The 229,568-nt window shown below is 62.5% G+C and carries 193 protein-coding genes, 1 tRNA gene and 3 pseudogenes (1 of these 197 running past the window's edge); 82 read left to right on the top strand and 115 right to left on the bottom strand.

Going from position 1 to position 229,568, the window contains the following annotated elements:
* The 5 genes and pseudogenes from CWE01_RS11860 to CWE01_RS11840 form a co-directional block, all read left to right on the top strand.
* On the top strand, positions 1-320 hold the end of the coding sequence (locus tag CWE01_RS11860) for an electron transfer flavoprotein subunit beta/FixA family protein (protein ID WP_100940713.1). 430 nt of this gene lie to the left of the window's left edge; only the last 320 of its 750 coding nucleotides appear in the window; the start codon falls outside the window, past its left edge; it ends in the stop codon at positions 318-320.
* A 2-nt stretch (positions 321-322) separates the two neighbouring features.
* Positions 323-1,252 carry an electron transfer flavoprotein subunit alpha/FixB family protein gene (locus tag CWE01_RS11855; protein ID WP_100940712.1) on the top strand — a complete coding sequence of 310 codons (930 nt, stop codon included), beginning with the start codon at positions 323-325 and terminating at the stop codon, positions 1,250-1,252.
* 61 nt (positions 1,253-1,313) lie between these two features.
* Positions 1,314-1,547 (top strand): annotated as a pseudogene (locus CWE01_RS11850) (ABC transporter substrate-binding protein); the annotation flags it as partial.
* 10 nt (positions 1,548-1,557) lie between these two features.
* Complete coding sequence (locus CWE01_RS11845; RefSeq protein ID WP_100940711.1) at positions 1,558-1,914, top strand: DUF4398 domain-containing protein; 357 nt, start codon at positions 1,558-1,560, stop codon at positions 1,912-1,914.
* A complete protein-coding gene (locus tag CWE01_RS11840; protein ID WP_100940710.1) occupies positions 1,911-2,726 on the top strand; it encodes an OmpA family protein in 816 nt (271 codons plus the stop codon). The genes CWE01_RS11845 and CWE01_RS11840 overlap by 4 nt, the downstream gene beginning before the upstream one ends.
* Before the next feature lie 179 nt (positions 2,727-2,905).
* Here the strand turns inward: CWE01_RS11840 and CWE01_RS11835 are convergent, their stop codons facing one another.
* Positions 2,906-3,784 (bottom strand): helix-turn-helix transcriptional regulator, encoded by an 879-nt coding sequence (locus CWE01_RS11835; protein ID WP_100940709.1) that lies wholly within the window; start codon positions 3,782-3,784, stop codon positions 2,906-2,908.
* Positions 3,785-3,892: 108 nt separating this feature from the next.
* Between CWE01_RS11835 and CWE01_RS11830 the strand changes: the two genes are divergently transcribed.
* The 11 genes from CWE01_RS11830 to CWE01_RS11775 all read left to right on the top strand — a co-directional run bounded on the left by CWE01_RS11830 (position 3,893) and on the right by CWE01_RS11775 (position 13,437).
* A complete protein-coding gene (locus CWE01_RS11830) occupies positions 3,893-4,741 on the top strand; it encodes an SDR family NAD(P)-dependent oxidoreductase (RefSeq protein ID WP_100940708.1) in 849 nt (282 codons plus the stop codon).
* A 75-nt stretch (positions 4,742-4,816) separates the two neighbouring features.
* Positions 4,817-5,536, top strand: a complete 720-nt coding sequence (locus tag CWE01_RS11825; RefSeq protein ID WP_100940707.1) for an SDR family oxidoreductase — start codon at positions 4,817-4,819, stop codon at positions 5,534-5,536.
* A 328-nt stretch (positions 5,537-5,864) separates the two neighbouring features.
* Positions 5,865-7,307, top strand: a complete 1,443-nt coding sequence (locus tag CWE01_RS11815; RefSeq protein WP_100940706.1) for a PLP-dependent aminotransferase family protein — start codon at positions 5,865-5,867, stop codon at positions 7,305-7,307.
* A 104-nt stretch (positions 7,308-7,411) separates the two neighbouring features.
* A complete protein-coding gene (locus CWE01_RS11810; protein ID WP_100940705.1) occupies positions 7,412-7,927 on the top strand; it encodes a hypothetical protein in 516 nt (171 codons plus the stop codon).
* Positions 7,928-8,075: 148 nt separating this feature from the next.
* Positions 8,076-8,330, top strand: coding sequence for a YkgJ family cysteine cluster protein (locus CWE01_RS11805; protein ID WP_100940704.1), 255 nt, complete (start codon positions 8,076-8,078; stop codon positions 8,328-8,330).
* 43 nt (positions 8,331-8,373) lie between these two features.
* On the top strand, positions 8,374-8,979 hold the full coding sequence (locus CWE01_RS11800; RefSeq protein WP_100940703.1) for an START domain-containing protein: 606 nt from the start codon (positions 8,374-8,376) through the stop codon (positions 8,977-8,979).
* Positions 8,980-9,199: 220 nt separating this feature from the next.
* Positions 9,200-9,436 (top strand): hypothetical protein, encoded by a 237-nt coding sequence (locus CWE01_RS11795; protein WP_256145668.1) that lies wholly within the window; start codon positions 9,200-9,202, stop codon positions 9,434-9,436.
* A gap of 199 nt (positions 9,437-9,635) precedes the next feature.
* Positions 9,636-9,974: a ribonuclease E inhibitor RraB gene (locus CWE01_RS11790; RefSeq protein WP_100940701.1), complete on the top strand. Its 339-nt coding sequence runs from the start codon at positions 9,636-9,638 to the stop codon at positions 9,972-9,974.
* A gap of 282 nt (positions 9,975-10,256) precedes the next feature.
* A complete protein-coding gene (locus CWE01_RS11785) occupies positions 10,257-11,666 on the top strand; it encodes a circularly permuted type 2 ATP-grasp protein (protein WP_100940700.1) in 1,410 nt (469 codons plus the stop codon).
* A gap of 11 nt (positions 11,667-11,677) precedes the next feature.
* Positions 11,678-12,628, top strand: coding sequence for an alpha-E domain-containing protein (locus CWE01_RS11780; RefSeq protein ID WP_100940699.1), 951 nt, complete (start codon positions 11,678-11,680; stop codon positions 12,626-12,628).
* Positions 12,625-13,437: a transglutaminase family protein gene (locus tag CWE01_RS11775; protein WP_100940698.1), complete on the top strand. Its 813-nt coding sequence runs from the start codon at positions 12,625-12,627 to the stop codon at positions 13,435-13,437. Before CWE01_RS11780 ends, CWE01_RS11775 begins: the two co-directional genes overlap by 4 nt.
* Before the next feature lie 4 nt (positions 13,438-13,441).
* Here the strand turns inward: CWE01_RS11775 and CWE01_RS11770 are convergent, their stop codons facing one another.
* Positions 13,442-14,242, bottom strand: coding sequence for a cytochrome c (locus CWE01_RS11770; RefSeq protein ID WP_100940697.1), 801 nt, complete (start codon positions 14,240-14,242; stop codon positions 13,442-13,444).
* Positions 14,239-14,703 carry a rhodanese-like domain-containing protein gene (locus CWE01_RS11765; RefSeq protein ID WP_100940696.1) on the bottom strand — a complete coding sequence of 155 codons (465 nt, stop codon included), beginning with the start codon at positions 14,701-14,703 and terminating at the stop codon, positions 14,239-14,241. The genes CWE01_RS11770 and CWE01_RS11765 overlap by 4 nt, the downstream gene beginning before the upstream one ends.
* 623 nt (positions 14,704-15,326) lie before the next feature.
* Here CWE01_RS11765 and CWE01_RS11760 point away from each other — a divergent pair.
* Positions 15,327-16,055 (top strand): amidotransferase, encoded by a 729-nt coding sequence (locus CWE01_RS11760; protein WP_100940695.1) that lies wholly within the window; start codon positions 15,327-15,329, stop codon positions 16,053-16,055.
* Between the two features lie 45 nt (positions 16,056-16,100).
* On the opposite strand, the gene CWE01_RS11755 is transcribed toward CWE01_RS11760, so the two are convergent.
* The 3 genes from CWE01_RS11755 to CWE01_RS11745 form a co-directional block, all read right to left on the bottom strand.
* A complete protein-coding gene (locus tag CWE01_RS11755) occupies positions 16,101-17,072 on the bottom strand; it encodes a magnesium and cobalt transport protein CorA (RefSeq protein ID WP_100940694.1) in 972 nt (323 codons plus the stop codon).
* Positions 17,073-17,141: 69 nt separating this feature from the next.
* Positions 17,142-17,879, bottom strand: coding sequence for a 1-acyl-sn-glycerol-3-phosphate acyltransferase (locus CWE01_RS11750; RefSeq protein WP_100940693.1), 738 nt, complete (start codon positions 17,877-17,879; stop codon positions 17,142-17,144).
* A gap of 289 nt (positions 17,880-18,168) precedes the next feature.
* Entirely contained in the window at positions 18,169-18,858 is a 690-nt protein-coding gene (locus tag CWE01_RS11745) for a crotonase/enoyl-CoA hydratase family protein (RefSeq protein WP_100940692.1), read from the bottom strand.
* A gap of 320 nt (positions 18,859-19,178) precedes the next feature.
* Between CWE01_RS11745 and CWE01_RS11740 the strand changes: the two genes are divergently transcribed.
* Positions 19,179-19,268: transfer RNA gene (locus tag CWE01_RS11740), tRNA-Ser, on the top strand.
* A 204-nt stretch (positions 19,269-19,472) separates the two neighbouring features.
* On the opposite strand, the gene CWE01_RS11735 is transcribed toward CWE01_RS11740, so the two are convergent.
* Positions 19,473-20,414, bottom strand: a complete 942-nt coding sequence (locus CWE01_RS11735) for a diguanylate cyclase domain-containing protein (protein ID WP_100940691.1) — start codon at positions 20,412-20,414, stop codon at positions 19,473-19,475.
* 2 nt (positions 20,415-20,416) lie between these two features.
* A complete protein-coding gene (locus CWE01_RS11730; protein ID WP_218274282.1) occupies positions 20,417-24,382 on the bottom strand; it encodes a response regulator in 3,966 nt (1,321 codons plus the stop codon).
* Between the two features lie 385 nt (positions 24,383-24,767).
* On the opposite strand from CWE01_RS11730, the gene CWE01_RS11725 reads away from it, so the two are divergent.
* Positions 24,768-26,012 carry an MFS transporter gene (locus CWE01_RS11725; RefSeq protein WP_218274281.1) on the top strand — a complete coding sequence of 415 codons (1,245 nt, stop codon included), beginning with the start codon at positions 24,768-24,770 and terminating at the stop codon, positions 26,010-26,012.
* Here CWE01_RS11725 and CWE01_RS11720 read toward each other — a convergent pair.
* Positions 25,982-26,950 (bottom strand): alpha/beta fold hydrolase, encoded by a 969-nt coding sequence (locus CWE01_RS11720; protein WP_100940688.1) that lies wholly within the window; start codon positions 26,948-26,950, stop codon positions 25,982-25,984. The two genes, CWE01_RS11725 and CWE01_RS11720, sit on opposite strands and share 31 nt — an antisense overlap.
* A gap of 96 nt (positions 26,951-27,046) precedes the next feature.
* Positions 27,047-27,682, bottom strand: coding sequence for a LysE family translocator (locus tag CWE01_RS11715; protein WP_100940687.1), 636 nt, complete (start codon positions 27,680-27,682; stop codon positions 27,047-27,049).
* A 114-nt stretch (positions 27,683-27,796) separates the two neighbouring features.
* Between CWE01_RS11715 and CWE01_RS11710 the strand changes: the two genes are divergently transcribed.
* Positions 27,797-28,714: a LysR substrate-binding domain-containing protein gene (locus tag CWE01_RS11710; protein ID WP_100940686.1), complete on the top strand. Its 918-nt coding sequence runs from the start codon at positions 27,797-27,799 to the stop codon at positions 28,712-28,714.
* 17 nt (positions 28,715-28,731) lie between these two features.
* On the opposite strand, the gene CWE01_RS11705 is transcribed toward CWE01_RS11710, so the two are convergent.
* Complete coding sequence (locus CWE01_RS11705; protein WP_100940685.1) at positions 28,732-29,226, bottom strand: DUF1543 domain-containing protein; 495 nt, start codon at positions 29,224-29,226, stop codon at positions 28,732-28,734.
* 286 nt (positions 29,227-29,512) lie between these two features.
* Between CWE01_RS11705 and CWE01_RS11700 the strand changes: the two genes are divergently transcribed.
* Entirely contained in the window at positions 29,513-30,031 is a 519-nt protein-coding gene (locus CWE01_RS11700; RefSeq protein WP_100940684.1) for a DUF4142 domain-containing protein, read from the top strand.
* A gap of 240 nt (positions 30,032-30,271) precedes the next feature.
* Entirely contained in the window at positions 30,272-30,553 is a 282-nt protein-coding gene (locus tag CWE01_RS11695) for a DUF1652 domain-containing protein (RefSeq protein WP_100940683.1), read from the top strand.
* A gap of 55 nt (positions 30,554-30,608) precedes the next feature.
* On the opposite strand, the gene CWE01_RS11690 is transcribed toward CWE01_RS11695, so the two are convergent.
* Both CWE01_RS11690 and CWE01_RS11685 read right to left on the bottom strand, forming a co-directional pair.
* Positions 30,609-30,974 (bottom strand): hypothetical protein, encoded by a 366-nt coding sequence (locus tag CWE01_RS11690; protein ID WP_100940682.1) that lies wholly within the window; start codon positions 30,972-30,974, stop codon positions 30,609-30,611.
* 84 nt (positions 30,975-31,058) lie between these two features.
* Positions 31,059-31,358: a DUF6388 family protein gene (locus CWE01_RS11685; RefSeq protein ID WP_100940681.1), complete on the bottom strand. Its 300-nt coding sequence runs from the start codon at positions 31,356-31,358 to the stop codon at positions 31,059-31,061.
* Positions 31,359-31,514: 156 nt separating this feature from the next.
* Between CWE01_RS11685 and CWE01_RS11680 the strand changes: the two genes are divergently transcribed.
* On the top strand, positions 31,515-32,216 hold the full coding sequence (locus CWE01_RS11680) for an HAD-IA family hydrolase (RefSeq protein ID WP_100940680.1): 702 nt from the start codon (positions 31,515-31,517) through the stop codon (positions 32,214-32,216).
* 12 nt (positions 32,217-32,228) lie between these two features.
* On the opposite strand, the gene CWE01_RS11675 is transcribed toward CWE01_RS11680, so the two are convergent.
* The gene (locus tag CWE01_RS11675) at positions 32,229-33,431 is read right to left on the bottom strand and encodes an MFS transporter (protein WP_100940679.1); all 1,203 of its coding nucleotides are present in this window, start codon (positions 33,429-33,431) and stop codon (positions 32,229-32,231) included.
* A gap of 105 nt (positions 33,432-33,536) precedes the next feature.
* Here CWE01_RS11675 and CWE01_RS11670 point away from each other — a divergent pair, with 105 nt between their 5' ends.
* A complete protein-coding gene (locus tag CWE01_RS11670; RefSeq protein ID WP_100940678.1) occupies positions 33,537-34,430 on the top strand; it encodes a LysR family transcriptional regulator in 894 nt (297 codons plus the stop codon).
* Here the strand turns inward: CWE01_RS11670 and CWE01_RS11665 are convergent.
* On the bottom strand, positions 34,420-35,166 hold the full coding sequence (locus tag CWE01_RS11665; RefSeq protein ID WP_100940677.1) for a 3-oxoacyl-ACP reductase family protein: 747 nt from the start codon (positions 35,164-35,166) through the stop codon (positions 34,420-34,422). The genes CWE01_RS11670 and CWE01_RS11665 overlap by 11 nt on opposite strands.
* A gap of 136 nt (positions 35,167-35,302) precedes the next feature.
* Here CWE01_RS11665 and CWE01_RS11660 point away from each other — a divergent pair, with 136 nt between their 5' ends.
* Together CWE01_RS11660 and CWE01_RS11655 are read left to right on the top strand one after the other, a co-directional pair.
* Entirely contained in the window at positions 35,303-36,253 is a 951-nt protein-coding gene (locus CWE01_RS11660; protein ID WP_100940968.1) for a LysR family transcriptional regulator, read from the top strand.
* A gap of 72 nt (positions 36,254-36,325) precedes the next feature.
* The gene (locus CWE01_RS11655; protein ID WP_100940676.1) at positions 36,326-37,354 is read left to right on the top strand and encodes an Ldh family oxidoreductase; all 1,029 of its coding nucleotides are present in this window, start codon (positions 36,326-36,328) and stop codon (positions 37,352-37,354) included.
* Here CWE01_RS11655 and CWE01_RS11650 read toward each other — a convergent pair.
* From CWE01_RS11650 to CWE01_RS11630, 5 genes are all read right to left on the bottom strand, one after another.
* Positions 37,348-38,316: a hypothetical protein gene (locus CWE01_RS11650; RefSeq protein ID WP_100940675.1), complete on the bottom strand. Its 969-nt coding sequence runs from the start codon at positions 38,314-38,316 to the stop codon at positions 37,348-37,350. The two genes, CWE01_RS11655 and CWE01_RS11650, sit on opposite strands and share 7 nt — an antisense overlap.
* Positions 38,313-38,654, bottom strand: coding sequence for a DUF6543 domain-containing protein (locus tag CWE01_RS11645; protein WP_157815206.1), 342 nt, complete (start codon positions 38,652-38,654; stop codon positions 38,313-38,315). Before CWE01_RS11645 ends, CWE01_RS11650 begins: the two co-directional genes overlap by 4 nt.
* Positions 38,551-42,573: a dermonecrotic toxin domain-containing protein gene (locus CWE01_RS11640; RefSeq protein WP_100940673.1), complete on the bottom strand. Its 4,023-nt coding sequence runs from the start codon at positions 42,571-42,573 to the stop codon at positions 38,551-38,553. Before CWE01_RS11640 ends, CWE01_RS11645 begins: the two co-directional genes overlap by 104 nt.
* Before the next feature lie 102 nt (positions 42,574-42,675).
* A complete protein-coding gene (locus tag CWE01_RS11635; protein WP_100940672.1) occupies positions 42,676-47,862 on the bottom strand; it encodes a hypothetical protein in 5,187 nt (1,728 codons plus the stop codon).
* A gap of 165 nt (positions 47,863-48,027) precedes the next feature.
* Complete coding sequence (locus CWE01_RS11630; RefSeq protein ID WP_100940671.1) at positions 48,028-48,348, bottom strand: YqjD family protein; 321 nt, start codon at positions 48,346-48,348, stop codon at positions 48,028-48,030.
* A gap of 165 nt (positions 48,349-48,513) precedes the next feature.
* Here CWE01_RS11630 and CWE01_RS11625 point away from each other — a divergent pair, with 165 nt between their 5' ends.
* Positions 48,514-48,768, top strand: coding sequence for a hypothetical protein (locus CWE01_RS11625; protein WP_100940670.1), 255 nt, complete (start codon positions 48,514-48,516; stop codon positions 48,766-48,768).
* Positions 48,769-48,777: 9 nt separating this feature from the next.
* On the opposite strand, the gene CWE01_RS11620 is transcribed toward CWE01_RS11625, so the two are convergent.
* Entirely contained in the window at positions 48,778-49,260 is a 483-nt protein-coding gene (locus CWE01_RS11620; protein WP_100940967.1) for a GreA/GreB family elongation factor, read from the bottom strand.
* Positions 49,261-49,274: 14 nt separating this feature from the next.
* Complete coding sequence (locus CWE01_RS11615) at positions 49,275-49,694, bottom strand: hypothetical protein (protein ID WP_100940669.1); 420 nt, start codon at positions 49,692-49,694, stop codon at positions 49,275-49,277.
* A 127-nt stretch (positions 49,695-49,821) separates the two neighbouring features.
* Between CWE01_RS11615 and earP the strand changes: the two genes are divergently transcribed.
* Entirely contained in the window at positions 49,822-50,955 is a 1,134-nt protein-coding gene (gene earP / locus CWE01_RS11610; RefSeq protein ID WP_100940668.1) for an elongation factor P maturation arginine rhamnosyltransferase EarP, read from the top strand.
* Between the two features lie 48 nt (positions 50,956-51,003).
* The gene (locus tag CWE01_RS11605) at positions 51,004-51,573 is read left to right on the top strand and encodes an elongation factor P (RefSeq protein WP_100940667.1); all 570 of its coding nucleotides are present in this window, start codon (positions 51,004-51,006) and stop codon (positions 51,571-51,573) included.
* Between the two features lie 80 nt (positions 51,574-51,653).
* Here the strand turns inward: CWE01_RS11605 and CWE01_RS11600 are convergent, their stop codons facing one another.
* From CWE01_RS11600 to CWE01_RS11585, 4 genes are all read right to left on the bottom strand, one after another.
* The gene (locus CWE01_RS11600; RefSeq protein WP_100940666.1) at positions 51,654-52,664 is read right to left on the bottom strand and encodes an alpha/beta hydrolase; all 1,011 of its coding nucleotides are present in this window, start codon (positions 52,662-52,664) and stop codon (positions 51,654-51,656) included.
* Positions 52,665-52,690: 26 nt separating this feature from the next.
* Positions 52,691-53,110, bottom strand: a complete 420-nt coding sequence (locus CWE01_RS11595; protein WP_100940665.1) for an organic hydroperoxide resistance protein — start codon at positions 53,108-53,110, stop codon at positions 52,691-52,693.
* Positions 53,111-53,383: 273 nt separating this feature from the next.
* Entirely contained in the window at positions 53,384-53,836 is a 453-nt protein-coding gene (locus tag CWE01_RS11590) for a MarR family winged helix-turn-helix transcriptional regulator (RefSeq protein ID WP_100940664.1), read from the bottom strand.
* Between the two features lie 73 nt (positions 53,837-53,909).
* Positions 53,910-54,866 carry a LysR family transcriptional regulator gene (locus tag CWE01_RS11585; protein ID WP_100940663.1) on the bottom strand — a complete coding sequence of 319 codons (957 nt, stop codon included), beginning with the start codon at positions 54,864-54,866 and terminating at the stop codon, positions 53,910-53,912.
* Positions 54,867-55,009: 143 nt separating this feature from the next.
* On the opposite strand from CWE01_RS11585, the gene CWE01_RS11580 reads away from it, so the two are divergent.
* Positions 55,010-55,720, top strand: coding sequence for a sulfite exporter TauE/SafE family protein (locus CWE01_RS11580; RefSeq protein ID WP_256346911.1), 711 nt, complete (start codon positions 55,010-55,012; stop codon positions 55,718-55,720).
* Here the strand turns inward: CWE01_RS11580 and CWE01_RS11575 are convergent.
* Positions 55,710-56,564 carry a LysR family transcriptional regulator gene (locus tag CWE01_RS11575; RefSeq protein WP_177145222.1) on the bottom strand — a complete coding sequence of 285 codons (855 nt, stop codon included), beginning with the start codon at positions 56,562-56,564 and terminating at the stop codon, positions 55,710-55,712. The genes CWE01_RS11580 and CWE01_RS11575 overlap by 11 nt on opposite strands.
* Before the next feature lie 98 nt (positions 56,565-56,662).
* On the opposite strand from CWE01_RS11575, the gene CWE01_RS11570 reads away from it, so the two are divergent.
* The gene (locus CWE01_RS11570; protein ID WP_100940966.1) at positions 56,663-56,890 is read left to right on the top strand and encodes a DUF1127 domain-containing protein; all 228 of its coding nucleotides are present in this window, start codon (positions 56,663-56,665) and stop codon (positions 56,888-56,890) included.
* A gap of 58 nt (positions 56,891-56,948) precedes the next feature.
* A complete protein-coding gene (locus CWE01_RS11565) occupies positions 56,949-58,163 on the top strand; it encodes a winged helix-turn-helix domain-containing protein (protein ID WP_100940660.1) in 1,215 nt (404 codons plus the stop codon).
* A 177-nt stretch (positions 58,164-58,340) separates the two neighbouring features.
* Here CWE01_RS11565 and CWE01_RS11560 read toward each other — a convergent pair whose 3' ends face one another.
* A complete protein-coding gene (locus tag CWE01_RS11560) occupies positions 58,341-59,687 on the bottom strand; it encodes a class II 3-deoxy-7-phosphoheptulonate synthase (protein ID WP_100940659.1) in 1,347 nt (448 codons plus the stop codon).
* Between the two features lie 110 nt (positions 59,688-59,797).
* On the opposite strand from CWE01_RS11560, the gene CWE01_RS11555 reads away from it, so the two are divergent.
* Positions 59,798-60,553 carry a spermidine synthase gene (locus CWE01_RS11555; protein WP_100940658.1) on the top strand — a complete coding sequence of 252 codons (756 nt, stop codon included), beginning with the start codon at positions 59,798-59,800 and terminating at the stop codon, positions 60,551-60,553.
* 26 nt (positions 60,554-60,579) lie between these two features.
* On the opposite strand, the gene tssI is transcribed toward CWE01_RS11555, so the two are convergent.
* The 3 genes from tssI to CWE01_RS11540 form a co-directional block, all read right to left on the bottom strand.
* Positions 60,580-62,601 (bottom strand): type VI secretion system tip protein TssI/VgrG, encoded by a 2,022-nt coding sequence (gene tssI, locus CWE01_RS11550; RefSeq protein ID WP_100940657.1) that lies wholly within the window; start codon positions 62,599-62,601, stop codon positions 60,580-60,582.
* A 157-nt stretch (positions 62,602-62,758) separates the two neighbouring features.
* Complete coding sequence (locus tag CWE01_RS11545) at positions 62,759-63,088, bottom strand: EscU/YscU/HrcU family type III secretion system export apparatus switch protein (protein ID WP_100940656.1); 330 nt, start codon at positions 63,086-63,088, stop codon at positions 62,759-62,761.
* Complete coding sequence (locus CWE01_RS11540; RefSeq protein ID WP_100940655.1) at positions 63,085-64,656, bottom strand: flagellar hook-length control protein FliK; 1,572 nt, start codon at positions 64,654-64,656, stop codon at positions 63,085-63,087. The genes CWE01_RS11545 and CWE01_RS11540 overlap by 4 nt, the downstream gene beginning before the upstream one ends.
* Positions 64,657-64,904: 248 nt before the next feature.
* Between CWE01_RS11540 and ccmA the strand changes: the two genes are divergently transcribed.
* The 10 genes from ccmA to CWE01_RS11490 are packed head-to-tail and all read left to right on the top strand — an operon-like array spanning position 64,905 to position 72,158.
* Entirely contained in the window at positions 64,905-65,486 is a 582-nt protein-coding gene (ccmA, locus tag CWE01_RS11535) for a cytochrome c biogenesis heme-transporting ATPase CcmA (protein ID WP_256346907.1), read from the top strand.
* Complete coding sequence (ccmB, locus tag CWE01_RS11530; protein ID WP_100940965.1) at positions 65,483-66,151, top strand: heme exporter protein CcmB; 669 nt, start codon at positions 65,483-65,485, stop codon at positions 66,149-66,151. Before ccmA ends, ccmB begins: the two co-directional genes overlap by 4 nt.
* Positions 66,152-66,196: 45 nt before the next feature.
* Positions 66,197-66,955: a heme ABC transporter permease gene (locus CWE01_RS11525; protein WP_177145196.1), complete on the top strand. Its 759-nt coding sequence runs from the start codon at positions 66,197-66,199 to the stop codon at positions 66,953-66,955.
* Positions 66,952-67,128, top strand: a complete 177-nt coding sequence (gene ccmD / locus CWE01_RS11520; RefSeq protein WP_100940652.1) for a heme exporter protein CcmD — start codon at positions 66,952-66,954, stop codon at positions 67,126-67,128. Before CWE01_RS11525 ends, ccmD begins: the two co-directional genes overlap by 4 nt.
* Positions 67,125-67,580 carry a cytochrome c maturation protein CcmE gene (gene ccmE / locus CWE01_RS11515; protein ID WP_100940651.1) on the top strand — a complete coding sequence of 152 codons (456 nt, stop codon included), beginning with the start codon at positions 67,125-67,127 and terminating at the stop codon, positions 67,578-67,580. The genes ccmD and ccmE overlap by 4 nt, the downstream gene beginning before the upstream one ends.
* 3 nt (positions 67,581-67,583) lie before the next feature.
* Positions 67,584-69,557: a heme lyase CcmF/NrfE family subunit gene (locus CWE01_RS11510; RefSeq protein WP_100940650.1), complete on the top strand. Its 1,974-nt coding sequence runs from the start codon at positions 67,584-67,586 to the stop codon at positions 69,555-69,557.
* On the top strand, positions 69,554-70,090 hold the full coding sequence (locus CWE01_RS11505) for a DsbE family thiol:disulfide interchange protein (RefSeq protein ID WP_100940649.1): 537 nt from the start codon (positions 69,554-69,556) through the stop codon (positions 70,088-70,090). Before CWE01_RS11510 ends, CWE01_RS11505 begins: the two co-directional genes overlap by 4 nt.
* Positions 70,087-70,557 carry a cytochrome c-type biogenesis protein gene (locus CWE01_RS11500; RefSeq protein WP_100940648.1) on the top strand — a complete coding sequence of 157 codons (471 nt, stop codon included), beginning with the start codon at positions 70,087-70,089 and terminating at the stop codon, positions 70,555-70,557. Before CWE01_RS11505 ends, CWE01_RS11500 begins: the two co-directional genes overlap by 4 nt.
* A complete protein-coding gene (gene ccmI / locus CWE01_RS11495) occupies positions 70,554-71,753 on the top strand; it encodes a c-type cytochrome biogenesis protein CcmI (RefSeq protein WP_100940647.1) in 1,200 nt (399 codons plus the stop codon). The genes CWE01_RS11500 and ccmI overlap by 4 nt, the downstream gene beginning before the upstream one ends.
* Positions 71,754-71,762: 9 nt before the next feature.
* The gene (locus CWE01_RS11490; RefSeq protein WP_100940646.1) at positions 71,763-72,158 is read left to right on the top strand and encodes a hypothetical protein; all 396 of its coding nucleotides are present in this window, start codon (positions 71,763-71,765) and stop codon (positions 72,156-72,158) included.
* Positions 72,159-72,255: 97 nt separating this feature from the next.
* Here the strand turns inward: CWE01_RS11490 and CWE01_RS11485 are convergent.
* Positions 72,256-72,695 (bottom strand): annotated as a pseudogene (locus tag CWE01_RS11485) (PIN domain-containing protein).
* On the bottom strand, positions 72,692-73,156 hold the full coding sequence (locus tag CWE01_RS11480) for a helix-turn-helix domain-containing protein (protein WP_100940645.1): 465 nt from the start codon (positions 73,154-73,156) through the stop codon (positions 72,692-72,694). Before CWE01_RS11480 ends, CWE01_RS11485 begins: the two are co-directional and overlap by 4 nt.
* A gap of 225 nt (positions 73,157-73,381) precedes the next feature.
* Here CWE01_RS11480 and CWE01_RS11475 point away from each other — a divergent pair, with 225 nt between their 5' ends.
* Positions 73,382-74,020, top strand: a complete 639-nt coding sequence (locus tag CWE01_RS11475; protein WP_177145192.1) for a DUF5666 domain-containing protein — start codon at positions 73,382-73,384, stop codon at positions 74,018-74,020.
* Positions 74,021-74,200: 180 nt separating this feature from the next.
* Here the strand turns inward: CWE01_RS11475 and CWE01_RS11470 are convergent, their stop codons facing one another.
* The 6 genes from CWE01_RS11470 to gcl all read right to left on the bottom strand — a co-directional run bounded on the left by CWE01_RS11470 (position 74,201) and on the right by gcl (position 80,809).
* Positions 74,201-75,199, bottom strand: a complete 999-nt coding sequence (locus CWE01_RS11470) for a sulfate ABC transporter substrate-binding protein (protein WP_100940644.1) — start codon at positions 75,197-75,199, stop codon at positions 74,201-74,203.
* A gap of 92 nt (positions 75,200-75,291) precedes the next feature.
* Positions 75,292-76,116: an ion transporter gene (locus CWE01_RS11465; RefSeq protein ID WP_100940643.1), complete on the bottom strand. Its 825-nt coding sequence runs from the start codon at positions 76,114-76,116 to the stop codon at positions 75,292-75,294.
* Positions 76,117-76,164: 48 nt separating this feature from the next.
* On the bottom strand, positions 76,165-77,070 hold the full coding sequence (locus tag CWE01_RS11460; RefSeq protein ID WP_100940642.1) for an urea transporter: 906 nt from the start codon (positions 77,068-77,070) through the stop codon (positions 76,165-76,167).
* A gap of 156 nt (positions 77,071-77,226) precedes the next feature.
* Complete coding sequence (locus CWE01_RS11450; RefSeq protein ID WP_100940641.1) at positions 77,227-78,117, bottom strand: 2-hydroxy-3-oxopropionate reductase; 891 nt, start codon at positions 78,115-78,117, stop codon at positions 77,227-77,229.
* An 18-nt stretch (positions 78,118-78,135) separates the two neighbouring features.
* Positions 78,136-78,918: a hydroxypyruvate isomerase gene (gene hyi, locus CWE01_RS11445; protein WP_100940640.1), complete on the bottom strand. Its 783-nt coding sequence runs from the start codon at positions 78,916-78,918 to the stop codon at positions 78,136-78,138.
* A 115-nt stretch (positions 78,919-79,033) separates the two neighbouring features.
* Positions 79,034-80,809 (bottom strand): glyoxylate carboligase, encoded by a 1,776-nt coding sequence (gene gcl, locus CWE01_RS11440; RefSeq protein WP_100940639.1) that lies wholly within the window; start codon positions 80,807-80,809, stop codon positions 79,034-79,036.
* 256 nt (positions 80,810-81,065) lie between these two features.
* On the opposite strand from gcl, the gene CWE01_RS11435 reads away from it, so the two are divergent.
* Entirely contained in the window at positions 81,066-81,506 is a 441-nt protein-coding gene (locus CWE01_RS11435) for a heme-binding protein (RefSeq protein ID WP_100940638.1), read from the top strand.
* A 141-nt stretch (positions 81,507-81,647) separates the two neighbouring features.
* Here CWE01_RS11435 and CWE01_RS11430 read toward each other — a convergent pair whose 3' ends face one another.
* The 8 genes from CWE01_RS11430 to puuE form a co-directional block, all read right to left on the bottom strand.
* Positions 81,648-82,256 carry a TetR/AcrR family transcriptional regulator gene (locus CWE01_RS11430; protein ID WP_100940637.1) on the bottom strand — a complete coding sequence of 203 codons (609 nt, stop codon included), beginning with the start codon at positions 82,254-82,256 and terminating at the stop codon, positions 81,648-81,650.
* 266 nt (positions 82,257-82,522) lie between these two features.
* Complete coding sequence (locus CWE01_RS11425; protein WP_100940636.1) at positions 82,523-83,308, bottom strand: outer membrane protein OmpK; 786 nt, start codon at positions 83,306-83,308, stop codon at positions 82,523-82,525.
* Positions 83,309-83,663: 355 nt separating this feature from the next.
* Positions 83,664-85,019 (bottom strand): nucleobase:cation symporter-2 family protein, encoded by a 1,356-nt coding sequence (locus CWE01_RS11420; RefSeq protein WP_100940635.1) that lies wholly within the window; start codon positions 85,017-85,019, stop codon positions 83,664-83,666.
* A 221-nt stretch (positions 85,020-85,240) separates the two neighbouring features.
* A complete protein-coding gene (locus CWE01_RS11415) occupies positions 85,241-86,596 on the bottom strand; it encodes a urate hydroxylase PuuD (protein WP_100940634.1) in 1,356 nt (451 codons plus the stop codon).
* 51 nt (positions 86,597-86,647) lie between these two features.
* Entirely contained in the window at positions 86,648-87,151 is a 504-nt protein-coding gene (locus CWE01_RS11410; RefSeq protein ID WP_100940633.1) for an ureidoglycolate lyase, read from the bottom strand.
* A gap of 68 nt (positions 87,152-87,219) precedes the next feature.
* Positions 87,220-88,215 carry an allantoicase gene (gene alc / locus CWE01_RS11405; protein WP_100940632.1) on the bottom strand — a complete coding sequence of 332 codons (996 nt, stop codon included), beginning with the start codon at positions 88,213-88,215 and terminating at the stop codon, positions 87,220-87,222.
* Between the two features lie 60 nt (positions 88,216-88,275).
* Positions 88,276-88,791 (bottom strand): 2-oxo-4-hydroxy-4-carboxy-5-ureidoimidazoline decarboxylase, encoded by a 516-nt coding sequence (gene uraD / locus CWE01_RS11400; protein WP_100940631.1) that lies wholly within the window; start codon positions 88,789-88,791, stop codon positions 88,276-88,278.
* Complete coding sequence (gene puuE, locus CWE01_RS11395) at positions 88,788-89,714, bottom strand: allantoinase PuuE (protein ID WP_100940630.1); 927 nt, start codon at positions 89,712-89,714, stop codon at positions 88,788-88,790. Before puuE ends, uraD begins: the two co-directional genes overlap by 4 nt.
* A gap of 433 nt (positions 89,715-90,147) precedes the next feature.
* On the opposite strand from puuE, the gene uraH reads away from it, so the two are divergent.
* Positions 90,148-90,501: a hydroxyisourate hydrolase gene (gene uraH, locus CWE01_RS11385; protein ID WP_100940628.1), complete on the top strand. Its 354-nt coding sequence runs from the start codon at positions 90,148-90,150 to the stop codon at positions 90,499-90,501.
* 229 nt (positions 90,502-90,730) lie between these two features.
* Here the strand turns inward: uraH and CWE01_RS11380 are convergent, their stop codons facing one another.
* The 3 genes from CWE01_RS11380 to CWE01_RS11370 form a co-directional block, all read right to left on the bottom strand.
* A complete protein-coding gene (locus tag CWE01_RS11380) occupies positions 90,731-91,357 on the bottom strand; it encodes a LysE family translocator (protein ID WP_100940627.1) in 627 nt (208 codons plus the stop codon).
* 64 nt (positions 91,358-91,421) lie between these two features.
* Entirely contained in the window at positions 91,422-92,771 is a 1,350-nt protein-coding gene (locus CWE01_RS11375; protein ID WP_100940626.1) for an NCS2 family permease, read from the bottom strand.
* Between the two features lie 315 nt (positions 92,772-93,086).
* Complete coding sequence (locus tag CWE01_RS11370; protein ID WP_100940963.1) at positions 93,087-93,527, bottom strand: MarR family winged helix-turn-helix transcriptional regulator; 441 nt, start codon at positions 93,525-93,527, stop codon at positions 93,087-93,089.
* 83 nt (positions 93,528-93,610) lie between these two features.
* On the opposite strand from CWE01_RS11370, the gene CWE01_RS11365 reads away from it, so the two are divergent.
* From CWE01_RS11365 to CWE01_RS11355, 3 genes are all read left to right on the top strand, one after another.
* A complete protein-coding gene (locus tag CWE01_RS11365; protein WP_100940625.1) occupies positions 93,611-94,777 on the top strand; it encodes a PLP-dependent aminotransferase family protein in 1,167 nt (388 codons plus the stop codon).
* A 10-nt stretch (positions 94,778-94,787) separates the two neighbouring features.
* A complete protein-coding gene (locus tag CWE01_RS11360) occupies positions 94,788-95,390 on the top strand; it encodes a glutathione S-transferase family protein (RefSeq protein WP_100940624.1) in 603 nt (200 codons plus the stop codon).
* A gap of 125 nt (positions 95,391-95,515) precedes the next feature.
* The gene (locus CWE01_RS11355; RefSeq protein WP_100940623.1) at positions 95,516-95,911 is read left to right on the top strand and encodes a lysozyme inhibitor LprI family protein; all 396 of its coding nucleotides are present in this window, start codon (positions 95,516-95,518) and stop codon (positions 95,909-95,911) included.
* A 12-nt stretch (positions 95,912-95,923) separates the two neighbouring features.
* Here the strand turns inward: CWE01_RS11355 and CWE01_RS11350 are convergent, their stop codons facing one another.
* The 5 genes from CWE01_RS11350 to CWE01_RS11330 all read right to left on the bottom strand — a co-directional run bounded on the left by CWE01_RS11350 (position 95,924) and on the right by CWE01_RS11330 (position 98,707).
* Positions 95,924-96,295: a glutathione S-transferase N-terminal domain-containing protein gene (locus tag CWE01_RS11350; protein WP_100940622.1), complete on the bottom strand. Its 372-nt coding sequence runs from the start codon at positions 96,293-96,295 to the stop codon at positions 95,924-95,926.
* Positions 96,296-96,396: 101 nt separating this feature from the next.
* Entirely contained in the window at positions 96,397-96,942 is a 546-nt protein-coding gene (gene folE / locus CWE01_RS11345; RefSeq protein WP_100940621.1) for a GTP cyclohydrolase I FolE, read from the bottom strand.
* 78 nt (positions 96,943-97,020) lie between these two features.
* Positions 97,021-97,578 carry a Smr/MutS family protein gene (locus tag CWE01_RS11340; protein ID WP_100940620.1) on the bottom strand — a complete coding sequence of 186 codons (558 nt, stop codon included), beginning with the start codon at positions 97,576-97,578 and terminating at the stop codon, positions 97,021-97,023.
* 76 nt (positions 97,579-97,654) lie between these two features.
* The gene (locus CWE01_RS11335) at positions 97,655-97,975 is read right to left on the bottom strand and encodes a hypothetical protein (protein WP_100940619.1); all 321 of its coding nucleotides are present in this window, start codon (positions 97,973-97,975) and stop codon (positions 97,655-97,657) included.
* A 138-nt stretch (positions 97,976-98,113) separates the two neighbouring features.
* Positions 98,114-98,707 carry a cysteine hydrolase family protein gene (locus CWE01_RS11330; RefSeq protein ID WP_100940618.1) on the bottom strand — a complete coding sequence of 198 codons (594 nt, stop codon included), beginning with the start codon at positions 98,705-98,707 and terminating at the stop codon, positions 98,114-98,116.
* Between the two features lie 221 nt (positions 98,708-98,928).
* Here CWE01_RS11330 and prmB point away from each other — a divergent pair, with 221 nt between their 5' ends.
* Together prmB and CWE01_RS11315 are read left to right on the top strand one after the other, a co-directional pair.
* Positions 98,929-99,837, top strand: coding sequence for a 50S ribosomal protein L3 N(5)-glutamine methyltransferase (gene prmB / locus CWE01_RS11325; protein ID WP_100940617.1), 909 nt, complete (start codon positions 98,929-98,931; stop codon positions 99,835-99,837).
* Between the two features lie 479 nt (positions 99,838-100,316).
* Positions 100,317-101,990 carry a DEAD/DEAH box helicase gene (locus tag CWE01_RS11315; protein WP_100940616.1) on the top strand — a complete coding sequence of 558 codons (1,674 nt, stop codon included), beginning with the start codon at positions 100,317-100,319 and terminating at the stop codon, positions 101,988-101,990.
* An 86-nt stretch (positions 101,991-102,076) separates the two neighbouring features.
* Here the strand turns inward: CWE01_RS11315 and CWE01_RS11310 are convergent, their stop codons facing one another.
* Positions 102,077-102,844, bottom strand: coding sequence for a class III extradiol ring-cleavage dioxygenase (locus CWE01_RS11310; RefSeq protein ID WP_100940615.1), 768 nt, complete (start codon positions 102,842-102,844; stop codon positions 102,077-102,079).
* 110 nt (positions 102,845-102,954) lie between these two features.
* Here CWE01_RS11310 and CWE01_RS11305 point away from each other — a divergent pair, with 110 nt between their 5' ends.
* Complete coding sequence (locus CWE01_RS11305) at positions 102,955-103,614, top strand: thiopurine S-methyltransferase (protein ID WP_100940614.1); 660 nt, start codon at positions 102,955-102,957, stop codon at positions 103,612-103,614.
* Between the two features lie 142 nt (positions 103,615-103,756).
* Here the strand turns inward: CWE01_RS11305 and htpX are convergent, their stop codons facing one another.
* On the bottom strand, positions 103,757-104,644 hold the full coding sequence (htpX, locus tag CWE01_RS11300; RefSeq protein WP_100940613.1) for a protease HtpX: 888 nt from the start codon (positions 104,642-104,644) through the stop codon (positions 103,757-103,759).
* Positions 104,645-104,960: 316 nt separating this feature from the next.
* On the bottom strand, positions 104,961-106,172 hold the full coding sequence (locus CWE01_RS11295; RefSeq protein ID WP_100940612.1) for a pyridoxal phosphate-dependent aminotransferase: 1,212 nt from the start codon (positions 106,170-106,172) through the stop codon (positions 104,961-104,963).
* 226 nt (positions 106,173-106,398) lie between these two features.
* On the opposite strand from CWE01_RS11295, the gene msrB reads away from it, so the two are divergent.
* The 3 genes from msrB to CWE01_RS11280 all read left to right on the top strand — a co-directional run bounded on the left by msrB (position 106,399) and on the right by CWE01_RS11280 (position 107,895).
* On the top strand, positions 106,399-106,794 hold the full coding sequence (gene msrB, locus CWE01_RS11290; RefSeq protein ID WP_100940611.1) for a peptide-methionine (R)-S-oxide reductase MsrB: 396 nt from the start codon (positions 106,399-106,401) through the stop codon (positions 106,792-106,794).
* A 160-nt stretch (positions 106,795-106,954) separates the two neighbouring features.
* The gene (locus CWE01_RS11285) at positions 106,955-107,440 is read left to right on the top strand and encodes a glutathione peroxidase (RefSeq protein ID WP_100940610.1); all 486 of its coding nucleotides are present in this window, start codon (positions 106,955-106,957) and stop codon (positions 107,438-107,440) included.
* On the top strand, positions 107,437-107,895 hold the full coding sequence (locus CWE01_RS11280) for a MarR family winged helix-turn-helix transcriptional regulator (RefSeq protein ID WP_100940609.1): 459 nt from the start codon (positions 107,437-107,439) through the stop codon (positions 107,893-107,895). Before CWE01_RS11285 ends, CWE01_RS11280 begins: the two co-directional genes overlap by 4 nt.
* Here the strand turns inward: CWE01_RS11280 and CWE01_RS11275 are convergent.
* A complete protein-coding gene (locus CWE01_RS11275; protein WP_100940608.1) occupies positions 107,882-110,200 on the bottom strand; it encodes a response regulator in 2,319 nt (772 codons plus the stop codon). The genes CWE01_RS11280 and CWE01_RS11275 overlap by 14 nt on opposite strands.
* Positions 110,201-110,367: 167 nt before the next feature.
* On the opposite strand from CWE01_RS11275, the gene CWE01_RS11270 reads away from it, so the two are divergent.
* The gene (locus CWE01_RS11270) at positions 110,368-111,258 is read left to right on the top strand and encodes an ATP-binding protein (RefSeq protein ID WP_100940607.1); all 891 of its coding nucleotides are present in this window, start codon (positions 110,368-110,370) and stop codon (positions 111,256-111,258) included.
* A complete protein-coding gene (locus tag CWE01_RS11265; protein ID WP_100940606.1) occupies positions 111,255-111,737 on the top strand; it encodes a GAF domain-containing protein in 483 nt (160 codons plus the stop codon). The genes CWE01_RS11270 and CWE01_RS11265 overlap by 4 nt, the downstream gene beginning before the upstream one ends.
* A gap of 6 nt (positions 111,738-111,743) precedes the next feature.
* Here CWE01_RS11265 and CWE01_RS11260 read toward each other — a convergent pair whose 3' ends face one another.
* From CWE01_RS11260 to CWE01_RS11220, 9 genes are all read right to left on the bottom strand, one after another.
* A complete protein-coding gene (locus tag CWE01_RS11260; RefSeq protein WP_100940605.1) occupies positions 111,744-114,695 on the bottom strand; it encodes an HD domain-containing phosphohydrolase in 2,952 nt (983 codons plus the stop codon).
* Between the two features lie 70 nt (positions 114,696-114,765).
* The gene (locus CWE01_RS11255) at positions 114,766-118,404 is read right to left on the bottom strand and encodes a transporter substrate-binding domain-containing protein (RefSeq protein WP_100940604.1); all 3,639 of its coding nucleotides are present in this window, start codon (positions 118,402-118,404) and stop codon (positions 114,766-114,768) included.
* Between the two features lie 8 nt (positions 118,405-118,412).
* Positions 118,413-119,042 (bottom strand): response regulator transcription factor, encoded by a 630-nt coding sequence (locus CWE01_RS11250; protein ID WP_040064687.1) that lies wholly within the window; start codon positions 119,040-119,042, stop codon positions 118,413-118,415.
* A 333-nt stretch (positions 119,043-119,375) separates the two neighbouring features.
* A complete protein-coding gene (locus tag CWE01_RS11245) occupies positions 119,376-119,798 on the bottom strand; it encodes a response regulator (RefSeq protein ID WP_100940603.1) in 423 nt (140 codons plus the stop codon).
* A 241-nt stretch (positions 119,799-120,039) separates the two neighbouring features.
* Complete coding sequence (locus CWE01_RS11240) at positions 120,040-121,371, bottom strand: deoxyguanosinetriphosphate triphosphohydrolase (RefSeq protein ID WP_100940602.1); 1,332 nt, start codon at positions 121,369-121,371, stop codon at positions 120,040-120,042.
* Positions 121,372-121,451: 80 nt separating this feature from the next.
* Positions 121,452-122,615: an EAL domain-containing protein gene (locus CWE01_RS11235; RefSeq protein WP_100940601.1), complete on the bottom strand. Its 1,164-nt coding sequence runs from the start codon at positions 122,613-122,615 to the stop codon at positions 121,452-121,454.
* Between the two features lie 123 nt (positions 122,616-122,738).
* Positions 122,739-123,080 (bottom strand): hypothetical protein, encoded by a 342-nt coding sequence (locus tag CWE01_RS11230; protein WP_100940600.1) that lies wholly within the window; start codon positions 123,078-123,080, stop codon positions 122,739-122,741.
* Positions 123,077-123,454 (bottom strand): phage holin family protein, encoded by a 378-nt coding sequence (locus CWE01_RS11225; protein ID WP_100940599.1) that lies wholly within the window; start codon positions 123,452-123,454, stop codon positions 123,077-123,079. Before CWE01_RS11225 ends, CWE01_RS11230 begins: the two co-directional genes overlap by 4 nt.
* A 1-nt stretch (position 123,455) precedes the next feature.
* Positions 123,456-123,770, bottom strand: coding sequence for a YqjD family protein (locus CWE01_RS11220; RefSeq protein ID WP_100940598.1), 315 nt, complete (start codon positions 123,768-123,770; stop codon positions 123,456-123,458).
* 343 nt (positions 123,771-124,113) lie between these two features.
* Between CWE01_RS11220 and CWE01_RS11215 the strand changes: the two genes are divergently transcribed.
* The 7 genes from CWE01_RS11215 (at position 124,114) to CWE01_RS11185 (ending at position 129,640) form a co-directional block, all read left to right on the top strand.
* Positions 124,114-125,322, top strand: coding sequence for an ammonium transporter (locus CWE01_RS11215; RefSeq protein ID WP_100940597.1), 1,209 nt, complete (start codon positions 124,114-124,116; stop codon positions 125,320-125,322).
* Between the two features lie 74 nt (positions 125,323-125,396).
* Positions 125,397-126,503 (top strand): acyltransferase, encoded by a 1,107-nt coding sequence (locus CWE01_RS11210; protein WP_100940596.1) that lies wholly within the window; start codon positions 125,397-125,399, stop codon positions 126,501-126,503.
* A 2-nt stretch (positions 126,504-126,505) separates the two neighbouring features.
* Positions 126,506-127,477 (top strand): acyltransferase family protein, encoded by a 972-nt coding sequence (locus CWE01_RS11205; RefSeq protein WP_100940595.1) that lies wholly within the window; start codon positions 126,506-126,508, stop codon positions 127,475-127,477.
* A 73-nt stretch (positions 127,478-127,550) separates the two neighbouring features.
* A complete protein-coding gene (locus CWE01_RS11200) occupies positions 127,551-127,787 on the top strand; it encodes a glutaredoxin family protein (RefSeq protein WP_100940594.1) in 237 nt (78 codons plus the stop codon).
* Between the two features lie 174 nt (positions 127,788-127,961).
* Positions 127,962-128,162 (top strand): hypothetical protein, encoded by a 201-nt coding sequence (locus CWE01_RS11195; protein ID WP_100940593.1) that lies wholly within the window; start codon positions 127,962-127,964, stop codon positions 128,160-128,162.
* A gap of 150 nt (positions 128,163-128,312) precedes the next feature.
* A complete protein-coding gene (locus CWE01_RS11190; RefSeq protein WP_100940592.1) occupies positions 128,313-128,645 on the top strand; it encodes a transcriptional regulator in 333 nt (110 codons plus the stop codon).
* Between the two features lie 104 nt (positions 128,646-128,749).
* Positions 128,750-129,640 carry a pseudouridine synthase gene (locus CWE01_RS11185; protein ID WP_100940591.1) on the top strand — a complete coding sequence of 297 codons (891 nt, stop codon included), beginning with the start codon at positions 128,750-128,752 and terminating at the stop codon, positions 129,638-129,640.
* Between the two features lie 12 nt (positions 129,641-129,652).
* On the opposite strand, the gene CWE01_RS11180 is transcribed toward CWE01_RS11185, so the two are convergent.
* The 3 genes from CWE01_RS11180 to mobA all read right to left on the bottom strand — a co-directional run bounded on the left by CWE01_RS11180 (position 129,653) and on the right by mobA (position 131,189).
* Entirely contained in the window at positions 129,653-130,108 is a 456-nt protein-coding gene (locus CWE01_RS11180; protein WP_177145163.1) for a type II 3-dehydroquinate dehydratase, read from the bottom strand.
* Between the two features lie 149 nt (positions 130,109-130,257).
* Positions 130,258-130,479, bottom strand: coding sequence for a YgdI/YgdR family lipoprotein (locus CWE01_RS11175; RefSeq protein WP_100940589.1), 222 nt, complete (start codon positions 130,477-130,479; stop codon positions 130,258-130,260).
* A gap of 98 nt (positions 130,480-130,577) precedes the next feature.
* A complete protein-coding gene (mobA, locus tag CWE01_RS11170; RefSeq protein ID WP_100940588.1) occupies positions 130,578-131,189 on the bottom strand; it encodes a molybdenum cofactor guanylyltransferase MobA in 612 nt (203 codons plus the stop codon).
* An 83-nt stretch (positions 131,190-131,272) separates the two neighbouring features.
* Here mobA and moaB point away from each other — a divergent pair, with 83 nt between their 5' ends.
* Positions 131,273-131,812: a molybdenum cofactor biosynthesis protein B gene (gene moaB, locus CWE01_RS11165; RefSeq protein WP_100940587.1), complete on the top strand. Its 540-nt coding sequence runs from the start codon at positions 131,273-131,275 to the stop codon at positions 131,810-131,812.
* Between the two features lie 22 nt (positions 131,813-131,834).
* Positions 131,835-133,022, top strand: coding sequence for a gephyrin-like molybdotransferase Glp (glp, locus tag CWE01_RS11160; protein ID WP_177410472.1), 1,188 nt, complete (start codon positions 131,835-131,837; stop codon positions 133,020-133,022).
* A gap of 165 nt (positions 133,023-133,187) precedes the next feature.
* On the opposite strand, the gene fnr is transcribed toward glp, so the two are convergent.
* From fnr to CWE01_RS11080, 16 genes are all read right to left on the bottom strand, one after another.
* The gene (gene fnr, locus CWE01_RS11155) at positions 133,188-133,922 is read right to left on the bottom strand and encodes a fumarate/nitrate reduction transcriptional regulator Fnr (RefSeq protein ID WP_100940585.1); all 735 of its coding nucleotides are present in this window, start codon (positions 133,920-133,922) and stop codon (positions 133,188-133,190) included.
* Between the two features lie 193 nt (positions 133,923-134,115).
* A complete protein-coding gene (gene hemN, locus CWE01_RS11150) occupies positions 134,116-135,498 on the bottom strand; it encodes an oxygen-independent coproporphyrinogen III oxidase (protein ID WP_100940584.1) in 1,383 nt (460 codons plus the stop codon).
* Between the two features lie 82 nt (positions 135,499-135,580).
* Positions 135,581-136,264 (bottom strand): sulfite exporter TauE/SafE family protein, encoded by a 684-nt coding sequence (locus tag CWE01_RS11145; protein WP_100940583.1) that lies wholly within the window; start codon positions 136,262-136,264, stop codon positions 135,581-135,583.
* Positions 136,257-136,472, bottom strand: coding sequence for a cbb3-type cytochrome oxidase assembly protein CcoS (ccoS, locus tag CWE01_RS11140; RefSeq protein WP_100940582.1), 216 nt, complete (start codon positions 136,470-136,472; stop codon positions 136,257-136,259). Before ccoS ends, CWE01_RS11145 begins: the two co-directional genes overlap by 8 nt.
* Before the next feature lie 22 nt (positions 136,473-136,494).
* The gene (locus tag CWE01_RS11135) at positions 136,495-138,945 is read right to left on the bottom strand and encodes a heavy metal translocating P-type ATPase (RefSeq protein WP_100940581.1); all 2,451 of its coding nucleotides are present in this window, start codon (positions 138,943-138,945) and stop codon (positions 136,495-136,497) included.
* Between the two features lie 120 nt (positions 138,946-139,065).
* Positions 139,066-139,605 (bottom strand): FixH family protein, encoded by a 540-nt coding sequence (locus CWE01_RS11130; protein ID WP_100940580.1) that lies wholly within the window; start codon positions 139,603-139,605, stop codon positions 139,066-139,068.
* A gap of 11 nt (positions 139,606-139,616) precedes the next feature.
* Complete coding sequence (gene ccoG, locus CWE01_RS11125; protein WP_100940962.1) at positions 139,617-141,032, bottom strand: cytochrome c oxidase accessory protein CcoG; 1,416 nt, start codon at positions 141,030-141,032, stop codon at positions 139,617-139,619.
* 314 nt (positions 141,033-141,346) lie between these two features.
* The gene (ccoP, locus tag CWE01_RS11120; protein ID WP_100940579.1) at positions 141,347-142,321 is read right to left on the bottom strand and encodes a cytochrome-c oxidase, cbb3-type subunit III; all 975 of its coding nucleotides are present in this window, start codon (positions 142,319-142,321) and stop codon (positions 141,347-141,349) included.
* Positions 142,318-142,503, bottom strand: coding sequence for a cbb3-type cytochrome c oxidase subunit 3 (locus CWE01_RS11115; RefSeq protein WP_100940961.1), 186 nt, complete (start codon positions 142,501-142,503; stop codon positions 142,318-142,320). Before CWE01_RS11115 ends, ccoP (CWE01_RS11120) begins: the two co-directional genes overlap by 4 nt.
* Before the next feature lie 5 nt (positions 142,504-142,508).
* Entirely contained in the window at positions 142,509-143,117 is a 609-nt protein-coding gene (gene ccoO, locus CWE01_RS11110) for a cytochrome-c oxidase, cbb3-type subunit II (RefSeq protein ID WP_100940578.1), read from the bottom strand.
* Positions 143,117-144,559, bottom strand: a complete 1,443-nt coding sequence (gene ccoN, locus CWE01_RS11105) for a cytochrome-c oxidase, cbb3-type subunit I (protein WP_100940577.1) — start codon at positions 144,557-144,559, stop codon at positions 143,117-143,119. Before ccoN (CWE01_RS11105) ends, ccoO (CWE01_RS11110) begins: the two co-directional genes overlap by 1 nt.
* A gap of 334 nt (positions 144,560-144,893) precedes the next feature.
* Complete coding sequence (ccoP, locus tag CWE01_RS11100; protein WP_100940576.1) at positions 144,894-145,832, bottom strand: cytochrome-c oxidase, cbb3-type subunit III; 939 nt, start codon at positions 145,830-145,832, stop codon at positions 144,894-144,896.
* Complete coding sequence (locus tag CWE01_RS11095; RefSeq protein WP_100940575.1) at positions 145,829-146,026, bottom strand: cbb3-type cytochrome c oxidase subunit 3; 198 nt, start codon at positions 146,024-146,026, stop codon at positions 145,829-145,831. Before CWE01_RS11095 ends, ccoP (CWE01_RS11100) begins: the two co-directional genes overlap by 4 nt.
* A 3-nt stretch (positions 146,027-146,029) precedes the next feature.
* Positions 146,030-146,638 (bottom strand): cytochrome-c oxidase, cbb3-type subunit II, encoded by a 609-nt coding sequence (gene ccoO, locus CWE01_RS11090; RefSeq protein WP_100940574.1) that lies wholly within the window; start codon positions 146,636-146,638, stop codon positions 146,030-146,032.
* Positions 146,639-146,648: 10 nt separating this feature from the next.
* Entirely contained in the window at positions 146,649-148,073 is a 1,425-nt protein-coding gene (ccoN, locus tag CWE01_RS11085; protein WP_100940573.1) for a cytochrome-c oxidase, cbb3-type subunit I, read from the bottom strand.
* A 168-nt stretch (positions 148,074-148,241) separates the two neighbouring features.
* Positions 148,242-156,257 (bottom strand): hypothetical protein, encoded by an 8,016-nt coding sequence (locus CWE01_RS11080; protein WP_177410468.1) that lies wholly within the window; start codon positions 156,255-156,257, stop codon positions 148,242-148,244.
* Between the two features lie 191 nt (positions 156,258-156,448).
* Between CWE01_RS11080 and CWE01_RS11075 the strand changes: the two genes are divergently transcribed.
* Positions 156,449-157,129 carry an alpha/beta family hydrolase gene (locus tag CWE01_RS11075; protein ID WP_100940572.1) on the top strand — a complete coding sequence of 227 codons (681 nt, stop codon included), beginning with the start codon at positions 156,449-156,451 and terminating at the stop codon, positions 157,127-157,129.
* A 40-nt stretch (positions 157,130-157,169) separates the two neighbouring features.
* On the opposite strand, the gene CWE01_RS11070 is transcribed toward CWE01_RS11075, so the two are convergent.
* The 3 genes from CWE01_RS11070 to CWE01_RS11060 all read right to left on the bottom strand — a co-directional run bounded on the left by CWE01_RS11070 (position 157,170) and on the right by CWE01_RS11060 (position 161,325).
* Complete coding sequence (locus tag CWE01_RS11070) at positions 157,170-157,895, bottom strand: hypothetical protein (protein WP_100940571.1); 726 nt, start codon at positions 157,893-157,895, stop codon at positions 157,170-157,172.
* A 35-nt stretch (positions 157,896-157,930) separates the two neighbouring features.
* Positions 157,931-159,409, bottom strand: coding sequence for an addiction module component (locus CWE01_RS11065; RefSeq protein ID WP_100940570.1), 1,479 nt, complete (start codon positions 159,407-159,409; stop codon positions 157,931-157,933).
* 119 nt (positions 159,410-159,528) lie between these two features.
* The gene (locus tag CWE01_RS11060) at positions 159,529-161,325 is read right to left on the bottom strand and encodes a hypothetical protein (RefSeq protein ID WP_256579341.1); all 1,797 of its coding nucleotides are present in this window, start codon (positions 161,323-161,325) and stop codon (positions 159,529-159,531) included.
* A 473-nt stretch (positions 161,326-161,798) separates the two neighbouring features.
* Between CWE01_RS11060 and CWE01_RS11055 the strand changes: the two genes are divergently transcribed.
* Entirely contained in the window at positions 161,799-163,985 is a 2,187-nt protein-coding gene (locus tag CWE01_RS11055) for an autotransporter outer membrane beta-barrel domain-containing protein (protein WP_100940568.1), read from the top strand.
* 78 nt (positions 163,986-164,063) lie between these two features.
* On the opposite strand, the gene CWE01_RS11050 is transcribed toward CWE01_RS11055, so the two are convergent.
* The 5 genes from CWE01_RS11050 to acnA form a co-directional block, all read right to left on the bottom strand.
* Positions 164,064-165,881, bottom strand: a complete 1,818-nt coding sequence (locus CWE01_RS11050; protein ID WP_100940567.1) for a hypothetical protein — start codon at positions 165,879-165,881, stop codon at positions 164,064-164,066.
* Between the two features lie 390 nt (positions 165,882-166,271).
* Complete coding sequence (locus CWE01_RS11045) at positions 166,272-167,837, bottom strand: PAS domain-containing methyl-accepting chemotaxis protein (RefSeq protein ID WP_100940566.1); 1,566 nt, start codon at positions 167,835-167,837, stop codon at positions 166,272-166,274.
* A gap of 216 nt (positions 167,838-168,053) precedes the next feature.
* Positions 168,054-168,845: a CPBP family intramembrane glutamic endopeptidase gene (locus tag CWE01_RS11040; RefSeq protein ID WP_100940565.1), complete on the bottom strand. Its 792-nt coding sequence runs from the start codon at positions 168,843-168,845 to the stop codon at positions 168,054-168,056.
* A 150-nt stretch (positions 168,846-168,995) separates the two neighbouring features.
* Positions 168,996-173,291, bottom strand: a complete 4,296-nt coding sequence (locus CWE01_RS11035) for a hypothetical protein (protein ID WP_157815205.1) — start codon at positions 173,289-173,291, stop codon at positions 168,996-168,998.
* Between the two features lie 249 nt (positions 173,292-173,540).
* Complete coding sequence (gene acnA, locus CWE01_RS11030; protein WP_100940563.1) at positions 173,541-176,282, bottom strand: aconitate hydratase AcnA; 2,742 nt, start codon at positions 176,280-176,282, stop codon at positions 173,541-173,543.
* Between the two features lie 162 nt (positions 176,283-176,444).
* On the opposite strand from acnA, the gene rlmM reads away from it, so the two are divergent.
* Positions 176,445-177,512 (top strand): 23S rRNA (cytidine(2498)-2'-O)-methyltransferase RlmM, encoded by a 1,068-nt coding sequence (gene rlmM, locus CWE01_RS11025; protein WP_100940562.1) that lies wholly within the window; start codon positions 176,445-176,447, stop codon positions 177,510-177,512.
* A gap of 26 nt (positions 177,513-177,538) precedes the next feature.
* On the top strand, positions 177,539-177,790 hold the full coding sequence (gene tusA / locus CWE01_RS11020; RefSeq protein ID WP_100940561.1) for a sulfurtransferase TusA: 252 nt from the start codon (positions 177,539-177,541) through the stop codon (positions 177,788-177,790).
* Here the strand turns inward: tusA and CWE01_RS11015 are convergent.
* The gene (locus CWE01_RS11015; protein WP_100940560.1) at positions 177,787-179,196 is read right to left on the bottom strand and encodes an MATE family efflux transporter; all 1,410 of its coding nucleotides are present in this window, start codon (positions 179,194-179,196) and stop codon (positions 177,787-177,789) included. The two genes, tusA and CWE01_RS11015, sit on opposite strands and share 4 nt — an antisense overlap.
* 183 nt (positions 179,197-179,379) lie before the next feature.
* Between CWE01_RS11015 and pdxB the strand changes: the two genes are divergently transcribed.
* Complete coding sequence (gene pdxB, locus CWE01_RS11010; protein WP_100940559.1) at positions 179,380-180,528, top strand: 4-phosphoerythronate dehydrogenase PdxB; 1,149 nt, start codon at positions 179,380-179,382, stop codon at positions 180,526-180,528.
* A 19-nt stretch (positions 180,529-180,547) separates the two neighbouring features.
* On the opposite strand, the gene CWE01_RS11005 is transcribed toward pdxB, so the two are convergent.
* From CWE01_RS11005 to CWE01_RS10995, 3 genes are read right to left on the bottom strand one after another with little or no spacing between them, the layout of a single operon-like run.
* Positions 180,548-181,345, bottom strand: coding sequence for an MBL fold metallo-hydrolase (locus CWE01_RS11005; RefSeq protein WP_100940558.1), 798 nt, complete (start codon positions 181,343-181,345; stop codon positions 180,548-180,550).
* 44 nt (positions 181,346-181,389) lie between these two features.
* Positions 181,390-181,947, bottom strand: coding sequence for an ester cyclase (locus CWE01_RS11000; RefSeq protein ID WP_100940557.1), 558 nt, complete (start codon positions 181,945-181,947; stop codon positions 181,390-181,392).
* 13 nt (positions 181,948-181,960) lie between these two features.
* Complete coding sequence (locus CWE01_RS10995; protein ID WP_100940556.1) at positions 181,961-183,079, bottom strand: hypothetical protein; 1,119 nt, start codon at positions 183,077-183,079, stop codon at positions 181,961-181,963.
* Between the two features lie 181 nt (positions 183,080-183,260).
* Between CWE01_RS10995 and CWE01_RS10990 the strand changes: the two genes are divergently transcribed.
* Positions 183,261-183,902, top strand: coding sequence for a TetR family transcriptional regulator (locus CWE01_RS10990; RefSeq protein WP_218177074.1), 642 nt, complete (start codon positions 183,261-183,263; stop codon positions 183,900-183,902).
* A gap of 69 nt (positions 183,903-183,971) precedes the next feature.
* Here CWE01_RS10990 and CWE01_RS33560 read toward each other — a convergent pair whose 3' ends face one another.
* Positions 183,972-184,148: a PA1571 family protein gene (locus CWE01_RS33560; protein WP_177103040.1), complete on the bottom strand. Its 177-nt coding sequence runs from the start codon at positions 184,146-184,148 to the stop codon at positions 183,972-183,974.
* Positions 184,149-184,406: 258 nt separating this feature from the next.
* On the opposite strand from CWE01_RS33560, the gene CWE01_RS10985 reads away from it, so the two are divergent.
* Together CWE01_RS10985 and CWE01_RS10980 are read left to right on the top strand one after the other, a co-directional pair.
* A complete protein-coding gene (locus CWE01_RS10985) occupies positions 184,407-186,185 on the top strand; it encodes an ABC transporter transmembrane domain-containing protein (protein ID WP_177410467.1) in 1,779 nt (592 codons plus the stop codon).
* 62 nt (positions 186,186-186,247) lie between these two features.
* The gene (locus CWE01_RS10980) at positions 186,248-187,270 is read left to right on the top strand and encodes a Fic family protein (protein WP_100940554.1); all 1,023 of its coding nucleotides are present in this window, start codon (positions 186,248-186,250) and stop codon (positions 187,268-187,270) included.
* Positions 187,271-187,336: 66 nt separating this feature from the next.
* Here CWE01_RS10980 and CWE01_RS10975 read toward each other — a convergent pair whose 3' ends face one another.
* From CWE01_RS10975 to CWE01_RS10945, 7 genes are all read right to left on the bottom strand, one after another.
* Positions 187,337-187,618, bottom strand: coding sequence for a pyrimidine/purine nucleoside phosphorylase (locus CWE01_RS10975; RefSeq protein ID WP_100940553.1), 282 nt, complete (start codon positions 187,616-187,618; stop codon positions 187,337-187,339).
* A gap of 137 nt (positions 187,619-187,755) precedes the next feature.
* Positions 187,756-188,298, bottom strand: a complete 543-nt coding sequence (locus CWE01_RS10970; RefSeq protein WP_100940959.1) for an exonuclease domain-containing protein — start codon at positions 188,296-188,298, stop codon at positions 187,756-187,758.
* Between the two features lie 69 nt (positions 188,299-188,367).
* The gene (locus CWE01_RS10965; protein ID WP_100940552.1) at positions 188,368-190,320 is read right to left on the bottom strand and encodes an acetyl/propionyl/methylcrotonyl-CoA carboxylase subunit alpha; all 1,953 of its coding nucleotides are present in this window, start codon (positions 190,318-190,320) and stop codon (positions 188,368-188,370) included.
* A 197-nt stretch (positions 190,321-190,517) separates the two neighbouring features.
* Positions 190,518-191,309 (bottom strand): enoyl-CoA hydratase-related protein, encoded by a 792-nt coding sequence (locus tag CWE01_RS10960; RefSeq protein ID WP_100940551.1) that lies wholly within the window; start codon positions 191,307-191,309, stop codon positions 190,518-190,520.
* Positions 191,306-192,463 (bottom strand): citronellyl-CoA dehydrogenase, encoded by a 1,158-nt coding sequence (atuD, locus tag CWE01_RS10955; protein WP_100940550.1) that lies wholly within the window; start codon positions 192,461-192,463, stop codon positions 191,306-191,308. The genes CWE01_RS10960 and atuD overlap by 4 nt, the downstream gene beginning before the upstream one ends.
* Before the next feature lie 24 nt (positions 192,464-192,487).
* Positions 192,488-194,104, bottom strand: coding sequence for a geranyl-CoA carboxylase subunit beta (atuC, locus tag CWE01_RS10950; protein ID WP_100940549.1), 1,617 nt, complete (start codon positions 194,102-194,104; stop codon positions 192,488-192,490).
* A gap of 55 nt (positions 194,105-194,159) precedes the next feature.
* Complete coding sequence (locus CWE01_RS10945) at positions 194,160-195,944, bottom strand: acyclic terpene utilization AtuA family protein (RefSeq protein WP_100940548.1); 1,785 nt, start codon at positions 195,942-195,944, stop codon at positions 194,160-194,162.
* 176 nt (positions 195,945-196,120) lie between these two features.
* Between CWE01_RS10945 and CWE01_RS10940 the strand changes: the two genes are divergently transcribed.
* Both CWE01_RS10940 and CWE01_RS10935 read left to right on the top strand, forming a co-directional pair.
* Positions 196,121-196,744, top strand: coding sequence for a TetR/AcrR family transcriptional regulator (locus tag CWE01_RS10940; RefSeq protein ID WP_100940547.1), 624 nt, complete (start codon positions 196,121-196,123; stop codon positions 196,742-196,744).
* Between the two features lie 98 nt (positions 196,745-196,842).
* Positions 196,843-197,652: an ABC transporter substrate-binding protein gene (locus CWE01_RS10935; RefSeq protein ID WP_100940546.1), complete on the top strand. Its 810-nt coding sequence runs from the start codon at positions 196,843-196,845 to the stop codon at positions 197,650-197,652.
* A gap of 7 nt (positions 197,653-197,659) precedes the next feature.
* On the opposite strand, the gene CWE01_RS10930 is transcribed toward CWE01_RS10935, so the two are convergent.
* Positions 197,660-198,208 carry an RNA polymerase factor sigma-70 gene (locus CWE01_RS10930; protein ID WP_100940545.1) on the bottom strand — a complete coding sequence of 183 codons (549 nt, stop codon included), beginning with the start codon at positions 198,206-198,208 and terminating at the stop codon, positions 197,660-197,662.
* 298 nt (positions 198,209-198,506) lie between these two features.
* Here CWE01_RS10930 and CWE01_RS10925 point away from each other — a divergent pair, with 298 nt between their 5' ends.
* Both CWE01_RS10925 and CWE01_RS10920 read left to right on the top strand, forming a co-directional pair.
* The gene (locus CWE01_RS10925; protein WP_100940544.1) at positions 198,507-199,265 is read left to right on the top strand and encodes a thioesterase II family protein; all 759 of its coding nucleotides are present in this window, start codon (positions 198,507-198,509) and stop codon (positions 199,263-199,265) included.
* Positions 199,266-199,365: 100 nt separating this feature from the next.
* Positions 199,366-212,397, top strand: coding sequence for a non-ribosomal peptide synthetase (locus CWE01_RS10920; RefSeq protein ID WP_100940543.1), 13,032 nt, complete (start codon positions 199,366-199,368; stop codon positions 212,395-212,397).
* 170 nt (positions 212,398-212,567) lie between these two features.
* On the opposite strand, the gene dsbG is transcribed toward CWE01_RS10920, so the two are convergent.
* Genes dsbG through dsbD form a run of 3 tightly spaced genes read right to left on the bottom strand, consistent with a single transcriptional unit; the run spans position 212,568 to position 215,937 of the window.
* Positions 212,568-213,347, bottom strand: a complete 780-nt coding sequence (gene dsbG / locus CWE01_RS10915) for a thiol:disulfide interchange protein DsbG (protein ID WP_100940542.1) — start codon at positions 213,345-213,347, stop codon at positions 212,568-212,570.
* A complete protein-coding gene (locus CWE01_RS10910; RefSeq protein WP_100940541.1) occupies positions 213,323-214,192 on the bottom strand; it encodes a TlpA disulfide reductase family protein in 870 nt (289 codons plus the stop codon). Before CWE01_RS10910 ends, dsbG begins: the two co-directional genes overlap by 25 nt.
* Positions 214,192-215,937 (bottom strand): protein-disulfide reductase DsbD, encoded by a 1,746-nt coding sequence (dsbD, locus tag CWE01_RS10905; protein WP_100940540.1) that lies wholly within the window; start codon positions 215,935-215,937, stop codon positions 214,192-214,194. Before dsbD ends, CWE01_RS10910 begins: the two co-directional genes overlap by 1 nt.
* A gap of 193 nt (positions 215,938-216,130) precedes the next feature.
* Here dsbD and CWE01_RS10900 point away from each other — a divergent pair, with 193 nt between their 5' ends.
* The 4 genes from CWE01_RS10900 to CWE01_RS10885 all read left to right on the top strand — a co-directional run bounded on the left by CWE01_RS10900 (position 216,131) and on the right by CWE01_RS10885 (position 220,005).
* Positions 216,131-216,811 (top strand): response regulator, encoded by a 681-nt coding sequence (locus CWE01_RS10900; protein WP_100940539.1) that lies wholly within the window; start codon positions 216,131-216,133, stop codon positions 216,809-216,811.
* Positions 216,808-218,133: an ATP-binding protein gene (locus CWE01_RS10895; RefSeq protein WP_177410466.1), complete on the top strand. Its 1,326-nt coding sequence runs from the start codon at positions 216,808-216,810 to the stop codon at positions 218,131-218,133. Before CWE01_RS10900 ends, CWE01_RS10895 begins: the two co-directional genes overlap by 4 nt.
* Before the next feature lie 151 nt (positions 218,134-218,284).
* Positions 218,285-219,697 carry an aspartate aminotransferase family protein gene (locus CWE01_RS10890; RefSeq protein ID WP_100940538.1) on the top strand — a complete coding sequence of 471 codons (1,413 nt, stop codon included), beginning with the start codon at positions 218,285-218,287 and terminating at the stop codon, positions 219,695-219,697.
* Between the two features lie 83 nt (positions 219,698-219,780).
* Positions 219,781-220,005: an MbtH family protein gene (locus CWE01_RS10885; RefSeq protein WP_100940537.1), complete on the top strand. Its 225-nt coding sequence runs from the start codon at positions 219,781-219,783 to the stop codon at positions 220,003-220,005.
* 37 nt (positions 220,006-220,042) lie between these two features.
* Here the strand turns inward: CWE01_RS10885 and CWE01_RS10880 are convergent, their stop codons facing one another.
* From CWE01_RS10880 to CWE01_RS10865, 4 genes and pseudogenes are all read right to left on the bottom strand, one after another.
* Positions 220,043-222,886 (bottom strand): membrane-targeted effector domain-containing toxin, encoded by a 2,844-nt coding sequence (locus tag CWE01_RS10880; protein WP_256579340.1) that lies wholly within the window; start codon positions 222,884-222,886, stop codon positions 220,043-220,045.
* Between the two features lie 112 nt (positions 222,887-222,998).
* Positions 222,999-226,478 carry a hypothetical protein gene (locus CWE01_RS10875; RefSeq protein ID WP_100940536.1) on the bottom strand — a complete coding sequence of 1,160 codons (3,480 nt, stop codon included), beginning with the start codon at positions 226,476-226,478 and terminating at the stop codon, positions 222,999-223,001.
* A gap of 189 nt (positions 226,479-226,667) precedes the next feature.
* Positions 226,668-227,327, bottom strand: coding sequence for a hypothetical protein (locus tag CWE01_RS10870; RefSeq protein WP_100940535.1), 660 nt, complete (start codon positions 227,325-227,327; stop codon positions 226,668-226,670).
* A gap of 401 nt (positions 227,328-227,728) precedes the next feature.
* Positions 227,729-229,568, bottom strand: a pseudogene (locus CWE01_RS10865) (hypothetical protein); the annotation flags it as partial.

Genomic DNA, 229,568 nt, shown 5'->3' with positions numbered 1-229,568 from the left:
CGAAAGTCGAAGTGTCGGGCGACAAGGTTGCCGTGACCCGCGAAATCGACGGCGGCCTGCAGACCGTGTCGTTGAGCCTGCCGGCCATCGTCACCACCGACCTGCGTTTGAACGAGCCGCGTTACGCGTCCCTGCCGAACATCATGAAAGCCAAGAAGAAGCCGCTTGAAGTGCTGACTCCGGATGCTTTGGGCGTTTCCACCGCCTCCACCAACAAGACCCTGAAAGTCGAAGCGCCGGCTGCTCGCAGCGCCGGCATCAAGGTCAAGTCGGTGGCTGAACTGGTCGAGAAACTGAAAAACGAAGCGAAGGTAATCTGATCATGACTATCTTGGTAATCGCCGAACACGACAACAAGGTCGTGGCTCCGGCCACCCTGAACACCGTGGCTGCCGCCGCGAAGATCGGTGGCGACATTCACGTGCTGGTTGCAGGCCAGGGCGTGGGTGCTGTTGCTGAAGCTGCCGCGAAAATCGCTGGCGTGTCGAAAGTACTGGTGGCCGACAACGCCGCCTACGCCCATCAACTGCCGGAAAACGTCGCTCCGCTGGTCGTCGAGTTGGGCAAGGGTTACAGCCATATCCTGGCTGCCGCCACTTCCAACGGCAAAAACATCCTGCCACGCGTTGCCGCGCAGCTGGACGTTGACCAGATCTCCGAGATCATCTCGGTGGAAAGCGCTGACACCTTCAAGCGTCCGATCTACGCCGGTAACGCCATTGCCACCGTGCAATCGAACGCTGCCGTCAAGGTCATCACCGTGCGTGCCACCGGTTTCGATCCGGTTGCCGCTGAAGGTGGCGCTGCTGCGGTTGAAGCGGTTGCCGCTGCTCACGATGCAGGCAAATCGTCGTTCGTTGGCGAAGAGCTGGCCAAGTCCGATCGTCCTGAACTGACCGCTGCCAAGATCGTCGTTTCCGGCGGCCGTGGCATGCAGAACGGTGACAACTTCAAGCACCTGTATGCCCTGGCCGACAAGCTCGGTGCTGCGGTGGGTGCTTCCCGTGCCGCGGTCGACGCCGGTTTCGTACCGAACGACATGCAGGTCGGCCAGACCGGCAAGATCGTCGCGCCACAGCTGTACATCGCCGTCGGTATCTCCGGCGCGATCCAGCATCTGGCCGGCATGAAGGACTCCAAGGTGATCGTCGCGATCAACAAGGACGAAGACGCTCCGATCTTCCAGGTGGCCGATTACGGCCTGGTGGCGGACTTGTTCGAAGCTGTTCCCGAGTTCGAGAAGCTGGTCTGATCCGGCGGCTTGGCTTATAAAAGAACCCGGCCTTTTGGCCGGGTTTTTTTTTGAAAAGCGCGCCCAGGCCCTGGGCATGGCCAACGACCTCAAGGCCCATCCGCAACCGGTCGATCAGTCCGGTCTGTTTCTTGCCGTTTCCCACAATTCGGGCTGCAATGCCCCCCGGTTGCGCGGACAGTTGGCGAAAAAGATGACAGAATTGCCCGCCTCCGGCCTGACCGAAGCCGCGTTGCAGCGCAATCTGGAGCGTTGGAAGGGGCAATTGCAACCGGTCAGCGCCCCAAAACCGTAGGGATTTTTTTGTGAGTATTCGACCTCTATTTGCGGCCCTGGCCGTGCTGGCGCTGGCGGGCTGCGCCACCGACCCGGCCCCGAACGAGCAGATGCGCCTGACCGAGCGCGCCATCGCCCAGGCCCATGCCGTCGGGGCCAACGCCAACGATGTCCCGGAGCTGAAAATGGCCGAGGACAAGTTCCGCCGGGCCAAGGCCAATATGGCCGAGGACGCGTTCCGTGGCGCCCGGCGCAAGTCTGAACAGGCCGAGCTGGATGCGCGCCTGGCCGAAGCCAAGGTGTTGACCGAGAAGAGCCAGGAGCAGCTCACGCTGCTCAACACCCGCATCGCGCGCCTGCACAAGCAACTGGAGACGGCTCAATGATCTATTCGAGCGCAAGGGCGGGCGGCCTGTTGTTGCTGGCCTGTGTCGGCTTGTACGGTTGTGCCGGCCAGAACGACAGTGAGGCGGCCCTGCAGGCGGCATCGGCGAATTTCCAGAAGGTCAAGGAAGACGCCAATGTGCTGCGTTACGCGCCCAGGGACGTGATCCGCTCCGGTGAATCCCTGGCCCGGGCCGAGCGCCTGTCCGGCTACCTGGGCAGTGCCGGTGATGTCGAGCACTACGCCTACCTGAGCGAGCGTTACGCCGACATTGCCCGTGAACACACCGAAACCGCCTTGAACCAGGAGCGGGCAGCCAAGCTGGAGCTGGAGCGTCAGCGTCTGCAATTGGCCTTGCGCGAAAGCAAATTGCTCAGCGTGCAGCAGCAGGGCAAGTGGGTAGAGGAGCAGATCGCCAGTTTGACCAGTAACCAGAAGGATCGTGGCCTGGTGATGACCCTCGGCGATGTGTTGTTCGACACGGGTGAGGCGGAGTTGAAGAACTCGGCCAATCGCACGGTGCTCAAGCTGGTGCAGTTTCTCCAGCTCAACCCACGGCGCATCGTGCGCATCGAGGGCTACACCGACAGCACCGGCGACACCGACGGCAACCTGAAACTGTCCCGCGAACGCGCGCAGTCGGTGGCCGATATGCTGGTGGACCTGGGGATCGACGAGAAGCGCATCCAGGTCGAGGGCTACGGCGACCAGTACCCGGTGGACGTGAACGCCAGCGAGCGTGGACGGGCGCAGAATCGTCGGGTCGAGATTGTCTTTTCCGATGAGAAAGGCCAGCTGGGCGCGGCGCGCTGACGGCGGGACGCTTCCCCCGAAAACCCGGCGTCCACAAAACGCCGGGTTTTTTATTGTGCGCCAGGCATGGCGCGTTGCGCGCAAGCGCAACCCGCTTGGCTGTGGTGGCCTCGCTGGTGGCCTGGAGGCGAACGTCCTCTGCACACCCGGCAAGGGGAAGTGTTAGCCAGAGGCATTGGCTACTCAACCCTTGCATTCCTATTGCTCCGAGAGGGCGTCTGAAGCAAGTCAGCCAGTTTCACAGCCGTCTTCGCCTCGTCGAGTGGCGTGTACACGATGAGTTTCATGTCTGGCTGATCGGAAACGGCCAGGCTGGTGTATTCAAACGTCATGCGACCGCCCACCGGGTGCTTGATGCGCTTGTGTCCGGTAAAGGGCCGCTGCACGTCGTGCCTGGGCCACCAGTCTCGGAACTCGCGGCTGGCTTTCATCAGCGTGGCAATCAACCGCTCGAACTCGGGATCGCCGGCATAACGGGCACTGTCGGCACGGAACATGGCCAGCGCCGCCGGTGCGAGTTTGTCCCAATCGACCAGCAAACGACGGTGCGCCCCGTTGGCAAAGACGAGATGCATGATGTTGCGCTCGTCGCCTTGAAGCTTGCCGTAGTCGCCAAACAGTACCTCGGCCGCACGGTTCCAGGCGAGCACGTCCCAGCGACGCCCCAATACATAGGCAGGTTGCCCCGTCAGGCTATCGAGCATCCGTCGCAACGGCTCCTCGACCCGTTCGGGACCTGTCAGGGCGGCCTCCGGCGGCGGCCGGTTGTTCAGGACGAAAAGATGCCTCCGTTCGGCGGGATCGAGCTTGAGCGCGTCGGCAAGTGCCGATAGCACTTCAACCGAGGGATGCACATCACGTCCCTGTTCGAGCCACGTATACCAAGTGGTTCCTACGCCCGCGAGCAATGCAACCTCTTCGCGCCGCAGCCCTGGTGTTCGCCGGCGGAATCCTTCAGCCAGCCCGACGTTGGCAGGCGTCAGCTTTTCGCGGCGGGAACGCAGGAAGGCTCCGAACTCGCGGCGACGAATTTCAAAGGTGGTCGGAAGATCGCTCATCTCTTCATCATAGCAGTATTGATACCATGATAGGTCGGGAACTGTTTGTGGTATCGGGATCGGGGAACAATGCCAGCAACGCTATTAAGTTCAATAGAGGTTGGCAGCATGGAGCTAAAAGAAAAGACCATATTGATTACAGGATCGACCGATGGCGTCGGGCGTCGGGTTGCCCAACGACTCGCAAAGTCAGGTGCGACCGTATTGATCCATGGCCGCGACCGATTGCGGGCCGAGGGTCTGTTGACAGAGATCCGCAATTTAGGCGGGAGCGGAGCTTTCTATCCGGCCGATTTTTCTTCGCGATCACAGGTGCGTGCACTGGCAGAAGCCATTCAACGTGACCATGGCCGTCTTGACGTACTTATCAACAATGCTGGAATCGGCGTTGGCGTTCCCGGTTCGTCGCGGGAGGTAAGTCGGGATGGCTACGAGTTGCGTTTTGCCGTGAACTATCTTTCCGGCTTCTTGCTGACGCGCCTTCTACTGCCGCTTTTGCAAAAGAGCCAACCCGCCAGGATCGTCAATGTTGCATCGGTGGGTCAGCAGTCCATCGATTTCGCCGACATCATGCTGACGAATGGCTACAGCGGTGCGCGAGCCTACTGCCAGAGCAAGCTCGCGCAGATCATGTTCACCTTCGATCTGGCCCGTGAACTGGACGGATCTGGGGTCGCGGCAAACAGCCTGCATCCGGCGACCTACATGGATACCGCCATGGTGCGCAAAGACGGTATCGCACCGATCAGCACCGTTGACGAAGGGGCCAATGCAATCCTCCATCTTGCTGTTGCCGGCGAGACGGAAGGAATGAGCGGTCTGTATTTCGCTGGACTTCAGCCACGACGGGCCAACCCACAAGCCTATGACGCTGCCGCGCGTGAGCGCCTGCGGTCGATCAGTCTCGAACTTGTCGGCTTGCCGAACGCCCATCCCGGCACATCAAGCGGCGCATAACGACTTCAGTCACGCAACCGGTCTGACCACTGTCGTCACGCATTTCATCTCTCAACCATTAGAAAAGGAAAAATCATGTCAATTCAACAACACACAGTCATCATCGGAGGATCGACCGGTATTGGTTTTGCGACCGCTCGCCAGCTTCTTGCCCTGGGCCACAAAGTCACGATCACAGGCCGTACCGAACAGCGATTGCAAGCGGCGAAGACTGAATTGGGTGGTGATCTTACCGTCCTTGTTCTTGATGCCGCTGACACGGGCCGCCTAGCCGATGCCTTCGCGGGCATCGGCGCATTCGATCACCTCGTACTGTCGCTTGGTAGCGGCAAAGGGGCCGGACCATTCGCATCTGTCAGCCTCGACGAAGTGCGGCAAGGTTTCGAGGAAAAGGTTTTCCCTCACTTTGCCACGGCACAGGCTGCGCTCCCCTCGTTGCGCAAGGACGGCAGTATCACCTTCATCTCGGCGGTGACCGCTCAGTCCGCCATGCCTGGGACAGCCGGGATCGGCGCAGCTAACGCAGCGGTTGCCGCACTGGTCCCTATCCTCGCCGCGGAGTTGCGTCCTCTGCGGGTCAATGGAGTTTCTCCTGGTGTGATCGACACGCCCTGGTGGGATTTCCTGACGGACGAGCAGAAGGCTCCCGTTTTTGCCGACTATGCCGCCAAGACGCCCGTCGGGCGCGTGGGGCAACCGCAAGACGTTGGGCAGGCCATCGCTTTCCTCATCTCCAATAGTTTCATCAGCGGAGACATCATCACTTGCGATGGTGGGTTGCGCTTAGGCAGCTAACGCATGCGGCCCGGACGCTGGCGTCGCGCTTCATCACGCTGGCACAGGGGCTGGCATTTCAGGTGCAGAGCGTGGGTCAGCAGTTCGCGCGGCGTACCCGGGGCAGTACGCCACGACCGTAAGCGCTAATCAGATGTACCAGGACGAGCACCCGCGTTGGCAGAACACGTTCAATGGCTTGTAGACCGCAATGCAGATGCCCGTACAGTTTTACTTCTCTTGCCACTGTATTGTCGACTATTGTAGAAACTGTGCCAGTACACTTTGAAACTGTTCCGGTATTGTTGCTTCCAAGAATAAAAATGCCGTTGAAACCGAGTGCTGCTTCATGACCAACCTATTGCTCTACCAACGTATTGCGCAGCAGCTCGCCGAGGATATCCGGCGGGGCGTCTATCAGCCGGGCGAGCGGGTGCCGTCGGTGCGCAAGATGAGCTCGCAGCTCAATGTCAGCCACGCCACGGTGCTGCAGGCCTATGCCAACCTGGAAGACCAGGGGCTGATCCGCGCGCGTCCGCAATCGGGCTACTACGTTCACCAGACCCCGGCCCTGACCGCGCCCACGCCGGACATCGCCCGGGTCGAACGACCGGGGCTGGTCACTCGCAGCAGCATCATCCAGCAGGTACTGGTGGAGTCCCGCCGCGAAGGGGTGTTTCCCTTCGGCGCGGCGGTGCCGTCGGTGGATTACTTGCCGGTACGCGCCCTGCATCAGCAATTGGCCAAGGTCACGCGCTTCCACAGCCCGCGGGCCTTCAGCTACATGTTCAGTCCCGGTTTCGAACCGTTGCGCCGCCAGGTGGCGATTCGCATGCGCGATGCCGGGGTGGTGATCGACCCTTCGGAAGTGGTGATCACCCACGGTTGCGTGGATGCCCTGCAAATGTCGTTGCGGGTGCTGACCCGTCCGGGCGACCTGATCGCCGCCGAGTCGCCGACCTATTACGGCCTGCTGCAACTGGCCGATCTGCTGGGCCTGAAAGTCATCGAGATTCCCAGCGATCCGTCCACCGGCATGAGCCTGGAGGCCCTGCAACTGGCGGCCAACCAATGGTCGATCAAGGCCCTGGTGTTGACCACCCGCCTGAGCAATCCACTGGGCGGGACCATGCCGGAAGAGCGGCAGAAGCAATTGCTGCGCCTGGCCTCGGATTTCGATATCCAGATCGTCGAAGACGATATCTATGGCGAGCTGATGTTCGAAGTCGGCCGGACCAAGGCTCTCAAGGCCTATGACCGGCTGGACCGGGTGATCTACTGCTCGAGCTTTTCCAAGACCCTGTCCCCCGGCGTGCGCATCGGCTGGATGATCGCCGGCAAGTTCCAGCAGGAAATCCAGCGCTTGCAGACCTTCAGCACCCACTCGGCGTGCAGCGTGACGCAGATGGCGGTGGCGGCCTACCTGGAGAACGGTGGCTACGACCGGCACCTGCGCTATATCCGTCAGGAGTACCGGAAGAACCTGAGCGCCTTCCAACTGGCGGTGCAGCAGTTCTTCCCGGAAGGGACGCAGATGACCCGGCCCACCGGCGGTTTCATCCTGTGGGTCAGCCTGCCCGGGCGGGTCAACACCCAGGAGTTGCACGTGCGGGCGTTGCAGCAGGGTATCAGTATCGCCCCGGGGCTGATCTTCAGTAACACCGAGCAGTTCAATCACTGTATCCGGCTCAACTGCGGAATCCCCTGGAACCGCGAGGCCGAACGGGCGTTGATGACCCTCGGCATGCTCGCCAGCCAGCTGTGCCAGGAGACGGCAGCCGGCCTTCTGTGACGGCAGGGGGACAAGCAGGTGCGGTCGCGATGATCGGCCTGCTTGTCAGGAGGCGCTCAACAGGCGAGCATATGGCCCCCTCTGTCGTCCATGTCGTAGAGCCTATGAAAGCGACTCTTTCCATTCGTTTGCTGTTGATGATCGTGCTGACAGGCATGGGGGCGGGAGTGGCTGTGACGGCACAGGCCCAGGACACCAGCGTATCCACGACGACAAAGAAGCCGCTCGGGACCCCGGCCAGCAGCGTCAAGCTGGTGAAGAAAAAGCCGCTGCCGAGCAAACGGACAACGACCCGCAAGGCACCGACGGGCAAGGCCAAGCGGCGTGCACCGATTGCGGCCAAAGCCGTGCCGGCCAGCGAAGCGCTGAAAACCACGCTGCCACCGGCCCAGTTGGACCTCAGCCTGCCCCAGGAGATGGTCAAGCGCCTTGAACCCTTGGGCACGGTGCCGTTGTCGAAAAATCGACCGCTGTTACCGCAACTGTTCGAAAAACCTGCTGAACAGACACCTTTCCAGCTCAACGGGCGCTTGCTCAGGAATGAGATGGATCTACAACTGCGTAACGAGAGCCGCAAGGAAGTTGACGGTGCGGCCCTGGATTTTGAATTCAAACAGTAAAATGGCCGTCCCGGCTTGACGTTTCATCGGTGACTGCCCGGTCATGGGGCTTATCCGTGAAAAACAGTTGTGCGACCAATTTTAAACAGCCGTTTTAGCGGTTACTCTGTCTTCCACACACCTTTTCCCTTATCAGGAGCTTGTCGTCATGAAGTGCCGTGAGGGCTGTGGCGCTTGTTGCATCGCCCCTTCCATCAGTACGCCGATTCCAGGCATGCCCAACGGCAAGCCGGCGGGAGAACGTTGCGTGCAACTCTCGGTCGAAGGTCTGTGCGGCCTGTTTGGCCAACCTGAACGACCCTCTGTGTGCGGGGCTTTCCAGGCCGATCCGGAGGTTTGCGGCAGCAGTTCGGAAGAGGCGATCCGTCTGATCGGCTGGTGGGAGCAAATGACAGCGGCGTAAGGTGTGTTCAATGACCGGAACTTCAACAATAAGGAATAAAACAATGAGTTCGCTGCATCGAATGGCTGTGGTGTGTGGTTTGACTGTCCTGTTGAGTGGTACCGCCTACGCGGAAAACTGGGAAACGGCCAAGGACCAGGACGGCATCAAGGTGTCCCTGAGTGAAGTCGCCAATTCCCAGTACAAGGCCTACCGTGGCGTGACCCTGATCAAGGCGCCCGTGGCGAAGATCCAGGCACTGCAGGAAGACGTGTCCGGCGCCTGCGCCTGGATCCACGAGTGCAAGTCGCAGAAGCTGTTGAAGAAGGACGGTGACCTGAGCTGGACCTACACCCAGTTCAAGGCGCCGTTCCCGGTCACCGATCGCGACTCGATCCTGCAGATCACCACCACCAAGGGCGCTGACGGCAGCCTGACCCGCACGCTCAAGGGGGTGCCGACCTATCTGCCGGAAGAGAAGGGTTATGTCCGTGTCGCCCAGGTGGACGGCTTCTGGACGCTGGTGCCCAAGGCTGACGGCATGACCGAAGTAACCTACCAGGTGCACACCGAGCCGGGCGGCAGCGTGCCATCGTGGTTGGCCAACAAGTTTGTGGTCGATGCACCGTTCAATACCCTCAAGGCCCTGAAGGAACACGCCGAGAAATGAGGGGCTGAAACCCTATCGGAACGTTCACGGACCTTGTGAACCTGGCTTGTCGGCGAAGTTTTCAGTGGTCTTGAGGGCCTCTTCGCGGGCAAGCCCTGCTCCTACAAGGTTATGCAGTGTTTTCCAGGGCTTGTGCGGCTCAAAACAGGTTGAACGATCTCCCGTGCTCTACAGTCCAGATGTAGTAAGCCCGTCCATGGGCTTTACCGAGGAGGCACCGATGAGCAAGTGGGCAGTTACTTTCGTCGACGATCATGGCGTGCAGGACACGGAGCACTTCGAATGTGCCAGCCAACCGGACCTGGAACAGGCCGCGCGATTGATTCGTGCCAAGCTGTTGCCGGTTCCCGCCGCGCTGGATCTCAATGACCTGGAAGGCCGTGCCCCGGACCCGACGGTCAAAAGCCTGAAGGACCAGAACAGCATCCAGATCCTCAGTATCACGCCTTTACCCTGACCGCGCTTTTCCTCTGAATTCCCTCTGGCAGAGGCGATGTCATCGCGCTACTCTGCAAGGGAGATCAGCGAATGATTCGCTATAGGTCTGGTCTTGTCAGCTACATGCTTGTTTCCCGATTGTGGTCACGCCAGCGCTGTTCGGTGTCTGGTTCGGGAGTACGGAAAGTCTATCCAACGCTTGCTGAGGAGGACGTTTCATGAGCACAGCCTATCAAGAAGACATCAGCAGCAACGTGCTGCGCCGCATGAAAGAAGGCGGTTTCGATTTCGCACGCATCCATCCCATCGAGTTCTATGCTGTTTTCCCGGACGAGGAGCGGGCGCGCAGGGCGGCAGGCAAGTTTCGCGGCGAATCCTTGAATGCCCAGGTCAGTGTCCGCGATGACGGCGCCTGGTACCTGGAGCTGAGCAAGGTGATGTACGCCACATATGGCGGTATCGGTGACTTCGAGCAGAACTTCGGGGCGGTGGTCGAGCCCCTGGGCGGTACGATAGAAGGCTGGGGCGTCAAGCACCCGGTGCGGGCGCTCAATTGAGAGCACTTCCTTCAACCAGCAACGGCTGACCCAAGGGTTGGCCGTTTTTGTTTGTCGCGCACAAAAAAGGACCGTCCGCGCAGGTGGGCAAACTCTGACTATGCTGGTGGATAGGCAAAGCCTGCTTCGCAATGAGGCGCTGCTGATTACATTGGGGCGTTTACTGCACAGTGATGGTGCGGCGCAGGTTGGATGATTATCCAACTTGTTGATATTAAAGCGTTTATGCCGATGGCACGGGCCTTGCGAAGGCTCTTGTGACCGGGTGACAAGGAGCACGGCATGATCCGCACCTATTTTGACGAGATGTACGATGCCGGCGGCCAGGTCCGCCCGCATTACCGGGAATTTGCTCGTTGGCTGGCCGACACTCCCGAGGAGTTGTTGGCACAACGGCGACGTGAGGCCGATCTGCTGTTTCATCGCGCCGGGATTACTTTCACCCTCTATGGAGACGAACAAGGCACTGAACGGCTGATTCCGTTCGACACCATCCCCCGCAGTATTCCCGCCAGTGAATGGCGTGTCGTGGAGCGCGGTTGCATCCAGCGGGTCAAGGCGTTGAACATGTTTCTCGCCGACCTCTACCACGAACAACGGATCATCAAGGCCGGGATCATTCCCGCCGAACAGGTCCTGGCCAACGAGCAGTACCAACTGGCCATGCAGGGCCTGAACCTGCACCGCGATATCTACTCGCACATTTCCGGGGTCGATCTGGTCCGTGATGGCGACGGCAGCTACTACGTCCTCGAAGACAACCTGCGTACTCCCAGCGGCGTGAGCTACATGCTCGAAGACCGCAAGATGATGATGCGCCTGTTCCCCGAGCTGTTCGCCGCTCAACGCATCGCACCCATCGACCACTACCCCAACCTGTTGCTCGACACGCTGAAAAGCTCAAGTCCGCTGGACGACCCGAGCGTGGTGGTACTGACGCCGGGGCGTTTCAACAGTGCGTTCTTCGAGCATGCGTTCCTGGCCCGGGAAATGGGCGTGGAACTGGTGGAAGGGGCTGACCTGTTCGTGCGTGACGACAAGGTCTTCATGCGCACCACCGACGGCCCGAAACAGGTGGATGTGATCTACCGCCGCCTCGACGACGCCTTCCTCGATCCGCTGGCCTTCAACCCCGACTCGATGCTTGGTGTGCCCGGCCTGTTGTCGTCCTACCGGTCCGGCAATGTGGTGCTGGCCAATGCCATCGGTACCGGGGTGGCGGATGACAAGTCGGTGTATCCATTCGTCACCGACATGATCCGCTTTTACCTCGACGAAGAGCCGATTCTGAAGAACGTGCCGACCTGGCAGTGTCGCAAGCCCGAGGAACTCTCCCACGTGCTGGCGCATCTACCTGAATTGGTGGTCAAGGAAACCCAGGGTTCGGGTGGTTACGGCATGCTGGTGGGGCCGGCGGCGAGCGCGGCGGAAATCGAGAACTTCCGTGCCCGGCTCAAAGCCAAGCCCCATGCCTATATCGCCCAGCCGACGTTGTCCCTGTCGACCTGCCCGACCTTTGTCGAGAGCGGCATTGCACCGCGCCATATCGATCTGCGTCCATTTGTCCTCTCCGGTCGTGAGACCCGCGTGGTGCCGGGCGGGCTGACCCGCGTCGCACTGCGTGAAGGCTCCCTGGTGGTGAACTCGTCCCAGGGCGGCGGCACCAAGGACACTTGGGTGGTCGAGGATTAAGGAAGCCTGACATGCTAAGTAGAACTGCCTCGGATTTGTATTGGATGTCGCGTTATCTGGAGCGCGTGGAAAACCTCGCGCGGATGCTCGACGTGAGTTATTCGTTGTCGTTGATGCCGCAGGACGGTCGTGGTGACGGTCTGCATGAAATGGCCATGCCGTTGTTGATCACCGGTACCCTGGACGATTACCTGGAGCGCCATGGCGAGCTGCATGCCGACCGGCTGCTGCACTTCTTTGCCCTGGACGCGGCCAACCCGGCGAGCATCTTCAGTTGCCTGCGGGCGGCACGGGCCAGTGCCCATGCGGTGCGTGGGCGGATTACTGCGGACATGTGGGAAAACATCAACGCCACCTGGCTGGAGATTCGCGGCATTGCCGACCAGGGACTGGGGCGTTATGGCATGAGCCGTTTCTGCGAGTGGATCAAGGAGCGTTCGCACCTTTTTCGTGGGGCGTCCTACGGCACCATCATGCGTAACGATGCTTTCCGTTTCATTCGCCTGGGCACCTTTATCGAACGGGCCGACAACACCCTGCGCCTGCTGGATGCCCGCTACGACATGGCCGGCGACCAGGCCGACGCGGTCAGCGACGGCACGGCCCACGCCTATTACCAGTGGAGTGCGTTGCTGCGGGCCTTGTCGTCGTTCGAAGCCTACACCGAGATCTACCGTGACGCCCCGGGCGCGCGGCAGGTTGCCGAACTGCTGTTGTTGCGTGCCGATGTGCCGCGTTCGCTGCGCGCCTGTACCGAAGAAATCGACCAGATCCTCGCCAGCCTGCCGGGCATCAACGGCCGGCCGGCCCAGCGCCTGGCCGCCGAGATGGATGCGCGGCTGCGCTACACCGGTATCGATGAGATCCTCGACGAAGGCCTGCACACCTGGCTGATCGAGTTCATTCCCCTGGTTGCCGAACTGGGCAACGCCATCCACAGTTCCTACCTGGAGGCTGCATGAGACTTTCCATTAGCCACGAGACCACCTATCACTACGAGGATCAGGTTCGGGCGAGCATCCAGTATTTGCGTCTGACCCCTCACGACAGCGAGCGCCAGCACGTACTCAGCTGGCAGCTGACCCTGCCGCGTCCGGTGCGGGCGCAGCTCGATCCGTTCGGCAATATCCTCCACGTGCTGACCCTCGACGAACCCCATGAAGCCATCATTATCGGTGCCCGGGGCCAGGTGGATATCGACGAGCAGCGCGAGGCCGAGCACGAGAGCCAGTCGGCCTTGCCGTTCCTGCGCATGACCCGCCTGACCGAGCCGGACGATGCCCTGCGCGGTTTTGCCGACAAGCAATGCCGCAAGCGGCGTGACCGCAGCGCCTTGATCGACCTGATGCAGGCGCTGAACCAGCACATGGCCTACACGCCGGGTGCCACCGAAGTCGACACCAGCGCCGCCCAGGCCTTTGCCCGGCGCGCCGGGGTGTGCCAGGACCATACCCATGCGTTCCTGGCGTGCGCACGCAGCCTGGGGATTCCAGCGCGGTATGTGTCGGGGTATCTGTACAGCGAGAACAGCGAGCACCTGGCCAGCCACGCCTGGGCCGAAGCCTGGCTGGATGACGCCTGGTACAGCTTCGATGTGACCAATCAGTTGTCCCGGCCCGAGCGCCATCTGAAGCTGGCGGTGGGCCTGGATTACCTCGATGCCTGCCCGGTACGCGGCATGCGCCGGGGCGGCGGCTGTGAGCAGATGCACGCCAAGGTGCTGGTGTCGCCGACGCCGATCTTGCCGGTCTTGTCGGTGCAACAGCAATAACGCTTCAGATCGGCTGTTTGCGTTTGGCCATGTGCTTCAGGTACGCCACCAACTGATCCAGTTCGCCGTCCGGTAGCACGGCCGGGGCGAACGCCGGCATCTTCGCCTGCGGCCAGTGCCGCAGGCTCTGCGGGTCGCGGATATAGCGCTTGAGGTAGCCCGCGGCGAAGTATTCGGTGGGGTTGTAGGGCACGTTCAGGTCCGGTCCGACTTGTGCGTCTCCGGCGCCGTTGAGTCGATGACAGGCCATGCAGTTTTTCTGGAACAGCGCGAATCCCTTGTTCACCGGATCATTGGCTGCCAGCTTCGGGTCCGGACGCAGGGCCGGGAAGCGTTCGGCCACCGAAGCCAGGCGTTTGATGCTTGCCATCTGGTAGGGCCATTGCTCTGGACTGATATGGCCGGCCTGCGGATCTGTCCAGACCAGATAGAACGGCCCCGCACTCGGTTTGCCGTCAGCCAGTGGCGGCCAGGGCTTGCCCGGATCCTCCACCGCCAGCCAGGCCTGCGCGCCTTGGCGATTCAACAACGGGGCAGCGGTCATCTCGGCGGCGAAACCGTCCAGCGCCACCGCCTGCAGGTGATCGTCGGCCTTGATGCCTTGTAGTAAGACTGCCATCGGCACGGCGCGATAGGTCATATCGCGCTTGTAGGAGACATCGTCCTTGACGGTGATGGTCTGGGCCTGGCCCAGCAATTCCTCGGTTTGCCAGGTCCGGCTGCCGCTGCCCTGGGGCAGTTCCAGTTGGGCGGCGTAAAGGGCAGGGCAGAACAGCAGGGAGGTGAGCAGTATCAGCGGTTTCATTCGGCAGGAGGCCCCGATGGTGCGGCCTCGTCGGCCGTGTTGTCGTCGTTTTCGAAGACCCAGCCCGGGGTGTCTTCGACATGGTCGAAGATGGCGTCGCGCAATTCTTCGTAATTGCCGCCGTTGACGATGCCGAGGTAGCCATGCTTGATCAGCGTGTCTTCGGCGTCGAGGGCGTGCTGGTTGGTGTCGCTATAGATGACGACCGTGGCGCTGGGGTCGAGCACCACCTGGCGCAACTGGTAGGCCAGGCCTTCGGCGTCATTGCCGGTGCCGTCTTCCAGGGTCAGGTCGACTTGCAGTGAGTTATGCACATTGCCGGCGGCGAAATCGGCGTTATTGCGCAAATCGAGAATCAGTGCGCCGTCGCGGATCTCGTCCACCGCGCGATTCACATCGATGATGCCAGCCTGGGCGGAACAGCTGATGAACAGCGCAGTCATGACAATCCAGTGGCGCATGCGTCTCCCTCCATCGAGTCATGGCTCAAGATTGGCACACAAAACCGCACTTCGGTAGTGAACCTGTAAAGGTCGGCGCGGGGTTGCCGGAAAACACGCCAGAGAGCGCCTAGCCGATCACTTTGGTGATGTTCGGCAGGATCAACAGCAGTGTGGTGGCGATGACGATGAGACCGGCTTGACGGATTTTCGAATGCTTGAACATGGCGGACTGCCTTTTGTTGTTATTCCTGACGACGACTACTGACAACAATGCTGATGCAGACGATGCCTCGGCAAAACCCGACGGCCATCTCTACAGGCTTAACCTTAGAGCCCGCGTCACACTTGGCTTAGAACCATTTCGTATCATTCGATCGAAAAATCTTTTTAAAAAGGCATGAGGCACATCGCCAGTCGCCTAGCGGGCCTTTTGCTAGACACGTGCAAGGGGAAAAAGCGGCTGTCCCTTAGCAGACTACCGTTCGTCCGAGTGTGATCGACGGGGCCGTTGAGCCGTCTGTTCTCCGGTTTGCCGGCAAGCTGAACCGGAGCTTGCAGGCGTGCGTTCTGTGCTTGCCTTGAAAGCGGGTTTCAAGGCAGGCTCGGGTTTCATTCTTTGTCTTTTTGTGTCGGGTATTTTTATGTCGTTACGCATCTGCATTCTGGAAACCGATGTCCTGCGCCCGGAACTGGTCGATCAATATCAGGGCTACGGGCAGATGTTCGAGCGCCTGTTCTCCCGGCAACCGATCGCGGCCGAGTTCAGCGTCTACAACGTCATGCAGGGTAACTATCCGAGTGACGAGTTGAGCTTCGACGCCTACCTGGTGACCGGCAGCAAGGCCGACTCCTTCGGTAGCGACCCGTGGATCCAGACCCTCAAGGTTTACCTGCTGGATCGCTACCAGCGCGGTGACAAGCTGCTGGGCATCTGTTTCGGCCACCAGCTGCTGGCGCTGTTGCTGGGTGGCAAGACCGAACGTGCGACCCAGGGTTGGGGCGTGGGTACCCATCAATACAAGCTGGCTGCCAAGGCGCCGTGGATGAGCCCGGTGCGTGAAGAGCTGACCCTGTTGATCAGCCACCAGGACCAGGTCACCGCATTGCCGGAAAACGCCACGGTGATTGCCTCCAGCGATTTCTGCCCTTTTGCGGCGTATCACATCAATGACCAGGTGTTGTGCTTCCAGGGGCATCCGGAATTTATCCACGATTACTCCCGGGCGTTGCTGGAGATCCGCCAGGAGTTTCTCGGCGAGCAGATCTACTCCAACGGCGTGGCGAGCCTGGTGCACGAGCACCATGGCACCACTGTTGCGGAATGGATGATGCGTTTTGTGGCGCATAAGCCAGAGACGGCATCGGCCTGAATGAGCGAAAGGGGTTTCCAGGGGCCTTGGCGGCCCCTGTGGGCTTTATAGCCAGCCGGATCTCTTGAAGCTGGCCCATAAGGTCACGCAGCCGACCGAGATGAACCCCAGAACGGCAAAGTAGCCGTAGTGCCAGCTCAACTCCGGCATATTCTGGAAGTTCATCCCGTAGATCCCGGCGACTGCGGTTGGAAACGCCAGGATCGCCGCCCAGGCAGCGAACTTGCGCTGCACCACGCTCTGGCGCGCGGCCTCCAGCAGCACACCGATCTCGATGGTCTGGCTGGCGATATCGCGTAGCGTCGCCAGGTCTTCCATCTGGCGCGTGACATGGATCTGCACATCGCGGAAATACGGGCGCATGTTCTTGTCGATGAACGGGAAGTCCAGGCGCGACACTTCTTCGCTGATCTCCACCATTGGCGCGACGTAGCGGCGCAGGCGCAGCACGTCCCGGCGCAGATGATGGATGCGCTGGATATCGCCTTCGTTCAGGGCGCTGCCGAGCACATTCTTTTCCAGCTCGTCGATTTCGGCGTGGATCGCTTCGCTGACGGGCTGATAGCTCTCGGTGACGAAGTCGAGCAGGGCATACAGCACAAAGTCTTCGCCGTGCTCCAGCAACAGTGGCCGTGCTTCGCAGCGTTGTCGGACGTGGGCGTAGGATTTGGAGTGGCCGTTGCGGCAGGTGATGATGTAGCCGTTGCCGGCAAAGATGTGGGTTTCGATGAACTCCAGCTTGCCTTCGTTGCGCACCGGCGAATAGGTGACGATGAACAGCGCATCGCCGAAGCTTTCCAGCTTGGGCCGGCTGTGTTTTTCCAGGGCGTCTTCAATGGCCAGCTCGTGGAGATTGAACTGCTTTTGCAGATTGGCCAGTTCCTGGGCGCTGGGCTCTTCCAGGCCGATCCAGACAAAGTGGTCGGGCTTCGCCGCCCAGGCACTGCCTTCATCGAGGGTGATATCCCGGACTTTCCTGCCGGCGCTGTAAACCGCCGAGGCAACGACTCTACCCATAGTGCTGATCACTTCTTCTTTTTTGAGGGAGGGGCGGGGTGGAGCTTATCCTGCCCTGCCTGATCAGAGTCAGCAAACTCGCGGGAGTTCGGGGAAAAGTTGTTGGTCCATGGCCGCGATGCAGGCGCGCATCTGCTCCCGGCATTCGGCGATCAGCATCGGCATATCGTCCAGCGTCAGCCCGGCGGTGGGAATCGCCGGTAGCGAGCGGATCAGGATCTTGCCGCTGCGCCAGCGGTTCAGGCGCATGTGCTTGATGTAGCTGCTGACACACACCGGCACGATCGGCACACCGGCGGCGATGGCCATCTGAAACGCGCCTTTCTTGAACGGCAGCAGTTCTTCGCCCAGATTGCGCGTGCCTTCCGGGAAGACCCAGATCGAGGTGTCCTTGTGCTGCAAGGTCTCGGTGGTGCTCAGCATGGAGCGCCGGGCCTTGTGGGCGTTACCGCGGTCGATCAGCACATTGCCGGCCAGCCAGAACAGCTGGCCGAACAGCGGTACCCACTTCAGGCTTTTCTTGCCGATGCACACGGTGCGGCGTGGCACCACATTGCCGAAGACGAACAGATCATAGTTGGATTGATGATTGGCGACGATCACGCAGCCGTGCGGTTTGTCCGTCAATGCGCTGACCTCGGCCTTGACCCGCAGGCGCAGGATGCACATCGCCGGCAAGGCATAGAGGCGGGCGCAGAGTCGGCTGTTGTCCGGATTGAACGGACGGCACAGCCCGAGCAACACACCGAGCACACCGGCAAGCACAAAATGCAGTGCCATCAACAACATACGTACCAGAAACAGCATCTACAGGGCCCACCCGGACAAAAGGTGGCGCAGTGTACGGATGTGCACTGTTTTCGGCAATTGCCGTCTGTAGCCGGGAGATGGCGATGTTTTAGCGTATGTTTCCGCTTTTCGGTGGCAGGTGCGGGTTAGAGCGGTTGCTTATATAACGGGATCCTTTTTTTTGAGGCGCCTCGCCGGACCACAAACGCCGGGTACGACAGAAATCCTGTAGGAGCAGAGCTTGCTCGCGAAGCTTTTGACGACCTTGAGCGCTCCGGTGCGCTCAAGGCCTACATTCGCGTCTGGTTTAACCCAAATGTTCCTGATCGAGAATGATCGCGTTATCCAGGGTTTCCAGCAGCGCCTTGTGCACTTTCAGCTTGGTGTTCTTGTGGGCATTCATATTGATCTTCTTCAGCGCCTGGGCGGCGGCCAGTGCGGCGTCTTTCAGCTCTTCGGCGGCCACCACCTTGTCGAGGAAACCTGCGTCCACGGCACTCTGCGGATTGAACATCTCGCCATTGATCACCGAGCGGTGGAACGCCGCACGCCCGAGGCGATCCCGGGCCAGTTCGATCCCGGCGTGGTGCATGGTCATGCCGATCTGCACCTCATTCAGACCGATACTGAACGGCCCCTCGACGCCGATCCGGTAATCGGCCGAGAGCAGCAGGAACGCACCTTTGGCGACGGCATGCCCGGGGCAGGCCACGATCACCGGGAAAGGGTGGGACAGCAGGCGGCGGGCGAGGGTGGACCCGGCGGTCACCAGGCTGACGGCTTGCTTGGGGCCGGCGGTCATCACTTTCAGATCGTAGCCGCCGGACAGGATGCCGGGCTGGCCGGTGATGATCACAATGGCGCGGTCGGTGGTGGCCTGGTCCAGGGCGGCGTTGAACGCGGCAATCACGTCCGGGGAAATGGCATTGACCTTGCCATTGCTCAAGGTCAGGGTCGCGATACCGTCGTCGAGGTGGTAAGAGATCAATTCACTCATGACGCAATTCCTTATATAGAAGTGAGGCAGACGTTACCCAGCCGCCGGGGTCAGGTAAAGCGCCGTGACTGACTGGTGAGTCAGCCTTTTCCGACTCGGGGTCGGGCGGATGGCTTGCGGCGGGCCTGCTGGGGAGAGGATAGAGCGCTGCGGACCAGGCCGGAGATTGGCGGTTTTGCCCTGATCCATGAGGTGGAGGCATGGGGGAGTGTGACGGATCGACTTAACCGCATGAAAATTCTGAAAAAAACCTTTGCCATCGGAAAGGCTTTCGACTACATTAGCGCGCCTCGACAGACTGAATAGGTTTGACGAGATACGGTGAAGTGTCCGAGTGGCTTAAGGAGCACGCCTGGAAAGTGTGTATACAGGAAACTGTATCGAGAGTTCGAATCTCTCCTTCACCGCCACATTCTGCAAACACAAACCCCTGATTTTCCTAGAGAAAGTCGGGGGTTTGTGGTTTTTGGCGTCTGAAAAGTGTCCATGGCCCTGATAGGGGGCTGGAAGGCGGTTTTCGCAGTATCAAAGGAACCCCTACCCCAGTTGAAACCCTGAGTCTGAGCCACCCAGACGAGAGCCATAAAAAACAGACAGCCCGCAGCTTCTTATCCTCACTCCTCCCTGACCGCACAAACCCGCGCCCGCCCGCCACGCTTCGCTTCATAAAGCTGCACATCCGCCGCCGCCAACAGTGCTTCCGGACTGCCACCGAGGCTGGGCAGCAGTGTCGCCACCCCCGAGGAGGAGGTGATCACCCGGGCAACTTCCGAGTCAAGATGCTCGACATCCAGCGCCCGAATACGCTCCTGCATGGCCTCGGCTATCCTGACCGCGTCTTCAAGGTTCGTTTTCGGCAAAATACAGGCGAACTCCTCACCGCCATACCTCGCCACCTTGTCATGGGGACGCCGGAGCGACTCACAAAGCGTTTTGGCCACCAATTTCAGGCAGCTGTCCCCACTCTGATGGCCATAGCGGTCGTTGTAACGCTTGAAGTAATCGATATCCAGCAGGATAAGGGAGATGGGCGCCTTGTCGCGCAAACACTGGCGCCAGTTGGTGAGCAGGTCGTCGTCGAACTTGCGCCGATTACCCACGCCTGTCAGGCCGTCCAGAAGTGCATGCGCCCGCAACAGATCACCCTGCAACTTCAAGGTCAGATGCGTTTGGACCCGGGCGCGGACGATGACCGAGTTGATGGGTTTTACAATAAAGTCGACCGCCCCGAGCCCCAGCGCAATGACCTCATCCGCCGCCTGGTTCTGCGCGGTAATGAAGATGATCGGTATCGTGCTGGTCAACGGATCGGCCTTGAGGCGGCGGCACACCTCGTGGCCATCGATATCCTCCATCACCACGTCGAGCAGGATCAGGTCCGGCAACTCGGCCTGGCATATCTTCAGCGCCTGCTCGCCGTTGGCCGCCATGAAGATGTCGCACTGCGCGGAAAACAGCTCGTACAGCACCCGGATATTGGTGGGCTGATCGTCCGCAATCAGTATCTTGGGGCGTCGGTTTGTATGAAGCAGCCAATCTTCGAGAATTCGCTCCATGGTCAAGCTTGCTCCAGCATTTCATATGCGCTCAGTGCCGCAGCTGTGAAGTCCAATGCCCTGACCTGTTTGATAAATGGATTGAATCTGCCCAGTCGTTCCGCTGGCGTTTGGCTCAAGAGTGCTTCAGCTGCCGCAATGGCTTGCAGGTTCGAAGCATTCAGCAGCGTTAATATCTCGTTTAAATGTATTCGCCATTCAGTCAACGGTAATGTCTCTCCAGCCGGTTCAGTCGGACCCGTCGGCTCGGCGAACTCCATCATCAATTGCTCAAGGCAGTCCCGCATCAATTGTCGCAGCTCAGTGCTGTACTTATGCACAAGAGGATTGATCGTTGTCGATGCAGCGCCAGTGTTCAGCGTCTGCTCAATCTGGGCGGCTCTTCTTGAAAGTGCGAGGGCGCCTATGGTTCCAGCGCTGCCTTTGATGGCGTGCAATACGCTGGCAGCACCTGCCCAGTTTTTCTGCGCTATTTGCTCGTCCAGGTTCGCGAATTGTTTTTCCGTGTCGGGACCAAATATCTTCAGGACATTGCGTATCAGGTTCAGATTTCCGTCCAGCCGTTCGAGGATCGAAGCGCGCGCTTCAATGAGCTCGCCCTGTTCCGTGAGCGGATAATCCAAGGTTGGTGTCGCGACCGGGGCAGGGGGCTCTTTTCCATCGAGTTGTGCCCGCAACACCGAAACCAGGTGCTCGATATCGATCGGTTTGCCGACATGCCCGTTCATACCCGCCTGCAAACAGGCTTGCCGATCGGAAGAGGAGGCATTGGCGGTAATCGCAATGATGGGCAGCGTGGTAAAGCGGGGGTTGGTTCGAATTCTCCGGGTCGCCTCGTAGCCATCAATATCAGGCATCTGCACATCCATCAGCACGGCATCGAAGGACTTGTTCCCCGTGATCACGCAATTGACACCCTCAAAACCGCCTTCGGCCAATTGCACGGAGGCGCCCTCCGATTTCAGCAGTTCTTCGATGACCTGACGGTTCAAGGCATTGTCTTCCACCACCAGGAAGTTGAGCCCCTCCAGGCGTTTTGAAGGCTTGTACTCAAACGCTGGAGTCTCGGTCGCCGCGTCGATGCCTCGCAACGCCCGTAAAATGACCTCGGTCAGCTGCCGGGGTGTCACGGGCTTGGTAATGAACCCGGCGAAAGGTGCGTCGCCTCGATCATGGCTCTCGGCGAGCACTTCGCGCCCGTAGGCGGTGATCATGACGACCACGGGAGGCGGTACCCGTCCTTTCAGCTCACGAATCAACTTGGCCGCGCTCATGCCGTTCAGATCCGGCATGCGCCAATCCATCAGGACCACGTCATAGCGCTCCCCCTCATGGAGGGCGTCGCTTATCCTGCTCACGGCTTCGACCCCCGAGGAGACGAGATCGGCCTGCCATCCCAGGGTGGCCACCGTGCGCATCAGCAACTCGGCGGCAATCGGGTTGTCGTCGACCACCAGCACCCGCATCGACGGGTTGTCGGGCAAGGCGCCGGTCCTTGTCGTTGCGCCGGTATCCACCTTCAGCCAGACATCGAACCAGAACCGGCTGCCCACATCAGGACGGCTTTCCACCAGCAGGTCGCCGCCCATCAGCTTGACCAGGCGCTTGCAGATGACCAGGCCCAGACCCGAGCCTCCGAAGCGACGTGAGGTCGAGGCTTCGGCCTGATTGAAGCCTTCAAAGATATGCCCTATCTGCTCGGCGCTCATGCCGATGCCGCTGTCCGTGACGGCAATTCGAACCTGGACCGCCGAATCCCTGCGCTCCAGGAGCTCAAGACTGACGATGACCTGTCCTTTCAAGGTGAATTTGAGGGCGTTGCCGGCGAGGTTGATCAAGACCTGCTGCAAGCGCAGGCTGTCGCCAATCAGACCACCGGGGAGGGCCGGGTCGATATCGAACAACACTTCGATATCCTTCTGGCCCTGGTTGCCGGCCAGGACGACACCCAGGTCCTGCATCAAGGGTTCGAAGTCGAATGGATGCGGATCCAGCTGGAGCTTGCCGGCCTCGATCTTCGAATAGTCGAGAATGTCATTGAGCAGCCCCAGCAACGACTGGGCGGCTGTCTGGGCCTTGCTCACATAGTCACGCTGACGCAGGTTCAGAGGGGTGAACTGCACCAGGTGCAACATCCCCAATACGGCGTTCATGGGCGTGCGGATTTCATGGCTCATGTTCGCCAGGAAGGATGATTTGGCCGCACTCGCCGCGTCGGCCTGCTCCTTGGCGTGGCGCAGGCTCACTTCCATCTCATGCTGGGCCGTCACGTCATGATTGATCCCGGTCATGAGGGTCGGTGTGCCGTTGGCATCACGTTCGACACGGACGCGGGTTTCCAGGTGACGTACTCGCCCGTCGGTCAGTACGATCCGAAACGATGGCAGGCGCTGTTCGCGATCATCGATCACGGCGTTGAGTGCGGCGATAACGATATCCAGGTCATCCGGGTGAAACCGCGAGCGCCAATGCTCGAAGTTCAGTTCATGCTCGAGCAACTCCTGCGAGTAGCCATAGATCTCGAACATACGATCATTCCAATGCAACGTTCCGTCGCAAAGGTTCCACGACCAGATGCCGAGCTCGGCGATATCGGCAGCCAACAGGAGGTGGTCACGGGTCGCGGCGAGATCGCTGCGGTGTTTCTTCTGTTCGGTGATATCGGTCATGACACAAACGAAGCAGCGCTCGTCGGAACCTTTCATTGAGCTGGTGGAGGCATAGAGTGGAAAGGTCGATCCATCCTTGCGCAAGCCCGCCAACTCCATGCTGCTACCGGTTTCAGTGAAGCTCTGTTGTGAGAATTCTGCGGTATAAGCGTTGTACGCCGCGAGGTGAGATTCCGGGACAAGCGTTCTGATATTGCGCCCGATTATTTCCTCTGTGCTATAGCCGAATGCCCGTTGGCCTGCCGGGTTGAGCGATCGTATTTTGCCTGCGCCATCGATCGTGATAATCGGGTTGGCCGCTGTCTCGAGGATTGCCCGTGTGGTTTCCAGACTCGCGGCCAGTTCTTTTTCGGTTTTGCTTTGCAGGTTCACCTGGCGAATCAGGCGTAGGCCGAAAATGACCAGCAGGCAGGTCAGCAAACCCACACCCGCTGCATGCCACAGCGTATCCGACCACCAGGAGGCGAGGTTTTCATCCTTCGAGAGGGCAGCGGCGACGAACAGCGGATAGTCATGCAGGCTACGGTAAGTATTCAGGCGAACCACTCCGTCCTGAGCCGAGGCAATGGAAAAGGTACCGCCTTCCGGTTGTAGTTTGTGTTCCTGGAAAAGTCGGGTGTTGGTCATGTCTGCGCCGATGAGGCGCTCTTCGAATGGACGCCGGATGGCCATGACGCCTGAGTCAAATTCCAGGGCAACGGCGCCCTCTTGCCCAATCTCGAGGCGATTGTAAAACTGCGAGAAAAAATCAATATCGATCGTGGCACCGGCGATCCCGGCAAAGCTGCCGTCTGGATTGTTAATGCGCCGTGACACGGGAATAGTCCACTTTCCAGTAGAACGACTGCGCAGCGGAGGTGATATATGCACGCCTAGATCAGGATGAGTTTGATGAAAGATGAAATATTCACGATCAGCATTGTTATAGCTGCGCAACGGCCCCGGTAATGAACTGGTGAGCAACTCGCCATTGCGGTCGAACAGATAGAGGCCATCGAGTTGCGAGAGCTCGCTGCATCGCGAGATAAAGAGCTGGTGCAAGCGCTCCAATGCTGACGGGGTGGTACCGTCGCGTTGGACACGCTCGACAACTCCGCTCAGTACCAGGTCGGCTTCCTTGAACGTGTCGTCGGCGTGTTGAGCCATTGCGCGGGCAAGGTTCGCGGTGGCGATTGTCACCTCGCCCAGTTGCACCGAGCGAGCGGTAAAACTGCGCCAGATATCGGAGCCAACGAGCACCGTGCACATGATGAAAATGAGCAACGTCATTCGGGATGTGAGCGAAAACCGGTATGCCACGTTTGCCTTCCCGAGAAGTGGTGGAACAGCTATTGATAAGGCAGTCTGGATTAAACCAGGTAGGGCAGCAACTTGTCCTTCGGAAGAAATGATGCCCATCCGAACGACGTTGTCCCAAGCCTAGACAGGCTGTTACTGAATGTATCGTCGTGCTGCAAAAGAATTTCGAACGTGACGGCCGAAAAAACTCGGTCAGATCTTCGGTTTTATATTTTTTATATAAAATTCAACGTATTACGTTTTTTTTGTGGCGTTTTTGATACCTGTGGATACAGATTGGCTGTAAAGTTGCATATTCATGTATATACAAGAATACGCGGCAGCCATGACCGGACCTGAAATGGATGTTGCCCCCACCACAAGCAGGGTCCGAGAGCAGACGGTGATGAAAACCAAGGTGTTCCCAGGATGGTATGTCGTATTCGCGGCGCATGTGTTGCTGGCCCTTATCTTTGGCGGTGCCTACTCTTTCGGGGCGTTCTTCGCACAGATCCAGTCCAACTTCGAGGTGGGGCGTTTTTCCGTGGCCTCGGTGTTTTCACTGACGGCCCTCATCTATTACTCGGTCGGGGTCTTCTCCGGTTCCCTGGCGGATCGCATCTCGGCCCGGGTCGTGATCGGCCTGGGCATCGTCTTGCTGGCGCTGGGGTTTTTCCTCAGCAGCCTGGCCTCTGAGTCCTTGCCGTGGTTCCTGGTGTGCTTCTGTCTGCTGGTCGGGTTGGGTGTCGGTCTGGTGTATGTGCCGACGGTGACAGCGGTCCAGCGCTGGTTCGTGAAGAACCGCAGCAAGGCGTCGGGCATTGCGCTGGCGGGCACCGGGGTCGGGACTTTTGTCGGCCCCTCGACCGCCGGACTGCTGATGCAGCATTTTTCCTGGGAGTCGACCCTGCAGATCTTTGCGGTGGCCATTCTTGTTGTGGGTCTGTTGGTGGCTTCGCTGGTCAGGAGTCATCCGCAGGAGCTGGGGCTTTTCCCGGATGGCCTCGTGCCTTCTGCTTCGAACCCCCAGCGTCATGTGGCCGCCAGTGGCATGGGCTTGGCCGACGCGGCGAGAACAGGGAGATTCTGGTGGTACTTCGGGGCGATTTTCTTTGGCTCGGTCGGGCTGTTTCTCGCGTTGGTGCACATCAACCCCTATGCGCGCCAGTGGGGTATTTCCGCCACTCAGGCCAACTTGCTGATCGGCTTGATCGGTGTCGGCAACGTCGCTGGCCGCTTGTTCCTGGGCGGCCTCGGTGACCGGATGGGCCCACGGCGCCTGTTGATGGTGCTGACCTGCGCACTGGTGCTGCTCAATCTGCTGTGGCTCGGTGCCCATACCTTTATCACGCTGGCGCTGTTCGCCGTGTGTTTCGGCGTGGCCAATGGTGGCTGCATTTCCCTCTACCCGGCGGTGGCGGCCCACTGGTTCGGCACGGCGAACCTGGGGGCGATCCTGGGCGCCCTGTACATGTCGGTCGGGGTCGCCGCGCTGATCGGCGGGAGTGTCGCGGGGCTGCTGTTCGACCTTTATCAGAGTTACGCGGCTTCGATTCTGCTGGGAGCGCTCTGTGCGCTGTTGTCGGTGCTGTTTGTCCTGATTGCCGGTCGCCAGGTGACTCAGGTCGCTGTGCCGGCATCCTCGGCATAAGCCCGTTTGAGAAACCCGAGCATCGCCGCATTCACTTGCTCCGGTTTTTCACTCTGTATCCAGTGCCCGCAATCCTCGATCAGCTGTTGTTCGAGTTGCGGCACCAGCCCCGGCATGCGTTTGATCGTATGGGCTTCCAGCACACCCACCGGATCGCGATCACCGATCAGGAACAACGCCGGCTGGCGGACCTGGGCACCGGCCAGAAACTCCGTGCGCTGCCAGTTGCGTTCGAAGTTGCGGTACCAGTTCAGCGCGCCGCGAAAGCCCTGGTCGACAAAGGTCTGCCGGTAGACCTGGTAATCTTCGGGTGCACACCAATCGGGTAACTCCGTGGCCACTGCCACGTCGTCAAACAAGCGTGCATCGACCGGCTTGGTTTGCAGGAAGACTTCGGTATCGCCCATGAATGCCCGCAAGCTCCGGTCGATATCCGCGTCCAGCTCCCGCTCGGCCACACCCGGTTCCTGGAAATAGAGGATGTAGTTGAAGCGATCGGCATAGTGCTCGCGCATCAGTTCGGTTGCCGGGCGCTTGGGGCGTCCGCCAAAGGGCACCGACAAGGTGACCAGCGCCTTGACCCGCTGCGGCTCCAGTAACGCCAGGTGCCAGGCCACCGGCGCGCCCCAGTCGTGGCCGACGATGCAGGCTTGTGTGTGCCCGAAGGCGTCCATGCCTGCCTGGATATCGGCGCAGAGCGTCAGCAGGTCGTACGCGTTCACGTCGGCGGGGGCACTGCTGCGCCCGTAGCCGCGCATCTCGGGGACAAATACCCGATAACCCGCCTGCACCAGCGCCGGCACCTGGTGACGCCAGGAATGCCAGCATTCCGGAAAGCCGTGGAGCAGCCACACCGGCCGTCCGTCAAGCGGACCCGCCACATGCACGCTCAGTTCGATCCCATTGACCGACAAGACCTGTTGTTCGAATTCGTTCATCCGCCGCACTCCCTGACCCAGGTAAAAGACCCTAGCAGAACGGCGGCGTGCTGCTAATCATCATTCATTGACCGAATCATGACTAAAACACGCGCTTCAATTCAGACTCGCGAGGATTGTCCGGGCGGCGTACAGCACCCCGAAGATCGCCATCATCAGCAGCAGGACGCCGGAAGCGAAGGTGATCCTGGCCTTGTGCCGGACCGCGAAGGCCTGGCGGGCGAGCAGGATATAGAAGGTCATGACCGCCAGGTCGATCACCGCCCAGAGCACCGCGAGCAACGCCACGCTATGGCCGAAGGACGGCGTGACCTGGATGAACTGGGGGAAGAACGAGACGAAAAAGATGATCTCCTTGGGATTGGAAATACCCACCAGGAACCCGTTGACGAAGCCGGTGCGGCGTTCGCTCCTGATGGCCTGCATATTGTCGTCGACAGGTGTCGAGAGGGCTTCCTGGAGGCTTTTTACCCCCAGGTAACCGATAAACAGGCAGCCGCTCAGGCTGACGATATTGATCAATTGCAGGTTGATCGAAAGGCCGCCGCTGAGAATCAGCGCCGCCAGCAGCGCCAGTACCAGTGATGCACCGTTGGTGCCGAGCATCGTCAGCAGCGCCCGGCCGCTGCCGGCTCCCAGGCTGGTGTTGACCAGCAGCGCGACCACCGGACCGGGTGTCACGATCAGCAGGGAAATGCTCAGCAGGTAAAGCAGTAGCAACGAGAGGTTCATGACGGGGCGCCTGCACGGAAGAATCGAGTCCGGCAAGCCTGAGGGAGCGCCGCGTGTTTGAAAAATGGATAAATCTGTGCCTCACTATGATTATTAATCATAGTGAGCCGCGCCATGGCCGAACGTATCCCTCCGCTCTACGCCCTGCGTGCCTTCGAAGTCGCGGCCCGGTCCTCTTCGTTTACCCGCGCCGCCGAGGAGTTGTCGCTGACCCAGAGCGCCATCAGTCGGCATATTCGTAATCTGGAGGCGCTGTTCGGCTGTCACCTGTTCGAGCGCAACGGCCCGAAACTGCAATTGACCGAAGCCGGGCAACGCCTGGCCCATGGCTTGAAAACCGGGTTCAAGGTAATCGAGGAAGCCTGCCAGCCTTTTCGCGCCAATGCCGAGCAACTGCGGCTGAAGGCGCCGTCCAGCCTGACCATGCGCTGGCTGTTGCAGTCGCTGGAAAACCTCAAGCAGGTGAATCCCGACTTGCCGGTGCAGTTGTCCAGTGTGTGGATGGATATCGACACCGTGGACCTTCACACCGAACCCTACGACTGTGGGATTCTGCTGGGCGACGGGCGTTTTGGTGCTCAGGTCGAGTGCTGCAAGCTCTTTGACGAGTGGCTGATTCCAATCTGTTCGAGCCAGCTTCTGGGGGCAGAACCCTGGAGTCTCGACATCCTGGAGCAGCACGAACTGATCCACTCGTCCACGGACCGGCGCGACTGGCGGCGCTGGTTGGCGGGCATGGGCTGGGAAGGGCAGGCGACGGTGGAGCGCGGCAAGCTGTTCAGTACCCTGGACCAGGGGATCTCGGCCGCCATGCGCGGGCATGGCGTTTCGATCGGTGACCTGTACCTGATCCTCGAGGATGTCCGTGGCGGTTTGCTCGGGCTGCCGTTCAAGACTGCCGTCGGCTCGGGCGAGGCTTACTACCTGGTCTGGCTGAAAAGCAGCCTGCGCAAGGAACGCATCCTGGCCTTTCGCGATTTCCTGTTGAGCGATGTGCCCGAAATGGATCTGCCGGGCATCGAGTTTCGTTGACCGGGGTCAGCTGATGCTCAGGGCAGGACGATATAGTCATTGCCCTGCACGATGCCGCGATTCGGCGCCTGCACCAGTTCGATATAACGTCCGCCGACCTGGTCGATGGGCAGGCAGTCGTCGATATCCAGCAGCGCATCGGTGTGCGCCTGGCCCCAGCCTGACAGCATCTGCCGCATGCCCAGGCGCTTGGCCTCGGCCTTGTCGCGAGCCACCACCAGCAGGTAATGGTGCGCTTCGCCAAAGGCCCGGGCTTCGTAGCCACCCAGGTTGATGAAGTACAGGCGCGGTGAGCCGGGGGCGGGCGCCAGGTTGCTCAGTTCGACCTTCCAACCGTCGACGCCATCGACCTGCATCCAGGCATCGATGTGCAGGCCGGCGGGGTTGCCGAACCATTCCTGGCGCAATTGCGGGTAGCTGGCTTCCAGGCTGTCGGCCAGCACAAAGGCCACATCGTGCACTTCTATTTTTGCCCGCGGATGTTTTCCGCCGAGCATGACCACCCAAAGCATGCCTGTTCCTTTCTGTCAGTCGCTGGGCAAACATGAAATTTTTTTCACGAAACACTCGCCAGGCAGCGTCTATAGTGTCTGCGCTCGTTCAAAAGCTTCCCTTGCCCGCCCTCCCGCGGGCTTTTTTTTGCCTGCGGATTGGCCGGGTTTATGGGGGCGCAAGCCGGCAGGATACCTGCTGCACCGATCACCGTTCGTCAGTCCCTTGGTTTTTTTCTAAACCTTGCCGGCCCGATTATTTCCAATCCTTCAGCTCACCTGTTTTTTAAAGTGCTGGAGGAAACCCATGAGCCGAAAGGCCCCCCTGTTACGTCTCACCTCTCTTGTCCTGCTGCTGGGCGCGAGCCTCGCGGGGCCGGTCAGTGCCGGTACCCCCGCGCAGTTCATCGATTCGGCCTCGGCGTCCGGGATTGCCGAGATCGAGACCAGCCGCCTGGCGATCCAGAAAACCACGTCCACGGACATCAACAGCTTTGCCGTGGAAATGATCAAGGATCACACCGACGCCAACCGCGACCTGAAGGCCATCGCCGCCCATCACGACCTGTCCATGGCCCCGGAGGCGGAAATCCTCGACCGGGCGCGCAAGCTGATGTTGCAGGTGCAGGAAGGCGAATCCTTCGATATCGCCTATGTGGCCAACCAGATCAAAACCCACGAGGACGCGATCCAGCTGTTCAAGGACGAAGCCGAACATTCCGCGTCCCCGGAGTTGAAGGCCTTTGCCATACAGACCCTGCCCAAGTTGCAGATGCACCTGGACATGGCCAGGAAGCTGGAAATGACCCATCACAAGGGCAATTGAGCAAGTGTCCGGGGCGCCCGTAAGGGCGCTGTCGGAATGGAGGAGGCTGTTTGTGTAAGTGATTTCGTACGTGAGGAAAAGCGATCGGTGGTGGCGACTAAATGGCGTCAAATGGCTACGATGTCTGCCAGGGCCTCTATCGAAGGCCTGCGCCAGAAGCCCCAGGCTTCTGCTGCTGACAAGAATGCACGGATTGCTTTGCGCGGTTACTTTTCCATCACTCTATAGGGACGTATTGATGTGATTTCCATTCTTGAACTGCGCAACATCATTGAACTCGGCTTTTTACCCCTTCGTTGCCAGTGCACGGTGAGCCATGACAACTCACTGACGGTGAAGGTCTTCGACCCGGATTCGGGGAGGGTGGACTTGCTGGTGACCGGGATTTCCACGGTCCGCTTGACCAGTGCCAGGGCTATTTCCAATCTTGTGGGCGAATTGCGTTCCGAGTTGGTGGCCAATCAACAGGCGTTCTTCATCAGCGGGGGACAACTGGCGGGGCAAATGCCCGCCAAGCTCTAGGCCCCTGGCAGACGGGCGGGCTCAAGGCTTTGAACCGGTCTCTTCTCACGGCGGGTCATTTCTGTGGGGAACCGCTGCCGAGGCCCGGAAGGTTGTTTTCGGCACCGGAACCGCCGGAGCCCCCAGGGTTGCTGCGGGCTTCATCGCCCACCGGGCCGTTGCCGTCGGTGTTGACGCCACCCTGACGCCCGGAGTCATTGCCCTGGGTCCTGGGGTCTATGCCGTTTTCGGTGCCGGGGGGCATGGTGCCGTTGTTGATCACCGGGTTGTTGCCGGGATTGATGCCGCCCGGTGTCAGGGGCGGCTGCGTGCTCTCGACCGGGTCGGTCGGCCCGGTGCTGGCCTCGGCTGCGAAGCTCGCCAGGGACAGGGAGGACAACAGCGCGGCCAAGGCCAGTTTGGCGAGGGGGGACGAGTTCATGGTGAGTCTCCTTGTCGATAAAGAATCCTTACCTGATATTGGTCCCCAGCCGTCGGCCCAAGTGCCGTCGGATCGACGAACGGCTCAGTCTTCGCTGATTTCGTTGAACGAGCAGTACTCGTCCCAATCCATGCCCAGGGCCTCGGCCACTTCACGGTGGACTTCCAGGCGCATGGCCTTGAGTTCCTCGGGCGTTTCGGCCGCCAGTTGCAGGGTCAGTTCCCAAGCCTCGATCCCCTGGTTTTCGGCTTCGTCCTCGAAGGCCCATTGGAACTGTTGCTGCTGCTCTTTCGGACTCAGGTCGCGGGTTTCTTCGCGCAGATGCGGGTGGGCGTCGAGGAACTTGGCGAGGGCGACCTCGTTTCGGGATTCTTTGGCAATCATGCTGGCGTCTCTGTTGGATGGCCGCACGGCAAGCCGTCGGCGGGCCCGCGGGCCTGGAAAATACTGCGGCCATGCTAGCGACTTCACTCTCGGATGGAAAGAATCGCCCGGCTCTGCGACGCTAGCAGGCTTTCAACCCTCTAAACGGCGGATGCGATGACCGCAGCACTCTCTACCCTGGGCCCGATAAAGGCCGTGATTTTCGATATGGACGGTTTGCTGCTCGACACCGAGGGCATCTATTCCGAGGTGACGCAGTTGATCGTCGGTCGCTACGGTCGGACCTTCGACTGGAGTCACAAGCAGAACATCATCGGCCGTGGTGCCGGCGATCTGGCCCGTTACGTGGTCGAGGCGATGGAGTTGCCGATCAGTCCCCAGGAGTTCCTGGCGGTGCGCGAGCCGCTGATGCGCGAGCGTTTCCCCAAGGCTGGCTCCATGTCCGGCGCCGAGGCGCTGGTGCGGCATCTGTCGGCGCATGGGATTCCGATTGCGGTGGGCACCAGTTCTTCGCGGGGCTCGTTCGAGTTGAAGACCACCCTGCACCGGGAATGGTTTGCGCTGTTCGATACCATTGTCACCGCCGACGACCCGGAGGTCGGTGAAGCCAAGCCAGCGCCGGATATTTTCCTGCTGGCGGCCAAGCGCCTGGGGGTGGCGGCCGAGGACTGCCTGGTGTTCGAGGACTCGCCGTTCGGCGTGACGGCGGCCAAGGCGGCGGGGATGTATGCGGTGGCGGTACCCGATCCGGCGATGGCGGCGGAGAAATACCACCACGCGGATCGGATCGTGCAGTCGCTCAAGCATTTCCCGCTGGCGCCGGTAGGGTTACCGGCGATTGACTGGAATGTTGTCTGACGGCCCGGCCTTTCAGGCAGCCGACACCGACAGTCCGCTACGGCGCTGCATCACCACCCAGATCCCCAGCGCCAGGGCGGAAATCAAACCGCCGGCGGTGACGATGCCGTTCCAGCCATAGGGCCCGTACAACTGCGCCCCCAGCAGCGAGCCCAGCGCACCGCCGATGAAATAGCAGGTGATATAGCCGGCATTCAGGCGGTTGCGTGCCAGTGGCCGGACCTTGAACACGGCGTTCTGGTTGCTGACGTGAATCAGCTGCACGGCAAAGTCCAGCACCAGCACGCCGATCAGCAAGGCCACCAGCGAATGCCCGGCAAAACCCAGCGGCAGCCACGACAATAGCAACGCCAGCAGGCCCAGGGTGGTGGCGAACTCGCCCTTGCCGCGATCGGCCATGCGCCCACCCAGGTTCGCCGCCATGGCCCCGACGGCACCGGCCAGGCCGAACAGGCCGATCACCCCATCCGAATAGCCATAGGGCGGGCTCGCCAGCAGGAAGGCCAGGGGCGTCCAGAACAACGCGAACAGGCAGAAGGTCAGCAGGCCCATGACGGCGCGCAGGCGTAGCACCGGCTCTTCGACGAACAGGCGGAACACCGAGCCGATCAAGGCCGGGTAACTCAGCCCGGCCGGCTGGTGATGTTCCGGCAAGGCACGCAGCAGGGCGAAGGCACAGATAAACATCAGGCCGGCCGCCAGCAGGTAGATGCTGCGCCAGTCGCCGATATCGGACAGCAGGCCCGCCGCCGTGCGCGCCAGGAGAATGCCCAGCAGCAAGCCGCTCATCAGCGTGCCGACCACCCGCCCGCGCTGTTCCGGCGCGGTCAGGCTGGCGGCCATGGGCACCAGCACCTGGGCCACCACCGAGAACAGGCCGGCCAGCGCGGTGCCGAACAGCAGCCACGGCAGGCTTGGCGAGAACGCGCTGATCAACAGGCCGAGGGCACTGAGCAGGGTCATGATGAAAATCAGACGGCGTTGTTCGAACAGATCCCCCAGCGGCACCAGCAACAACAGCCCGGCGCCGTAGCTCAGTTGGGCGGTGATGACGATGGTGCCGGCGGTGCCGGTGCTCAGGCCCAGGTGCTGGGCGATGGTGTGGAGCAGCGGCTGGGCGTAGTAGTTACTGGCAACCGCGAGGCCGGTGGCAATCGACATCAGCAGGATCAGGGCAGAACTCAAAGGTTTGTGTACGGCGTTGGTGTCGGACATTGACTGTCTCGTTGTGGGAATTCGATGCGCGAATTATCTGGAATGTCTTAGCATGACGCCAATGCATTGTTTTCATTCTATCCATCTTGAAACGAGATACAGGCGATGAACCTCAAGCAGATCGAGTACGCCCTGGCGGTGGCGGATGAGGGCAGTTTCACCCGCGCGGCCGAGCGCTGCCATGTGGTGCAGTCGGCTCTCAGTCATCAGATCGCCCGTCTGGAAGAGTATCTTGGCGCGTCGCTGTTCGAGCGCAGTTCGCGCAAGGTGCGCCTGACCGCGGCCGGCGAGGCCTTTGTCCGCAGCGCCCGCCCGGCGCTGGAGGCGACCCGACGGATTGTCGCCGAAGTGGCGGCGGCTTCCGGGGAGGTACGCGGCAGCTTGTCCATCGGCAAGATCTCGTCCCTGACCGAAGTCGACCTGGTGGGCTTGCTCGCGCGCTTCCATGGACTTTATCCACAGGTGGATATTCACCTGAACATGAGCAAGAGCGAGTCGCTGATGCTCGATGTGCACGAGCGGCGGCTGGACCTGGCGTTTGTTGGCCTGTGGCCGGGGCAAAAGATCGAGGGTCTGGCGCAGCGTCTGTTGGCGGAAGAAGAGTTGGTGGCAGTACTGCCGCTGGGGCATCCGCTGACCCGCTTCGAGCGTTTGCCGCTGGCGGAACTGGAGAACCAGCCGCTGGTGGATTTCCAGGCCGGTACGGCGGGGCGTCGGCAGACCGATGAGGCCTTTGCCGCGGCGGGCTTGCGCCATCGGGTGCAGTTCGAGGCGGGCAATGTGATGCTGGTGGGGGAGTTCGTGCGCCGGGGGCTGGCGCTGGGCCTGGTGCCGAAGAAAATCGCCGAGGGCTTCGAGGGAGTGATGACGCTGCCGGTGTCCGACGCGCCGTCGCGGCACCTGTACGCAGTGTGGTCGCATACGCCGACGCCTGCCGCCGCCGCATTTCTGCTGTTGCTGGAGCAGGCGTTGGCACCACAACCGCGTGTTATGCGCTGAACCCGCCATCGATGGTCAGGCTGGCCCCGGTGATGTAACCGGCTTCAGGCCCTGCCAGGTAGGCGACGAAGCTGGCGATTTCCTCGACCCGGCCATAACGACCGCTGGCCATCAAGCCGATCAGGCTGTCGGCGAAATCGCTGGTGGCCGGGTTCATGTCGGTGTCCACCGGGCCGGGCTGCACATTGTTGACGGTGATGCCCTTTGGCCCGAGATCCCGCGCCAGGCCTTTGGTCAGGCCCACCAGCGCGGACTTGCTCATGGCGTACGGGGCGCCGCCGGCGAACGGCATGCGTTCGGCGTTGGTGCTGCCGATATTGATCACCCGGCCGCCTTCACCCATGTGCCGGGCCGCTGCCTGGGTGGCGATAAAGACGCTGCGCACATTCACCGCCAGGGTCCGGTCGAAGTCTTCGAGCTTGAACTCGTCAAGCGGCGCCATGGCCAGTACGCCGGCGTTATTGACCAGGATATCGATTCGGCCAAAGGTTTCGACGGTGCTGCTGACCGCGTGGAGAATGGCCTCGGCATCGGCGCTGTCGGCCTTGATCGCCAGGGCCTTGCCGCCCTCGGCGATCACGCTGTCCTGCAGTTCCCTGGCCTTGGCGTCGGAACTGACGTAGGTGAAGGCCACTGTTGCGCCCTGGGCCGCCAGGCGTTTGACGATGGCGGCACCGATGCCGCGTGAGCCGCCCTGGATCAAAGCTACTTTGCCAGTCAGATTGTGTTCGGTCATGTCGTTCTCCAAAGTTCAAGGCCGGGGAAGGGTGGAGGGGGCCTTGTTGTTGGAGCCGAGTATCGACCTCGGATTACTGACTGTGTAGACGGTAATTGCTACAGTCTGTGTAAACCAAAAGTTTATAGTGATGAGCATGGAAACCTTCAGCAGCCTCGAATGTTTTGTCCGCAGCGCCGAAGTCGGCAGCTTTGCCGAAGCGGCCCGGCGCCTCAGCCTGACCCCGGCGGCGGTCGGCAAAAGTGTCGCCAAGCTGGAGGCACGGCTGGGTGTACGGCTGTTCCAGCGCAGCACCCGCAGCCTGAGCCTGACCGAAGCCGGCCAGGTGTTCCTCGGCGAAGTCAGCGCCAGCCTGCACACCATCCAGAATGCCGTCGCCAACCTGGCCAGTGTCGAGGGCCGCCCGGCCGGTACCCTCAAGGTCAGCGTGGGGACGGTGTTCGGGCGTCTCTATGTGGTGCCGCTGCTCGGCGAGTTCCTGCGGCGGTTTCCGGATATCCGCCCGGACTGGCATTTTGATAACCGTCAGGTGGACCTGATCGGCCAGGGTTTCGACGCGGCCATCGGCGGCGGTTTCGAACTGCCCCAGGGCGTGGTGGCGCGCAAGCTGACGGTGGCCCATCGGGTGCTGGTGGCGTCGGCGGATTACCTGGCACGCCAGGCCTCGGTGAGCAGCCCCGAGGATCTGCGCCGTTGCGACGGCATCCTGATCCGTTCGCCGCAGACCGGCCGCGTGCGTTCCTGGCAACTGACCGCACGCAACGGCGAACATCAGCCGCTGAACCTGAGCCCACGCATGACCATGAGCGATTCGGAAGCCGCCTGCGCCGTGGCGGCCCAGGGCCTGGGCGTGGCGTTGGTGAGCATGCCCTTCGCGGTGCCCTGGTTGCAGGCCGGGACCTTGCAGCGGGTGCTGCCCGACTGGTACGTCGACGACGGCCATATCTCGATCTACTACGCCGAACACAAGCTGCTTCCGGGCAAGACCCGGGCCTTTGTCGACTTCATTCGCGAGCAGTTCGCCGAGCAGCAGTTGGCCAGCCGCTTCGATGCCCTGTTTGACAAGGAGTCCCCTGTCGCCGGATAGTCTGGACGCCTGCCCAAGCACTGCTTTTCTCTCATCGATCCAATAATAAATAAATCGGAATCGGAGCTTCGGATGTCTGTACCCAGCGAGACGGCTACTCAAACTATTGCCCATAGCGATCTGATTGCACTGCTCGCCCAGGTCTTCCAGCGCCATGGCACCTCGGCGGAAGTCGCCCGGGTCCTGGCCGAGAACTGCGCCAGTGCCGAGCGCGATGGCGCCCACAGTCACGGTATATTCCGGATTCCCGGGTATGTCTCCACGCTTGCCAGCGGCTGGGTGGATGGCAAGGCCATTCCTCTGGTTGAAGATGTCGCTTCCGGCTTTGTCCGGGTCGATGCCGCCAACGGTTTTGCCCAGCCAGCCCTGGCCGCCGCCCGTGGGTTGTTGCTGGAGAAGGCCCGCAGTGCCGGGATCGCCGTGCTGGCGATCCGCAACTCCCATCACTTCGCCGCGCTCTGGCCGGATGTCGAGCCTTTCGCCTATGAGGGGCTGGTGGCCCTGAGCGTGGTCAACAGCATGACTTGCGTGGTGCCCCATGGCGCCGAGCGCCCGCTGTTCGGGACCAACCCGATCGCCTTTGCCGCGCCGCGGGCCGGTGGCGATCCGATCGTCTTCGACCTGGCCACCAGCGCCATGGCCCATGGCGATGTGCAGATTGCCGCCCGCGAGGGACGCAGCCTGCCGCCTGGCATGGGCGTGGACCGCGACGGTCAGCCGACCTGCGAGCCCAAGGCGATCCTCGACGGCGGCGCGCTGCTGCCGTTCGGCGGTCACAAGGGGTCGGCGTTATCGATGATGGTCGAGTTGCTGGCGGCGGCCCTGACCGGCGGCAATTTTTCCTTCGAGTTCGACTGGTCGAAACATCCCGGCGCCAAGACCCCCTGGACCGGGCAGTTGATCATTGTCATCGACCCGGCCAAGGCGGCGGGACAGGACTTCGCCGAGCGCGCCCGGACCCTGGTCAGCCAGATGCAGGGTGTCGGCCTGCAACGCCTGCCGGGTGACCGACGGCATCAGCAGCGGGCCGGGTCGCTGCGCGATGGGATCTTGCTGGCAGCGCGCGATCTGCAACAGTTGCGCGAACTGGCCGGTCAATGAGCCTTGTCGCCTGGGATGGGCGACATCCCAGGCGCACGGTTGGCCCCCATCTGTAGCAACGGATGGTATTCGCGCGGCCTTCCCAGGTGAGCGAGCAACAATGTCAGGGAGTCTGCGTTGTCCAGCATGACATCGACTCTTTTGTTCTCATCCGAGAAGAAAACCCGGCGGGCTTCATCCAGGTTCCGGGCGCCGGTGAGTTGCAACAGACGTTGCAGAGGTTTGCCCTCCACGTCATGCCATTGCTCGTCCTCATCGCCGGGCTCCTTGAACAGTTCGTTGTCGGGGGTGCTACTGGAGAAGGCGTGCTGCTGGATCCGCTCCAGGGCGTCGTGGCGCAGCCTTCCCACCAACGTGCTGGTATCCAGCAGATCCAGGAAGGGCCGGCTCGAATCCAGATAGCTGAAGTCGATCGTGTCGAGGACCAGATGGCTGACTTCATGCAGCAGGACCGACGCCATGTTGTGTCCCTGCATGTCGAAGGTTCTCGGGCGCAGGGGCAGGTGGGCCTGGAAGCCGGGCTCGAAAAAGCGCTCGGTCAAATAGATTTTCCTGGCCGTTTCGTTGGGCAGGGTGAACGCCTGGATGCTGTGCTCCGGGTGCAGGGCCGACCCCACGACATAACGTAACGAGGTCTCGGGATTGAGCGATGGATGGAGCAGTTCCCCGAGCAGCAGGTGCGCGCGGAACTTGATTTTGCCGATCATGCTTTCATTCACCGCAGAGGTATCGAAGAACTTTTCCACGAAAAGGCGGCGCTTTTTATCCAGGAATGTGTTGGAAAAAAGTCGGTCCATGTTCCTGAGGGCTGCGGTCAAATAGGCCACGGCTTGTTCGTGGCCATGGCGGATCAGGCGAGCCCGGTTTGGGTAGAGTCGGCGGATACTGCGAATCCCGACCGCTTGCACACGCATTTGTTCGCGGATGGCTCTTCGGGTCAGGCAAAAGTCAAACAGCTTCATTGCGAGAGTCCCTCCAGGCAGTGTCCTTGCAGGTCGAATGACCACTGTTTGTATGGGTTCTGTTGCAGCCAGGGGCCCACTGCCTGGTCCTTGACGATGCGCCAGCGGCGATTGTCTTCCCGTACCTGGAAGACTTTTCCGCCGACCGCCGCGAAGGCCTTGCCGGTCGCCGTGTCGCGGTACAGGCCGGTGGCCAGATCCGCGGTCATGTCCGCCAAGGCCACGTCATGGGCTTCATGACCGAGGATCGCGGCCTTTTGTCCGGGTGTCAGGCGACTGGCGCCCCAGGCCGGGTCGGCAAAGGGCGACTCGATCAGGTCTTCGGTTTCTGTTTGCACGGGGCCGGTCAGGCTCGACTGATTCCAGCCGCGGCGTGCCACCGCCAGTTGCGCGAGGCTGATGACGAACTCCTCGAGCGCCTCGCCCCAGCGGCCCTGCCAGGCCTTTTGCGCCGCGTCCTTGAGCTGTGGGAGGGTCTGCCAGACAAGCAGTGGCAAGCGCAATCGCCCGAGCATGGACGTCGCGCCCTGCCTCAAGCCCGGCCTTGAGCCAGGACAGGGCAGTGCTCCAGACCGGATGCTGGTCTTGCATGCTCTGCCGGCCGAGCATGTCCTTGAGCAGCGCGGTGGTGTCCTGATAGAGCCGCTGGAAGAAATTGCCGCGCAGCGGATTGTCGCTGATCCCCAGGAGCGCCCGATGTGCGCTGAACACCTGTTGTGCGTAATGAGCGCGCCGCCCGTGGGCCAGTCCGTCGAGGACTCGCTGTTGCAGGCTGGCCGAGTTCTTGAGGTCGGCCCGCAAGGCGCCTTCATTGATGTATTCCTGGAAAATCGGCTGCGGACCCTGTGGGCTGAGGAGAATTCGTGGGCCGCGTTCGCCGGGTTTGGGACCGATCAGATAGAAACCGGCCACGGGGTCGGCTTTCGCCTGGATGCCGCTGATCAATTCCAGCGGGCGAACGTCAATGCTCTGTCCGTTCAAGGGTTTCCTGGCGAGACCGTCGGGCATCGTCAGCAGGTGTTTGATATAGCCATGGGCGGTGGCAGAGAGGGTGTTGCGGATCACTTGGGTGAAGGCGTGCAGCAGGCTTTGCCAGAAGCAGTGTTTTCGAAAAGCGCGGTGGCGTTGGGCGCTGCCACTCTCTCTGGCCGACAGATAGGAGTCGAGCAGGTTGGCATAGTGGCTACCAACGGCGGCCTCTTTCACCAGGGTTTTCAGGCGCTCGCCGGTCAGCTCCCTGGGCAGCCGGCCTGTCGGAGTGCCCACGATGATCGCGCTGTGGTCGATATCGTCGAAGTGCCGCAAGGCGAAGTCGGTCAGGGGTTCACGGATGATCTCGGCCGCATTGCGCAGCGTCAGCGAGATGCTGATCTGGTCGGGGTCGAGACCGGCCGCCGGAAAGTCCCGTGACAGCAGGCTCCTGATCTTGGTCCTGGCGTTGTCGCGGATATCGGGAATGTCCTGGTGATAGTCACCGGTCGTCGCGGCATCCTGGCGATAGCGGTCGAGCAGGCTCGCCAGGGCGAACTGCCGGTTGTCGCTGGCGCCCGCCAACCAGGTTGGCAGCGCCAGGTGCAGGGCGGCGTTCTCCGCGGCCTGGATGGCTTTCTCGAGAATGGGAACCGTCGAGTGGGCGTCAAGGCAGGACTGCAGGTGCCGGTGAAAGTGCTCGTTCGAATAGGGGGACGCCGCGGCATGCGCCAGATCACCCATCGCCTTGTCGACCAGCGAATTTTGTCGATTGCCGCGGAAACCGTTTTGAATGAGTTCAAAACCCAGGGCCGGATAAGCCCGGTGATGGGTGTGGGGGGGCTGGGGTAGGGGCAAATGGGCCGGCCATTCGCTGCGGGCGATGTTCTCCAGCAGCGACAGACGCTCCACGGGGTCATGCAGGCGTCGTTGCAGTTCGACTTCGGCGGCGTGAAAGGCGTGGAAGGTTTCAGCCCCCTGGACCGGGGTCCATAACAGCACGCTTCCGGAATGCTCGTTGTCCAGGCCGCCCCGTTCGGTCAGCAGGTAGCAATTGCGCAGTTTGATCGGCACTGCCGTGCCGTCGGTCTTGAGCGTCAGCTCGAAGGCATCCGGAATGAAACCGTGCAAGCCGGGACGCTGGTCTCGTCGATGGCTGTCGAGAAGGTTGTCGAGCAGCTCCAGGTCGGTTTCGCTCAAAGTGTTCTGCAGTACCTTGAACTGGGCTTCGCGGCGCAAGCCGCTGGTCACGGCCTCGCTCAAATGCTCGGACAGTTCGCTATACACCGAGCGCTGCTGGCGCAGGTAATGCTCGAGAAAATCCGGCAGGGCCCTCTCGACGATGGTGTTGAGCTGCGTGATGTCCAGGTCGGAAACGCGTGCCCAGTTGCCCTCTATATCCTTGCTGAAAAGGCCGCTGTGGGTGGTGTTTGCCAGCGCCCCCGTGTGCTGGGTCAGGCGCTCGAGAAAATGTTCCACCAGGCTTTGCGAGCGGTTCGGCATCCGCGTCGTATCGCCGAGGGGAGGCAGGGCGGACGCATAGTGATTGATGTAGAGGTTGTCGGGTGACAGGTTGTCTCTATGGACGAGGTTCAGTTCCCTGGACAGTTCGCTTTGGATGAAGCCCTTGAGGGACGGGCGCTTGTTCAGGCCCTTGGTGATTCTTTCCTTGAGTTCGTTCAGTGTTTTCAACTGGTACCTGACGGTGGCCAGGGTGGGTGTCAATGTCCGTCGCGAGCCCGGTCTGACGACCTTCTCGCTGGGCGAGAGATCCAGGCGGTGGCTCCATCGACCCAGGGGCGCCAGTGCAACCAATCGCGGGTCGATCAGGGCTCGGACATCCAGTGCCTGTTCGAACGCCGCGGCGAGCGCCAGCGTGCCGTTGCTGTTGCGATAGCGTGTGAGCACGTACGCCACGTTATCCAGTTGTTTGGCGACAACGCTGTTGAACAGCGCCTTGAAGACCCCCGGGTCGCTCGTTGTCAGAGCAATGTCGAGGGTCTGCGAGTCCTTCAGGTCGGCGCGTTCGCGCAGCGACAGGCCATGACGCAAGTCATTGTCGTGGTCCGGGTCTTGAAGCCGGGTCTTGACCGAGGCCAGCAGTGAACTCTCGCTTTCGAAGGCCAGCAGTCGACCGGCGGCATAGAAGAAAAAAACCGGGTGCTGCTGACGGTCGCTGCGCACGACAAAGGCATTGGCCAGGACGCCGCTGAGCCCACTGGTTTTTACACTCAGGGTGTAGAGCGTCAGATCGTGCAGCCTTGAGGCATCCGGGGGGTATAACCCGCACAGCGAGTAGTAGTCCTCGGGCCTGAGGGTATTCCAGTCCTGTTCCTGCTGGAGCAACTCGGCCCGAAAGCGGGTGCCCATGGCATCGATAAACAGGTCCTGGCGTGGTTGCCCGTTGTCGAGGGGCTCTTTCCAGAAGTCTTGCAGTGTGCTTTCCAGATGGCTGTACAACTGCTCGGAGAGACTCGCCAGGGTCTTTTCCCATACGGGGGTATCCCTTGCCGAGGAGGAGTAGCCGGGCGCGACGAATTCGCGGCTCTGCCCTTCGGGCCAGGCGCCCCGGTTGTAGTGTTCCAGCAAGGTCTCGCTGAGCAATCGGGTTGAGAGCTGCTGGAGTGGGAGTCTCGCCGTGCCTTCGTCCGCGCCGGGTATTGCATAGCTGATCACCCTCAGGGCCGTCAGGCTGACCTGAGGAAAGTGCCGGCCCAACTGACTCTCCAGCAGTTGGTCGAGCAGCGTCTTCAGTGCCGGCAACCTGAGCAATTCGTCCTGCAGGTGCTTCAGGCTGTAGTCGAGGTAGGTTTCGATGGACTGGCGTCGATCGATCAGCACGACTCCCAGGATCGGTTCCGAGACCAGGGTGGGAGGCGGGTCAAAGCGAATGGCGGTCCTGATTCTGAGTGCGACGAAGCGCAGCAGCTCGTCGCGTTGCGGGGCCAGGCTCAGGCGTTCGAGCAGCTTTTTCAGCGCCAGCTCGCGATGGTCGAAGGGCTCCAGGCCGAACCCCGGGGTACAGAGGAACACCCGGTGTCCCGGCGGGCCGCTGACCAGGAAGGTTCCGGCCAGCTCGGCCGGCAGAGAGCCTTGCGCGACGATGAAGAGTTTATCGACGGACATCGGTGTATCGAGTGCCTGGCGGGCATCCTGGCTGGCCAGGAACAGGTTGCGCAGCCAGTTGCGGTCAGTGGCCTCGATCCCCAGGGATCCTTCCAGTGCACTGGGGGTGTCATGCAGTTCCATGGCCTGGGACAAGTAATAGACAGCGGGGTGGTCGGACATGTGCTGTGCCTTCGTTCACGTTGACGAGGAGCGACGTTCGCCGGGGCGAGGCATCGCTCTTGAAGGACATCAACGCTACAGAGGGCGGCCCGACGGGCTGCATTAGATAGTGCTGGCGGGTATGGGCCCTTGCTCCCGGTGGGGGGCGCCACTGAAAATCGGGTAGAACTCCGTGGGACGCCCCAGATAGCTGACGAACAGCGCCACCGAGTCCGCGTTGGCCAGGATGACATCGATTCTCCTGGCTTCGTCGTCCTGGAATTTTCGCCGGGCGTCTTGCAGATCGGGGCAGCGGGTCAGTGCCAGGACCCGTGTGTACGGGTCATCCTCTATATCGTGCCAAGTGCCGGTGATCCGGTCTTCAAACCTGAACAAGTGCTCGCTGGGTGTGCGCGAAGAGAGTGCCATTTCCTGCAGCTCTTTCAATTCCTGCTGTCGTGCACGCCCCTCGCTTGTGGTGTTGTCGAGCAGGTCGTAGAAGGGGCGGAAGGAATCCATGTAGGCGATGTCCACGGTATCGAAGACGATATGGCTGAACTCGTGAAGCAGGATGGTCGCCATGTTGTGCAACACGCTGTTGAAGGTCCTTGGCCGGATGGGGTCATAGACCTCCAGGCCGGGCTCGAAGAACAGCTCGTTCAGATAGATTTTACGGGTGCGGTCGCAGGTCACCACGAAGGCCGCACACCTGCGCTCCGGTGTCCGGGAGGCACCGACGACATAGAGCTCCGAGAGGTCAGGGGAACGGGCCGGGGACAGCAGTTCCCTGAGCAGCCTGTCGAGCATTCTGCCGATTCTCTTGTTCAGGCCCCGGCTGATGGTCTTGAGGCCGAAGACCGCCTGCAGGTAAAGCTGTCGCTGGTTGTCGAGCCGAGTGCCGGCCGCCAGTGATCCCAAGCGTTGCCTGGCGTTTCTCAGGTAGGTGACCGCCAAGGCATGGCCCTGTCTGAGTTGTCGGGCCTTGTCCGGGTAAAGATGCCTGATCGATTTCATGCCGGCGGCCAGTACCTTGACTTCACGGCTTACGGTTTGCCGGGTGGTGATACGGTCTATCAGGCGATTGCCATCCCCGCCTCCCAGCAAGCGCCCCTTGAGGTCCATGTCCCACTGGCCTTGCGCGTCCTTTCGCAGCCACGGTCCGGGCTCCTGATCGGTCACGATGCGCCAGCGCCGGTCCTCGATCCGCACCTGGAACACCCGCCCGCGTACGGCGGCGTACTGGCGGTGGGTGCGCGGGTCGGTATGGGTGCCCAGGGCGGCGTCATGCTCCAGGTCGCTCAAGGCAATATCCCGGACTTCGTAGCCGAGCAGGCGGTTTTGCTGTTCCTGGGTCAACGGCATGTCTCCCCAGGCAGGCCATTGCAGGAATGGTGACTCGACCGGGGTTGCCGGTGGGGCGGGTGTCTGCGCGGGCTTCGGCAATTCGATGAGCGCGCTGGCAGCCGGTGCCTTACGGGCCAAGGCCAGTTGCGCCAGGGCGCCAGTGAAGTCCTCCATCGCTTGTGCCCAGCGACCTTGCCAGGCATTGTCCATGGCGTCCTTGAACCGCGGCAGGGTTTGCCAGATCACCCAGGGCATGCGCAAGCGGCCGAGCATCAGCTGGGTGCCCTGATGCAGCTGGTTCCCGAGCAGGTGAACCACCGTGCTCCAGGCCGATTGCTGTCCCTGGGTGCCTTGCAGTCCCAATTGGTCTTTCAGCAGGGCGGTCATGTCGTTGTACAAGCGGTTGAGGAAATGACCCTTGATGATGTTCCAGGTAACGCTGACGGTCCGGGTACTGAAAGCCTGTTCGCTGTAGAGCTGGCGCACGCTACTGGAAATCCTCCCGAGCACGAGTTGTCGCAAGGCCCCGGGACGACCCAGCTCGCTCATGAACAGCGATTCGTTGCCGTACTCGCGAAAGGCCGGTTGTTCGCCATACGGGCTGAAGAGCACCAGCGGTCCCTGGGTATCGGAGCGTCCGATCAGATACAGGCCCAGGGCCCGGTCCGCGCTCGCCCGGGCCAGGCGTAGCAGTTCCAGCGGACGCACAACGATGTTGCTGCCGACGAGGGGCAGGCGAGCGACGCCGTCGGGCATGCCCAGCACATGCCTGATAAAGCCGTGGGCCTGGGCGGACAGTGATTGCCGCAGGTATTGGCAGAGGGCGTGTTCGAGGCTTTGCCAGATCAGGTGCGGGTTGAACAGGGCTTGGCGCTCGGGTACCCGGTTCTCACCGTGGGACAGGTGGGACTCCAGCAGTGCCGCGTAATGCGTGCCGATGTCCGCTTCCTTGATCAGGGCATTGAGGCGCGCGACCGTCAAGCCATCCGGGAGCGTGTTTGTGTGTAGCCGTGTTGCCGAAGCCCCGTCGATCTCGTCGAAATGGCGCAGGGCATAGTCCGTCAGCGTCTGCGGGCTGCTGCTCCGTGCCTCCCGGCTGTCTGTCGAGAGATGCACGTCATCCGGGCTCAAGCCTGATGTCGGAAAGTCGCGACTCAGCAAGCTGCCGATCTTTGTCCGGGCGAAGTCTCGGATGGCGGGGATGTCGTGATGGTAATCGAGGGGGGCGTCGATGTGCTGCCGGTGCTGGTCCAGCAACTCGGCCAGGGCCAGTTGCTCGTCGGCGCGGGCATTCGCCAGCCAGGCGGGTAATGCGCTATGGAGGCGACTGTGCTGTGTCGCTTCGAGGGCTTTTTCCAGGGGCGCCAGCGAGGCGTGTCTTAGCAGGCAGGATTGCAAGTGGCCTTGCAGGCTGGCGGCCGGTAGCTGCGCTGAGGCCGCCTCGACGATGTCGCCCAGTGCCTTGTCGGCCACGGAGTAGATCAGGTGGGTCAGGAAGTTGTCGCGGATGCGCACGAAGCCGATGCCCAGGCCATTGTGCTGATTATCCGCCGAGGGCAGTGCGGCTATCAGGTTCTCCAGCAGGGACAGGCGTTGGTCCGGGGCATGCAAGCGTCGGGTGAGTTCGGCTTCGGTACTGTGCAATGAGTCGAATGCTTCGAGCCCGCCGGCCGGCGTCCAGAGCAGCGCACGCCCGGAGTTGATCGGATCCAGCCCGCCACGCTCGGTGATCAGGAAGCAGTTGAAGAGCCTGTACGGCAGCGCCTGCCCGGCGATTTTCAGGGTGAGACCGAAGGCATCCGCGATAAACCCCCGCAAGCCTTTGCGCCGTACGCCGTCCGGATGGTCGAGAACCGTTTCGAGCAGTTCCCGGGCGCCGTCATCCAGGGTCCCCGCCAGCACCCGTTGCCGTGCTTCGTGGCGTAGACCCTGGTCCAGGGCGTTGCCGATCAGGGGGCTGAGTTGTGAATAGATCGTTCGATGCTGGTGCAGAAAACGTGGCAGGAAATCCACCAGCGCGGCGTCGACGAGCCCGTTGGCGGTGGCCATGTCCAGATTGGCAATCCTTGACCAGCTACCGGCCTGGCTGTGGCTGAACAGACCGCTGCCGGTGCTTTGCGCCAGTGGCGGGACCAGGCCGACCGAGCGCTCCAGCAGGTGTTCGGCCAGGCTGGTCGAGGTGATCGGCTGGAGCGCCTGCTGTTCGTCGGAGGCGCTCTCGTACTGGTTGAGATAGATGTTCGCCGGGTCCAGGCCTGTCCGTTTTGCGCTGACCCACTCATCGTGCAGCGAGCTTTGCGCGAAGGTCAGGAGATCCGGGCGTTTGGCCAGTTCGTTGGCGAGACGGAATTTCAAGGTGTTGAGCGTGTGCCACTGCTCACTGGCGCTGGTGAGCGTCGTGGTCGGGGGCTCGATGGGCTGGACATCAGCGTCCGCTGACAGATCGAGGCGCAGGCTCCAGCGCTCGCGGGTATCGATCGACGGCAGCCTGCTGTTGATCATCGCGCGAACGTCCAGGGCCACCTCCAGGGCCGCGCCGAGATTCAGTTGCCCTTTGCTTCTGCTGTAGCGCGCCAGGACGTATTCGATGTTTTCCAGTTGCTTGGCGATGATCGCCTCCAGCCTGTTTTCGAAGATCGGCTGCGCGAGGGGGTCCAGTTGCGTGGCATGCGTGGGGTAGTTCAGCAAGTCGGTGAGTTCGGTCAATGAAAGGGTTTCTGGTAGCTCGTCCAGGCGCTCGATATCCTGCAACTCCTGCAGGAGATAGTTATTCAGGGCCTCCTGGCTGTTGAACTCCATAAGCCGGCCGTAGGTGTAGAGAAACAGTGAGCCGGGGCTGGCGGACTCGTCGCTGACCAGGAACGCATTGGCGAGGGTGGCCTGGGAGGGCTTGCTGGTTTTGTAACCCAGGCTCTTGATGCGGGTCCGTGGCAGTCGGGCTGGCCTGTGGGGATAGAGCCCGGCCAGCCAGTGCTGCGTCCGGGAACCGATGCTGTCCCATTGCAATTGCTTGAACAGTTCGGTTCGCCAGCAGGTGCCCATGACCTCGGCAAAAAACGCGCGGCGTGAGTAGCCGTTGTCCATCTTGCCGTTCCAGTAGCTTTCCAGCTCGCTTTGCAAGCGGACCTTCAGGCTGCCGGAGATTTTCGTCAGGGCGTCTTCCCAGAACACGACATCCGCCGGCACCGCGTTGTAGCCGAGGGCGACGAAGGCGCGGCTCTGGCCGGTGGGCCAGGCCCCGGCGCGATAGTGCGCCAGCAACGCGTCGCTCAACGAGTGAGTCGCGGCGGACTGGTGTTTCGGGTCGCTGTCGTCCTTCTTGTCGTTTCGGCCGGCGCTCACATAGCTGATCATCCTGACGGCGGCCAGGTCGACGTTGGCAAAGCGTCGACCCAGTTCGTCATCGAGCATTTTGTCGAGCAGCGCGGCGAGGGTCGGCAGCTTGAGCAACTCCTCGCCCAAGGCCCGCAGGTTATGTTTCTCATGCAGATCGATTGAGCGACGTCGGTCGAGGAACACCGCGCCCTCGATGGGTTCTGTCTTGAGCTGCAGGTAACTGTCGAACTGGATCCGGCTCTTGATATCGACGGCGACGAAGCGCAGCAGTTCGTCGCGCTGGGTCTCGAGGGTCAGGCGCTCGAACACGCAGTTGATGGCGGCGGTTTGTGTATCGAAATGCTCCAGGCCGAAGCTCGGCGTGTACAGATACGAGCAGTCCTGGGTGCTGGGCCTCATGACGAAGGCTCCCACCAGATCCACGAGCGTCACCCCGTAGGCGCTGAGCAGGATTTTTTCGACCGTCATTGGATCTTTGAACGCCTGGCGGGCGTCCTGGTTGGGAAGCAGGACGTTCCTCAACCAGGTTCGGTCAGCCTGGGTGATGTTGCGTGCGATTTCCCGCTCATTGGGGGCGTCGCGCGCTTCCAGGACTTCGGAGAACTCGTAGGGATATGAATCGAGGGTCATGGTTTTTGCCTTCGTTCGTACTGACGAACCGCGGGGCACTGGCAGGCCAGGCTTTGCGGAGAATGGCAAAAACGCTATCGAGTGGCGGGAGGCTGGGGTGGTAGATAGTGCTTCGGAGGCCGCGTCCCTTGTCGCGGTGACAAGGGACCTTTCAACAACGGCTGATCAGTGGCGACGGCCCAGCAGCAGGCCGACCACCAGGCCGAAGCCGGCGGAAATCGCCACGGTCTGCCATGGGTGTCCGCCGATGTAGGTTTCGGTCGCCTCGACCACCGGCTTGGTGCTTTCACGCACATTAGTCACGGAGTCCAGCGCCTGCTTGAGCTTGTGGCTGATCTGGGTGCGCAGGTTCTCGCCTTCCTCGCCCACCAGCGAGGCGCTTTCCTTCAGCAGTTTTTCCGAGTCCTGGATCAGCGCTTGCAGTTCGCTGAAGGCCTGGTCCTTGATCTGGTCTTCGGTGGCTTGTACGGCGGATTTACGGGCCATGATGATCTTCCTTTCAAGAGAATGATGGGACTCATCCTGTGAGTCGATTGTGTCGGTGAAAGTTGCAAATTTTCAACGATGGCCCTGGCGCGAGCCAAAATCCTCGGCAGGATATTTCCATCGACGGTGTAAGATATGCCTCTATTTACACCGCAGGATTTTCCAATGAGCTTCAATCTGGCTAACAAGTCCCTGGCTGAGCGGGCTGCCCTCGAGGACGAGAAGTCCCGTCTGTTCGACCTCTGGCAGAGCAACCTGGGCAAGGCCAAGGGCGAGGCCGCGCGCCTGTTCGGCGAGCGCGCCAAGCGCAAGGGCAAGTGGGCGGAGTGGGTGCGTTCGGAACTCGACACCCTGTCGCCGCCGGAATACACCAGCATGGTCCGCAGTGAGGTCAATCGCCTGATGGCGGCGGCCAAGTAACCGCGGGCCTCACTCCACCCGGATGATGCTGTAGCGCTGGGCCACGCCGCCGACCTTGATCGTCACCTCGTCGCCCTCCAGTTTGCCCAGCAGGGCACCGCCCAGGGGGGAACGGGGACTGATCACGGTGATCAACTGGCCGGCTTCCTCGACCTTGAGCCCGGCGGCATCGGGCGCCAGGAACAGCCATTGTTCGCTGCCGTTCTCGGCCTCGAGTGCCAGCAGGGCGCCGAGCTGGATACCGCTCTGCGGGTCATGCGGGCGCAGGATCAGTTCCCGGCAGCGCTTGAGGGCCTGGCGGATTTCCTCCATGCGCCGGGCTTGTCCGGTGGCCAGGTACGAGGCTTCCAGGCCCAGGGTGTCGTACTTGTTCTCGGCGACGTTTTCTTCGTGGGTCGCGGTTTCGTAGGCGGTTTGTGCCGCGCGTTGCAAGACATCCAGATCGATGTCCAGCAGTGCCAGGAGCCGTTGGTGCACGGCGTACTTGTCCATCACGGTGATGTCGCTCAATTGCAGAACTGCAGCACGTTGGCGCGGCTCTTGTCGGTGGGAGCGGTCTGGTCCTGTTGCAGCCAGAACTGGCACTTGGGGTTGGACAGGTTGCGGTAGCTGCTGCGGGCCTGTTCCAGGCGCTGCTGTTCTTCATTCCTGGAGAGGTTCTGTTTGTACTGCTCGAACATCTGCGTCGAATCGCCGCCGCTTTGTGGCACCGGTGTGGTGTTGACGGCGGGAGCCGGGTTGCTCAGTTGGCGGGCGGCCTCGGCCAGCGGTGCCAGGGGCTGCGGGACAAAGATCCGTGCCACCACCCAGGCCGTCAGGGCCAGGGCCATGACGCCCAGCCAGATGCCCAGGGCGATACTGGCGGTCAATTGCAGTGGATTGAGGGTGACATAAATGGGGCGGCGCGCTTGTCGGCGGTAAGGCATGGTGACCTCCTGGCAGGGCGATTCGGAGCAAAGGATCATTGTCGCATATGAAGATTAATCGACATCGCCTCTTCTGCGCGCACGGATTTATGCGGACAATCGGCGCTTTTGCCAAACGGAGCCCGGAATGAAGGCCACCTGGGATATTTTCTGCACGGCTGTGGATAACTTCGGCGATATCGGGGTGACCTGGCGTCTGGCCCGGCAGCTGGCCGCTGAACACGACTGTGCCGTGCGGCTGTGGGTCGATGATCTGCGGGCCTTCGAGCATCTGTGCCCGGCGATCGACGTCGGGCTCGAGCGGCAGTCGCAGCGTGGGGTCGAGATTTGCCGTTGGTCGGCGCCCTGGTCGCCTGTACCGGCGGCCGATGTGGTGATCGGTGCCTTTGCCTGTTCATTGCCCCATGAGTACATGGAAGCCATGGCGGCACGGGACAAGGCGCCGTTATGGCTCAATCTCGACTACCTGAGCGCCGAGGACTGGATCGTCGGCTGCCACGGGCTGCCGTCGGTCAAGTTCAAGCAGGTGCAGAAATTCTTCTTTTTCCCGGGCTTCCAGGTCGGCACGGGTGGCCTGCTGCGTGAGACCGGGCTGCTGGAGCAGCGTCGGGCTTTTGTGCAGGATCCGCGGGCCCGTGGCGATTTCCTGCAAGGACTCGGCGTCGAACCGACAGACGGTGCACGGCTTATCTCGCTGTTTGCCTACGAGAACGAGGGGCTGGCCGCTTGGTTGGATGCTTTGTCGGCCGATGTCCGGCCGACGCAATTGCTGGTGCCGGTGGGGCGTATCCTGGCCGATGTCCAGCGTTGGCTGGGGGCCGAGGGCCTGGCGGCGGGTGCCCGGGAGGTCCGTGGTCAACTGACGGTGCAGGTGTTGCCGTTCGTCCCCCAGGAGGATTACGACCGCCTGCTGTGGAGCTGCGATTTCAACGCGGTGCGCGGCGAAGACTCGTTCGTGCGGGCGCAATGGGCCGGCCGGCCGTTGCTCTGGCACATCTATCGCCAGGAGGATGACGTTCACCTGGACAAGCTGGAGGCCTTTCTCGGCTTGTACACCCAGGGCTTGTCGGTGCAGGCCAAAGCGGCGTTCGAGGGCTGGTGGCGGGCCTGGAATATGGCGGGGGACATGGCGTCGGCCTGGAAAACGCTGCTGGAAAACGAGCGGGAGCTGGCCGAACACGCCGAGCGCTGGTGTCTGGAACAGGCTTCGCGGCCCGATCTTGCCACGGCGCTGGTGAAGCTTTACCTAAATTGGATATGATACGCGGCCTAGATTTATGTACATCCCATCCAAATTCGGATATTCGCAATGAAAACTGGTAAAGAACTGAAACCCGGGACCGTGATCCGTCTCGAAAACGATCCTTGGCTGGTTCAGAAAGCTGAATTCACCAAGTCCGGTCGTAACAGCGCAATCATGAAGACCAAGCTGAAGAACCTGCTGACCGGTTACAAGACCGAGATCGTCTACAGCGCCGATGACAAACTGGACGACGTGATCCTCGACCGCAAAGAAGCGACCCTGTCCTTCATCAGCGGCGACTCCTACACGTTCATGGACACCTCCGACTACACCATGTACGAGCTGAACGCCGAAGACATCGAGGCTGTTCTGCCATTCGTGGAAGAAGGCATGACCGACGTCTGCGAAGCCGTATTCTTCGAAGACCGTCTGGTATCCGTAGAACTGCCGACCACCATCGTGCGTCAGGTTGACTACACCGAAGGTTCCGCTCGCGGTGACACTTCCGGCAAGGTGATGAAGCCTGCCAAACTGAAGAACGGTACCGAACTGTCGGTTGCTGACTTCATCGAAATCGGCGACATGATCGAGATCGATACCCGTGAAGGCGGTTCCTACAAAGGCCGTGCTAAATAAGCACTGCTTTTCGCCGCACGAACAAAAAAGCCCGGACATGCGCCGGGCTTTTTTGTGTCTGCTTGTTTCTGAGGTGCTGCTTATTTCAGGTGTTCCTTCAGCTCTTGCGACGCCTGCAGCATGGCCGAACGGACTTCCGGCACCTGGCTGACCACATTGAGCAAGCCGAAGTCGTGGATCATGCCGTTGTAGCGCACGCTGGTCACCGCTACGCCGGCTTCATCCAGCTTGCGACCGTAGGCCTCGCCCTCGTCCCGCAGCACATCGGCGCCGGCGGTCTGGATCAGCGCGGGCGGCAGGCCCTTGAGCTGGTCCGTGGTAGCGCGCAGGGGTGAGGCATAGATCTCGCCGCGTTGCTTGGCATCGGTGGTGTAGTTGTCCCAGAACCATTTCATCATGTTCTTGCTGAGGAAGTGCCCCTCGGCGTACTGGTTGTAGGATGCCGTCTCGAAATTGGCATCGGTCACCGGCCACAGCAGCAGCTGGAACTTGATCGCCGGCGTGCCCTTGTCCTTGGCCATCAGGCTGACCACCGCGGCCATATTGCCGCCGACGCTGTTGCCGGCCACGGCCAGGCGCTTGCCGTCGACATTGATCTCCTTGCCATGTTCCGCCACCCATTTCGTCGCGGCGTAGGCCTGGTTGATCGCCACCGGGTAGTGGGCTTCCGGGGACGGTGTGTAGTTGACGAACACCGCCGCCGCACCCGACCCGACCACCAGGTCACGGACCAGTCGCTCGTGGGTCGGGAAATCCCCCAGGACCCAGCCGCCACCGTGGAAGAACATGAACACTGGCAGTGTGCCCTTGACCCCGGCCGGACGGACGATGGTCAGCTCCAGCGGCTTGCCGTCGACCTGGATGGTCTTATGGCTGACATCGGCGCGGGGCAGGTTCAGCTTGACCCCCGACTGCGCCCCGGACAGCACGGCCCGTGCTTCTGTCGGCGTCATCTGTTCCATCGGCTTGCCGCCGCCGCTGTTCAAGGCATTGAGAAACGCCTGGGTGTTGTGCTCGACATCACCGGCGAAGGCGCTCTGGACAGACAGCGCGAGTAGGGTACCGGTCAGGACTTTGCTGAAAGTGTTCATGTTCGGATCCTTGAGTGACGAACTGGTTAGACGGTGACGTGCAGGCGGACGTCGACGTTGCCACGGGTGGCGTTGGAGTACGGGCAGACCTGGTGGGCGGCGTCGACCAGGCTCTGCGCGTCGGCTTGTTCCAGGCCCGGCAGGCTGATGTGCAGGTCGATGTCCAGGCCGAAACCACCGGGGATCTGGCCGATGCCGACATGGGCGGTGATCGCGGTGTCGGCCGGGATCTGGCGTTTGCTCTGGCTGGCGACGAATTTCAGGGCACCGATGAAGCAGGCCGAGTAACCGGCGGCGAACAGTTGTTCCGGGTTGGTCGCCGCGCCGCCAGCACCGCCAAGTTCTTTCGGAGTGGCGAGCTTGACGTCGAGGATCTGGTCGCTGGAAACAGCACGGCCGTCACGGCCACCGGTGGAGGTTGCGATTGCGGTATAGAGCGTTTGCATGATGAGCCTCGTCGTTTCAGGTTGTGTGTTGTGCGCTAATTGTTTGCGCGTTAACTAAGTGCGAGGTAAATGTATCCCGCAAATATCTTGCGCGCAAGATAAATTTTCAAAAAAGACTGGCTTTGATTTTTTGGGGTGGATCGGGGAGGAAGATTAACGGTAAGCGCGAGGACGTTACCGCGCGCCAGATCGCCCCTGTGGCTAGGAGTTATCTGGCTTTTCTGTAGGCGTTGGCTTGCTGGAGATCAGCGCGAAGGGCTGAAAGGGGATGGGTCAGAGGCTCTCTTGCAGGTGCCCGCGCAAGGCCACCAACTCGGCCTGGAGGGCGCGCAGGCGTTCCAGGGAGTCGCCGCTGGCGGCGAGAATGCATTGCGGGATGCCACGCGCCTGATCGCGCAAGGCCCGGCCTTGTTCAGTCAACTCGACGATGACCACGCGTTCGTCCTCCTTGCTCCGGGTCCGGCTCAGCAGCCCCTCGCTTTCCAGGCGCTTGAGCAGGGGCGTCAGGGAGCCCGGATCGGTCAGCAGGCGCGTGCTGATCTCGCCCACGGTCAGGCCGTCCTTTTCCCAGAGCACCATCATCGCCAGGTATTGCGGGTAGGTGAGGTTGAGGGCCTGGAGCAGGGGTTTGTAGACCTTGGTCATCAACAACGAGGTGGAGTGCAGGGCAAAGCACACCTGGTTGTCCAGGAGCAGGTCGTCACAGTTGTCGCGGTTGCTGGTCATCACTAAAGCCTTGTGCGTTACGTTCGATGAATCTAGCGGTCGAATCTTTAATGCGCCAGAGAATTTTCCGAGCCTAGTGTCGTCCCAGACCGCTTTGCAGGGCCAGGTCCCAAGGCGGTACGGGGCTGAAGCGGCTCTTGAGGAACTCCAGCAGCAAGCGGCTGCGGGAGTTGGCCGGTTGTTCCAGGCGCAGGGCGTAGACCCCGGAGCTCTCTGGCGCCGGCAGGCCGTTTTCGCAGAACAGCGGCAGCAGTTCGCCGCGCAACAGGTATTCGCTGACCAGCCAGGTTGGCAAATGGGCGATGCCCAGGCCTGCCAGCGCCCCGGACAGCAGCGCCTCGGCGTTGTTCGAGGTCATGCGCACGCGCGCTGGGCGGTACAGCTGCATCTGCCCGTCCTGGACGAAGCGCCAGGCCATGAACGGGGCCAGCGCGTCCCAGTCCAGGCCGTCATGTTCGCTCAACTCCCTCGGATGAAGCGGGGTGCCGCGACTTTTCAGGTAGGCGGGGCTGGCACAAGCAATCCGTACGATGCTCGCCAGGGGCGTGGCCACCAGCCGGGTATCGGCCATTTGCCCGGCGCGCAGCACCAGGTCGACCTTGCCCAGGTTGGAGCCCTGCATGTCGACGAAGCTGTCGATCAGGTGCAGTTGCACATCCAGGCCCGGGTAACCGGTGAGGAAGTCGGCAATCGCCGGTGCCAGATGTCGGCGACCGAAAGCCGCTGGCGCGTCAACCCGGATCAGCCCCTCGGGAGCGTTGCTCAGGGACACGGCCTCGGCGCGGGCCAGGCGCAGTTCGGCGACGATCCGCCGGGCCCGTTCGGCGAACGCCAGACCGGCGGGCGTGGCCCGGACCGCATGGGTGCTGCGAATGAACAGGCGGCTGCCGACCGAACTTTCCAGGCTGTCGATCCGCCGCGCCACGGCGGACGGGGTCAGCGGGTGGAGGCGGGAGGCGGCGGAAAAGCTGCCGGTTTCCAGGACATCCAGAAACAGGCCGAGTTGATCGGTCAGCGTCTTGGGATTCATCGATATTTGCTTGTGCGAGATTGGCATAGCCATTGTGCGTTGCTGTGCGTTTCCGCGCTAGAGCGGACTGCGTAGCATGGGGGTCATTGAGTGGGGAGACGGCTGTGATCGAGTTGATTGAGTACCTGGTGTTGGGCGTCGTGATGGGAGCGGTGGGTGGTGTGTTCGGCATTGGTGGCGGTCTGATTGCCATTCCGGTGCTGGGCATCCTGTTCGGCCTCGACCAGCAGTTGGCCCAGGGCACGGCCCTGGTGATGGTGGTGCCCAATGTGGTGCTGGCGTTGTATCGCTACAACCAGCGCAATCGCATCGAGTTGCGCCACGCCTTGCCGCTGGTGCTGATGAGTTTCTGTTTTGCCTGGGTCGGCGCCCTGTGGGCGGTGGGGCTGGATGCGCGGAGCATGCGCCTGGGTTTTGTCGGCTTTCTGCTGGCCTTGTCGCTCTACACCCTGGTGCGGGTGTTCATGGCGCCGGCGCTGGTTTATGCGCAGATGCGTTATCCCTGGCCGTGGCTGGGAGTGCTGGGCGCTGCTTCGGGAACCATGGGCGGCCTGTTCGGCGTGGGCGGGGCGGTGGTGGCGACGCCGTTCCTGACCAGCGTTTTCGGCACTTCACAGGTGGTCGCCCAAGGCTTGTCGCTGGCCCTGGCGCTGCCCAGCACCAGCGTCACGCTGATTACCTATGCGGCGCACCATGAGGTCGACTGGAGCATGGGCATTCCAATGGCCGTGGGTGGCTTGCTGAGCATCAGTTGGGGCGTGAAAGTGGCCCACGCCTTGCCGGAAAAGCTTTTGCGCGTCCTGTTCTGTGGCTTCCTGATGATTTGTGCAGGATTGCTCACGCTTAAAGTTTGAAACCTTCGACAATGTGCTCGGCCAGGCATTCGGTGATTGGCGAGGGTTTGCTCAGATTGCGCACCAGCATGATGTTGAGCAGGGGCAGTTGGGGCAAGTCTTCGGCTTCGCCCAGAATCCGCCAGTCCTGGGGAATCAGGCTTTCCAGCTGGGCGGTCATGGCCAGGCCGGCGTTGACCACCGCCATGATCGTCGACAGGCTCGGGCAGTTGTAGGCCAGCCGATAGTCCCGGCCACGGGCGTCCAGGGCATTGCAGGCCCATTGGGTACAGAAGCAATCGATACCGTCCATTGCCAGTGGCAAGGGCGTTTGTTCGTGATTGGCGGAACATTGGGCTTCGGCCCAGACCAGCCGTTCCTGGCGCAGCAGCTGGCCGAGTTCATTGCCCGGTTTGCGGGTGACGATGGTCAGGTCGAGGTCGTGGCGTTGCAGCAGTTGCGTGGAGGATTCGCAGTTCACTTCGATCTTGACCAGCGGATAGAACTGCGCGAAGTGCGAAAGGATGCCCGGCAGGAAGCGCATCACGTAGTCGTCCGGTACACCGATCCGCACCATGCCGACCATGTGAGGCTCGCGCAGGGTGTTGAACACTTCGCTGTGCAGTTTCAGGATGCGCCGGGCATACCCGAGCAGTACCTGGCCTTCGGCGGTCAGTCGCACCTGGCGCCCGTCGCGCTCGAACAACTGGCGCTTGAGCACATCCTCTTCCAGGCGCTTCATCTGCATGCTGACCGCCGATTGCGTGCGGTTGACCAACTCGCCGGCCTTGGTAAAGCCGCCTTGATCGGCAATCGCGACAAAGGTGCGCAGGACGTCGGTGTCGATGCTCGGGTAGTTGGACAACTCATCAATCTCCGAGATGTATTGCATAAGAAACATTCGTTGGATTGATCTTAGCGCCAGGTACAGACTTTAGTCATCCCCAACTGGAGGGCAGGATGATGAAAGGTCAAAAAGGTTATCTGTTGGTTGATGGTGGCGCGTATTCGGTGTTGTCGCTGCGGGCCTGGTGGCAGCGGATTGTTCGTTGGCACGAAGTGTCACGCGAGCGTCAGGTGCTGGCGGCATTGAATGACGACGCGCTCAAGGACATGGGCCTCAGTCGCGCCGATGTCGAGCAGGAGACCCACCAGCACTTCTGGAACGATCCAATGGGCAAGGGCCGTTGATGGCGCTACACAAGCAGGGGCGGACTGCGGTAGTTTGCGGGTTCACAAGGAGGCGTGCATGCCCGCAGACCTGTCGTTTTCATTGAAGCAAGCCCGCCGCCTGGCGCTCGCGGCCCAGGGTTTCCAGGGGCGTAGGGCCTCGGCGGCGATCAAGCCGGTGCAGGTCAACCGGCTGATCGAACGCCTGGGTGTCGTGCAGATCGATTCGGTCAACGCGTTGGTGCGTTCGCACTATCTGCCGCTGTTCTCGCGATTGGGCAACTATTCCCCTGACTTGCTCGACCAGGCCGCCTGGAGCCAGGGGCGACGACGCACCTTGTTCGAGTATTGGGGGCATGAAGCGTCGTTGCTGCCGATGTCGCTGTATCCACTGATGCGCTGGCGCATGCAGCGGGCGTCCCGTGGCGAAGGGATCTACCAGCAGATGGCGCGTTTCGGTCGCGATGAGCAGGCAACTATTCGCCGGGTACTGGCTTTGGTGGAGGAGCGCGGCGCGTTGGGCGCGGGCAGCCTGTCGAGTCGTGAGGAAAAAGCCGGGCCCTGGTGGGATTGGAGTGCCGAGAAGCATGCGCTGGAATGGCTGTTCGCTGCTGGTGAAGTGACGGTGGCCGGGCGCCGGGGCTTTGAACGGCTCTATGATCTGCCGGAGCGGGTGATTCCGTCGGCGGTACTTGGACAGCCGCTGATTGACGAGGCCGAGGCCCAGCGTGGCTTGTTACGCCAGGCTGCGGCGGCTCTTGGGGTGGCGACGGAAAAGGACCTGCGTGACTACTTTCGCCTGGACCCGGGCGATAGCCGTGCACGCCTGGCGGAGTTGGTCGAGGCCGGTGAATTGCAGGTGGGTGAGGTGCAGGGCTGGCGCCAGCCGGTGTACTGCCTGCCGGATATCAAGGTCCCACGCCGAGTCGAGGCCAGTGCGCTGTTGTCGCCGTTCGACTCGTTGATCTGGGAGCGCAGCCGCACCGAGCGGTTGTTCGATTTCCGTTATCGGCTGGAGATCTACACACCGCAGCACAAGCGGGTGTATGGCTATTACGTGTTGCCGTTTTTGCACAACGAACGGATTGCCGCGCGGGTCGACCTGCGTGCGGAGCGGGCGCTCGGGCGGTTGGCCGTACATGCGGTGCATGAGGAAGAGCAGGGGCTGGATGAGGCGGGGATGGCGGCATTGGCCTTCAACTTGCGGCAGTTGGCCGATTGGCTGGGGTTGGCGGATATTCAGCTCAACTGTCAGCGGGTCAGTGCGCAGCGGTTGCGGGGTTTGCTTTTGTAGGGAGCGCTTGTTCAGTGATGATGGTGGTGCGGCTTGCATCGCCATCGCCAGCAAGCCGGCTCCTACAGGTTGGAGTTTCACCACAATCTATCGTCGTGCTCGGAACCTTGTAGGAGCCGGCTTGCTGGCGATGGCGCAGGTGAAGCTGGCACCGTCATCACTGGCAAGCCGCTGTCCTTAACGCCGCACCTGCTTCAACGTCTCGGCAATCAAAAACGCCAATTCCAGCGACTGATCGGCGTTCATCCGCGGATCGCAATGGGTGTGATAACGATCCGACAATCCATCCTCGGTAATCGGCCGCGCCCCACCGATGCACTCGGTGACGTTCTGCCCGGTCATCTCGATATGAATCCCGCCCGCGTAGCTGCCTTCGGCCTGGTGCACCTGGAAGAACTGTTTCACCTCGCTGAGGATCTGCGCGAAATCCCGGGTCTTGTAGCCGCTGCTGGCCTTGATGGTGTTGCCGTGCATCGGGTCGGAGCTCCACAGCACCTTCTTGCCTTCGCTTTCCACGGCGCGGATCAGTTGCGGCAAGTGATCGCCGACCTTGTTCGCACCCATGCGCACGATCAGGTTCAGGCGGCCGGGATCATTGTCCGGGTTGAGGATATCGATCAGGCGGATCAGGTCGTCGGTGTTCATGCTCGGGCCGACCTTGACCCCGATCGGGTTGTTCACCCCGCGCAGGAACTCGACGTGGGCACCATCGAGCTGACGGGTGCGGTCGCCGATCCAGAGCATATGGGCCGAGCAGTCGTAATAATCGTTGGTCAGGCTGTCGCGGCGCACGAAGGCTTCTTCGTAATTCAGCAGCAGCGCCTCGTGGGCGGTGAAAAAACTGGTTTCGCGCAATTGCGGCGAACTGTCCATGCCGCAGGCCCGCATGAACGCCAGGGTTTCATCGATACGGTCGGCCAGTTGGCTGTATTTCTCGGCCAGGGCCGAGTTGGCGATGAAATCCAGGTTCCACTTGTGCACCTGGTGCAGGTCGGCAAAACCGCCCTGGGCGAAGGCGCGCAGCAGGTTCAGGGTGGCGGTGGCCTGATGGTAGGACTGCAACAGGCGGTCCGGGTCCGGCACGCGGCTTTTTTCATCGAAGCCGATGCCATTGACGATATCGCCACGGTAGGCCGGCAGGGTCACGCCGTTGATGGTTTCGTCGTTGGCCGAGCGCGGTTTGGCGAACTGTCCGGCCATGCGCCCGACCTTGACCACCGGGCAGCCGGCAGCGAAGGTCATGACAATGGCCATTTGCAGCAGCACCTTGAAGGTGTCGCGAATCTTCGCCGCCGAGAACTCGGCGAAGCTCTCCGCACAATCGCCGCCCTGGAGCAGGAAGGCACGGCCCTGGGTGACTTCGGCGAACTGACGGCGCAGTTCACGGGCTTCCCCGGCGAACACCAGTGGCGGGTAACTGGCCAGGCTTTGCTCGACTCGCAGCAGGTGCGCGGCGTCCGGGTACTGGGGTTGTTGCTGGATCGGCAGGGCGCGCCAGCTGTCGGGGCTCCAGGGTTGGCTCATCATGAACTCGAGGATTGACGGTGGGAGGCCCATGTTAGCAGCAATTAGTGCGTGACCTGCTCTGTCGGCTTGGCTGACAATTGCGCTTTTCCCGCTTGCAAGGATATGAAATGGCTGAGGAGCGCGTGGAGCGTCTGCTCGCCGAAGTGCACGATGCCTTCGGCATGATTCGAGTCCTTGAAGTGGACGATTACCGCTTTCTCGAATTTGGCGATGCCATTGAGCAGAGCTGCGTGTTCACCGCCGACCCGAGTTGGCTGGAATACGACTACACCCGTGCCATGCTGATCGGTGCCTTGTGCCACGAAGAGCCGGAAAGCGCGCTGTTCCTGGGGCTGGGGGCCGGCACCCTGACCCAGGCGTGCCTGCGGTTCCTGCCGCTGGAGGATGTCGAGGCCATCGAGTTGCGCCCGGACGTGCCGCGCCTGGCCATCGAGTACCTGGGGCTGGATGACGATCCGCGCCTGTATATCCGCGTCGGCGATGCGCTGGAACTGCTGGAGAGCGCGGAGTCGGCCGACCTGATCTTTGTCGACCTGTATACCGATGTCGGCCCCGGTGTCGGCCATCTGGCCTGGAGCTTTCTGGAAAACTGCCAGAAGAAACTCAACCCTGGTGGCTGGCTGGTGATCAACCAATGGGCCACCGATGACGGCAAACCCCTGGGCGCTGCGTTGCTGCGCGGGCTGTATCACCGGCACTACTGGGAGCTGCCGGTGAAGGAGGGCAATGTCATCCTGATCGTGCCGGCGGACCTGGACCAGGAATTGGACCTGCGCGGTTTGCAAGGCCGGGCCGATGAACTGGCGCCGCGCCTGGGGTATTCGTTGCAGACCTTGATCGGGGAGATTCGGCCGGCGACCTGATTGGGTGGCTGTTGCACGACGGTGGTTCAGTCGGAAAAACCCGTATCGAGCGCCAGTTCTTTCTGGCGTTGCTCCGGCGCTCCATCGGCGGCGGCTGCTTCAAGCCGCAACGGCAGCAGCGCCTGCTCCACCGCTCCGGGCAGCAACGGTCCCTTGATCTGCGGCCCCGAGCCGATACCCGCGTCTTCGTTCGCCTCGGGCCCGTTCAAGGTGATGCCGTTGGCGTCGAGCTTGATGAAATGTGCGCCGACCTTGAGGGTGAGTTGCTCTCCCGCCTCAATGACCACCTTGTCCCCGGCCCGCAGGTGGATCTCCTGTCCGGCCTTGATGAAATAACCCAGTCCGGTCTTCACCTGTTGGCTCTCGCCGACCAACAGGCTGTCATCACCTTTCACCTCGACGCGGCGGTCCTGGTGAACGGTGTGGTGCTCCTGGGCCTTGAGTTCGCAGTAGCTGTTGGCTTCCACGCACTCATGCCGTTCATGGCCGACCGTGACCGACAAGTTGCGCCCGATGTGCTGTTGCCAATCGCGCTGGGCATGCAGGTAGATCTGTTCCTCGCCCTTGCGGTCTTCGATACGCAGCTCATTGCTGCCACCACCGCCCGGGCTGCTACAGCTCTTGAACACGCTGCGGGTCTTGTGCGCCGGCAACGGGTAGGCCGGCGGATGGCGCTGATTGGGCAGGCAGCCGGTGATCAGCGGCTGGTCGGGATCGCCTTCGAGAAAGGTCACCAGTACTTCCATACCGACGCGGGGCAAGGTCACGGCGCCATGACCGGGACCGGCCCAACTGGAGGCTACCCGTAACCAGCAACTGCTTTGAGCGCCGATTTCGTCCGAGCGGTCCCAGTGAAACTTCACTTTCACCCGGCCATATTCGTCGCAGTGGATTTCTTCGCCGGGCGGGCCGCTGACGATGGCGGTCTGGGTATTGAGGCGACGGGACTTGCGCGCTTGCTGCGGCGGACGGAAGAACACCTCCCAGGGAGTGGCGAGAAAGGTATTGCGGTAGCCCTGACGGAAATCGCTGTTGGCCCGGTTCGGATTCTCTACCCACTCCTCCAGCACCTGCGGCTGTTTGCCTTCGTGGGTCAGTTCGGTCAGCAGCCAGAGCGTGTTCCAGTCCGGCTGTGGATGTTCGGCCAGGAGTAGAAAGTGTCCACTGACCAGCTGTGGTGCATTGCTCCTGCCCGAGGCCCGTCGATGGTCACTTCGATGGGCCTCCAATTGGCGACGGTTGAGCTTCCGGCCCTGTTCGTCGCGGTTGTAGCGACCGGGATAGCGGTAATCCTCGAGGTCCGGCTGCGGCAGGGAGTGCAGCACGCAGGCACTGTTTTCAAGCCTCGCGCCGGGCTGTTCGAAGTCGTAGTCGCGCAGGGTCGCCCGAGTGCTGCGGGTTTCCAGGCGCAGGTCGAAGGACTGGATGCAGGGCCGTTGCGCGACCATCCTGCTGTCCGGTCGGTACGGCACGCTGGCGGGCAGTTGGCGGAAATAGGTCTGGTCGTCGCCGAACGCCAGGTGATGGCCCTGCGGGCTGTGCTGGAAGTGATAGTGCAGGCCGTCCTCTTCACACAGCCGCTGGATGAAATCCAGGTCGGACTCGTTGTATTGCACGCAGTATTCACGAGGGGGGAAGGGCGTGGCGAGATTGAAGCTGAAGGCATTGCCGAGGATGCCGTGGTCCTTGAGTACCTGGGCGATGATCTGCGGCACGCTCTGGTTCTGGAAAATACGCTGGTTGAAGCGATGGCCCAGATAAGCCAGCTGTGGCACCAGGGTGAGTTGATAGTGCGTCCAGCGCTGGCCGGTATCGCCCTGGCCGATACCATGGACCTGGCCGTGAATGCCCGCGCCGCTGCTGTTGAAGGCGAGGAAACCCTGTTGATGCAACAGCTCGTCGAGGTTGAGGTCCGGCTGCCGGCTGACCAGCTCCAGTTCGAAGCGGTAGGGTTGGCTGATGGCCTCCGTCCCTTTGAACGCCAGGACTTCCAGTCCCTGTTCGAGGCCCGAAAGGGTGAAGGTGAAGCGGGGTGCCGAGGTGAACATCCGTTGTGCCTCCTGCAAGGGGAAAGCACGGAGTGTGGACCTGTCGGTGGTAGTGTTGAATGCTCGAAAGCAAAATCAGAATCAGGCTACGAGGCCCTATATTAAGGGGCTGTAGGGCAATGTAGGGAGATGGGAGGGTGGCTTGCAGGACGGCGGATCAATAATCCTCCCCACGCTCGGTAATATCCTTCTCCACAGGCGGCGCATTGGGATCCTGGCCCGCCGGAAATTTCCCCTTGAGGTTCCAGGCAAAGGCGATGATCTCGGCAATGGTCCGGTACAGCTCCTCCGGAATACTGTCGCCCAATTCCATCCGCGCCAGCAGTTTCACCAGCTCGGCATTCTCGTAGATCGGTACTTCATAGTCGCGGGCCAGTTTCAGGATGGCTTCGGCCAGCTCCTCGTCGCCCTTGGCGGTGAGGGTCGGGGCTTGTTGGCCGTCGTACTTGAGGGCGATGGCCTGGCGTGGGGTGTTGGGGTTCTTCATGCGGTTTCGTCGACCCAGCGTTGGTCCAGTCGGGTTTGCTTGCCCTGGGGTGGTTTGCCCTGATGGCAATCGAGGTCGCTGACATTCAGGCCCGAGGCGCGCAGGCGCTCGCGCAAGTCGCCCAGTTGGCTGGCGATCAGGCTGGCGGTGTAGGGGCGTTCGGCCCATAACTGGCTGGACAGGCTGCCACGCAGCAACTGTGCCTGGACTTGCAGCGGCCCCAGCGGCTCGAGGTCGAAGGCCAGCTCCACTCGCCACAGTTGTTCCTTCTGCTCGCGTTTTTCGCGTTTTTCCTGCTCGGGTGGTGGCTCCTTTTCCTCATGCTGGATCTTGATCTGCAAGGGCACGATGTCGTGCAGGTTGCGCATGGGGATTTCCAGCTGCCAGGTGGTCTGCAGGTTGCCCTCGGGCGTGCGTCCGGTCTGTTCCAGGCTGGAAAGCTGATGGCTTTGCAGGCGTGAAACCGCTGCCGCGGCCAGGCGCAGGAGGCCTTCCAGGTCGCCATCGCCGGCGAGGCTTTGCAGCAGGCGCGCGGGTAGCGGAAAACTGATCGGCTGGGTCGGCTCGCCGACCTGGCCGAGGGTCCCCAGGGCGCTGCGGACAAAGCCCGGGAGCGTGCGGGCGAGCAGCGCGGCGGCGGCTCCGGGGTCGAAGCTCGGGCTGCCGGGCAACTGCGGCATGATCTGGGCGATCAGGCGCAGCAGGTTGCTCTTGAGGTCCGGTGTCAGCGCCGGGTTCTGCCCTTGCAACAGATTGGCTTCGAGGAACAGCCCGCTGTTTTGCAGGGCCTGGGCCAGGCCCTTGGGGTTGCTCAGTTGATTGATGTCGGGCAGGTCCGCCAACAGGGTGTTGATGGCTGCGCGCAGGTCGTCGGGCAACTCGGTGTTTTGGGACAGGTTCTGCAGCGTGCTGACCAGGTTGTCGAGCGAGCCCTGCCGACCTTGCTGGGTGGTCAGTTGCTGGGCCACCGCCAGCTGGTCCTGGCGTGCGGCCAGTGGCACCAGGCTCAGGCTTTGCGCGCCCTGCACCAGGGCGCTCAACAGACTGCCGATAGGCAGCGGCTGCGGGCTGTCGAGGGTCAGGGTGGTACCGCTCAGGGCCGTATTGAGCAGGGTCACCAGCGAACGATAGACCGCCGGCTGCCCGGGTGTCTGCGGCAGCAGCTGGGCGGTCATGACCTTGCCTTGCAGCAAGGTGCCGACCGGCAGTTGCGTGGTATCCAGGCGGGTCAGGGCGGCGATGCTGGCACTCAGGGCCTGCTGCACGGTGATCGCCAGGTTGCCGGGCGTCGGTTGGGTCACGGCGACACTGCTACCTTGGGGCAGCGGCAGGTTGCTGCTGACCTGCACGGTGGTCTGGCGACCGCTGTCGGTGGTGACCTTGAGCAACATCTGGAAGGTCTGGTCGGTTTGCTTGAGAGAGAGGACTTCGGCCTCGGCACTCTGTCCGGGGGCGATCAGGCCTTCCAGCGGCGGTGTCAGTTGCAGCAGTTCGCTGGCCAGCAGCATCGGACGGCTGTTGGCCGGGATCAACTGGGGCAGGGGGAGGATGTTGATTTCGCCTGTCATCGGGTCGCAGCCTGTCGAAATAGCCCTCTTTGGAGTAGGGCATCGCATGTATAATGCAGCCCATCTCCGAAAGTGTGTCCAAAATAGCGCAAAAATTGACACAGCTCTGTAGGTCGAGCTGCAAAAGCATTTATTCTGCTTCACTTTAACGGCTGCGCCCGTGCCGACTTGAACTGTAAAAAGGCCTCGATTATTTGACCAGCCCTCTTCTAGAAGCCTTGGCGCTCGCCTGTGAACGGGACGGGCGGATGCTCTTCGAGCACCTCGAGTTGCAGCTGCGTCCCGGCGATCTCTTGCAGATCAGCGGCCCCAACGGCAGTGGCAAGACCAGCCTGTTGCGCCTGCTGGCCGGGCTGATGCAGCCAACTGCCGGGGAAGTGCAGCTTAATGGGCAGCCCCTGAATGCCCAGCGCAGCGAGCTGGCCCGCACTTTGTTGTGGATCGGGCATGCCGCCGGAATCAAGGATCTGCTGACTGCCGAAGAGAACCTCAGTTGGCTCTGTGCCCTGCATCAGCCGGCCGGTCGCGAGGCGATCTGGCAGGCCCTGGCGGCGGTCGGGCTACGGGGTTTCGAGGATGTCTCCTGCCATACCCTGTCCGCCGGCCAGCAGCGCCGCGTGGCCCTGGCCCGGTTGTACCTGGACAGCCCGCCGCTGTGGATTCTCGATGAACCCTTCACCGCCCTGGACAAGCAGGGTGTCGCCCAGCTCGAAGAACACCTGGCCGGCCATTGCGAGCGCGGTGGCATGGTCGTGCTGACCACCCATCACACGCTGACCCGGATGCCGGCCGGTTACCGTGATCTCGACCTGGGGCGGTGGGCCGCATGAGTGTCTTCGGCCTGTTGTTCGCCCGTGAAGCGCGCCTGCTGTTTCGCCGTCCGGCGGAGCTGGCCAATCCCCTGGTGTTCTTCGCCATTGTGATTGCGCTGTTCCCGTTGGCGGTCGGTCCCGAGACAAATATGTTGCAAACCTTGTCTCCGGGACTGGTCTGGGTGGCGGCCCTGTTGTCGGTCCTGCTCTCGCTGGACGGGCTTTTCCGCAGTGATTTCGAGGACGGATCCCTGGAACAGTGGGTCCTTTCGTCGCACCCCCTGGCCCTTCTGGTTCTGGCCAAGGTACTGGCACACTGGGTTTTTTCCGGCCTGGCCCTGGTTCTGCTCGCGCCTTTGCTGGCGTTGATGCTCGGATTACCCACTGCTTGCTTGCCGGTGCTGCTGTTATCGCTACTCTTGGGTACGCCGGTGTTGAGTCTGCTCGGCGCGGTGGGGGCGGCCCTGACGGTGGGATTGAAACGTGGAGGCCTGTTATTGGCCCTGCTGATCCTGCCTTTGTATATCCCGGTCCTGATTCTTGGCAGCGGGGCCTTGCAGGCCGCGTTGCAGGGCATGCCGGCCACCGGTTACCTGCTCTGGCTGGGTAGCCTGGCCGCCCTGGCGGTGACCCTGACACCTTTTGCAATAGCGGCTGGCCTGAAGATCAGCGTCGGCGAATAATGAGGTCTGGTCGGTTGATGACCAGCAAAGACCCTTGGATGTACCGTGATGAACTGGACTTGGTTTCATAAACTGGGCTCGCCCAAATGGTTCTATGGCATCAGCGGGCGCCTGCTGCCCTGGCTGAGTGTGGCCGCCGTGTTGTTGATCGGCACCGGCGTGGTCTGGGGCCTGGCCTTCGCGCCGCCGGACTACCAGCAGGGCAACAGCTTTCGCATCATCTACATCCACGTGCCGGCGGCCATGCTGGCCCAGTCCTGCTATGTGATGCTGGCGGTCTGCGGTGTGGTGGGGCTGGTGTGGAAGATGAAACTGGCTGATGTGGCGTTGCAATGCGCCGCGCCTATCGGTGCCTGGATGACCGCCGTGGCCCTGCTCACCGGGGCCATCTGGGGCAAGCCGACCTGGGGCGCGTGGTGGGTCTGGGATGCACGCCTGACGTCGATGCTGATTCTGCTGTTCCTCTATTTCGGCCTGATCGCCCTGGGCAACGCCATCACCAATCGTGACAGCGCCGCCAAGGCCTGCGCGGTGCTGGCCATTGTCGGGGTGATCAATATCCCGATCATCAAGTACTCGGTGGAGTGGTGGAGCACCCTGCACCAGGGCTCGACCTTCAGCCTGACCGAAAAACCCGCCATGCCTGCCGAAATGTGGCTGCCGCTGTTGCTGACGGTACTGGGTTTCTACTGTTTCTTCGGCGCCGTGGTGCTGCTGCGCATGCGCCTCGAAGTGCTCAAGCGCGAGGCCCGGGCCAGTTGGGTCAAGGCCGAAGTCCTGAACGAGTTGGGGGTGGCTCGATGAGTTTTGCCACCTTCGGCGATTTTCTCGCCATGGGTCATCACGGCCTGTATGTCTGGTCGGCCTACGGCATCTGCCTGGCCGTGCTGGCCCTGAACGTCGCGACGCCGATCCTGGCTCGCCGACGTTACCTGCAACAAGAGGCGCGTCGTCTGCGCCGGGAGAATGCCAAGTGAACCCGCTGCGCAAAAAGCGCCTGATCATTATCCTTGCCATCCTGGTCGGCGTCGGCGCTGCCGTGGGCCTGGCCTTGAGTGCGCTGCAGGAAAATATCAACCTGTTCTACACTCCGACCCAGATCGCCAACGGCGACGCGCCCCATGGCACGCGGATTCGCGCCGGCGGCATGGTGGAGAAGGGCTCGCTGCAACGTTCCGGCGACTCGCTGGACGTGAAGTTCGTGGTCACTGATTTCAACAAGTCCGTCACCATTACCTATCGCGGCATCCTTCCGGACCTGTTCCGCGAAGGACAGGGCATTGTTGCCCTCGGCAAGCTGAACGCCGATGGCGTGGTGGTGGCCGATGAAGTGCTGGCCAAGCACGATGAGAAGTACATGCCGCCGGAAGTCACCAAGGCGTTGAAAGACAGCGGTCAATCCGCCCCGACACAAGCCAAGGAGGGTTGATCGATGATTCCTGAGTTGGGCCATCTGGCCATGATCCTCGCGTTGTGTTTCGCCCTGGTGCAGGCCACCGTCCCGCTGTTTGGCGCCTGGCGCGGTGACCGCCTGTGGATGAGCCTGGCGCGGCCGGCGGCCTGGGGGCAGTTTTCCTTCCTGGTGTTCGCCTTCGGCGTCCTGACCTACGCCTTCATGACCGACGACTTCTCCGTCAGTTATGTCGCCAACAACTCCAACAGCGCCTTGCCCTGGTACTTCAAGTTCAGCGCCGTGTGGGGTGCCCACGAAGGTTCGTTGCTGCTCTGGGCCTTGATTCTCGGCGGCTGGACCTTTGCCGTGTCGGTCTTTTCCCGACAACTGCCACAGGTGATGCTGGCCCGGGTGCTGGCGGTGATGGGCATGATCAGCACCGGCTTCCTGCTGTTCCTGATCCTGACGTCCAACCCGTTCTCGCGGATCCTGCCGCAGATTCCGGCGGACGGTCGCGACCTCAACCCGTTGTTGCAGGACGTCGGCCTGATCGTCCACCCGCCGATGCTCTATATGGGCTACGTCGGTTTCTCGGTGGCCTTCGCCTTTGCCATCGCCGCCTTGCTTGGCGGGCGTCTTGATGCGGCCTGGGCGCGCTGGTCGCGGCCTTGGACCATCGTCGCCTGGGCGTTCCTGGGTGTGGGTATCACCCTCGGCTCCTGGTGGGCCTACTACGAACTCGGCTGGGGTGGCTGGTGGTTCTGGGACCCGGTGGAAAACGCCTCGTTCATGCCCTGGTTGGTGGGTACGGCGCTGATCCACTCCCTGGCGGTCACGGAAAAACGTGGGGTGTTCAAGAGCTGGACCGTGCTCCTGGCGATTGCGGCATTTTCCCTGAGCCTGCTGGGAACCTTCCTGGTGCGTTCCGGCGTGCTGACCTCGGTGCATGCCTTCGCCTCCGACCCGGCGCGAGGTGTGTTCATCCTGATCTTCCTGCTGTTCGTGGTCGGCGGTTCGCTGACCCTGTTCGCCCTGCGCGCGCCGGTGGTGAAAAGCCATGTGGGCTTCAACCTGTGGTCGCGGGAAACCCTGCTGCTGGGCAATAACCTGGTGCTGGTGGTGGCGGCCTCGATGATCCTGCTGGGCACCTTGTACCCGCTGGTGCTCGATGCCCTCAGCGGCGCCAAGCTGTCGGTCGGCCCGCCGTACTTCAATGCCTTGTTCATTCCGTTGATGGCCCTGCTGATGGTGGTGATGGCGGTCGGTGTGCTGGTGCGCTGGAAAGACACTCCGGTGAAATGGTTGCTGGGCATGCTGACCCCGGTGCTGTTGGGCAGCGTTGCCCTGGCGGTAGTGGCCGGGTTGGTCTACGGCGATTTCAACTGGGCGGTGCTGGCGACTTTCCTACTGGCGGCCTGGGTGCTACTGGCCGGGGTACGCGACATCCTCGACAAGACACGCAACAAAGGCCTGATCAAGGGCTTGCCGAGCCTGACCCGCAGCTATTGGGGCATGCAGTTGGCGCACCTGGGCATCGCGGTCTGCGCCTTGGGCGTGGTGCTGTCGAGCCAGGAAAGCGCCGAGCGCGACCTGCGCATGGCACCGGGCGAGTCCATGGAACTGGGCGGTTACCACTTTATTTTCGAAGGTGCCAAGCATGTCGAAGGGCCGAACTTCACCTCGGACAAAGGCACGATCCGGGTGATTGAAAACGGCAAGGAAGTGGCGCTGCTGCATCCGGAGAAGCGCTTGTACACCGTGCAGCAATCGATGATGACCGAAGCCGGGATCGACGCCGGTTTTACCCGTGACCTCTACGTCGCCCTCGGCGAACCACTGGAAAACGGCGCCTGGGCGGTACGGGTACACGTCAAGCCGTTCGTGCGCTGGATCTGGTTCGGCGGTCTGCTGACCGGGCTCGGCGGTGCACTGGCGGCCCTGGACCGGCGTTATCGGGTCAAGGTGAAAAGCCGCGTGCGTGAAGCGCTGGGCATGAGTGGAGCGACGGCATGAAGCGCTGGTTGATGGTATTACCGCTGGCGGCGTTCCTGGTGATGGCGGTGTTCCTCTATCGCGGTTTGTACCTGGATCCCTCCGAGCTGCCGTCGGCGATGATCGGCAAGCCGTTCCCGGCGTTCGCGTTGCCCAACGTGCAGGGCGACAGGAAGCTGACCGTGGCCGACCTGCAAGGCAAGCCGGCTCTGGTGAACGTCTGGGGCACCTGGTGCATTTCCTGCCGGGTCGAACACCCGGTGTTGAACAAACTGGCCCAGCAGGGTGTGTTGATCTACGGCATCAACTACAAGGATGACAATGCCGAGGCGTTGAAGTGGCTGCAGGAATTCCACAATCCGTATCAGCTGAATATCCGTGACGAGCAGGGCACCCTGGGCCTGGACCTGGGGGTGTACGGCGCGCCGGAGACCTTCTTTATCGACGCCAAGGGTGTGATTCGCTACAAGCACGTCGGGGTGATCGACGAGACGGTCTGGCGTGAACAGCTGGCGACGGTGTATCAGTCCCTGGTGGACGAGGCCCGACCATGAAGCGCTGGTTAGCCGCGGTCGCCCTGGGCCTGAGTCTGGTCGGTGTAGCCCATGCCGCCATCGACACCTATGAGTTTGCCAATGATGCGGAGCGTGAGCGTTTTCGCGACCTGACCAAGGAGCTGCGCTGCCCCAAGTGCCAGAACCAGGACATCGCCGATTCCAACGCGCCGATTGCCGCCGACCTGCGCCGGGAGATTTTCCGCATGCTCGGCGAGGGCAAGGACAATCAGCAGATCATCGACTTCATGGTCGACCGGTATGGCGACTTTGTGCGCTACAAGCCGGCCTTGAGTGGCAAGACCGCCTTGCTCTGGTTCGGCCCGGCCGGTCTGCTGCTGGGCGGTTTTGTCGTGATCGCGGTGATCGTTCGCCGTCGTCGTGCCGAGGGCGCTGCCGCCCCGGACGCGCTTTCTGCCGAGGAGCGCCAGCGCCTCGACCACCTGCTGGATAAGAAAACCGAATGATTGATTTCTGGCTTGCTACAGGTCTCTTGTTGCTGATCGCCCTGAGTTTCCTGTTGATTCCGATTTTGCGTGAACGCCGTGTGCAGCGTGAAGAAGACCGCACCGCGTTGAACGTCGCGCTCTACCAAGAGCGTGTCGCCGAGTTGCAGGGGCAGCAGGCTGAAGGCGTGCTCAGTGTCGAGCAGATGGACAGCGGTCGGGCGGAGGCCGCTCGTGAGTTGCTGGCCGACACCGAAGGCGTGGCGCCAGCGCGGGTCTCGCGGTTGGGCAAGCCATTGCCGTTGCTGGCGGCGCTGCTGGTGCCGGTGCTGGGGTTGGCGCTGTATCTGCATTTTGGTGCCAGCGACAAGGTCGAACTGACCCGTGAATTCGCCCAGGCGCCGCAGTCCGTGGAAGAGATGACCCGGCGTCTGGAACGCGCAGTGGCGGCTCAGCCGGATTCGGCCGAGGGCCTGTATTTCCTCGGGCGTGCCTATATGGCCCAGGACCGTGCGGCCGATGCGGCGAAGATCTTCGAGCGTACTGTCAAGGTGGCCGGGCGTCAGCCGGAATTGCTCGGGCAGTGGGCCCAGGCGCAGTACTTCGCCGATGGCAAGCAGTGGTCGCCGCAGGTCCAGGCGCTGACCGACGAAGCGCTCAAGATCGATCCGAAAGAAGTCACAAGCCTGGGGCTGCTGGGGATCGCGGCGTTTGAGGGGCAGCGTTATCAGGAGGCCATCGACTACTGGAAACGCCTGTTGGCGCAATTGCCGCCGGACGACAATTCCCGTGCCGCGTTGCAGGGCGGTATCGACCGCGCCAGTGAGAAGCTGGTGGCGAGCGGTGGCAAGGTCGCCGAAGCGCCGGTGGTCAAAGGCGCGCTGTTGAAAGTGCGGGTGGATCTGGCGGCGGAACTGAAAGCCAAGGTCCGGCCGGGCGACAGCGTCTTTATCTTCGCCCGTGCCACCCAGGGCCCGTCGGCACCGCTGGCGGCCAAGCGCCTGACGGTCGCCGACCTGCCGGCCACCGTCGAATTGGGTGATGCGGACGCGATGATGCCGCAATTGAAACTGTCTAACTTTCCTGAAGTCCAACTGGTTGCACGGGTATCCCGCGCCGGCCAACCGACGGCGGGCGAGTGGATCGGGCGCAGCCAGCCGTTGGCCAGCAGCACCGCCGCGCAACAGCACCTGACCATCGACAGCCCGGACCAATAGAGAATCGCCATGACCGCCATCGCTCGCCTCACCCTGTTAACGCTGGTCCTGGGGTTGAGCGCTTGTGCGGTCCATCGCCCGCCGACACCGGGCGAACCGACGATCCCGCCTTCCGGTCCGACGACCCAGCCTTATCCATCGGGCACGCCGGGTAAACCGATCCCACCAGGGAAACCACGTCCGAGCTTCTCGCCGACATTTGCCCCGCCACCGGGTGGTAACAGTCATTGGGACGGGCAGATGGGCGTCTATGTCCTCGACAACCAGACCAACACATTCTATCGCCAGCGCACCTATTACCGCTGGGATAACGGCTGGAGCCGCTCCATCAGTCCCAACGGGCCCTGGGAAGACACCGATATCCATGGCGTGCCGCCGGGGCTGGGCAAGCAGTTCGGTCAGTGAGTGAGAACGGCGATCTTTAGAGATCGCCGTTTTTTTTGAGGTTATTTCAGATCTCGTCAATTGGCGTATCGATCAGCCGATGCCTGAAGTGCTGTGATCAAAGCATGGGACGGTAGGCCAGCAGTGCCTTTACCGTTTGAACCAGGCCTTGTCGGAAAAGAATATCGAGATAGTCGTCAACACAAAGGGGCGGCGTCTTGAGCTGACGGCGTTGACGCTGGGCGGCGCAAATCACGGCAGCCGGATCCAGGTCGAAGAGATCATCGATAAATTCGTCGGGATGTTGTGCCTCGACACCGTATGGGGCCAAGGTGCTGGCGGGGAAGTCTTTCTGGTTGAAGGTCACGATCACACTCGCGTTGCAACGAATCGCGGCAGCCAAGACATGGCGGTCATCGGCGTCAGGTAACGAGAGCCCTTGGATCAAAGCCTCGTACCCCGTGACTTCACCATCGGGGATTGCACGATCCATCAGCATGGAGGTGCGGGATACAGCACACAGGCGTCGTATACAGCAGTAAAGGGCGAATATCTCACTCGTAGCCCATCCTCTGTTGCTGTGCCTGCTCGGCGAGTTCGGCCATGGCCTGTTCGCTATCCAGTGAGCGTTGGGTTTTATAGGCCATCAGATCGGCAAACCGTACGCGGCGGTGCTTGCCGGTTTTGTGAAACGGCAGTTCGCCCGACTCGAGAAGCTTGATCAGGTGAGGGCGAGAGACATTGAGCATGTCGGCGGCTTCTTGCGTGGTCAGTTCGGCGTGGACGGGGACCACCTGGACAGCGTTACCAGCGGCAAGCTCCGCCAGGATCTCCACCAACAGCCTCAGCGCGGTGGTGGGTAGTTCAACGCTATGGGCTTCGTTGCGTTCGTCGAAAATCTGAATGTGCTGCGTGTCGAACCTTGTGGCCAGAAAGGCCGCCAGGGCGCGTTGGCCTTCGATGGCAAGCTGGATCTCGCGTTCGAGGGGCAAGTTGATGGTGAGGGCTGATTGAGTCATGGCTGGCTCCGAGTGCGTAGAATCAATGATGGGAATTTATTCGAAATAAACGAAAATCGCAATAAACGAAATGCATGGGTAATGCAATGCCTGAAAACTTACCCTTCGTTAGAAGGCTCAAACCGCAAAGGCGATATTTTCATCCCCGAATCCCGTTATCAGCGCTATAACAGTCCTGTTGAATTGAGAACTGTTTATCTCCCCACCCAAGGAACCTGACGTCCCATGAATTCGATTTTCGGCAAATTGGCCCGCCGCAGTGCGTTGGCCTCGGCGATGAGTCTGGCGGTATTGATGTCTGTTGGTCTTGCCCAGGCCGCTGATGCCCCGGCCCAGCGGGTTGCGGTGCGCGGTGAAATCACGAGGCTCGACGGCGATGCGCTCAAGGTGCATACCATCGCCAATGAGGATGTCACTGTCGGCCTGACCAAGGACACCCAGGTCCGCGGCGTGACCCTCGCGACTCTCTCTGATATCAAGCCCGGCAGCTACATCGGCACGGCGGCGATGCCTGGCCCGGATGGCACGCTGACGGCGATGGAAGTTCATGTATTCCCACCGGAGATGGCCGGTACCGGGGACGGTCACCGTCCTTTCGATCTGGCGCAGGGCAGTACCATGACCAATGGCCGCGTGGGTGAGTTGAAGGTCGCCAACGGGCGGACTCTGACCCTGAGCTACAAAGGCGGGGAGAAGAAGATCGTGGTGCCGGAGGGCGTGCCTGTGGTCAACCTGGTGCCAGGCGATCGCAGCCTGCTCAAGCCGGGGGTGAAGGTGGTGCTGTTTGCCCAGCAGGGCGCGGATGGCAAGCTGACGGCGGCGGGGATTTCAGCGGGTAAGGATGGCGTTAAACCGCCGATGTAAGGGCGTTTGGACCATCGCCTTCGCGGCGGTGCGGCGTCCCGACAAGCCCTGCTCCTACAGTCCTGAGCCGATCACTAATTTTGTCTAAGGCATGGGACTGTAGGAGCAGGGCTTGCCCGCGAAGAGGACCTTAAGACCGCCCAAAGTTTCGCTGGCAAACCCAATTTCTACAGCTCAGGGTTACTTGCCGTTATAGATCTGATCGAACACACCACCATCATTGAAGTGGGTCTTCTGCACCGTGCGCCAGTCGCCGAAGGTCTTCTCCACCGAGAGGAAGTCGACTTTCGGGAAACGGTCGGTGAACTTGGCCAGCACTTGCGGATCACGCGGGCGCAGGTAGTTGTTGGCGGCGATTTCCTGGCCTTCCGGCGACCACAGGTACTTCAGGTATTCCTCGGCCACCGCACGGCTGCCTTTCTTGTCGACCACCTTGTCCACCACGCTCACCGGTGGCTCGGCCTCGGCGGACACGCTCGGGTAGACCACTTCGAACTGATCGCGACCGAACTCGCGGGCAATCATTTCCGCTTCATTCTCGAAGGTCACCAGCACGTCGCCGATCTGGTTGGTCATGAAGGTGGTGGTCGCCGCGCGACCGCCGGTATCCAGCACCGGGGCCTGCTTGAACAGCTTGCCGACAAACTCCCTGGCCTTGTTCTCGTCACCGCCGTTCTTCAGCACATAACCCCAGGCCGACAGGTAGGTGTAGCGGCCGTTACCCGAGGTCTTGGGGTTGGGCACGATCACCTGGACACCGTCCTTGAGCAGGTCCGGCCAGTCTTTCAGGGCCTTGGGGTTGCCCTTGCGCACGATAAATACGGTGGCGGAGGTGAACGGTGCACTGTTGTTCGGCAGGCGGGTGACCCAGTTGTCCGGCACCAGCTTGCCGTTGTCCACCAGGGCATTGATGTCGGTGGCCATGTTCATGGTGATCACGTCCGCCGGCAGGCCGTCGATGACCGAACGCGCCTGCTTGCTGGAGCCGCCGAAGGACATCTGCAAGGTGATGTTCTCATTGTGCTCGGCCTGCCAGTGCTTCTGGAACGCCGCGTTGTAGTCTTTGTAGAAGTCACGCATCACGTCGTAGGAAACGTTCAGCAAGGTCGGTGCGGCCTGGGCCAGGCTGCCAAAGGCCAGGCCAGCGGCCAGAAGTGAAGCGCCAAAGAGTTTTTTCACTGCGCAGTCCTTGTTTCAGCTGAGAGAGGGGCAATTTGCCAGCAACTATAACGGCGCTGACATAGTCACTTAAAGATTAAAAAGAGCTTTGCTTATTCTATTTTCTTGTACAGCGGATTCCCACAGCGAGAGCAGAAAGAAGCTTCCGGCTCGTGGCTGTTTTTCCCGCAGGTTGGGCAGTCGTGCTTGTGCGAATCGCCGCGCATGGCGCTGGCCAGTTCGGCGGTGAAGATCCCGGTGGGCACGGCGATGATCGAGTAACCGGTGATCATCACCAGGGATGAAATCACCTGGCCCAGTACGGTCTTGGGCACGATATCGCCATAACCCACGGTGGTGAGGGTAACGATAGCCCAGTAGATGCCCTTGGGAATGCTGGTAAAGCCATGCTCCGGGCCTTCGACCACATACATCAGGGTGCCGAACACGATCACCAGGGTGCAGACGCTGAGCAGGAACACCAGGATCTTCTGCTTGCTGCCGCGCAGGGCGTCGAGCAGGTAGTGCGCCTGTTTCAGGTAGGGGCCGAGCTTGAGGACCCGGAAGATCCGCAGCATGCGGATGATGCGGATGATCAGCAGGTACTGGGCGTCGCTGTAGTAGAGCGCGAGGATCCCCGGCACGATGGCCAGCAGGTCCACCAGCCCGTAGAAGCTGAAGGCGTAGCGCAGCGGCCGCGGCGAGCAGTACAGGCGCACCAGGTATTCGACGGCGAAGATGACGGTGAAGCCCCATTCGATATAGGCCAGGGGGGTGGCGAAGGTCTGGTGAAAACTCTCGATGCTGTCGAGGATCACGATCACCAGGCTGGTGAGGATGATCAGCAGCAGGGTCTTGTCGAAGCGCCTGCCGGCGACGGTGTCGGATTGGAAAACCATGACGTAGAGTCGCTGGCGCCAGTCGTTGTTGCTGTTCATGAGGTGTTGCCCAAGCTTATGGATGCGGGAAGCGTGGGGGATTGCCGATCAATGCGCAAGCCGGCGGGCTTGGCCGTTGTCGTCGCGGGTCTGGTGCAGCACGCGGGCTCCGGCCCGGATCAGCCAACAGGCGAGGATAAAGGGCGCGGTCAGCGGGGCCAGGCCGAGGGCGGAAAAGCCGGGTGTCAGTGCGCTCGCCAGGACCATGCCGATCAGCGCGGGCCAGGGTGTGCGCTGTTGCTGGCTCAGGGCGAGCGCGACCAGCGCCGGGTTGTAGCCGGCCAGGCCCAGTTGGGTGGGTGACGACGGATCATTCAGGAGGGCGAAGGCCAGCCCGACGGTGCTGCCGAGGAGCGCCCAGAAAGCGGCGCGGCGATTGGCGATCAGTAACCCAATGAAGATCGACAAGGCCGCCAGGGGCTGGTCGAGGAAGACAATCTGGCCCAGGCCCATGAAGGCGGCGTTGGCGTAGGCGAAGGTGTCTGCGAGGGGGAGTGGCGAGCTGCCTGGCGGGTTGTGGGTTGTGAACGCCAGCAGCAACCAGCCCAGGCCGACAAAGGGCGCGGTGTAGGCGGGCAGGCTTTGGGCGTTGCCGGCGTACTTGAGCCATTGCCGGACCAGGATCGCACTCAGGCCGGAGGCGGCGATGATCAGGGGTGGGATCAGTATCGACCAGGGAAACTGCTGGCTGATCAGCAGGCCCAGCAATACGCCGTTGTAGCTGTAGAGACCGGCCTGGCGTTCGGCCTTGGGATAGCCGCGACGCTGGGCGGTGAGCAGGCCGGCAAGACCGCCGAGCAGTGCGCCGCCGAGCAGGGTGGGGGCGCTCAGGAGTATGGCCAGCAGGCAGCACAGGCCGCAGAACGGATGGCGCTGGAGGAAGATCTGGCTGAAGCCGTTGAGCAGGGCGGTTGCCCAGTCGGGGCAGTGGGGCGTGTTGGGGATTTTCGGCATGACGGTGTGTCAGGGTGAACGCTTCAATTAAGGCGAACACGGTCCCTGTAGGAGCCGGCTTGCCGGCGATGAGGCCCGTGAGCCTTGCAGCGCCTTATCGGCTGCCATCGCCGGCAAGCCGGCTCCTACAATTGACTGCGTTCCGCCGGGAAGGACCTAGCGCTCGCGAATCGAGAAGTTCGCCATATGCTCCAGGCCCTTGATCAGTGCCGAATGGTCCCACTGGCTGCCGCCAATGGCCGCGCAAGTATTGAACACCTGCTGGGCATTGGCGGTGTTGGGCAGGTTGATATTCAGCTCGCGGGCACCGGCCAGGGCCAGGTTCAGGTCCTTCTGGTGCAGGCTGATGCGGAAGCCCGGGTCGAAGGTGCCCTTGATCATGCGTTCGCCATGCACTTCGAGGATTTTCGACGAGGCAAAGCCACCCATCAGTGCTTCACGGACCTTGGCCGGGTCGGCGCCATTTTTCGCGGCGAACAACAGCGCCTCGGCCACCGCCTGGATATTCAGGGCGACGATGATCTGGTTCGCCACCTTGGCGGTCTGGCCGTCACCGTTGCCGCCCACGAGGGTGATGTTCTTGCCCATGTTCTGGAACAGCGGCAGGGCGCGGGCGAAGGCCTGGGCGTCGCCGCCGACCATGATGCTCAGGGTCGCGGCCTTGGCGCCGACTTCCCCGCCGGACACCGGGGCGTCGAGGTACTGTGCGCCCTTCTCGTTGATCCTGGCTGCGAACGCCTTGGTCGCGGTGGGCGAGATCGAGCTCATGTCGATGACGATCTTGCCCGGCCCCACGCCAGCGGCAATCCCGTCGGCCCGGAACAGCACGTCCTCGACCTGCGGGGTGTCCGGCACCATGACAATGATGAATTCGGCTTCCTGGGCGACTTCCTTCGGGGTGGCCAGGGCCACCGCGCCAGCACTGATCAGGTCGACCGGGGCGGCGTCGTGGTGGTTGGACAGGAACAGGCTGTGACCTGCCTTTTGCAGATTGGCGGCCATGGGATGCCCCATGATGCCGGTGCCGATAAAACCGATTTTAGCCATGACAACGTCCTCTTTTTCTTATATCGCGTTATGGGTTTTCAACCAGCCCAACCCGGCTTCGGTGCTGGTCAGCGGCTTGTATTCGCAACCGACCCAGCCCTGGTAGCCGATGCGGTCCAGGTGCTCGAACAGGAATCGATAGTTGATCTCTCCGGTCCCCGGCTCATGCCGCCCAGGGTTGTCGGCCAGCTGCACATGGTTGATCTCGGCCAGGTGGTCGGACAGGCTCCGCGCCAGGTCCCCCTCCATGATCTGCATGTGGTAGATGTCGTATTGCAGGAACAGGTTGGCGCTGCCCACCTGATGGCGAATCGACAGGGCCTGGGCCGTGGTATTCAGGTAGAAGCCGGGGATGTCGCGGGTGTTGATCGCTTCCATCACCAGGCGGATGCCGACGGCTTCAAGCTTGCCGGCGGCGTACTTGAGGTTGTCGATGAAGGTCTTTTCCAGCGCGGCATCCTCGACGCCCTGGGGGCGGATACCGGCCAGGCAATTGATCTGGGTATTGCCCAGCACCTGTGCATAGGCGATGGCCAGGTCGACCCCGGCACGGAACTCCTCGACCCGGTCCGGGTGGCAGGCAATCCCGCGTTCGCCCTTGGCCCAGTCGCCCGCCGGCAGGTTGAACAGTACCTGGGTCAGGCCGTGGGTATCGAGCTGCGCCTTGATCTCGGCAGAGCTGAAATCGTAGGGGAACAGGTATTCCACACCGCGGAAACCGGCATCGGCGGCGGCCTTGAAACGGGCCAGGAAATCCTCTTCGGTGAAGAGCATGGACAGGTTGGCGGCAAAGCGTGGCATGGGAGTCTCCTTGCGAATCGGTACAAAGCGTTCGGGCAGGCTGCGGGCGCAGCGATAGCGGCAGTGAAGGTGATATCGACTGCGCTGGCAAGCCTGTCCCTGCGCGGGTGTGGGATCAGTCGAGCAAGGCAATCGCCGTCGGCGCATCGTTGCCGACCAGCGCCAGGTCCTCGAACTCGTTGATGGCGTTGATCTCGGTGCCCATGGAAATATTGGTCACCCGTTCGAGGATGATCTCGACAATCACCGGTACCCTGAATTCCTCGATCATCGCCTGGGCCTGACGCAACGCGCCCTGGATCCGGTCCGGCTCGAACACCCGCAGGGCCTTGCAACCGAGGCCCTCGGCGACGGCCACGTGGTCCACGCCATAACCGTTGAGTTCCGGTGCGTTGAGGTTGTCGAAGGACAGCTGCACGCAGTAGTCCATGTCGAAGCCGCGTTGGGCCTGGCGGATCAGCCCCAGGTAGGAGTTGTTCACCACCACGTGGATATACGGCAGCTTGAACTGCGCGCCCACCGCCAGTTCCTCGATCATGAACTGGAAGTCATAGTCGCCGGACAGCGCCACCACCTTGCGGTCCGGGTCGGCCTTGACCACCCCCAGTGCTGCCGGAATGGTCCAGCCCAGCGGTCCGGCCTGGCCGCAGTTGATCCAGTGCCGTGGCTTGTAGACGTGGAGGAACTGCGCGCCGGCAATCTGCGACAGGCCGATGGTGCTGACGTAGCAGGTGTCCTTGCCGAACACCTGGTTCATCTCTTCATAGACGCGCTGGGGTTTGACCGGCACGTTGTCGAAGTGGGTCTTGCGCTGCAGGCTGGCCTTGCGCTGCTGGCAATCGCCGAGCCAGGCACTGCGATCCTTCAGTTTGCCGGCGGCCTGCCATTCGCGGGCCACTTCGATAAATACGCTCAGGGCCGCGGCAGCGTCGGAAACGATGCCCAGGTCCGGGGTGAAGACGCGGCCGATCTGGGTCGGTTCGATGTCCACGTGAATGAACTTGCGCCCTTCGGTGTAGACCTCCACGGAGCCGGTGTGACGGTTGGCCCAGCGGTTGCCGATACCCAGCACCACATCGGATTTGAGCAACGTGGCGTTGCCGTAGCGGTGGGAGGTTTGCAGCCCGACCATGCCGACCATCAGCGGGTGATCGTCGGGAATCGTGCCCCAGCCCATCAGGGTCGGAATCACCGGAATCCCGGTCAGTTCGGCGAACTCCACCAGCAGTTCGCTGGCATCGGCATTGATGATGCCGCCACCGGCCACCAGCAGCGGGCGTTCCGCCCGGTCGAGCAGGGCCAGGGCCTTCTCGACCTGAATCCGGGTGGCGCTTGGCTTGGCCAGCGGTAGTGGCTGGTAGGCCTCGATATCGAATTCGATTTGCGCCATCTGTACATCGAACGGCAGGTCGATCAGCACCGGGCCGGGGCGGCCGGAGCGCATTTCATAAAAGGCTTTCTGGAAGGCGTAGGGCACCTGGCCGGGTTCGAGCACGGTGGTCGCCCACTTGGTCACCGGTTTGACGATGCTGGTGATGTCCACGGCCTGGAAGTCTTCCTTGTGCAGCCGTGCCCGTGGCGCCTGGCCGGTGATGCAGAGGATCGGGATCGAGTCGGCGCTGGCGCTGTACAGGCCGGTGACCATGTCGGTGCCGGCCGGCCCCGACGTGCCGATGCACACGCCGATATTGCCGGCCTTGGTGCGGGTGTAACCCTCGGCCATGTGCGAGGCGCCTTCGACGTGGCGAGCAAGGACGTGATCGATACCGCCGAGCTTTTGCAACGCGCTGTACAGCGGGTTGATCGCGGCACCGGGAATGCCGAAGGCAGTGTCCACGCCTTCGCGACGCATCACCAGGACGGCGGCTTCGATTGCTCTCATTTTGCTCATTATTTTGTGCCTCTTGCGTTTTGTAATTGTATACAAGTTGCTGTGTGGCGAGTGTATTCACGCTGAGCGGCGCTGGTCAATGCCTTTTCTCAAATGATCGATAGATTCGTTCTGAGGTTGTTTTATGGGGTGGTTGAGCAATGGTTATCATATTTTTGTATACAAAAATATTTAATATTGTGTTCTATTTGTCCGTGAGAAGACTCCGCAAGCGGAGCATCAATGGCTCTCCCCCTCACTTGATAAGGACGGCACCATGAGCGCTTTAACCTTGAACGTCGCAGTCAACCTGGCCAGCCAGGCGATTTCCGCCGGCCGGGCCATTTCGGCGGCACCGCTGACCATTGCGGTGCTGGATGGCGGTGGTCACCTGGTGACACTGCAACGCGAGGATGGGGCGAGCCTGCTGCGGCCGCAGATCGCCATCGGCAAGGCCTGGGGGGCGATCGCCCTGGGCAAGGGCTCGCGCTTGCTGGCATTGGACGCGCAGCAGCGGCCGGCGTTTGTGGCGGCGCTGAACAGCCTGGGGCAGGGCAGCGTGGTGCCGGCGCCGGGTGGGGTGTTGATTCGCGATCAGGAGGGCAGGGTGATCGGGGCCATCGGGATCACCGGCGATACGTCGGATATCGACGAGCAGTGTGCGATCAGTGCGGTCGAGGCGTTGGGCCTGGTCGCGGATGCCGGGGTGTCAGTCTGATTTTTGTCGTCTGGGCTGACGTCTTCGCGGGCAAGCCCTGCTCCTACAGTGTTGTGTCGTACACAAAATCAGTGATCGACTCAGGACTGTAGGCGCAGGGCTTGTCGGGTCGCCGCACCGCCGCGAATGGCGCACCGCGGTCTATCGATCCGGTTCACAACCCTTGAGCACCAGCCGCACGATGGTCTGCGCGGCCGCTTCATAGTCGACGTCTTCCAGCTTGGCCTTGCCGGTGATCGAGGAGATCTGCCAGTCGAAATCGGCATAGGTCTGGGTCGCGGCCCAGATGCTGAACATCAGGTGGTGGGGGTCGAGCGGGGCGATCAGGCCGCGGTCGATCCAGGTCTGGATGCAGGCGATATTGTGCCGGGCCTGGGCGTTGAGCTGTTCCACCTGCTCGGGGCTCAGGTGCGGTGCGCCGTGCATGATTTCACTGGCGAAGACCTTGGAGGCGAACGGCAGGTCGCGGGATATGCGGATCTTCGAACGGATATAACCGGCCAGCACCTCGGCGGGCACGCCCGCGGGGTTGAAGGGGGTCGAGGCCTGGAGGATCGGCTCGATGATGCTTTCCAGCACCTCGCGGTAGAGGTTGTCCTTGGATTTGAAGTAGTAGTAGACGTTGGGCTTGGGCAGGCCGGCCTTGGCCGCGATATCGCTGGTCTTGGTGGCGGCGAAGCCCTTGTCGGCGAACTCTTCGCTGGCGGCGCGCAGGATCAGTTCACGGTTGCGTTCGCGGATGGTGCTCATAAACCAGGTTTTTCCTTGCCGGCCCGGGCGGTTGGGCATGGTAGCACCGGGTTTGCGCAAGGCTCAAGAATGCCCCTTCCACACGTCTGAATGAGCAAAGGCGGTCAGGCCCTTGAGCCCTGCGCTGTCCTCTCGGTCGCCATCGCCGGCAAGCCGGCTCCTACAGGGTTTTGCGCACGCCGAGAGTCTGTGGCGAGGTGCACAACTGTAGGAGCCGGCTTGCTGGCGATAGCGGTCGACCCGGCGCCGCAGGACTTACGGCCCCCTTAGAAGTGATACTTGATCAACAGGCTCGCGGTGTCCTGGTTGGTCCTGAAGTCGCTGCTGCTCTGGAGGCCGTACTTGTTCTTCCAGTAGTCGTACTCGATACCCACGTACAACTGCTTCTCGCCCCAATGCAGGGCCTTGCCCAGGTCGTACTTGATCTGCGGGTTGAAGTGCAGGTTGGCGTGGTAGGTCCCTTGGGCATTGCGGTCGTTGTCCACCACCCAGTCCATGTAGCCGTCGATCAGCACGTCGGAGCTGCCCACGGGGATGGTGTAGGACCAGACCGGGGTGATCTGCCAGATATTGCTGCCCGGGCGATTGCTGTCGGTATGGCGCTGGTAGAAGTTCAGCTGGAAGTAGTCGAACCCTGGGACGTCCAGATCGAAGCCCGGGCCGAACAGGTAGGCGTTGGTATCGCCTTCGCCGAACTCGTAGGTCATGGCCAGCAGCACATCCTTGACCGGGCCGAAGGCGAACGAGCGGTCGAAGATCTTGCCCATGGACAGGCGCGGGGTGAACTCGCCGTAGTAGGTGTTCGGGCCGAGATTGGTATCGGCCTTGCCGTTGTAGAAGATCCGGTCGAGGAAGAAGAAGTTGTCGCCGTATTTCCAGGCGTCGGCATGTTCGAAGGTCAGGGTCTGCTGGATCTGCGGGTTGACGGTGAAATTCTTGCCGTACAGGTAGGTCAGGCTGTTGTTCTGCCATTGCAACAGGTCGCCTGCGCAGGCGGTTCCTGCGCCCAGCAGGGTGGCGGACAATATCAGGCTCGTACAAGTGCGCTTCATGGGTGTGCTCCCTAAGGTCAGTGGTTCCACGATTTCCGTCGTTCGGCACTCTGGGTCTGGCGCCTTTTTTCTCTGTGTGCCACCACCGGCTCGCCAGCCTGCCTGCTCCTGGCAAGGGCTGGATCAAGGCAAAAAAAGGTCAAAGACGCCTCGTTCGGCCGTCCGTGGGACAGTCGAGCCGGGAGTGCTTCGATGGGCCTTGGGGTTGTCCCGCGCCGGGATAGGCTGGCGCTTGGGTCAGGTGTCGGTGGCGATGGCTTGTTCGAGCGGATTCGAGCGGGCGCGCAGCATACTGACTCGCGCCGCAGGGCTCAAGCACCCCGTGCCAGAGCGCTCGACTCCGCCGGCAAGGGCATCAGTGCGGGTGAGGATGCCCGCTGAGTGCCGCCCGTTCGGCGCCCCCCAGCACGTTGAACAGCAGGTTCAGGGACACGGCGCTCAAGGTCGCCATGGCGATACCGCTGTGGGTGATCGGACCCATCCACAGCGGCAGGTGGGCGAAGAACTCCGGCCGCACCACGGGGATCAGGCCCATGCCGATGCTCACCGCCACCAGCAACTGGTTGCGCCGGTCGGAGATGTCGGCTTCCTGGAGGATCTTGATCCCGGTGGCCGCGACCATGCCGAACATGGCGATGGCCGCGCCGCCCAGTACCGCGGGTGGAATCGAGGCGACCAGGAACGCGGCCTTGGGCAATAGGCTGAGGATGATCAGGAAGATCCCGGCGACGATGGTCACCGAACGGCAGCGCACGCCGGTCATCTGCACCAGGCCGATGTTCTGGGCGAAGGAGGAGTGGGTGAAGGTGTTGAAGAAACCGGCGAGGAACGAGGCGCCAGCGTCGCACAGCAAGCCGCGTCGGAGCATGCGTGGGGTGACGTCCTGGCCGGTGATCTTGCCCAGGGCGAGGAACATCCCGGTGGACTCGACGAAGATGATCACCACCACCAGGCACATGGACAGGATCGGTGCCAGGTGAAACTGCGGCAGGCCGAAATGCAGCGGAGTGACGACTTTCAGCCAGGGCGCCTGGGCCAGGCCGCTGAGGTCGACCATGCCGATGATGCCGGACAGCACATAGCCCAGGACCATGCCGATCAGCACCGAGATATTCACCCAGAAGCCGCGCATGAAGCGGTTGATCAGCAGGATGGTGGCCAGCACCAGCGCGGCCACCGCGAGGTAGATCGGCGAGCCGAATTGTGTCGCGGCACTGCCGCCGCCGGCCCAGTTGACTGCCACCGGAAACAGCGAAAGGCCGATGGCGGTGATCACGGTGCCGGTGACCAGAGGGGGGAAGAAGCGCACGACCTTGGACATGAAGGGCGCGATCAGCAGGCCGAAGAAACCGGCGGCGATGGTGGCGCCAAAGATCCCGGTCATGCCGATACCGGGCATGCCGGCCATGGCCACCATGCTGCCGACGGCGGCGAAACTGGCGCCCATCATGACGGGCATGCGGATGCCCATGGGGCCGATGCCGAGGGATTGCACCACGGTGGCAATACCGGCCACCAGCAGGTCGGCGTTGATCAGAAAGGCGATTTCCTCACGACCCAGGCCGGCGGCCTGTCCGATGATCAGCGGTACGGCGACGGCGCCGCCATACATCAGCAGAACGTGTTGCAGACCCACCAGGATCAGCTGCAACAGGGGCAGACGCTGGATAGCGGGTGCGGCGGGGATGCGCGGTTCGGATAACTCGGACATGCAACACCTCGGATCTTTTTATTCTTGTGGTTTTAGCGCTGTGTGGTTGCGGACAGCGTTTTTTGTAACCGGGGTAACGCAACCGTTTCACGGTTGATCACGAACCTGTAGGCGCAGGGCTTGCCCGCGAAGAGGCTTTCAAGATCGCTAAAAGCTTCGCGGGCAAGCCACGCTCCTGCAGGTAACGCGGTGTCTCCAAATCAGCTGGCTAACAGCGACATTCAGTTGGTGCGTGCCCCCTGGTTGATCCAGGCAGCGATCAGGTCGCGTTCCTGCTGGGTCATCTGGGTGATGTTGCCCAGCGGCATGATCTGGGTGGTGATGGCCTGGGCCTGGATACGCGGGGCCAGTTGCTGGATCTGTTGCGCGGTATCGAAGATCACCCCGGCTGGCGCCGAACTGAACAGCGGGCTGGTGGGTTGGGCCGAATGGCACACCGCGCAACGTTCCTGGATCACGCTGTGAACCTTGTCGAAGCTGACGTCGGCGGCACTGGTTGTGCTCGCCGTCGTTGGCGCGGGAGCAGGAGCAGGAACCGAAGCGGCGGCCGGCGCGGCGGCAACGGCCGGCGTTTCTGGTGTCGCCGGCGTGGCCTGGGCGGGCTTGCCGCCCAGCGCGGTCTCCGGCAACGGCTGGTACTCGATCTTCGCCGGGGCCTTGGCCACTTGCGGTGCGCTTGGAGTCGAGGCCGGGCCGGTGACGTAGGCCAGGCAGATCATCCCCAGGGCCGCGACCGGCAAGGTCCAGGCAAACTTCTGAGTGTTGTGGCGGGTATTGAAATAGTGCCGCACCAGCACCGCCAGCACCGCGATTCCGGCCAGGATCAGCCAGTTGTACGGGCTGCCATAAGTGCTCGGGAAGTGGTTGCTGATCATGATGAACAGCACCGGCAGGGTGAAGTAGTTGTTGTGCCGCGAGCGCAGCAGACCCTTGGCCGGCAGGGCCGGATCCGGCGTGCGGTTCTCGGCGATGGCCGCCACCAGGGCGCGCTGGGCCGGCATGATGATCCGGAACACGTTGCCGACCATGATGGTGCCGATGATCGCGCCGACATGCAGGTAGGCGCCGCGACCGCTGAACACCTTGCTGAACCCGTAGGCGGCGGCAATCAGCAGCACGAACAGGATAAAGCCGAGCAGGGCCGGGCGCTTGCCCAGGGCCGAGTCACAGAGAAAGTCGTAGACGAACCAGCCGGCGATCAGCGCGCCGATGCCGATGGCCACGCCTTCGGGGCCGCTCAGGCCGCTGCCGGGGGCCACGAGGTAGAGCACCGGGTTGGAGTAGAACACCACGCAGAGCAGCGCGATCCCCGACATCCAGGTGAAATAGGCTTCCCATTTGAACCAGTGCAGGTTGTCCGGCATGGTCGGTGGGGCCAGCTTGTATTTTTCCAGGTGGTAGATACCGCCGCCGTGGATCGCCCACAGGTCGCCGGCGAGGCCGTCCTTGGGGTTGACCCGGTTGAGGTTGTTCTCCAGCCAGACGAAGTAGAACGATGCACCGATCCAGGCCACGCCCGTGATCATGTGAATCCAGCGCACGCTCAGGTTCAGCCATTCCATCAGATGTGCTTGCACAGTCTTTACCTCTCGCCTGTCACTCTTTTTCGGGAGTGATCAGACCTTCTCTTATTGGTGGGGGGCGAGGATCAGGTACTCATCCTCTTTGAAGAAATGCTCATCGCAGTTGTTGCCGGAGCCACTGCGATCAACCACCAGGAAGTCATCCCGCTTTTCGATCGTCAGCACCGGGTGGTGCCAGACGCCGCGATGGTAATTGATGCCCTGCCTGCCATTGCTGACAAAGGCGCGGACCAGGCCTGATACCGGTGCATCGCCAAGGGGCGCGACCACGATCAGAAAGGGGTTGCCGAGCAGCGGGATAAAAGCCTGGCTGCCCAGCGGATGGCGCTCGAGCATGCGTACGGTCAAGGGCATGTCCAGCGCGTCGGCGCGGAAGATGCTGATGATCGCCTGGTCGTCCGGCGTGGCGGTTTGCACCGTCGCCAGGCGATGGAAACGCTGGGTCGAACCGTTGTTGATCATGAAGTGATCGCTGCCGTCGGTTTCGATCACGTCACCGAAAGGGGCGAAGGCTTCTTTGCTCAGCGGTTCAATCGTCAGTGTGCGCATGCGGTTCTTCTGTTCTCGAATTCTGTGTATCGGTGGTCCCCGCGCGAGGCGCGAGACCACCCATGGGATTACTTCGCGACTTTGCCCAGCACCCGCAGCCGGCTTACACCACCGTCCGGGAATACGTTCAGGCGGATATGGGTGATAGGCCCCAGCGCCTTGATCTGTTCGGCGAAGCTGTGTTCCTGGTGCATTTCCAGCTTCTGGCTCGGCAGCAGTTCACGCCAGAACAGGCTCTGGGTCTCGATCTGGCTGTCGGTGCCGCCCTTGACGAAGGCGCCCTGGATCGAGCAGCTGTCCGGGTAGTTGCCCTTGAAGTGCAGGGTGTCGACGATGATCTGTTCGATCTCGCCCGGATGACCCAGGGCCACGATCACCCAGTCATTGCCCGGGGTACGCCGGCGCGCGGTTTCCCAGCCATCGCCCATGTTGATGCCACGGCCCGGGTTGAGGATGTTGCTCATGCGGCCGAAATGCTCGTCGGAGCAGGCCAGGGCACGGCCGCCGTTGAGGGCGGAAGCCAGGTCGACCTGTTCGTTGTCGCCCACCGCCGACCAGTCACGGAACGGAATACCGTAGACCCGCAGGCGCGCCACGCCACCGTCCGGATAGATGTTGAAACGCAGGTGGCTGAAGGCCTGGTCGTTGCTGATCTCGTGGTAGTGATGGCTGTTGCCTTGCAGCTCGACGGCGGACAGCACTTCGACCCACTGGGTGTTTTCGTCCGGCTCGCCGGTGCTCAGGAAGCAGGCTTCCAGGGAGGCCGACGGCGGGTAGTTACCGGTGAAGAACGAGGTGTCGATGTCCACGCCCTTGATCGAGCCGGCCACGCCGAGGCGGATCACCGCGCTGTCATAGCCTTCGAAACGTTTGCGGCGCGACTCCCAGCCGTCCATCCACTTGCCGTTGTCATCGAACACGCCTTCCTTCCAGACGGCCGGGGTCGGCTGGAACAGGCGGTTGGCGTCGGCGAACCAGTCATCGGTGACCGAGAGGATCCTGGTGCCCAGGCGGGCGTCGGCCAGGTTGACGAATTTCTCGAAAGGTACGGCGTAAGCTTTCATGCTTTTTGTCTGCCTTTTAATGAGGGGCTGGGGAGGCTTGCCGGATTCAGGTACGGCTCGCTAAAGGGTCAGTAGGCGGAACAGGGCGATCTTGTTGATCTCGGCCAGTGCGCACTGGAACTCGGTGTCCACCGGGTTGTGGATGCGCTCTTCGAACGCGGCCAGGATCTGATGCCGGTTGCTGCCTTTTACCGCCATGATGAAGGGAAACTTGAACTTGGCTTTATAGGCGTCGTTCAGCTCGGTGAAGCGCTGGAACTCTTCGTTCGAGCATTGGTGAATACCGGCGCCGGCCTGTTCGTTGGTGCTGGCTTCGGTCAACTGGCCCTGGACGGCGGCTTTGCCGGCCAGGTCCGGGTGGGTGTTGATCAGGGCCAGCTGGCTAGCGTGATCGGCGCTCAAGAGGATGTCGCTCATGCGTTGGTGCAGCGTCTCGATCTCGTCGAGGTCGGGATCCAGGCCCAGGTCGAAAGCCTTTTCGGCGACCCAGGGCGAATGTTCGTAGATATCGGCGAAGGCCTGGACGAAGGCTTCGCGGCTCAAGGTCGAGGGTTTGAGGGTCTGGAAGGCAGTCATTTCGCAGCTCCCTGGAAAGGGTGGGTGGCGTGCCAGTGACGGGCGATATCGACCCGGCGACTGAACCAGACCCGGTCATGGCCCTTGACGTATTCGATGAAGCGCTGGAGGGCGGCCAGGCGTGCCGGGCGGCCGATCAGGCGGCAGTGCAAGCCGATGGAGAGCATCTTTGGCGCTTCGTCGCCTTCAGCGTAGAGCACGTCGAAGGCATCCTTGAGGTACTGGTAGAAATCGTCGCCGGTGTTGAAGCCCTGCACCTGGGTGAAGCGCATGTCGTTGGTGTCGAGGGTGTAGGGAATCACCAGGTGCGGCTTGCCGGTGGGGCTGTTGGGCTCCCAGTAGGGCAGGTCGTCGTCGTAGGTGTCCGAGTCATAGAGGAAACCGCCTTCCTCCATCACCAGCTTGCGGGTGTTCGGCCCGGTGCGTCCGGTGTACCAGCCCAGCGGACGTTCGCCGCTGATCTCGGTGAGGATGCGGATGGCTTCGAGCAGGTGCTCGCGCTCCTGGGCTTCGTCCATGTACTGGTAGTCGATCCAGCGGTAACCGTGGCTGCAGATCTCGTGGCCGGCCTCGACCATGGCGCGGATCACGTCCGGGTGGCGCTGGGCGGCCATGGCCACGGCGAATACGGTCAGGGGAATATCGAAGCGCTTGAACAGCTTGAGAATCCGCCACACGCCGGCACGGCTGCCATACTCGTAGAGCGACTCCATGCTCATGTTGCGCGCGCCCTGCAGAGGCTGCGCCGCGACCATTTCCGAGAGGAAGGACTCGGATTCCGAGTCACCATGGAGGATGTTGCGTTCGCCGCCTTCTTCGTAGTTGAGCACGAAGGACAAGGCGATGCGGGCATTGCCCGGCCAATGGGGGTGAGGCGGGTTGCTGCCGTAACCGATCAGGTCGCGTGGGTAGTCGGCGCTCACTGCAGTCTTCCTTCTTGTTCGTGGTGACGGTTGCGTGGTGCCCCGTCAAAACCGGGTGGCGTCACGGCGATGGAGTGATTGTATACAACTTTATATTCATTTTGTAAGCCCGTTTTTTTGCATTTCTTTCCGCCGAATGACTGCACGTTTCGCCCTGGGAAACCCTGCAAGAAACTTGCCTGTTCGGTCAGTTAATGCTTTGCAGGTCTTGCACTGGCAAGCGATTGCGCTGGATTCGTGGCCGGTAGGGGTTGGGCGGAGATGGCGGAAAAAAATGTCGAATTTATTGTGTACAATATTTTGTAAAAGTGTCTTAATAATTTTCGAGCCGCGTCAGCTGGTGTTTTGCCAGGGGCCGGTTTCTCCTTTATCCACTGACTCCGGGAGGCGCGAGGCCTGATCTGCCTGAAGGGCGGGCCGGCCCGCAGAATCAATGGGACGTTTGACTACACATGTTTTGGATGCCGCACATGGCTGCCCCGGCAGTTCGATCAAGGTCGAGCTGTACAGGGTCGAAGGCGCACAGCTGGAGCTGGTTGCCAGCGCCCTGACCAACAGCGACGGGCGCTGCGACGCGCCGTTGCTGCAAGGGGCCGATTACCGCTCCGGGGTCTATCAGTTGCAGTTCCAGGCCGGTGACTACTATCGGGCTCGCGGCGTGACGCTGCCGGAGCCGGCGTTCCTCGACGTGGTGGTGCTGCGTTTCGGGATCAGTGCCGAGCAGGATCACTACCATGTACCGTTGCTGATTTCGCCTTACAGCTATTCGACCTACCGAGGCAGCTAGATTCCCCAAGCATCTGCGCAAAAGCTTCCTTGGTTATTTGCCCGCTTTCACTGCGGGCTTTTTTATGTCTCGCGATTGGGTTGGCAGAGGTTGTGATGGTGAATGTGAGGGCCTCTTCGCGGGCAAGCTCCGCTCCCACAATGTCCGAGTCAATCTCGGTATTGTGTACAGACACAAAGCTGTGGGAGCGGAGCTTGCCCGCGAAGAGGCCATTACTGGCACTCCATCTCTAACGGCTCAACAACGACACCGCGCCCGCCCCACCGAACAACCCGGCGCTGATCCGGTTGAACCAGTCCTGCCCCTTGCCGCTGCGCAAATACCCCGCCGCACCATGGGCGCCGAGGCCATAAGCCAGCTTGCACAGCAGGTCCAGCACGGTCCAGGTGGCGATCATCACCTGCAACTGGCCGAGAAACGGTTGGTCGGCCTTGAGGAACTGCGGCAGGAAGGCGGCGAAGAACAGGATGTCCTTCGGGTTGCTGGCGCCGAGCACAAAGGCGCGCCCAAACAGGGCACGAAAGCGCGGGACCGGCGCGGTTTCGGGCACATTCGCCGCCCGTGCCGGTTGCCGTGATTGCTGCCAGCTCTGCCAGGCGAGGTAGAACAGGTACAACGCGCCGACAATCTTCAGGGCACTGAACAACCGCTCCGAGGCCAGCAGCAACGCACCCAGGCCCAGGGCCGAGGCGCTCAACAAGCAGATCGAGGCGCTGACACCGCCGAGAAAGGCCGGGTATGAGCGACGCAATCCATAATTCAGGCTGTTGCTGATCATCAGCAGCGACAGTGGCCCGGGGATCAGGATCACCACCAGGGCGGCACTGCTGAACAACAACCAGGTTTCCAGACTCATCAGGTTTCTCCCTTCGTACAAAAGCCCCACCGAAGTGAGGCCGGTTACTACCGCCTGGGTTCTCTTACAGAAAGATGAACTTGGCGATAAAAATGGCGCACAACACCCACAGGCTGATGGAAATATCCTTGAACTTGCCGGTCCCGGCCTTCAGCGCCACATAGGTGATAAAACCCAGGGCAATGCCGTCGGCGACCGAAAAAGTCAGTGGCATCATGATCGCCGTGACAATCGCCGGAATGCTGTCCGTCGCGTCGTCCCACTCGATATGCGCCATGCCACTCATCATCAGCATTGCCACGTAAATCAGCGCGCCGGCGGTCGCGTACGCAGGGATCATGCCAGCCAGCGGGGCAAAGAACATGGCCGCGACAAACAGGATACCTACAGTAACAGCGGTCAGACCAGTCCGACCACCAGCAGCGACACCCGCGGCACTTTCCACGTAGCTGGTGACCGGCGGCACACCGACCACCGCACCGAATACGCTGGAGACGCTGTCCGCCTTCATGGCCCGGGACAGGTTCTCGATGCGGCCTTCGGCGTTCACCAGGCCGGCGCGCTGGGCGACGCCCATCAGGGTGCCGGCGGTGTCGAACATGTGCACGAAGAGGAAGGCCAGGACCACGCTGATCATGCTGACGTTGAACACGCCCTTCAGGTCCATGGCCATCCAGGTCGGGGCCAGGCTCGGTGGCGTGGAAAAGATGCCGTGGTATTCCACCAGGCCCAGGCCCCAGCCGGCCAGGGTCACGGTGATGATGCTGATCAGGATGGCGCCGAAGACCCGGTGGTAGCTGAGGATCGCGATCATCAGGAAGCAGATCGCCGCCAGCAGCGGGCCGGGTTCATGCAGGGATCCGAGCTTGATCAGGGTGGCGGGGCTGGCGACGACGATCCCGGCGGTTTTCAGGCCGATCACCCCGAGAAACAACCCGACCCCTGCACCCATCGCATGGCGCAGGCTGACGGGAATGCTGTTGAGCAACCATTCGCGGATCCGCGACAGGGTCAGGGCCATGAACAGCACGCCGGAGATAAACACCGCGCCGAGGGCGGTTTCCCAGTGATAACCCATAGTGCCGACCACGGTGTAGGTGAAGAACGCGTTCAGGCCCATGCCCGGGGCCAGGCCCACCGGCCAGTTGGCGTACAGGCCCATCAGCAGGCAGCCGAGGGCGGCGGCGATGCAGGTGGCGACAAAGGCGGCGCCGTGGTCGATACCGGCGTCAGCCATGATGTTCGGGTTGACGAAGATGATGTAGGCCATGGTGATGAAGGTGGTCACCCCGGCGATCAGTTCGGTTTTCACCGTGGTGCCATGCAACCTGAGCTTGAACAGGCGTTCCAGCAGACCGGAACTTGACGGTGGCGACAGGTCCAGCAGGGGGGCTTCGGATTTGCGGCTTTCCACAGCGAGTACTCCTCAAGAGTTTTATTGTTATTTCCAGAGCCGGACGCAAGGGCGGGCAGCGGCTCTTTGAGGCAGCACGGGTTTGTTGACTATAAAGTCAGGAACTCGCACGAAACGAATTATGCTTTTGTATACAAATAAAGCAAATAATGTTTTTTGATTTGTGTGCGATACGTCGGAAGGTGGCGTCTTGTCGGCGGGAGTTGTCTCTAAACCTGTAGGAGCCGGCTTGCTGGCGATCGCAATCTGACAGTCGACATCTCTATCGCCTGATAAACCGCTATCGCCAGCCCGCCGGCTCCTGCAAGGGGTGTATCAGGAAGGGCGGTTCTCCCCCAGCGCCAGGTTCACCGCCAGCCAGCCGTCCACCGCGGCTTCACCGGCCTGGGCAAAGGCCTTCTGCAACAACTTGACCTGCTCACGGCGCAACGACTCTTCCAGGCTTGCCCCGTCCGCCGTCAGGCGCAGCAGGCGTTTGCGCTTGTCGGTCTCGGACGCAAGGCTGCGCACCAGGTCCATTTCAGTCAGTTGACGCAACGGCATGTTCAGCGCCTGTTTGCTGACGCCGAGCAAGGCCAGCAGCTCCTTGACGCTCACGTCCGGGTAACGGGCGATAAAAAACACAATGCGCTGGTGCACCCGGCTCAAGCCACGACGCTCGAGCATTTCGTCGGCTTTGGCGGTGAACGCCTGGTAACCGAAAAAGAAAGCCTGCATGGCGTCTTGCTGGGCATTCGAATTTTTAAGGTCAAGCATGTTGACGTATTGGCTCTCGGCGTCGTAATTTCGGTCAAGCAGTTTGACGTACTTTTCGCTCACTTAGCTACCGGTGACCTGCCATGGCCTTCTCCGAACGCGTGACCCGTCTGAAAAGCTCCCTGATTCGTGAAATCCTCGCCGCCGCACAGCGTCCCGAGGTGATGTCGTTCGCCGGTGGGCTGCCGGCCGAAGCGATGCTGCCGACATTGGCATGGGAGGGGATGCCAGTCGCCATGGGGCAGTACGGCATGAGTGAGGGCGAGCCGGCCTTGCGTGAAGCCTTGGCCGCCGAGGCGCGGGCGCGGGGTATCGACTGCCAGGCCAGCCAGGTATTGGTGGTCAGCGGGTCGCAGCAGGCCCTGGATCTGGCGGCCAAGCTGTACATCGACAAGGGCACCGATATTCTCCTTGAGGCCCCGACCTATCTGGCGGCCCTGCAGATTTTCCAGCTGTTCGGTGCCGATTGCCTGAGTATCCCCCAGGAGCATGACGGACCTGATCTGCTCCAGTTGCGCGCCCGCCTGGAAAAACACAACCCGGCCTTTATCTACCTGATCCCGACCTTCCAGAACCCGTCCGCCGTTTGCTATAGCGAAGCCAAGCGCGCCGCCGTGGCGGCATTGCTCGATGAGTTCGGGGTGACCTTGATCGAAGACGAGCCCTATCGTGAGCTCAGTTACGATGGCGTCAGCGCGGTACCGATTGCCGGGCGCTTGCAGCGTGCCAGCTGGATCTACAGCGGCACCGTTTCCAAGACCCTGGCCCCCGGCTTGCGGGTCGGTTACCTGATTGCCAGCCCGGACCTGTTCCCCCATCTGCTCAAGCTCAAGCAGTCGGCGGACCTGCACACCAACCGCATCGGCCAGTGGCAGGCGTTGCAGTGGATAGGTACGGAAAAGTATCGCCAGCACCTGGTGCAACTCCGTGACTTTTACCGGGTCAGACGGGATGCCTTTCAACAGGCATTGGAGTGCCACTTCGCTGACCTGGCCGATTGGCAGGTGCCACAGGGCGGTTTGTTCTTCTGGCTGACCCTCAAGCAGCCGCTGGATACCCGTACCTTGCTCGCCGAGGCGTTGAGCCGGGACGTCGCATTCATGCCCGGCGAACCTTTTTTTGCCGAACCGGAGCGTAATCCGGGTAATCTTCGTCTCAACTTCAGTCACATCGCACCGGAGCGCCTGGACGAAGGTCTCAAGCGCCTGGCTGCTGTCATCCGTCACGCACAGGCTGCACAAGCGGCTTAAGGGGAGGGCCATGTACAAGGTTTATGGCGATTACCAGTCGGGCAATTGCTACAAGATCAAGCTGATGCTGCACTTGCTGGGGCAGGAATATCGCTGGCACCCGGTGGACATCCTCAAGGGTGACACCGAGACCCCGGAATTCCTGGCGAAGAACCCCAACGGCAAAGTCCCGGTGCTGGAGCTGGAAGACGGCACCTGCCTGTGGGAGTCCAACGCGATTCTCAACTTCCTGGCCGATGGCAGCGAGTTCCTGCCGACCGAGCCGCGTCTGCGCACCCAGGTCCTGCAATGGCAGTTCTTCGAGCAGTACAGCCACGAGCCCTATATCGCGGTGGCGCGGTTTATCGAGTTCTACCTGGGCCTGCCGGAGGAGCGTCGCGAGGAATACCTCAAGCTGCAGAAGCGTGGGCACAAGGCGCTGAAGGTGATGGAGAAGCAGCTTCAGCAAACCCCGTACCTGGTGGGCGAGCACTATTCGATCGCCGACATCGCGCTGTATGCCTATACCCATGTGGCCCATCAGGGTGGCTTCGACTTGAGCGAATACCCAGGCATCCAGGCCTGGTTGCAGCGGGTGGCCAGCCATCCGAAGCATGTCGGCATGCTTGATTGAGCGATAGATTCAGAAACACCTGAACCGGCCTCAGGGCCGGTTTATTTTTGCCCGCGCAAGCACTTTTGCCGCCGGCGAGGTCCTACGAGAACTTGGTTTTTTATCCATTGAACGGGGTGCCGTCCATGAAATACCCACTCATAGCGTTTTTGACAATCGGCCTGCTGGGCCTGGCCGCGGGTGTACAGGCAGCCGATAACTGCGATGCCAACCAGGCGTCGATGAATGAATGTGCGGGCAAGGCCTTCAAGCAGGCCGACAACGACCTGAACACCTACTACAAGACCCAGATGGATTACCTGAAGACCCCGGCCAACAAGGCCGCGCTCCAGGACGCCCAGCGCAAGTGGCTGGCTTTCCGTGACGCCGATTGCCTGTATCAGAATGGCAAGCCGGCGGATGGCGGTTCGATCTGGCCGTTGCTTGATCTGCAGTGCAAGACTGAACTGACCAAGCAACGGGCGGCGCAATTGAAGGCCTATACCGAATGCCGTGATGAAACCAATGGTTGCCGTAATTGACGGCGACCGGATTCAGGCGGCGGCAAAGCGCTTGTCCAGGTAATCGATGATCACCTTGGACTCGTACATCCAGGTGGTCTGGCCGTTTTCTTCGATGCGCAGGCACGGCACCTTGATCTTGCCGCCTTGCTCGAGCAGGGTCTGGCGATCCTGTTCGTTGTTCTTCGCGTCACGCAGGGCCACTGGTACGTTCAGACGGCGCAGGGTGCGGCGGGTTTTCACGCAGAACGGGCAGGCGTGGAACTGATACAGGGTCAGGTCCCTGGCTGCGGCATCGACCTTGGCCTGGTCCGGCGCGGAGCGCTTTTGCTTGCTTGGTCGGGTGAGGAAATCGATGAAGATGATGAGTTGGCCCAGGCCGACTCGAAGTGCTTTGACGAACACGGGATAGCCTCGCGGGCGGTGGAGAAGGGGCGCAGCTTACCTGATTTTCCCCATGCGAAAAAAAACCGGCGATGAGTGCCGGTTTTTTCTGTCGCCCGATCTTACTTGATCAGCGCCAGGAACTCGCTGCGGGTCGCGGCGTTTTCGCGGAACTCACCGAGCATCACCGAGGTGATCATCGACGAATTCTGTTTCTCCACGCCGCGCATCATCATGCACATGTGCTTGGCTTCGATCACCACCGCCACACCCAGGGCACCGGTCACCTGCTGGACTGCATCGGCGATCTGGCGGCTGAGGTTTTCCTGGATCTGCAGGCGGCGGGCGTACATGTCGACGATACGCGCGACCTTGGACAGGCCCAGCACCTTGCCACTCGGGATGTAGGCCACATGGGCCTTGCCGATAAAGGGCAGCAGGTGGTGTTCGCACAACGAGTAGAGCTCGATGTCCTTGACCAGCACCATTTCGCTGTTGTCAGAGCTGAACAAGGCACCGTTGGTGACTTCTTCCAGGCTCTGTTCGTAACCGCGGCAAAGGTACTGCATGGCTTTGGCGGCGCGCTTGGGCGTGTCGAGCAGACCCTCGCGGGAGACGTCCTCGCCGAGTTGGCCGAGGATCTCGGTGTAATTCTGTTCCAGGGACATGAAGCTACCTGTGGGAGTCTACGCAAAGAACAAGGATACGGCGGCTGGCAGCCGCCTGCAAATTCGATGACAGTTCGGTTACTCGTCGCGACCTTCCATCATGGTCCGTTTCAGCATCACATACACCGCGCCCGCGCCGCCATGCTTCGGCTGGCAGGAGGTGAAACCCAGGACCTGGGCATGCTGCCGGAGCCAGGTGTTGACGTGGCTCTTGATCATCGGGCGCTTGCCGTCCAGGCGCACGGCCTTGCCATGGGTGACGCGCACGCAGCGGATTTCGAATCTGGTCGCCTCGGCGAGAAACGCCCAGAGGGTTTCCCGGGCTTTTTCCACGCTCATGCCGTGCAGGTCGAGGCTGCCTTCGAAGGGGATCTGGCCGATCTTGAGCTTGCGCATCTGGCTTTCCTGGACCCCGTCGCGAGCCCAGTGCAGGTCGTCTTCGGGACCGACGTCGATGACGAACTGGTCGGACAGCCCGTCCACGGCGGTGTCCTGCACCCGCACCGTGGCCGCCTGGCGCAGCTTGGCCAGTTGCGCGCGGTCGGACTTGGGTTTGCCGGTGTCGGCACGGTCATGCTTGATCGGCTTGACGCCGCGGATCTCGCTTTTGAACAGGGAAAAGTCGTCGTCTTGCATGTCAGCCTCCGCAGGGCCTGGCAGTTTACCCAAGTCCCCCGGGTGTCGTCACAGTCGATTGCGCGCAGGTGCTTGATCAGTCGTGCTTTTTCATCAGGTGAGGGGCGATGTTCAGCCCATGGCGGCTGCGCATCCGGCGACGGCTGCGGCGCCACAGCCAGACCCCGAACCAGAGCGTCAGTACGCCCACGCCCAAGGCCACCGCCGAACCGGTCGGCGTGGCATTCAAATCCCCCAGTGCCGGCGCATGGCCGAGCAGGCTGGCCGCGCCGGCCATCACCAGCAACACCCCGAGGGTGGCCAACAGCGCCGCAATGGCAGCGCTCAAACGCGAGCCCCAGGTGCTCTGGCCCCGGGGGCGCAGGCGGCGAGCGTCAAAACCATCGGATATCTTCATTCCGATTTCCTCTATGAGTATCGGCCCTTCGACCGGGAGATGGTCGGCTTGTTCCTGATGTGTCCGGGAAATCGGAAAATGAGACGCGATTGACTGGAGTAATGGATGGGCGGTCGTCAGGACAGCCCATCGCAGCCGCTAGCCGATCAGGTCTTTGGTCTGCGCCAGGGTAGCGAAGTTGTCCGCCATGATCGCCATCTCGGTGCGCTGGACCTGGGCGGCGCTGATGATTTCATCTTTGTGGGGCAGGTCGCGGGTCGCGCAGGCATCTTCCACCAGGGTGCAGCGGAAGCCCAGGTTCTTCGCCGCGCGCACCGTGGTGCTGACGCTGGAGTGGCTCATGAAGCCACAGACGATCAGGTCCAGGGAACCGAGCTCCTGCAGGTGTTTCTCCAGGCCCGTGCCGTGAAAGGCACTGGGCAGCAGCTTGCCGATCAGGGTTTCGTCGCCCTGGGGTTCCAGCCCCGGAATGAACTCACCGCGTTCGCCCTGCGGGTCGAACAGACCGCCCACGGTGCCCAGGTGACGGATATGCACGATGGGCCGACCGGCCTGGCGGGCGGCGGCAACCAGTTGCTTGATATTGTCGACGGCAGCGTCCATGCCGGACAAGGCCAGCGGGCCGCTGAGATATTCTTTCTGGGCGTCGATGATCAACAGGCTGGCATGGCTCAGATTGGCGGCTGCATAACCACGGCCGCTGAGTTGAAACATCGTCTTTGGAACGGACATTCGGGGCTCCTTTGAGTGGGGCTTTTACCGCATTGTCCTCCGGCTGAGCGCGTATGTGAATCGCTACCCGTGCAGGCGGCGTGGTTACTGGGCTGTAGCCGTGTCAAGGGTTGTTTGCCGGCGCGCGAAACGGCACGCGATGATGTCTTTTGGCCTTATTTTCACCGGGTCGCGGTTTGGCTGTTAGAATCGCCCGTCGTTTTTTCCAGGAGCCTACCGCCGTGATCACTTCCCGCCTGCGCACGCTGCGCGACCATATTCGTTGGGCTGTCAGCCGCTTTCATGGCGCGGATCTGTTTTTCGGCCATGGCACCGACAATGCCTGGGACGAGGCGCGTCAATTGGTCCTGGGGGCCTTGCACCTGCCTTGGGAAATCGCCGACAGCTACCTCGACTGCCGCCTGGAAGACGATGAGCTGAGCCACGTGCAACACCTGCTCAAGCGTCGCATCGAAGACCGTGTGCCCACCGCCTACCTGCTGGGTGAGGCATGGTTCTGCGGCATGTCGTTTATCGTCGACGAGCGGGTGCTGATTCCGCGTTCGCCGATTGGCGAGTTGATCGAAGGCCGCTTCGCTCCGTGGCTGGCAAACGAGCCGGCGCGGATTCTCGACCTGTGCACCGGCTCCGGTTGCATCGGTATCGCCTGTGCCTATGAGTTCCAGCAGGCGGAAGTGGTGTTGGCCGACCTGTCGTTCGAAGCATTGGAAGTGGCCAACCAGAATATCGAGCGCCATGGCGTCGATGAGCGGGTGTTCACGGTCCAGGGCGATGGCTTCGACGGTCTGCCCGGCCAGCGTTTCGACCTGATCGTGTCCAATCCTCCTTATGTGGATGCCGAGGATTTTGCCGACATGCCGGAGGAATACCAGCACGAACCCGAGCTGGGCCTGGCCTGTGGCGAAGACGGCCTGAACCTGGTACGGCGGATGCTGGCCGAGGCGGCGGACCATCTGACCGAGAAGGGCCTGCTGATTGTCGAGGTCGGTAACAGCCAGGTGCATGTCGAGGCGTTGTACCCCGAGGTGGACTTTGCCTGGCTGGACTTCGAGCGGGGCGGGCATGGCGTGTTCATGCTCACGGCCGAGCAGTGCCGGGCGCATCAGGCCTTGTTCGCTGCCAGGATCTGAAGAACGGACACCGACCTGTAAGGAGCATGGCTTGCCAGCGAAGCTTTTGGCGTCAAGGACGCCTTCGCTGGCAAGCCATGCTCCTACAAGGTGTGTGGTGTTCTGAATTCCGACGAGTGAACCGTTTAAGTCGCCAGGCCCGCCCGGCAAGGCGGGCCAGAGGCAAGCCTTCCCTCGATTATCTGCAAAGCCCGCCATAGAGAGGCGTACAGCGGTATTTCGAGATAAATAAATCTCCCTTTTTTCGTCAATTCCGGTATAGTGCGCGCCGGCCTTTAACCGGGCCGCGTTTAGGTAATGCAATTCCCCGAAGTCAGCTTCGGCTGCTGTCCGCCATGCGGACTATCCTTGACGATTCTTTCATTCAATCGTTTTCGCAAATCCCCGCCGACAAAGCTGCCAGGGTGACTCTCAGAGTCTTACAAGGCATGCGCAGCTTTGGAGCATGGGTCTTTGCGGATGCACTTAGAGGCAGACCCATGACCCAGGAAATCGGCGGCTTCGCCGCTTTTAATCTTAATCCGAATATTCTTGCAGCCGTCACCGCGACTGGCTACGAAGAGCCTTCGGCTATCCAGCAGCAATCGATCCCGATCATCATGGCCGGCCACGACATGATTGGCCAGGCGCAAACCGGTACGGGTAAAACCGCTGCGTTCGCCCTGCCGATCCTGCATCGCATCGATCCTGCTAAGCGCGAACCGCAAGCCCTGATCCTGGCGCCAACCCGTGAGTTGGCGTTGCAAGTAGCAACCGCTTTCGAAACCTACGCCAAGCAAATGCCGGGCGTTACCGTTGTGGCCGTTTACGGCGGCGCGCCCATGGGCCCACAACTGAAAGCAATCCGTAATGGCGCACAGATTGTTGTCGCCACTCCGGGCCGTCTGTGCGACCACCTGCGTCGTGACGAAAAAGTCCTGGCCACCGTGAACCACCTGGTTCTCGATGAAGCGGACGAAATGCTCAAGCTCGGCTTCATGGACGACCTGGAAGTCATCTTCAAGTCCCTGCCGGCAACCCGTCAGACCGTTTTGTTCTCGGCAACCCTGCCGCAGTCGATCCGTGCCATTGCTGAACGCCACCTGCGCGATCCGCAACACGTCAAGATCCAGACCAAGACCCAGACCGTTACCGCGATCGAACAGGCTCACCTGTTGGTTCACGCCGACCAGAAGACCTCGGCTGTGCTGAGCCTGCTGGAAGTCGAGGATTTCGACGCCCTGATCATGTTCGTGCGCACCAAGCAAGCGACCCTGGACCTGGCCAGTGCCCTGGAAGCCAAAGGCTACAAAGCCGCTGCGCTGAACGGTGACATCGCCCAGAACCAGCGTGAGCGCGTGATCGACTCCCTCAAGGATGGCCGTCTGGACATCGTTGTGGCGACCGACGTTGCCGCACGTGGCCTGGACGTTCCGCGTATCACCCACGTATTCAACGTCGACATGCCGTACGACCCGGAGTCCTACGTTCACCGTATCGGCCGTACCGGCCGTGCCGGTCGCGAAGGTCGTGCGCTGTTGCTGGTGACGCCGCGTGAGCGCCGCATGCTGCAAGTGATCGAGCGTGTAACCGGTCAGAAAGTGGCCGAAGTCCGCCTGCCGGATGCCCAGGCTGTTCTCGATGCACGCATCAAGAAACTGACCAACAGCCTGTCGCCGCTGGTCGCTGATGCTGAGTCGACCCACGGCGAACTGCTGGATCGCCTGACCACCGACATCGGTTGCAGCCCGCGTGCCCTGGCCGCGGCCCTGCTGCGCAAGGCCACCAATGGCCAGGCGCTGACCCTGGGGGCGATCGAGAAAGAGCGTCCGCTGGTGCCGAACAATGCGCCACGTGGCGATCGTCCGGAGCGTTCCGGTGACCGTCCTGAGCGTAGCGATCGTGAGCGTCGTGCGCCGGTGCCATTGGCCGAAGGCCGTGCCCGCTGCCGTACCGCGCTGGGCGCGCGTGACGGTATCGCCGCCAAGAACCTGCTGGGCGCTATCCTCAACGAGGGTGGCCTGGCGCGTGAAGCGATCGGTCGCATCCAGGTGCGTGACAGCTTCAGCCTGGTGGAACTGCCGGAAGATGGTCTGGAGCGTCTGCTGACCAAGCTGAAGGACACCCGCGTGGCTGGCAAGCAGCTCAAGCTGCGTCGCTACCGCGAAGATTGATCAGCCCCCGGGTTGATTGATCGATAAAAAATCCCCGACTGGTTCGGGGATTTTTTTTGCCTGCTGGTTGGTGCGGCGGATGAGGGTCAGGCGAAGCGATAGATGTCCATGCCCAGCGCGCCCATGGTGAACCCCTTGTGGGCAATGCTCATCTGGCCGCCGGCGCCACGGGCGAAATACAGGGGCAGCAGGTGCTCGTCACTGGGGTGGCTGCGCACGGCGTAGGGCGCCTGTTTGCGGTAGTCATGCAGGGCGGCTTCGTCATCGGCGGCGAGTTTGTCGACCATCCAGTCGCGGAAGGCCTTGGCCCACGGCTCGATGCTGTTGGGCCCGGCATGCCAGTCCAGTTCACCGAGGTTATGGGTGATGCTGCCGGAGCCGATCAGCAGGATGCCCTGGGCCCGCAGGCCGCCGAGGGCATGCCCGATGCGCGTTTGCAGGGCAGGGCCCATGCGGCTCGGCAAGGACACCTGGACCACCGGGATATCGGCTTGCGGGTACATCAGCGACAGCGGTACCCAGACCCCATGGTCGAATGGACGCTGCTCATCGAGGCGGGCGCTCAGGCCGTCGGCGTTGAGCAGGGCGACAATCTCGGCGGCCAACTGCGGTTCGCCGGGCGCCGGGTATTGCACGGCGAACAGTTCCCGTGGAAAACCACCGAAGTCGTGCCAGGTTTCCGGCCGCGGGTTGCTGCTGACCCGCAGGTCCTGGCTTTCCCAGTGGGCCGAGACGATGACGATGGCCTTCGGTCGCGGCAGCTCGGCCGCCAGACGGGCCAGGGCCGGGCCGCTGGCGCCGGGGTCGAGGGCCAGCATGGGCGAACCGTGGGAGATGAACAGGCTGGGGAGCATAATGAAAGTCCTGAGCGTCAAGTTTAAGATGACGCCATCTTCAGTCAGATCATTGATCTAAATCTAATATAAGTTTTAGTGCTTTTTGATCGAATTTTCAGGGTGAACCTATGCAACCGGAATTTTGGCACAAGCGTTGGGAACACAACCAGATCGGCTTTCACCTGGAACAGGTCAATCCCCATCTGCAGCGCTTCTGGCCCGACCTGGCACTGCCGATAGAAGCGCGAGTGCTGGTGCCCTTGTGTGGCAAGAGCCTCGACCTGGCCTGGCTGGCGGCCCAGGGCCTGCGGGTCCTGGGGGTGGAGCTGTCGGAGAAGGCCGTGGAGGCTTTTTTTGCCGAGCAGCAGCTCAAGCCGCTGATACGCCGACAGGGTGAGTTCATGGTGTATGAGGCGGGTCCGCTGGAGCTCTGGTGCGGGGATTTCTTCGCCTTGACGGTAGAAAACGTCGCCGACTGCGTGGGGCTGTATGATCGGGCGGCGCTGATCGCCCTGCCACCACCGATGCGCGAGCGTTATACCGCGCATTTGAACGCGGTACTGGCGGTGGGTACCCAGGGCTTGCTGATTACCCTCGACTACGACCAGACCCAGCTCGACGGGCCGCCGTTCGCCTTGCTCGATGGTGAGGTCCGGCGTTTGCTGGAGCCACAGTGGCAGCTTCAGGTGGAGGATGAGCAGGATGTGCTCGGTGAAAGCTGGAAGTTTCTCCAGGCCGGTGTGACGCGGCTCGATGAGCGGGTCTACCGGTTGGAAAAGGTTTCGTAGGAAGCAGGTAAGCCTGCGATGATTCTGGAAGCGCCGTGTTAATTGTGGGAGCGGTGCTTGCCCGCGAAGAGGCCCTTGAGACCGCTAAAAGCTTCGCGGGCAAGCTCCGCTCCCACAGTCGTCGCCCCCACTCGTGTGGCTATCAGCCGCGACGGCGAAGGGCTTCGATACGCTCTTCCAGCGGCGGGTGGCTCATGAACATCTTCGCCAGGCCCTGTTTCAGGCCGCCGTTGATACCGAAGGCGTTCAGGGTGTCGGGCATGTGCACCGGCAGGCCCTGTTCCGAGCGCAGACGTTGCAGGGCGCCGATCATCGCGGCGGTACCGGCCAGGCTGGCACCGGCTTCGTCGGCGCGGAACTCACGCTTGCGCGAGAACCACATGACGATGGCGCTGGCCAGGAAGCCCAGGACCAGTTCGGCGAAGATGGTCGCCACGTAGTAGGCGATGCCCTGGCCCTCTTCGTTCTTGAAGATGACCTTGTCGACGAAGTTGCCGATGATCCGTGCGAAGAACATCACGAAGGTGTTCACCACGCCCTGCACCAGGGCCAGGGTGACCATGTCGCCATTGGCCACGTGGCCGATCTCGTGGGCCAGTACGGCCTTCACTTCATCGGGCGAGAAGCGTTCCAGCAGGCCCTGGCTGACCGCGACCAGCGCGTCGTTCTTGTTCCAGCCGGTGGCGAAGGCGTTCGCCTCGTAGGCCGGGAAGATACCCACCTCGGGCATCTTGATCCCGGCGTCGCGGGACAGTTGCTCGACGGTTTGCAGCAGCCATTGTTCATGGCGGGTACGAGGCTGGGTGATGAGCTGGGTGCCGGTGCTCATCTTCGCCATCCACTTGGAGATGAACAGCGAGAACAGCGAACCCGCGAAACCAAAGACCGCACAGAAGACCAGCAGCTGATTGAGGTTGAGATCAACCCCGTTGGCCGCCATGAACCCGTTGAAGCCGAAAAGGCTCAGGGTGATGCTGGCAATCAGCACGACCGCCAGGTTAGTGGCCAAGAACAGCAGTATGCGCATCATGGTTGAAAGTTTCTCCTCAGCTAAAGATGTAGCGTCATGCGGGGTATATAAGGTGCGGCTGCGACCTATTCAACCGGGTGACTATTTCAAACTGTGTCCTACAGCTTGATTCTAGCCGCTTGCCAGTCATTTCCTAATGGGGGGCTTGGATTCCCGAGGCGTCACAGTGCTGCCAGCCCCTTTGAAACCGGGCTGTACGCTCGCAGTGAAGGTGTTTCCCGGGTCGGCGGCATGCTGACGCAAAGACATACAAAAAGAAATGGGGGGAACGCGCTTTCCTGCGACTCGCGGATGAGTCGCAGGAAGGTGTAGGAAATTACTGGCGGTAGGTTTTCAGGAACGAGCCGATACGCCCGATCGCCTGTTCCAGGTCATCCACCCGCGGCAGGGTGACCACACGGAAGTGATCGGGCCACGGCCAGTTGAACGCGGTGCCCTGGACCACCAGCAGCTTTTCCGACATCAGCAGGTCGAGGACGAACTTCTCGTCGTTGAGGATCGGGCAGACTTTCGGGTCGATCCGCGGGAAGGCGTAGAGCGCGCCCATGGGTTTCACGCAGCTGACACCGGGAATGTCGTTGAGCAGTTCCCAGGTGCGGTTGCGTTGTTCCAGCAGGCGGCCGGGCGGCAGTACCAGGTCGTTGATGCTCTGGTAGCCGCCGAGGGCGGTCTGGATCGCGTGCTGGCTCGGCACGTTGGCGCACAGGCGCATGCTGGCCAGGATGTCGATGCCTTCGATGTAGCTCTGGGCATTGTGCTTGGGACCGGAGATCGCCACCCAGCCGGAGCGGAAACCCGCGACCCGATAGGACTTGGACAGGCCGTTGAAGGTCATGCACAGCAGGTCCGGCGCCAGGGAAGCGGTGCAGACGTGGACGGCGTCGTCGTAGAGGATCTTGTCGTAGATCTCGTCGGAAAAGACCACGAGGTTGTGCTGGCGGGCCAGTTCGAGCATGCCCAGCAGGACTTCCCTGGAATACACCGAACCGGTCGGGTTGTTCGGGTTGATGATCACCAGGGCCTTGGTATTGGGGGTGATCTTGGCCTTGATGTCGGCCAGGTCCGGCCACCAGTTGGCCTGTTCGTCGCACAGGTAGTGCACCGGGCTACCGCCGGACAGGGTCACGGCGGCGGTCCACAGCGGGTAGTCCGGTGCCGGGATCAGCACTTCGTCGCCATTGTTGAGCAGGGCCTGCATGGACATCACGATCAGCTCGGACACGCCATTGCCCAGGTAGATGTCTTCGATGCCGACACCTTCGACCTGTTTCTGCTGGTAGTACTGCATGATCGCCTTGCGAGCGCTGAACAGGCCCTTGGAGTCACTGTAGCCCTGTGCGGTCGGCAGGTTGCGGATCACGTCCTGGAGAATTTCGTCCGGGGCTTCGAAACCGAAGGGCGCCGGGTTGCCGATGTTCAGCTTGAGGATGCGATGGCCTTCCTCTTCCAGGCGTTTGGCGTGCTTGAGCACTGGGCCGCGAATGTCGTAGCAGACGTTGGCGAGCTTGTTCGATTTGCTGACCTGCATGGCGATGTGATCCTGAAAATGGACGATCCAGACGGTCTCGTCGAGGCCGCTATGGCAATACTGCGTTTTCACCTCGTCCCGTGGTCCCCGGCCGCCGGCTAGGAAAATCCGTTTGAATGCGTCGGACGCGGGTGCCAGACTGGCGTTTGACGAGGCGCAATCATACGTGCCGCCCGATCCGTGGAAAAGATACAGATCGGGGTTTTTCAGCCGCCGAGGTGTAACGATGGAAAAGTTGGAAAAGACCCTGGACGAATGGCGCGCCATGCTCGACCCGGAGCAGTACAACGTGTGCCGGCTCAAAGGCACCGAACGGCCGTTTTCGGGCAAATACAACGGCACCAAAACCGATGGGGTCTATCATTGCATCTGCTGCAATGAGCCGCTGTTCGATTCCCGGGCCAAATTCGACTCCGGCTGCGGCTGGCCGAGCTTCTACCAGCCGATCGGCGACAGTGCGATGGTCGAGATCCGCGATGTCAGCCACGGCATGATCCGCACCGAAGTGGTCTGCGCAAAATGCGACGCGCACCTGGGCCATGTGTTTCCCGACGGTCCGCCGCCGACCGGCTTGCGCTACTGCATCAACTCCGTGTGCCTGGATCTGGTACCGCGGGGCTGAGTCCGGTCTTGGCGCGGTGTCCCGGAATTCGGGGCCCGCGCCAGGCCTGGTGGGGGAAACTGTGTGGTGGTGGCTTATAAGAGGCCATCAACCCTGGTTATTAAATTGTGTGCAATTCAATTGCTCGCTATCTTGTTCGGCATTCATTGGAGGAACTGTCATGAGCGATAACCTGCTGAACATCCCTTGCACCACCATCAAGGGTGAGCAAAAGACCCTGGGTGACTTCGCCGGCAAGGCGATCCTGGTGGTCAACACCGCCAGCAAATGCGGCTTTACCCCGCAGTACAAAGGGCTTGAGCAACTCTGGCAGTCCTACAAGGACCAGGGGCTGGTGGTACTCGGTTTCCCCTGCAACCAGTTCGGCAAGCAGGAACCGGGAAACGAAGGGGCGATTTCCGAGTTCTGCGAGTTGAACTACGGCGTCAGTTTCCCGCTGTTCAAGAAGATCGATGTCAACGGCGACGGCGCCCACCCGTTGTTCGTCCAGTTGAAGAAGCGCGCGCCGGGGCTGCTCTGGTCCCAGGGCATCAAGTGGAACTTCACCAAGTTCCTGATCGGCAAGGACGGTCGCCTGGTGAAACGTTTCGCGCCCACCACCAAGCCCGAGAACCTCACCCGCGAGATCGAAGCCCTGCTTAAATGAACGACCTGTCCAGCGATTCGCTGAGCCTCGACTCCCAGCTCTGCTTCAAGCTCTACGCCGCTTCTCGGGCGGTGATTCGAGGCTACAAGCCGATGCTGGAGCAGTTGGGCCTGACTTATCCACAGTACCTGGCGATGCTGGTGCTGTGGGAGTGGCACGACGGCGCGCCGGCGCAACCGACGGTCAAGGCCCTGGGTGAGCGCCTGCTGCTGGACTCGGGGACGCTGACGCCGCTGCTCAAGCGCCTCGAGCAACTGGCGTTGGTGCAGCGCCGCCGTTCGGCCCTTGACGAGCGCGAAGTGCACCTGAGCCTGAGTCCCGCCGGTGTGGCCCTGCGCGCGCAGGTGTTGCCGATCAAGGCCCGCCTGCTCTGCGACAGCGGTGTCGATCTGACCCGGCTGGATGAACTGCGCGACGGTCTCGACCAGTTGCTGGCCCAACTCAAGCCGCTGTAGCCGGTACCCACTGTTCGAGCAGGGCAATCAGCTCTTCCCGGCGGAAAGGCTTGGCCAGGTAATCGCTCATGCCCGCGGCCCGGCAGCGCTCACGCTCCTCGGGCATGGCGTTGGCCGTCAGCGCCACGATCGGCAGGTTCGGCCAGCGCCCGCTGCGACGTATCTGCCGGCTGGCTTCGTAACCGTCCATGACCGGCATATTGCAATCCATCAGCACCAGATCGAAGACCTGCTGTTCCAGCTGGTTCAGCGCCTCGCCGCCATGGGCGGCAACCGTCACTTCGCAGCCGAGCTTGCCGAGCATGCCCTTGGCTACCAGTTGATTGACCGGATTGTCTTCCACCAACAGGATGCGCGCCCGACGTAGTGGCTGGTTGTCACGGGGCTGGACGTTGAGCTCGGCCGGGTCGTCGGGCAGCAGGATGCGCGCCAGGGTCTGGTACAGCGCGTTGCGCGCCAGTGGCCGGGCCTGCTGTTGCAGCGGGACGAGGGCATTGGCCTGTTCGGTGGGCATGAAGTTGCCATAGGCGGTGACCAGCAGGATCGGCGCGCTGATCGCCGGCCGCAGGCCGAACAGGCATTCCGGGCAGTCGGTGATCAGCAGGTCGGGGCTGACACCCGCGAGGCTGTCGTCCAGCCCGTAGCGCTGGTAGTCCAGGCCCCAGACCGGAAGCTGGTTGCCGAGCAGCTCGCTCAGGCCGCTGGTGCTCGACGTCACGGCGATGACCTTGCCGGTGAGGCGTCGGAGTGTCGCGGCCGGCGTGTGCCCGGGCAATGGCAGTTCAGCGCAGAACTGGCTGCCGAAGCCGACTTCGGAACTGATCGTCAGGCGGCCTTTCATGGCCTCGCACAGGTTGTAGGTCAGGGTCAGCCCCAGGCCGGTGCCGCCGAACTGGCGGGTGATGCCAGCGCCGGCCTGGGTGAAGGGCTGGAAGATCTTGGCCTGGGCTTCCTGGGCGATGCCGATGCCGGTGTCGCAGATTTCGATGCGCACGCCATTGTCGCGGGCGCTCAGGCGTACATCGACGCGGCCGAAGCGGGTGAACTTCAGGGCATTGGACAGCAGGTTGCTGACGATCTGCCGCACCCGCGTCGGGTCGCCCAGCACCAGGGCCGGAAATTGCGGGTCGATCAGGCAGGCCAGTTCGACGCTGGGGGCGGCGTTTTGCGAGAGCAGGTTGGCGGTGTCCTCGACCAGGGCGCCGAGGTCGAAGGGGATGCGTTCCAGCTCCAGCTGCCCGGCGTCGAATTTCGACAGGTCGAGGATGTCATTGAGCAACTCCACCAGGACCTTGCCGGAGTCGTGGGCAATCGACAACTGCTGGCGCTGCTCGGCGTTCAGCTGGCTGTCCAGGGACAGGGCGATCATGCCCAGCAGGCCGTTCAGGGGCGTGCGGATTTCATGGCTCATGTTGGCCAGGAACGCCGAGCGTGCCTGGGCCATGTCCAGGGCCGTGCGTCGCGCCACTTCCAGTTCTTCGTTGGACTGGCTCAGGCGCGCATTGCTGGCCTTGAGTTCGGTGGTGCGCGCCGAGACGATGTTTTCCAGTTGGCCGAGGTAGTCGGTCAGGCGGTTTTCGGCGCTGCGCCGCTGCTGGATCTCGGTGCCCATGTTTTCGAATTGCTGGTTGGCGACCTTGACCAGCACGCCGATTTCATCGTGTTCATGGCCGGGAGGAAAGGCCAGTCGCGCCTGTTTCGACTGGCCCGGGGTGCTGCTGCTGAGCGCCTCGATCACCCGCACCAGGGGTTTGGTCAGCATCGTATAGAACAGCACGAGAAGGATGATGGTGAGGATCAGGCTGCGGACAAAACCGTTGAGCAGGGTGATCTCGGCCCGATGCAGGAAACGGATGCCGAAGGTGTAGGTGTCGATATCAAGGTGCAAGGTACCCAGGGATTCGTCGGGCAGATGACTGAGATAAAGTCGGTCTTCGAAGGTGCGATCGGCCCCGAACAGCCAATCGCTGATCATCCGATAGCTACCCTCCAGGCGCGGTCGCTCGACGCTGGCCAGGACCATATTGTTGTTGTCGATCAACTGCGCACGCAGCACCGCCGGCGAGTGCAACAGGCCGAGGGCCAGTTCCTGCGCCAGTTCGGCGTCGATGTTGTAGGCGATCCTCGACGCCGGGTTGTGGCTGATTTCCAGCAGGGAAAGGATTTCACGGTTGATCGAGGCGCTTTCGCTGGCATAATCGATGCCGATTTGCAGCAGACTGAGCAGTGTTCCCAGAATGAAGCCGACCAGCACCGTCAACCGGGCTTGTTTGTAGGACAAGCGGTGGGTGAACTTTATATCCATGGGGTGGTGTACCACTTTCCTTTCCCTTCGCCCGGCAAGCATAGCTGATTCGATGCGTGCACCGGCAGTGGGGGATTCGATACGCGCGGTGTGCAGTCTGCCAGAGCTTGCCGGTGCCCGACGGCACCAACGCGACATCATCGTATGAACTTGCCTGAGGAAACGTCGTGGATTCTCGATTGAATGCCTTTCTTGAGCGTGCCGATGCGGTGCTCGCCCGTCTCGAACCGTTGTTGCCGGCCCCGCGCCAGGCCATCGACTGGAACGGCTGCCTGGCGGCCCGCTGGCAGCGCGAAGGGCGCAGCGGTTATCTGTTGCCGCTGGAGGTCAGCCTGGACATGCGCTTGTCCGACCTGATCGGCGTCGACAAGCAACGCGAACAACTGGCGCGCAACACCCGCCAGTTCCTCGACGGTCTGCCCGCCAACCATGCCTTGCTCTGGGGTTCGCGCGGCACCGGCAAGTCCTCGCTGGTGCGTGCCCTGCTCGCCGAACATGCCAAGGCCGGCCTGCGCCTGATCGAGATCGAGCGCGATCACCTGGCCGACCTGCCGCGGGTGGTGGAGCAGTTGCAAAAGCTGCCCCAGCGTTTCGTGCTGTTTTGCGATGACCTGTCCTTCGAGGCCGGTGAAGGCGACTACCGGGTGCTCAAGAGTGTGCTCGACGGTTCCCTCGAACAGGCCCCGGACAATGTCCTGCTCTACGCCACCTCGAACCGCCGGCACCTGGTGCCGGAAAAAGAGAGCGACAACGAGAACTGGAAGCGCGTCGACGGCGAACTGCACCCCAGCGAGGCGGTGGAGGACAAGATCGCCCTGTCCGATCGTTTCGGCCTGTGGCTGTCGTTCTACCCCTTTACCCAGGAGCACTTCCTCAGCGTGGTCGAACACTGGGTCGGCGAGTTGGCGCTCAAGGCCGGCCTGGCCTGGCAGCGTGACGAGGAACTGGATATCCAGGCGGTGCGCTGGGCCACCGGACGCGGCAATCGCAACGGCCGTTGCGCCTATCAGTTTGCCCGCTATTGGGTGGGTTTGAAGTTGCTGGAGCAGGCACCATGATCGATTTGCAGAACACCGGGGCCGGCCTTGAGGGCTATGGCCTGTTGCACGCACAGTTGGAATCGCTGCTGGCGGACGAGCGGGACTTCATCGCCAATGCCGCGCAGTTCTCGGCCTTCCTGTTCAATCAGCTGGATGATCTGAACTGGGCCGGTTTCTACCTCAATCGCCATGAGGAACTGGTGCTCGGGCCGTTTCAGGGCCAGATCGCCTGCGTGCGCATCCCTTTCGGCCGGGGTGTCTGCGGGACCGCCGCGGCGACCCTGGAAACCCAGCGGGTCGAAGACGTGCATGCGTTTGCCGGGCATATCGCCTGCGACAGCGCCTCGAACAGCGAACTGGTCGTGCCGCTGGTCAAGGACGGCCGCCTGATCGGCGTGCTCGACCTGGACAGCCCGCGCCTGGCCCGCTTCACCCTCGAAGACCAGGCCGGGATCGAACACCTGGCGGCGATTTTCCTGCGCCTGACCGACTGCTGAGGCGACTCAGGCGCCCAGCCCGGCCTTTTCCAGCAGCGACTCGGCATCCACCGTGTCGATCTGCTGGGGCAGGACGTGCTGCCGGGCGTACGCCAGGTAGATTTCCTCGCGGATAAACAGCTCGAACAATTGCGGGTCGATATGGGCATCGCGGCACATGCCGGCCATGATGCCCAGCGCTTCGCTCAGGGTCTTGCCCTTTTTGTACGGGCGATCGGCGGCGGTCAGCGCCTCGAAGATATCGGCAATCGCCATCATCCGCGCCGGCAGGCTCATCTGTTCGCGCTTCAGGCGCTTGGGGTAACCGGTGCCGTCCATTTTCTCGTGGTGGCCGCCGGCGATCTCCGGCACGGCGGTCAGGTGCCCGGGAAACGGCAATTGATCGAGCATCAGGATGGTCTGCACCATGTGATGGTTGATGATGTAGCGCTCTTCGCGGGTCAGTGTGCCGCGGGCAATGCTCAGGTTGTACAGCTCCCCCCGATTGAACTTGTAGGGCGGCACGTCGAGCTGAAAACCCCAGCGGTTGTCGGCGGGGATCAGTTCGGCTTCGTTGCGTTCGAACAGGTGCTCGGGTTTGTCCGCGAGTAACGGCTCGAGGGTCGGCAGGGGCTCGACCGGGCGCCGTTCCTGACGCAGGTTTTCTTCCCAGGACACCCCGAGGCGATCGTCCAGCGTGCGGGTCCAGGTGCGTCGGGCAATCCGTCCCAGGCGCTCCAGATCGGCTTCGGCCATGGCCTCGCCGCCCAGGTTGCAGCGGGCGACAAAGGCAAAGTCCTCGTCAAGGGCTTTGAGGCTGGCGTCACGTTCTTCGCTCAAGACCGGTTCGTCGCCACCCAGCGCCCGACCTTGCCAATAGTCGACCCAGGCATCGCGCTTGAGCACTTCGAAGCGGGTGCGTATTTCGTGAATGCGGTCGTACAGGGTTTCCAGCTTGGTGGCTTTGTCGACCACATATTCGGGGGTGGTGACCTTGCCGCAGTCATGCAGCCAGGCGGCGACGTGCAGCGCCTCCCATTCGTCTTCGGTGGGCTGGTAGCCCTCGAATGCCGCTGTCTGGCTGGCCGCGGCGGCCTCGGCGATCATCAGGGTCAGCACCGGCACGCGTTGGCAGTGGCCGCCGGTGTAAGGGCTCTTGGCATCGATGGCACCGGCCAGCAACTGGATGAACGCGTCCAGCAACTGCTTCTGTCGGGCTTGCAGGCGCTGGCTCTCGATGCAGGCGGCCGCGGTGCCGGAAATGGCGCTGATAAAGGCGATGCGGTCCGGTTGCAGGTTCTCCATGTCGGCCTCGGTGCCGCTGTCGGGCAGCAGCAGGGCGAGGACACCGACGGTTTCGCCATGGCGGTTGTGCAGGCGGATACCGATCAGGTGAATCCGTGGGTTTTCCAGGGCGAGCATGACCTTTTGCAGGTCGGCCGCCTGCTCGAAGCCGAGGGTGGCGACCACGTTGTCCTGCCGGTCGAGTGCCTTGAGCCAGTCCGGACGTTGTTCGTCACCTTCGGCGGCGCTGCGGATATCGAAGTGCCGGGGATCCTGCTGGACGCCGTCGATGATCAGTGCATGGGCCTCCAGCTGACGGCTGTCGCTGTCCACCAGGTAGATCAGCCCGGCCCGGGCCTGGGCGATTTTCAGCGTTTCCTCGAGCACCCGTTGCAACAGCGGATCGAAGCGGGTTTGCGCCGAGAGGCTGGAGGCGATTTCGAAGAAGCTCGCCAGGGTCTGCTTCATGCGGGTCATCGAGGTTGCCAGCCGGTCGACTTCCAGCACCGGTGAACGCGGCGTCGCTGGATGGTTGAAGTTGAAGCTGCGAATCGCATCGGCCTCCTGGACCAGGGCGTGCAACGGCTTGACCAGCAGCCTGGAAGTCAACCAGCCGAGGGGCAGGCACAGCAACAGGGTGGCCAGGGTGATCAGTGCGCCTTGCCAGCGGATCCGGTAGGCGTCCGCCAGGAGTTCGTCTTCCGGTACCAGCAGGGCCAGCTGCAGGCCCTTGGGTCCGCCTTCGGCGAGTTGCGTACGGGCGACTATCCATTGCCGGTGCGCGCTGCTCAGGTGGTGGTCGGTGCTGCTGCCCGGTTCCATGAAGCGCCGCAGGATCGGGCTCAGGTCCTGGACCCGGGGCAGGCGTGCGTCGTTGCTGTGGCTCACCAGCCGGGCGTAGTCGGGGTAGGCCACGGCATTGTCGTTTTCATCGAACAGGACGATTTCGGTCGAAGGGGTGACCTTGTGTTTGTCCAGGGTCGCGGACAGGTCGGCGAGGGTCAGGTCGGCGGCGATCACCACGTTCGCGCTGCCGCGCCGGGCGAGGGTGGTACCGACATTGTGGGTGGAGAAAAACAGGTAGGGCGCGGTGGTGATCTGGTCGCTGTCCTTCAGGGCGCTGTTGAACCAGGCGCGTACGCGGGGATCGTAGGCTTCGCGGTGATTGTCCTGGCGGCTGATCAGTTGCAAGGCCGCGTCGTAGAACAGTGATTCGGATTTGACCCCTTCGATGCCGGGATCGCGCTCGATGCTCCAGACCTGGAAGGCGGCATTTTCCGGAGCCTTGAAATAGGCGCGCAGGGCGCTGTCGCGCAGCGGTCGGACCATGAAGAAGTCGCCATCGGCGTAACCCAGGTACAGCGACGCCAGGTTCGGGTTGTCGTTCAGGGCCTGGGTGAAGGGCTTGAGCAGTGCCAGCCGTTGCTCCAGGGCAAGGGCCTGGGTGCGTTCGTCGATGGCCAGCAGGCTCAGCAGATGACGAATCGGCTGGTAGGTGTGCTGCAGATCCAGCTGTACATCGTCGCGGACCCTGCCGAAGAGTTTTTCGCTGCTGGAGAAGATGATCTGTGTGGTTTGCCGGTAGTTGAACAGCCCCAGCAGGGCGCCGGTCAACAGCAGCAGACAGGTGAACAGGATACTGATGTGCACGTGCAGCGCCAGCCGGCGTCTTTCGCGTTGCATGGGGCGGGGCATCGCCAATCTCCCTGGGTGTTGGGTGCACTGCTCAGCGCCCAAGGATAGTCAATGTCCGCTCTCAGGTGTGCTACTGGCCGGGCATTTTTTCCGGCGGCAGGTCGGTGTGCTCGCGCAAGGCCGTTTCGAGCTCGAGCAATGCCTGCACAATCGCCTGCCGGGCGGCTTCGATCCGCGCTGTCGGTGCTTCCTCCTGGCACTCTGTTTCCAGGGTTGTGCAGTGTTCCACCAGCTCGTTGGCCTGGGCGATCCGCGCCGCGCCCTTGATCTTGTGGGCCATGTCGATCAGTGGGATCAGGTTGCCGCTGATGGGCAGTCCGAGCAACTCCTCGCGGTCTGCCTGGCAACTGCTCAGCAGCTCGTCGATCAGGCGGCGCATCAGCAGCGGTTCGCCTCCGGTCAGGGCGCGCAGGCCGTCGAGGCTGAAAGCCGCCCGGCGCGGGCGTGGCGTGACGTCGGCGAGTTTCTGGTTGAGGGTGGTCAGGCTGATGGGTTTGAACAGGCAGTCGTTCATGCCGGCTTCCTTGCAGCGGGTGCGTTCCTCGGGTTGGGCATTGGCGGTGAAGCCGAACACCGCGCAGGCCGGGAGGTCATGGCTGGCTTCGTGCTCGCGCAGGCGGCGGGTCATCTCGTAGCCGTTCAGGACCGGCATGTTGCAGTCGACGATCACCAGGTCGAAATGTCCGTCTTTCCACGCCTGCAAGCCGGTTGCGCCGTTCTGCGCGGTGCTGAACGAGTGGCCGAGAAAGCCCAGTTGCTGGCACATCAACAGGCGGTTGGCCGGGTGGTCATCCACCACCAGGACATTCAGCGCCTGCAGCGTCGGGGCCAGTTCCGGATCGCGCTGGACGATGCCTTGCGTGGCTTCGAGGCTGTCCAGTTCCAGGGTCACCAGCACGCGGGTGCCTTCGCCGGGGACGCTGGACAGGCTCAGGGTGCCGCCCATCATTTCGCACAGGCTGCGGCAGATCACCAGGCCCAGGCCGGCGCCGCTACGGGCCAGGTGGCCGGAGTTGTCGGCCTGGACAAAGGGTTCGAACAGCCGGGCCTGGTCGGCGGCGCTGATGCCGATGCCGCTGTCCTGGACGGTCAGGGTCATGTTCGTCCGTTGCGCCACCGCGGTGGGCTGCATCAGCAATGAGATGGTGACCTGGCCCTGCTCGGTGAACTTGATGGCGTTGCTGATCAGGTTGGAAAGGATCTGCTTGAAGCGCAGCGGATCGATCAGGATGTCGCCGATGCTCTGCCGTTCGGGCAACTGCACCACCAGGTCCAGTTGCTTCTGCCGTGCCAGGCCATCGAAGACCCGGACCACCGATTCCACCAGCTCGCCGAGGTTGACCCGTTCCGGGGACAGGCTCAGGCGGCCGGACTCGATGCGGGCGATATCGAGGATATCGCCGATCAGTTCCAGCAGATCCTTGGCCGAGTTGTAGGCGACTTCGATGGCGGGGCGATCGAGGTGGCCCTGGTCGGCGCGCTTGAGGGTCAGTTCGAGCATGCCGATCACCGCGTTCATCGGCGTGCGGATTTCGTGGCTCATGGTCGCCAGGAAGGTGCTCTTGGCGCGGTTGGCGCTGTCGGCCTGATCCTTGGCTGCGCGCAGTTCGTCGAACAGTTCGCGGCGTTCGCTGATGTCGATCCAGCCGCCGATGATGCCCTGCACCTCGCCCAGCGAATTGCGGTAGGGCAGGATCCAGTGATAGATGGTCATCCGGCGGTCGCCGATATGCAGGGTGCGGTCGCAGATCTGCGCCGTGCCCTCGTCCATCACCCGCTGGTAATCGGCCTGGTATTCCCGGGCCTCGAAGGCGTTGCCCTGGTAGGCGTCCATGACCCGCTTGCCGATCACATCCTCGAGCTTGGTCGAGAAGGCTTGCAGGTAGCTGTCGTTGCAGGTCTGCAACAGGCCTTCGCGATCACGCACATAGATGGGGTGCGGGGTGCCGTTGACCAGCGCGCGCATGAACTCGAACTGGTCGCTCAGGGCCCGTTCGGCCAGTTGCCGTTGCCTGATCTGGCGGCGCATGTAGGCGTTCCAGCCGAGGGAGAGCAACAGCAGCGCGCCAGCCCCCATGACGATCTGCAGGATCAGCCGATGGTAGTTGCGCCAGTAGCTCTCGGACGATGGGGTGTAGCCGCGCCAGCGACTGTTGATGATACCCAGTTCGTCCGGGGCGATGCTCAGCAGCGCCTTGTCGAGAATCGAGCCCAGCTCCGTGGCCCCGCGGGCGGTGGCCAGGGCGAAGATCGCCTGTTGGGTGCCGATGGTCGCGCTGATCTGCAGCTTGTCGTCGAAGGTTTGCGAAGCGATCAGGTAGTTGGCGATCACCAGTGAACTCACCGCGCCCTCCGCCTGGCCCTGGGCGAGCAGTTCGACCGCCTGGAGGCTGTCGTCGGTTTCAATCAGCTTGATCTCCGGGAAATCGCTGCGCAGGTACTCGATCAGCGGGTTGCCGCGAATCACCGCCAGGCGCCGGCCTTGCATCTGATCGAGGTTGTTGACGTTGTCGCGGCCTTTGGCAGTCAGCAGCACGAACGAGTTTTCCATGTACGGCCGGCTGAAATGCAGGACGTCCTCGCGTTCATTGGTCGGGCTGACGGCGGCGATTATGTCGGCCTGATTGTTTTTGATCCGATTGATCATGTCGTCCAGGCTGCGCGAGCGCTGCACGTCGAAACGCAGGCCGGTGCGCAGGCGGATCAGTTCCAGCAGGTCGGCGGTGACGCCACGGAAGCTGTTGTCGGCATCGAAGAAGGTGATCGGCGCCAGGGCTTCGTTGACCACCACGCGAACCACCGGGTGCTCCTTGATCCAGCGCTCTTCGCGTGCGGTCAACTGCAGTTTGTGGTCGGTCAGCAGGATGTCGCTGCCGGCGCTCCAGCGACGGGCGATATTCTCGCGCTCGCTGGTGGGGATCGCCTTCAGGGTCGCGTTGACCGCGCCCAGCAGGGCGGCGTTGTCACCGCGCACGGCAAAGCTGAAACCGTAGGCCTCGTGCTTGCCGAAGTTGGCCATTTTCACATTGCGCAAATAGCCCTTGTTGATCAGGTAGTGGGTCGAGATGGTATCGCCGAGGAACACGTCGGCCTGGTCGAACGCCACGGCATTGAGTGCGTTCAGGTAGGAGGGGTAGAACTGCAGCGTGGCGTTGGGATAAAGGCTCTTGATCTCGTCCAGTGGCAGGTAGTGGTAGACCATGCTCAGGCGCATGCCCGCCAGGCCATCGCTCAGGGCGCGGGTTTCGTCTTCACGGGTGACCAGCACCGGCTGGTCGATGGCATAGGGGATCGAGAGCGCGATGTTCTTGTTCACCGCCTCGAAGCCGTTGGCGCTGCCGAGCAGGTCGATCTGGCCTTGTTCGAGGGCACTGATGGCGGCTTCGCGGGTGGCGAAGCTCTGCACCTTGATCGGCAGGCCCAGGGCCTTGGCCAGGATACCGGCGTAGTCGGCGGTGATGCCTTCGTAGTCATGGCCGCTGACGGTCATGTCGAAAGGCGGGTAGTCCGGGGCGGAGGTGCCGAGCACCAGCTCGCGCTTGTCCTCGACCCAGCGCCGTTGCTCCTTGTCCAGCGCGACCTCCATGTGGCTGGCGCTTGAACGGCTGAGTAATGAGAAGTGGGTGACACTTGGGGTCTCTGCAAGCGCTGACAGGCACAGGCACAAGCCTGTGATCACCATCAGATAGTCCTTTATGCGCATGGGCATTGGTTTTCTCACACTACCGCGTTGCGTTTGGCCATCTCGATAAGCTCTACCAGGGATTTGGCCTTGAGTTTTTGCATGAGTCTTTTCTTGTAGGTACTGACAGTCTTGTTGCTGAGAAACATGCCCTTGGCGATTTCCTTGTTGGTCCGGCCCTGGGCAAACAGTTGCAGGACCATCAGTTCCCGATCGTTGACGAGTTTGAATAGTTCGATCTCCGGATTTTCCGGCCCCTCTTTTCGTGCACCGATCAACGCCTGGCTTGGGAAGTAATTGTAGCCGGACAGTACTGCCTTGATCGCGCTCAGGAGCTCGCTCAAGTCTTCGGCCTTGCAGACATAACCCGAGGCGCCGGACTGCATGCAGCGCATGGCGAACAGGTTGGGCGTCTGCGCCGTCAGCACCAGGGTCTTGAGCGGCGAATTCATCGCATTGAAGCGGGCCAGCACCTCCAGGCCGTCGAGTTTGGGGATACTGATATCGAGGATCACCAGGTCCGGCATACATTCGCGGACCATTTGCATCGCGTCGACACCGTTATCGGTTTCCCCGACTATTTCATAACAATCCTCTTGTTCCAACAATATCCTGATGGCCAGGCGGACAACGGGGTGGTCGTCGACGATAAAAACCGAGTTCATAATAAAGTCCCATACGAGCTGCTTGGAAAGCGCGAACCTTAGCTCAGTTGGACAAGCGGGCGCATGAAGGGAAGGCCCTACAGAGGTAGTATAGGAATATTCCTACTTTAAATAGGGTTTCGACTTACGGATGGCGCAAGTTTGAAAGAGAAGAGCTGTTCAGTATGCGCAGAGTGGTTATACAGAATGGCTAATGATTTATAAGGTCTTATAAATTTTTGGGAAATATCCTACTTTCTAGTAGGCATGTTTTTCCCACTACAGCCCCGGGGCGGAGCTGGGGCCAGACGTGGGTATGTCACGTCGGCGCGCGAGGTGAGGTTCGCCGCAGGGTCAGGGCTCGGCGCCGCCGCACGCCTCATGGGGGTAGCGGTCCAGGCCCAGGGCGCTTTGCAGGGCAAGGCCGTTCAGCGGTTTGCTCAGGCAGCCGAGCAAGGGCAGCTGTCGCTCCAGCGCGAGGGCGCTGAGGGCCGCGAGTTCTTCGCTGCTGAGGCTGCTGAGCAGGATTGCCTGCTTGATCATGCCGCTGCGGCAGGCGGTCTCGATCAGGTCCAGCCCGAGGACGTCCGGCAGGCACTGGTCGCACAACATCAGGTCGAACGGTGTAGGTGCCGAACTCAACGCACTCAAGGCTTCCCGGGCGTTGAGCGTCGGGGTCAGGGCGTGAAAGCCATAGCTGTTGAGCAGGCTCTGGGTGGCGGCCAGTTGAAAGGGGTGATCCTCTACCAGCAACACGCGTAAGTTGTGTTTGGGCATGGTGTTTTCCGGGCGACCTGTCGACTCGGGAGAAGGCTACATAGGTAGGCGCTGTGTAGGAAAATATGCCTGGAATCGGGCGCTTGTTGAATGGCAGGTCAGCTTGAGTGTGGGCGGCAGACATAAGAGGAAAGCAATTATTTCAGTGGGCCGAAGCCATGATCAATCAGCTCATTCTCTCGCCGGTGTAGGTTTTATCCCGCTAACCGCCCCGCCCTGACCAGGGGCGGGCGGCAGGGTCTCAGACCGGGCTGGAGCGACCGGTCATTTCCCGGGCCATTTCACTGGCATAGCTGTCGGTCATGCCGGCGATGAAGTCGATCACCCGCAGGAACGAGGCGTGCAGCGGCCACTCGGGCCGGGGGGCGCTGTTGCCGAGCAGGTCGAGGATGCGCCGGTGCTTGAACGACGGCGTGCGCCCGCCGTGTTGTTCCAGGGCGGCGCCACAGAAGGCGTTCAAGAGGATTTCCAGGGTGGTGTAGGCGCCGATCTCATGGAGGGTCTTGCGCTTGTCCTGGAAGATTTTCTTGCGGGCGATGTCCTTGGCGTTGAGCACGCAGCGTTTGGCCGGACCGTGCATATGTTCGACCAGGTCCCCCGAGAGCGTCCCGGCCAGCAGGGCATCCTGCTGCTCGACGAAGGCTCGAGCGGCGGCGTTGGTCAGGTGTTCGATGGCCTTGCCGCGCAGGATCGCCAGCTTGCGTCGCCGCGAGTCCTGCGGCCCGAGTTGGCGGTAGGTTTCCGGCAGGTCGTCGCCCACCAGGCCGAGTAGCAGGGACTCGACCTCGGCGTATTCGAGCAGGTCCATTTCCAGGCCGTCTTCGAGGTCGATCAGGGCGTAGCAGATGTCGTCGGCGGCCTCCATCAGGTAGACCAGCGGGTGGCGGGCCCAGCGCTGTTCCTCCAGCTGCGGCAAGCCGAGTTTGTGGGCGATCTGCTCGAGGATCGGCAGTTCGCTCTGGTAGCAGCCGAACTTGTGTTTCTTGTAGCCCAGGGAGTCGGCGTGGCGCGCCGTCCACGGGTACTTGAGGTAGGTGCCGAGGGTGGCGTAGGTCAGGCGGGTGCCGCCTTCGAACTGGTGATACTCCAGCTGGGTCAGGACCCGGAAGCCCTGGGCGTTGCCTTCGAAATTGAGGAAGTCATTGCCTTCGGCCACGCTCATGCCGTCCAGCCAGCCACGTCCCGCCGCCTGCTGGAACCAGTGGCGGATGGCGTCCTCGCCGGAGTGGCCGAACGGCGGGTTGCCGATGTCATGGGCCAGGCAGGCCGATTGCACGACCATGCCCAGATCGCTCGGTTCGCACCAGTCGGGCAGGGCGTCGCGCAGGGTTTCACCGACGCGCATGCCCAGGGAACGACCGACGCAACTGACTTCCAGCGAGTGGGTCAGGCGGGTATGGATATGGTCGTTGCTGGTCACCGGGTGGACCTGGGTCTTGCGCCCCAGGCGCCGGAAGGCCCCGGAGAAGATGATGCGGTCGTGGTCTTTGTGGAAGGGGCTGCGGCCCAGTTCTTCAGGGCTGTGCAGCGATTTCCCGAGGCGTTCGCGGGTAAGCAGGGTGTGCCAATCCAAGGCGGGGCTCTCCGTCGGTGACTGATGCCCCAGCTTCCCGTTTAGCGGGCCGGGCTGCAAGCAAAACCATGCAAGCAAATTTATAAATCGGCGGCGTCGATGTCGATCAGCAGCAGTCGCTGGCCGTTGTCGAAGAATTGCCCGGCGGTCAGGCAATACTGGTTGCTGGTGGCGTCGCGATAGGTGCTGGAGAGGATCAGCCGACGTTCATCCCAGCCTTCGGCCAGCAGGTGATAGAAGTAGGGCCGCCAGGACCAGTTGTGGCCCAGGTAGCTGCTGTCGGCCTGCCAGGCGTTGTGGCGCCATTCCAGATTGGGCGTGAGTTGGGTGCCGTGGCGATCGCATTGGTAGAAACGCAGCAGCCAGGGGTAGCCGTCGGGCCGTGGCAGCTGGCTGAGCGGTGCCTGGGCCTGGGCCCAGCTCTGCAGCGTGGCCATGAGTCCGACCAGTTGCTGGCGCAGGTTCATCAGGCGCGCGCGTTCGGCCAGCTTCTGTTGCACATAACGCTCGCGCAGTTCGGCGAAGCGCTCGACAAAGGCATCGGTGGCAAAGAAATCCAGCTCGGCCTTGGCGAACAGATAACCCTGGACGTAGCGCGAGCCGCATTCCAGGGCGAAATTCAGCTCGGCCTCGGTTTCCACGCCTTCGGCGATGATCCAGCAGCCGGTCTTTTCCGCCATTTGCGCCAGGGCCTTGACCACTTCGCTGCTGGGGCCGCCGCGGGCCGCGGCCTGGAACAGGCGCATGTCGAGCTTGAGAATGTCCGGCTGCAAGGCCAGCACCCGATCGAGTTGCGAATAACCGGCGCCGAAATCGTCGATGGCGATGCGCGCGCCGGCCTCTCGATAGCGCTTGACCACGTCCGCCAGGCGCAGGCTGTCGCCCCCCAGTTCGGTGATCTCAAAGACGATGCGCCGTGGATCGACATTGTGCTGCGCCAGTTGCTTGAGGCTCGGCAGGGCCTGGCCGTTGCTCAGGCGGCTGATCCAGCGCGGCGACATGTTCAGGCTCAGGAACCAGTCCGGGGGCGCTTCGTGCAGCCGGCTGAGGGCGTTGTCGCGGATCTGCCGGTCCAGGCGTCGCAGCGCGGCGGAAGGGCTTCGCGGATCGGCGAACAGGGGGCCCACGGAGGTCAGTTGCCCGTTGGCCTGGCGCAGTCGGCCGAGGGCCTCGACACCGGCGATACGGCCGGTGGCGGTATCGATGAACGGCTGAAAGCAGGCGAGCGGTTGCCCGTCGATCACGGTGCCTCCTTGGGCTGGGTCTCATGGGTCTGGCTGCGGCGGGCAAGGCAGAGGTTGAGCGCGAGCGCAAAGGTTTGCGCTCAACCGTATGGCTATTGCAAGAATGTAGCCAGATTCACACAATCAGCGTTTCGGCGAGCCGTCCCGCACTACCAGCCGAATCAGCGGCAACAGGCTGGCACCCAGGCGTGCCCAGCGCGACAGACTGTCCACGCCGCCGCCCTTGGCGCCCCTGCCGCCCATGAAGCCCAGCAGCGTCACGATGCCGATTCCCCACAAGGGCGCGTGCTTGAGGCCCAGGTTGGCCTGCCAGTTCTGGCCCAGGCCACGGATGCGCTGCAAGGGTTGCAGCAGTTCGCGGGACTCATGGCGGATTTCCTGGCGATGCATTTCCATGCGCAGGCGGATCAACGCCTTGCGCATGTCACGCCGGGTATGGATGTGCGTCAGTTCGGGCAGGCTCATGGCAGCAGTCGCTCGCGGTCGTTGGCCAACTCTTCAAGGGTGGCATGGAAGGGCGACGACTCATCGAAGATCGCCGCTTTCAGGCGCAGGGCGCAGAACAGCGCGGCCAGGATGTAAAACACGCAGAGGCCGATGATCCCGGCCAGGCGCGCCGTGTCCCAGAGCAGGATCAGCACCAGCGCCGACAGCCCCACCAGCAGCAACAGGCCGAACACCAGGGTCAACCCGGCGAACAGCAACAGGCTGACGGTCCGGGCCTTCTGCTCCTGGAGCTCGATGCCGAACAATTCCACATGGCTGTGCAACAGGCCGAGGAAAGCCGCGCCCAGGCGGCGACTCGAGGCGCCGCTGCCGCTCGATTCATCCCCAGCCATATCAGCGCCGCGTCGCCAGCAGGCCGACGATAAAGCCGATACCGGCGGCAATCCCGATGGACTGCCAGGGTTTGGCCTGGACGTAGGCTTCGGTCGCGTCGACCGCCGCCTGGCCACGATCGCGCAGCGAGGCTTCGGTCAGTTGCAGGGTTTCGCGGGCCTTGAGCAGGCTTTCGTGAATCTGCGTGCGCAACTCATCGGCCTGGTCGCCGGCGAGGCTGGCGGTGTGTTCGAGCAGGCGTTCGGTGTCGCTGACCAGGGTCTGGAAGTCAGCCATCAGTACTTCTTGAGCTGTCTGTGCCGTTTTGCGAGCCATCAGGTGTATCTCCGTGAAAAAGCGTCCGTGAAAAGTCTGTGCAGGTTTCGAGTGCGGGCCTTGGCTGAAGGTTCACTGCGATTGGCTGGTACAGCTTTTGCTTTGTGCTGGTGCGTTGTGCCGGGCGTGTGCGCTGTATTTGGGCGCCCTGGAGCCCTGGCCTGCGAAAACCATACCTCAAATAATCAAAAAACGCGGAAAAAACCCAAGGGTTCCTCGCGCTTCGTGTTTTGTCCTGCGCCAAAGCGGTTCGCTCTCGGCACGGGTTGGCGCCAATCTGGTGCGAAATGCGCGGCGATCGAACTGCTTTGGTGCTTTCCCTGACTTCAGGTCTGCCGTCTCCATGGAAAACTTGCAAAGCGCTGTGGACACCCTGGTCCACGGTTCCAACACCCTGTTCATTCTGCTCGGGGCGGTCATGGTCCTGGCCATGCACGCCGGTTTCGCCTTTCTCGAGGTCGGCACCGTTCGGCAAAAGAACCAGGTCAACGCCTTGTCGAAAATCCTCAGCGACTTCGCGATCTCGACGTTGGCCTATTTCTTTATAGGCTACTGGATTTCCTACGGCGTGAGCTTTTTGCAGCCGGCGGCGCAAATCAGTGGCGACCACGGTTATGGCCTGGTGAAGTTCTTCTTCCTGCTGACCTTCGCGGCGGCGATTCCGGCGATCATTTCCGGCGGAATTGCCGAGCGCGCGCGGTTTGCCCCGCAGTTGTGCGCCACTGCCTTGATCGTGGCCTTTGTCTACCCGTTTTTCGAAGGCCTGGTCTGGAACGGCAATTTTGGCCTGCAAGCCTGGCTGCTGGCGCGCTTTGGCGCCAGCTTCCATGACTTCGCCGGCTCCGTGGTGGTGCACGCCATGGGCGGCTGGCTGGCGCTGGCGGCGGTGCTGTTGCTGGGGCCGCGCCAAGGTCGCTACCGCGAAGGAAGGCTGGTGGCGTTCGCGCCGTCGAGCATTCCGTTCCTGGCCCTGGGTTCGTGGATCCTGATCGTCGGCTGGTTCGGCTTCAATGTCATGAGCGCGCAGACCCTGCAAGGGGTGAGCGGACTGGTGGCGGTCAATTCGTTGATGGCGATGGTGGGCGGCACGGTGGCGGCGCTGATCATCGGCCGCAACGACCCGGGCTTCCTGCACAACGGCCCCCTGGCCGGACTGGTGGCGATCTGTGCCGGTTCCGACCTGATGCACCCGGTGGGCGCGCTGGTGACCGGCCTGGTGGCGGGCGGGTTGTTCGTCTGGTGTTTTATCGCGGCCCAGAGCCAGTGGAAGATCGACGATGTGCTCGGCGTCTGGCCGTTGCACGGCCTGTGTGGGGGCTGGGGCGGGATTGCCTGCGGGATCTTCGGCCAGCAGGCGCTGGGCGGCCTGGGGGGCGTCAGCCTGGTCAGCCAGTTGATCGGCACAGCGCTGGGGGTGGTGGTGGCGCTGGTCGGTGGCTTTACCGTGTATGGCGCGATCAAGGCCGTGCATGGCCTGCGCTTGAGCCAGGAAGAGGAGTATTACGGTGCCGATCTGTCGATTCACAAGATCGGTGCGGTGAGTCAGGACTAATCCGACTCGGTTCGCTATGATCAACCCCAGATCAGGGGGGCGTGTGGCCGGGTTCCCGTCGAACGGAGAGGTCTATGGAGCGTCTTTATTCACTGCAAGGCTTGAGAGGCGCGGCAGTGCTGGGCGTGGTCTTGTTTCACATGGCGGCGGTCGAGCACAAGTACTCCGGCGGCGATACCTTGCTGCCGGCGTGGGTGGATTTTTTCCAGTTGGGCGTGGACCTGTTTTTTGTCATCAGCGGCTTCGTCATGGTGATCGTCACCCGTGGCCGCTTCCAGGACCGGGTCCAGGCCCAGCGTTTCCTGTTCAACCGGGTCTCGCGGATCTACCCCAACTACTGGCTGTACTTCTTTATTACGCTGGTGGTCTATCTGCTCCAGCCGATGCTGGTCAACAGTTCCCACGGCGGCTCCAACCTGTGGTACTCGTTCCTGCTGCTGCCCAATGACCGGGTGCTGCTGGTGATGGTGGCCTGGTCGCTGGTGTTCGAGTTGTGGTTCTACCTGGTGTTCAGCCTGCTGCTGGGGTTTCGCGAGCGCGGCTTGCCGCTGTTGCTGCTGGCCTGGGCGGTGTCGCTGGTGGCGTTCAACCTGGTGGATTCCTGGCGCGACTATTCCTCGGCGCTGAAGATTATCCTGCACCCCTATGCGCTGGAATTCATTATCGGCAGCGCGGCGGCGCTGTTCTTCTATGGTCGGCACAGTGCCAAAGTGCCGAACGCGGTGCTCTGGCTGGTCCTGGTGGCGGCGCTGGTGCCGGGCTTTGCCTTGATCGGGCACTATGCGCTGTTCTCCACCGAGGGCTTGCCGAGAATGCTGTCGGTGGGGCTGGTATTCGGCGCCCTGACCCTGTCGCTGGCCTTGCTGGAGCGGCGTCAGTTGATCCGCTGCCCGCGTTTTCTGGTCTTCACCGGTGACATGTCTTACACCATCTATCTCTCGCATTTGCTGGTGCTCGGCGTGGTGGGCCGGGCCTGGCAGATCATCGGCAACTGGCCGACCCACATCGAGGACAATGTGGTGTTCCTGATCCTGATGATGCTCGCGGTCTGGGGTTACGGCTGGGTCGGCTACTCGTTTTTTGAAAAACCGGTGCTCGATCGGGCGACAGCTTACTGCAAACGACGGTTTCGGACCGTCTCGCCCCATAAATCGTCCGATCCGTTGCCGGACGGAAAATGAGAATGCCTAAAGTCCTTAACGGCAATCTGGATGCCTTGAAAGTCCTGCTGGCGATATTTGTCGTGGTGCTGCATTGCCATTTCATGGGCGGCAACTACACTGCGGTGGGTTACTTGCTGTGCAATGGCTTGTTCCGCGTGGCGGTGCCGACCTTTTTTGTCATCAATGGTTATTACCTGTGGCAGACCCTCGCCTCCGGGCACTCGTTTGCACTCTGGTTCAAGCGCGGCCTGCAGTTGTATCTGCTCTGGATGCTGGTCTACAGCCCGATCTATGTGAGCTTCGCCGACCTGGGCAGTGTCGGCGGCGTGCTGGGAATATTGAAGCAGTTCGTGATCGGTTACTTCCACCTCTGGTACCTGGTTGGCATGCTCGGTGGCGGCCTGATCCTCTACCTGTTGCGCAAGCGACCCACGGGCCTGCTGCTGGCGCTGGCGTCGAGTGCCTTTGTGGTCGGCCTGGTGCTGCAATATTCCCGGGTCTATTTCGAGCTGCCCAACGCCTTTCTCCAGCATTTCAACCAGAACGACTACACCGCGCGGAATTTCCTGTTCATGGGCTTTCCGTTCATGGCGCTGGGGTTTCTCCTGGCCCGTCACGGAGTGCCGGAACGGGCTACCCGGGGAAAGGTCTGCCTGGCATTGGCGCTCGGCCTGGCCCTGCTGTTTGGCGAAGCCTGGCTGAATTACTCGCATCAGGCCGATGCCCGGCAGAACTTCGATTTCCTGGCATCGTTGCCGCTGGTCACGTCGGCGTTGTTCCTGTTGCCGTTCGTGTTTTTCCGCGCCTCCAGCAGCAACCTCAAGGCCAAGCTGTCCTCCGCGCTCTACTATGTGCACCCGTTGTTCCTCTACGGGGCGTTGTCGGCGGGACTGGCGTACGGCAATACCCTGACCGCGGTGGTGCTGCTCCTGGCTTTAGTCGTCGCGCCGTTGCTGATCCTCGTCAGCCGGCGTGTGCGCTTCCTGCTCTGAAGGCCGTTTCGTCGCTCGACTGACCCGGATGGCGGACCTAGAATAAGTCTTCATCTTGTCCCGGACCCTTGCCATGCTTCCTGAATGCCAGCTGTTCGGCACCCTGGGTTGCCACCTCTGTGAAGTCGCCGAAGCCCTGCTGATGCCGCTGGTCGATCACGGCCTGCTGGTGGAACTGGTGGATATCGCCGACAGCGAAGCCCTGTTCGATGCCTATGGCTTGCGTATCCCGGTCCTGCGCCGGGTGGACACGGGGGCCGAGCTGGAATGGCCCTTCGAGGTCGAGCAGGTCGTGACCTTTCTGCTCTGACTTTCTTCCCCGCCTGAACGGGCGCTTTTGACCCCTCGAACGCTGGCCGCGGCACTGCGGCCGGCCCTTCTGTTTCATCAAATTACCTGTGGTTGCGCTGGAAAAACGACTGTGCTTACGTCGCTGCATGACGTTTGAGGCAGCACGTTCCAGTGGTGCCAGGGAGGAAATGAAATGAAAGGGAGGTCCATTCTGCTGGTCAACCAACTGGGCGGTCGCAAGTTCCTGGCCACCGTGGTGGTTGGCGTAAGCACCGCGGCGTTGACCTGGTATGGAAAGATCGATGGTGGGACCTACGCCATGGTGATCCTCGGCACGGTGGGCTCGTTCATCGGCGGCAACGTCTATGGGAAAGTCCATCCCAGGGAATCATGAAGGCTGCCGGCCGGCGGCAATCGGTTGGCGGGTCATCAAAAAATCAGTTACTGTATGTTTATACAGTTTTCGTTCCGGTGTTGGGACAGGATGCCCACCCTGACGTGCGCACCCGGGAACGGAATCCAGAGAGATAAAGAGGGTTAAAGCATGCTCAATGTCGAACAATTGAAATCCAGCGTGAACCGCATGTCCGCTGATGTGGTGCGTGAGGCGGTACTCGAGTTGCGCCTGGACGGGCTGGTAACGGAAGGCAAGACACCGTTCAACAAGTTGCATTTCAACACCTGTTTCGCGGAAATCGAAGCGCTGTTCCAGCGCGCGGGTTATCACCGGCAACTGGATGTGGTGGGTTACCAGGGCTTGTTGTACGCCCTTTACGATCCGGGGCGCTGGGAGGCGGTGGATGTGTTGCGCTGGCTGAAGGACTACACCGAGGCGGCGGGTGCAAAGCTGCTGGGCAGCAAGATCGCCTCGGGCTGAGGCGCGGGCAGGGCGGCGGGCGCCTGGATTGTGTTAGCGCGAGCCTAGGTTCTGCCGGGGTCTTGCGGGATAATGCCGGCTTGCCCAGCCGTTCGAGTCCTGTCATGTCTGCCTTGCCCTTCAATGCCGCCGAGCACCAGGCCAGCACCTTGTACCTGCCACCCGGTTCGTGGGCCACGGTGCTGGACTGTCTGTGTGAACACTTCAAGGCGATCAGCCGCGAGCAATGGCTCGATCGCATTGCCCGTGGCCGGGTGCTGGACGCCGGGGGCGTGGCCATCAGCGCGCAGTTGCCTTACCGCGAAGGCTTGCGCATTCACTACTTCCGCGAGGTGCCGAACGAGACGCCGATTCCGGTGAGCGAGACGATTCTCTACGCCGATGAACACCTGGTGGTGGCGGACAAGCCGCATTTCCTGCCGGTCACACCGGCCGGCGAATATGTCGAGCAAACCTTGTTGCGACGCCTTATCCACCGTCTGGACAATCCGAACCTGGTGCCGTTGCACCGGATCGACCGGCACACCGCCGGCCTGGTGTTGTTTTCGGCCAATCCCGCGAGCCGCTCGGCCTATCAGTCGCTGTTTCCCACCCGGCAGATTGAAAAACGCTACGAGGCGATTGCCCGGGCCTTGCCGAACCTGTCGTTCCCGTTGGTGCACAAAAGCCGCCTGGTGGAAGGCGAACCATTTTTCCGCATGCGCGAAGGGACCGGTACCAGCAATACCGAAACCGCTGTCGAGGTGGCTGAGAAAAATGGCGATTTGTGGCGCTACGGGCTGTATCCGGTGACGGGCAAGAAGCATCAGTTACGGGTGCACATGGCGGCACTGGGCGCGGGTATCTGCAATGACCCGTTTTATCCACAGGTGCTCAAGGATGCCGTGGATGACTACGCCAACCCACTCAAGCTGTTGGCCCAGGGCTTGCGCTTCCTTGATCCGATCAGCGGCCAGGAGCGCTGCTTCGAGAGCGAGATCGTCCTGCACTGGTGATGCTGGCGGCCGTCAATGAACGGCCTGGGCCTGGGCCTGTGCCGCGCTCACCGCGGCCCGCAGGCCGAGCAGGTAGCTGTCGACGCCAAAACCACAGATCTGGCCCCGGGCCACTTCGGCCAGCACCGACGGCTGGTGCAAGGGTTCGTTGCGATTGATATTGGCCATGTGCAACTCGATCACCGGGACCGACAAGTGCGCCAGCGCGTCGCGAATATCGTAGCTGCTGTGGGCCCAGGCACCGGCATTGATCAGCACCGCGTCGACCTGTTCGCGGGCGCCTTGGCGGATACGGATGCACATCGCCCCCTCGCTGTTGGTCTGGAAACTGGTGACATCCACGTCCAGCTCCCGGGCCAGGGTGCGCAGGCGCGCGTCGATCTGTTCCAGGGTGATGCCCGCATGGCGTATCGGCTCGCACTTGCCGAACAGATGGTGATTAAGGCCGTGCAGCATCAGGACTTTCATGATTCAGCTACCGGAAGAGGAATGAACCCGGGTGGGGGGATTCTCATAGAATAGGCCGTACCCGAGGGTTATGCCTGCACGTCGTCGCCGTCGGGCAAAAACGACAGAGCCCGCGCAAGGCGGGCTCTGTGTTGCAAGTGCCAGAGGGCTTACAGCTCCTTGACGGTACGCACCTGGTCCTTGTTGATGCGGGTCTTTTTACCGTCCAGTTGCTTGAATTCGTAGAACCCTGAGTCCTCGTCGAATTTCGGGGTGTCCACCGCCTGGATTTCACGCCCGTCATTCAAGGTGATCACCGTCGGCGACGAGCAACCGGCGAGGCCGGCAAGGGCGGTTGTCAGCAGGAGTGCGGCAAGAGTCCGTTGCGTCATGGTACTTCTCCGGAAAAGGTATTTTTGAGGATAGCGTTGATTGATGTTCAGAGCTGATGGATTACAACACTGATTGATAGTTTCTGACGGATATAGGCTCAGCAAGTTCCTTGCGGGGGCTCATCAGATGAGCAATCCGCCGATTGCAGCAGCTGCGGGGTGTTCAGATTGGCCAAGCGGGGATCATCCGACGGGCACTGCAGGGCCTGGGCCTGCAGTTGCAGCATGACCTTGCGCGGGCTGCGTTCACCCAGGGCCCAGGCGCTTTCGAACACCCCGGCATGGGCCGTGGGGATCACGCACAACAGCGGTTCCCAATGTTCGCCCTGGCGCAGCATCAGCGGTCGGCTCGGATCGCGGCGCATGGCGTCGAGCATGGCCGTGAGCAAGGTGGCGTCGATCTGCGGTACATCGCAGGGCAGCACCAGCAGATGCCCGTGGCGAGCCGCCGCGAGGCCCGCGCGAATGCCGGCCAGCGGGCCGGGAAAGTCGTCGCTGTCGTCGTTCACCAGCCGGTCGGCATAGGCCGCGTAGCGCTCCGGGTTGCGGTTGCAGGAGATGATCAGGTCATCCGTGAGCGGTCGCGCCACGGCGTGCAGATGGGCGATCAGCGGTTGCCCGCGCCACTCCAGCAGGCCTTTGTCCTGGCCGCCCATGCGTTGGCCGCGACCGCCGGCCAGGAGCAGAATGGAAAGGTCGTTTACGGGCATAGGCAGTAGTCTCGACAGCAGCGATCAAAAGGGACGCTGTGATATAACACCGGGCTGTTCCTCCATACAACTGGACCGAGCCTATGAAAGCCAAGGCTGATACACCTTTCGTACCCCTGAACATCGCGGTCTTGACCGTCAGTGACACCCGTACCTTCGACACCGACACCTCGGGGCAGGTCTTCGTCGACCGCCTGACCGCCGCCGGACATCGTCTGGCCGAGCGAGTCTTGCTCAAGGACGACCTCTACCGGATTCGCGCGCAGGTCGCCACCTGGATTGCCGAAGACGTGGTCCAGGTCGTGCTGATCACCGGCGGCACCGGCTTTACCGGGCGCGACAGCACCCCGGAAGCCGTAGCCTGCCTGCTGGACAAACAGGTCGACGGCTTTGGCGAGCTGTTCCGGCAGATCTCCGTGGCGGATATCGGCACCTCCACCGTGCAGTCCCGGGCCCTGGCCGGCCTGGCCAACGGCACCCTGGTCTGCTGCCTGCCGGGTTCGACCAACGCGGTGCGTACCGGCTGGGACGGGATCCTCGCCGAGCAGCTGGATTCACGCCATCGTCCATGCAACTTCGTCCCCCATCTGAAACAGGCGGCGCCTTGTGAATCCCGTGGGTAAGCCGGGCAAGCTCGGTGCACTGATGCCGGTGGAAGTCGCCCTGGCCCGTCTGCTGGAACTGGCCGAGGCGGCGCCGATCCGTGAGGCGCAGCGCGTGCCGTTGGCGCAGGCCGACGGTCGGGTGCTGGCCGAGGACCTGATTTCCGGCCTCGACCTGCCGCCCTGGCCCAACAGCGCCATGGACGGTTACGCCCTGCGCCTGGCCGATTGGCACGGCGAGCCGCTGCCGGTCAGCCAGCGCATTTTTGCCGGGCAGGCTCCGGAACCTTTACAGCCGGGTACTTGCGCGCGGATCTTTACCGGCGCCCCGGTGCCGGCGGGCGCCGACTGCGTTGAAATGCAGGAAAATGCCGAAGTACTCGCCGATGGGCGGGTGCGCTTTATCGAAGCGCTGGTGGCTGAACAGAATATCCGGCCCCAGGGCCAGGAAACCACGGTGGGTGAAGTGATACTGACCGCCGGGACCCGCTTGGGGCCGATCGAGCAGGGCTTGGCGGCGTCCCTGGGCTGTGCCGAACTGAACGTGGTGCGGCGGGTGCGGGTGGCCGTGCTGTCCACCGGCGACGAGTTGATCGAACCGGGCCAGCCGCTGGGGCCGGGACAGATCTACAACAGCAACCGCGTGTTGCTGTGCAGCTGGTTGACGCGCCAGGGCTGCGAAGTGCTGGATGCCGGGATTTTGCCGGATGACCTGGATGCGACCCGCCAGCGTCTGACGCAGTTGGGCGATGTCGACCTGATCCTGTCCACGGGCGGGGTGTCGGTGGGCGAGGCCGATTTTCTCGGGATCGCCTTGCGTGAAGCGGGTGAGCTGGAGCTGTGGAAGCTGGCGATCAAACCGGGAAAACCCCTGACCTTCGGGCATTTTCGCGGGGTGCCGGTGATCGGCCTGCCGGGCAATCCGGCTTCGACCCTGGTCACCTTTGCGTTGCTGGCCCGGCCTTATCTGTTGCGCCGGCAAGGCGTTCAGGAGGTCCAGCCGTTGCAGTTCAAGGTGCCGGCCGGGTTTGTCTGGCCCAAGCCGGGCAATCGCCGCGAATACCTGCGCGGGCGTCTGGAAAACGGTCGGGCGATCATCTACCGCAACCAGAGCTCCGGCGTGCTGCGTAGTGCGGCGTGGGCCGAGGGGTTGGTCGAGGTCTTGGAGGAGAGCACCCTGGTGGAAGGTGATTGGGTGAACTTTATCCCACTGAGTGAAGTGCTGGGCTAGCCGACGGCATTTCACGGTGAAACACCGTACCTGTAGGAGCCGGCTTGCTGGCGATGCGATCTGACAGCCGACATCGTTGTCGTCTGGAGAATCGCTATCGCCAGCAAGCCGGCTCCTACAATGGACCGCGTTGACCGTGACGAGACGGTCTCCACAAAGGTCGGATCAGCCCTCCAGCGACCCACCCGCCAGCGCACAGAGCTGGATCGGGTCGAGGATATGCACTTCCTTGCCTTCGGCGGCGATCAACTCGTTGGTCTGAAAGCGGGTAAAGACCCGCGAGACGGTTTCCACCGCCAGCCCCAGGTAATTGCCGATCTCGTTGCGCGACATGCTCAGGCGGAACTGGTTGGCCGAGAAACCCCGGGCGCGGAAGCGCGCCGAGAGGTTGACCAGGAAAGTCGCGATGCGCTCGTCGGCGGTCTTTTTCGACAGCAGCAACATCATTTGCTGGTCGTCACGGATTTCCCGGCTCATCACCCGCATCAACTGCCGGCGCAGTTGCGGCAGTTGCAGGGCCAGTTCGTCCAGGCGCTCGAAGGGAATCTCACACACCGAGGTGGTTTCCAGTGCCTGGGCCGAAACCGGATAGGTCTCGGTGTCCATGCCCGACAGGCCGACCAGTTCGCTCGGCAAATGAAAGCCGGTGATCTGTTCTTCGCCGCCGTCGCTCAGGCTGAAGGTCTTCAGCGCCCCGGAGCGCACGGCATAGACCGAGCCGAACGTGTCGCCCTGACGAAACAGGAACTCGCCTTTCTTCAGTGGTCGGCCACGCTTGACGATTTCGTCCAGCGCATCCATGTCCTCCAGGTTCAGCGAAAGTGGCAGGCAGAGAGGGGCCAGGCTGCAATCCTTGCAATGGGCCTGACTGTGGGTGCGCAATTTCACGGGGTCGGACATTTCTTAAATCCTTGTGGGAAAACACACATAAGACGTAAGGGTAACCCAGCAAGGGTCACTCGGGCCAGCCTGCGCCAAAATGGCGCACCCGTGCCGTGGGCGATCGCCGTCCTCTCACTCGGATCCTGGCTTGGGTTTGCCTGAATCGCACTGTGCGATTCCGGCACCTGGCCACGGCAAACCAGTCGCCCCTTCAGATCACTCGCGAAAAACGCTGGCGGTTCTGCTGTTCCAGATACGCATCGAAAACCATGCACACCGAACGGACCAGCAAGCGTCCGGCCGGCAGGACCGTGAGTCGCTGGCTGTCGAGCTCGATCAGGCCGTCCGTGGCCATTTCCGTCAGGCGTGGCCAGAGCGCGGCGAAATAACCGCCGAAGTCGATATTGAACTGGCCCTCGATATCGGCGAATTCCAGGCTGAAGTTGCAGATGATCTGTTGGATCACCGCCCGGCGCAGACGGTCGTCGGCGTTGCACAGCAAGCCGCGGCTGGTGGCCAGTTGTGCACTGGCGAGGGTGTTCTGGTACTGGTTCAGGTCGCTGCTGTTCTGGCAGTAGAGGTCGCCGATCTGGCTGATGGCCGAGACGCCGAGGCCGATCAGGTCGCAATGGCCGTGGGTGGTGTAGCCCTGGAAATTGCGTTGCAGGGTCGACTCTTCCTGGGCAATCGCCAGCTCGTCGTCGGGCAGGGCGAAGTGGTCCATGCCGATATAGCGGTAGCCGGCGGCGGTGAGCTGCTCGATGGTGCGGTGGAGCATTTCCAGCTTGTCGGCCGGCGCCGGCAGTTCGTTGCCGTCGATCCGTCGTTGCGGCATGAAGCGCTCGGGCAGGTGCGCGTAGTTGAACACCGACAGGCGATCGGGTTGCAGGTTGATCACCTCGTCGACGGTGCGGGCGAAGTGTTCCGGGGTTTGCCGGGGCAGGCCGTAGATCAGATCGATATTGATCGAACGAAACTGCAGGGTTCGCGCCGCCTCGATGATCGCCCGGGTTTCCTCCAGGCTTTGCAGGCGATTGACCGCCCGTTGCACATTCGGGTCGAGGTCCTGCAGACCGATGCTGACCCGGTTGAAGCCCAGTTCACGGAGCAGGCCCATGGTCGACCAGTCGGCTTCCCGTGGGTCGATCTCGATGCCGTAGTCGCCGGAGTCGTCGTCCAGCAGGTTGAAGTGCTGGCGCAGGCAGGTCATCAGCTGGCGCAGTTCGTCGTGACTGAGAAAGGTCGGGGTGCCGCCGCCCAGGTGCAGTTGCTCGACTTTCTGTGCCGGGTTCAGGTGGCAGGCGACCAGCTGGATTTCCTGCTCCAGGCGTTGCAGGTAGGGCAGGGCGCGGCCGCGGTCCTTGGTGATGACCTTGTTGCAGGCGCAGTAGTAGCAGATGTTCGCGCAGAACGGCACGTGCACATACAGCGATAACGGTCGCAGGGCCTTGCGGCTGTCGCGCAGGGCGTGGAGCAGGTCGAAGGTGCCGACCTGGCTGTTGAATTGTACGGCCGTGGGATAGGAGGTGTAGCGCGGTCCCGCGAGGTCGTAGCGGTGGATCAGATCTGAGTCCCAACGAATGGCGTCGAGCATGCGGGCGTTCCCCCGGATTGGCTGCAATATCCGGAGTCTAGGGGCTGCGCCAGTGGGGCATCTTGACCTGTATCAACGGCCGTTAATGCCCCATCAACCAGTGTTGATGAGGGCCGGGCAAGGTCCACAGGCCGAACAGGATCACCAGCAGGCCGCCGCTCATGCGCACGCTGCGTTTGCGCAGCACGGCCGTGACCCGTTCCGCCGCCAGCCCGGTGGCCAGCAGCACCGGCCAGGTGCCCAAGCCGAAGGCCAGCATCAACAGCGCACTGTCGACGGCATTGCCCTGGCTCGCCGCCCAGAGCAGGGTGCTGTAGACCAGCCCGCACGGCAGCCAGCCCCAGAGCGCACCCAGCAGCAGGGCGCGGGGCAGGCTCGACACCGGTAGCAGGCGGTTGGCCAGTGGCTGGATATGCCGCCACAGGCCGCGTCCGAGGCTTTCGATGCGGGTCAGGCCGCTCCACCAGCCAGCCAGGTACAGGCCCATGCTGATCAACAGCAAGCCGGCGATCACCCGCAGAAACAGCGCCGCCGGGCTACTGGCCACGGCCCAGCCGGCCAGGCCGATGAGCAGGCCGGCGCTGGCATAGCTGAGAATCCGTCCGAGGTTGTAGGCCAGCAGCAGGCGAAAGCGCCGGCTGCGTTGCTCCGGGGGAATCGCCAGGGTCAGGGCGCCCATCAGGCCGCCGCACATGCCCAGGCAATGACCGCCGCCGAGCAGGCCGAGAATCAGCGCCGAAACCAGCAGGGGCGCCAGTTCAAGCATGGGGTGGAGCCTTGTCGTGCTTGTCCGGCGTGGCTTTGGTTTCTTCGACGGCGGCGGTGTGCTTCGGGTCCTGGTCGTCGAACAGGATGCTGTGGGCCGGGCCTTCGAGGTCGTCGTACTGGCCGCTGTCCACGGCCCAGAAGAAGATGTAGACAGCGATAGCCACGATCAGCAGCGCGGCGGGGATCATCACGTAGAGAGCTGGCATCGAAACTCCATGCCCGCGCGGCTCAGGCCGGCAACGGGCGGATATCTGGCGTGGCTGTGAGTGTCGGCGCGCCGGGCAGGCGGGTTAGACGCAAGGCATTGAGTACCACGGTTAGGGAACTGATGGACATGCCAATCGCGGCCCACACCGGGGTGATCCAGCCGAGGGCGGCGAACGGCAACATCAGGCCATTGTACAGGCTGGCCCAGACCAGGTTCTCGATGATGATCCGCCGGGTCCGCCGGGCCAGGCTGATGGCTTGCACCAGGGCGCCCAGGCGATTGGACAGCAGCACCGCGTCGGCGCTGGTCTTGGCCAGGTCGGTGGCCGTGCCCATGGCGACGCTGATATCGGCGGCGGCCAGGACCGGGACGTCATTCACGCCGTCACCGAGCATCAGCACTTTGCGGCCCTGGCGATGCAGGTCGCGCAGCACCTGCAACTTGTCGTCCGGGCGCAGGCCGCCACGGGCTTCATCGATGCCCAGTTCGGCGGCGACGCTGGCGACCATCGGCGAGCTGTCGCCGGACAACAGCAGCGTGCGCCAGCCGCGCGCCCGGCAGGCTGCCAGCAGCGCCGGGGCGTCGTCACGCAGGCGGTCGTCGAGGACAAACCAGGCCAGTGGCCCTTGGCTGTCGCCCAGCAGCAGCCATTGTCCGGCTTCGTCCGGCGTCGGCGGCAGCGGGCTGGCGCCGAGTTCGCAGACAAACGCCGCCTGGCCGATCCGCAGCAACTGTTCGCCGACCCGCCCTTCAAGGCCCAGGCCGGGTGTGCCGTGGACCTCCTCGGCGGCTTGCGGGGCACGGCCGAAGGCGCGGGCAATCGGGTGTTCGGAGCGGTTTTCCAGGGCGGCGGCGAGGCCCAGGCAGTGGTCGCTGTCCAGCTCGCGCAACGGGCGGATGGAACGCAGGGTCAGGCGGCCTTCGGTGAGGGTGCCGGTCTTGTCGAAAATCACCGTGTCGATCTGGTTCAGGCCTTCGAGCACATGGCCCCGGGTCAGCAGCAGGCCAAGTTTGTGCAGGGTGCCGGTGGCGGCGGTCAGGGCGGTGGGGGTGGCCAGTGACAAGGCGCAGGGGCAGGTGGCGACCAGCATCGCCAGGACGATCCAGAACGCCCGGGTCGGGTCCAGTTGCCACCAGATCAGACCGATGACCGCCGCGGCGATCAGCGAGAACAGCAGGAACCACTGCGCGGCGCGGTCGGCGATCTGCGCCAGGCGCGGCTTTTCGCTCTGGGCACGGTCGAGCAGGCGGACGATGGCGGACAGGCGGGTGTCCTGGCCAAGGGCCAGGACCTCGACGGTCAACGCGCTCTCGACGTTCAGGGTGCCGGCGGTGACCGAATCGCCGGTTGCGCGCGGTTGTGGCAGGTACTCGCCGGTCAGCAGGGATTCGTCGATGCTCGACTGGCCATCGACAATCCGCCCGTCGGCTGGCAGCACGGCGCCGGGATGCACCAGCACCCGTTCACCCAGGCGCAGTTCACTGAGCAGGATGCGTTCGCTCTGGCCGTCGGCCCCCAGGCGCAGGCAGGACGCCGGCAGCAGGTTGACCAGTTGCGCGGTGGCGGCGGCGGTGCGTTCGCGGGCGCGGCGTTCCAGGTAGCGGCCGGCCAGCAGGAACAGGGCGAACATGCCCACGGCGTCGAAATAGAGCTCGCCGACCCCGGTGATGGCGGTCCAGATCCCGGCGCAGTAGGCGCTGCCGATGGCCAGCGAGACCGAGACATCCATGGTCAGGTGGCGGGTGCGCAGGTCGCGAAAGGCACCGCGAAAGAACGGTGCGCAGCTGTAGAAGACGATGGGCGTGGTCAGGAACAACGCGACCCAGCGCAGGATGGTGTGCAGTTCCGGGCTGAGGTCGATATTGAATTCCGGCCAGGTCGCCATGGTCGCCATCATCGCCTGGAACCACAGCAGGCCGGCCAGGCCCAGTTGGCGCAGGGATTTGCGGTTTTCGCTGGCGAGCTGTTCGCTGGCCTGGTCGGCCTGATAGGGGTGCGCGGCATAGCCGATATGGCGCAGTTCACCGAGGATCTGGCTGAGCGGCAGTTGGCTGTCGGCCCAGCGCACTTGCAGGCGGTGATTGGACAGGTTCAGCCGCGCCTCGGCCACGGCGGGCAGGCCGAGCAGGTGTTTCTCGATCAGCCAGCCACAGGCGGCGCAACTGATGCCTTCCATCAACAGGGTGGCTTCGGCGAGTTCGCCGTCGTGGCGGACAAAGGGTTGCTGGACGTCGGCGCGGTCGTACAGCGCCAGTTCGTCCATCAGTTGCACGGGCAGGGTTTCGGGGTTGGCCGAGGTTTCGCTGCGATGGCTGTAATAGTGTTCCAGGCCACCGGCGACAATGGCCTGCGCCACCGCCTGGCAACCCGGGCAGCAGAACTCGCGGGGCTCGCCCAGGACGACAGCGGTGAAGCGACTGCCGGAAGGGACGGGCAGGGCGCAGTGGTAGCAGGGTGTGGGGGTTGTCATAGGCGCCATCGGTCACTGTAGGAGCCGGCTTGCTGGCGATAGCGATTTTCCAGGCGACAACGATGTCAGCTATCAGATCGCATCGCCAGCAAGCCGGCTCCTACAGAAGCGGGATCGTATTTATTTGCTCTGTTCTTCAGCGCCTTGCAGCGGCTCGTCGCCCAGCTTCAGGTCCTTGTCCTGGCTGATCTGCTCTTCTTCGAACATGCGCCAGGTCTTGTCACCCTCGACCCCCAGCAACTCGACGAAACGCCGGCCTTCGATCTTGTCGGCCAGTTGCCCTATATAGCGCCCCGGCTCGCTGGCACTGCGGTTCAGGATGACCTTGCGGTCCTTCTCCGGCTGGGTCGGCGAGATCAGGTTCAGCTCGACGCTGGCCGGTTGGCTGTTGCCCAGCAGGCGCAGGTCGACTTCCCCGGTGACCTCATCCAGATGCACGCTGGCATGCAGTTTCAGGTTCTGGGCCAGCAGTTCGCGGTCCAGGGAGCGGTTGATGCCCTTGCCTGCCTCGTAGTAGTTGTCGTTGACCAGGTTGTCCGGGTTCTTCACCGCAATGGTCACCATCGACAGGGTCAGGGTCACCGAACAGGCCATGATCCCGATCAGGATCCAGGGCCAGAGGTGCTTGTACCAGGGGCTTTCGGCAGTGGCTGCGGGCATCGTGTCTTTCCTTAACGGATTTGCGGGCCGATGAATCGGCTCTTGGCTTCAATATGAACGCTGTCGTCATCGGCATCGCGCAAGGTGAATTTCACCTCGTTGGTGCTCGACGGCAGTTGCTCGGGGGCGCTGGACAGTTCCATCGGCATGCTGAAGATCTCGCCGGCGGCCACATGGATTTCGCGCTTGCCCTGGAGTTTCAGGTCGGGCAGTCCGCTGGCATCGAGGACATAGGTATGGTCGCGCTGATCCTTGTTCATGATCTTCAGGCTGTAGACGTTTTCGATCCGCCCCTCGGCATTCTCGCGGTACAGCACGCGGTCCTTGCTGACGTCGAAGCCCACCAGCGAACGCATGAAGAACGCCGCCACCAGCAGGCCGATCATGGTCAGCAGTACCAGCGCGTAACCGATCAGGCGCGGCCGCAGTTTATGGGTTTTCTGCCCGGAGAGGTTGTGTTCGGTGGTGTAGCTGATCAGCCCGCGGGGGTACTGCATCTTGTCCATGATGCTGTCGCAGGCGTCGATGCAGGCCGCGCAACCGATGCACTCGATCTGCAGGCCGTCCCGGATGTCGATGCCGGTGGGGCAGACCTGCACGCACATCGTGCAGTCGATGCAGTCGCCCAGGCCCTCGGCCTTGTAGTCGGCGCCTTTCTTGCGCGGGCCACGCTCTTCGCCCCGGCGCGGGTCGTAGGAGACGATCAGGGTATCCTTGTCGAACATCACGCTCTGGAAGCGCGCATAGGGGCACATGTAGATGCACACCTGTTCGCGCAGCCAGCCGGCGTTGCCGTAGGTGGCGAGGGTGAAGAAGCCGACCCAGAAGTACGACCAGCCATCGGCCTCGCCGGTGAAGAAGCTGATGACCAGCTCGCGAATCGGCGAGAAGTAGCCGACAAAGGTCATGCCGGTGACAAAACCGATCAGCAGCCACAGGCTGTGCTTGGCGAATTTGCGCAGGAATTTGTTCGCGCCCATGGGCGCCTTGTCGAGCTTGATGCGCTGGTTGCGGTCGCCTTCGGTGACCTTTTCACACCACATGAAGATCCAGGTCCAGACACTTTGCGGGCAGGTATAGCCGCACCAGACCCGCCCGGCATAGACGGTGATGAAGAACAGGCCGAAGGCGGCGATGATCAGCAGGCCCGAGAGCAGGATGAAGTCCTGGGGCCAGAAGGTCGCGCCGAAGATGAAGAACTTGCGCTCCGGCAGGTTCCACCACACGGCCTGATGGCCGCCCCAGCTCAGCCACACGGTGCCGAAGTACAGCAGGAACAGCGCGGCACCGCCGGCCATGCGCAGGTTGCGGAACAGGCCGGTGAAGGCACGGGTGTAGATTTTCTCTCGCGAAGCGTAGAGGTCGACGGTTTCGGTGGCGTGTTTGGCAGGTGGCGTGACGTCGTGTAGCGGAATCTGGTTGCTCATCATTGCGTCCCACGGCTGGGGGAAATGCCTCGGTCAGTACGTGCCGACCGCGATCAGAAAGAGTAGTGCAATGGCGCAATGATACGCCCGTCCCTGCGGCCCAAGGGTGCGACCTTTGGTCGCGTTGGGTGAAAGCTCCGAATGGTGTAGCAGATGTAACAAGGCATGACGCAGATCAATTGACTATAGATGATAGATCGTGGATAGGCGCGCGCTGGCAGTGCATCCGGATGTGTCCGAGCAGCGCCTTGGCACAAATGAAAACGGCCCCGCCAGGCTGGCTGGCGGGGCCGTCGGGTGTTGCTCAAGCGCGTTTATTCAGCCGGCTTGTTGTCACCGTGGGACAGGCTGTAGACGTAGGCGGCGAGCAAGTGGACCTTGTCGTTGCCCTGCAACTGCGCCTGGGCCGGCATCTGCCCCTGGCGACCATAACGGATGGTCTGTTGCAGTTGCGCGAAGCTTGAACCGTAGATGAACGCCGCCGGGTGCGTCAGGTTTGGCGCGCCCATGGCCGGGGTGCCCTTGCCTTCAGGACCGTGGCAGGCCACGCAGTTGGTGGCGAAGAGTTTCTGCCCCGCCACCGGGTCGGCCTTGGCGCCTTCCGGCAGCTTGCGCCCATCCAGATTGGTCAGCACGAACGAGGCGACATCGGCCACGCCCTGCTCACCGATGACTTCGGCCCAGGCCGGCATCACCGCGTGGCGGCCGCCCATGATGGTGGTCTTGATGGTTTCCGGCTCACCGCCCCAACGCCAGTCCTCGTCGGTCAGGTTGGGGAAGCCGTAGGCGCCCTTGGCATCGGAACCGTGGCACACCGAGCAGTTGGAGGCGAACAGCCGTGCGCCCATCTTCAGTGCTTGCGGGTCCTTGGCCACGTCCTCGATGGGCATGGCCGCGTACTTGGCGAAGATCGGTCCGAACTTGGCATCCGAGCGGGCCATTTCCTTTTCCCACTCGTGCACGCCTGTCCAGCCGGTCTGGCCGTTGGCGAAGGGGGTCTGCTTATCGTTGTCGAGGTAGGCGTAGCCGGGCAGCAGGCCTTTCCAGTTGCCCAGGCCCGGGTACAGGACCAGATAGCCGAGGGCGAAGATGATGGTGCCGACGAACAGCATGAACCACCATTTGGGCAGCGGGTTGTCGTACTCCTCGATACCGTCGAAGGAGTGGCCAACCGTCTCCTCGGTCTGATCGGCGCGCTGACCCTTGCGGGTGGACAGCAGCAGCCAGGTCAGGGCGAAGATGGTACCCAGAGTGAGGACTGTGACGTACAGACTCCAGAACGTAGTCATTCTTTATTACTCCTAGACGCTTTTTCGACCTGCTTGATGGCTTCGGGGTCATCCGCGAAAGGCAACAGGGTTGCATCCTCGAATTCCGATTTGCGGCGCGGGCTGAACACCCACAGCGCCAGGCCGATAAAGGCCACCATCACCACCAGGGTGCCCAGGCCACGAATCATCCCGATATCCATCCAGATCACCGTTTGCTTTTGATGATGGTGCCCAGGCCCTGCAAGTAGGCCACCAGCGCGTCCATTTCGGTCTTGCCCTTCACGGCATCCTTGGCTCCGGCGATGTCTTCGTCGGTGTAAGGCACGCCGAGGGTGCGCAGGACTTCCATTTTCTTCGCCGTGTCCTTGCCATCGAGCTTGTTTTCCACCAGGAACGGATAAGCCGGCATTTTCGACTCGGGCACCACGTTGCGCGGGTTGTACAGGTGCGCGCGGTGCCAGTCATCGGAGTAACGCCCGCCGACCCGGGCCAGGTCCGGCCCGGTGCGCTTGGAGCCCCAGAGGAACGGGTGGTCCCAGACGCTTTCACCGGCCACCGAGTAGTGCCCGTAGCGTTCGGTTTCGGCGCGGAACGGGCGGATCATCTGCGAGTGGCAGCCGACACAACCGTTGGCGATAAAGATGTCACGGCCTTCCAGTTCCAGTGCCGGGCGTGGCTTCATGCCTTCGACCGGCTTGTTGGTGACGTCCTGGAAGAACAACGGGACGATCTGGGTCAGGCCGCCGATGCTCACGGCGATGACCATGAAGAAGGCCAGCAGGCCGATATTCTTCTCGACTACTTCGTGCTTCATCAGTGAGCTCCAGCGACAGCGATCTGAGCGGCGGCTTCAGCTTCAGCCGGGTCCGAGGCGCGAACGGTACGGAACACGTTGTAGGCCATGAACAGCATGCCGCTGGCGAAGAACGCACCGCCGATGGCGCGCACGATATAGCCGGGATGGCTGGCCTGCAGCGCTTCGACGAACGAGTAGGTCAGGGTGCCATCGTCGTTGATCGCACGCCACATCAGGCCCTGGGTGATGCCGTTGACCCACATCGAGGCGATGTAGAGCACGGTGCCGATGGTGGCGAGCCAGAAGTGCGCGTTGATCAGGCCGATGCTGTGCATCTGAGGACGCCCGAAGATTTTCGGGATCATGTGGTAGGTCGAACCGATGGAAATCATCGCTACCCAGCCGAGGGCGCCGGCGTGCACGTGGCCGATGGTCCAGTCGGTGTAGTGGGACAGCGAGTTGACGGTCTTGATCGCCATCATCGGCCCTTCGAAGGTCGACATGCCATAGAACGCCAGGGACACCACCAGGAACCGCAGGATCGGGTCGGTGCGCAGCTTATGCCAGGCCCCCGAGAGGGTCATCATGCCGTTGATCATGCCGCCCCAGCTTGGCGCCAGGAGGATGATCGACATCGCCATGCCCAGGGACTGGGCCCAGTCCGGCAGGGCGGTGTAGTGCAGGTGGTGGGGACCGGCCCAGATGTACAGGGTGATCAGCGCCCAGAAATGCACGATGGACAGGCGGTAGGAGTAGATCGGCCGCTCGGCCTGTTTCGGCACGAAGTAGTACATCATCCCGAGAAAGCCGGTGGTCAGGAAGAAGCCCACGGCGTTGTGGCCGTACCACCACTGGATCATCGCGTCGGTCGCCCCGGCATAGGCCGAGTAGGACTTGAAGAAGCTCACCGGCAAGGAGGCGTGGTTGACGATGTGCAGCATCGCCGTGACGATGATGAAGGCGCCGTAGAACCAGTTACCCACATAGATGTGCTTGGTCTTGCGCTTGATGATGGTGCCGAAGAACACCAGGGCGTAGACCACCCAGACAATCCCCAGCAGGATAGCCAGCGGCCATTCCAGTTCGGCGTATTCCTTGGTGGTGGTGTAACCCAGGGGCAGGGTGATCGCGGCGCCGACGATGACGGCTTGCCAACCCCAGAAGTGGAAGGCCGCGAGGCCGTCGGAGATCAGTCGTACCTGGCAGGTTCGCTGCACGACATAGTAGGAAGTGGCAAACAATGCACAACCACCGAAGGCAAAAATCACCAGGTTGGTGTGCAGCGGGCGCAGGCGTCCAAAACTCGTCCACGGCAGACCGAAATTCAACTCCGGCCAGACCAGTTGCGAGGCGATGAAGACACCGAGCCCCATGCCAAGGATCCCCCAGACCACCGTCATGATGGCGAACTGGCGGACTACCTTATAGTTATAAGCAGTCGGACTGATTGCTGTGCTCATTCTAAGGTTCCACGGTTTAAGTATATTTATTAGGGGTGAAAATCGCCCGCAAGTATGGATAAAGCGTAGGGTCATTGCAACGCGGCATGACCTGGGTCAATACCGTGTGACGCTGATTCTGCGGCCTTTCCATGCTCGGTGTAAGGTCAAAACGCGCCCTCGAAAAGGCCGGAATCGTCCGGCAGGCGAGGGGATGCGGTTTGATCGAAGTTTGCAAAGCTTAGTACCGATTCCCGGGAGTGGGTAGGCGGACTAAAAGAGAGGTGCGACACTGGGTCGCGTACAGGCGGGGAACTGTCGCATCCTGATCGATGCGACAGGAAATATCCGGTGGCTATTGGGCTTTGTTTTCTCCTTGACTGCCGTGGGAGAGACTGAACACGTAAGCGGCCAGCAACTGCACCTTATCGTTGCCGAGCTGTTCGCTCTGGGCCGGCATCTGGCCCTGGCGACCGTGGCGGATGGTCTGCTGCAATTGCGTCACGCTGCTGCCGTAGATAAAGCCGGAAGGCTGGGTCAGGTCGGGGGCCCCCATGATCTGGCTGCCCTGGCCGGTGGCACCATGGCAGGCGATGCAGGTGGTGCTGAAGGTTTGTCGGCCCGCCGCCAGGTCCGCGGTGGAATCCTGCGGTAGCGGAAGCTTGGCCAGGTCGTGACGGACATAGGCCGCGACGTTCTTCACCCCGTCCTCACCGAGGATTTCGCCCCAGGCCGGCATGGCCGCGATGCGTCCGCCCATGATGGTGGTCTTGATCGTGTCGGCACTGCCGCCCCAGCGCCAGATATCGTCGGCGAGGTTGGGGAAACCGTAGGCGCCCTTGGCGTCCGAGCCGTGGCACACCGCGCAGTTGGAGGCGAACAGGCGTCCGCCCATTTTCAGCGCTTGCGGGTCCTTGGCCACTTCTTCCAGGGGCATGGCGGCGAATTTGGCGAAGATCGGTCCGAACTTGGCATCGGCCTTGTCCATTTCCTTTTCCCATTCGTGGACGCCGGTCCAGCCGTTCTCGTAGCCGGGCAGGATGCCTTTCCAGTTGCCCAGGCCCGGGTAGAGGATCAGGTAGCCGACGGCAAACACCAGGGTCCCGGCGAACAGCATGAACCACCACTGCGGCAGCGGGTTGTCATACTCCTCGATGCCGTCGAAGCTGTGGCCCATGGTCTGGTCGACGCTGCCCTTGGTTTCACCCTTGCGCGTACCGATCAACAGCCAGGTCAGGCCGATCAGGCTGCCGATGGTCAGTACGCAGATATACGCACTCCAGAAGGTGGTCATGGCTGGGTGCTCCTTGTTGCGGTGGGATCTTCAGGGGGGGCCGGAAGCGGCTCGTCATCGGCGAAGGGCAGCATGCAGGCCTCGGCGAACTCGGGGGTGCGCTTGGCGTTGAACACCCAGAGGGCCAGGCCGATAAAGGCGAAGAACACCACCAGGGTGCCGAGGCCGCGGATCATTCCGCTACTCATGTCCATGATTCACCTCTTGCTCTTGATCGCAGTGCCGAGCACTTGCAGGTAGGCGACCAGGGCGTCCATTTCGGTCTTGCCCTTCACGGATTCCCTGGCCCCGGCGATGTCGTCGTCGGTGTAGGGCACGCCCAGGGTGCGCATGGCCCGCAGCTTGGTTTCGGTCAGGCTGTTATCCAAGGGATTGGCCACCAGCCAGGGGTAGCCCGGCATTTTCGACTCCGGCACCACGTTGCGCGGGTTGTACAGGTGCGCGCGGTGCCAGTCTTCCGAGTAACGCCCGCCGACCCGGGCCAGGTCCGGTCCGGTGCGCTTGGAGCCCCAGAGGAACGGGTGGTCCCAGACGCTTTCTCCGGCCACCGAGTAGTGCCCGTAGCGTTCGGTTTCGGCGCGGAACGGCCGGATCATCTGCGAGTGGCAGCCGACGCAGCCTTCGCGGATGTAGATATCGCGGCCTTCCAGCTGCAGCGCGGTGTAGGGCTTCATGCCTTCTACCGGCTTGTTGGTGACGTCCTGGAAAAACAGCGGGACGATCTGGGTCAGGCCGCCGATGCTCACGGCCAGCACCATCAGCAGCATCAGCAGGCCGACGTTCTTTTCAATCACTTCATGTTTCATGGCGAGCTCCTCAGGCCATCTGCGCGGCGGCGATCACGGTGGCGGGTTGCGCGCCGCGCACGGTGCGCCAGGTGTTGTAGGCCATCAGCAACATGCCGCTGAAGAAGATCGCCCCGCCGATCAGCCGGACGACGTAGCCGGGGTGGCTGGCCACCAGGGTTTCGACGAAGGAGTAGGTCAGCGTGCCGTCCTCGTTGACCGCACGCCACATCAGGCCCTGGGCGATGCCGTTGACCCACATCGAGGCGATGTAGAGTACGGTGCCGATGGTGGCGAGCCAGAAGTGCGCGTTGATCAGGCCGATGCTATGCATCTGCGGGCGGCCGAAGATTTTCGGGATCATGTGGTACAGCGCGCCGATGGAAATCATCGCCACCCAACCGAGGGCGCCGGCGTGCACGTGGCCGATGGTCCAGTCGGTGTAGTGGGAGAGGGCGTTGACGGTCTTGATCGCCATCATCGGACCTTCGAAGGTCGACATGCCGTAGAACGCCAGGGAGACCACGAGGAAGCGCAGGATCGGGTCGCTGCGCAGCTTATGCCAGGCCCCGGAGAGGGTCATCATGCCGTTGATCATGCCGCCCCAGCTCGGTGCCAGGAGGATCAGCGACATCACCATGCCCAGGGACTGGGCCCAGTCCGGCAGGGCGGTGTAGTGCAGGTGGTGGGGACCGGCCCAGATATACAGGGTGATCAGCGCCCAGAAGTGGACGATGGACAGGCGATAGGAATACACCGGCCGCTCGGCCTGTTTCGGTACGAAGTAGTACATCATCCCGAGGAAACCAGCGGTCAGGAAGAAGCCCACCGCGTTGTGCCCGTACCACCACTGGACCATGGCGTCGGTGGCCCCGGCGTAGATCGAGTAGGACTTGGTCAGGCTGACCGGCAGTTCCAGGTTGTTGACGATATGCAGGATCGCCACGGTGAGGATGAAGGCGCCGAAGAACCAGTTGCCGACGTAGATGTGCTTGGTGGTGCGCTTCATCAGCGTGCCGAAGAACACGATGGCGTAGGCGACCCAGACGATGGTGATCAGGATATCGATCGGCCATTCCAGTTCGGCGTATTCCTTGGAACTGGTGTAGCCCAGGGGCAGGCTGATGGCCGCCAGGAGGATCACCAGTTGCCAGCCCCAGAAGGTGAACGCCGCGATCTTTGGCGCAAACAGCTGGGTCTGGCAGGTGCGTTGCACCGAGTAGTAGGAACTGGCGAACAGCGCGCAGCCGCCGAAGGCGAAGATCACCGCATTGGTGTGCAACGGGCGCAGGCGGCCGAAGCTGGTCCACGGCAGGTTGAAGTTGAGTTCGGGCCAGACCAATTGGGCGGCGAGGAAAACCCCGAGCCCCATGCCGACGATGCCCCACACCACCGTCATAATGGCGAATTGGCGGACCACCTTGTAGTTGTAGGCGGTACTGATTGAAGTGTTCATGGTTCCCCATCCACGGTTCAGACCCGGCCGGCGCTGTTGCATTCGCGGGATCTGGAGTTATAGGCAGACTAAAAGCCAGCCAAGCATGGGCAAATAGCCAGCGGGTGGTATTGACGGGGGTCAATGGGGTGGGAATTGCCGGTGGCCGCAGGGCCACCGGCGGATTGCTCAGCTCAGGCCCAGGCCATAGGCGTTGCTCAGATCGAACAGGATCGACTCCTTGCCGCTGGGCAGGTGCAGCACGTAGTACTTGATCGGCGGCACCGCGGTCGCGCGGTCGGTGGACCAGGTCAGGCCGAAATCCCTCGCAGTCGTCGACTCCGTTTCCCGCAGGGTTTCCGCCAGCCATTCGCGCTGGGCGCCCAGGGGCCAGCGGTTGCCGTAGAGGCGATGGATCTCCTTCAGCTCGGCGCGCGCCGGCAGGCGCCGATGCCCGGCGCCGGCCTTCGCCTGCATGCTGGCGAAGGTCCCCAGCCCCAGCCCATGGCAGTGGATCACGCCGCTGACCGTCAGGTTGTAGCTTTTCATCTGTCCGCCGTGATCGCGCACGGTGATGGTCGTGCTGCCGTTGCCACGCACCGTGACCAGGCCGGAGGCGTCGACCACGGCAATCGCCGGATTGCCCGAGGTGTAGGTATAACCGGGCGTACCGCCGCTGGCCGCACGCCTGGCCGAGGTGGTCGGGCCGAAGGCGGGCAGGACCGTCGGGTGGCTGGGGATCAGGTAGATCCTGCCGCTGAGGGTCAGCGGACGCTGGTCGAACACCAGTTCGGGACGCTCGACGCTCTTCAGGCGCAGCTTGACGGTGGTGGGCGTCGAGGGCTCCGACAGGTTGCCCGCGCGGTCGGTGATCCGGTAGGTCACCGGCCAATCGGCATCGGCGCCCAGGGAGACGAGAAACGCGCGGGGAAACTCGATGACAATGGTCTTGAGTTCCTCGACCCGCGCTCCCGGCCCCTCGATATCACCCCAGAAGGTGGTCACCTGGTCGCCGATGGCGAAACCGTTGTAGCTGGCGATCGTGCCCGGCAGCACATTGCCCAGTTGGCTCAACTGCGCCGGAGTGAGGCCGTCGTTGACCTGGGGTGGAAAGGCCATGGCCGCCAGCGCGGGCAGTCCGGGTTGTTCACGGTCGACCTCGATCAGCGACGGGAACGAATCGGTCCAGGTCTGGCTGACGGTACTGTACGCCCGGTACCTGAGTTCATGGGTGCCATGGGTGAGCGCCGCAACGGGAATGTCCAGCCTCAGGGTGTCGCCGGGATTGTCGCCGGGGGCAATGAACATCGGGCTGCCGAGCAGTTCCGTGCCCCACAGCAGCTGATAGGTCTCATCCGTGGCGGGGTTCGCCCAGACCGGGAAGGTCACCGGCACCGGGCTGTCGAGCGCGCTGGTCGGCAACAGGCCCTGGCCGTCGTCCAGGGCCGCCTCGACCCTGGGGCGTTCCAGCTCCCGGGCATCGGCGGGCAAGCCGCGGGCCTTGCGGCAATCAGCGATCAACGAAGGGCCGATACCCAGGCCGGAAACGGAATAGACCAACGCCGGCAGGCCGATGCTGAGCGAAACATGCGGCTCTTCGGGTTCAAGGCCGGGTTTGCTCATGTTCAGCACCGCGTAGGCATAAGGCGTCTGCAGCAGGTCCTTTGAGGTCGATGACCAGGTGAGCGGCTTGTCGGCGGACTGCAAGGGCCAGTGCCTGCCGTATAGCTGGCGTATCGCCTTGAGCTCATCCAGGGTCGGCACCTTCAGTCCCTTTTGCCGGGCCGTCAGCAGGGTCGCGTCGATGCTTCCCACGCCCAGGTTGTAGCACTGGATCACACCGCTCACGGTCACCTCGTAGCTTTGGTGCTGGCCGACCCGGTCGGTGACGCGGATTCGCGTCTTGCCATTGCCGCGCACGGTCACCCGGCCGCTGTGGTCGACGACGGCGATCCGCGGGGCGTCGCTGCTGTAGCTATAACCGGGCACACCGCCGTCGGCCGTGCGCTGGATAGTCGTGCCGGGGCCGAAGTCGGGCAAGACCAGCGGATGGCAGGGAATCAGGTAGATCTTGCCGGGCAGGTTGACGGGGCGGGTGTCGAAGATCAGTTCAGGCACACGTTTCATGGCCCTGACGGTCAGCGACAGCCTGGGGAAAATCAGCGCCGTCGATTCGTCGGCGCTGCCGTCGAAGCTTACCGAGAAGGTAAAGGTCAGGCCGCTCAAGTCCCGCAGCAGGTCGAGATGGCGACGCAGGAGCGGATCGTCGAAGCGGTCCTCGATCGAGGGGATTTCCTGGGCCTCCCAGATCGTGAAGACATAAGGGCTGCCATTGCCCCGGGTTCCTTCGCCGCGCAGCCAGACCCGTTGGCCCAGTTGGATATGCGGCCATTTCCCGACTTCGATATGGCCATCGCCGGCAAAGGTGTTGAGGTCCAGCAGGCGGTTGTCCGGTGCTTCGCGAACGAAGGGCACGGGCAAATGCTCGTGGGCGATGGGCAGTACGTCCAGCGGCAGGATTCGCGAGGGTGCGGGAATGCCCTGGCGGGTGACGCTGTAGCCGACTTCCACGCGTTTGCCGATATTGGCGCTGACGGCCGTGGCAGGGACGGAAAAATCGACGCTGCCGTCGGCGCTCCCGGGCTTGGCGTCGATCACCGGGGTGCCGTTGCCGGGTGTGCCTCGCCAGTAGGCTTGAACGGTATCGCTGCTCAGCATGTTTTTATATCGGACGCGGATCGTCGCCCCGGCGAGCGCCTCGAGGGGGAACAGCACGCTGCCGTGGGCCTCCAGGACCTCGGGAGGCGGAAGATCCAGTGGCCTGGCGCTGACGGGCAGCAGCAACGGCTGCGAAACGATGGGCTCGGGGGCGTCGGTCTTGACTTCATAACGGACCACCACGGAGCCGCCGGCCAGGACGCTGACCTTGTCGTCCGGGATCGTGAAGTCGATGTCCTGGTCGCTCGCGATGACGGGCAGGGTCTGTTCATGGCGGACTTCCAGACCGGCGGCGGTGGTGCCGATCCAGATCAGGCTCACGGTCTGGCCCACCGCGATAAATGAGTAGGCCTCCACCCGGGCAATCACCCCGGTGGCCGTCGGGTCGAGCACGTTGCCGTTGGCTTCGGCCACGGGCACCCGTGGCGGCTTGAGGACCAGGGCCTGGCCGAGGATTTTCAGCGAGCGGCTCTTGGAGCGGCGCGAGGGTTGCTCGGGCGCCTCGACATAGTAGTAGAACCGCGCCTGTCCCTGGATGATCAGGAGGAACTGCTCGTTCGGCACCTCGAAGGACACGAACGTATCGCTGTCATGCCCGGGCAGGGTAGCGCTGAACGTCGGCAGCGGCGCGCCCTGGGCGGTTTCCCTTTCGACCAGCAGGCGCAAGGTCTGGGCACTGCTCATCCCTTCGTAGCGCAGGATCAGGGTCTGCACAGCGGCGCCGCCGAGTTCGTCCAGGTTCAGTTGCATGCCCTGGGCACGGGGCACCACCGGGGCGGGCAGGGACGGATCGCCGATGCCGACCTCCACCAGCGTCGGGCGTGACCATCTCGACCAGTTGTTGACCTCGTCGCGAATCTCGTAACGGACGATGATCGAGTCGGCGTTGCCGGCCTCGCGGATGATCGCCGGATCAATCGGGATCACCACCTCCTCGCTCGGGCCCGTGAGGGCCGGATGCTCGACGAAGCGACCGTGCCAGGACACCTTGATCCGGTCACCGGCGGCCATGTTGGCGTAACGCTTGACGACCACGCTGACACCCTCCGGATCCTCGATCACCCCCGGTGGAAGTACCACGGGCAGTTCGAGCTTGTCGTTCTCGTCGGGTGTGCCGGAATGGATGTCAGGTGCGCCGGGAACCTCCAGTTTGACCCGGATGCTGGCCTCGGCCGTTTCGGGCGTGCCGCCGGGGAAGGGGGTGAGGACGTAGCGCACCGTCACCTCTCCGGACATGATCCAGCGGGTCGCGACTGGCAGGGTCAGATGGCTGGCGCCGGGTTCGCTGCCCTGGGTATGACTGGCGACGGGGTCGGGATGGGTGCCCCAATACAGGTCGAGGCGGTCCCTGGGTTTCAGATCCAGGAGGGCGATCACCACGGGCAGCGGGCGTTGCGGGTCGATCACATCGGTGGCGCCCACGCCGCCGATATTGAAGCTGTTGATCAGCGGCGGCAGCAGGTCCCGGCTGGCGCGCGGCTGTCGATTGGCGACGGCCCACATCGGTGTCCAGGTGGGGGCGATCAGGCCCGGTTTTGGCCAGAGCGTACTGGCCTCCAGCACGCTCAGCTTGCCGGCACTGGCGACAGCGCTGATCAACCGGGCATGGGGGAGGGTAATGCTGTTGCGGCCGCCGCCGACTGGTTCGACCGGCGTGCACAAGTCCCGTTGTGCGCGGGAGTCCCTGGGCTCGTACTTGAGCAGGGCACCTTCCTGGCTGGAGTAGTAGATGCCGTTGAGGAAGAGGTTGTCCGCCAGCAGGGTCTGGGTGACGAAGCAGATATCCTCGACGCAAAAGAAGTCGAAACAGGGCGTGCCGTCGGTCTCGTAGCGGGCGGGATCGAGGGGTTTGGCGTAGTGGATACTGTCGAGCGGGGTTTTTCCCAGGGTCAACGCCAGGCGCTGTTTCTCCAGCGCCGGTGTTTTCAGGTCGGCCAGGGTGCGGGTGACCTTGATTGCCTGGCCATCGACAAAAGGCTCGAGGGTGACATAGCCGTCGGGGGCGGACGTGCGGTAGATCGCGTCCACCAGCAGCGCACCTCGACCCTGGCCGATCTTGCCATGGGTATAGCGCGCGGCATCGTCGGCGTGAGCGAACAGCGGGCCGAGGGCATAGGGTTCGGTTGCGCCTGACGCATCGTCGGACGGGTCCCAGGTGGCGCTGACCGGGCCGGTCTGGCGCCACAGCGTACCGGGCCGCAAGACACTCAATTTGCCGCTCGCGGCCACGCGCCGGACATAGTCGCGACCGGACAGCGCGCCGTTCTCCAACTGGCCCTGGGTATCGATACCGTCGTTGTGAAAGAGACTGCCCCGCAGCACTTCGTCGGCATCGGGCACCAACGGCACCTGGTAGCTGAACAAGGCCCCGTCGGCGCTCGCCAGATACAGCTGGGTGGTGCTCTGGTGGCCTGGCACGATCGCCGTTTCGCGAGCGGTCTTGATGGCGTGGGCGAAATCGCGCGCCGCAATGAAATGCTGGTAGACCCTGTCGCTGGGCGGCGCCTCCCGCCGGGGCTCCGACACATAGAGGCCATCGAGGCGATAACCGGGGATAAGGCTGAGAACGGCGATCTCCGGCGGGAGTATGAGCGTGCGATCGAAGTCGCCGCTGGTGTCGAGGGCGGGGACGGTGGAGACGTATTCCTTATCGGTTTTCTTGAAAATAAAGCCGAAGCTGCGCCGGGTTCGCGGGTTGGTTTGCGCGAGCGCATGGCGTACAGCATCCGCGGCGCTCATGAACACCGGGCTGAACGCGGGGGGATACGTGGCAATCGGTGCCTGGTCCGTCTCGACGCGCACCCCGGCGGCGCTGTCACGAATCGACAGCACTTTCCCGAGGCTTGCCCAGATATCGCGACCACGGACCAGCACCCGCAGCTCGGCGGCGTTGACCAGGTCACGGACGAACGTCAGTACGGCGCCCTTGTCGGCGTCCAGGCCGCTCTTGAAGCGCCGTTCCGTGGGGTTGTCCATCAGGTTCAGCGGATCTGTCGCTGAGGGCGACAGCGCCTTGAACAGCTCGATTTCGTTCGGTGAATGCCGGCTGGTGTAGCGGATCAACGAGCCGTCCTGGCCGGAGAAATAGCGCAATGGAATCGCGCGATCCTTGATGGCCCGATAGATATCCCAGGTCGGAAACAGGTTCAGGTACAACTGGGCTTCCGTCGTTGGCAGTTGGAAATCCAGGCTGCCCAGACGCGAGCTGTAGGTCCCGACAATCGTATGATCTTCCAGGGGAAAACCATTCCGGTGGGGGAATACCAGGGTGTGGTCGAAGATCTCGGTGGCTGACACCAGCGGCGCGCTGGCGACAAACAGGCCGTCCGCGCGTTTCAGGATCACCCCGCCATGGACCTTGTCGTAGCGGCGGGGGATCTGCCCGTGGGCGTGGCGTGCCGCGTCGTCGGCACTGGCGAAGAGCGGGCCGAGGACGCGTCGCGGTAGCTGATCATAGGCGTGCCATTCGCTGCTGACCCGACCGGCCGGGCCCCACAGTTCACTGGACTGAAGCACGCTCAGTTCACCGCTGTCGGCCAGCGCGTGGATGAAGTTCAGCGGGTCGAGGATGCCCTTGACCAGGCGTTCGCCGTAGCTCGGAAGGTTTTCGCTGGCGGCGAGCAGCGATTGGTCGAAGGGGATATCCCGCGACCGGTATTTCAGCTGCGCGCCGTCGAGGGTGCTCAGGTACAAGGGCAGGGCGGGCGAGCTCGGGTCCGGACGATAGGCTTCGATCTGTTTGAGCGCCGCCAGCAGCTCATCGGGCAGAAAGAAGTTGCGGTATATCCAGACGTCCTTGCACGGCAAGCGTTGCGGATACAACTCGGCGCTGTAGTAGAGGCCGGCCAGGCGATAGCCAGGTGGTAACGCCGGTGAACCCTCGACGCCTGTGGGCAACCGTGGGTCGGCGGCAAACAGCGCTTCCCTGGCGGTCAGCGGTTCGCTGGCGGCGTAGCGCTGGTGGCTGTCGCTGATAATCACGCCGATCCGCCGGTCGCGGTAATGACCATTGATGCGTTCGTTGGCGTACAGGGCCGCGGCATCCGCGCTTTCGAACAGTGGCCCGAAGGCCGGCAAGGCCGGAGTCGAGGCTTTTTCCGGTGGATAGGGTGCCCAATCGCCGGGCACCTGGCCGGGCGGGCCCCAGTAGGTATCGCCGCGGACCACATAGAGTGAGCCGGTTTTGGCCAGGGCCTTGATGAACTCGCTGGGCAGCAATTGATCGAGGTCGCTGAGGTCGTTGCCTGGCAGCAGGCGCGGGACCAGCGCGTCCTCCTCGTCGGAGCCGCTGGGGATGTATTTGATGATGTTGGAGTCGGTCATCAGCGCATAAAACGCCCTGATCCCCTGTGGCCGGGCGAGGAGGGTGGTGAGGACCTCGTCCGGGGTGATGCTTTTCAGGCGCAGGCGCTTCTCCTGTTCGGAGAGTGTCGAGGTCCTGTCGAGCGGTCCGCCATTTTGCTCCCTGAGGGCTGACAGGCTTATGTTGGAACGGTAGACGGCATGGAGCCGGTGTCCGGGGGGGAAGCTGGCGATACCGGTTTCGGTGATCGGATACAGGGCATCGCGGTTGAAGCGGCTGTCGTTGCCGGTGGTCGGCAGCGTGGCGACAAAGGTCCCGTCCTGGCGCTGGAAGATCAGCCCGCCGAACTCCTTGTCGGTGCCGCCCTGGATCAGTTGCTGGGCATGGCGGGCGGCGTCGTCCGCCGACAGGAAGGCCGGGCCCAGCCCAGGCAGTACGGCGTCGGCGAAGGGGGCCCAATGGATCGGATCGACCCCTCCCGGGCGGTTCCACAGGTGGCTGCCGTGCAACACCCGCAACGAGCCGGCGGCAGCGATGGTGCGGACGAATTGGTGGGGCGGCAGAGCGCCGCTCAACAGTTGCTCGCGAGCGTGCCGTGCCCGTGCCTGCCAGTCCGCGCCTTCGGGCAGCAGCGCCTGCTCCAGTTCGCTGTCCCCGGAGCGGTAGGCCAGCAGCGCCCCGTCGGGGGTACCGAAAAACAACGGCGGCGGGTGCGCGCCCGGCATCGAGGGACGCGAACGGCGTGCGTGATGGAGCCCCGCGAACAGGTCGTAGGGGCTGAAAAAGTTTTCGTACAGCCCGCTTTCCCGGGGCGGCAGTTGTTCGTGGGCGGTCTCGGCCTGGCAATAGAGGCCGGCGAGGATAAAGCCTTCGGGCAACTGCAGCCGGCCCTGGGCGTCCCGACCGAAGACCGCGTCCGGGTCGAAGGGCAGCAGTGCGCTGTCCAGCGCTTGTGTCGTGGTGAACTCCGCCTTTTGTGCATGCTTGAGGATAAACGACGAGGGTCGCTTCAAACCTTTGAAAGCGGCCTGGCCGTGGGCATACTTGAGGGCTTCTTCGAGGCTGGCGAAGGTGCGGCTGAGCAGCGGCATCGCCGTCTTCTGACGCATCGGCGCGACCGCAAGGTCCGTTGGAGGGCGACTGGCGCCGGGTTGTTCGGCGTGGGTGAGGGCGTCTTGATGCATGGCAATACTCGTCTGGAAATGGACCGGGGAGCGTCCCGTGTCGGCGCCGCCGGCCTTGCAGTGTCTGGGCTGGCAGATAAGGTGTTTTCATTTTCAGGAAAAGCGGCGCAGCGATGCGTTACATATCTAGGTTGCCGGCGCGGGCCCATTTGGGGGCCGAGGTCGGTGCGGACAGTGAAATGAGAGGCGACATGGCGACCCTGCAAACACCCCATTCCCAGGCCATCTGGGCCGTGGATTCGGGCTATCTGTACAACGCCGCCGGCGAGGCTGGCCCGCTCGCCACGCTGATCCTCGCCCACGGCGCCGGCGCGCCGATGGACAGTGACTTCATGAACGCCATGGCCGAACGTCTGGCGACGCTGGGCATTGCCGTGCTGCGTTTCGAGTTTCCCTATATGGCGCAACGGCGCCTGGACGGCGGCAAGCGTCCGCCGAACCCGCAGGCGCGCTTGCTGGAGTGCTGGCGCGAGGTGTACGAGAGGGTGAAAGGGCAGGTCCCGGGAGCACTGTTCATTGGCGGCAAGTCCATGGGTGGACGCATGGCCAGCCTGCTCGCCGACGACCTCGGTGCATCAGGTTTGGTGTGCCTGGGCTATCCGTTCTACGCGGCGGGCAAACCGGAGAAACCCCGGGTGGCGCATCTGGCGGATCTCGCCACGCCGACCCTGATCGTGCAGGGCGAACGCGATGCCCTGGGCAATCGGCAAACCGTGTCGGGTTATGAACTGTCGGCTCAAATCGAGCTGGACTGGCTCGCAGCGGCCGACCACGATCTCAAGCCGCTGAAGGCCAGCGGTTTCACCCATGAGCAGCATCTGGACGCGGCGGCGCGGGACATCCACGACTTTATCCAGCGCCAGGTGCTGTAGAGCGCCGGTTGCCTGGCGGGTGGCAACCGGCGCGGGAGGCTCAGCGTGAATCGAGATTGACCACGATCTCGGTGGCGGGTGAGCGTTTCGACCAGTTGCCGACCACATCGTGGATCTCATGGCGCACCGGCAGGTTGCTGGAGTTGCCGACGCTCTCGACGATTTGCGCCGGGATCGGGACGACCACCTCCCGCTCCAGTTCCGCCGCGCCCAAGGCCGGGTGCTGGAGCGTCTGGTCGGCCCAGGTCACGCTGATCCGGTCGCCTTCGCTCATGTACCGATACGGCGCAATGATCACCCTCACGCCTTGCGGATCGACGATCACCGCCGACGGTTGCACCCGGGGTGGACGCAGGGCTTCGTTCTCATGGGGCGTCGCCGGGTCGATATCGATACCGCCGGGTGGCTCCAGTTTTACCCGGATAAAGGTGGTGTCGGATTCTTCCATACTGCCGCCGGGAAACGGTGTGAAGTGGTAGCGAACCGGCTGCGGATCCTTGGCCGACTCAAGGCTGCGGGTCTCGACGAACAGGGTCACGAAACCATTGTCGGGTGGGGCGTCCAGGGGATGCTCATAGCTGACGGTCGGTTCGGCAACGCTTCCCCAGTACAGGTCGATACGATCCCGAGGCTTGAGGTTCAGCGGCCCGACCAGCACGGCCAGGGGCTTTTCCGGGTTTTCGACATCGACGGCGCCGACCCCGGCGGGGTGTGCGCTGAGGACCTGGGGACGATCCAGGTTTCGTGCGCTGATGGGCTTGGACATGATAAAGGCTCCAGGGGAAAAGGGTGGGCTGGTCATTAGCGAGAGGCCGGCGGACAGACACCGGCCACGCGCATATCGACATAGGCGCTCTGGCGCTTCGAACGGCCGGTTCCGCTCACGCTGTCGACGCTGAACGTGGCCTCGGCATGGCCATAGCAGGTGGCGTCCAGCACCGCTCGCGGCACCCGCAGGTCGTAGCCGTCGCGGGTTTGTGCCTCGGTCAGGGGATCGGAGGTGTGCGGCCACTGGTTTTTCGGGTTGCCGCCAATCAGTTGATCGAAACCTTCGTAGAGGAAATGGATGACATCGCCGGCCTTGATATTGAGGTAGGGGACGATATGCACCGGGGCGCCGTCGCGACCGTTGACCGTGTTGATCGCGCCGTTCTCGTTCAGGTTGGTGAACAGCGGGGCATCCGGTCCGGCCGGTCCGCCGGGCAGTTCATCGCGGGAGCGGACGATGATGCTTTGCTCCGGCGATCTTGACGTGTTCGGATTGCCGGCCTGGGTGACGCTGTACTGCACGCGGATATCGCTGCCCGTGCCCAGCGGCTTGAACCGGCTGTTGAGAACCGGCAGATGCAAGTCGCGGGCAGCGGCGACATCGCCCTCGGTGACGCTATAGGGTGGCTCGAACATCGGTTGTCCGGCCCAGAACAGCTGGATGTTTTGCCCTTCGCGCAAACCGGGATTCCAGGCAATGACGGCACTCGCATCCCGCTCGAAATCATTTTCGTCGATCAGGTTATCCACAGCCTCGGGCGAGGCGCCGCGAATGACCGGGCGCCGCAGGTCGCCGGGCACCGGAAGGCTGTTGAGCAACAGCAATACATCAATGGCGGTCGAGTCCTGGGAGCTGTTTCCGGCCCGGTCGGTGACCGTATAGAACACCGGGCCGTTGAAGTCATCCAGGGATTCGAGAAAGGCGCGGGGGTACTCGATGATGACTTTTCGCGGTTCCTCCAGGTCATCTTCCTCGACCTCGCCGCCGGGACCTTCGGTGGCCCCCCAGAAGGTTCGGACCCGGTCGCCGATGGCGAAGCCGTTGTAGCCGTGGACAGTGCCCGGCAGCACATCGCCCAGTTGTGTCAGTTCTTCCGAGGTGAGGCCGTCGCTGACCACCGAGGGGAAGTCGAGGGGCGCGAGGGTGGTGGGATAACCGGGGGCGGTGGTGTCGATTTCGACGGGGGAGGGGAAGGAATCGGTGAATTCTTCGCTGAACGTATCGGTGACCCGATAGGCCAGTTGATACTTGCCCTCGATCAGCTGATCGAGGGGGATATAAAGTTCCAGGGTATTGCCGGGCTGGTCCTCGGGTTTGATGAACTCACTATTGCCAATAGGCACTTCGTTCCAGAGCAACTGGTAAGTTTCGCTGGTCGAAGGGTTGTCCCAGACTTTGAAGGTGACAAGGACCGGAGCACCAAGCGTACTGAGGGGTAATAGTCCATCCTCGAAGGCAGCGGGAACATCCGGCTTATCAAAGACAGGTGTGCTGGAAGTTGTAAGGGTCATAGGGATTTCCTTGTTTGAATGCGGCCGTCCAGAGAAGGCCGCAGACACACTGAGGCGCTTGATAAGTATTAACTTATAAAGGGCTTGTCGGGTTTTCAGGTGGGTGTAACTTTGCTGCGTTAACTACAACCTACACCGGGCCGGTTCATGCTGACCGGGGCCGAGCCCATCAACGAGTTGGCCGGTTCCTGGTTATGTTCAGGACGCGGTTCGACCCGATAAGTGACTTCTGCATAACCTTTGCAAATGCTGATCAACTTGGCGAGCGGAATCAGAAAGGTCAGGCCCGTGTCGATATTGGTCGGGTTGATCGTATCGGTCTTTTCATAGAGCGCGTCCGGGATAGGCGTTCCGTCCAGTTCAAACCCTTTGAACGTCAGGGCAATGTCGTGGTAGAGCCGGATATTCTCATAAGGCCTGACCAATACCGGCGTGCCGTCCGGACTCAGGCTCGGAATGACATGACCGGCGTCGGACAGTCGGGTGAACACCGGTTCCAGAAGGCCGATATCGCCACCGGGTTGTTCCATTTTCGAGCGCACCACCACCGGTTGGGTCGGTGCCAGCGCCGGGTTGGGGTTGGTGTCGCGGGTGATGGTGTAGGTCACTGGAATGGCGGCACCGGTACCCTCCAGCTTGATCACCGTATTGGCTACCTCGATATCGAAGTCGACACCGGCGTTGAAGTCCTCCTGGGTGATCTGATGCCACTGCGGCACCACCTGCTGGCCCCAGTGCAGATTGATGTAGTCGTCGACCCGCAGGCCGTTGACCCAACGGAAGATCGCCCGCCCATCCAGCTCGTAGTCGTCCGGGTCGATGAAGTTGTCGTCGCGGTTGGGGTTGTCGCTGGTGCCCTGGATCGTCAAGGGCTGCAGGCGTTCCTCCGGGACGGGCAGGGTCAGGTAGACATCCACCGGCAGCACCAGCGAGGTACCCACCAGTTGGCCGTTGCGGCGTACTTCATAGTGGACATTGACCGTGGCCTCGGGGAAACGATTGATGATGTCGAATTGCAGGACTGGCGAAAGAATCGGATCGTTGTCTTCCTCGCCGTCCTGGACCGGAATGGCCGGCAACGGGTTGCTGTCGCCCCAATACAGCGTGACCAGGTCCTCGGGCAGGGCACCCAGGTAATGGGGGATCTCGACGGTGACGCCGGTGATCGCATCGTTGTAGTCGATCAGGCCACCTTGTGCGGGGCTGGCCTGTTCGACGATCGGCCGCGGCAGATCGTCCGGGATCTCGGCCAGCAGCAAGCGGATCTGCCGCGCCATGGAGCGTGGCGAGACGTTGCCGGCACGGTCGGTGATGATATAGGTCACATCCGAGAGGATGTTGCCGACCTGGGACTCGACGCTTTCAAGAAAGGTGCGAGTGAAGGACAGGGGGACTTCCTCCAACTCGATATCGTTCATCTGCACCGTGGCTGTGGGGCCCGGAATAGTGCCCCAGAACGTCTCGATGAAATCACCCTCGGCCATGGTGCTGTAACTGGTCACCATGACATCGAGACTATTGCCCAGTGCGGTCAACTCCGCCGAGGTCAGGCCATCATCGACTTCCCGGGGGAAGGCCATCGGGCCATGGCTTGGCAGGCCGGGACGGGTGGTGTCGACCTCGATCAGGGTCTCGAACGAGTCGGTTTCCTCTTGGCTGATTTTGTCGTAGATCTGATATTTGAGTTTGTATTTCTTATCGCTTGGATTGGCCGGGTCATTCTTCTCAACCAGAAACTCCACGGGAATATCCAGGCTCAGATAGGTCTCCGGGTTTGCCAGGTCTTCATCGAGGACGTCGGTGCGCTCGCCAACGCCATCGCCTTCCCAGAACAATTGATAGGTCTGGTCGGTCGTGGCGTCGTCCCATAATTTAAAGGTGACAGGAAGTGGCGCGTTGAGTGCACTCAGGGGCAATAAACCATCTGGAAAAGCACTCGCTACATCGGGTTTATCCAGCTCTTTATGGTTGGCTCGGGTGTAACTATTTTGAGTAAGAATAAGGCGTTTTTTGTTCGTGCACATATTTCTGTTCCTGATTGGAAATGGTCGAAGATAAGACGGCTGAGGCTGTCGGATATTGACGAGTCAGGGTCGCCTTACTTCAGGTTTTATCGATAGGCGTTTTCCTATCTGGAACTCACGTAATAGAGAAGTTTGAAAAGTGTCAAGCGATTTTTAGAAGTTGGAGTGTGCGAAAACAAGATTTTCTTGTGGGAATATATCTTGCGTTATTTAGGAAGGTTCCTACTTTTTTGACGGCCTTTTTTAATATTAAATCGGGGTCGAGCCTTATCAAACTATTACTTCTGTTTGGTGGAGAAGAAGTAATGTTACGCACGACTTATCGATTGGTCCCGTATACAGGCCTCGGGAAAATCGCCTGCCTCATGGGGGCCGTATTGGGTTCCCCGGTGAGTCTGGCGCAAGACGCTTCGAACAATGAGCCCCAGGGGGTAGTGGACAATCGCCGGGAAACGGTTACGGCCGAGAGTGAGGCCACGTCATGGCAGGTGATCAATGGCGGCATCTTGGAAATTGTCGACGGCGGCGCCGCGACCCGCGTCAGGGCCGACGGATCGACCTCCCAGGTGAGGGTCAATGGCGGTGAGGTCACCGGAGGCATCCACCTGGGGGGCGCCAGGGCGACCCTCAATGACGCACAGGTGCGCAACGATACCGGCACGGCACTCGAACTGAGCACCGTGACGTCGGCGGGCACGACAACTGCCTCCAGGGCAACTATCCAGGACAGTACGTTGTCCGGGGCCGGAATTGGAATTGCCGTGGCCGCGCTGGGGCAACTGAGCCTCGACAATACCCGGGTGTTCGGCAGCGACTTCGGCGGGGTGGGGGGCGTCGGGATCAAATTGCTTGGTGCCACGCTGACCATGACCAACAACAGCCATGTGCAGGGTGATTCAATCGGCTTGCAACTCGATGGCCGGACGGCTGCGCCGGGCGGGCCGATCATTCCCCGGGAAGCCAACATCGTGGTCGACAACTCGACGATAGAAGGCCTTGCCGGCCCGGCCATCTCGGCGGTTGAAGCCACGATTGCGAACATCACCGTACAGAACGGCGCGAACCTGCTGTCCGGCAACGGTGTCTTGCTGGATGTCACGGGGGCCAGTAACGTCGGTTTCACCGCCGACAACAGCCTGCTGCGCGGCGACCTGGTGGCCGACGACAGCAGCACCCTGGATGTCACCCTGCAAAACGGCGCGCGACTGTTCGGCAACCTGATCAACACCAACAGCGTGGCGATCAACAGTCGGGCGAACTGGACGCTGACCGGCGATGCCGAGGTCAAGTCGCTGTCCATGGACGGCGGCAGCGTGACCCTGGGCTCGGCCGAGCAGTTCTACACCCTGTCGCTGGGCGAGTTGTCCGGGACCGGGATGTTCAATATGCACGTCAACCTGATGGACAACACGGGCGACAAGCTGGACATCAACGGCGAGGCCCACGGCAACTTCCTGCTGAATGTCCAGAACACCGGGCTGGAGCCCAACTCCCCGGAGATCACGCCCTTGCACGTGGTGCATACCGAAGGCGGCGATGCGCTGTTCGAAGTGGTCGGCGGCAGCATTGACCTGGGGGTCTATTCCTATCAGTTGGAGAAGCAGGGCGATGACTGGTTTATCGTCGGCTCCGGCAAGACCATCAGTCCCTCGACCGAGGCCTCGCTGGCGCTGTTCAACGTCGGGCCGACCATCTGGTATGGCGAGTTGGCGACCTTGCGCAGCCGCATGGGGGAAATCCGAACCAATGGCGAGGGTGGCGGCTGGGTCCGCAGCTACGGCAACCAGTACAACGTCACCGCCGAAGCGGGATTCGGCTACAAGCAGCGTCAGAAAGGCTTGTCTTTCGGGGCCGATCTGCCCGTGCCGGTCAGCGACGGGCAGTTGCTGGTCGGGGTCATGGCCGGTCACAGCCGTTCCGACCTGAGCCTCAATCGCGGCACCTCCGCCACGGTCGACAGCTACTCCCTCGGCGCCTACGGCACCTGGCTGCGGGACGACGGTTATTACCTCGACGGCGTGCTCAAGTTGAACCGTTTCGATAACCAGGCCGATGTCAGGATGACCAACGGCACCAAGGCCAAGGGTGACTACGACAACTTCGCCTATGGTGCTTCGCTGGAGTTCGGCAAACACATCAAGCTGCGTGACGACGTCTTTGTCGAGCCTTACGCCCAGTTGTCCTCGGTCCTGGTCAAGGGCGGCAGCTACCAGTTGGACAACGGCCTGCGAGCGGATAACGACCGCACCGTCTCCGTGCTCGGCAAGGCCGGCGCGACCCTGGGGCGAAACCTTGAACTGCGCGACGGCGGTCTGTTGCAGCCGTATCTGCGGGTGGCCATGGCCCATGAGTTTTCCCGCAACGACAATACGGTGAAGGTCAATGACACGGCCTTCGATAACAGCCTGTTCGGCACCCGTGGCGAATTGGGCGTGGGGGTCTCCGCCGCGCTGTCGACAGACCTGCAACTGCACGCCGATTTCGATTACATGAAGGGCGAGCACATCGAGCAGCCCTGGGGTGTCAATCTCGGCCTGCGCTACGCGTTCTGATCCGCGCGGTCATAGACGACCGCTTTGATCCGAAGCCCTCGACGAAGGATCGCCGAGGGCTTTTTTCATGGCTGGCGCTCAGCGCGCCATCACGGTCGCGCGTGACGAGATATAGACATCGGCGGGCAATGAGGTGACCCGTCCCAGTTCGCTGATCACCTCATAACGCGCCCGGCCACGGCCATGCTCGATGGCCATCAGGCGTGCCAGGGGGATCCGCAGCCGGCAGCCGTGGCGCAGCTCGTGCTCGCTGACCAGGCGTTCGGTGCTGAAGGTCGCGGCCTCGATCTCGTTGCCCCCGGTGAGGGCGTCGAAGCCGCAAAAGCGCAGGACGATGCGGTCACCGACTTTCATGTTGCGGTAGGGGCTGATCAGCACCACCGTGCCCTCCGGGTCACGGCGCGGGTCTACTACATTCAGCACGTTGGCCGCGCTGAAGACCGGCTCCATCAGGCCCGTCGAGCCGCCCGGCAATTGCATCTGGAAGATCACCGCGACCGATTGCTTGGGCGAGTAGGAGGTGTTCGGATTGCCTGCCCGGGTCACGGTGTACTGCACGCTGATATCGACGCCACAGCCTTGTTCGGCAATCAGGCTGTTCGGTACGTTGATCACCAGATAGCAGGCGGCCTCGACATCACGAGGGGTAATCGGGTGTACCAGCGGTTGGCTGGACTGGCCCCAGAACAGGTTGATCCGGTCGCCGGCCTGGAACGCCTTGCGCCAGGCGATGACCGCGTCGGCCGAAAGTTGGGCGTTGTCTTCATCCAGGTAATTGTCCAGTCGCCGGCCATGGGGATTCTTGCCCTTGATCACCGGCGCGGCGAGGGCCTCGTTGACCAGTGTCTGCGGGGTCGGGTCCTGCGGGCCGGGCAACTGCAAAAAAACCTCGAGTTCCAGCTCCGGCGAGGTGAACACCTCGCCATTGCGGCGTACCTGGTAGGTCAGCCGGGCCGGGCCGTCGCCGTGGCGGGAAATCACCAGATAACGCGCCATGACGTTCAGCAGCAAAGGCTTGTCCAGCTCGTGGGCGCTGATGATCCGCCTGGCGGCGGCGCGTTCGCCGTTCCACAGCACGCAGATTTCGTCGCCGATGGCGACATGCTGATAGGTGGGCACCGCGATCTTCACGCCGATGCGGGCCTGTGCATCATGGACCTGGCCGTTTTCGAGTTGCAGGGCCACGGGCGCTTGCAGGTTGGCCGGTGCCTGCTGCAACTGCAACTTGAGCATGACCGCTTGCGAGCGCACGGAGGTATTGCCGGCACGATCGCGGACGCTGTAACCGAGGGCGAACTCGCCGTTGCCCAGGCGCTCGAGGAAACGCCGGTCGACACTGAGCCGGACTTTGTCGCTGCCGGGTTGATCGGCTTGTACGGTATGACTGGGGCCGGCCTGTTCGCCCCAGTAACTTTGAATGACATCGCCCCACTGCATGTCGAAGTAACCGGGCACCGTGACGGTGAGTTGGTTGCCCAGGGCGACCAGTTCACTGTTGCCCAGGCCATCGAGGGCGACCGGTGGAAGGATAGGGGCGGCGAGAAGAGTGCCACCGGGTGGACTGCGATCAATGACCAGGGTCGTGGTTGGCGACAGATAGGTGATGGCGCCCGGACCTGTAGTGATTCGATAACCGAGTTGATAGGTTCCTTCGACGATGAGTGCGCTGACCGGGATGTGCGCATACAGGATATCGCCAGGTTGCAGAGGGGGAAGCAGTTGAATGGGGTCGCCAATCAATGCGTTGTTCCAGGTGAGTTGATAGAGGTCATCGGGTCGTGCATTCGGCCACAGTGGCAGGGAAACCGAGAGAGGGCGGTCAAGCTCGCCGACTGGCAGCAGCCCATCCTCCGGGGCGGCTTGCTCGACACGGGGGGCGATAAGGTCCTCTTTCATGAAGCGAGACTGTAGGGTGTTTACTTGATCCATCATAAGGATAGTCCTGCTATCTAATTGAGTGTTGTCAGGTCGTTTCACGGTCAGACGCGTTACCGATTATTGTGAGTGTTTTGTGTCGACGCGTGCTGATCTGGCAAATAAGGCATGAACGTCTCAAGTGGGTAGTAACTATCTATGGGATGTCATGCCTGGGCTTTAACGAATAGTAACGGTTTGAAGTTGTCAAGGGTTTTGCAGGGGCGGTTTTGATGGAGTCAGGTTATGTCAGTTAAAGGCTTTTATATTTTAGGAAGTTTCTTACTTTAAAAATGGAGTCGATTGACTTTCTTCAGGCAATAAAAAACCCGATGACTATTAATCATCGGGTTTTTCAGGCTGTGTTAACGATTACCGGTTAAAACGCTCCACCAACGAATACTGCGTATTGGCGGTGCGGGTCAACTCCTCGCTCAAGTGCGCCGAGTCGTGGGCCTGTTCCGAGGTCTGGTCGGCCAGTTGCGCAATGGTGCTGATATTGCGGCTGATCTCTTCGGCTACCGAGCTTTGTTCTTCGGTGGCCGCGGCGATCTGGGTGGTCATGTCGGTGATATTGGCTACTGCTTCGCTGATCCCCACCAGCGCCGCATCGGCCTCCATGACCCGGGCCACGCCTTCCTGGGCCTGGCGGTGGCCGGCGTCCATGGTTTGCACGGCGTTGCTGGCGGTCTGCTGCAGCTTGGCGATCAGGGCGTGGATCTGCCCGGTGGATTCGCTGGTGCGTTGCGCCAGTTGACGCACTTCATCGGCAACCACCGCAAAACCACGACCCATTTCCCCGGCACGAGCCGCTTCAATCGCCGCGTTCAAGGCCAGCAGGTTGGTCTGGTCGGCAATGCCCTTGATCACATCGACCACGCCGCCGATCTCGTCACTGTCCTTGGCCAACTGCGTGACCGTGCTGCCGGTCTCGCCGACCACCACCGACAGGCGCTCGATGGCCTCGCGGGTTTCGCCGGCGATCGAGCGACCGCGACTGGTCAGGCGATTGGCTTCCTGGGTCGCATCGGCGGTGCGCTGGACGTGGCTGGCGACTTCCTGGGTAGTCGCGGCCATCTCATTGACAGCAGTGGCCACCTGCTCGGTCTCCTGGCGTTGGCGATCCAGGCCGGTGGAGCTTTTCTGCGCCAGTTCGTCGGACTTCTTCGCCTGGCTGGTCAGGTGCTCGGCGGTGTCCTGCAAACGGGTCAGGCAGGTTTTCAGACGGGCTTCCTGGCTGAGGATGGACATTTCCAGACGGGCCTGGGCACCACGGCTGTCGGTGTACATCTGCGCGATCAGCGGGTCGGAGGTGGTCTGTTCGGCCAGCTGCAACAGGCGCTTGAGGCCGCGCTGCTGCCAGCTCAGGCCCATCAGCCCGAGCGGTACCGAGATCGCCGCGGCGAGGGCGAAGCCCCAGTAGGAAGTGAGCCAGATGCCGATCAGGAAGCTGACCTGGCTGACCAGGATGAACGGCAGCCAGTCCTGCAGCACCGGCAGCCACTTGTCGCGCTGCGGCACGGCCGACTTGCCCTGGTTGATGCGCTGGTACAGCGCCTCGGCACGGCGGATCTGCTCGGCGGTGGGTTTGATCCGCACCGACTCGTAGCCGATCACCTGGTTGCCTTCGAAAACGGGTGTCACATAGGCGTTGACCCAGTAATGGTCACCACTCTTGCAGCGGTTCTTGACAATGCCCATCCATGGCAGGCCTTGTTTCAGAGTGTTCCACATATGCGCAAACACCGCCGCCGGAACGTCCGGGTGCCGCACCAGGTTGTGGGGCGCGCGGATCAGTTCTTCGCGGGAAAATCCACTGATCTCGACAAACGCGTCGTTGCAGTAGGTGATCACGCCTTTGGCGTCGGTAGTGGAAATCAACCGTTGCTGAGCGGGGAAGGTGCGTTCACGTTGGGTAATGGGTTGGTTATTACGCATGGTTTCTCTATCCGCAAGGCTTTGACAGGTTGTCGGCAAGGTAGGGGAAATATTGAATATATTTTTCAACTTTCAACGCCGGTTCACATTCTGGCCCTTGCGCACTCGTACTCGTCCTTGAATACGAGTCGAACACGCGTGAAGTTAACGCGTTCAGTTTCCCGTGTGGGGGTTTAACCGGACGAAAGTACCCAACAGGTACTTCCGTTCCATTTATCACGGTTGCAACATCGGATAAGTAAAGAATACGAAGTGCAGTGTATTAAGCGCGACATGGGTAGCGATGGCCGCAGCCAAGCCGCCAAAACGGTAGGCCAGACCATAGCCGACACCGGCCAGTGTCGCCAGTAACGCCCATTGCCAGCCTGCCCCCAGGTGTGTCAGCCCGAAGATCAGCGCGGCACTGAGCAGCGCCAGGCTCTCGCCCCGTGGCAGGGATCTGAAGCAGCGACTCAGGCCGCCCTGGATATAGCCGCGAAACAGCACTTCCTCGACCAGGCTCACCAGCAGCAGGTTGTTCAGCAGCCAGAGCCCACCCTGTTCCGGCCATTTCGGCGCCCAGTCGACAATGCCCAGGCTGATGGCGCCGCCCAGGGCCAGCAGCGATGTCACGGCCCCGGCAAGCGCCGTGCTGCCCAGCACCCGTCGCGCGGAGCGGCGATTGACCACCCACGGGCAGACCAGCAGCAGCCAGAAGCCGATCAGCGGTTTATCGAGGTTGAGGTACATCGTGAAAGGCACGGCGTCCGGGGTGAAACGCACCGCGCTGATCATCCGGCCATTCTGGAAGCCCGGCAGCCAGTGCAGGGCCAGGCCGATGGCGACCAGCAGGAACAGGCCGTGGCCGAGGTAGCGAACCGGGCGATTGCGCTGCTGGAATGCCGCGGCACCGGCGGCCAGCAGCAGGGCGAAGGCGATCAGGCTGGGCAGCCCCAGATGGCCCACGCTCAAGGCCAGGGCATAACCAAGGGAAAGCAGGGCCAGATAGGCCCAGGGCAAAACGGACATGCAGGGTCCTCGATTCGTTGAACAAGAAAAGCCCGGCGTTGCGGGCCAAATATCATAACGTAGGGGCCAGAGCCGCTGGCCAATGAAAAACGGCGGTCGGCCCGGTGTTTTTTCAACGCCGGGCTTCTCAAGCCCGGGCGGTGAAGAACACTATCGATGAGGGGGGGTTATGGCCGGCGATGGAGTGCTTTCGGGCGCGGAGCGTTTGTGTCGTGAAATAGAAAGCGTCCGTGCCTCATCCAAGGTGGTCTCATGAAGTTTTTTCCAGGCCTGTGATTGAAGCGCATCACCTTGCATTTGCACATAGAACTGACTTCGCCGAGCGGGGCTTGGGAGCATGTTTTCTATTTGCTCATGGTAGATAAAGAGCTGTTTGGGAGTGAACGTCGCCCAGGTGTTATTCCTGTCGCGGACCGCAATATTCCAGCTCTCGTCCGGGTTTTTCACCAGGAATTTATGGGTAAACACCACGTCCGAGCGATTATTGGCCGTCTTTTTATAAACGGCATGGACTTCGGCCGAGTTCGCTTCCGGTATCCGTTTCACCAGGAACTGCCGGGTATCCGGATCGAGGAAAAAGTCGAGCCTGGGGGAGTGCCTGACAGGCAGCGTCTCCTCAAGAGAAACGCTGCCCAGTGCTTGAGTGGAAAACATTCTGGTGAGGTAGCTGACGGCCCAGTAAAGTTGCCGTCTGAACAATTGCCTGGCGTAGTTCAGCACTTCCACAGCCTGGTCTTTGGCCTTGTGTAGATGTTGCCAGAGCTTATTGGTCGCCCGTACGAATAGCCGTGGGCTGTCTACCCAGGGGAGCGCAACGTAAAGGCTCTCGCCAGCGGCATAAGTCAGTTGCAGGCCACTTTTGCGCAGGCCTTTGCGCAATGCCTGATTGGCAAGGCTTGCGCTGGCCCCACTGCCGACATGATTCAGGGTCTGCCATAAACCCCCGATCGCGGTTCTGCGGACAGTCTCCCCCGCCGAGGTGGTGAGTCCGTGCTGCCCAATGGAAAAGACCTGGCTTTTCAGCCCTTGGCCCAGGGACGTCTGCAGGCCCGCTCGAGTGGCCTTGCCCAATGTCTTGAATGCAGAACCCACGCCTTTGGCCGCCGGCAGCGCCGTGAGCAAGACCTCCAGCGCGAGGGTGAGATGTTCTTCGTTGTTTCGTTCGGCGGCGGGTTTTGAAAAATAGTCGTAAAACGGGATGAGGGACAGGAGGTTGAAGCGTTCTCCTCGCTGTGCGGGCAGGAGAGTCTCTTGCTCCATGGAATAGTTGAGTTCCCATGTCATGGGCGTATCCCAGACTGACATGACCAGGTCATTGATGATTTGGTGGGCCGTGCTGTCGGGGTCGCTTGGGTAGAGCTTGCCTGCATTCAGCCCGGCGTGCCATTCACCGGCTTCCAATCCGACACCGGCAGGGATACCGGATCTTCTCAGCCTGCCGCCGACGGAGGCAGGCTTGGGCAGCAGCATGGCGGAACGGCTCCAGATATCAATCCAGCTGGTTCCCAGTCCATCATCCGACTTCAGAATATTCAGAAATTGGGTTTGATTGCCTTCCACAGGCTCGAATTCGACGATGGCCAATGTGCCGGACTTGTAGAACAAGGAATGGCGGGACGACGGTGTGAGTAATCGCCAGCGTCCAGTGTTAAGAATCTGAAGCCTTTGCAGTGGAAGGTTTTGAAAGATCAATTCAAGTTGCGATTTGACAATGGGCTTGTATTTTTCTTTATAGAGAGTTGAATCATCCATGAACTTTTTGAGCAGGGCGGTTCTTTGGGCGATATGAAGATCGCGAGGCGTCATGTTCATGTTGCATAGAAAAGCGTCCAGCATGTTGACGTCTTGGTCCCCAAAGGGGGCGTCAGGATCAATACCCAGGGCCCAGAGTTGCACGCTGGCCATGGCGCGCAGATCCGGAGCCCGTTCATGTTCCACCGACAGGAGAAGCGCCTGGTTTCTCTCTTCTACCGCCTTGGTCAGGTTGACCCACTCCATGGCGTCTTCATAGCCCCAGGCCCGCGCGGTGGCTGTGATCTGGTCTCCGAGGATGAGCCCGACCAACTCACTGAACGGATTCTCCGTCGAGCCCTCGGCGGAGGACGCCACCGGGGCATCGTTCATGGGCTGCGAGCCGATATCGATACCGTTCTGTGTGGCCAGGTCCCAGGCCATTGTCACCACGTCGGCTATCGAATGGGCCAACGAGGCGCGGGGCGTGATTTCGTTCAGCAGTCTCGCCGCCCAACGCAGGGTGATGGCCGCGATGTCGCTTTGATAGTTGCGGGTCAGGCTGTCGGTATCGCGGAGGAACAGTTCCGGGCGTGCGCGCTGCAGCAGAAGACCTGCCAGAAACGTGGCGTGCCCAGCCTTGTCGGTCACATTTTCGTCCATGAGGCGCTGATGGACGGCCTGAATCAGCCGCTCCTTGAGTAGGCTCCAGGTCTCATCCGCGGGGCCTGTTATCGTGCCGATAAGATCGGGTTCCAGTTGCCACATGTCTTTGACTGCTGGCCAGGCGATGCTCAGGAGTGTTTCCACGAGCAGGTAGGATTGCTCACCGGGCGTCAACGGCGACGAACTCGCGGGCGTGGGGCTCTGGGTCATTTTCGCGGCCCACTCGCTGAATACTGGCAAGCCTTGAAGCAGTTGGTAATGTTCGAGCGTGGCCCATGTCGGGAGTGCCTGGATGAAGGTGGCACTCAGGCCCATCTTGTCGAGCAGGCGCGAGGCGAGCGCCGGTGTTGACGCCGTTTCCCCGAGGGTGTTCTGCAGCAGTTGCCGATTGGCCGCGAACGTGGCATCGGGATCTTCCAGAAAGAGCAGCGTCTCCGGGATGGGGATTTCAGCCTGTTTGGGCGGTTCGATCCCGGGTCTCCAGGCACTGGCGGGGATGTATTGGCGTGTCACAAGGGTGCCTCTGAAAATGAGTTCCAGCAACGCCGTATCCGGATTCGCGGACACCAGGGGCGCAATAAAGGCCGGTATCGAGGAAAATCCGTTATCCGTAATACTCCCTGCGGGTGCTACAAGGCTGCGCACCAGTCGACGAAGCACATCCCAGGCCCCTTCACCCGATTGCACAGATACCCCGGTGAAGTCCGACAGACGTCGGTGGAGATCGGGTCTGCGACAGATATAAGAGACCGCCCGTGTGGCGTCATCGATGCTCGATAGAGTTCGCAGCTCCGCCAGCGCTATCTCGGTAATATCATCGCTCATGGTGAAGTAGGGGTAGAACGCGTGCGGGTAGAGTGCCTCGGTAATACTCTTTATCTGTCCCCAACGTTCAGTCGCCTTGGCATGCAGTTGTTCTTCCGTGAGCACGCTGGCACAAGGGTCCTGGGGAAGGATTGAAAAAACCGATTCGCTGTCTGAGTCCGAGAACGCCTTGAGTGTGCGCTCGACTTGTCTCAACCCTCCGCAATAGGCATCCAGGGCGATACGCTGAAGTCCCCGTGCGAAATGAATATCCACCGCTTTCGAGCCTGCCGGGATCGGCAAGGTCATCACCTCTTCCGATTGTTTGTTTTCAGCGTCTTCGCTATTTTCCGGGTCAGCCGACCAGTGGGCGGTCTCGCTATCAAAAGGGGCCAGGGTATCTTCATATGACCATCGAGCCATGGCATAGGCGGTCAATCGCAAATTGGTTCGACTGCCGATGTGCTGCGAATATTCAGGGAGCATTTCCTTGAGAAGCCTGGCAGAGAATATTTGCACATCCGCACGTTCGAGAAAGCTCAGGCAGCGCTGGAGCAGGTCTTTTTCGTCCTTGAAGGCGCTCTTGTCGATACTGCCCAGGTTTTCATTGATCCAATCACTGAACGGTAGATAGGGCTCCCTGTAACCTTCGTGTTCCGTGGCGGCATCGACCGCCTTCTTGAACACCGCCGGCGATGAATGCAAGAGATGGTTGCGTGCCGAGGAATACCAGGGAACCTCGACGTTGTTCGCGGTGTAGAGGCGTCCGTCAGGCAGCGGGCGTGAGCTGTTGTCTGACGCGTCGGCCAACAAGGTACGCACCTGGTTGGCGATATTGATCAGCGGCTGGCTGATATCGGACCAATAACTTTTCGCACCGTCGTAGTGATCATCGGACAGGAAGTTATCGGGCAGATTGTTTTCCGTCTTGAATAAGCCAAAGGAGTAGGTGAGGCCGGCATCGGCCTTGCTGAGCAGGGTGCGAAGCGTGGTCGAGGGGTGGCGATACTCGTCTTTTGCGGTAAGCCAGGGTGAGTTGACGACGTCAATGACCGGCGCGGAAAGACCACCGATGACATCGGTCTGGTCCACGATCGATAGAAAAGAGGTTTCTACAAGGGACAGAGTACTTTCCGATGTATATTCAACGGCCGAGGTCTCGGCTTCGAGTGGTGGGCTTGAAGTTGTTTGTGCTTGATCAGTTTCCGGCAATGCAGGTTCATGTTTCGCCGAAGTCGTATTCATACAAGTTCTCTGATTGTTGTGGTTGTGAGTTGTCGTCTCCATTCTAGGGTGGGCAAAATTTAATGAATAGTGAGGGAGGTTGTGCGGTGTTACTTGTACGTGTAAGAGGAGGTATTAATAAAAGGAAGGAGGTTGTTTGATTGTGTGTAAGAGAATATTCGGAAGTGAAAGTCGGGGCGGTCGTCGACCTGGTGTGGAAAGCGCACCGGCCAGTGCCGGTGCGCATTTGCGCTCTATTTCATGAAGCAATCAAGAGGCAATGAGTTGCCGTAATACATAATGCAGGATTCCCCCTGCCTTGAAGTATTCCACTTCATTAAGCGTATCGATCCGACACAACACGTCGATTTTTTCCTGGCTGCCGTCCTCACGGGTCAGGGTCAGTGGCAGGTTCATTCGCGGTTGCAGTTCGGCGCCGCTCAGTCCGCCGATACTCAGGGTTTCCTTGCCGGTCAGTTTCAGGCTCTTGCGGTTCTGGTCGAGCTTGAACTGCAAGGGCAGCACACCCATGCCCACCAGGTTGGAACGGTGGATACGCTCGAAACTCTCGGCGATCACCGCCTTGACCCCCAGCAGGTTGGTGCCCTTGGCGGCCCAGTCACGACTCGAGCCGGTACCGTACTCCTGGCCGGCAATCACTACCAGGGGCGTGCCTTCGGCCTGGTAACGCATGGCCGCGTCATAGATCGGCAGCTTTTCGCCGGACGGCACGTGGAAGGTATTGCCACCTTCCTCGCCGCCGAGCATTTCGTTGCGGATACGGATATTGGCGAAGGTGCCGCGCATCATCACTTCGTGGTTGCCACGGCGTGAGCCGTAGGAGTTGAAGTCCCGCGGTTCCACGCCCAGTTCGCGCAGATAACGTCCGGCCGGGCTGTCGGCCTTGATATTGCCGGCGGGGGAGATGTGGTCGGTGGTCACCGAGTCGCCGAGCAGGGCCAGTACCCGTGCGCCTTCGATATCTTCGATCACCGGCAGGGGCCCGGCGATATTGTCGAAGAACGGTGGGTGCTGGATATAGGTCGAGTCCTTCTGCCAGACATAGGTGGCGGCCTGCGGTACTTCAATGGCCTGCCACTGGGCGTCACCGGCGAAAACTTCGGCGTACTCCTTGTGGAACATGGCGGTATCGACCTGGGCCACGGCCTCGGCGATTTCCTTCTGGCTCGGCCAGATATCCCGCAGGTACACCGGCTTGCCGTCCTGGTCTTCCCCCAGCGGCTCGCGGCTGATATCGATACGCACGCTGCCGGCCAGGGCGTAGGCCACCACCAGCGGCGGCGAGGCCAGCCAGTTGGTTTTCACCAGCGGATGCACCCGACCCTCGAAGTTGCGGTTGCCGGACAATACCGAGGCGACGGTGAGATCCGATTGGGTGATGGCTTTTTCAATCGGCTCGGGCAATGGCCCGGAGTTGCCGATGCAGGTGGTGCAGCCATAACCCACCAGGGCGAAGCCCAGTTCGTCGAGGTAGCGGGTCAGGCCGGCGGCCTTGTAGTAGTCGGTCACCACCTTGGAGCCGGGAGCCAGGGAACTCTTGACCCAGGGTTTGCGTTTCAGGCCTTTTTCCACGGCCTTCTTCGCCACCAGGCCGGCGGCCATCATCACGCTGGGGTTGGAGGTGTTGGTGCAGGAGGTGATGGCGGCTATAACCACGGCGCCATTCTTCAGCCGGTAGGTCTGGCCTTCGTAGCTATAGTCGGCCTCGCCGACCATATCCGCATTGCCCACCGCGACACCGCCGCCGCCTTCGCTTTCCAGGCGCCCTTCGTCCTTGTGCGCCGGTTTGAATTGCAGTGCCATGAAGTCGCTGAAAGCTTGCGCGACATCCGGCAGCGAGACCCGGTCCTGGGGGCGCTTGGGCCCGGCCAGGCTGGCTTCGACGCTGGCCATGTCGAGGGCCAGGCTGTCGCTGAAGGCCGGTTCATGGCCCGGCAGCCGCCACAGGCCCTGGGCCTTGCTGTAGGCCTCCACCAGCTTGACGGTTTCACTCGGCCGGCCGGACAGGCGCAGGTAATCCAGCGTCACCTCGTCCACCGGGAAGAAACCGCAGGTGGCGCCGTATTCCGGTGCCATGTTGGCGATGGTCGCGCGGTCCGCCAGGGGCAGTTCGGCCAGGCCGTCGCCGTAGAACTCGACAAATTTGCCGACCACGCCTTTCTTGCGCAGCATCTGGGTCACCGTCAGCACCAGGTCGGTGGCGGTGATGCCTTCCTTGAGCTTGCCGGTGAGCTTGAAGCCGATCACTTCGGGAATCAGCATCGACACCGGCTGGCCGAGCATCGCCGCTTCCGCCTCGATACCGCCGACGCCCCAGCCGAGCACGCCGAGGCCGTTGATCATGGTGGTGTGGGAGTCGGTGCCGACCAGGGTATCGGGGAAGGCGTAGGTGCGACCGTCCTCATCCTTGGTCCAGACGGTCCGGCCGAGGTATTCGAGGTTGACCTGATGGCAGATCCCGGTGCCCGGCGGCACCACGCTGAAATTGTCGAAGGCGTTCTGGCCCCAGCGCAGGAAGGCGTAGCGTTCGCCGTTGCGCTCCATTTCAATATCGACGTTCTCGCCGAAGGCCTGGGGTGTGGCGAACTTGTCGACCATCACCGAGTGGTCGATCACCAGGTCGACGGGGGAGAGCGGGTTGATCCGCTGCGGATCGCCGCCGGCCTTGGCCACGGCGGCGCGCATGGCGGCCAGGTCGACCACCGCGGGTACCCCGGTGAAGTCCTGCATCAGCACCCGGGCCGGGCGGTACTGGATTTCCCGATCGGAGCTGCGGGCCTTGAGCCAGGCGGCGATGGCCTTGAGGTCGGCGCCGGTGACGGTCTTGTCGTCTTCCCAGCGCAACAGGTTTTCCAGCAGGACCTTGAGGGACATCGGCAGTTTGTCCAGGTTGCCGAGGGACTTGGCGGCATCCGGGAGGCTGAAATAGTGGTAGGTCTTGGCGCCCACCTCCAGGGTTTTAAGGGTTTTCAGGCTATCGAGGGAGGACATGAAATGACTCCTTGAGGCCCGCACGGCACGGGCCGGATGGAACGGGCAGAGCCTTAAAGCTAGCTCCGATCGGGAAAACTGGCTAATTACTGGACTCTATGGGCAGGTCCAAGGTTCCGAACTCGGCTATGATGCGCCGGTTTTAGTGACAGGCTGAGTTCAATGAACACCCTCTTTATACATTGCCGTCCGGGCTTCGAAGGCGAAGTCTGCTCGGAGATTTCCGAGCACGCCGCGCGCCTGGACGTCCCGGGCTACGCCAAGGCCAAGACCAACAGCGCTTGCGCCGAATTCGTCTGCGGTGACGACGATGGCGCGCGCCGGCTGATGGCGGGCATGCGTTTCGCCGATCTGATCTTTCCCCGACAGTGGGCGCGCGGGCGGTTTATCGACCTGCCGGAAACCGATCGCATCAGCGTGATCCTCGCTGAGCTGGCGCAATGGCCGACCTTTGGCAGCCTCTGGCTGGAAGTGGTCGATACCAACGACGGCAAGGAACTCTCGAATTTCTGCAAGAAGTTCGAAGGCCCGCTGCGCAAGGCCCTGACCCAGGCCGGCAAGCTGGTGGAAGACGTGCACAAGCCGCGCCTGCTGTTGACCTTCAAGAGTGGTCGGGAAGTCTTTCTCGGCCTGGCCGAGGCGGACAATTCGGCGATGTGGCCAATGGGCATTCCCCGGCTCAAGTTCCCCAGGAGCGCCCCGAGTCGCTCGACCCTCAAGCTGGAAGAGGCCTGGCACCACTTTATCCCCCGCGACCAGTGGGACGAGCGCCTGCACAGCGACATGACCGGCGTCGACCTCGGTGCCGCGCCTGGCGGTTGGACCTGGCAACTGGTCAACCGCGGCATGCTGGTGACCGCCATCGACAACGGTCCCATGGCTGAAAGCCTGATGGACACCGGCCTGGTCCAGCACCTGATGGCCGACGGCTTCACCTTCAAGCCGAAACAGCCGGTGGACTGGATGGTCTGCGATATCGTCGAGAAACCGGCGCGCAACGCCGCCTTGCTGGAGACCTGGATCGGCGAGGGGCATTGCCGCGAGGCGGTGGTCAATCTCAAGTTGCCGATGAAACAGCGTTATGCCGAAGTCCGGCGTTTGCTCGAGCGTATCGAGGATGGCTTCAAGGCCCGTGGCATCCGGGTGGAGATCGGCTGCAAGCAGCTGTACCACGACCGTGAGGAAGTGACCTGCCACCTGCGTCGACTGGATGTGAAAAAAGCTAGATAATGCCGGCCTGGTTTCAGGAGTGAAGCATGACCCAACCCCACGACCCCGCCGTTGACGGCACCCTCGACGCCACCGGGCTCAATTGCCCGGAGCCGGTGATGATGTTGCACCAGCACATCCGCGACCTGCCGCCGGGTGGGCTGCTCAAGGTGATCGCCACCGATCCGTCGACCCGTCGCGATATCCCCAAGTTCTGTGTCTTCCTTGACCACGAACTGGTGGCGCAGCGAGAAGAGGCCGGTACCTACCTGTACTGGATTCGCAAGAAGCTCGACTAAGCCGTCGAGCGGCTCATCCGGATCCGCCTGCGCGCGCTGCGTACCAGGCGGATCGAGAGCATCACCGCCGCGCACGACAGCCCCACGATCAAACCCTGCCACAGCCCGCTCGGGCCACTCGGCGCCCCCAGCCAGTCGGTCAGCCCCAGGGCGTAGCCCACCGGCAAACCGATGCCCCAATAGGCGAACAGCGTCAGGATCATGGTCACCCGGGTGTCCTGGTAACCGCGCAAGGCCCCGGCCGCCGTGACCTGGATCACATCCGAGATCTGGAACAGCGCCGAATACACGATCAGCATGGTCGCCACCTGGATCACCTGTGGATCGTTGGTGTAGAGGGTCGCCAGGTGTTCGCGAAACAACAGCATCAGGCTCGCCGACAAACAGCCATAAGCCAGCGCCGTGGCCACTCCAACCCCAGCGGTAAAGCGCGCTTCACGGGGCTGTTCGCGGCCCAGGGCCTGGCCGACCCGTACGGTGATGGCCATGCTCAGGGAATAGGGGACCATGAACACCAGCGAACTGATATTCAGGGCGATCTGATGCCCGGCCACCACCGTGGCGCCGAGGGAGCCGATCAGCAGGGCGATCACCGAGAAGATGCTGGCCTCGGCGAACACCGCGATGCCGATGGGCAGGCCGATATTCAGCAAACGCTTGATCACCGCCCACTGCGGCCACTCGAAATGGCTGAACACCTGGCTCGGCCGATAGACCTTGGCCCAGCGCACCCAGCCGGCCATGCCGAACAGCATGCACCACATCACGATCGCCGTGGCCCAGCCGCAGCCCGGTCCGCCCATGGCCGGCACGCCGAAGTGCCCGTAGATGAACACGTAGTTCAGCGGGATATTCAGCGCCAGCCCGCACAAACCCAGGACCATGCTCGGACGGGTGCGGCCCATGCCGTCGCTGCAGCAGCGCAGCACATGGTAGAGCGCCACCGTCGGCAGGCCGGTGCCGATGCCGCGCAGGTAGTCCATGCACGGGCCGATCAGTTCCGGGTCGACCTTCATCAGGTGCAGGACCGGTTCGGCGTTGTACAGGATCACGCCCGCCGCCAGGCCCACCACCAGCGCCAGCCACAGGGCCTGGCGCACCAGCGGGCCGATCTCGGCCGGGGTTCCGGCGCCATGACGCTGGGCGACCTTGGGCGTGGTCGCCAGCAGGATGCCGGTCATCAACAGGAACACCGGCACCCAGATCGAGTTGCCCAGCGCCACCGCCGCCAGGTCGCGGGGGCTGACCCGGCCGGCCATCACCGCGTCGACGAAGCCCATGGCGGTATGCGCCAGCTGGGCAATGATGATCGGCAGGGCCAGGCCCAGCAGGTTACGCAGTTCCAGGCGCACTCGGGCCGGGCGACTCAGAGGCGGGGTGGCAGGTGTTGCAGTGAGGCTGTTCACCGATGATGTATCCAGGCATGACGCGAAAAGCCGCCGATTCTACCTGTTGACGCAGGAGTCAGGTAATCGCCGGTTGTAGCTCATTTGTAAGGTCGAGGTTCCTGCAAGGGCAGGGGATTGACGCTTGGCTGGCCCTCGGACGCTGACTGCGCCTACACTGCGTCCTTGCCCAAGGAGCCTGCCATGCTGATTGTTGCCGACGAAAACATTCCCCTGATCGATGCCTTCTTTGCCGGTTTTGGCGAGATCCGTCGTTTGCCGGGTCGCAGCATCGACCGGGCGGCGGTGGCCGAGGCGGATGTGCTGCTGGTGCGTTCGGTGACCCCGGTCAGTCGCGAGTTGCTCGAAGGCAGCCCGGTGCGTTTCGTCGGTACCTGCACCATCGGCACCGATCACCTGGACCTCGACTACTTCGAGCAGGCCGGCATTCACTGGTCCAGCGCTCCCGGTTGCAACGCCCGCGGGGTGGTCGACTATGTGCTGGGCAGCCTGCTGACCCTGGCGGAAATCGAAGGCGCCGACCTGACCGCACGCACCTATGGGGTGGTCGGCGCGGGTGAAGTCGGCGGACGCTTGATCAAGGTCCTGCGCGGGCTGGGCTGGAACGTCCTGGTCTGCGATCCGCCGCGCCAGGCAGCCGGCGACGGCGACGGCGATTATGTCAGCCTGGAGCAGATCATCGAGCAGTGCGATGTGATCAGCCTGCACACGCCCTTGACCCGCACGGGCGAGCAACCCACCTGGCATCTGCTCGATCGCCAGCGTCTGGAGCAGCTCAAGCCCGGAACCTGGCTGATCAACGCCGCGCGCGGTCCGGTGGTGGACAACGCCGCGCTGCGCGAAGTGCTGCTGGCCCGTGAAGACCTGCAGGCGGTGCTGGACGTCTGGGAGGCCGAGCCGCAAGTGGATGTCGCCCTGGCCGAGTTGTGTGTGCTGGGCTCGCCGCATATCGCCGGTTACAGCCTCGACGGCAAACAACGCGGCACCGCGCAGATCTATCAGGCGTTCTGCGCCTTCCTCGACCAGGCCCCCACGGTCGGTCTCGATGAACTGTTGCCCAAGCCCTGGCTGGCGCAGGTCACCCTCAATGCCGGCAGCGATCCGGCCTGGGCCATGGCGATGATCTGTCGTGGGGTCTACGACCCGCGGCGCGACGATGCGGATTTCCGCCGCAGCCTGACCGGTAGCGTCGCCGAGCAGAAAGTCGCGTTCGACCTGCTGCGCAAACACTATCCCGAGCGCCGGGAAATCGAAGGCTTGCCGGTGAAGATCAACGGCGAAGACGAAGGGTTGCGCCATCTGGTGCTGGCCCTGGGCGCCGTTCTCTTGTAAACGAAATCCCCGGTCGCGCTCAGGCCGGGGGCCTGCGCACCTGGTCGAGCAGCACGGGGTCGTGGGCGTTGACGATGCACAGGTCAGGCGAACCTGCTGCGTGCAGCTCGGACAGCCGCTGGTGATTGGCTTTGACACGCGGCCAGTCGTGGGCGATCAGGCGCTCCATCAGCGTCAGTGAGCGCGGCGCGCCACCCTGGCCGTCGATCTGACCGTGGTGGTAGAAGGCATCGCCGGCATGGAGTATCCAGCGATCGCCGGCGTCGATGGCGTAGGCAGCGTGCCCACGGGTGTGCCCGGGAAGACTGACCAGCACAATGCCTTCAGCTACCTCCAGCAGCGGTTTGGCCGCGGCGAACCCACGCCATGACTCGGACTGCCCGGGTGTGTGCTCGACCAGCTGCGGACCGTGCTCGCGCCCGGCGGGCAGGTAGCGACCCCGTTCCACCAGGGTTTGCGGATGGCAGGCGGCAAAGGCTTCAGCCGCCGTCAGGTGCACGGAGGCCCAAGGAAAGTCGGCCAGCCCGCCAACGTGATCGGCGTCGAAGTGGGTCAGCAGGATGTGCCGGACGTCCCGTGGGTCGAAACCCAACTGTGCCACCTGGGTGATCGCGGCTTCCTTCGGGTCGAACAGCGGTCGCACCAGGAACCGCGACGGCCCGAATCGACGGCCCGGCTGGGAGGCGTCCAGCAACCCCAGCCCGGAATCGACGAGCACCAGCGCATTCGGGGTTTCCACTAGCAACACGTGGCAAACCAGCCCGCAGGGTGCTCCGAGCGGGTGCATGGTCCCGCAGTTGAGATGATGGATCTTCATGGTCGATAAGCCCTTTGTGGTCTGTCGGTGCGCCGTGGCTGTTCTCAGCGGACAAGGTCCGGTGGCGTGGTCTTGAGCAGGCGCGGGTCGGCCATGCCGGACAGCTTGAGCAGGCCGCGCACGGCCCTGATTGCGCGCAACCAGTGCTTCGGGTTCTTCAGGCCGATACCGCCGAGGAGTTGCTTGAGCATGGTCAGGGTGTCGAAGTAGATCCGCTCGACGATAAGTTTTTCGTCCTCGTCAAAGATGAAGAACGCCGTCATCCGTACACGAAACCGCGAGCCGGTGGCCGGGATCGAGCCGAGCGGGCCGAGGTGGGTGCCGAGCAGCCAGAACTCGGTAATCACCGCGTCATGGCTATGGCGCAGCGAGATCAGCTCGTGGTCCTGGTCCGGGAACGCGACCCGGGTGTCGCGGTAGTAGTCGCGCACCGCCTGATCGCCGTCATGGACGGTCATCGTCGCGATGATCTCGTAGTGCGGATGGGCAAAGGTGGCCAGGACCGCGTCCCACTGCTGGACGACTTCGTCATGGAAGTGGTCGAGGACCCGTTTCTCGCGCGCGGCCAGCAGCGCCGGCGACGGCAATGTGCGGTAGTTCATGGCGTTGGCACTCTCAGGACGCATGGGTGATGGCGAGATGGCGGAAGGTCGGCGACGTCCCCGGATTGGTCCACATCGGCGTGAGTTCACTCGAGGGGAAGAACTGCAGGAAACGCGAGTCGGCCTGGGCACGGTCGACCAGGGTCTTCTCGAGAATGATGGAGTTGTACTGGTCGGCGGTGGTCTCGATCGTGTTCGCATTGAGGACGACCTCCTGCTGCCAGGCCCGGCTCCACGAGGCCAGGCCCGGCAACCTGGAGTGCTCGGGTGTCAGGCACTCGGCGGCGATGACGTTCTCGCTGCTCACCCAGATGCCGGTCGAGGTGTTGAGCACCAGGCTCTGGTTGCCGAAGACGTGGCCCGGCGTCTTGATGATCGCCACGCCCGGGCCGAGCATGATCGAACCGTCGATGGGGCGGAATGCCTCGAGCGGTAGGTCACGATAGGCATCCGGCTGATACCAGGGTTTTTGCAGCGGATGGAGATTGGCCATGCCCAGCAGTTCGTCGCGCTGGACGATGACCTTCGCGTTCGGGAACGTCGCCCTGGCCCGCTCACCCAGGTCGACCTGGAACCCATTCGTGCCGACCCAGCGGCGCAGGTCCTGGGTGTGCAGGTGATCGAAGAGGAGGTAGTCGACTTCCGCGGGCTGGATGCCGAGCCGGGCGAGGTGTTCGAGGACGCTGCCGTGGATCGTCGTCAGCAGGTTCGCCACAGGCTTTGGCGTGCGTCGCAGCAAATCGGCGAAATAAGGCGTGTTGCGGCCAAGTTGCACATCGCTCGGCTCGAACAGCAGGACACGCGGGCGGCCGTCGCTGTCGGTCCAGCGGATGACCAGCATGCGATTGGTGATCGAGAGGAACGGGGCCAGCGCCTTCGAGGCCCGGAACAACCCGAAGCGTGTCGGGTAGGGCAGGGTGACGAGATCGCAGGTGGTGACGCGGGTCGGCATTCCGGAGGTGGCGAACTCGGTGCGAAAGCGCAAGCCCGCTTCCCGAGCCGCTGCCAGTCGCGCGCCGGGGCCGCCCTCGGTGGACATTTCGAGGGACTGGATCGGCACGCCGATCGATGGCAGATCGGTGAGGTCGGCTGGCAGCCAGCCAAGGGGGGCAGAGGGGGCGAGCGGTGTCATGACGGCCTCCGGATGGGGCTCTTGTTTTATAAACCCACAGCGTGGGATTAATCAATTAACCACAGCGTGGATTTTTTTGTCAAGATTCGTTAGCCTGCCCGCCATGACCATGACGCCCCCCTCTGAACATCGTGCAACCGCAGACACTGCCCGCCGTGGGCGTCCCCCCAGTGGTTCATCGATGTTGTCTCGCCCGGTGATCGTGCAGGCCGCCATTGATGTGATCGATGCGCAGGGTGCGGCCGCCTTGAGCCTGCGCTCGGTCGCGCGGCGGCTCGGGGTCGACGCGAAGAGCCTGTATAACCACATCGAGAACAAGGAAGCGCTGCTCGACGCCATTGCGCAGCAGGTCCTGTCGCGAATGGTGGTCCCCGCGGCCACGGGCGACTTGCGTACCGACCTGATCGCGATTGCGCACGCCTTCAGGACGGCGGCCCTCTCATCGCACCGCGAGGCGGTCACCCTGGTGCTCAGTCGACCGGCCGAGTTGCTGGCCCACCTCACGCCGCTGGAGGCCACGCTCGCGGCGCTCATGGCGGCGGGGGCCAAGCCTGACTGGGCGGTTCATGCGGTACGGGCGACGCTGGCCTTTATCAGCGGCAGTCTGCTGCGGGAGGCTTCGACCGGCCTTACCCTCGGCGCCGACGATCCGGCCATCGCCGGCCCGCGGGAGGCTGCGCTGGCCGATCTCGGTCTTGCCCATGTGGCGCTGGTCGCGCCCTACCTCAGCCGGCTCGATCACCACCGCGAATTCGATTTTGGTATCGGGATACTGGCCGACGCGTTTGTGCGTGAGTTGGCGCAAGCGGCCGCAAAGGCCTGATGCGCTGCCCATGGCCGGCGGAAATAAAAAACCCGGCAGCGAGGCCGGGTCAAGGGGGAGTTCAGGCTGTCAGTCTTGCTCAGCAGGCTTGACCAAGCGCTGTTCCAGTTCGCGGCAGGCGTCCTGGATCATTTCTTCGGTGATCGGCACTTCACGGCCCTGTGCGTCGATAATCGCGCAGCCCAACTTCTGCGGGCAGGGACGAATCACCGGAATCTGGTTGTTGCTGCTGTTCTGCAAATCCATGGCCTGTCTCCTCGCTCAGGTTTCGTCATCAGGTTCAGCTAAAGATTATAAGCGTCGCATGACCAGCCTGTGACAACACGCTACAAGCAAGGCGACGACACCAGTGCAACAGAAACCGCTCTTTACCGCCAGAGAGGCTTTAGACCAATACTCTCTAGGGATTAGCATGCACGGTCATAATTAATCCGATTGATTGCGTTTTGCACAAGTTCCCTCCCGGTTCGGTGTAGGCTCTGTCTTCATCGCCTAACGGATTCCTTGCCAATGCTCTCTGCACGCCATCGTCGCGCCATTCGCCTGGCCAGTCGTTTTGTTGCTCCTTATCGCTGGCAGGCGCTCGGTGCCCTGGTGGCGCTGATCGTGACCGCCGGCATCACCCTGTCCATGGGCCAGGGCATCCGCCTGCTGGTGGACAAGGGCTTCATGACCCAGTCGCCGCAGTTGCTCAACCAGTCCATCGGCTTGTTCATGCTGCTGGTCCTGGGTCTGGCGGTGGGTACTTTCGCGCGGTTCTACCTGGTGTCCTGGATCGGCGAGCGGGTGGTGGCGGATATTCGTCGGCAGGTGTTCAACCACCTGATCTACCTGCACCCGGGGTTCTACGAGAACAACCGCAGTTCGGAAATCCAGTCACGGCTGACCGCCGACACCACGCTGTTGCAGTCGGTGATCGGCTCGTCGCTCTCGCTGTTCCTGCGCAATGCCTTGATGGTGATTGGCGGGGTGGTGCTGCTGTTTATCACCAACCCCAAGCTCACCAGCATCGTGGTCGTCGCCTTGCCCCTGGTGCTGGCGCCGATCCTGATCTTCGGCCGGCGGGTGCGCGGCCTGTCGCGCCTGAGCCAGGATCGGATTGCCGATGTCGGCAGCTACGTCAGCGAAACCCTCGGCCAGATCAAGACCGTGCAGGCCTACAACCACCAGGTCCAGGACGAGCAGCGCTTCGCCGTGACCGTCGAGCAGGCCTTCGAGACCGCGCGCAAGCGCATCGTGCAACGGGCCTGGCTGATTACCCTGGTGATCGTGCTGGTGCTGGGCGCGGTGGCGGTGATGCTCTGGGTCGGCGGCATGGACGTGATGGCCGGGAAGATTTCCGGCGGCGAACTGGCGGCCTTTGTCTTCTACAGCCTGATCGTCGGCAGCGCCTTCGGTACCCTCAGCGAGGTGATCGGTGAGTTGCAACGGGCGGCGGGGGCAGGGGAGCGGATCGGTGAACTGTTGCAGTCGAGCAATGAAATCACCGCGCCGGTCGGCGGTGGGGTGAAACTGGCCGAGCGGGTCAGCGGCAACCTGGTGCTGGAGAATCTGCGCTTCAGCTACCCCTCGCGTCCGGACAGCCATGCCATCGATGGCCTGAACCTGACGGTCAAGGCTGGAGAAACCCTGGCCCTGGTCGGTCCGTCGGGGGCGGGCAAGTCGACCGTGTTCGACCTGTTGCTGCGCTTCTACGACCCGCAACAGGGCCGTCTGCTGCTGGACGGTCAGCCCTTGACCGAACTCGAGCCGCAGGACCTGCGCCGTTGCTTCGCGCTGGTCTCGCAAAGCCCGGCGCTGTTCTTCGGCAGCGTCGAGGAGAATATCCGCTACGGCAACCCGGCGGCCAGCGACGCCCAGGTCCGCGAGGCGGCACGTATCGCCCATGCCCACGAGTTTATCGAGCAGATGCCCGATGGCTACCGCACGCACCTGGGGGATGGCGGGTTGGGGCTGTCCGGCGGCCAACGGCAACGCCTGGCGATTGCCCGGGCGTTGCTGGTGGACGCGCCGATCCTGCTGCTGGACGAGGCCACCAGCGCCCTCGATGCCCAGAGTGAACACCTGATTCAGGAAGCGTTGCCGAGCCTGATGCACGGCCGCACCACCCTGGTGATCGCCCACCGCCTGGCCACGGTACAGAACGCCGACCGGATCGCGGTGATGGACCAGGGCAAGCTGGTGGCGATCGGCACCCACTCCCAGCTGATCGCGAGCAACCCGTTGTACGCGCGATTGGCGGCGTTGCAGTTCAATGCGCGGGAGTCGGTGGTGCACGAGTGATGTGCTTGGACTTCCAGGTTCGGGCATTATGACGACCTTCGCCAGCCATCCCGGATGAGGATATGTCCCGCTATCAGCCGCCTTTGACCTTGACGCCCCGCATGTTTTCGCTGGTTGCCGGTATCAGTGAGCAACTGGGGCAGTTGTCGGCGGTGCGCAACGAACAGCTCACGCCACAACTGCGTCGCGGGAATCGTATCCGGACGATCCAGGCGTCGCTGGCCATCGAGAACAACACCTTGAGCCTGGAGCAGGTCACGGCGGTACTCGATGGCAAGCAGGTATTGGGGCTGCCGCGGGAAATCCAGGAAGTGCGCAATGCCTTTGCAGCTTATGAGGCGATGCCGGATTGGCGACCCGAGAGCCGGGGCGACCTTCTAAAGGCCCATGGCTTGCTGATGCAGGGGCTTATCGATGATGCCGGTCGCTTGCGCAAGGCCGGGGTCGGCATCTACCGAGGTGACCGGTTGCTGCATATGGCGCCTCCGGCCAGCCGTGTGCCGCAACTGGTGGATGACCTGCTGCTTTGGCTCAAGGGTTCGGACTTGCATCCGCTGATTGCCAGTTGCGTATTCCACTATGAATTCGAGTTCATCCACCCCTTTGCCGATGGCAACGGACGCATGGGGCGTCTCTGGCAGACGCTGATCCTGAGCCAGTGGCGCCCGATATTGGCGTATTTGCCGGTGGAAACGGTTATTCGTGAGCAGCAGGATGCCTATTACGCGGCCTTGGCGGCCGCCGATCAACGGGCCGAGGCCACGCCTTTCGTCGAGTTCATGCTCCAGGCCCTGGCGTTGGCGCTCACGGAAGCGGCGCAAAGCGATTACTTGACCGACCAAGTAACCGACCAAGTAACCGACCAAGTAGCACGTCTGCTGGCAGTGCTCGACGATACGCCTGAACTCAGTTCCAGCGAGCTGATGTCACGTCTTGAGTTGAACCATCGCGCGAGCTTTCGCAACACGTATCTGGGACCGGCGCTGGTGTCCGGGTGTGTGGAGATGACGGATCCGGATTCTCCGCGCAGTCCTGCGCAGAAGTATCGGTTGACCGAGAAGGGGCGGGCCAGGGTTCGCCCTTGACCGTCTGGCATGGGGCACGCCAGGCGGTGGTGTTTTCAAGGGCGAGGGACGGTCAGCGTTGCTGACTCAGCGGTATTCGCACAGGTAAGCGGTGTCCACGGCGACTTTCAGCTGGAACTTGCTGTTGGCCGGTACGTTGAACTGGCTGCCGGTTTCGAAGGTTTCCCAGGTGCTGCTGTCGGGCAGCTTGACGGTCAGGGAGCCGGAGATCACGTGCATGATCTCGCGCTGGGCGGTACCGAACTCGTATTCGCCCGCGGCCATCACGCCGATGGTGGCGGCGCCTTCGGCTTGTGCGAAGGCAATCGACTTGACGGTGCCGTCGAAGTACTCGTTGACTTTAAACATGGGCGATTCCTCGAAATGAGCTGAAAAATTGGGCCGATCAGTATGCCCAAGGCGTTTTGCCTCGTCACGTGTTGAAGACGCTGTTGCAGGTTTTGTCTGTGACGAGGCCCACCCGTGTTCCCCCAGGCAGGGTCCATTCAGTTCGGCAGGCTCAATGGCAGCAGGCGCGCGGTATTACGCGCATCCTCCAGCGCCCGGTGCTGCTGGCCATTGAATTGCAACCCGGCCAGTTGCAAGGCGCCGTTCAGGCCCAGGGGCCGCTCCAGGCGCCGGGCCTTGGCGAAGCGCTGCTTGAGGTTGATATGCGGCACCTGGCCCAGGGCACTCGACAGCCCGAGCTGTCGCCAGTCCTGCTCCAGTTGCCGGCGGTCGTAGTCGCCCCAGCTGGCCCAGCCTTCCAGTCGCGCCTGGTGCTGGCCCAGCCAGCGCTCGAACAGCGGCCAGACCTCGCCCAGTGGCGCGGCCCCGTCGATCTGCGCCTGACTGATATGGGTCAGTTCGCGGCAGAAGAGGGTCAGCAAGGGCCGGCGCAGGGGCCTGACAAAACGCTGGAAGTGGTCCAGCTCACGGCCTTCACGGTTGACCAGGGTGGCGCCGATTTCGATGATTTCCATCTCGGCCAGCGGCCAGCCCCCATCGTCCGTCGTGGCTTCCAGATCAATCACCAGCCAGTGGGGCATCTCAAGCTCCGAATACAGCATCCTAGTCGGACTCAAGCGTAGCCAAAGGCGCATGATCCGCCTAGCGGCTTATTCGACTTCCAGCAGGATCTGGCGGTTTTTTACCTGATCGCCCTGGATAACCCGTACCCGACGCACCACTCCATCCACGCCGGCCTTGAGCGGATGCTCCATTTTCATGGCCTCCAGCACCAGCAGCAACTGGCCTTTGCTGACCGGGCTGCCTTCGCTGACCAGCACCTGGACGATGGCGCCGTCCATCGGCGCTTGCAGTGTGCCGGAGCCGATAGCCCCCGGGGCTTGCACGGGCGCGTGGGTGCGGTCGCGCAGGTGCAGGCTGCCGGGGCCGGTGCAAAGCCAGAGCTGGTCGCCGTCGAGGCGGTAGGCATAGCGTCGGACCACTCCGTCGATCCGCACCCGTACCCAACGTGCATCGCGCTCCAGTATCTGTAGTTCGACGTGCTCATCGGCCCGTTGAATCAGCAGTGCCGCGACGGGACGGTCGGTGAGCAGCAGGTCGAAGTGGCTGTCTTCCAGCGCCAGTCGATAGGGGCGCGGGACGCTGGCGGTGTTGCGCCAGCCCGACAACCCCGGCCCATGCCGGTCAGCCGCCTGCCGATAGAACAGCGCGGTGGCCAGGGCCAGCTCAACCGTCGAGGGGGAATAGCTTGGGTGTTCGCGGAAATGTTCGTCGATAAAGGCGGTACTGAACCGGCCCTCGACAAAACGCGGATGCCTCAGCATCTGTGCCAGCAGACGCTGATTGCTGGCAACTCCCAGCAGCACGCAATCCTCGACTGCCCGCAGCAACTTGCGCCGGGCTTCTTCGCGGGTCGCACCGTGGGCAATCAGCTTGCCCAGCAGCGGATCGTAGAACGGGCTGATGGAGTCGCCCTCGAGCAGGCCGTGATCGATCCTTACGTCCGCCATCGGCGCCGGCTCCCAGCCGAGGACCCGCCCGGTTTGCGGGAGAAAGTCGCGGGTCGGATCTTCCGCATACAGGCGCACCTCAATGGCATGGCCCTTGAACTCGACCTGTTCCTGGCGCAACGGCAGCGGCAGGCCGGCGGCGACGTTGATCTGCCAGGCCACCAGGTCGAGGCCGGTGATCATTTCGCTGACCGGGTGTTCGACCTGCAAGCGGGTATTCATCTCGAGGAAGTAGAACTGGCCGCGGGCGTCCAGCAGGAATTCCACGGTGCCGGCGCCGACATAGCTCACCGCGCGGCCGGCCTTCAGCGCCGCCTCGCCCATGGCCTGGCGCAGTTCGGCGGTCATCACCGGGCAGGGTGCTTCCTCGATGACTTTCTGGTGCCGGCGCTGGATCGAGCAGTCCCGTTCGCCGAGATGGATCAGCTGGCCATGCTGGTCGCCGAACAGCTGGATCTCCACATGGCGCGGTTCGACCAGCGCCTGCTCCAGGATCAGTTCGTCGCTGCCGAAGGCGTTCATGGCTTCCGAGCGGGCGGAATGGAGCTGTTGTGCCAGCTCCTCAGGTCCTTGCACCAGACGCATGCCGCGCCCGCCACCACCGGCGCTGGCCTTGATCATCAGCGGATAACCGAGGCGTTCCGCTTCGCGGGCAAGGGTCGGGTCATCCTGTTCGGCGCCCTGGTAGCCGGCGATGCATGGCACGCCGGCGGCGAGCATGGCGATTTTCGACAGGCGCTTGCTGCCCATCAGGGCGATGGCGGCGGGGCTGGGGCCGATAAAGGTCAGGTCGGCGTCCAGGCAGGCCTGGGCGAAGGCGGCGTTTTCCGAGAGCAGTCCGTAGCCGGGGTGCAGTGCGTCGGCGCCGGTCTTGCGGGCGGCGTCGAGCAGGGCGGCGCTGTCCAGGTAGGATTGGGTGACCGGGGGCGGACCGATGCAGACCGCTTCGTCGGCCAGTTGCACATGGCGGGCCTGGGCGTCGGCTTCGCTGAAGACGGCGACGGTGCGATAACCCAGGGCCTGGGCGCCGAGGATGATCCGGCAGGCGATTTCACCGCGGTTGGCGATCAGGATTTTGTGGAAGGCGGGCATGGGGCTCATCCTCGGGTGAATGGGTTGTCAGTGAGGCCGCTATCGCCAGCAAGCCGGCTCCTACAGGTTGTGCAATCAGGTCTGCCAGAAAAACCGTAGGATCGGTCCGTCGATGGCGTGGTGTATCGCCCACAAAAAATTGGGGGTAGCGCACAACCTGTAGGAGCCGGCTTGCTGGCGATCCGTCTGAAGGACGGTCAGGGCACCCAACGGGGTGCCCGTTTCTGCACAAAGGCCAATGTCCCCTCGGCCCCTTCTTCCCCGGTCACCGCTGCCGCAAACCACTCGGCGGCCTGGTCCAACAGAGGCCCCAACGGCTGCTCATCCAGCAACAAAGCCTTGGTCAGCGCGTTAGCCCCCGGTGCGCAGCGCAGCACCTGGGCGATCACTGTCTCCAGGCGTGCGTCCAGGGCCTGCTCGTCCGCCTCGACAAAATGCACCAGCCCCAGGCGCCCGGCCTCGTTCCCATCAAACCGCGCCGCGGTCAACGCCAACCGTCGCGCCTGGGTCAAACCGACCCGCCGCACCACGAACGGCGCAATCTGCGCCGGCAACACCCCCAGGCTGGTTTCCGGCAAGCCGAAGCCGGCGCTGCTCTGGGCGATGGCGATATCGCTGACACAAGCCAATCCCAAACCGCCGCCCAGCACCGCCCCTTGCAGCACGGCAATCACCACCGGCGAGGCGCTCTGGGTTTCCTCCAGCAAGGCGCCGAAGGCCCGGTTCAAATCGCGGCAGGCCTCGACACCAGCGTCCCGCGCCCGGGCCATATCCTGAAGGTCTCCACCGGCACAAAAATGCCCGCCGTCTCCCCGCAGCACCAGCACGCGAATGCTGTGATCAAAACGTACGGCGGCGAGGGTCGCGCGCAGTTCATCGACCATTTGCCGGTTCATCGCGTTGCGGCTGTCCGGGCGAGCCAGGGTGATCCGCAGCACACCGTCCGCCAAGGCCAGGCGCAAGGTCTGGCACACCGGCAGGGCACTCACCGCTTTTTCCCCGGCAGGCTGCCCATCAGTTTGCAGATGATCCCCAGCATGATCTCGTCGGCGCCGCCGCCAATCGACACCAGGCGCATATCGCGATAGGCCCGGGCCACCGGGTTGTCCCACATAAAGCCCATGCCGCCCCAATATTGCAGGCAACTGTCGCTGACCTCACGCCCGAGGCGGCCGGCCTTGAGCTTGGCCATGGAGGCCAACCGCGTCACGTCCTGTCCGTTGATGTACTGCTCGGTGGCCTGGTAGACCAGCGCCCGCAGGGCTTCGATCTCGGTCGACAGCTCCGCCAGGCGAAAGTGGATCACCTGGTTGTCGATCAGCGGCGTACCGAAGGTCTGGCGCTCCTTGCAGTAGGCCAGGGTGCTGTCGATGCAGGACTCCAGCCCCTTGATCATGTTCGCCGCGCCGAACAGCCGTTCCTCCTGGAACTGCAACATCTGCATCATGAAGCCCGCGCCTTCCTGGCCGATGCGGTTGCGCTGGGGCACCCGCACATTGTCGAAAAACACCTGGGCGGTTTCCGAGCTGCGCATGCCGAGCTTGTCCAGGTTCGGGCTCAGGCTGATCCCGGGGCTGTCCATCGGCACCATGATCAACGACTTGTTCAGGTGCGGCTTGTCGTCCGAGGTATTGGCCAGCAGGCACATGAAGTCGGCGCAAGGCGAATTGGTGATCCACATCTTGCTGCCGTCGATCACATAATCATCGCCGTCCTGGCGCGCCCGGGTCTTGAGCCCGGCGACATCCGAGCCGGCACCGACCTCGGACACACCGATACAACCGACCTGTTCACCACGGATCGCCGGACGCAGGAACTGCTCGCGCAGTTCATCGGAACCGAAGCGCGCCAGGGCCGGGGTGCACATATCGGTCTGCACGCCGATGGACATGGGAATCCCGCCGCACTGGATGGTGCCGAACTCTTCGGCGGCGACGATGGAATAGCTGTAGTCCAGGCCCAGGCCGCCGAAGGACTCCGGCTTGGAGATACCGAGCAGACCCAGCTCACCGGCCGTGCGGAAAATTTCATGGATGGGAAAGCGTCCGGCTTTCTCCCATTCGTCGACATGGGGATTGATGTCGCGCTCGACGAACTGCCGCACGGTGCGCCGCAGGGCTTCATGTTCCGGGGTGAAGATCATTTCCTTGTTCTCCGTGATCGTTGATCAGAACCGCGCCACGCCAAAGCTATTGGGTTGTAGCTGACGAACCTCGGCTTCGTGGCAGATATCCAGCAAATATCCCAGCAGCGTGCGACTGTCCCGGGGATCGATCAGGCCGTCGTCCCACAGGTTGGCCGTGCCGTAGAGCGCGGTGGACTGGCTGTCGAGCTTCTGCGCGGTGATCTGCTCCAGGCCGTCGAGCATCTTCGTGTCGGGTACCAGGCCGTCCTTGAGCTGCCGCGCCTCGGTGACGATGCGCAGCACCTTGCCGGCCTGGGCGCCGCCCATCACCGCGGTACGGCTGCCGGGCCAGGCGAAGATAAAGCGCGGGTCCAGGCCACGGCCGCACATGGCGTAGTTGCCGGCGCCATAGGAGCCGCCGACCACCAGGGTCAGTTTCGGCACCCGGGCATTGGCCACCGCCTGGATCATCTTCGCCCCGTGCTTGATCACCCCCTGTTGCTCGGCTTCGCTGCCGACCATGAAACCGGTGGTGTTATGCAGGAACACCAGGGGCGTGCGGCTCTGGTCGCAGAGCTGGATAAACTGCGCCGCCTTGCTCGCGCCCTTGGGCGTGATCGGGCCGTTGTTGCCGATCAGGCCGCAGGGACGGCCCTGGATCTGCAGATGGCCGCAGATTGTCCGGGTGTCGAACTCGGCCTTGAACTCGAGGAAGTTCGAGCCGTCGGCCAGGCGGGCGACGATCTCGCGCACGTCATAGGGTTTTTTCGGGTCGTCGGGGATCAGTCCGAGCAACTCGTCGATGGGGTAGAGCGGTTCGGCCCAGGTTCGCGTGGGTGTGATCGGCAGTCGGTCGTTCCAGGGCAGTTGGGCGATGATTTCCCGGGCGATGCGCACGCCGTCGGCATCGTTTTCCGCCAGGTACTCGGCGGTACCGGCCACCTGGGCATGCATTTGCGCGCCGCCGAGTTCCTCGTCGGTCGCCACTTCACCGGTGGCCGCCTTGAGCAGTGGGGGGCCGGCGAGGAACAAGCGGGCCTTGCCGCGCACCACCACGACGTAATCCGAGAGTCCCGGTTGATAGGCGCCGCCCGCCGTCGCCGAGCCGTGGACCACGGTGATCTGCGGCAGGCCCATCGCCGACATCCGCGCCTGATTGGCGAAACTGCGCGCGCCTTCGACGAAAATCTCCGCCGCATAGTTGAGGTTGGCCCCGCCGCTCTCGGCCAGGGTGATCACCGGCAATCGGTTTTCCAGGGCGATCTGTTGCAGGCGCAAGGTCTTTTTCAGACCGCTGGGGGAAATGGTCCCGCCCTTGATCGCGCTGTTGTTGACCACCACCAGCACGCGCACGCCGCAGACATGGCCGATACCGGCAATCAGGCCGCCGCCGGCGAGGCTGCCGTCCTTGTCATCGTGCAGCTTGTAGCCGGCCAGGCTGGCCAGTTCGAGAAACGGCGCGCCGGGGTCCAGCAGCAGGTTCAGCCGTTCCCGGGGCAGCAACTGACCCCGGCTGGCGAATTTCTCCCGGGCGCTTTCGGCCTTGTCCAGCAGGTTCTGTTCCAGTTGGCGGATCTGCTCAAGGCCGGCGAGCATGGCCAGGCGATGACGGGCGAAATCCTCGCCAAGGCCATCGAGCCGGGATTCGATCACGGGCATGGGGATCTCCTTGGCGCTTGATCGAAGATGGATGCACAGGTCACGGTGACAGCCCTCAAGCCAGTTGATCGGCAATCTGTTGTGGCACGGGAATCTGGATTTCCAGCAGTTGCTGGGCGAAGGCCTTGCCCTGGGGATCGATGCGCAAGCTGGCGATACCGCCGCCGCCGAGGGCGTTTTCCAGCAGGAAGTTCAGGCTGTGGCTGCCGGGCAGGTACCAGCGTTCGACACGGCCATGAAGCGGGTCGAGGACATGCCCCATCCAGTCCACCACCACCGCCGGCGTCAACGCCTCGGCGATCCACGGCAGGTATTCGGGGTGCCGCGCCATGACCCCGATATTGCTGTGATTGCCCTTGTCGCCGGAGCGCGCCACCGCCAGTTTCACCAGGGGCACATTGGCCTCGGCGCGGCCCTGCGGCCTGGGCGGTTGCAGGTCTTCGGCAACGGCTTGCAGGGCACTCGGGGCGGGCAGGGCGACGGCATGCACCTGCCCGTCGAGATGTACGCTCAACGTGCAGGCATTTTTATCGATCAGAAAGGAAAACAGGCGGATCAGCGGGGATACCGTGGGCCGTCCGCCGAGGATCCCGGTCAGCCCCGGGGCCATGCCGGTGGCGGCCTGGGCGATCTCCCGGGAAAACAGCAGCAGGGCCTGGCGCTCGGGATGACGCACCGCCAGCTTGATCACCACTTCGCGGCTGTCCTGGCGGCGGCCGTGGGGACCGTAGGTGGCTTCGCTGCCGAGCAGTTCGCCGCTGACTTCGCTGTAGGGCGGCCAGCCACGGGCGCGGAGCATTTCCGTGGTCTTGTCGAGGATCGCCTGGCTGACCCGGCGGGCCTTGGCCACGGCGTCGATCCCGGCCATCAGGCAACTGGCGGTGCAGCGAAAACCGTCGGGATAGGTGGCGCAGACCTTGTACTGCACGGTCGGTGCCGAACCCCTGGCGCCGCTGACACTGACCCTGTTGGCGGCCTGCTGTACCAGCCGGACCCGGGTGAAATCGCAAATGACGTCCGGCAGCAGATAGGCCCTGGGATCGCCGATTTCGTAGAGCAACTGCTCGCCCACGGTCAGCGGCGTCACCAGGCCGCCTGAGCCTTCGGGCTTGCTGACGATGAAGTGGCTGTCGGCACTGACTTCGACAATGGGAAAGCCGATGTGCTCGTAGTCCGGGACCTCGCGCCAGTCGGTGAAGTTGCCGCCGGTGCACTGGGCGCCGCACTCGATGATATGCCCGGCGAGGGCGGCCTGGGCCAGTTTGTCGTAGTCCTGCCAGGACCAGCCGAACTCATGCACCAGCGCCGCGCTGACCAGCGCGCTGTCGACCACCCGCCCGGTGATCACCACGTCCGCGCCCAGGGCCAGCGCCCGGACAATGCCCGGGGCACCGAGATAGGCATTGGTCGACACACAGTGCGCGGGCAGCGCCGCGCCGTTGAACATTTCCCGGATGCCCCTCGCGGCCAACTGCTGAAATTGCGGCTGCAGGTCGTCGCCCAGCAGCACGGCAATCTTCAACGGCACTCCGGCGGCGTTGCAGGCCGCTTGCAGGGCTGCGGCGCAGGCCTGGGGATTGACCCCGCCGGCATTGCTGACCACGCGGATTTTCTGCCGGGCGATCTCGCCGAGCAAGGGTCGCAGGACATCGACGAAGTCCGTTGCATAACCGGCGCCGGGGTCTTTCATCCGTGCCCCGGCCATGATCGACAGGGTCACTTCCGCCAGATAGTCGAACACCAGGTAGTCCAGGCGCCCGCCTTCGACCAACTGTGCCGCCGCGCTACTGGTGTCGCCCCAGAACGCACTGGCGCAACCGACACGAATCCTTGCCTTCATCAGAGCCTCCTGCGAAAGTCGTCGGGCGAGACTACCAAGCAAGCGCTTGGTTTGTAAATCCCGTTGATCCGTTCGCCCCAAGCGCTTGCTTGGCTGTCCTTGTAGGCTTAAATTGCGCGCAACCTCTCTCCTGCGTGGGCGGGGCTGATAGGCAGCAGGGTCATGAGGAAAATGCCGTGAACGAGCAACAAGCCCAGCGTGTCATGCGCGAACTGGTCAGCGCCGGACAATTGACCGACCCGGACAGCGCCCGCGGCAAATTGCTGCAGACCGCGGCGCACCTGTTTCGCAGCCAGGGTTTCGACCGCACCACGGTGCGCGACCTGGCCAGTGCCATCGGCATCCAGTCCGGCAGCCTGTTCCATCACTTCAAAAGCAAGGACGAAATCCTGCGCGCGGTGATGGAGGAGACTATCGTTTACAACACCGCCCTGATGCGTGCGTCGCTGGCCGAAGCCGGCAGCCTGCGTGAACGGGTGCTGGCGCTGATCCGCTGTGAGTTGCAGTCGATCATGGGTGGCACCGGTGAAGCCATGGCGGTGCTGGTCTACGAATGGCGTTCATTGTCCGAGCAAGGGCAGGCCAAGGTCCTGGCGTTGCGTGATCTGTACGAGCAGATCTGGCTCCAGGTGCTGGGTGAAGCCCGCGATGCCGGCTATATCCGGGGCGACGTGTTCATCACTCGGCGCTTCCTGACCGGTGCCTTGTCCTGGACCACCACCTGGTTTCGACCCCAGGGTAGCCTGACGCTGGATCAGTTGGCCGAAGAGGCTTTGCTGTTGATTCTCAAAGACCAGTGAAGTTGTGGCGCAAGTCATTAATTAACCGGCGGAAAGTTGTCTAAGTTGGGAAAACCGCCTAGTTTGATGCAACGATTTTTTTCCTGAGGTGTGTGCCTTTGAACGTCCTGCCTGTGCGCACGATTTCCCGGATTCTGGTGTTGGCGCTTTCGGCGTTGGTGGTCTTGCCGGTTTCGGCGGCCCAAGTGGTTCGGATCGGCGCCGCGCATTTCCCGCCGTATACCATCCGACCCGAGCAGGGCGCCGATACCGGCCTGTTGCCGCAGTTGGCGGAGGCCTTGAACAAGCTGCAGAGCGACTACCAGTTCACCCTGGTGCCGACCTCGATTCCGCGTCGTTTCGGTGACCTGCAGCAGGGGCGGACCGACATGGCGATCTTCGAGAACCCGGCCTGGGGCTGGAAGGATATTCCGCATACAGCGGTCGACATGGGGTTGGAGGACGCCGAAGTGTTTGTCGCCCAGCGTGAGCCGGGTCGCGACGAAAGCTACTTTGCCGACCTCAAGGGCAAGCGCCTGGCCCTGTTCAGCGGTTACCACTACGAGTTCGCCAGTTTCAACGCCGATCCCAAGTTCCTCGCCGACACCTACAACGCCACCCTGACCTACTCCCATGACGCCAACCTGCTGATGGTGTTGCGCGGGCGGGCCGATATCGCCCTGGTGACCCGTTCCTACCTGTCCGATTACCTGATCCGCAACCCGGATGTGGCCAAGGAGCTGCTGATCTCCGAGCGGGTCGACCAGATCTATCACCACTACGCGATCCTGCGCCCGCAGGCGCCCATCAGTGGCGAGGCGTTCGGCAAGCTGTTGCAGCGCCTGCATGACAGCGGTGAGTTGTTGAAAATCTTCCAGCCTTATCGCATCACGGTGATGCCGGTGGCCGCCGCGGTGGCGGGCGAGTAGCCCCTGCTCAACGTCCTGCCAGGTTGTTGCCGCGGGTTCCCGAGACCTTGCGGCAATGCACCAGGGCATCGCGAATCATGAAGTTTACCAGTGTCGGTGAAACCCCCAACTCCTTGGCGATGTCCTTCTGCGGCACGCCGTGCAGCCGGTACATCTCGAACGCATAGCGGGTGCGCTGCGGCAACTCGCCGAGGGCATCGGCGATATTTTCCAGCGCGCGGAAATTGATGTGCGAGTTTTCCGGCGACGCCCCCTGGATCACCACGTTCAAGCCTTCCTCTTCCGGTCCGGAATATCTCAACTCCAGCGCCTGCTTGCGGTAGTGGTCGATGGCCAGGTTGCGCACGATCTGGAACAGGTAGCTCAACTGGGCCTTGAACGAGGACGTGATCTGCGGTGCCGACTGCAGGCGGAAAAAGGCGTCTTGCACCACGTCCTCGGCGCGAGAGCGGCAGCCGGTGATGCGCGCGGCAATCTTGACCAGTATCAGACGGTTGTCGACAAAGGCCTGCAGCAGCGGTGAATCACACTTGCTTGTGGATACATGTTCCATCATGGAAATCACCTTGTAACGAGTAGGTAGCGGGACAAAACCGTGAGCAGTGCCCGGCGTGGCGGACATAAAAGTAGGTTGAATGATAATGATTGTCAAATGAGAAAAATAACTAATCATTTTGTGTGCCTCTTGATACCTGCCTGTGCACTGTGCTCTGTCACCGCTATTGCAGAGGGCGACCGGGACTAATTATTCCCTCGGGCCATCCGTTCTCATGGAGAACAGGCCGAGCACCCGCACGGCTCAGGATCGGTATCTTCGAGGAGGGCGACATGGTTTTCATCAAGGGTGGCTGGGCATGAACACGTCCCCCGGGCTGCGACTGTTCTGCCTTCCTTACTCCGGTGCCAGCGCCACGTTCTACCACCGCTGGCGGCGCAAGCTGCCGCAGTGGCTGCTGGTCTCGCCGCTGGAGTTGCCGGGGCGTGGCATGCGCATGAACCAGCCGCTGCAAAGCGATATCAAGAGCCTGGCCGGGCAACTGGCCGACGAGATCGCCGTTGACCTCGACCAGCCCTACGCGGTGTTCGGTCACAGTCTCGGCGGCCTGCTGGCGTTCGAGTTGCTGCATGTCCTGCACGCGCGTGGCTTGCCGCTGCCGTTGGCGCTCTTCGTCTCGGCGACCGCCGGGCCGGCGCGGCGCGATGTCAGCCAGTACGCCGTGGCGAAAACCGATGAGCAGTTGCTCGAACGCCTGCGCGAACTCAAGGGCACGGCCGAGGAAACCCTGGCCAACCGCGACCTGATGCAACTGATGCTGCCGATCCTGCGCGCCGACTTCCTGCTTTGCGGCAGTTTCAGCTACGGCCAGCGCACGCCGCTGCCGTTGCCGATCCATGTGTTCGGCGGCAAGCAGGACAGCGTCCGCGCCGATGAGCTGCTCGACTGGCAGGAAGAGACCAGCACCGGTTTCTCCCTGGACCTGTTCGACGGCCACCACTTCTACCTGATCGATCAGGAAGCCGCGCTGCTGCGTTGCCTGCGGCGTTATGCCGACGAGCACCTGGCCCGCTGGCGCAACGGCGCGCGGCGTCAGTTGGCCTGGGCGACGGGCTGACCGGGGGCCTTGCGCCTCACCTTTTGTCTTTTCACGTCTCATATTCAATCGGCCTGCCCGCCTCAAGACTCCGGGCAAGCCGACTTCAGGCAGGAATACCATGATGGATGCGTTCGACCTCCCCAGCACCCTGGCCCAGGCCCTTCAACGTCGCGCGGCGCAGACGCCGGAGCGGCTGGCCTTGCGTTTTCTCGCCGAGAACCAGGAACAGGGCGCGGTGCTCAGTTACCGCGACCTGGACCTGCGGGCGCGGACCATTGCGGCAGCCTTGCAGGCGCGGGCCGAGGTCGGGGATCGCGCGGTCCTGCTGTTTCCCAGCGGCCCGGACTACGTCGCGGCGTTCTTCGGCTGCCTGTACGCCGGCGTGATCGCGGTGCCGGCCTATCCGCCGGAGTCCGCCCGTCGTCACCATCAGGAACGCCTGCTGTCGATCATCGCCGATGCCGAGCCGCGCCTGGTCCTGACCCAGGAGGCCCTGCGCGAACCGCTGTTGCAGATGGGCGAGTTGTCCGCCGCCGATGCCCCGGGCCTGCTCTGTGTCGATCAGTTGGACAGCGCGCTGGCCGCCCACTGGAGTCAGCCGGAACTGCACGCCGACGATATCGCCTTCCTGCAATACACCTCGGGTTCCACCGCGTTGCCCAAGGGCGTGCAGGTCAGCCACGGCAACCTGGTGGCCAACGAACTGCTGATCCGCCGCGGTTTTGGTATCGATCTCAATCCCGATGACGTCATCGTCAGCTGGCTGCCGCTCTACCACGACATGGGCCTGATCGGCGGGCTGCTGCAACCGATCTTCAGCGGCGTGCCCTGTGTACTGATGTCGCCGGCCTATTTCCTCGCTCGCCCGTTGCGCTGGCTGGAAGCGATCAGCGAATACGGCGGCACCATCAGCGGCGGCCCGGACTTCGCCTATCGGCTGTGCAGCGAGCGGGTCAGTGACAGCGCGCTGGCGCGCCTGGACCTGAGCCGCTGGCGCGTCGCCTATTCCGGTTCCGAGCCGATCCGCCTCGACACCCTGGAGCGTTTCGCCGAGCAATTCGCGCCGTGCGGTTTCAGCGCCGATGCCTGGTTTGCGTCCTACGGCCTGGCGGAAGCCACCTTGTTTGTCGCCGGTGGCCAGCGTGGCCGGGGTATTCCCGCGCTGCGCCTGGATGATCTGGCGTTGACGCAGAATCGCGCGCAGCCGGGCAACGGCAACGCGGTGATGAGTTGTGGCACCGGCCAGCCCGGGCATGCCGTGCAGGTGGTCGAACCGAACACCCTGCAAGTGCTGGCCGACAACCAGGTCGGTGAGGTCTGGGCCACCGGGCCGAGTATCGCCCTGGGCTACTGGCGCAACCCCGAAGCCTCGGCCAAGACCTTTGTCGAGCACGCCGGGGCGACCTGGCTGCGCACCGGCGACCTGGGTTTCCTGCGCGACGGCGAGCTGTATATCACCGGGCGCCTGAAGGACATGCTGATCGTGCGCGGTCACAACCTGTATCCCCAGGACATCGAAAAGACCATCGAGCGGGAAGTGGAGGTGGTGCGCAAAGGTCGGGTGGCGGCGTTTGCGGTCACCGAACAGGGCGAGGAAGGCATCGGCATCGCCGCCGAGATCAGCCGCAGCGTGCGCAAGATCCTGCCGCCGGAGGCCCTGATCAAGGCGATCCGCCAGGCCGTGGCCGAGGCGTATCAGCAGGCGCCGAGCGTGGTGGTGCTGCTCAATCCCGGCGCTTTGCCGAAAACCTCCAGCGGCAAGTTGCAACGTTCGGCCTGCCGCAACCGCCTGGCCGATGGCAGCCTCGACGCCTATGCCGTCTTCCCGGATCGCACGACAGGCGCGGAGCCGGACGTCGCCCTGGCGGCGGATAACGCCGGCGATGAACTGCAAGCCCTGATCGGCCGAATCTGGTCCGAGCTGTTGCAGGTGACGCAAGTTGCCAGCGACGACCATTTCTTCCTGTTGGGCGGCAACTCGATCCTGGCGACCCAGGTGGTGGCCCGTCTGCGCGAGGCCTTGGGTATCGAGCTGAACCTGCGCCTGTTGTTCGAAGCGCCGACCCTCGGCGACTTCAGCGCACAAGTGGCGCGCTTGCAGCAGGACGGCGGCCTGGCCCAGGGCGCAATTGCTCCTTTGGCGCGTAACCAGGACCTGCCGCAATCCCTGGCCCAGAACCGCCTGTGGTTCCTCTGGCAGCTGGACCCGCAGAGCAGCGCCTATACGATTCCCGGTGCCCTGCGCCTGCGCGGCGAGCTGGATGAAGCAGCACTGCGCAGCAGCTTCCAGCAATTGATCGACCGCCACGAATCCCTGCGCACACGTTTCCTCGAGCGCGACGGTCAGGCCCTGCAACGCATCGAGGCCAAGGCCACTTTCGAATTGCAATGCATCGACCTCGGCGACTTGCCCGCCGAGGCCCGTGAAGCCCGCGCCCGACAAATCCGCGAGGATGAAGCACACAGCCAGTTCGACCTGGAAAACGGCCCGCTGCTGTGGGTGACGCTGGTGCGCCTGGACGAACAGGAACATCAGTTGCTGGTGACGATGCACCACATCATCGCCGACGGCTGGTCGCTGAATATCCTGATGGACGAGTTCGCCCGGCTTTACGCCGCGGCGGCCCAAGGCCAGGTCGCGGAGCTGGCGCCGCTATCCCTGCAGTACGCCGACTACGCCGGCTGGCAGCGCCAATGGCTGGCCCAGGGCGAAGGCCGGCGGCAGCTGGATTACTGGAAAGCCCGCCTGGGCGGCGACGAACTGCCGACCCTGAGCCTGGCCACCGATCACCCGCGCTCGGCGCAAAAACGCCATAGCGCCGAACGCTTGACCCTGCGCCTGGACAAGGCCCTGGGCGAAGCCGTGCGCCAGACCGCCCAGGCCTTCGAGTCGACGCCGTTCATGTTGCTGCTGTCGGCGTTCCAGAGCCTGCTGCACCGCTACAGCGGCCAGCAGGACATTCGCATCGGCGTGCCCAGCGCCAACCGTCCGCGCCTGGAAACCCAGGGGCTGATCGGCTTCTTTATCAACACCCTGGTGCTGCGGGTCGAGCTGGAGGCGCGCCTGCCGTTCAGCGAGCTGTTGGCCCGCACCCGCCAGGCCACCCTCGAAGCCCAGGCGAATCAGGACCTGCCGTTCGAACAACTGCTCGAAGCCTTCCCGCAGGCGCGCGAGCAGGGCCTGTTCCAGGTCCTCTTCAACCACCAGCAGCGTGACCTCGGGGCCTTGCGCCGCTTGCCCGGCCTGCTGGCCGACGAGTTGCCCTGGCACAGCCGCGAAGCCAAGTTCGACCTGCAATTGCACAGCGAGGAAGACCGCAGCGGGCGCCTGAGCCTGTCCTTCGACTACGCCGACGAGCTATTCGACGCGTCGACTATCGAGCGTCTGGCCGGACATTTCGTCAGCCTGCTGCGTGAGGTCTGTGCCCAGCCGCAACGGGCGCTTGCCGATGTACAGCTGCTGGATAACGCTGAACAGGCACGGCAGATCGAATGGGGCGCGGCGGCCTGTGCCCCGGCCCGGCAATGGCTGCCGGAGCTGCTCGAACAACAGGCCCGGCTGACTCCGGAACGCATTGCCCTGCAGTGGGAGGGCGGCAGTCTCGACTTCGCCACCCTGCACACCCAGGCCAACCGCCTGGCCCACTACCTGCGGGACAAGGGCGTCGGCCCGGACGTGCGGGTGGCCATCGCCGTCGAGCGTTCGCCGCAACTGCTGATCGGCCTGCTCGCCATCATCAAGGCCGGCGGCGCCTATGTGCCGCTGGATCCGGACTATCCGGCCGAGCGCCTGGCCTACATGCTCGCCGACAGCGGCGTCGAACTGCTGCTGACCCAGAGTCATCTGCTCGACGGCTTGCCGGTAGCTCCCGGGGTCAGCGCCATCGCCCTCGACCTGCTCAAGCTCGACACCTGGCCGAGCCAGGCACCGGGCTTGCACCTTGACGGCGAGCACCTCGCCTATGTGATCTATACCTCCGGCTCCACCGGCCAGCCCAAGGGCGTCGGTAACACCCACGCGGCCCTGGCCGAGCGCCTGCAATGGATGCAGGCGACCTACGCGCTGGATGACAGCGATGTGCTGATGCAGAAGGCCCCCATCAGCTTCGACGTATCGGTCTGGGAATGCTTCTGGCCGCTGATCAGCGGCTGCCGCCTGGTGCTCGCCGGCCCCGGCGAACACCGTGACCCGCAGCGTATCGCGCAACTGGTGCAGACCTACGGCGTGACCACGCTGCACTTCGTCCCGGCACTGCTGCAACTTTTCGTTCATGAGCCGCAGGTGTCCGCTTGCGGCAGTTTGCGGCGGCTGTTTTCCGGTGGCGAAGCCTTGCCCGCCGAGCTGCGCGACCGGACCCTGGAAGCCTTGCCGAATGTGCAGTTGCACAACCGCTATGGCCCGACCGAAACCGCGATCAACGTGACCCACTGGCACTGCCAGGTCACGGACGGCGAGCGTTCGCCCATCGGCCGGCCGCTGGGCAATGTGATTGCCCGGGTCCTCGATGCCGACCTCAATCCGCTGCCCGCCGGTGTTCCCGGGGAGCTGTGCATTGGCGGTATCGGTCTGGCCCGGGGTTATCTGGGACGGCCGGGGCTGACGGCCGAGCGCTTTGTCGCCGACCCACTGGGAGAGGCGGGCGCGCGTCTGTACCGTACCGGCGACCGGGTACGCTGGAATGCCGACGGCGTGCTGGAATACCTCGGACGTCTCGACCAGCAGGTCAAATTGCGCGGTTTCCGCCTGGAACCGCAGGAAATCGAAGCGCGGCTGCTGGCCCATGAAGAGGTGGTCCAGGCCGTGGTGCTGGTACGCGAAACCGCGGCCGGTGCGCAGTTGATCGGCTACTACACCAGCCTCGCCAGCACCGAGCCCGAAGCGCAACAGAACGAACGCCTCAAGAACGCACTGGCCGCCGAGTTGCCAGACTATATGGTGCCCTCGCAACTGGTGCGCCTCGACGCCATGCCCCTGAGCCCCAGCGGCAAGCTGGATCGCCAGGCCCTGCCGGAACCGCAGTGGCAGGTGCGCGAGCATCTTGAGCCGCAAAGCGCGCTGGAGCAGCAGATCGCCGCGATCTGGCGCGAAGTGCTCGGCCAGCCGCGTATCGGCCTGCGGGACGACTTCTTTGCCCTCGGCGGTCATTCGTTGCTGGCCACCCAGATCATCTCCCGCACCCGCCAGGCCTGCGATGTCGAGCTGCCGTTGCGGGTGCTGTTCGAAGCCAGCGAACTGGGGGCCTTTGCCGAACGGATCCGGCTGATCCAGGGTTCCGGTCGCCGTAACCTGCAAACCGCGATCCTGCCGGTCGACCGCAGCCGGCCGGTGCCCTTGTCCTATTCCCAGCAGCGCATGTGGTTCCTCTGGCAGATGGAGCCGGACAGCCCGGCCTACAACGTCGGTGGCATGGCGCGCTTCAGGGGTGTGTTCGACCTGGCCAGTTTCGAGGCGGCCTTGCAGGCGCTGATCCTGCGTCACGAAACCCTGCGCACGACCTTCCCGAGCGTGGATGGCGTTGCCTGTCAGCAGGTTGCCGCCGAAACCGGCCTGAGCCTGGCCCTGAAGGATTTCTCCGCCTTCGACCCCGCCATCCGCGAGCAGCGTCTGCAACAACTGGCGGACAGCGAGGCGCACCGGCCATTCGACCTGGAAACCGGACCCTTGCTGCGCGCCTGCCTGGTCAAGGCCGGGGAGCAGGAACATTATTTCGTCCTGACCCTGCACCATATCGTCACCGAAGGCTGGGCGATGGATATCTTCGCCCGCGAACTGAGCGCGCTCTATGAAGCCTTTGTCGAAGGCCGTGAGTCGCCGTTGGCCCCGCTGGCGGTGCAATACCTGGACTACAGCGCCTGGCAGCGCGAATGGCTGGAGTCCGGCGAGCGCCAGCGTCAGCTGGACTACTGGACCGCGCAACTGGGCAACGAACACCCGTTGCTCGAGCTGCCCGGCGATCGTCCGCGGCCACCGCTGCAAAGCCACCGTGGCGAGCTGTACCGCTTCGACCTCGACGACGCCCTGGCCGCACGGGTTCGCAGCTTCAATGCCGAACACGGCCTGACCCTGTTCATGACCATGACCGCCGCCCTGGCCGTGCTGCTCTATCGCTACAGCGGCCAGGGCGACCTGCGCATCGGCGCACCGGTGGCCAACCGGATCCGCCCGGAAAGCGAAGGCTTGATCGGCGCCTTCCTCAACACCCAGGTGCTGCGTTGCCAGCTCGACGGCCAGATGCGTGTCGGTGAACTGTTCGAGCAGGTCCGGCATACCGTGATCGAAGGCCAGTCCCATCAGGACCTGCCGTTCGATCAACTGGTCGAGGCCCTGCAACCGCCCCGCAGCGCGGCCTACAACCCGCTGTTCCAGGTGATGTGCAATGTGCAGCGCTGGGAGTTCCAGCAAAGCCGGCGTCTGGGCGAGATGAGCGTGGAGTACCTGGTCAACGATGCCCGGGCGACCAAGTTCGACCTCAACCTGGAAGTCACCGACCTCGACCAGCGCCTGGGTTGCTGCCTGACCTACAGCACCGATCTGTTCGACGAACCGCGTATCGCCCGTATGGCCGGCCATTGGCGCAACCTGTTGCAGGCCTTGCTGGACGACCCGCAACAACGCCTCTGCGAGCTGCCGCTGTTGCAGGCCGAGGAGCAGCAGGCGTTGCACGACAGCCTGGCCATCGAAGCCGGCGAACAGCGCCTGGACCAATGCATCCAGAGCCTGTTCGGCCAACAGGTCCTGGCCCGCCCGGACGCTGCGGCGCTGACCTTTGCCGGCGAAACCCTGAGCTACGGTGAACTCGACCGTCGCGCCAATCGCCTGGCCTGGCGCCTGCGCGAGCAGGGCGTCGGCCCGCAGGTGCGGGTCGGCCTGGCACTGGAGCGCTCGCTGGACCTGGTGGTCGGCCTGCTGGCGATTCTCAAGGCCGGCGGCGCCTATGTGCCGCTGGACCCGGAATACCCACTGGACCGCCTGCATTACATGATTGAAGACAGCGGCGTCGGCTTGTTGCTGAGCCACACGGCGTTGCTCGATGCCCTCGGACCCCTGCCGAGCGGCGTGGCGAGCTGGTGCCTGGAACAAGACGCCGCGGCCCTGGCCGACTATCCCGCCACCGAGCTGCCGTTTATCAACCTGCCGCAGCATCAGGCGTATCTGATCTACACCTCCGGCTCCACCGGCAAGCCCAAGGGCGTGGTGGTGTCCCATGGCGAAATCGCCATGCATTGCCAGGCGGTGATCCGGCGTTTCGAGATGCAGCCCGACGATTGCGAGCTGCATTTCTATTCGATCAACTTCGATGCCGCCACCGAGCGCCTGCTGGTGCCGCTGCTCAGCGGTGCCCGAGTGGTGCTGCGGGCCCAGGGACAATGGGATGCCGAGCAGATCTGCCAACTGATCGACGAGCAGCGGGTCAATGTCCTCGGTTTTACCCCCAGCTATGGCAGCCAGTTGGCCCAATGGCTGGCGACCCAGGAGCGGACCTTGCCGGTGCGCCTGTGCATCACTGGCGGCGAAGCCCTGACCGGCGAGCACCTGCAGCGGATTCGCGTAGCCTTCAAGCCCCGGCTGTTCTTCAATGCCTACGGCCCGACGGAAACCGTGGTCATGCCCCTGGCCAGTCTTGCTCCCGAGCAGTTGGAGGAGGGCGCCGCCAGCGTGCCGATTGGTCGCGTGGTCGGTGCGCGGGTGGCGTTCATCCTCGATGAGGACCTGGCGCTGCTGCCACAAGGCGCTACCGGCGAGCTGTATGTCGGCGGCGCGGGCCTGGCCCAGGGTTACCACGAGCGTCCCGGCATGACCGCCGAGCGTTTTGTCGCCGATCCGTTCTCGACCAATGGCGGACGCCTGTACCGCACCGGCGACCGGGTCCGGCAACTGGCCGACGGCCAGGTCGAGTACCTGGGACGGGTCGACCATCAGGTGAAGATTCGCGGTTTCCGCATCGAGCTGGGGGAGATCGAAAACCGTCTGCTGGAACATCCGGCGATTCGCGAGGCGGTGGTTCTCGCCCTGGAAATGCCGGGCGGTCGACAACTGGCGGCGTATCTGACCAGTGACGTGGCCGAGCAGGGCGAGAGCGAACAGGCTGCCTTGCGCGAAGCCCTCAAGCTGCATCTCAAGCGCCAACTGCCGGACTATATGGTCCCCGCGCACCTGATCCTGCTGGAGCAGATGCCGCTGACCGGCAACGGCAAGCTGGATCGCCGCGCCTTGCCGGCACCGGACCCGGCGCTCAATCGCCAGCACTATGTGGCGCCAAGCAACGAACTGGAGCAGTCCCTGGCGGCGATCTGGAGCGAAGTGCTGAACCTCTCGCAAGTTGGTCTGCACGACAACTTCTTCGAACTGGGCGGCGACTCGATCCTGTCGATCCAGGTGGTCAGCAGGGCGCGGGCGCAGGGTATTCATTTCAGCCCCCGCGACCTGTTCCAGCACCAGACCGTGCAAAGCCTGGCGGCGGTGGCCACCCGCAGCGAGCGGATCGTCGCCGAACAAGGCCTGCTCAGCGGCGCCTCGGGCCTGACGCCGATCCAGCACTGGTTCTTCGACAATGAAATTGCCGAACGTCAGCACTGGAACCAGGCGGTCCTGCTGGCGCCGACCCGTGTCCTCGAACCCCATGCCCTGGAAAATGCGCTGCTGACTCTGCTGGAGCACCACGACGCATTGCGCTTGAGCTTTACCCGGCCCCACGGCCAGTGGCTGGCGGAGTACGCGGCACCGACGGAAGTCAGTGTGTTGCAGCAGGTCCGTGTCACGGACTGGGCGCAGTGCACCGAGTTGTACAGCGAAGCCCAGCGCAGCCTCGACCTGCAACAGGGGCCGCTGCTGCGGGCCTTGCTGGTGGACGGGCCGCAGGGTGAACAACGCCTGCTGCTGGCGATTCATCACCTGGTGGTGGACGGCGTTTCCTGGCGCATCCTGCTGGACGATCTGCAAACGGCTTATGCCCAATTGATCGACGGCCAGGCCTTGCAACTGCCGACCAAGACCAGCGCCTTGCGCGACTGGGCGGCGCGCTTGCAGGCCTATGCCGGCAGTGAATCGCTGCGTGAAGAAATGGCCCTCTGGCAGGCGCAACTGGCTGGCCCCGTGGCCGAGCTGCCGGGCACGAACCGCCAGGGTGGGCTGCAGAACCGTCATGCGCAGACCCTCAGCGTGCGCCTGCCGGCGGCACGCACCCGGGCCTTGCTGCAACAGGCTCCGGCGGCGTATCGCACCCAGGTCAACGATCTGTTGCTGACCGCCCTGGCGCGGGTTATCTGTCGCTGGACCGGCAGCGACTCGGCGCTGATCCAGCTCGAAGGCCACGGTCGTGAAACCCTGTTCGACGAAATCGACCTGACCCGTACCGTGGGCTGGTTCACCAGTGCCTACCCGGTGCGCCTGACCCCATCGCTGATTGAGGAGGCTGCCGGACAGGGCGCTTCGATCAAGGCGATCAAGGAGCAATTGCGTGGCGTGCCACACAAGGGCCTGGGTTATGGCGTGCTGCGCTATCTGGCCGATCCGGCGCATCGCACGGCGATGGCGGCCTTGCCGCAGGCGGCGATCACCTTCAACTACCTGGGGCAGTTCGACCAGAGCTTTGGCGACGAGGCACTGTTCCGGCCGCTGGACGAATCGGCCGGGCAAGCCCATTCGCCGGAAGCACCGCTGCCCAACGAGTTGAGCATCGACAGCCAGGTGTATGGCGGTGAGCTGGTCCTGCGCTGGACCTTCAGCCGCGAACGCCTCGCTCCACAGACCGTTGCCGAACTGGCCCAGGCTTACCTGGGCGAGCTGGACAGCCTGATCGAGCATTGCCTGAACGACGGCAACGGCGGCCTGACCCCGTCGGACTTCCCCCTGGCGCGCCTGACCCAGCCGCAGCTCGATGCGCTGCCGGTGCCGGCCGCGCGGATCGAGGACGTCTACCCGCTGACGCCGATGCAGGAAGGCCTGTTGCTGCACACCTTGCTGGAACCGGGCACCGGTCTCTATTACATGCAGGACCGCTACCGCATCAACAGCGAACTGGACCCGCAGCGTTTCGCCGAGGCCTGGCAGCAGGTGATCGCCCGTCACGAAGCCTTGCGCGCGTCCTTCTGCTGGAACGTCGGCGAGGACATGTTGCAGGTTATCCACAAGCCGGGCAGCACGCCTTTCGAATACCTGGACTGGAGTCTTGAGGCCGAGGCCACCCATGAGCCGCGTCTGCAAGCCTTGCTCGAAAGCGAGCGCGAGGCCGGTTTCGATCTGCTCCGTGAGGCGCCGTTCCACCTGCGCCTGATCAAGGTCGGCGCGGTGCGTTACTGGTTCATGATGAGCAACCACCACATCCTCATCGATGCCTGGTGCCGCTCGTTGCTGATGGACGATTTCTTTGAAATCTACACGGCCATGGGCGAGGGCCGTGAAGCGCAACTGGTGCAGCCGCCGCGCTACCGCGACTACATCGGCTGGCTGCAACGCCAGGACCTGGTGCAGGCCCGGCAGTGGTGGAAACACAACCTGCAAGGCTTCGAACGTGCCACCCATATTCCGAGTGATCGTCCGTTCCTGCGTGAGCACGCGGGCGCTACTGGCGGGATGCGGGTAGGGGATTGCCATACCCGTCTCGATGTCCGCGATGGTGCTCGTCTGCGTGAGTTGGCCCAGCAGCATCAACTGACCGTGAACACCTTTGCCCAGGCGGCCTGGGCGTTGGTCCTGCGTCGTTTCAGCGGTGATCGCGACGTGCTCTTCGGCGTGACCGTGGCCGGTCGGCCGGTGGACATGCCGCAGATGCAACGCACCGTCGGCCTGTTTATCAACAGCATCGCGCTGCGGGTGAAGCTGCCCCAGGACGGCGTGTCCTGCAGCGTGCGTGATTGGCTGAGCGGGTTGCTGGCGCACAATATGGAACTGCGCGAGTACGAATACCTGCCCCTGGTGAATATCCAGGAGCACAGTGAACTGCCCAAGGGCCAGCCGCTGTTCGACAGCCTGTTCGTGTTCGAGAACGCTCCGGTGCAGGTCTCGGTACTCGACCATGCGCAGAGCTTCAACGCCACTTCGGACTCGGGCCGGACCCACACCAACTTCCCGCTGACGGCGGTCTGCTATCCGGGCGATGACCTCGGTCTGCACCTGTCCTACGACCAGCGTTATTTCGAGCAGGCCAGCATCGAGCGCCTGCTCGGCGAGTTCAAACGCCTGTTGCTGGCCTTGATGGAGGGCTTGCACGGCGATATGGCCGACTTGCCGTTGCTGGGCGAGGACGAGCGCGAGTTTCTGTTGCAGGGCTGCAACCAGAGCGAGCGGGACTACCCGCTGGAACAGAGCTATGTAGCGCTGTTCGAGGCGCGGGTCGACGAACATCCGCAACGGATCGTGGCGAACTGCCTGGATCAGCAGCAAAGTTATGGGCAATTGAATCTGGCGGCCAACCGCCTGGGACATGCGCTGGTTCAAGCCGGTGTCGGTCTCGACCAGCCCGTCGCGCTGCTGGCCGAACGGGGCCTGGAACTGCTGGGCATGATCGTCGGCAGCTTCAAGGCCGGCGCCGGCTACCTGCCGCTGGACCCGGGCCTGCCGGGCCAGCGTCTGAGCCGGATCGTCGAATTGAGCCGCACGCCGTTGCTGGTCTGCACCCGGGATTGCCTGGAGCGGGCGCGGGCCTTGCTGGCGGCATTCGCCGAGCCGCTGCGACCGAAGCTGCTGGTCTGGGAAGACGTCCAGGAAGGGCGATATGCGTCGTCCAACCCGGGTATCCACAGCGGTCCGGATAATCTGGCCTACGTGATCTACACCTCCGGTTCCACCGGCCTGCCCAAGGGCGTGATGGTGGAGCAGCGCGGCATGCTCAACAACCAGTTGAGCAAGGTGCCGTACCTGCAACTGAGCGAGGCGGATGTGATTGCCCAGACGGCCTCGCAAAGCTTCGATATCTCGGTCTGGCAGTTCCTCGCGGCGCCGTTGTTCGGCGCGCAGGTGGCGATCGTGCCGAATGCCCTGGCCCATGATCCGCAAGGTTTGCTGGAGCATGTCCGGGAGCAGGGCATCAGCGTGCTGGAAAGCGTGCCGTCGCTGATCCAGGGCATGCTGGCCCTCGACCCGGTCAGCCTTGACGGCCTGCGCTGCTTGCTGCCGACCGGCGAGGCAATGCCGCCCGAGCTGGCCCATCAGTGGTTGCAACGTTATCCACAGGTCGGGCTGGTGAATGCCTATGGGCCGGCGGAGTGCTCGGACGATGTGGCGTTCTTCCGGGTCGATGAAGCGTCGACCCGTGGCAGCTACTTGCCGATCGGCCTGCCGACCGACAACAACCGTCTGTACCTGCTCGACGGTGCCGACGAACTGGTGCCGCCGGGTGCGGTGGGCGAGTTGTGCGTGTCCGGGATCGGGGTCGGTCGCGGTTATGTCAGCGACCCGTTGCGTACCGCGCAGGTGTTTGTGCCGCATCCGTTCGGCGGGCCGGGCGAGCGTCTGTATCGCACCGGCGACCTGGCCCGGCGCCGTGTCGATGGGGTGCTGGAGTATGTCGGGCGGATCGACCATCAGGTGAAGATCCGTGGTTACCGGATCGAACTGGGGGAAATCGAGGCGCGCCTGCACGAACAGCCGGAGGTCCGCGAGGCGGCGGTCGGGGTTCAGGAGGGGGTCAACGGCAAGCACCTGGTGGGTTACCTGGTGGCGACGGATTCGGCCCTGGGTGTCAACGAGCGGCTGGAGCGGATCAGGCAGCGCTTGCGGGCCGAGTTGCCGGAATACATGGTGCCGTTGCACTGGTTGTGGCTGGATGCGCTGCCGTTGAACGCCAACGGCAAGCTCGACCGCAAGGCCTTGCCGGCCCTGGAGATCGGCCAGTTGGCCAGCCAGGACTACCTGGCTCCACGCAACGAACTGGAGCAGACCCTGGCCGGGGTCTGGGCCGAGGTGTTGAAGGTCGAGCAGGTCGGTGTGCGCGACAACTTCTTCGAGCTGGGCGGGCATTCGTTGCTGGCGACGCAGATTGCTTCACGGGTGCAGAAGGTCCTGCAACGCAATGTGCCGCTGCGGGCGATGTTCGAGTGCGGCACGGTGGAGGCGTTGGCGGCTTATATCGACGGACTGGAAGCCAATGAGATCAGCGAGGAGAAAGTCGATCGTCTGAGCGACCTGATGGCGGAGCTGGAGGGATTGTAAGGGGGCCGGAATAGGGAACCTGAATACACTGCAAAACCTGTAGGAGCAGAGCTTGCTCGCGAAGAGGCCCGTGAGGACGCTAAAAGCTTCGCGGGCAAGCCCGGCTCCTACAGTCACGTGTTTTGGCGCCAAATAGCGTCAGGCCCAGCCGTCTGGGGCTTGGCCGCGAATCACTTCGGCCCGAGAATCTTCATCAGCTTGTCCGGTGACGGTGCGCCCTGCTGTTGTTGCAGGTCGCCATTCTCATCGAGATAGAAAATCGATGGGGTGGCCGACAGCTCCAGGTCTTCCATCAACTTCATATTGGCATCGAGCTTGGCCTGGATATTCGCCGGAATTGTCGCCAGCGGCTTGAGCGAACTGCCCTTGCCAGCCTTCTCATGGTCATGCAGGGCCAGTTGCGGGTCCTTGGCGGTAAACAGCGCGGCCGCCTTGGCCGCGCTGTCCTCGCGGATAATCCCGACCATGATATGGCGCAACTGCACCTTGCCGGAGTCGACCCATGGCCGCGCCTGTTCCCAGAACATGTTGCAGTACGGGCAGTTCGGGTCGCTGAACAGATAGACGGTGCGCGGTGCATCCTGCTTGCCATCCTCGATCCAGTTGCTCTTCTCCATCTGCCCCCAGACCTGCTTGGCCATCGGCCCATACACCAGCTTGTGCAACGGCGCCTGGCTCAGGTCGTTGCCGTCGGCGTCATACAGGTTGCCGGCGATCACATTCTTGCCGTCGGCGGTCAGGTACAGCGCCATGCCCCGATTCTGGAATTGGGCGGCGTAACCGCGCAGGCCACCCGGTGCGTCGAAGCTGCCGACGATTTTCGCGCCCTTGGCTTCGATGCTCTTGATCGGCGCGGGCAGTTCTTCGGCCTGCAGCACAGGCGCTTGCAGCAGCAGCGCGCCCAGCGCGGTACTCAGGCTCAGGTTCAGCAGGTGGCGGTTGAAGGGCATAGCGGTTTCCTTGCTGTGGCCGGTACGGCCGAAGTGGATTTGGGCGGACCGAAGTTCTCCAGGGCCCGGGCCAGGCTGGCCTCGGACAATTCGCCCAGGTGAGTACCCAGCAGGCGGCCTTCGGCGTTGTACAACAGGGTGGTGGGCAGGGCCATGGAGCCGACGCTCTGGGCCAGCTTGCCGCCGCCGTCGAACAGCACGTTGTTCAGGTTCAGGCCCTGGGTCATCAGGAAGGTGCTGACGCTCTGCATGCTTTCGGCCTGGTTGACGAACAGGAAGGTCACGTCCTGGCGCTCATGTTGGGCTTTTTGCAGCACCGGCATTTCCCGCCGGCACGGCGGGCACCAGGTGGCCCAGAGGTTGATCACCAGCGGGCCGCCCTGGTAGCTGCTCAACTGGACTTCCTGGCCCTGGGCATTGCGCAGGGTGATTTCCGGCAGGTGCGAGCCTTGTTCATAAAGGGTGATCGACAGGCTGGCCAGCAGCCAGAACGCCAGGCCACTGCCCAGGCCGAAACCCAGCGGCCGGCGCAGGGACGGGCGCCGCCAGCAGAACAGCGCGGTGCCCACCAGCAGCGTCAGCACCCCCGGCCAGGCGAGGAAACCGCCGTCGCGGATATCCAGCACCTGCAACGGGTCGTCGCGAAAATATGACCAGTAGGCGATCACGAAACTGATCCGCGCCACCAGCATGGCCAGCATGAACAGACCGAACAGCACCGACTCCGGGTTTTCCCCGCCCCTTTTGGCCACCCGCCAGCCCACCAGCGTCGCCAGGGCGAGGGCCAGCAGCAACAGCAGGTGGTTGATCGACAGCGCGAAGGTACCGAGGGTCAGGGTGAGCATCAGCGAGCATCCCGTGTGCTGTTCCAGTTCTGGAGAAAAGCCTTGGCATCGACTTCGCCGGTAATCCGGCTGGCCCGGCGTTCCTGGCCGTCCGGCGCGAGCCACAGCAGGGTCGGTGGGCCCGGTACTTCATAACGGCCGAGCAGTTCGCGGCTGGCGGCGTTGTCGTTGGTCACATCCAGGCGCACCAGCCGGACATCGCCCAGGGCAGCCTGTACCTCAGCCTGGGAGAAGACCGTTTTTTCCATGATCTTGCACGACACGCACCAGTCGGCGTAGTAGTCCACCAGCACCCATTGGCCCTGGGCCTTGGCCGTGTCCAGTTCGCGCTGCAAGGCGGCCGGGTCCTTGAGGGTGATAAAGGCATCGTGGGCCGCTGGGTTGCCATTGGCCGTTGTCGTGCCGGTATAGACGTGCAACGGCTGCCACAGCTCGGTGCTGCCGCCGGCGGCACCGACCACCAGAATCGAGCCCCAGAGACCGAGCAGGGTGCCCACGCAGGCACTCAGCAGAGCGCCGCGTCCAGGCTGGCGGCCCTGTCTCCAGGCGCAGCAGGCGATGATCAGCAGCAACGCGCCCCACAGGCCGAGCCACAGCGATTCGCTGACCACCGGACGGATCATCAGCACGGCGGTGCCGAGGAACAGGAAACCGAACACCGCCTTGACCCGGTCCATCCAGGCGCCCGGCTTGGGCAGGAAACGGTTGCCCACGGTCACCAGCAGCAACAGCGGCAAACCCATGCCGATGCCCATGGTGAACAGCACCAGGCCACCTTCGACGATATTGCCGCTCTTGGCGATATACAGCAGGGCGCCGGCCAGGGGCGCGGTCATGCACGGGCCGACCAGCAGGCCGGAGAGGGCGCCGAGTATCCCGGCACCCACCAGGCTGCCGCCGCGACGGCCGCTGCCGGCGTTTTCCAGGCGATCACGCAGGGCCGCCGGCAATTGCAATTCGAAGAAACCGAACATCGGCAGGGCCAGCACCACGAACAGCGCGGCGAAACTGCCCAGCAGCCAGGGTTGTTGCAGCAGCGCCTGCAGGTTGCCGCCGAGCAAGGCCGCGAGCATGCCCAGGGCGGCGTACACCAGCGCCATGCAGATCACATAACTGCCGGCCAGGGCAAAGCCACGCCGTGGACTGGCGCCACTGCCCACCACCAGGCCGGCGAGGATCGGCAGCATCGGCAGCATGCACGGGGTGAACGCCAGCAGCAGGCCGAGGCCGAAGAATGCCAGCAGGCTCCAGCCCAGGGCGTTGTGCTGCAGGTTGGCGGCCAGGGATTGATCCTGCGCCTGAGCCTGGCCTGGTGCCGTGGACACCGGGGCCTTGCCGCCCAGGTCGACGACCTGGCTTTGTGGCGGGTAGCACAGGCCGGCGTCGGCGCAGCCTTGCCAGCCCACGGTAACCTTGCCACTGGCGCCGGCCGGGATCAGCAGTTCGAGTTCGCTGCGATAGACCTGCTGGTCACCGAAGAACTCGTCGCTGTGGTGCTCACCTGTGGGCAGCGCGGGCCGTTGGGCCGCGTCGAGGCCGTCGAGCTTCAGGCGTTTCTGGTAGAGGTAGTAGCCGTCGGTGATCTGCCAATACAGCCGGGTTTGCCCGGAGGGCAGGGTCTCGGTGCTGAAGGCGAAGGCCTGGCCGACGGGCAGGAAATCCGGCTTTTTTACCGCGAACGGATCGTTGCCGGCCTGGGCCAGGCCTGTGAAAAGGACAAAAACAAAGGTCAACAACCAACGCATAAAAAAGCCTTAGAACCGTGGCGAGTGGAGCCAGCCTGCAAGCGGGCGATTAACCGATCATTAACCCGGTTTTATACCGTGTTGGGCGCGGACTTTGTAGGCGCCGGGCGATTAACTATTCTGGGAGCATTGGCGGCATAATCGCCGCTTAATCCATTTGCGTTCCAATCGACACATTTGCGCAGGTATCCCCATGCATGTACTGGTTTGCGAAGACGACGAGCTGATCGCCAGCGGCATCAAGGCCGGCCTGACCGCCCAGGGCATGACCGTCGAGCATGTCGCCAACGCGGCGGCAGCGCGGGCCATGTTGCGCGCGGCGGAATTCGACGTGATGGTACTTGACCTCGGCCTGCCCGATGAAGACGGCCTGAAACTGCTGGCGCAACTGCGCCAGAAGGGCCTGGAGATACCGGTGCTGATCCTCACCGCCCGCGACTCGGTCACCGACCGGGTCGACGGCCTGCAGGCCGGTGCCGACGACTACCTGCTCAAGCCCTTCGACCTGCGTGAACTCTTCGCCCGCCTGCAGACCCTGCTGCGGCGTGTCGCCGGGCGCAGCGTCAACCTGATCGAGCACGGCGCCCTGAGCTACGACCCGAGCAGCCGGGTGACCCTGCTCGGCGGCCAGCCGGTGGACCTTTCGCGCCGCGAACAGGCGCTGTTGCAGGCGCTGCTGCACAACCGCGGCCGGGTACTCTCCAGCGAGCAACTGAAAGACAGCGTCTACGGCTTCAGCGACGAACTGGAAAGCAACGCCTTGAACGTGCATATCCACCACCTGCGCCGCAAGCTCGGCAACGGTATTGTCGAGACCGTTCGCGGCCTCGGCTATCGACTGGGCCCGGCGGGTAACGAGGACGCCGCGTCATGATGAGCCTGCGTCTGCGCCTGAGCCTGACCATCGGCTCGGCGTTTATCCTGATCTGGGCCCTGGCCGCGACCTGGATGCTCAGCGACCTGCGGCACCAGATGATGTTTTCCCTCGACCAGCGCCTGGTGGCTTCGGCGCGCATGGTCGCCGGGCTGCTGGAGCAATTGCCGCCCGTCTCGACCAAGGGCGAGGGCACTCATTTCAGCGCCGAACAGCTGAATATTCCTGGCGGCATGGCCTGCCAGGTCAGTTCCCTGCGTGGCGAAATTCTTGCCCGCAGCCACAACAACCCGGAACAGGCCCTCGACGACCAGACCGCCGGTTTCCACGACCAGATGATCGACGGCGCGCCCTGGCGCAGCTTCACCCTGGTGCGCGGCGACGTGCATATCACCACCGCCGACCGCCAGGTGGAGCGCGAGGCGTTGAACCTCTCGGTGCTGCTGGCGGCCTCGGTGCCGGTCGGCGTGGCCCTGGTGGGTTGCCTGTGCCTGCTGTGGCTGGGGATCGGCCAGGGCCTGGCGCCGCTCAATCGCATGCGCGATGCCTTGATGCGCCGCAGCGCCGACTCCCTCGAACCCTTGCAGGTGCAGCCGCTGCCCCGGGAATTGCAGCCGCTGCTGGACACCCAGAACCAGTTGTTCCAGCGCATCGGCAAGACCATCGAGCGCGAGCGCCGCCTGACCGGCGATGCCGCCCACGAACTGCGCAGCCCGCTGACCGCGATCAAGACCCACCTGCAAGTGGCGCGCATGACCGAAGGCGCGGCCCGCGACCAGTCCCTGGCCCACGCCGAGGCCGGTGCCGACCGTCTGCACCGGACCCTCGAGCAGTTGCTGCTGCTGGCGCGGGTCGAAGGCAGCCTGTCGTTCGACGATGGCGTGCAGTGCAATGCCGAGCAGGTGGCGCGCCTGGCGATCCAGGATTCGGCCAATGGCAACCGTGGCCGCATCGCCTTGCACCTCGCGGATAACTTCTCCGCGGCGCCGCTGGAAATGCCCTCGACCCTGTCCATCGCCGCCTTGCGCAACCTGCTGGACAACGCCCTGCGCCACACCCCGGGCGATGCCCCGGTGGAATTGAATGTGGAAACCATCGGCAACCGCGTGCGCTTCCAGGTCCGCGACCACGGCCCGGGCATTGCCCCGGACGATCTGCAGCATCTGACCCAGCGTTTCTGGCGCAACAGCACCAGCACCGGTTGCGGCCTGGGGCTGGCCATTGTCAACGCCATCGTCCAGCGTTGCGGCTGCGTGCTGCACTTCGACAGTCGTCCCGACGGGCTGCGGGTCGAACTGACCATGCCGTTGCGGGCGGTCTGAAACCACTCTCCTGAAAAACTCCTGATGCAAAGCGTCGCCCGGGTGTAAATCCTGGCGGCGCTGGTGCGTTTCCAGAACACAAAGCCTGCACGCATTCGCGCGCGGGCACAGGGTTTTGGTCAATATCATCAGAGTATTGAGGGATCGAGAGATGTCAGTCGCTACCAGCCTTATGGAAAAACTATCGGTGAGCGCCAGCCAACTGCCGGTTGGAACGCTCTATCAGTTCGACGAGTCGCCGATTCTGGCCCGCCAGAGTCGCCAGGAATCCAATGCCCGTAGCTACCCACGCCGTATCCCCCTGGCGCTCAAGCGCGCCAAGGGCCTGTATGTCGAGGATGTCGAGGGCCGCCGTTTCATCGACTGCCTGGCCGGCGCCGGGACCCTGGCATTGGGGCACAACCACCCGGTGGTGATCGAGGCGATCCAGCAGGTCCTGGCCGATGAGCTGCCGCTGCACACCCTCGACCTGACTACGCCGGTCAAGGACCAGTTTGTCCAGGACCTGTTCGGCTTGTTGCCCGAGGCCCTGGCCAAGGAAGCGAAGATCCAGTTCTGCGGCCCCACCGGCACCGATGCGGTGGAAGCCGCGCTGAAACTGGTGCGTACGGCCACGGGCCGCAGCACCATCCTGTCCTTCCAGGGCGCCTACCATGGCATGAGCCAGGGCGCCTTGAGCCTGATGGGTAGCCTGGGGCCGAAAAAGCCGCTGGGTGCACTGTTGGGCAATGGCGTGCAGTTCCTGCCTTATCCCTACGACTACCGTTGCCCGTTCGGCCTGGGTGGCGCCCAGGGGGTCAAGGTCAACCTGCATTACCTGGAAAACCTGCTGAACGATCCCGAGGGCGGTGTGCAGTTGCCGGCGGCGATCATTGTCGAAGCGGTACAGGGCGAGGGCGGCATGATCCCGGCGGACCTCGACTGGCTGCGTGGCCTGCGGCGGATCACCGAGAAGGCCGGCGTGGCGCTGATCGTCGACGAGATCCAGAGTGGTTTCGGGCGTACCGGCAAGATGTTCGCCTTTGAACACGCCGGTATCATTCCGGACGTGGTGGTGATGTCCAAGGCCATCGGCGGCAGCCTGCCCCTGGCGGTGATGGTCTATCGCGACTGGCTCGACACCTGGGCCCCGGGCGCCCATGCCGGGACCTTCCGCGGCAATCAGATGGCCATGGCCGCCGGTTCCGCGGTGATGCGTTATCTCAAGGAACACGACCTGCCGGCCCACGCGGCGGCCATGGGCGCGCGCCTGAGCGAGCACCTGCGCATCCTGCAGCGGGACTTCCCGCAGTTGGGCGATATCCGCGGGCGCGGCCTGATGCTGGGGGTCGAACTGGTCGATCCGAGCGGTACCCCGGATGCCCAGGGTCATCCGCCAGCCTTTGCGCGCCTGGCGCCGCTGATTCAGCGTGAGTGCCTCAAGCGCGGGCTGATTCTCGAGTTGGGTGGCCGTCACGGTGGCGTCGTGCGGTTCCTGCCGCCCCTGGTGATCAGTGCCGCGCAGATTGACGAAGTGGCACGGATTTTCGGCGATGCGCTGGCGGCAGCGGTGGCCAGCCTCTAATTTTTTGCCGGGCTTGAACGTTTCCTTCTACACGACGGCTGCGCAACAGGCGCAGCGTCATCCCCACACGACGGAGAACAGCAATGACTTCAGTATTTGACCGCGACGACATCCTCTTTCAGGTAGTGGTCAACCACGAGGAGCAATATTCCATCTGGCCGGACTACAAGGCGGTCCCCAATGGCTGGCGCACCGTGGGCAAAAGCGGCTTCAAGAAAGAGTGCCTGGAATACATCGAAGAGGTCTGGACCGATATGCGCCCGCTGAGCCTGCGCCAGAAAATGGAGGCGCAGGCCCTGGCCGGCTAAGGGTTGGCCCTCGTTCCTGTGGATCGGGGGCCGGTTCTCAGAGGTCGGAGGGGACGCTATAGGCAACCAGGCCTACATGCTTGATCAAATGACTGCCCAGTTCGTCCAGGCTGTCGAACAGCCTGGTTTCGTCATAGCCCCATCGTTGGTGGTTGATGTACCACTTGCCGGCCGGGTTGCGCCGGATGGGCGTCACAGTCAACGAGCGATCCTTTGAGCGATTGACGAGCACGGGGCCGTTCGCCGTCTCGTCGGTGAGAAACATGCCGGGTCGATTGAGTTGCGGATGGGTGTCGAGCCTGGGCGTTGCGGGAATGGGAATAACACCAGGGAGTTCGGCGACCTGAACATAGCCTGAGCCCTTCAGCCCCCACACCAGATCCGCGAGGCTGTTGTATTGCACGCCGTTGAACAGGGCGGCGCCTTGCGGTATGGAGTATTTGCCATCACGTACCTGGATGGTGGTCTCCTCGTAATGATCCGCGCCCGTGCGATAACTTCTCTGCACAAGTATGAAATGGTTGCCCTGCTTTTCGATCAGGAAGTCTGGCTCGACTTCCATCCAGCCCAGACAGTTCCTGGGGTTCTGCGTACTCGGCGGCCTGGGTGAGGAATCAAGGTTGACCTGCAGCGCCAGATCCGAACGGACATACTCGTCACGACCATAAACATGCTCTACGTACCCGGGATCGACACTTATCTTCGCAGTGGTTCGCGGTCCTGTGGCGACGGTCCTCAGGCCAGGGGCACCTTGTAGCTGCGCAAGGCCCGGTAACCCCCTGACGGTGCTGGCGTGGACGTTCAGCACCAGCGCCAGCCATTTGTGGGCACCATGATGTTGTTGATCACTCTCGATGATTTTGTGCGCGATGTAGTTGAAGTTGGGCACATTGTGTTGCTGCTTTTGTTTCCTGTAGCCGCTGGCCATGTCCAGAGCCTGAATTTTGATGCCGTGCTCACGCGCACTGATCAGCAGGCGTTGCAGTGAATATTCATTTCCCAGGCCGAGCGTCTGTCGTAGGTCCTCGGAGCCAAGGGTCTGTTCAAAGTGCCTGGGCATAACGCCTGTTGCATGAAAACCGTCGATAAAAGGCTGGTCGAGGTCTGTCAGCAGATTCTGCACATAGAGTTTTTCAACCTTGAGTGTCGACAGTGTCTGCATATTTTCGATCAGCAACTTCCTGGCGGTGATGGACCCCTGGTCAGCCCCCAGTACCAGGCCATTATTGTTTTCATAGAGCCTTTCAAGGATCCGTGGCACCGTGCTGTCGGCCGGCAGATGGGGAATCTCCGGTTTGGCCTGGCGGTTGCCGTGGTGCCGCGAGAAAAACGCCGCGCTGGTGCTTTTCAGGCGTTCCTCACGTTGAAGAAAGTCATCGATGGCCGCCTCATCTTTAGCTCGCTCGTGAAGTCTGACATGGGTTCTGTTCACGATGATATCTTCCGGGCTTCGGATCCGATCCTGCAGTGCGTTTCGGTAGGGGAGAGGCACCTCAAGGGCTTCTCGCCATGGCACCTTCACGGACAACTTCAGGTCGGGCCTGACGAGGTTCATCTGCCCGCCCGCGTTATGCGGCAGGGCAGGGACCTTGTGTATTGCGGGATTGCTCATGGTGTCGTCGATCATCAGTCCTGTAACCCCTTGCAGTCGGCTCAGTCCTGGTGTGCCTTCAGGGCCATAGCCATTGGCGTGATGAGTATCCACCAAGGCCAGCCACTTGCCCTGGAGACCACCCGCTTGATCGGCCTTGATGACTTGATAGGTATGGTAGTTCAGTGCTGTTATTCGAGTGAGCATGTGAGGGTCGCGTACGCGCAGGGAGTTACTCGCGGCGCAATCAAGCGCCTGGACCCGGATACCGTGGGCGCGGGCCGTGATGATCAGGTTGCGGTAACTGCAGGTGCCTGCTGGCGCATTGCCGTAGTCGCCGTCGAGTGTGCGCAGGTAATTGTCCAGGGTGTCGCTCAGGATCCCGGTCTTGTGGAAGGTCTCCAGGTGAGCCTGTTCGACATCGGTTCTCAGGCGTTCCAGGTAGAGCGTCCTGACACCCTGTTCAGCCAATGTCGCCATGTTTTTGATCAGGAACAGCTTGCTGCCCGAGTCGGTATAGGTTTCGCCGATGACCAGCCCTTCGGCCTGTCGGTAGAGTGTCTCGATCAGCACCCGGTCGCTCGCAGCGGGGGGCAGTTCAGGCACGGGCGGGCGATCGGGCAACTGGTGGTTTTTGAAGAAACGCTCGGCATCGGCCACCAACCGTCCGCGGCATTGCAGGAGTGCCGGGTCGTTGGCGATTTCGTCGGGATGTCCGCCATCCGCCGTGGGGGTTCTTGCCGGCTGAGGCGTGGCTGGGTGTTGCGCTGGCAGTTGATATGGGCGCAAGGCCGTTGCGGCGCTGTTTTCTTTCCAGATATCGCGACCCGCGACCCGGTACAAGGCCGGGCCCGAGGGCCGGTATTCTTCCCTGGCCTGGGCGCAGTAGGACCTGACGCTTTCGTCATAGCCGACCATGACGACCTGGCCATCTTCGAGATTGACGAACTTGCGCTGCTGGGCCACGCGAAACCCTTCGCTGTCGGGAGGTGGCAGGCCTTTGGGCGCGTGCCTTGAGTAAGCGCTCAAGGGACGGCCCGGCGACAGGCTGTTGGCAACAGGGCCGGCGATGTTGCTGATGGCAATGGGGGCCGCGCCGGGGATCGGCGCGACGGGAGCCACTGCCGGCCTGGTGGGCGGTGTGCTCCCGGGGGCGCTCGGCAGCACCGGGGTGCCGGTGCCGGGAAGACGATTGCGTATCGCTGGGCTGATCTCGGGGAGTCTGATGGCCGGCAGATCGGGCTGCGGGGTGCCGGGTGTGCCAGGGCGAATCGGTGTTCTGGGGGACATGGCGGAATCCTTTCGTTGATCGTGTTCTCACTGGGGCCGGCCAATGGCGCGTCTTGCGCCGCGGGCAAGCCCGGTCCGGTGTTGCTCGGGTAGGGTTGGAGGCCCCGCGCGGCTAGCGCGGGGTGTGGATAAACAGGTCCGCAGGGTCGACAAGGGACGCTTCGTCGTTGTCCGTGCGCCACTGCTGCGTCAGCGTGTCGTAGGTGATCGCGTCGTAGTCATCCTGGGAGCGTGCACTTGAAGTCGACGCGCTGATCACCCTGAGTCCTTTGACCCTGACGCGATTGGCGGCCAGTTGGTCGTCGGCCCGATGCCGTTCGATACAGCTTTTTATGGCGTCCAGATCGGCATGGGCGCGGGCATCCAGTTCATGCAGCAATAGCTGGTCGAAGATCCGGTCCACTTCATACCTGGCGCCGGATGTCAGGACGATGTAGATCAGGTCCATGGGTTGCGCGGGATCGTCGTGCGTCGGCAGCAGGAAGCGGATATTGCCGACCCATAGCTGCTGGGGGGCGATCCTGATGTCGCCGGGCGTCACCCTTTGCCCGCTGGCCTGGGTATGGATGTACCAGGTCGACGCATTGGTGATTTTCGCCAGGGCGCCCGGCGTCGACAGGCGGATGGTGGCGCCGCTGCAGGGATAGAGTTCATAGGTTGAACTCATGCCCTCCAGGGTGTAGATCGTCGAGTCGCTGCCGGCTTTGAAGTCGATGCGCTGCGGTTGGTCTTTCAGCAAGGCGCTCTGGTTTTCGGGTGAGCGGAACAGGTAGTGGCCGGTACGCCGGCGTAATGAGCCACGGCCATCGAGGGTCCTGATGCCCGGGTGGTGCTGGTCGTCGAGATAGCTGGAGGTTGGCGCGCCGACCTCATACGAACTGCCATCGCGCAGCACCAGGACGATCCCATGGTTCAGGTCGAACCCCGTGGTGTGCAGGGCGGCACCGACATCGGTCGCCTTGCCCGCGCCTTCGACCACCCAGTCCTTGAGCGTCAGTTGTGTCTGGTCGTCGAACCGCAGGCTCAGGCTGGCCTCGCTGTAGCTCAGGTAGTTGAAGGCACCGATGCTCTTCGATTGCACTTGGTAACGTACGCTGACCTGCTCGATCTCAGCGCTGTCGTAGTCGAGGAACAGCGTGGTTGAGGGGCGCGTGTCGTCGGGTATGACCTGGAAGGTCGTGTGCAGGGTCTGCCTGGCGATGAAGTAGCCGCTGGTCGAGGCTCCGGGAAGACTGTGCTCGCCGCCATTGACGGGCTGCGGGGCCGGCGGGAGTTGTCCGAGGATCAGCACCGTGGCGCGGACATCCTGGTCGTCCGTGCCCTCCAGCGTGGCCGGCAGGTCGGGTTTGAGGGTATGGCCCTCCCGGGTGACAAACAACAGCAGGTCATTTTTCAGTTGCCGCCCGCCGTCGTGTTTATAGACACCCCTGATGATCAATTGGTGACTGGGCAACCTGCCATTTTCGTCACGCAACGAGGTGACGATCAGGTCGGTGTCGACGATGCGCCAGCTCTGGATACGTTCCATGGGCCAGTCCAGTTCGACGGTGCTGGGCTCACCGCCGTCCTCGTCGAGGACCACGGTTCTTCCCGCAGGGGTCATCCGGTAGTGGTCCTTGCCGGCGCCGCCGGCGACCCTGCTCTCGGTGCCCTTGAGTATGAAGTGGTCGTCGCCGTCACCGCCGCTCGCCTGGTCGTCCATACCCTGCAAGGTGATGTGATTGGCCTGCGAGTTACCGTTCACGCGACTGCTGCCACCGGCAAGGGTTTCGACATGTTCGATGGAGGCCAGCGTGGCATAGGCGACCGGGATGAGGTCAGCGGCGTTACGGCGCAAAGCCAGGGTGCCGCTGTCCAGGTCAACCGCGTGGCCGACGAACTGGAAGCTGTTGCGCGACGGGACCTGCCCTTGCAGCGACAGCGTATCCTGGCCGTCGCCACCCTGTAGCGCACTGATGGCGGGCACGTTGGGGGCGGTCAGGGTGGCCTGGGTCTGGAACAGAAAGGCGTCATCCTGATCGCCGCCGGTCAGGGTCTTTTTGCCGGTCGAAAAGGCAAAGTAGTTGGGTTTGTCGCGCACGCCGATGACCCGGTCGTTGCCGCCGCCCAATTGCCAGAGCAGGCCCTTTTTTTCCCCCGGCGTTCCGCTGACCAGCCCCGGGATTTGCCCCAGGCCCTTTGAGGCATCGATGACATCGTCGCCCTCGCGGACCACCGGCGTATTGATGGTCGTATAGGGCTGTTCCTGGCCCTCATCCCAGCGCGCTGCCCAGTGTTTGACGGGCTCCAGCCCAACGTGGAAGTTGCCGTTCACGACCCCCGCGAGGGTTTCCTTCATTTCCACGTCGAGGAGCGCCCTGGCGCGGGTTTCCAGGGCTTTGCCATAGTCGACCCGGGTGCGCTCGATCAGGTAGCGGTCCATGACCTCCTGGTCCAGTGCCTGTCCGGTAAAGGCGAACCAGCCCGAGCGCCAGCGCTCGTTGACGCTCAGTTCGATGTAGTCGTCGATATCGTCGACCTGGCGTACGGCGCTGTAGATCTTCGCGCCGACGATCAACACCGCGCACGCCACCAGGCCGAGCGGGCCGGCAGAGCTGAATCCGGCGGCGGCCGCCGCGCCGAGGGCCAGCGACAAGGTGGCGCTGGCAATGCTGAACCCGGCCGTGACGTAATGGTCCATGGCTTCCTTGCCGCTGGCCTTGGCGGCATTGTTGAACGCCACCACGGCACTGTGGATATCGAACGGCAGGGTCAGCACATTGCCCAGCAGGCCGGCACTGCGGCTGACCAGCAGGCCGGCGGAGGTGGCGCGAAAACCCTGGAAAATCCTGCCGCCCTGGCTGAGCAGGGCTTCCCCGGTTTTCCTCAAGCCGCGCTCGACCAATATGGACGTCAGCTCGGCGCCAATGCTGCCGGCGTTCACCGCCGCTTCGGTGACGTCGCGCTTTTTCAGCGCTTCACGGATGCCGACCAGGCCGCTGTAGATCCCGTAGGCCTGCATGCCGGATCCCGCCGTGAGCATGCTGCGGCTCTTGGCGGTATCGATCCAGCTCGGAAGGCTGAAGGTGACATATTTGTGCGTGAGGATTTGCAGGTTCTGCAAGCGCACCAGCAACTGATTGAGATGCTTCATCAGGTTGGCGGCCTGCGCCGGTTTTTCTGTCCCGAGCAAGGGCGGGGCCTGCAGGGAGCGTTGCGAGCCTATTTCAAACAGCACGTCGATAGGGCGTTGATCGGCATCGTCCGCTGTCTCCAGATGGTGTTGCAGTTCATCCGGATCGAACTGCAAACCCTCGACCAGGATCCGGCCACTGCCCTGGAGTTGCGGGTCGGCACTGTCGAGGGCACGTCCACGGAGCCTGGCGCCCATGTCGTAGAGTTCCACGCGACTGATGACAAAGGTGTCCAGGGTGACCGGCCCCAGGCGCGCGTCCAGTTCGGCGAGGCCGGCCCGGCCCCTGGTCGGCGAGGGCGCGCGAGATGGATCGGGGGTGGAAGGCTTCTTGATGTCAGGGGTTTCAACAAGGTCCGAGATGACAATGCCATCGATGGGCCTGGCGCCCCGTTCACCCCGGCTGACTGTGTTGGCCATGGATAAGTCCTTTTATTGTGAGTTTTGAGGAAACGCACGAAGGAGTATCTCCAGGGGTGTTATTGCGCCTGTGGTATTTATTTGTTGTTTCAGTCTGTCGTTGTCGGATACATCGCGCGTACCCTTGCCATTTCCCTGTCTATTCGGTCCAGAATAAAAGCTGATGCTCGCTGCGCCTCGGTGCGAATCTCAATCGACATACTCCACATGGCGGGCCATTTGATTGGGGCGTTGCAGGGTGGTGATATTGTCGATACGGATCAGCATGTCCTGGACGTAGGCCTTGAACAGCTCGTCACCCATGTCGATCCACAGGCGCGGCGGGCGGGCGTAGAGGCGGTCGTAGTCGGCGGTGGTGGGGTCGAGGTGGCGGTATTCCTCGTAGCGCGGCAGATCGGGCAGCGGGTTGCGGGTGTCCATGTAGTTCTGGATAAAATCCCAGAGGGCACAGGGCAACTGGTGTGCGGGGCCTATCGAGACCAGGGCGCCGAAGTCGATCAGGATGTCGCGGTAGCGATGGCCCAGCACCAGCTTGTGCATCATCAGGCCCTGGCGGTCGGGGAAGCTCACCAGATAGGCGTCGAACTCGTGGAACGGTGCGGTGATTTCGCCGATGGTGCCGTGCTTTTTGTAGGCGCCGTTATTGTCGTAGTCGAACAGGGTGACCAGGCCGGTGCGGCGGTTGAGTTCCCAGAGTGGGCCTCGGGAGGGCTTGACCCAGAGGCGGGGGAATTTGTAGACGACCAGGGCGCCCAGGGCCCAGCAGAGGAGAGGGGTTCCAGTCAGTACTACATAAAATGAAATGTGTTCACTCGTGTGTTGTTGCCATGACTGGCTAGTGATACTCATAGTTGAAAAAAAGCTCAGTATCGATACAACCGTGAAAAGATAAAACAAGGCTCGGCCCCCACCCAGTAGATAGAGCCAAAAGTGTGAGCGCTTGGACCATAGGGCAAACCTGAAGCGTTCATGGTCATGCCGGTCATGAAAGTCCACGTGTTCGTAGGGAGCGGGTACATAGGTTCCTGCCGCGAGTTGTTCCTCGCGGTTTTTTTTATCTATTTCCACACGGCGTAGTTTTCCGGGCGAAGCCTCTTCAAGAAAGTCCGCAGGCGCCAGATCCTCGGTTCCGCCCCAAGGTAGGCGGAGGCAAGAAAAGCGCCTAAGCCATGGGCGCTCCTTGGAGGCGGGCTGGTTGGGCAGTCGGTCGGAACGGTAGGCCGTGGCAGCGTAGTATTCATTCATGCGGCTTATTGTCCCCGTCGCGCTTTATGGGTGGTCTGATCTGCCCAGAAGGGCTGTCCGAGCTTGTCGAAGTCCGGCTTGGTGTGCTTAGGGCCGAAGGCGGTGGGATCCCTGGGCAGTGGCGCCGGAAAGACCCAGGTGTCGTCGCCGTCGCCGAGGCTCACCTGGGCTCGTACCAGCCAGGTGTAATAGGTCGACGGTCCTGGTCGCGTTGGATCGACCGATTGGCTGTAAGGGCTGTCGAGGTAAAGTTCGAGACCTTCGGGGAGCAGGCGATGGGCCAGGAGACACCTAGGTGCGGGTGAGTGCGAGCTTTGCTGATGGATGTGTTCGCCATCGTTATATTGCTGGGTTTTCTGGAGGTGATAATCCACCTTCAGACTGGGGTGGCCGAAACTCGCCAGCAACCCGGGTAGATTGCTCTCGACGCGTACCCGTATGTTGGCCTTGCGAACGTCATAGGCCAATCTGTCGTCGTCCAGGAAGCTGAGTTTGGGGTTGGGCTCGTGATAGGGATTGCGTTCGATGACGATACGCAAATCGGCAAATAGGCTGACCAGGTAGTAGAAGGCCTGCTTTGGTTCTTTCAGATGAGTGCCGAGGCTGCCGGCATTCGGTCCGAAGGGACCGCACTTCAGCCAATCTTCCAGGGGCGTGTTGCTCAGCAAATAGGCACCGCCGGCCCCCGCGAGAATCAGGATCAACGCGGTCCAGCCGGCGGGTCCCAAGCCCAGGACGGTCGGGCCACCGAGTGTCAGGCCGCCGATAACGCCGGCAAGGCCGCCTATGGCCATCGTCAGATAGCCCCAATAGGCGTTATCACCCCATTGATAGGTGTACCAGGCGTCGTATAGGTTGAGACCGACGAAGAGCACGCCTGCGTTGGTTTGGAATAACAGGCGAGTGGTGATCTGACGATTGACTCGCTTGGCAAGGGTCGCCCCCAATAACCAGGAAACAGGGGCTTCTGGAAGGGTAAACAACGTGAGCCGCGCTGAAGCCAGCACCGATTGGCTCCCCGCCAATTTGATGCTTAACGCTTCTATCGCAATCATCAAATCAACCACCCCAGCGACTACTCCTGTATCCGCTCTTAACTTCCCTTTCTCTCGCTTTGCCTGATCCCACGCGTCAAACTCATTCCTCACATTCCACAACTCCAACATCAACACCGCCGCCGTGAACGGCACCGAATCCAGCACTCGATACACCGTGCTGCTCTTCTGCGCCTCGAAGCGATTCAGCGTCTCCTGCAAGGCGCCCTGGGCCCTGGCCTGTTGCTGTTGCGCGGCGTGTTGTTGCTGGTCGTATCGATGGACAGCATCGATATGTCGGTTCAGCTCACTGATCCGCCGCGCAGTGGGGTGGTGAAATGGCATGACCACCAACTGCGCGCCGTTGCGCACCTGGCCCCGCCGGAGAGGGGCGGGTTTGATCGGTCGGCCGTACTCGCCCAGAAACTCGCCGTAGTAGCGCAAGGGACGCTCCGGCTCGCGGGAAAGGTCCCTGAGTCCGAACAGGTAATGGCTTTCGACCTTGAAATCGCGCCGCTCGATGATAAACAGGTCGCCAAAGGTCTCGGGCATCAGGCTGCGCAGTTGCGCCACGCCCTGGCGGTTGAGGCGTAGCAGCAGGGGATCGGGAAAGGGCGGCGGCACATCCGACAGGATCAGCCGGGCTTCTTGCGTGGCCTTGTATGCAGTGTCTACCGCGCCTTGCAGATTTTCGTAGAGGCTGATCAGGGTGGCGGCTGCCGCCTTCAACTGTACGGTCAGGGTGCTGTTGAGGCTGCCATTGCCCAGCAGGCCCGTCAGCAGGATGGCATCGAGTTGCGTCTGTTGTTCG

Origin of the sequence: Pseudomonas sp. QS1027 (assembly GCF_002814235.1) — a bacterium.
Lineage (GTDB): Bacteria > Pseudomonadota > Gammaproteobacteria > Pseudomonadales > Pseudomonadaceae > Aquipseudomonas.
The sequence above is the reverse complement of the archived record's forward strand: the minus strand, read 5'-3'. Positions and strand labels throughout refer to the sequence as shown.

Bases quoted from the DNA above. Each gene is read 5' to 3' on its own strand.
- ccmA (WP_256346907.1), top strand. From the start codon at position 64,905: ATGCTCTTCGAGCACCTCGAGTTGCAGCTGCGTCCCGGCGATCTCTTG.
- ccoO (WP_100940578.1), bottom strand. From the start codon at position 143,117: ATGAAGCACGAAGTAGTCGAGAAGAATATCGGCCTGCTGGCCTTCTTC.
- CWE01_RS11770 (WP_100940697.1), bottom strand. From the start codon at position 14,242: ATGAAACCGCTGATACTGCTCACCTCCCTGCTGTTCTGCCCTGCCCTT.
- CWE01_RS11705 (WP_100940685.1), bottom strand. From the start codon at position 29,226: ATGCTTTGGGTGGTCATGCTCGGCGGAAAACATCCGCGGGCAAAAATA.
- CWE01_RS11420 (WP_100940635.1), bottom strand. From the start codon at position 85,019: ATGTCCGAGTTATCCGAACCGCGCATCCCCGCCGCACCCGCTATCCAG.
- CWE01_RS11795 (WP_256145668.1), top strand. From the start codon at position 9,200: ATGAGCAAGTGGGCAGTTACTTTCGTCGACGATCATGGCGTGCAGGAC.
- CWE01_RS11055 (WP_100940568.1), top strand. From the start codon at position 161,799: ATGGGGGCCGTATTGGGTTCCCCGGTGAGTCTGGCGCAAGACGCTTCG.
- CWE01_RS11630 (WP_100940671.1), bottom strand. From the start codon at position 48,348: ATGGCCCGTAAATCCGCCGTACAAGCCACCGAAGACCAGATCAAGGAC.
- CWE01_RS11670 (WP_100940678.1), top strand. From the start codon at position 33,537: ATGAACCTCAAGCAGATCGAGTACGCCCTGGCGGTGGCGGATGAGGGC.
- CWE01_RS11460 (WP_100940642.1), bottom strand. From the start codon at position 77,070: ATGCCGAAAATCCCCAACACGCCCCACTGCCCCGACTGGGCAACCGCC.
- CWE01_RS11570 (WP_100940966.1), top strand. From the start codon at position 56,663: ATGAAAGGTCAAAAAGGTTATCTGTTGGTTGATGGTGGCGCGTATTCG.
- rlmM (WP_100940562.1), top strand. From the start codon at position 176,445: ATGAACACCCTCTTTATACATTGCCGTCCGGGCTTCGAAGGCGAAGTC.
- CWE01_RS11700 (WP_100940684.1), top strand. From the start codon at position 29,513: ATGAGCCGAAAGGCCCCCCTGTTACGTCTCACCTCTCTTGTCCTGCTG.
- CWE01_RS11335 (WP_100940619.1), bottom strand. From the start codon at position 97,975: ATGAAGATATCCGATGGTTTTGACGCTCGCCGCCTGCGCCCCCGGGGC.
- CWE01_RS11825 (WP_100940707.1), top strand. From the start codon at position 4,817: ATGTCAATTCAACAACACACAGTCATCATCGGAGGATCGACCGGTATT.
- CWE01_RS10980 (WP_100940554.1), top strand. From the start codon at position 186,248: ATGTCCCGCTATCAGCCGCCTTTGACCTTGACGCCCCGCATGTTTTCG.
- uraH (WP_100940628.1), top strand. From the start codon at position 90,148: ATGGGACGTTTGACTACACATGTTTTGGATGCCGCACATGGCTGCCCC.
- CWE01_RS10975 (WP_100940553.1), bottom strand. From the start codon at position 187,618: ATGTTTAAAGTCAACGAGTACTTCGACGGCACCGTCAAGTCGATTGCC.
- CWE01_RS11480 (WP_100940645.1), bottom strand. From the start codon at position 73,156: ATGACTCAATCAGCCCTCACCATCAACTTGCCCCTCGAACGCGAGATC.
- CWE01_RS11720 (WP_100940688.1), bottom strand. From the start codon at position 26,950: ATGAACGAATTCGAACAACAGGTCTTGTCGGTCAATGGGATCGAACTG.
- CWE01_RS10920 (WP_100940543.1), top strand. From the start codon at position 199,366: ATGATGGATGCGTTCGACCTCCCCAGCACCCTGGCCCAGGCCCTTCAA.
- CWE01_RS11145 (WP_100940583.1), bottom strand. From the start codon at position 136,264: ATGCTTGAACTGGCGCCCCTGCTGGTTTCGGCGCTGATTCTCGGCCTG.
- CWE01_RS11050 (WP_100940567.1), bottom strand. From the start codon at position 165,881: ATGAAAGAGGACCTTATCGCCCCCCGTGTCGAGCAAGCCGCCCCGGAG.
- CWE01_RS11640 (WP_100940673.1), bottom strand. From the start codon at position 42,573: ATGTCCGACCACCCCGCTGTCTATTACTTGTCCCAGGCCATGGAACTG.
- CWE01_RS11255 (WP_100940604.1), bottom strand. From the start codon at position 118,404: ATGCCCATGCGCATAAAGGACTATCTGATGGTGATCACAGGCTTGTGC.
- CWE01_RS11540 (WP_100940655.1), bottom strand. From the start codon at position 64,656: ATGACAGGCGAAATCAACATCCTCCCCCTGCCCCAGTTGATCCCGGCC.
- CWE01_RS11450 (WP_100940641.1), bottom strand. From the start codon at position 78,117: ATGGCTAAAATCGGTTTTATCGGCACCGGCATCATGGGGCATCCCATG.
- CWE01_RS11430 (WP_100940637.1), bottom strand. From the start codon at position 82,256: ATGAGCACCATCCGCGAACGCAACCGTGAACTGATCCTGCGCGCCGCC.
- CWE01_RS11435 (WP_100940638.1), top strand. From the start codon at position 81,066: ATGAGCGCTTTAACCTTGAACGTCGCAGTCAACCTGGCCAGCCAGGCG.
- pdxB (WP_100940559.1), top strand. From the start codon at position 179,380: ATGCTGATTGTTGCCGACGAAAACATTCCCCTGATCGATGCCTTCTTT.
- CWE01_RS10945 (WP_100940548.1), bottom strand. From the start codon at position 195,944: ATGAAGGCAAGGATTCGTGTCGGTTGCGCCAGTGCGTTCTGGGGCGAC.
- ccoG (WP_100940962.1), bottom strand. From the start codon at position 141,032: ATGAGCAACCAGATTCCGCTACACGACGTCACGCCACCTGCCAAACAC.
- earP (WP_100940668.1), top strand. From the start codon at position 49,822: ATGAAGGCCACCTGGGATATTTTCTGCACGGCTGTGGATAACTTCGGC.
- CWE01_RS11465 (WP_100940643.1), bottom strand. From the start codon at position 76,116: ATGAACAGCAACAACGACTGGCGCCAGCGACTCTACGTCATGGTTTTC.
- atuD (WP_100940550.1), bottom strand. From the start codon at position 192,463: ATGATCTTCACCCCGGAACATGAAGCCCTGCGGCGCACCGTGCGGCAG.
- ccoN (WP_100940573.1), bottom strand. From the start codon at position 148,073: ATGAACACTTCAATCAGTACCGCCTACAACTACAAGGTGGTCCGCCAA.
- CWE01_RS11660 (WP_100940968.1), top strand. From the start codon at position 35,303: ATGGAAACCTTCAGCAGCCTCGAATGTTTTGTCCGCAGCGCCGAAGTC.
- CWE01_RS11605 (WP_100940667.1), top strand. From the start codon at position 51,004: ATGAAAACTGGTAAAGAACTGAAACCCGGGACCGTGATCCGTCTCGAA.
- CWE01_RS10880 (WP_256579340.1), bottom strand. From the start codon at position 222,886: ATGTCCCCCAGAACACCGATTCGCCCTGGCACACCCGGCACCCCGCAG.
- CWE01_RS11805 (WP_100940704.1), top strand. From the start codon at position 8,076: ATGAAGTGCCGTGAGGGCTGTGGCGCTTGTTGCATCGCCCCTTCCATC.
- CWE01_RS11765 (WP_100940696.1), bottom strand. From the start codon at position 14,703: ATGCGCCACTGGATTGTCATGACTGCGCTGTTCATCAGCTGTTCCGCC.
- CWE01_RS11715 (WP_100940687.1), bottom strand. From the start codon at position 27,682: ATGAACCTCTCGTTGCTACTGCTTTACCTGCTGAGCATTTCCCTGCTG.
- CWE01_RS11425 (WP_100940636.1), bottom strand. From the start codon at position 83,308: ATGAAGCGCACTTGTACGAGCCTGATATTGTCCGCCACCCTGCTGGGC.
- mobA (WP_100940588.1), bottom strand. From the start codon at position 131,189: ATGCCCGTAAACGACCTTTCCATTCTGCTCCTGGCCGGCGGTCGCGGC.
- CWE01_RS11710 (WP_100940686.1), top strand. From the start codon at position 27,797: ATGGCCGAACGTATCCCTCCGCTCTACGCCCTGCGTGCCTTCGAAGTC.
- atuC (WP_100940549.1), bottom strand. From the start codon at position 194,104: ATGCCCGTGATCGAATCCCGGCTCGATGGCCTTGGCGAGGATTTCGCC.
- CWE01_RS11095 (WP_100940575.1), bottom strand. From the start codon at position 146,026: ATGGACATGAGTAGCGGAATGATCCGCGGCCTCGGCACCCTGGTGGTG.
- glp (WP_177410472.1), top strand. From the start codon at position 131,835: ATGCCGGTGGAAGTCGCCCTGGCCCGTCTGCTGGAACTGGCCGAGGCG.
- CWE01_RS11780 (WP_100940699.1), top strand. From the start codon at position 11,678: ATGCTAAGTAGAACTGCCTCGGATTTGTATTGGATGTCGCGTTATCTG.
- CWE01_RS11330 (WP_100940618.1), bottom strand. From the start codon at position 98,707: ATGTCCGTTCCAAAGACGATGTTTCAACTCAGCGGCCGTGGTTATGCA.
- CWE01_RS10900 (WP_100940539.1), top strand. From the start codon at position 216,131: ATGCATGTACTGGTTTGCGAAGACGACGAGCTGATCGCCAGCGGCATC.
- CWE01_RS11625 (WP_100940670.1), top strand. From the start codon at position 48,514: ATGAGCTTCAATCTGGCTAACAAGTCCCTGGCTGAGCGGGCTGCCCTC.
- CWE01_RS11835 (WP_100940709.1), bottom strand. From the start codon at position 3,784: ATGAGCGATCTTCCGACCACCTTTGAAATTCGTCGCCGCGAGTTCGGA.
- CWE01_RS11830 (WP_100940708.1), top strand. From the start codon at position 3,893: ATGGAGCTAAAAGAAAAGACCATATTGATTACAGGATCGACCGATGGC.
- CWE01_RS11115 (WP_100940961.1), bottom strand. From the start codon at position 142,503: ATGGATATCGGGATGATTCGTGGCCTGGGCACCCTGGTGGTGATGGTG.
- uraD (WP_100940631.1), bottom strand. From the start codon at position 88,791: ATGACTGCCTTCCAGACCCTCAAACCCTCGACCTTGAGCCGCGAAGCC.
- CWE01_RS10970 (WP_100940959.1), bottom strand. From the start codon at position 188,298: ATGCCCCACTGGCTGGTGATTGATCTGGAAGCCACGACGGACGATGGG.
- CWE01_RS11840 (WP_100940710.1), top strand. From the start codon at position 1,911: ATGATCTATTCGAGCGCAAGGGCGGGCGGCCTGTTGTTGCTGGCCTGT.
- CWE01_RS11665 (WP_100940677.1), bottom strand. From the start codon at position 35,166: ATGACCGAACACAATCTGACTGGCAAAGTAGCTTTGATCCAGGGCGGC.
- CWE01_RS11565 (WP_100940660.1), top strand. From the start codon at position 56,949: ATGCCCGCAGACCTGTCGTTTTCATTGAAGCAAGCCCGCCGCCTGGCG.
- CWE01_RS11295 (WP_100940612.1), bottom strand. From the start codon at position 106,172: ATGCAGGTCAGCAAATCGAACAAGCTCGCCAACGTCTGCTACGACATT.
- CWE01_RS11800 (WP_100940703.1), top strand. From the start codon at position 8,374: ATGAGTTCGCTGCATCGAATGGCTGTGGTGTGTGGTTTGACTGTCCTG.
- CWE01_RS11250 (WP_040064687.1), bottom strand. From the start codon at position 119,042: ATGAACTCGGTTTTTATCGTCGACGACCACCCCGTTGTCCGCCTGGCC.
- CWE01_RS10965 (WP_100940552.1), bottom strand. From the start codon at position 190,320: ATGCCCGCCTTCCACAAAATCCTGATCGCCAACCGCGGTGAAATCGCC.
- CWE01_RS11305 (WP_100940614.1), top strand. From the start codon at position 102,955: ATGCAACCGGAATTTTGGCACAAGCGTTGGGAACACAACCAGATCGGC.
- CWE01_RS11040 (WP_100940565.1), bottom strand. From the start codon at position 168,845: ATGTCCGTTTTGCCCTGGGCCTATCTGGCCCTGCTTTCCCTTGGTTAT.
- CWE01_RS11685 (WP_100940681.1), bottom strand. From the start codon at position 31,358: ATGATTGCCAAAGAATCCCGAAACGAGGTCGCCCTCGCCAAGTTCCTC.
- folE (WP_100940621.1), bottom strand. From the start codon at position 96,942: ATGTCCCTGGAACAGAATTACACCGAGATCCTCGGCCAACTCGGCGAG.
- moaB (WP_100940587.1), top strand. From the start codon at position 131,273: ATGAAAGCCAAGGCTGATACACCTTTCGTACCCCTGAACATCGCGGTC.
- ccoN (WP_100940577.1), bottom strand. From the start codon at position 144,559: ATGAGCACAGCAATCAGTCCGACTGCTTATAACTATAAGGTAGTCCGC.
- CWE01_RS11205 (WP_100940595.1), top strand. From the start codon at position 126,506: ATGCCTAAAGTCCTTAACGGCAATCTGGATGCCTTGAAAGTCCTGCTG.
- hemN (WP_100940584.1), bottom strand. From the start codon at position 135,498: ATGCTCGACGCCATTCGTTGGGACTCAGATCTGATCCACCGCTACGAC.
- CWE01_RS11680 (WP_100940680.1), top strand. From the start codon at position 31,515: ATGACCGCAGCACTCTCTACCCTGGGCCCGATAAAGGCCGTGATTTTC.
- CWE01_RS11070 (WP_100940571.1), bottom strand. From the start codon at position 157,895: ATGTCCAAGCCCATCAGCGCACGAAACCTGGATCGTCCCCAGGTCCTC.
- CWE01_RS11265 (WP_100940606.1), top strand. From the start codon at position 111,255: ATGATCGATTTGCAGAACACCGGGGCCGGCCTTGAGGGCTATGGCCTG.
- ccoO (WP_100940574.1), bottom strand. From the start codon at position 146,638: ATGAAACATGAAGTGATTGAAAAGAACGTCGGCCTGCTGATGCTGCTG.
- hyi (WP_100940640.1), bottom strand. From the start codon at position 78,918: ATGCCACGCTTTGCCGCCAACCTGTCCATGCTCTTCACCGAAGAGGAT.
- CWE01_RS11590 (WP_100940664.1), bottom strand. From the start codon at position 53,836: ATGACCAGCAACCGCGACAACTGTGACGACCTGCTCCTGGACAACCAG.
- CWE01_RS11810 (WP_100940705.1), top strand. From the start codon at position 7,412: ATGAAAGCGACTCTTTCCATTCGTTTGCTGTTGATGATCGTGCTGACA.
- CWE01_RS11510 (WP_100940650.1), top strand. From the start codon at position 67,584: ATGATTCCTGAGTTGGGCCATCTGGCCATGATCCTCGCGTTGTGTTTC.
- CWE01_RS11555 (WP_100940658.1), top strand. From the start codon at position 59,798: ATGGCTGAGGAGCGCGTGGAGCGTCTGCTCGCCGAAGTGCACGATGCC.
- CWE01_RS11725 (WP_218274281.1), top strand. From the start codon at position 24,768: ATGAAAACCAAGGTGTTCCCAGGATGGTATGTCGTATTCGCGGCGCAT.
- msrB (WP_100940611.1), top strand. From the start codon at position 106,399: ATGGAAAAGTTGGAAAAGACCCTGGACGAATGGCGCGCCATGCTCGAC.
- CWE01_RS11080 (WP_177410468.1), bottom strand. From the start codon at position 156,257: ATGCATCAAGACGCCCTCACCCACGCCGAACAACCCGGCGCCAGTCGC.
- gcl (WP_100940639.1), bottom strand. From the start codon at position 80,809: ATGAGCAAAATGAGAGCAATCGAAGCCGCCGTCCTGGTGATGCGTCGC.
- CWE01_RS11410 (WP_100940633.1), bottom strand. From the start codon at position 87,151: ATGCGCACACTGACGATTGAACCGCTGAGCAAAGAAGCCTTCGCCCCT.
- CWE01_RS11220 (WP_100940598.1), bottom strand. From the start codon at position 123,770: ATGGCTCGCAAAACGGCACAGACAGCTCAAGAAGTACTGATGGCTGAC.
- ccoS (WP_100940582.1), bottom strand. From the start codon at position 136,472: ATGCCAGCTCTCTACGTGATGATCCCCGCCGCGCTGCTGATCGTGGCT.
- CWE01_RS10910 (WP_100940541.1), bottom strand. From the start codon at position 214,192: ATGCTCACCCTGACCCTCGGTACCTTCGCGCTGTCGATCAACCACCTG.
- dsbD (WP_100940540.1), bottom strand. From the start codon at position 215,937: ATGCGTTGGTTGTTGACCTTTGTTTTTGTCCTTTTCACAGGCCTGGCC.
- CWE01_RS11635 (WP_100940672.1), bottom strand. From the start codon at position 47,862: ATGACCCTCGATTCATATCCCTACGAGTTCTCCGAAGTCCTGGAAGCG.
- CWE01_RS10925 (WP_100940544.1), top strand. From the start codon at position 198,507: ATGAACACGTCCCCCGGGCTGCGACTGTTCTGCCTTCCTTACTCCGGT.
- CWE01_RS10990 (WP_218177074.1), top strand. From the start codon at position 183,261: ATGTTGTCTCGCCCGGTGATCGTGCAGGCCGCCATTGATGTGATCGAT.
- CWE01_RS11475 (WP_177145192.1), top strand. From the start codon at position 73,382: ATGAATTCGATTTTCGGCAAATTGGCCCGCCGCAGTGCGTTGGCCTCG.
- CWE01_RS11365 (WP_100940625.1), top strand. From the start codon at position 93,611: ATGGCCTTCTCCGAACGCGTGACCCGTCTGAAAAGCTCCCTGATTCGT.
- CWE01_RS10995 (WP_100940556.1), bottom strand. From the start codon at position 183,079: ATGACACCGCTCGCCCCCTCTGCCCCCCTTGGCTGGCTGCCAGCCGAC.
- CWE01_RS11755 (WP_100940694.1), bottom strand. From the start codon at position 17,072: ATGGGTAGAGTCGTTGCCTCGGCGGTTTACAGCGCCGGCAGGAAAGTC.
- CWE01_RS11215 (WP_100940597.1), top strand. From the start codon at position 124,114: ATGGAAAACTTGCAAAGCGCTGTGGACACCCTGGTCCACGGTTCCAAC.
- CWE01_RS11745 (WP_100940692.1), bottom strand. From the start codon at position 18,858: ATGAGTGAATTGATCTCTTACCACCTCGACGACGGTATCGCGACCCTG.
- CWE01_RS10870 (WP_100940535.1), bottom strand. From the start codon at position 227,327: ATGAGTATCACTAGCCAGTCATGGCAACAACACACGAGTGAACACATT.
- CWE01_RS11750 (WP_100940693.1), bottom strand. From the start codon at position 17,879: ATGCTGTTTCTGGTACGTATGTTGTTGATGGCACTGCATTTTGTGCTT.
- CWE01_RS11600 (WP_100940666.1), bottom strand. From the start codon at position 52,664: ATGAACACTTTCAGCAAAGTCCTGACCGGTACCCTACTCGCGCTGTCT.
- CWE01_RS11340 (WP_100940620.1), bottom strand. From the start codon at position 97,578: ATGCAAGACGACGACTTTTCCCTGTTCAAAAGCGAGATCCGCGGCGTC.
- CWE01_RS10875 (WP_100940536.1), bottom strand. From the start codon at position 226,478: ATGGCCAACACAGTCAGCCGGGGTGAACGGGGCGCCAGGCCCATCGAT.
- CWE01_RS11655 (WP_100940676.1), top strand. From the start codon at position 36,326: ATGTCTGTACCCAGCGAGACGGCTACTCAAACTATTGCCCATAGCGAT.
- CWE01_RS11355 (WP_100940623.1), top strand. From the start codon at position 95,516: ATGAAATACCCACTCATAGCGTTTTTGACAATCGGCCTGCTGGGCCTG.
- tssI (WP_100940657.1), bottom strand. From the start codon at position 62,601: ATGTTCACCTCGGCACCCCGCTTCACCTTCACCCTTTCGGGCCTCGAA.
- CWE01_RS11370 (WP_100940963.1), bottom strand. From the start codon at position 93,527: ATGCTTGACCTTAAAAATTCGAATGCCCAGCAAGACGCCATGCAGGCT.
- CWE01_RS11735 (WP_100940691.1), bottom strand. From the start codon at position 20,414: ATGGAGCGAATTCTCGAAGATTGGCTGCTTCATACAAACCGACGCCCC.
- CWE01_RS11260 (WP_100940605.1), bottom strand. From the start codon at position 114,695: ATGCCCCGCCCCATGCAACGCGAAAGACGCCGGCTGGCGCTGCACGTG.
- CWE01_RS11595 (WP_100940665.1), bottom strand. From the start codon at position 53,110: ATGCAAACGCTCTATACCGCAATCGCAACCTCCACCGGTGGCCGTGAC.
- CWE01_RS11490 (WP_100940646.1), top strand. From the start codon at position 71,763: ATGACCGCCATCGCTCGCCTCACCCTGTTAACGCTGGTCCTGGGGTTG.
- CWE01_RS11790 (WP_100940701.1), top strand. From the start codon at position 9,636: ATGAGCACAGCCTATCAAGAAGACATCAGCAGCAACGTGCTGCGCCGC.
- CWE01_RS11045 (WP_100940566.1), bottom strand. From the start codon at position 167,837: ATGCGTAATAACCAACCCATTACCCAACGTGAACGCACCTTCCCCGCT.
- CWE01_RS11130 (WP_100940580.1), bottom strand. From the start codon at position 139,605: ATGCCCGCAGCCACTGCCGAAAGCCCCTGGTACAAGCACCTCTGGCCC.
- fnr (WP_100940585.1), bottom strand. From the start codon at position 133,922: ATGTCCGACCCCGTGAAATTGCGCACCCACAGTCAGGCCCATTGCAAG.
- CWE01_RS11000 (WP_100940557.1), bottom strand. From the start codon at position 181,947: ATGAACTACCGCACATTGCCGTCGCCGGCGCTGCTGGCCGCGCGCGAG.
- ccmB (WP_100940965.1), top strand. From the start codon at position 65,483: ATGAGTGTCTTCGGCCTGTTGTTCGCCCGTGAAGCGCGCCTGCTGTTT.
- CWE01_RS11035 (WP_157815205.1), bottom strand. From the start codon at position 173,291: ATGAATACGACTTCGGCGAAACATGAACCTGCATTGCCGGAAACTGAT.
- ccoP (WP_100940576.1), bottom strand. From the start codon at position 145,832: ATGACCACCTTCTGGAGTGCGTATATCTGCGTACTGACCATCGGCAGC.
- CWE01_RS11230 (WP_100940600.1), bottom strand. From the start codon at position 123,080: ATGAGCCTGCCCGAACTGACGCACATCCATACCCGGCGTGACATGCGC.
- CWE01_RS11180 (WP_177145163.1), bottom strand. From the start codon at position 130,108: ATGAAAGTCCTGATGCTGCACGGCCTTAATCACCATCTGTTCGGCAAG.
- acnA (WP_100940563.1), bottom strand. From the start codon at position 176,282: ATGTCCTCCCTCGATAGCCTGAAAACCCTTAAAACCCTGGAGGTGGGC.
- ccmI (WP_100940647.1), top strand. From the start codon at position 70,554: ATGATTGATTTCTGGCTTGCTACAGGTCTCTTGTTGCTGATCGCCCTG.
- CWE01_RS11065 (WP_100940570.1), bottom strand. From the start codon at position 159,409: ATGACCCTTACAACTTCCAGCACACCTGTCTTTGATAAGCCGGATGTT.
- CWE01_RS10890 (WP_100940538.1), top strand. From the start codon at position 218,285: ATGTCAGTCGCTACCAGCCTTATGGAAAAACTATCGGTGAGCGCCAGC.
- htpX (WP_100940613.1), bottom strand. From the start codon at position 104,644: ATGATGCGCATACTGCTGTTCTTGGCCACTAACCTGGCGGTCGTGCTG.
- CWE01_RS11620 (WP_100940967.1), bottom strand. From the start codon at position 49,260: ATGGACAAGTACGCCGTGCACCAACGGCTCCTGGCACTGCTGGACATC.
- CWE01_RS11310 (WP_100940615.1), bottom strand. From the start codon at position 102,844: ATGCTCCCCAGCCTGTTCATCTCCCACGGTTCGCCCATGCTGGCCCTC.
- CWE01_RS11185 (WP_100940591.1), top strand. From the start codon at position 128,750: ATGTCTGCCTTGCCCTTCAATGCCGCCGAGCACCAGGCCAGCACCTTG.
- CWE01_RS11560 (WP_100940659.1), bottom strand. From the start codon at position 59,687: ATGAGCCAACCCTGGAGCCCCGACAGCTGGCGCGCCCTGCCGATCCAG.
- CWE01_RS11075 (WP_100940572.1), top strand. From the start codon at position 156,449: ATGGCGACCCTGCAAACACCCCATTCCCAGGCCATCTGGGCCGTGGAT.
- CWE01_RS11615 (WP_100940669.1), bottom strand. From the start codon at position 49,694: ATGCCTTACCGCCGACAAGCGCGCCGCCCCATTTATGTCACCCTCAAT.
- CWE01_RS11200 (WP_100940594.1), top strand. From the start codon at position 127,551: ATGCTTCCTGAATGCCAGCTGTTCGGCACCCTGGGTTGCCACCTCTGT.
- ccmD (WP_100940652.1), top strand. From the start codon at position 66,952: ATGAGTTTTGCCACCTTCGGCGATTTTCTCGCCATGGGTCATCACGGC.
- CWE01_RS11690 (WP_100940682.1), bottom strand. From the start codon at position 30,974: ATGAACTCGTCCCCCCTCGCCAAACTGGCCTTGGCCGCGCTGTTGTCC.
- CWE01_RS10885 (WP_100940537.1), top strand. From the start codon at position 219,781: ATGACTTCAGTATTTGACCGCGACGACATCCTCTTTCAGGTAGTGGTC.
- CWE01_RS11315 (WP_100940616.1), top strand. From the start codon at position 100,317: ATGACCCAGGAAATCGGCGGCTTCGCCGCTTTTAATCTTAATCCGAAT.
- CWE01_RS10895 (WP_177410466.1), top strand. From the start codon at position 216,808: ATGATGAGCCTGCGTCTGCGCCTGAGCCTGACCATCGGCTCGGCGTTT.
- dsbG (WP_100940542.1), bottom strand. From the start codon at position 213,347: ATGCCCTTCAACCGCCACCTGCTGAACCTGAGCCTGAGTACCGCGCTG.
- CWE01_RS11760 (WP_100940695.1), top strand. From the start codon at position 15,327: ATGTCGTTACGCATCTGCATTCTGGAAACCGATGTCCTGCGCCCGGAA.
- CWE01_RS11580 (WP_256346911.1), top strand. From the start codon at position 55,010: ATGGGAGCGGTGGGTGGTGTGTTCGGCATTGGTGGCGGTCTGATTGCC.
- CWE01_RS11650 (WP_100940675.1), bottom strand. From the start codon at position 38,316: ATGAAGCTGTTTGACTTTTGCCTGACCCGAAGAGCCATCCGCGAACAA.
- alc (WP_100940632.1), bottom strand. From the start codon at position 88,215: ATGAAAGCTTACGCCGTACCTTTCGAGAAATTCGTCAACCTGGCCGAC.
- CWE01_RS11135 (WP_100940581.1), bottom strand. From the start codon at position 138,945: ATGACAACCCCCACACCCTGCTACCACTGCGCCCTGCCCGTCCCTTCC.
- CWE01_RS11855 (WP_100940712.1), top strand. From the start codon at position 323: ATGACTATCTTGGTAATCGCCGAACACGACAACAAGGTCGTGGCTCCG.
- CWE01_RS11280 (WP_100940609.1), top strand. From the start codon at position 107,437: ATGAACGACCTGTCCAGCGATTCGCTGAGCCTCGACTCCCAGCTCTGC.
- CWE01_RS11675 (WP_100940679.1), bottom strand. From the start codon at position 33,431: ATGTCCGACACCAACGCCGTACACAAACCTTTGAGTTCTGCCCTGATC.
- CWE01_RS11815 (WP_100940706.1), top strand. From the start codon at position 5,865: ATGACCAACCTATTGCTCTACCAACGTATTGCGCAGCAGCTCGCCGAG.
- CWE01_RS11380 (WP_100940627.1), bottom strand. From the start codon at position 91,357: ATGAGTCTGGAAACCTGGTTGTTGTTCAGCAGTGCCGCCCTGGTGGTG.
- CWE01_RS11775 (WP_100940698.1), top strand. From the start codon at position 12,625: ATGAGACTTTCCATTAGCCACGAGACCACCTATCACTACGAGGATCAG.
- CWE01_RS11785 (WP_100940700.1), top strand. From the start codon at position 10,257: ATGATCCGCACCTATTTTGACGAGATGTACGATGCCGGCGGCCAGGTC.
- CWE01_RS33560 (WP_177103040.1), bottom strand. From the start codon at position 184,148: ATGGATTTGCAGAACAGCAGCAACAACCAGATTCCGGTGATTCGTCCC.
- CWE01_RS11210 (WP_100940596.1), top strand. From the start codon at position 125,397: ATGGAGCGTCTTTATTCACTGCAAGGCTTGAGAGGCGCGGCAGTGCTG.
- CWE01_RS11195 (WP_100940593.1), top strand. From the start codon at position 127,962: ATGAAAGGGAGGTCCATTCTGCTGGTCAACCAACTGGGCGGTCGCAAG.
- ccoP (WP_100940579.1), bottom strand. From the start codon at position 142,321: ATGACTACGTTCTGGAGTCTGTACGTCACAGTCCTCACTCTGGGTACC.
- CWE01_RS11245 (WP_100940603.1), bottom strand. From the start codon at position 119,798: ATGCCCAAACACAACTTACGCGTGTTGCTGGTAGAGGATCACCCCTTT.
- tusA (WP_100940561.1), top strand. From the start codon at position 177,539: ATGACCCAACCCCACGACCCCGCCGTTGACGGCACCCTCGACGCCACC.
- CWE01_RS10930 (WP_100940545.1), bottom strand. From the start codon at position 198,208: ATGATGGAACATGTATCCACAAGCAAGTGTGATTCACCGCTGCTGCAG.
- CWE01_RS11360 (WP_100940624.1), top strand. From the start codon at position 94,788: ATGTACAAGGTTTATGGCGATTACCAGTCGGGCAATTGCTACAAGATC.
- CWE01_RS11505 (WP_100940649.1), top strand. From the start codon at position 69,554: ATGAAGCGCTGGTTGATGGTATTACCGCTGGCGGCGTTCCTGGTGATG.
- CWE01_RS11500 (WP_100940648.1), top strand. From the start codon at position 70,087: ATGAAGCGCTGGTTAGCCGCGGTCGCCCTGGGCCTGAGTCTGGTCGGT.
- CWE01_RS11225 (WP_100940599.1), bottom strand. From the start codon at position 123,454: ATGGCTGGGGATGAATCGAGCGGCAGCGGCGCCTCGAGTCGCCGCCTG.
- CWE01_RS11545 (WP_100940656.1), bottom strand. From the start codon at position 63,088: ATGAAGAACCCCAACACCCCACGCCAGGCCATCGCCCTCAAGTACGAC.
- CWE01_RS11275 (WP_100940608.1), bottom strand. From the start codon at position 110,200: ATGGATATAAAGTTCACCCACCGCTTGTCCTACAAACAAGCCCGGTTG.
- CWE01_RS11285 (WP_100940610.1), top strand. From the start codon at position 106,955: ATGAGCGATAACCTGCTGAACATCCCTTGCACCACCATCAAGGGTGAG.
- CWE01_RS11585 (WP_100940663.1), bottom strand. From the start codon at position 54,866: ATGAATCCCAAGACGCTGACCGATCAACTCGGCCTGTTTCTGGATGTC.
- CWE01_RS11190 (WP_100940592.1), top strand. From the start codon at position 128,313: ATGCTCAATGTCGAACAATTGAAATCCAGCGTGAACCGCATGTCCGCT.
- CWE01_RS11005 (WP_100940558.1), bottom strand. From the start codon at position 181,345: ATGAAGATCCATCATCTCAACTGCGGGACCATGCACCCGCTCGGAGCA.
- CWE01_RS11175 (WP_100940589.1), bottom strand. From the start codon at position 130,479: ATGACGCAACGGACTCTTGCCGCACTCCTGCTGACAACCGCCCTTGCC.